Genomic DNA, 183,717 nt, shown 5'->3' with positions numbered 1-183,717 from the left:
ACATCCTCGCCTCCGGCGTCTCCGTCCCCTGGGCCCTCGAAGCCGCCCGGATCCTCGCCGAAGACTGGAACGTCGCCGCCACCGTCTACTCCGTAACCTCCTGGAACGAACTCCGCCGCGACGGACTCGCCGCCGAAGAACACGCCTTCCTCAACCCCGGCCAACCCGCCCGCACCCCGTTCATCACCGAACAACTCGCAACCACCACCGGACCGGTCATCGCAGTCTCCGACTACATGAAAGCCGTCCCCGACCAAATCCGCCAATTCATCCCCAACGACTTCGCCTCCCTCGGAGCAGACGGCTTCGGCTTCTCCGACACCCGCCAAGCCGCACGCCGCTACTTCAAAAACGACACCCACTCCATCGTCGCCAAAACCCTCCAACTCCTCGCCGCCAAGGGCGAAGTTGAAGCAGGTGCGCTGGAAAAGGCGATCGAGAAGTACCGGCTCCTGGATGTGAACGCCGGTACCACCGGCGGAGCAGGCGGCGACGCCTAACTGATTGTGGGGTGACCCCTGCAAACACCAGCACTAACCGCGACGGCGGCCTCCACCACAAAGGTGAGGGCCGCCGTCGGGCTTTAACCGGGTGAGGGCATGCTTGAACCGGGTTGAGGCATGCTTGCCAAGGACGTGACCAGCAACAACATGAGTTGTAGCCTTCTCACAAATGGAGCTTGTCCGGGATGGGCCGTATGCTCGTTCCATGGCAGAGCCGAGCAAAACCACCACCAAGCGCAAGGCAGCGCCCCAGGCATTGTCACCCGAAAAGGCCGAAACCCTGCGGCAACTCCGCGCCAATGTGGGCCAACTATCCACCAGCACCATGCGGCAACTGGAGAAATCACTGCCGTGGTATGGCCGTCTGAGCTCCGATGAACGCTCTGCCTTGGGCTTGGTGGCCCAGAACGGCATTGCTGCCTTCGTGACGTGGTACGAGCGTCCCAGCTCGCCGTCGTGGATTCTCACTGACGTCTTCGGCAACGCCCCTACTGAGCTGACTCGATCCATTAGCCTGCAGAAGGCCCTGCAACTGATCCGGATCGTTGTGGAAGTCGTGGAGGACCAGGTTCCTGTTATTGCGCCGGAATCGGACCAACCTTCACTCCGCGAGGCCGTATTGCGCTATTCGCGGGAAGTGGCCTTCGCGGCCGCCGATGTGTATGCGCGGGCGGCGGAATCCCGTGGATCCTGGGACACACGCCTCGAGGCGTTGATCGTTGACGCAATCCTGCGCGGTGAAAACACCGATGCTTTGCGGTCCAGGATCGCAGCCCTCGGCTGGAAAGCCCAGGAGCGATTCACCGTCATGGTGGGGAATTCGCCCTCGGAGCCAAGCGCAAGCTACGTCAGCGAACTACGCCGTACCGCCGGGCGCTTCGCAGAGGACGCGCTGGTGGGAATCCAAGGTGACCGGCTAATTCTCATCCTTGGAGGTGTGCAGGACCGCGACACCGCCTACGTCAAACTCAGTGAACTCTTTGCCCCCGGCGCCGTGGTCTACGGCCCTGAAGCAGGCTCCTTGCTGGAGGCGAGCGGCTCCGCTCAAGCGGCATTCGCGGGGCTCACCGCAGCCCGCGCATGGCCTTCCGCGCCGCGCCCCGTAGCTGCCGACGACCTCCTTCCGGAGCGTGTTGTTTCCGGTGACGACGCCGCCCGCAGATCACTGATCAAGAACATCTACAGGCCACTGCTGGCCGCCTCGAATGGCCTCGTTGAGACCCTGGGGACGTACTTGGAGCTCGGCCACTCGCTGGAGGCCACGGCGCGGGAACTGTTCGTCCATGCCAACACCGTGCGCTACCGTTTGAAGCGTGTCTGTGACGTGACAGGCTGGGATCCCCTCCTTCCCAGGGAGGCGTTTGTGCTGCAAACGGCGCTGGTGGTAGGCCGTCTTTCAGCCCAACCAAAAGCCGCTTCCGAACGTCATGCGTCACGTTCACAGAACTGAACCGTTGTAGACTTCCTACAAACTGACCCAGTGAGCTTGGTGTACCAAAACACCAGTGGATCACGTGGCAATTTGGAAAGCTGGATACGTGCTTGCAATCGTCTGCCCTGGACAGGGCTCCCAGACCCCCGGATTTTTGGCCCCTTGGCTGGAACTCCCCTCCATCGAAGGCCACTTGGCCGCCCTGAGCGAAATCGCAGGCATTGACCTCAAGGCCCACGGAACCACTTCGGATGAAGAGACCATCAAGGACACTGCCGTAGCGCAGCCCCTGATCGTTGCTGCCGGCCTGGTTGCCGCCAAGTCCTTGTTCGATGTGGAACTCAGCACCCTTCCTGTCATTCTCGCCGGGCATTCCGTTGGCGAAATCACGGCTTCAGCCCTCGCTGGCGTCCTCACCGAGTCCGAGGCCATGACCTTCGTTCGGGAGCGCGCCAACAGCATGGCCGCAGCGGCTGCTGTGACACCCACGGGCATGAGTGCAGTTGTGGGCGGAGACCCCGCCGAGGTCCTGGCAGCGATTGAGGCCGCCGGCGCCACTCCGGCCAACGTCAACGGGGCCGGACAAACAGTTGCCGCGGGCACGTTCGAACAACTCAAGGCATTGGCAGATAACCCGCCGGCGAAGGCACGCGTGATCCCCCTCAAGGTTGCAGGGGCATTCCACACGTCCCATATGGCACCGGCAGTCAGCGCCCTCGAAGCTCTCAAGCCGTCTTTGGCACCGCAAAACCCGGCTGTGCCGCTGCTGTCCAACTTCGACGGCAAGGAAGTTACGGCAGGTGCTGCTGCCGTAGAAAGCTTGATCGCTCAGGTCTCCCGGCCCGTCCGTTGGGATCTATGCATGGAAACACTGGTGGAGCGCGGCGTTACCGGCGTGATTGAACTTGCCCCTGCCGGCACGCTCGCAGGGCTCGCCAAGCGCGGCATGCCAGGCGTCAAGACTGTTGCCGTCAAAACCCCGGATGACCTGTCCGCGGCTCTCGCACTCTTCGCAGAACTGGAGGGACAGGCATGAGCACTCCCGTGTTGAACAAGGCTGTTGTCAACGAGAATGCGCGCATCCTGGGCATCGGCGCCTACCGCCCGGACGTCATCGTCACCAATGACGACGTCTGCCAGTGGATCGATTCCTCGGATGAATGGATCCGCCAGCGCACCGGCATCATCACCCGCCACCGCGCTGCTGCTGACGTCAGCGTCATCGACATGGCCGAAGGCGCTGCACGCGAAGCGCTTCAGCAAGCCGGAATTGAAGCGTCCCAGCTGGGCGCTGTGATCGTGTCAACCGTGACGCACCCCTACGCGACGCCCTCCGCTGCCGCTGCACTCACCGAGCGTTTGGGTGCGACGCCGGCACCGGCCTTCGACATCTCCGCCGCCTGTGCAGGGTACTGCTACGGCGTGGCCCAGGCCGACGCCCTGGTCCGTTCAGGTGCGGCTCAGTACGTCCTGGTTGTTGGCGCGGAGAAGCTCTCCGATGTGATCGACAACCACGAACGCACCATCTCGTTCCTCCTTGGTGACGGCGCAGGTGCTGTGGTGGTCGGCCCATCCGACACTCCCGGCATCGGCCCCTCGGTCTGGGGTTCGGACGGCAGCAAGTGGGACGCCATTGGCATGACCCACTCTCTTGAGGACGTCAAGAAGCTGGGCGAATCCGCGCGGCACTCCGATGAAATCGACGACCCCGCCATTCTTTCGGCAACTCAGGACGTTTGGCCCACTCTGCGGCAAGACGGTCAGACCGTGTTCCGCTGGGCCGTCTGGGAAATGGCCAAAGTCGCCCAGCAGGCCTTGGATGCCGCCGGCATCGAAGCCAGCGACCTCGCTGCCTTCGTTCCCCACCAGGCCAACATGCGCATCATCGACGAGATGGTCAAGAAGCTCAAGCTTCCCGAATCTGTTGTCATCGGCCGCGACATCGCCCAGGCGGGAAACACGTCCGCGGCATCCATCCCGTTGGCAACACACCGCTTGCTTCAGGAGAACCCTGAGCTAAGCGGAGGCCTGGCCCTGCAAATCGGGTTCGGCGCCGGACTGGTCTTTGGCGCGCAGGTAGTGGTTCTGCCGTAGACCGGGCCTCCTCCCGGCTACCAACAGCCAACTGAATACGACTTACAAACCCAAGCCGCAACCCGCGGTTTGCCCCCTTTCCGGCAGTAGCCGGTCCAACAAGAAAAGGAGCCAACAATGGCTAGCAACGAAGAGATCCTGGCCGGCCTGGCTGAAATCGTCAATGAGGAAACCGGCCTCGCCACCGAAGCCGTGGAGCTGGACAAGTCCTTCACCGAGGACCTGGACATCGACTCCATCTCCATGATGACGATCGTCGTCAACGCTGAAGAGAAGTTCGGCGTTCGCATCCCGGACGAAGAGGTCAAGAACCTCAAGACCGTCGGCGACGCCGTCAGCTTCATCGCCAACGCACAGGCTTAGTCCTGACACAAGCTGTGCCGGGCCGGGAATTCTTTCCTTGCGCCCGGCACAGCCGCAGTAACACCCATAGATTTTCAAGCCTCCCCCTGTGAACCGCGCATGCGGGACGGCTATCCGACAGAGAGTGATCGCATGGCACGCAAAGTAGTCATAACCGGTCTGGGGGCCACCACTCCCATCGGCGGCGACGTACCCACAATGTGGCAGAACGCGCTGAAAGGGGTCTCCGGCGCCCGCACGCTCGGCGACGAGTGGGTGGCCAAGTACGACCTCCCGGTCCACTTTGCTGCCCGGGCCTCGACGCCGGCACTTGAGGTCCTAAGCCGCGTTGAGGCCAAGCGCATGGACCCCTCCACGCAGTTCGGCGTCATCGCAGCCCGCGAGGCGTGGGCTGACTCCGGCATCGAAGAAATCGACCACGACCGGCTCGCTGTAGCATTTGCCACCGGTATCGGCGGCGTCTGGACTCTCCTTGATGCGTGGGACACGCTCAGGGACAAGGGCCCCCGCAGGGTCCTGCCCATGACCGTCCCCATGCTCATGCCCAACGGTGTGGCAGCAGCGGTCAGCCTCGACCTCGGCGCCCGCGCCGGAGCACACACTCCCGTTTCGGCCTGTGCATCCGGCACCGAAGCCCTCCACTTGGGCTTGGACTTGATCCGTTCCGGAAAAGCGGACGTTGTGGTGTGCGGTGGTGCTGAAGCAGCAATTCACCCGATGCCCTTGGCCGCGTTCTCCTCCATGCAGGCCTTGTCCCGTCGCAACGACGAACCGGAACGCGCTTCCCGCCCGTACGACCGCGACCGTGATGGCTTCGTCATGGGAGAAGGCGCCGGCGCTTTGGTTCTCGAGGCCGAAGAGCACGCAATCGCCCGAGGCGCGCGCATTTACGCTGAACTCGCCGGAACATCCGTGACTGCCGACGCTTACCACATCACAGCACCGGACCCCGAGGGCCTGGGAGCCACCCGTGCGCTCAAAGCGGCAATGTTCGATGGCCGAATCCAGGCGGAGGACGTGGTGCACGTCAACGCGCACGCCACCTCGACTCCCGTCGGCGACAAGCCGGAGTACACAGCCCTGCGCGCCGCTCTGGGGACGCACGTGGACAGTGTGGCGGTCTCCGCTACTAAGTCGCAGATGGGCCACCTCCTGGGCGCTTCAGGAGCTGTTGAGGCCGTACTGACCGTACTCGCCGTCTATGAACGCAAGGCTCCTGTCACCATCAACCTCGAAAACCAGGATCCGGAGATCCCCCTCGACGTCGTGACCTCCGTTCGCGATCTTCCCACCGGAGACATCGTGGCATTGAGTAACTCGTTCGGCTTTGGCGGCCACAACGCCGTCATCGCAGTGCGTAACGTCTGAGCCGGACTCCTGCCGCCAAACATGGAGGCACAGGAGTTTAGACATGAGAAGGGCCCCACCAGCAGGTGGGGCCCTTCTCATTGCTATGAGGAGACGCTGAGTCAGTACTTACGAGCAATACTACTGAAGGCCGCGCTAACCAACTTGGTGCAACCAGCGCACGGGGGCACCTTCAGCTGCGTGGCGGAAGGGCTCCAGTTCCTCATCCCACGCTTCACCCAACGCCAATGAGAGCTCATGATAAACAGCGGAGGGGTCGCCCGCACCGGACTCATAGGCGTAGCGGATGCGGTCCTCGGTGACCATGATATTGCCGTGCACGTCAGTGACGGCATGGAAAATGCCCAGCTCCGGGGTGTGCGACCAACGCGCACCGTCCACCCCTTGGCTGGGTTCTTCGGTCACCTCGTAACGCAAGTGCGCCCAGCCCCTTAGAGCGGACGCCAATTGAGCCCCCGTACCAGGCGCGCCGGTCCACGAGAGCTCGGCCCGGAACATTCCCGGCGCAGCCGGTTGAGGGGTCCACTCAAGATCGGTTCGCTTATCGACGACCGATCCAATGGCCCACTCAACGTGCGGGCAAAGTGCCGTAGGGGCCGAGTGCACGAACAAGACACCACGCGTTGTTGCAACAGACATTCCATCCTCCATAGCTGTAGGTACGTCTTCCCCAACGACCTCTGCCTGGATGTTTGCTGTTGCTGCCGGATGCCTTGTAACTCAAGGGGCCCTGACAGGCTATTTAGTTTTTCGTGGACTGCCTGGTTTGTGAGTACTACTACTTTGTCACTGCTACAGACGATACTGGCACAGATCTAACCCTCAACCGTGAATTGAAGGTTTCCCCGTGGTGCTTTCATTTTGCCGTACCCTGCCCGTTTCCGCCAGTGCGGCACATAAGGGGCTACGCTCAGGCCCTTGGGTGCGCTTGCTGGTAGCTCTTCCGGAGGCGGTCCACGGATACATGGGTGTAAATCTGCGTGGTTGCAAGGCTGCTGTGACCAAGGATTTCCTGCACTGCACGCAAGTCAGCTCCCCCGTCCAGTAAGTGGGTAGCCGCGCTGTGCCTGAGCGCGTGCGGCCCTGTGGCAGATGTATCACCCAACGCCTGCAGCAGCTCGCTGACCACAGCCCGGATTTGGCGTGGATCAACCCGGTTGCCACGCACTCCCAGGAACAGGGCAGGCCCGCTCGTGGCAGTCACCACGGCCGGCCTGCCTCGCCGGAGCCAGTCATCCACTGCCACAGCTGCCGGGACCCCGAAAGGGACAGTGCGTTCCTTGTTGCCCTTACCGAGCACCTTCAGCGTGCGTCGATCAGGATCAAGGTCATCGATGTCCAGACCCGCCAGCTCACCAACGCGGACTCCGGTGCCATATAAAAGCTCCACCATTGCCCTATTGCGCAAGGCCATTGGACCGCCTTCAGCGGCCGCAGTGTTCAGATCATCCACCATCCGGGAGACCTGCTGCTGATGAAGGACCCCCGGCAGGGACTTATCCCGCTTGGGCGCCTGCAAACGGACTGCCGGGTCCGTCCCGATGAGTTCCTCCCGAAGCGCCCAACCCGTAAAGGAACGGGCCGTTGCGGCCCGTCGCGCCAGCGTAGCCCTTGCCATGCCCGACTCACTCTGCGCTCCAAGCCAGCGGCGCAAAGAGCCCAACTCCAGTTGCCCAAGTTCCTGGACCCCCTCCGACACCGCAAAACCGAGGAGACTCTCAACATCGGCCAGGTAGGCACGGACTGTATGCACCGACCTGGCACGTTCGCCCTCCAAGTAGCGCCGGAAGCCCTCGACTGCTCTTTGAAGGGCTGCTGGTAATGGTTGTCCGTCCACCCTTCCCACTCTGCCAGCCGCCAGTGCAAACAAGGTGCACCAACATGCGTCCATTACCGGGCTAGGAAGTTTTGGTCCGCTTCCAGGCGCCCCGTTCGGAGCTGGCCAATCCCAGCAGACCCAGCCGGCCCAGGCCCGCACGCACAGCGTCCGCGCTCAGCCCTGCCACCACCGTCAGCTTCTCCACCGAACTTGTGGATCGGAGCGGCAAGGCATCAAGAAGAATCAGATCCTCCAGAGACAGTCCGTCGTGCACGGCAGCGCGGGCGTCCCTGTCCTCACTTATGGTTTCTCCTATGCCGCCGGCAAGCTCAGCAATCTCCCCGACGTCGGTGACACAGACTGCTCCCCCGTCGCGGAGGAGGCGGTGGCAGCCTGCCGAGTTGGCGCTGTGAATGGATCCAGGGACGGCGGCAACAACCCTTCCGATGGTTTCAGCATGATGGGCTGTGTTGAGGGCTCCGGATCTCCATCGCGCTTCTACGACCACTGTCACTGATGCCAAGGCCGCGATAATCCGGTTTCGTTGCAGGAACCTGTACCGGGTGGGAGCGGAACCGGGTGGTACCTCTGACATGACAGCCCCCTGGGTGGATACTGCCCGAAGGAGGTCTTCGTTGCCTGATGGGTAGAAACGATCCACGCCTCCTGCCATGACGGCGATAGTGGGCACGTTGGCAACTCCGCCGCTCAGGGCACCTCGGTGGGCATGAGCGTCAATGCCGTAGGCCCCGCCGGAAACCACGGTAAAACCGCGCTGAGCCAGACCGTATGCGAGATCGCCTGTGACGGATGCGCCATAGTTGGTGCTGTCCCTCGACCCAACAAGGGCGATCGCTTGTCCGGAGGTGGGCAGCGGCTGTTCCTTTCCCCGCCACCACAAGCAAAGTGGCTCTTGGAGGCCAAGTGCTTCCAACTGCTCCGGCCACAGCTCATCGCCCGGAATGATCAACCGGCCTCCCAACCTATGCATGGTTTCAAGGTCCCGGTCCGGCGCGAGGTCTCTAACGCGGGGCGCCCATCGTCGAAGGCTCGCCGGAAGCCCGGCCCATGACGATGCCCCTCCTCCGTCAAGCAGCAGGGCAGAGATCTCCCGTTCCAGGTTTGGCCCTGCTCCCAGCTCTCCGGTTGCGATACCCAAAGTATCCACTGCACCTACGGCACGCACCAATGCCAGGCCCACGGAGTCCTGTGGCTCCATGAGCCGGGCCAGTGCCGCTCTGGCGATTCGTTCCTTGTCTTGCTTCTCCAATACGGCCATGGCCTTGCTTCCCTTCGCGTCCGTAGTACTCATGTCGCAGCCGCAGCTTGCCGCAGGCCCAAAGCCTGACCAATATGATCGATGTCCGGTGTATCGCTGTGCCCCAGATCTGCCAAGGTCCATGCCAGTCGGAGTACGCGATCGTAACCGCGTGCAGTGAGGGTGCCTCGTTCCAGAGCAGTGTCCAGAATCCGAGTGGTCCCTGGAGCCAGCCGCAGCTCACCCCGCAAGGTGCGCCCGGGCACCTGCGAATTGGTCTCAAGCCCCATGTCCAACAAGCGCTCAAGTTGCCGCTCCCTGGCCGCCGTAACCCGTGCAGCGACAGTGCGCGTATCTTCCTCCCTGCCGGCATGGCCAAAGTCGGCCAGAGACACCCGCTCAACCTGCAGTTGAATATCCACGCGGTCCAACAGAGGCCCCGAGATCCGACCAAAGTATCTCCGGCGCATCATGGCAGTGCACGTACAGTCCATGCCTTTCCCGGACGCTTTGCCGCATGGGCATGGATTCGCGGCAAGTACCAGCTGAAATCGGGCAGGGTATGCCGCAGTTCCGGCCGAACGGTGTATGACCAACTCACCGCTTTCCAGAGGTTGCCGGAGGGCATCCAATACCCGGCGTTCATACTCCGGAGCTTCGTCCAGGAACAAGACACCGCGATGTGCACGCGAAGCGGCACCGGGCCTGGGAAGTCCCGAGCCTCCACCGATGATGGCAGCAGAGGTGGCACTGTGGTGTGGATTTTCAAAGGGAGGCCTGCGGATGAGCCTCACGGCCGATGGCTGGACAGCGGCCAACGAGTGGATGGCGGTCACCTCCATGGCCGCCGTGTCAGCCAAGTCCGGGAGCAGGCCCGGCAAGCGCTCCGCCAGCATCGTCTTACCTGCCCCCGGCGGCCCGGTCAGCAACATGTGGTGTCCGCCGGCAGCGGCTACCTCCAAGGCACGGCGTGCCTCGCTTTGCCCCGACACGTCACAAAGATCCGGCACCAATGGAGTCAGTTCCACCTCATTCTCAGGCACGTCCACGTCAACAGGGTTGTAGTCGAGGACGAGGTCTTTTGGATCCGCGCCAAAGTCGAAGGCAAGACGGGCAAGGGTCTTGTAACCGCGAACGTTGGCTCCCGGGACCAGCGACGCTTCCACTGCGTTGGCATCAGCCACCACAACGTCCGGGTAGCCCGCCTGAACAGCCGCCATCACTGCAGGAAGGATGCCACGTACGGGCCTCAACCTGCCATCCAACCCAAGCTCCGCAATGAACACGGTCCCGCCAATTTCGCGGATGTCACCGGCAGCACGGAGCACGGCCATGGTGATGGCGAGATCAAATCCGGAGCCTCGTTTAGGGAGGGATGCTGGAATCAGGTTGGCCGTGATCTTCCGTCTGCTCAGAGGAATTCCGGAGTTTTGGGCAGCTGACCGGATGCGCTCCTTCGCTTCGTTCAAAGCTGCATCGGGTAATCCCAGGATGACGAAGTTCGGGAGGGTTTGCCCGATGTCGGCTTCGACCTCCACGATGTAACCATTGAGCCCCACCAGTGCAACGCAGTAGCTGCGCCCGACGCCCATCAGCCAACACCGCGCAAGTGCTCCAGCTGCGGCTCACCGATGCCACTGTCAATCACGGAAACAACATCGATCCGCCTTCGCAGCGCATTGAGGTCATGTTCCCGGCACCACGACGATGAGAGCCGATGAAGACGCGCTAGCTTGGCTTCGCCCACCGCCTCAAAAGGATGACCGTAATCCAGGCTCTTCCGGGTCTTTACTTCGGCAACAACCAGCGTGTCACCCTCGATCGCCACGATGTCGATCTCACCGTCCGCGCACCGCCAATTGCGGTCGACGATCCGCATTCCCTGGTTTTCCAGAAAATCGGCCGCCAGCGCTTCGCCGTTACGGCCAAGCAGGTCTTTTGCTCTCATGACCACCACCTCCAAGCACCAGCTTTCAGGCTCGTGGGGTGAGGCGGCAGGGGGTCACAGTGCTATGTGGGTAAAGGTAAAGAAGTCAATGCTGTGGAGGAATACTTACGGATGAAAGGAAGGCGTTAGTTGCCCAGATCTCCCAAGTCCCCAAGGCTTCCATCCTTTGGTAAAGCCAGGTCCTCGCTCCGTGGCAGTTCTTCCACATTGACGTCCTTGAACGTGATCACCCGGACATTCTTGACGAAGCGGGCGGAGCGGTAGACGTCCCAGACCCAGGCATCCTGCAAGGTGAGGTCAAAGTAGACTTCGCCGTCCGCGCTGCGGGCCTGCAGGTCCACGTGATTGGCCAAGTAGAACCGCCGCTCGGTTTCCACTACGTAGCTGAACAGACCGACAACATCCCGGTACTCACGGTAGAGCTGAAGCTCCATGTCGGTTTCATAGTTCTCAAGGTCCTCGGCGCTCATAGTTCCATCTTGCACTATCAGCCGGGCAGCACGAGCCACATGAAATAGCAGAGGGGCCAGGGAGGCCTCAGGCCAAGTCTGGCCCGGTGAGGTTCCAGCTCGTTCTGTGATGGATGCTGGGGCCTTGCAGGCGGATGACATCCCGGTGAGCAGATGTGGCGTACCCCTTGTTCACGTTCCAGCCATAAGAGGGTATTTCCGAATGCAGGTCCACCATGATCCTGTCCCGGGCAACTTTGGCCAGAACACTGGCAGCAGCAACACTGAGGCAGCTCATATCCGCTTTGATCCTGGTATGGACAGGTGCTTCGCACAACGGACCGGGCCCCGCGGTGTCAAAGAGTGAGGCTTGCACATCCGGCGACAACCAATTGTGGCTGCCATCGAGCAGGACCACGTCAGGTTTGATGCCACCGGCCAGGATCTCCAGCCAGGCTCGGGTACCTGCCAGCCGCAACGCGGCGATGATGCCAATGTCATCAATTTCCTTGGAGGAAGCGTGTCCCACAGCAGAGGCCACAGCCCACTCACGAACCAGGGGTTCAAGCCTGTCGCGGTCTTCGGGCTTGAGCAGCTTGCTGTCCTTGACGTCAGCCAGGAGGCCATGCTCCTCAAGGTTCACCACAGTAATGCCAACGCTGACCGGCCCTGCCAAGGCTCCGCGCCCAACCTCATCTACTCCTGCCAGCAAGCGCACTCCGGAGGATAAGAATGACCGTTCAATGTCAAGGGTAGGGAAACCCACCGGGTTCTTGGCCTTCGTGGTGGATTTTCCCTTCCCAGTGGATTTGGCCTTTGCCGTGGATTTAATATTCGCCGCGGCCGGGGACTTGCCTCTGGAGCCGGTAGCCGTTGATGCCATCACTTTGCCCAAGTGCCTTACTTAGCCGGGGTACCTTCAGGGACGTCACGGAAGACGTCCTGATAGTTATCGAGGATGGTCCAGCGGTTGATCGGCCACGCAATGACGGTGGCTTTGCCTTCAACATCCTCAATGTTGATGAAACCCCCGTTGACTTCCTGATGCATACGGGAATCTTCCGAGTGGTTGCGGTTATCGCCCATCACCCACACTTTTCCTTCCGGAACAACAATATCGAAGGTCTTCGGCTGCGGTACCTCGGCGGGGTTGATGTAGGTCTCGTTCACCGGCACGCCGTTGATGGAAAGACGGCCCTCTGCGTCACAACAGGAGATTCTGTCCCCGGGAAGGCCGATGATGCGCTTGACCAAGTGCTGATCATTATTATCAGGAGCCAAACCAACGAACTCGAGGCCATCTCCCACCCAGTCCATGGGCCCGGCCGGTTTCGCGGCCACTGGCGGCAACCAAGCCTGGGCATCCCTGAAGACCACCACGTCCCCGCGCGCCAGGTCGAAAGGCCCGGGCACCAGGAGATTGATGAAGATTCGGTCGTTGACGTCCAAGGTGCTCTCCATGGACTCGGACGGAATGTAGAACGCCCTGAACAGGAAAGTCTTGAGAAGGAAGGACAACACCAGCGCAATCGCTACTACGGTGACGATCTCCTTAACCCAGACGAGCACGGGGTTCTTGCGCGGTTTCTCAGCTGCGTGGGATCCGCCTTCGGAATCCCGGGAACGTGACTCGTCCGCCCCCGCGCGGCCGCCAGGCGTGGTGTCGTCCACCGGGCGGGGCTCAGCCACGCCGGCGGTGCTTGCCGTTCCATCCAAGAGCCGGGCGTCGTCGTCGTACCGCTCGGGGTTCTCTGGAGCTTTGTCCGGCATTTACTGTCCGTTCTTCGGTGGTGGTGTTTCGGCCTGCGCTGAGCGAGGCATTTCTGCAAATCTATCAAGTGGCCAGACAATCCGGACCGGTTCACCAATAACGCGATCGACGGGGACCATGCCTCCGCCCGGGGCACCCAGCAGCCCACGGGAGTCAGCAGAACGTGAACGGTGATCCCCCATGAGCCAGAGGCGGCCTTCAGGAACAACGACATCAAATTTCTGTGTGCTGGGATCGTTCCCCGGATATAGATAGGGTTCCTCAAGAACCTGACCGTTCACCGTGAGATGCCCTGCTGCGTCGCAGCATTGGACGTGGTCTCCCCCGACCCCAATGACCCGCTTGACATAGGTGGTGTCGCTGCCGGTGAGCCCGAACCACTGGCTCGCGGCCGACACCGCGTCAACGAACGGTCCCTGACCACTGCTCAGAGGGGCGAAGGAACCGCGGCCGTCGAAGACCACAACGTCCCCGCGACGTATCGGCTCGGAGTTGAAGGCCGTCCGTGAGACCAGGATCCGGTCTCCCTCTTCCAAGAGTGGTTCCATGGATTCGGACGGAATGTAATAAACATCCAGCCACAAGGACCGGACCAAGCCGCTGATGGCGACAGCCAACACCAGTGCGAGCAAAACAAAACGCCAGCCCTGTTTCCGGGGCTGGCGTTCTGATGTGTCCATGACTCGTATCCCTGTTGCGTTGCGGATTGCTCCGGAACAACCGGGCACGAATCCTGGACCCGTTACGTAAGTCGGAAGACTTACTTGGCGAAGTCGCGCTTTTCCTTGATCTTCGCAGCCTTACCGCGCAGTGCGCGCATGTAGTAAAGCTTGGCGCGGCGGACGTCACCCTTGGTGACGACCTCGATCTTGTCGATGATCGGGGAGTGCACCGGGAAGGTACGCTCTACGCCGACACCGAAGGAAACCTTACGCACGGTGAAGGTTTCGCGAACGCCGTCACCCTGGCGGCCCAGGACGAAGCCCTGGAATACCTGGACACGGGAGTTCTTGCCTTCGATGATGTTGACGTGAACCTTGAGGGTGTCGCCCGCACGGAACTCCGGAACATCATTACGCAGCGAGGCTGCATCTACGCTATCGAGGATATGCATTAATCCACTCCTGGTGAACGCCACAGGTCATTCACTTTGGGTTACGGCAGACAAGCCCGGGGCACGAAGGCGCACCGGAAATCTCCGCCGAAGTTTCTTAGTATCCGGCTCTCCCACTGATTGGCATCGCCGGGTTGTCCGACTGTTGGCTGAACTCCCCCTGTGGCAGGTGTCAGCCCAGCAGACACAAGGGTTAATTCTGCCACAGTCGCCCTCATCCGGCCAACCGCCCGGCCTCACGGCAACTTTCGACGGCGGGAAGTGGACTTAGTTCCCGTCCTTGCCGACGGGCTTGGCACGCAGGCGGCCGTCAACGACCTCATACCCGAGGTCTGCCAGGGCCTGCCGGTCCGCGCGACTCAAGACGCCGGCGTCGAAACCTTCCATCAGATCCGGCCTGCGCTCCGCCGTCCGGCGGAACTGCTCGTGGCGCCGCCACTGTGCAATCTTGCCGTGGTTGCCGCTGAGGAGGATCGGGGGGACGTCATGGTCCCGCCATGCCGAGGGCTTGGTGTAAACGGGATACTCCAGGAGGCCATCCGAGTGAGACTCCTCAACCAAGGATTCCGGATTGCCAACCACGCCTGGAAGCAGCCGCCCGATCGCTTCGACCATGGCCAACACTGCCACCTCGCCGCCATTGAGGACGTAGTCGCCCAAGCTGACAGGGCGGACCGTGAAATGATCATGAGCCCAATCGATAACTCGCTCGTCTATGCCTTCGTAGCGGCCGCAGGCGAAGACGAGTTGCTGTTCTTCGGCCAGCTCATAAGCCAAGGCCTGGTTGAACTTCTCCCCCGCCGGCGAAGGAACAATCAGCACCGGCTTGGAGCCTTCACGGACAGCGGCCACCGATTCCAGGGCTTGTGCCCACGGTTCAGGTTTCATGACCATCCCGGCGCCGCCACCATACGGGGTGTCATCCACCGTGCGGTGCTTGTCCGTGGTGAAGGTACGCAGATCATGGACATTCAACTCCAGCAACCCATCCTGGCGGGCCTTGCCGATAAGTGAAAGCTCCAGCGGGGCGAGGTACTCAGGAAAGATACTGACAACGTCGATCCTCATTCAGGCATCATCCCCGGCGCCGTCCTTGGGCTCCCTGGGGTTGTCGTCGTTGATCTCAAAAAGGCCCGACGGCGGTGTGAGAAGGATGTAGCCTTCCTCGACGTTAACCTCCGGAACGATTTCGTCCACGAAGGGAATAAGGATTTCCTTGCCACCGGGAGCCTTGACCGTCAGCAGGTCCTGGACGGGGAGGGTGGTCAGAGCGGCAACTTTGCCCACTACTTGCGAACCAACCCGGGCCTCCAGGCCAACCAGCTCGTGCTCGTACCAGCCCTCGCCGTCGTCTTCGTCGTCGAGTTCCTCGGTTTCAATGAAGAGCTTCGCGCCCCGGATGACCTCGGCAGCGTTGCGGTCGGCAATCTCTTCGAAGCCCAGCAGGAGGATGTCCTTATTCCACCTGGCGCTGCGGATGGTCAGTGGGCCAGCGGACGCGGGCTCCACCACGAACTCGGTTCCGGCGACGAAACGCTCGGAGGGGGCGTCGGTGAGTACCTGCACCGTAACCTCGCCGCGGATGCCATGGGGTTTACCGATCCGGGCCACCTGGAGCTGCATGGGTTCCTCTGAATTCTTGTAGTGCCCGCGCCGTGTGGCGGCAACGGACAGGAAATTGTGGATAAAGCAATCCGGCCCCTCCACCATATTCGGTGAAGGGGCCGGATCTAAGACAAGTAGTGCTGAGCGCGTTACCGGCGACGGTCGGTGTCGACGACGTCGACCCTGACCTGTTCGCCACCAGCCAAGGCTGCAACCACGGTGCGCAATGCACGTGCGGTGCGTCCCTGACGGCCGATCACCCGTCCGAGGTCCTCCTGGTGAACACGCACCTCGAGGGACTCCCCGCGGCGGTTGTTCTTGGCACTGACCTTGACATCCTCAGGGCTGTCGACGATCCCACGGACCAAGTGCTCGAGCGCTTCTGCCAGCAACTTACTCAGCCTCGGTGGTCTCTGCTTCAGCCTCGGCCGGAGCTTCGGCTTCGTCCTTCTTGGCCTTCTTGGTGATGGCTTCCGGAATGATGACGGAACCCTTCTCCGGGGCTACGAAGGCTTCCTTCGGAGCTTTAGTCTTCAGGGTGCCTTCCTGGCCCGGCAGGCCCTTGAACTTCTGCCAGTCACCGGTGATCTTGAGGATCGCGGCAACCTGCTCGGTGGGCTGGGCACCAACGGAAAGCCAGTACTGGGCGCGCTCGGAGGCTACCTCGATGTACGACGGCTCTTCGGTGGGGTGGTACTTGCCGATCTCTTCAATGGCACGGCCATCGCGCTTGGCGCGGGCATCCATGACGACGATGCGGTAGTACGGTGCGCGCATCTTACCGAAGCGCTTAAGGCGAATCTTTACGGCCACTTTTGTGGTCACTCCTGTTTCTGAAACGAGGTTGAACCCGACGTTCTGCACCCGTGGGGCGGGCCATACTTGACGGTTCGAAGGACAAGATACGAGTACGGAGAGAGGGGCCGCACCGATCGAGTACCTGTCTATTGTGCCAGATGCCCGGAGTAAATACGACTTCGGCTAAGCGCGGCGGCGTGTTCTTCCCCACTCCCCCCCATTAGTGGTGCGGCCTTCCGCGAACCAAGGGCTTATTCGGACCAGACGTAGAGCCCGGTGCGCTCCGCCTTTTCAACGTCCGTTGCAAGGGCAGCCAGTTGCTGGACATACTGGCGTGATTGCGCGGCATCGAAAGGCATGTCGTCCTGCGCAGCCCAGGCGGCCGCGACGTCGTCGAGAACGTTGGCGTCGCCTTCGCTCTCATAGGTGAGAAGCTCGGCTAAAGCCCGCACCATTGCTTCGGGGACACCCAAGAGGGCATCACTGGTGACGTCTACCAAGGCAAGCTCGTAGTCAGCCCCGGCGGCGTGGACCGCTTGCCCGGCAAGGTCGCCCAACTGTTCGACTTCGAAGTCGGTAATGCCGTCAATCCGCACGGCCGGGCCGGTCACATCCGCACCTTTGTCCAGAGCTGCTGCCCGCTTGAGTGCTTCATCGTGGGTGGCTACAAAAATTTCGGCAAAGCCCATGGAAAGTACTCTCATTCCTTCGTGCTGACGGGTCGGCGGCACGGAATCCGGAAGACTCCGCACCGTCTCCGTCCAGCCTAGTGCAGCACAACGGGCGCGCGGGCACTCAGGCAGAGAGGGCTTTAGCGGACGGCAACCCGCAGTTTGTTCCGCCAGGGATCCTCAAAGTGAAGCTCGGCTCCGGTGTGATGATGCCGTACAGCCGCAACCTTGAGGCGATCGGCCAGCGCTGCTACGTCGTCACCGCCGGGGACTTCGATCAGCACCTCACCCAGGCCCAGAGTGTCTTTGCGGGGACCTGCTCCACGGCTGTTCCAGACGTTCATGGCCATGTGATGGTGGTAGCCACCCGCGGAAACGAACAATGCCTGGCCGTGCCACCCTGCGGTCCGCTCGAACCCGAGTGTTTCCACGTAGAACTTTTGCGCAGACTCCACGTCACCCACCTGAAGGTGAACATGCCCGATGCCGGCAGCGGCCTCGAGCTGCCCGGTCACGGCCGCTTCACTCAGGTGCTGTTGGAGGAAGCGCTGCGGGGGCAATGCCACATTGTCCATCACCACATTCTTGCCGTCCCACTGCCAGAGCTCACGCGGCTTGTCATAGTAAAGCTCTATGCCATTGCCCTCCGGGTCAGTGAAGTAGAAGGCTTCGCTTACCAAATGGTCAGCACTCCCTGCGAAAGCCCGGGGCTCGTATTCCGCGGCGGTGGCAATCGTCGCGGCCAGCGATGGCTGGTCCTGGAACAGGATGGCCGTGTGGAACAGCCCGGCCTCTCCCCTTGCCGGGACCTGGAGCCCCGCCGCCGGGGCCAGGTGGACCACCGGCTTACCCAAGCGCCCCAGATAGAGTCCGCCGTCTTGCTCGCCCACAACCTCCAAGCCAAGGGCACGCTGGTAGTAGTCGCCCATGACCTTCATGTCGCCCACCTTGAGCATGACGGTGCCCATGGTGAGTTCGGCAGGCAGAAGATCCTGGCTGGATGATGAGGTCATGTGAAGCTCCCGGTTCCGAGGTTGCCGCTCATCGGCACCTTCCTACCTATATAAATTACTTGAAGCTTCAATTTATTCCTAGCGGACCACGTTACCCCGAAGGACTACGTGCTTGAGCCTGGCAATTGTCGCCAGCTCACCTCTCGGATCGTCACTGCACAGCACGACGTCGGCACTCGCGCCTTCGCTGATACCCTCGGCTCCCAGCCACGCCCGGGCACCCCATGTTGCAGCGTGCAGGACCGCCGCCGGCGGCAGGCCGGCGTCGTGCAGTTCCTTCATTTCATCCGCAATCCGCCCGTGCTGGATCACGCTGCCGGCATCGGTACCGGCGTGAATGGATACCCCCGCCTCGAAAGCCTCCAACACGCGCTCATGACGGCGATCCCAGAGACGGAGCATGTGGTCCGCGTACTGCGGAAACTTAGGCGCAGCTTGCGCGGCTATGTCCGGGAAGGTGGCGATGTTGACCAACGTGGGAACAATCGGCACTGACTGTTCCACCAAGCGGGGAAGGTGCCTGGGAAGGAGGCCGGTGGCGTGCTCAATGCAATCGATGTTGGCGTCGAGCATGTGATCGATGGTGTCCTCGCCGAAACAGTGAGCCGTGACCCTTGCACCTTCATCATGTGCGGCTGAGATAGCTTCCTTCACGGTCTTGGCCGGAAAGGAGGGCGCGAGATCCCCAACGCTGCGATCTATCCAGTCGCCCACCAGTTTTACCCAACCATCGCCGTCCCGGGCTTCCTTTCGGACGGTCTCAACAAGTTCGTCCGGCTCAATTTCATGGCCCAGGCCGCGGAGGTATCGTCGGCTCCGGGCGATATGCCGGCCTGAACGGATGAGTCGGGGCAGGTCAGTTCGCTGCTGCACCCAGCGGGTATCGCCGGGCGATCCGCAATCACGGATCAGCAGCGTCCCGGCGTCGAGGTCGGCTTGGGCCTGAAGAAGGGTGGCCTGCTCCTCCACCGCTCCTCCAACACCGAGGCCGATATGACAGTGGGCGTCAACCAAACCCGGCAGTACCCAGCCATCCAGCACCCTGTCCGGCGGGGCGGCGGGACGCTGAAACGTCAATATGCCGTCCACGGACCATAGCCCGTGGCGCTCTTCGTGCGCCGAGACAAGCACGGGGCCCCTGAATTCGATGATGTTGGCCATCACAAAAGCGTAGCCGGGTGGTGCCGCAGAACCCTCCTGATGTATGTGACTGGGCGGCTGCTCGGAGCTGTGGTAGCTTCGTCTACGACCACACGGGGGCCCCTGCAGGGGCTGAGATCGGACTGATGCAGTCTGCGACCGTTGAACCTGTCCGGGTAATGCCGGCGAAGGAAGTGAGTATTCCCTTGAGCACCGCCGAAACACAGCACAGCCCTGTCCAAAATCAGTCCAATGCAAGCCAAAATAAGCTCAACGCGGGTCACAACCAGTCCGTCACGCAGTCGTTGAAATCCCATTCGTTGGCTTGGTTGGAAGATCCCCGCCATGGCATACGGGTCCCTGTCACGGAGATCGCGCTGGAACTGTCCCCCAACGGTCAAGTCAACCAGCCTCTGCAGGTTTACCGAACCGCGGGGCCTGGCAGCGACCCCGTGGTTGGGTTGGAGCCGTTCCGTGCGCCATGGATTGAAGCCCGCACAGACACTGAGGCCTATTCGGGCCGCGAACGGAACCTGCACGACGACGGCAAATCAGCCGTCCGGCGAGGAGCAGCGTCAGCGGAATGGAAGGGTGCGCAACCGGTGCCGCGCCGCGCGGTCCCGGGTAGGACCGTAACCCAGATGCACTACGCGAAACGGGGCATAGTGACGCCGGAGATGCAGTTCGTGGCGTTGCGGGAGAGCTGCGATGTTGAACTTGTCCGCAGCGAGGTCGCCGCGGGAAGGGCGATCATTCCCAACAACATCAACCACCCCGAATCCGAACCCATGATCATTGGCAAGGCGTTCCTGGTTAAGATCAACGCCAACATCGGCAACTCGGCTGTCACCAGTTCCATTGCCGAGGAAGTGGACAAGCTGCAGTGGGCGGCGCAGTGGGGTGCTGACACCGTGATGGACCTCTCCACGGGAGACGATATCCACACCACGCGTGAGTGGATCATCCGCAACTCGCCCGTTCCCATCGGAACAGTTCCCATCTACCAAGCGCTGGAAAAGGTGAACGGCGAGGCCAACAAGCTGACGTGGGAAATCTTCCGCGATACCGTCATTGAGCAATGCGAGCAAGGCGTGGACTACATGACCATCCATGCGGGCGTTCTACTCAGGTACGTGCCTTTGACCGCCAACAGGGTCACGGGAATCGTTTCCCGTGGCGGTTCCATCATGGCCGGCTGGTGCCTGGCGCACCACCAGGAGAACTTCCTCTACACGCACTTTGACGAGCTGTGTGAAATCTTCGCCCAATACGATGTCGCATTCTCCCTGGGCGACGGACTGCGTCCCGGCTCAATTGCAGACGCCAACGACGCCGCGCAGTTTGCCGAGCTGGATACTCTCGCAGAGCTGACACAGCGGGCGTGGGAGTTCGATGTCCAAGTCATGGTGGAAGGTCCCGGCCACATTCCCTTCCATCTGGTGCGCGAGAATGTTGAGCGCCAGCAGGAACTGTGCAAAGGTGCGCCGTTTTACACCTTGGGTCCCTTGGTGACTGACATTGCCCCCGGCTATGACCACATCACCTCGGCCATCGGCGCCACGGAAATTGCACGCTACGGCACGGCAATGCTCTGTTACGTGACCCCGAAGGAGCACTTGGGACTCCCCAACAAGGACGACGTCAAGACAGGTGTCATCACGTACAAGATCGCGGCCCATGCCGCGGACCTCGCCAAGGGGCACCCGGGAGCCCATGAACGTGATGATGCGCTGTCCAAGGCGCGGTTCGAGTTCCGCTGGAGGGACCAGTTCGCTTTGTCCCTGGACCCGGTCACGGCAGAAGCATTCCACGACGAGACGCTGCCTGCAGAACCGGCAAAAACTGCCCATTTCTGCTCCATGTGCGGTCCCAAGTTCTGTTCGATGCGCATCAGCCAAGACATCCGGGACGAATACGGATCGGCCGAGGCGCAGGCTGCCATCTCTGAGATGTACAGCGGCATGCAAGAGAAGAGCCATGAGTTCCTGGCTTCGGGTGGAAAGGTCTACTTGCCGGAGCCTCAAGTCCCCGCGAAACAAGGAAGCAGTGAAGTCGGTTCAGGAAGCCCGAACTGACATTGACCGGCCAACATTGGCGATGAAGGAGCGGATGGCCTGATCGCCGTCAACGGAATCCTGCGGCCGGTGTTCGCCCGCTGCCACACGGCGGAGGGCACCGGTCTCCTGGAGGTACCCGGCAATTTCCTCATATAAAGGTTCCCATCCGCCGGTGAGAACCAGTGTGGGGACGCCCGGCACAATGTGAAGCGGGGCTTCCCATGGCGGTGACTGGAGCCGGAGCCTGCGGGCTGATCGCCGGGCCTCCGGAGTGTCCGGCCCACCGGCCTCGGCCGAGAAAGCACGCCGGTAGAACTCGCGCTGGTAATCGGCGTCGTTAAGCTGGTCCCGGACCTCAAACAAGGGTTCCATGAGGGCCCTGTATGAGGCTGTGGCTGGAAGTTCAGCCGTCAGGGACAGGCAGGACGGCTCAACCAAAGAGAGCGAGTGCACCAGATCAGGGCACTGAACTGCTGCCAACATTGCCGAAATCGCGCCTTGTTCATGGGCAACAATATGACCGCCGCCGGAGTCGGCCAAGGCGTTGATCACGATTGCGACGTCGGCCGGGATGTCGGACTCCACAGGCTCTGCAAGGGCATCAAAGCCGTGCCGCCTCAGGAACAAAGCGTCATAAGCAAGGGCCATGCCATGTTGCTTCGGCCACGCCGCAGCTCCGAAGCTGCCTAGGCCGTGGACGAAGACTACGCGCTGCTTATGCATTGATTCAGCCTATTCCACAGCTCCGACATCCCAACTGCGACGCGGTTGGGATGTCGGCCACGGACTACTTGCCGAGGAACTTGTCGAAGCCCTTGGGAAGATTCATCGATGACGGATCAAAGTCTGCTGCACCCTGACCAAAAGCTGCCCCCGAGGGAGCTGCCGACGCTGCGTTTGCCCGCTTGGCTTCGGCATCACGCAGTTCTTGGGCAGCCTTGGCAGGGTTGCCCGAGCGAGCCTTCTTCTTGGGCGCGTTTTTGCCGCTCTTGCGTCCTCCGCCGGGGCCTCCGAGGCCAGGCATCCCGGGCATACCCGGCATGCCGCCGCCCTGAGCGAGCTTCTTCATCATCTTCTGGGCTTGGGCGAAACGCTCCAGCAGGCCGTTGACCTCGGACACGTGCACACCGGAACCCTTGGCAATACGGGCGCGGCGTGAGCCGTTGATGATCTTCGGCGCAACACGCTCGTGGGGAGTCATGGAGCGGACGATTGCCTCGACGCGGTCAATCTCTTTTTCGTCGAAGTTCTCCAGCTGCTGGCGGATGTTCTGCGCACCCGGCATCATCATGAGCATCTTCTTCATGGAGCCCATGTTGCGGATCTGCTGCATCTGGGCGAGGAAGTCGTCCAGGGTGAAGTCTTCCTGGTCGGCGAACTTCTTCGCCATCCGGGCAGCTTCGTCCTTGTCCCACGCCTTCTCAGCCTGTTCGATCAGCGTGAGGACGTCACCCATGTCCAGGATGCGGGAAGCCATACGGTCCGGGTGGAAGAGCTCGAAATCATCAAGGCCTTCACCGGTGGACGCAAACATCACCGGCTTGCCAGTAACGGACGCCACCGACAGCGCGGCACCGCCGCGGGCATCGCCGTCGAGCTTGGACAACACGATGCCCGTGAAGTTGACGCCTTCATCGAACGCCATAGCCGTGTTCACGGCGTCCTGGCCGATCATGGAGTCGATGACGAACAGGACTTCGTTAGGAATGATCGCCTGACGGATGCGGCGGGCCTGATCCATCATCTCGGCGTCGACGCCAAGACGACCGGCGGTGTCAACAATCACGACGTCGTGCAGCTTCTGACGCGCTTCCTCCACACCTGCCTTGGCTACGGCCACGGGGTCGCCGGCAGGGTGCTCAAGCTCGGACGTTGCGCCCGGGTGCGGAGCGAACACCGGGACGCCCGCGCGCTGTCCCACAACCTGGAGCTGGGTCACTGCGTTGGGGCGCTGAAGATCACAGGCCACCAGCATGGGGCTGTGCCCCTGGGACTTGAGCCACTTGGACAGCTTGCCGGCCAAGGTGGTCTTGCCGGCACCCTGGAGGCCGGCGAGCATGATGATGGTGGGGCCGGTCTTGGCCAAACGGATGCGACGGGTTTCGCCACCAAGGATCTCCTTGAGTTCCTCGTTGACGATCTTCACGATCTGCTGGCTCGGGTTCAATGCTCCCGAGACTTCGGCGCCCAGGGCGCGTTCGCGGATACGGCCGGTGAACTCGCGGACCACGGATACTGCAACGTCCGCATCCAGCAGGGCACGGCGAATCTCACGAACGGTGGCATCGACATCAGCCTCGGTGAGGCGGCCCTTGCCACGAAGGTTCTTGAAGGTTGCTGTCAACCGGTCAGAGAGTGAATTGAACACGCGCCGTGCACTTCTTTCGATGGTCTACGAATGGCGGCCAATGCGGCACGCCATAGTCCTGATCATTCTTGCCCCAGCAAATGTGCCTCAGCCAACAAATCTGAATCGACTACGGGACTCGACTATCTAGGGTACCAAGTCGCACCTGCAAGATGGCATGCTGGCACAGTGACCAGCAAAACAACTGTAAAAACGTTGCTCATCCTCGGCGCGTCCGGGGACCTGACAGGCAGGCTGCTTCTGCCCGGACTGGCCGGACTCCTGGCTGCCGGCCGGGCGCCCGGCCTTCGTTTGGTGGGAGCGGGTTCTGACCCGTGGTCCCCTGAACAGTGGCAGGACCGGGTCAACACTGCCTTCGCTGCAGCATCAAGCGCCGCCGACGCCGCAGGCCGCGCCGACGTAGCTGCCGTTGCATCAACCACCGAATACCATCAGGTGGATGTCACCGCTGAAGGCCCGTTGGCCGAGCTGCTGGCCCGGCTTGAGGGTCCCGTGGCCATCTACTTCGCCTTGCCGCCCCACGTCAGCCAGAAAGCCTGCGAGGTTCTCCACCGGGATCAACTGCCCCCTGGGACACGCTTGGTGATGGAAAAGCCCTTCGGCTCCGGAACAGAGTCTGCGCGTGAACTCAACAAGACACTCGCAGCACTGGTTCCCGAGGACCACATCCACCGCGTGGACCACTTTCTGGGCAAAGCGACGGTACTGAACATCCTGGGACTCCGTTTCGCCAACAGGTTCTTGGAGCCGGTATGGAACCGGGACCACATCGAGAAGGTGGAGGTCATCTTCGATGAGGACCTGGCACTCGAAGGACGGGCCCGATACTACGACACTGCCGGCGCCCTTCGCGACATGATCCAGAGCCATCTCCTGCACATCATTGCTTTCCTCGCGATCGACGCTCCAGCCACCATTGACGAACGGGACCTGCGTGACGCCGTGGCGACGGTCCTGCGGGCCAGCAGCATCAAAGCCCCATACAGCGAATCCACACGCCGTGCCCGATATACGGCGGGAACACTCGGCGAAAGAACGGTGCCGGATTACGCTGCCGAGGAAGGTGTAGACCCTTCACGCAACACCGAAACCCTGGCGGAGGTCCGGGTGGAGATAGACAACTGGCGGTGGAAGGGTGTGCCGTTCATCCTTCGATCCGGCAAGGCCATGGGACACCGGCGCAAGGAAGCCGTCATCACTTTCCGCCCTGTCCCCCACCTGCCCAAGGGATTTTCCGGTGTGGACTCCCCCAACCAGCTGCGGATCGGTTTCGGCCCGGATGTGCTGGAACTCGACGTCGATGTCAACGGCCCCGGCGACATCTTCACTCTGGACCGCGCCAGTTTGGTGACCCGGCTCAACGCGGCCGGAATGCTTCCGTACGGTGAAGTGCTGGAAGGCATCCTGAACGGTGACCCCTTGTTGTCTGTCCGGGGCGATACCGCCGAGGACTGCTGGCGGATCATTGAGCCGGTCCTCCGCGCCTGGGAGGCCGGCGACGTCCCGCTGGAAGAGTACGACGCCGGCAGCGCGGGCCCGGCGGGCTGGCCCACCGGCGTCGTGGACTGACGCCGCGAACCGATAGGAATCTCAATGATGTTGTCAACGTTCGTCTCGGCTGATCTGCGGGTGCCGCGGAGTAGGAATTATGCCTCGATTTCCTGCCGAGACGACTTGGATTGTCCCAATTTTGATGGAAAGAGCGCCGGTTCCCCAGCTACCTATTTCTATTCCGAAGTGTCGGATGTAAGTTCAGTGCGGGGGCGCGCCCTTACTCACGAATGAGTAAGGGAACGCTGCATTGGTTAGACACTAGCTAGTCCAAGCCCGGTAGGGCTTCCGGTCCTTCTCCGACAATTCGGTGGCTGTGGCAGGAGCTTATTGGGTCAGTCGCACTGGCCATTTGACCAGTGGTAGAACACTTCGGCGGTGATCGCCTCGAAGCAGGCATCCTGGAAGCGGAACCAGTGGTTGGCGGCGCCGCCCCGACGCAGGTCCCGTAACGAACATTCCCCTCCGTTGACGCGGTGCGGACAATGGCAAGAACGGTGCCAGCGAAGGAGCGTTACAGATGTCTGAAGAACTGCGAGTCAGCGTGATCATTCCGTCCTACAATTCCGCTGCCTTTGTGGTCGATGCTTTGGAAAGTGTGTTCGCGCAAACGCGGCCCGCGGATGAGATCATTGTTGTCAACGATGGAAGCACGGATGAAACTGAGCGGGTGCTGAGGCCTTACTTGGACCGGGTGGTCGTCCTGAACCAAAAGAACGCAGGGCTTTCGGGGGCGCGGAACAGTGGCATTGCTCGAGCTACGGGCGACTGGTTGGCTTTTCTTGATGCTGACGATGTGTGGCTGCCTGAGAAGCTCGCTCGGCAGATTTCTTTTATCCAAGATGATGCCACGCTGGTTTGTATCCACACTAACTTCAGCACCTTCGGCAATCAGTCGGAATCACCTCCCCCTTTCCCTGCATTCTTAGCGGGGCGGCACGATGCGCAGACCTTGCTCAAGGGCGATGGCTGGATCTGCCCATCTTCAGCACTGGTGAGGCGAACCGTCCTCGCTAGATTCAAAGAGTGGGCCCCTCCAGCAGAGGATGTGATCTACTTTTGTGAACTCACCTTTGAAGGATCCTTCCTGTACATTGCGGATCCACTGGTGGGCCGCCGAATTCATCACGAGCAAGCTACGAAGCAGGAAGATTCGATCATGCGCGGAACCCTCGCAGAGCTCCGGTGGGTGCGCGAGATGGAGGCCGCTGAGGAAGTGCGGAACGATCTCGAAAGAGTGTTTTTCATGGCCTTAACGGATGTGATGGCTCTTTCCAAGATTAAGGGTCACTGGCGCTCTTATTGGACGTGGCGCGTATGGCTCCAACAAAACTGGCCGCCACACATCACACGACCCAAGGTTATGGATGAGCGCATCTCCCCATCATTCATCTTCCGAACCGTTACCCATAATGTGGGCCGCCTTGGTTCTCGACTGAAATCGTCCCTCCCGATCGCAGCTTCCAACAAGAGCTGAGGCACGGCGAATGCCTCTCGGGACTGGATGATTAGTGACACCCCTCTCTTCACATGGAACAGGCGGCACTATGAGAGATTGATGCTGTCCACTACGAAGCCGTTGGCCCAAGGAACATTGAGCCGACGCCGGAGCAAGCCCGACAACGACCGCTCACCCTCGGCGGACTGGAAGACAGCGAGGTCACCACCGGTGGCGCCGAGGAATTCGGCGGCGAGCAGGGGTAAAGAATGTTTTGGCCATGAGCGACGAGGATGGCGATCAGCAGCGCCCGACCGCCGTGGTTCAGGTCGGTCGCCCGGATGACCTGGTCCCGCCGGCCGCCTTCGACGTTGGCGATGAGCTCAAGCAGGGCTTATCCGGCGGTCATGTCGCGTCTCTCAATCAGCGGTAGGGTCATCGCGGGGCAGCGGGCGACCAATCCTCCGAAGCCGTCACGACGCGAATCGCCCAGCCACAGCGCCAACGCAAAGCGGGCCGGGTACCTTGACTGGTACCCGGCCCGCATTTTGGGTTGAAGGTTTAGATAGCGGCTGAGCCGCGCTCCCCTGTCCTGACCCGGACTGCTTCGTAGACATCCACGGTCCAGACCTTGCCGTCGCCGGCGCGGCCTGTGTTTGAGCTGGCGATTAGGACATCCAGGATGTCGTCTGCCTGCTCATCCGTGGCGAGGACCTCGATGCGGATCTTCGGGAGCAGGTCCACGTTGTACTCGGCTCCCCGGTACACCTCGGTGTAGCCGCGCTGGCGGCCGTAGCCACTGGCCGCACTGACCGTCAGGCCCTGGACCCCGTATGATTCGAGGCCTTCCCGGACTGCTTCAAGCTTTTCGGGACGGACGATCGCTGTGATGAGCTTCATGCCTGGACACTCTCCTTGCCTTCTGCGGGGGTCTTGGCTGCGGCGGGGTCGGACTTCCCTGTCACGGCATTGTGCAGTGGCTGGAAGCTGCCGCCGTGGCCGTTGACTCCAAACTCGTAGGCTGTCTCAGCGTGGAGGCTGAGGTCGACGCCAACGTTCTCCTGCTCCGTGGAGACCCTGAAGCCCATGGTCTTGTGGATGGCGAAGGCAATGATGGCCGTCATGATGGCCGAGTAAGCAATCGCGATTCCGGCTGCTGCGAGCTGTGCCCACATCTGGGTCATGCCGCCACCGTAGAAGAGACCGCCACCCACTCCGTCAGTGGACTTGGCGATGAAGCCAAGGGCCACGGTGCCAATGATGCCTGAGACAAGGTGAACGCCTACAACGTCCAAGGAATCATCGAAGCCCCAACGGAACTTCAGGCCAACTGCCAGAGCAGAGGCAACACCGGCAACTACACCCAGGCCGAGGGCACCGATGGGATCCACGTTTGCGCAGGCCGGGGTGATTGCCACCAGGCCGGCTACAACACCGGATGCAGCGCCGAGGGATGTCGGGTGCCCGTCACGAATGCGTTCGGTAATAAGCCAGCCGATCATCGCTGCTGCAGGGGCTGCCAGGGTGTTGATCCAGATCAGGCCCGCCTGTTCCGCGGTGGTAGCTGCGCCGCCGTTGAAACCGAACCAGCCAAACCAGAGGATTGCAGCGCCGAGCATCACGAACGGGATGTTGTGCGGACGGTGGTTCGGGTCCTTGCCGAAGCCGCGGCGGTTGCCAATGATAAGGACCAGGACGAGAGCTGCTACACCGGCGTTGATGTGCACCACGGTGCCCCCGGCAAAGTCGATGGCCGGGCCGAGCGCCTTGCCGATTGCGCCTTCGGGGCCGAACAATCCGCCACCCCAGACCATGTAGGCCAGCGGGCAGTAAACCAGAGTGACCCAGACCGGAACGAAGATGCTCCAGGCCCCGAATTTGGCGCGGTCAGCAATCGCGCCGCTGATGAGGGCGACGGTGATGATGGCAAAGGTTGCTGCGTAGCCGATCTTGATCATTGCGTCCGGGGTGGTTTCAACCCCGATAAGACCAAAGGAAGCTAGCGGGTTGCCCACGATCTCCAAGAAGCCTTCCCCGGAGCTCATCGAAGCGCCCCACAGCACCCAGACGACGCCCACAATGCCGATGGAGATGAAGCTCATCATCATCATGTTCAGGGCTGCCTTGGCGCGTGTCATGCCGCCGTAGAAAAATGCCAGACCAGGTGTCATGAACAGCACAAGCGCCGCCGCCACCATGACCCATACGTGACCTGCGGTAAGTTCCATGGTGCACGTTCCTCTCTTGCTAGATCTGCGGTTCAACCGCTGTCCTGACGCCGTTTGCGTCCTGCTTAAGAGTTTCGTGCCGCCGTGTTTCACCTGCGCAGGTTTTACATTGCGGGCTCGTTACAACAACCTCCCCAACGTAAATGGTGCATATCCCCGGTGTTACGGATATGTTTCAGGCGTCGGACTTCACCGAAATTACCCGGTTTGGACCACAAGCACCTCATCAGCTCCACAGTTATCACCGATATCCCATCTGAAGGACCAGCACCGTATGACCGAGTCGCCCAGATCCGTTAAAGCCCCAAGGATCAGGCCGGAGAAGACTCCCCTTCCGCGCGACATCAAGGTGATGTTGGCCGCGGCGTTCCTGATCGCGCTGGGCTTCGGCCTGGTGGCCCCCGTTCTGCCGCAGTTTGCCACCACCTTCGATGTTGGCGCCACGGCTGCCGCAGTGATTGTAAGTATCTTCGCGTTCATGCGGTTGGTCTTCGCCCCTGCGGGCGGTGCCTTGATTGGACGGTTCGGGGAGCGGAACGTCTACGTCACCGGGTTGCTGATCGTTGCAGTCTCCACCGCGGCATGTGCCTTCGCGCAGGACTATTGGCAATTGCTGATCTTCCGGGGGCTCGGCGGGGCCGGCTCGGTGATGTTCACTGTTGCCGCCATGGGACTGCTCATCCGTCTGGCGCCACCCGAGCGTCGAGGGCGTGTGTCCGGCGCGTACGCCTCCGCGTTCCTGATCGGAAGCGTCCTGGGTCCGGTAGTGGGAGGTCTGCTGGCGGGCTTCGGCCTCAGGGTACCTTTCCTCGCTTACGCGGGAGCGTTGTTGGTGGCCGCCCTGGTGGTGCGAACCCTGCTTAGCGGGGAAGGCAATGCAGCAGAGGACACCGCACCGGCTCCGGCCATGACCCTTAAGGACGCTTTGGCGGACTCTGCCTACCGCGCCGCCATATTTTCGAGTTTTGGCAACGGCTGGGTGACATTCGGTGTCCGGATGGCCACCATCCCGCTGTTTGCCGTCGCAGTCCTGCAGTCAGCGCCTGAGACCGCAGCTTGGGCACTGGCTATCTTTGCCGTGGGCAATGCCCTTGCCCTGACGTTCAGTGGGCGGCTCGCGGACGCTTGGGGACGAAAACCCCTGCTGATCCCGGGCCTGGTCATCACCGGAGCGGCCACCGGCGTCATTGGGCTCACCACGGATCTAACGGGATTCCTCATCGCGTCAGCAGTGGCGGGTTTCGGCTCCGGCCTGCTGGGCCCGGCGCAGCAGGCCGCCGTGGCCGATGTCATCGGCCGCGGACGCTCGGGAGGGAAAGTACTGGCCATCTTCCAAATGGCCGCTGACACGGGGGCGATCATCGGCCCGATCGTGGCCGGACTCCTCGCTGACCGGCTCGGCTACGGCTGGGCGTTCGGCATCACCGGAGGCGTGCTCCTCCTCACGGCCGCGGCATGGCTGCCGGCAAGAGAACCCCTCAAACCCAAAAACTGACCGGCTGCAGCTGTTGATCCGAGTCTTCAGAACAACAACTGCAGCCGGTCAGTAGGGTGACGCGCGCTAGTTGAGCAGTGCGTCCACGAAGCTCTCGGCGTCGAACGGCGCGAGGTCGTCCGGGCCTTCACCCAAGCCGATGAGCTTCACCGGGACACCCAGTGACTTCTGGATGGCCACAACAATGCCGCCCTTGGCGGTTCCATCCAGTTTTGTGAGCACGATGCCGGTGATGTTCACCACCTCCGCGAAGACACGGGCCTGGTTGAGGCCGTTCTGTCCGGTGGTGGCGTCCAAGACCAGCAGAACCTCGTCCACTTCGGCCAGCTTCTCAATGACCCGCTTGACTTTGCCGAGCTCATCCATCAGGCCGGTCTTGTTCTGCAGGCGTCCTGCGGTGTCCACCATGACCACGTCCACCTCTTGGTCGATGCCGGCCTTCACGGCCTCGTAGGCCACGGAGGCGGGATCGGCACCGTCGATGTCGGACTTGACGGTGGGCACGCCCACGCGCTGTCCCCAAGTGGCCAGCTGCTCGGCAGCAGCAGCGCGGAAAGTATCAGCTGCGCCCAACAGGACGTCCTTGTCTTCGGCTACCAGTACACGTGCAAGCTTGCCCACGGTGGTGGTCTTGCCCACGCCGTTCACGCCAACAACAAGCACGACGGCGGGACGGTCACCCTTGCGCTCGACGTTCAAGGAACGGTCCATGCCTGGATCTACCAGCTTAATGAGTTCCTCACGGAGCATCGCCTTGACGTCCTCGGGGCTGCGGGTGCCCAGCACCTTGACGCGCTCACGCAGGGCGTCGACCAGCTGCATGGTGGGTTCGGTGCCAAGATCAGCCAGCAGGAGCGTCTCTTCTACCTCGTCCCAGACGTTTTCGTCGATCTTGTCCCCCGACAACAGGGCCAGGAGGCCCTTGCCCAGGATGTTGTTGGACTTGATCAAGCGGGCGCGAAGGCGGGTGAGCCTGCCTTCCACCGGCGCCGGAGTGTCAATGGCGATGGTTTCGAGCCCGGCGGCGTCATCCGGGACATCTGTATCCTCCACCGTCCCATCGAGGGTGGGCGCCGGGGCGTTCACCGCGTCCGGGCGGTCCTCCACAAGGGTTCCGCCGCCTGCTGCCGATGACTGAACGGGATCATTTGCGTCTCGCGTTCCGGGGTACTTGGCACCGGTCTTCCGGGCTTTCATCAGTACCGGCACGAGTCCGCCGACCACTACGAGCGCAGCGAGAATGGACAGAATTATGGGTAGGAAATCGTTCACTCCCCTACCTTCTCATAAAGCTAGGCCCCGGCACCGAGCCTCTGGCTGATGACTGTTGATACGCCGTCTCCCCTCATGGTCACTCCGTACAGCGCGTCTGCCACTTCCATGGTGCGCTTCTGGTGGGTGATCACAATCAGCTGGCTGGACTCGCGCAGTTCCTCAAAGATGGTGATGAGCCGGCCCAGGTTGGTGTCATCCAACGCGGCTTCTACTTCGTCCATTACATAGAACGGCGAGGGCCGGGCCTTGAAGATAGCCACCAGCAGTGCCACTGCCGTGAGTGAGCGCTCCCCGCCGGAGAGCAGCGAGAGCCTCTTGATTTTCTTGCCCGCCGGCCGCGCTTCCACTTCAATTCCGGTGTTGAGCATGTCGTCAGGGTCGGTGAGTACCAGCCGGCCCTCACCACCGGGGAAGAGCCTGGCAAAGACGTGGTCGAACTGGGCTGACGTGTCAGCAAAAGCCTCGGCGAACACCTGCTGGACGCGGTTGTCCACTTCTTTGATAATGTCCAGCAAGTCCTTGCGGCTGGACTTGAGGTCCTCGAGCTGCGAACTCAGGAACTGGTGCCGTTCTTCCAGGGCTGCAAACTCTTCCAACGCAAGCGGGTTCACCTTTCCAAGAGCCGCAAGCTCGCGCTCGGCCTTCTTCAGCCGCTTCTCCTGCTCTGCCCGGGCGAACGGGATCCCCTCAATGATGGCGTCGCCGTTTTCATCGACGGGCGCCCGGAGTTCGGCCCATTTATCCGTGGTGGCTCCAGGGGGCAGGGGAACCGGTTGATCGGGACCGTAATCGGCAATGAGTTGCTCGGCGGAGAGACCCAGTTCTTCAATGGAACGCGCTTCCAAGGCCTCGATGCGGAGCCGCTGCTGAGTCCGGGCCATCTCGTCCCTGTGTACGGAGTCTGTCAGTTCGGCGAGCTCCCGCGCCAAGGCGTCGTTACCGGAGCGGACCTCCGCGAGTTGCTTCTCCAGCTGCTCCCTCTGTTGTTCGGCAAGGTCACGCTCATAGCCGGCAACGTCCACAGACACATCGATAAACCGGAGAGCCTGTTCCACCGCTGACGCGACCGCAGCCGCACGCTGCGCCTGCGCGCGTCGGCGTTGCGCGCGTCGAGCGGCCTCTTCACGGGCACGGCGTTCGGTAGCTGCTGCCCGCTCAAGCGATGCCGCCCTGTTACTGATGGCTCCTAGCTGCTCCTCGGAAGTGCGGAGGGCAAGTCGGGCTTCGGTTTCGGATGCCCGGGCAGTTCTGGCTTGGGCAGCGAGTTTGTCCCGCTGATCCGTGGACGGTTCCTCGTCCGGTGCTTCCTGGGCTGCAGCCAGGCGTTCAGCGGCGACTTCAAGGTCAAGTTGGGCTTCTGCGATGTTCGCTTCCGCCTTGGCCATGGACGCAGCAAGCCTTTCGCTTTCGCCAACGGCACTGCGAAGAACAGAGTTGAGATGACCCAAGCGCTCAGCTACCGCGGCAAGCCGGGCATCCGATTCGTGCAGCCGCTCCAACGCGGCGTCGGCGCGGTCCTGCGCTTCGGCACGTCGCGATTGGGCACCGGCCAAGGCGAAGCGTCCACGCTCCAGACGGGCAGTGACCTCCTGGAGCCGGGCAACGGCGTCGTCCACTGCCGCCTGAACTTCCAGCAGCGACGGCGCGGTGGCCGAACCGCCTGTGACGGTCAAGGAGGTGAGGACGTCGCCTTCACGGGTGACGGCCCTGATGTCGGGTTGTTCGGCAATGAGAGCTGCCGCAGCCTCCACATTATCGACGACGGCGGTCCGGGCCAGCAGCCCCACCGCGCCTTGGGCAGCTGGATCAGTAATCCTGACAACGTCGGCCGCCCAACGACTACCGGCGGGAAGCCCGAGGTTGGCCCGGGATTCTTCACCAGCGGCGGGGCTTCCGGCAAGAAGCAGCGCTGCCCGCCCGGCGTCGTCATCCTTCAGACGGCGGATCGCTGCCAGGGCGCTGTTGGTATCGGCAACCACCAGGGCATCCGAGGCGTTGCCAAGGGCAGCAGCTATGGCGGCCTCGTATCCCGGCTCGATGCTCAACAACGCCGCCAAAGGCCCAAGGACGCCCTCGGCCGTCAAAAGACTTCCGGACCCGTCCTTGCGGTTGAGCCCCAGTTGAAGTGCATCGCGACGTGCCGTCAGGGCGTCCCGTTCACGGACAGCTTCCCGTTCAGAAGCCTTCAAGTCTTCAATTTCCGTGGTGACTGCATCCAGAACGTCATTCGCATTCTCGTAGTCAGCGTCGAGGCTTTCTTCGCCATCTTCGACACCGGCCACCTGCGACTCAAGGGCGGTGAACTCGCTCTGAGCCTTGCGGCGACGTTCATCACCGGCAGCCAGAGACTCCCTGAGGCGACCCCGTTCGGCCTCGGCAGCCTCAGCCCGGGATCTGGCCGCAGCCACCTGGCCAGCCAATCTGGCCAAACCCTCCCTTCGGTCCGCCGCTGCCCGCAACATTGTCGTCAAGCGCTTGTCCTCCGCAGCTGCGAGCGCCTCGGCTGAGTCTTTTGCCACTGTGGCCTCCATGAGGGCCGCCTGCTTGGCAAGGATGTCGTGTTCAAGGGCGGCCTGTTCCTCACGGACGCGGGCAGCTTGGCGCTCAAGTTGTTCGGGGTCGCGTCCGGTGTCCGGGGAGGCCTCGGCGGAACCCAGGAGCCTTCTGCGCTCGGTGGCCAGGGAGCCGAGTGAGCGGAGTCGCTCCCGGTTTGCTGAAAGCTGGTACCAATGATCGCGTGCGGCGTTCAGTCGCGGGATGGCTTCGGCGGCTTGCTGCTCCAATGCGGCTTGGCGTCTCCTGCCCGTGCCAAGGCCTGCCTCAACCACCTTGCGGCGTTCCTTGAGGGCAGCTTCGTCAGCGACGTCCTGTTCCAGAGTGGTTGTCAGTTGAACGAGGTCATCCGCCAAGAGCCGGGCGCGGGCATCCCGGACGTCAAACTGGACCGTTTGGGCGCGGCGGGCTATCTCCGCTTGCTTGCCCAATGGGGTCAGTTGCCGCCGTATTTCCGCCGTGAGGTCACCGAGCCGCGCGAGGTTGGCCTGCATGGCTTCGAGCTTTCGGACGGTCTTTTCCTTGCGGCGGCGGTGCTTAAGGATTCCTGCAGCTTCTTCAATGAAGCCGCGCCGGTCCTCGGGGGTCGCGTGGAGTACGCGATCCAGCTGGCCCTGTCCCACAATGACGTGCATTTCGCGGCCCAGGCCGGAATCGGAGAGGAGTTCCTGGATGTCCAGGAGCCTGCACGGTGCGCCATTGATGGCGTATTCAGACCCACCCGTACGGAAGAGGGTCCGGGAGATGGTCACTTCGCTGTACTCGATGGGGAGCGCGTTGTCAGCGTTGTCGATGGTCAGCGCAACATGGGCCCGGCCCAGGGGTGGCCGGCCGGAGGTACCTGCGAAGATGACGTCTTCCATTTTGCCGCCGCGGAGAGTTTTGGCGCCCTGCTCTCCCATGACCCAGGCCAAGGCATCCACTACATTGGATTTGCCCGAACCGTTGGGGCCGACGACGGCGGTGACGCCGGGCTCAAAGTCGAAGGTCGTGGCCGACGCAAACGACTTGAATCCTCGGACAGTCAAACTTTTCAGGTGCAAGGCGCTTCGGTTCTCCTGGGTGGCCTGGTGTCTGTCTCCACTAAATCTACTGTGGTTTGCACGAAATCTGCGGATCTGAAGGCGGAAGCCCTTGCAGGCGGCATGCCACACCCCTACACTCCTGCCAAGGGTTACTTGGCGGATTCGTTCCTGTGATCCGGCTTCGTCTTGAACTTCTGTTCGGTCATTGCCCGGATCCGGTCCCGTTCTTGGGAACATCCATCCGCGCCACCCTGAGTTTCATAACTGAAGATCTTGGTTTGACCCTGGCTGGGGAGCGGCAAGCAGGGGCTGCGCTTAAATGCGTGGCCCTGTCTTAGCATTCGGCGTACCACTCCAGGAGTTCTCATGCCCGGTCCTTCAGCTACCCAACCGCAGCGGGTCTTCAAGGGTTTCCTCGTGCCCTTGGTGCTTGCCATGGTGGCAGCCCTGCTGCCCCTTACAGCACCGGCAGCAGTTGCGGCAGGACCCTGCGACCCAGTGGTCAACCCCGTGGTCTGCGAAAACTCCAAACCCGGCAGCCCCCCGTCAGAGTGGGACATCCTTGGTGCGGGAGATGACAGCATCCAGGGCTTTTCCACCGAAATTAGCGTCAACGCCGGGCAGCCCATCCGTTTCAAGGTGGACACCAAGGCACCCAGCTACACCATCGCGATCTACCGCACGGGCTGGTATGGCGGCAACGGCGCCCGAAAGATTGCCGATGTGACTCCCTCGGTCCTCCGTCAGACCCAACCTGCCTGCAAGAGTGACCTCACTACGGAGCTATACGACTGCGGCACGTGGGCTGTGTCCGCAACGTGGCAAGTACCGGCAACAGCAGTTTCAGGCGTCTATGTGGCCTTGCTGACAAGGCCTGACACCGGCGGCCAAAGCCATATCACCTTCATCGTCCGAAATGATGGCAATCGTTCTTCGATCGTGTTTCAAACTGCGGATCAGACGTGGCAGGCGTACAACACCTATGGTGGCGCCGACTTCTACCAGGGCGCCGTCAACGGACGTTCTTACAAAGTGAGCTACAACCGGCCCGTAAACACCCGCGACGGGATCGGCGGCCGGGATTTCTACTTCGCCAACGAATACCCGATGGTGAGGTTCTTGGAACAAAACGGGTATGACGTCAGCTATGTCAGTGGGCTCGATGTGGACCGCAACGGGGCGGAATTGCTGAACCACAAGGTGTTCCTCTCTGTCGGCCACGACGAATACTGGTCCGGGCCGCAAAGGGCCAGCGTATCGGCGGCCAAGGATGCCGGGGTCAACCTCCAGTTCCTCTCCGGGAATGAAATGTACTGGCGGACGCGATTTGAACCCTCCTCCGTGGATGGCGCTGCCGGCAGAACTCTGACCTGCTACAAGGAAACGTGGAGCAACGAAAAGATCGACCCCACAAGCCAGTGGACCGGCACGTGGAGAGACCCGCGCTTTGCTTCCCAGGCAAACGGGGGCGGGCTGCCTGAAAACAGCCTGACGGGCACCCTGTACATGTCCAACTACACCGACCTGCCAGTGACAGTTTCGGCAGCGGAAGGAAAATCGCGGTTGTGGCGGAATACGTCCTTGGCCTCATTACCCGCAGGTTCCACAGCTGCGTTGGCGCCACACACAGTGGGCTACGAATCCGACGAAGATATTGACAACGGCTTTCGTCCAGCAGGCCTTGTCCGGCTTTCAACGACCGTTGGCAGCGTCGCTGAATACCTGCAGGACTTCGGCAACACGGTCAAACCAGGGACCACAACCCACAATGTGACGCTTTACCGGGCTGCCAGCGGGGCGCTGGTCTTCTCAGCCGGCACCGTCCAATGGAGCTGGGGCCTGGACCAGGAACACGACGGCGATGGCGCTGCCGCAGATGTGCGCATGCGGCAGGCGCAGGTAAACCTTCTTGCAGACATGGGAGCCCAGCCGGCGACACGTGCGGCAGGACTCGTTGCTGCGAGCGCCAGCACTGATTTGGCGGGCCCCACTGTGTCCATCACCGCCCCGGCCAACGGCGCCACCGTTCCCCACGGAAACAGCGTCACGGTCAGCGGAACAGCAGCGGACAGCGGTGGCGTAGTGGCCGGCGTCGAAGTTTCGACCGACGGCGGTACCATCTGGCATCCGGCGCAAGGCAAGTCAACCTGGACCTACAGCTACATCCAGAAAGGCCTGGCCACGGCCACAGTCCAGGTACGGGCTGTGGACGACAGCGCCAACATTGGACCTGCGGCCACCAGGAATCTGACCCTCACGAGTCCTTACACCGTCTTCGGCCAGAGCGTGCCGGCGACGACGGACTCGGGAGACGGCGGCGCCTACGAGATGGGGATGCGGTTCAGTCCATCAGCTGATGGCTTCATCACGGGGGTTCGCTTCTACAAGAGCACAGCGAACACCGGCACCCACATAGGTTCATTGTGGAGCTCCACCGGTACTCGCCTGGCCACTGCCACGTTTGCCAACGAGACGGCCTCGGGATGGCAAAGCGTGCTGTTCAGCCAGCCCGTGCCCGTTTCCGCGGGACAAAAGTATACGGTCTCGTATTGGGCTCCGAAGGGGCACTATGCCACCAAGGACTTCCAGTGGGCGAGCTTTGGATTCAGTGATCCCCCGTTGAAGGTAGCGGGCGGCTTCGGCGCGGAACCTGCGGGCGTCTACAGCACGTCCCAGAGTTTCCCGACCACGAGCTTCAACGGCGGCAACTACTTTGTTGACGCGGTTTTCAGCACCGTGGACACCTCCCCTCTCACGGTCACGGGGCAATCTCCCATCCCGTCGTCCTCCAGCGTTGCCGTGACCACCAAGGTCAGCGCCTCGTTCTCCAAACCCGTCACCGCGGCCAGCGTCCAGCTAACCCTGAAGTCATCCGCAGGGTTGGTCGCAGGCACTGCGACGTATGACGCGACAACACGAAAGGCAACGTTCACGCCCACTTCGCAGCTTGCCTTCAGCACCGTTTACACGGCGACCCTGGCCGGGACAGACAGTACAGGAGGCCAAGTAACCTCAGGCGGCACGTGGACCTTCACTACGGCTGCCACAGCGTCAGTGCCGGGTTCCTGCCCCTGCAGCCTCTATGACGACACCGTCTCGCCGGGCATTGCAGAGATCCAAGATGGTGTGCCGCTGACCTTGGGCGTTCGGTTCTCCAGTGTATCCGCCGGGCAGGTGGCCGGTATCCGCTTCTACAAATCGGCCGGCAACACCGGCACGCACACCGGCACTCTTTACACCGCCGCCGGGCAGCAACTGGCAACCGTGACCTTCGCCAATGAGAGCAGCTCCGGGTGGCAGACCGCTATGTTCAGCCAGCCGGTCCAGATGGCTGCAAACACTGAATACATAGCGTCCTACAAGTCACCCACGGGAGCCTACTCAGCCACTGCCAACGGCTTTGGACCAGGACTCAGCGTTGGGCCCCTGAGGACGGTACCTGATGCGGGAGCCTTCACTTATAGCGGCGATTTCCCCTCTTCACGGTCCTCCTCCAGCTATCTGGTGGACGTTGTGGTCCTGGTGTCTGCACCGCCATTCACCGTTGGCGGCCACAACCCGATCCCGAACGCTTCGAGCGTCCCGCTCACCACGGTGGTCAGCGCAGTCCTTTCCGAAGCCGCCGTTGCCTCCAGCGTGGCACTGTCCCTCAAGACAGCGGCTGGCGTATCGGTTGCCGGAACTACTGCCTACGACGCAAACACCCGTAGGGTCACCTTTACGCCGACAGCTTCCTTGACAGCAGGTACGTCGTACACCGCAACGGTGACTGCGACGTCAGTGTCCGGGCAACCGATGTCGGGCGGTGGAACTTGGCAATTCACCACCGTACCGGCGACGGGCACGCCTGGTTCATGCCCCTGCACCCTGTACACGGACACGGTGACGCCGACGACCGTCGAAGTCAATGACGGGGTTCCTCTGACATTGGGCGTCCGATTCACCAGTGACACCGCCGGCCAGGTAACTGGTGTGCGCTTCTACAAATCGGCCGGCAACACCGGGACGCATACCGGGTACCTTTACACGGTGGCAGGGCAGGTTTTGGCGACGGTTACCTTTGCCAACGAATCCAGCACCGGTTGGCAGACGGCAGCCTTCAGCCAACCTGTGAATATTGAGGCTGACACTGAGTATGTAGCCGCCTACAAGACTCCTACCGGCAAGTACTCCTACACTTCCGGCGGATTCGGCGACGGCTTCACCAGCGGGCCGCTGAAGACCCAACCGGATTCCGGGGCTTACTCTTACAGCAGCGACTTCCCGAGTACCTCGTCCACAGCAAGTTACCTTGTGGATCTGGTCTTCACCGTAGCGGCACCGCCGCTGAGCGTCGTCGCACAGGTACCGGCCCCGGGTGCCACCGCCATTCCCACGGATGTGAAACCATCCGTTACATTCTCGACCGCCATCAAGCCAGGCGCCTCCTTCACGCTGGCAGCGAACGGCTCATCCATCGCAGGGACGGCCGCGTTGTCTGCGGATGCCCGGACCATTACTTTCACCCCGGCGGCAGCCCTACCAGCCAACACTGCGATATCCGCAAGCGTCTCCGGCGTGGCTTCTCCCCAAGGCCAGACCCTGCCCGCCAGCACCTGGCAATTCACCACGGCCGCCCCATCGGTGCAATCGTCTACTATTTTCGGATCGCTGGTTCCACAGGTTGCTGCAAACTCCGACTCCCTGTCGGTGGAACTGGGAACTGCCTTTACTGTCTCCCAAGCGGGAAATGTGACAGGCATCCGCTTCTACAAGGGCACCGGCAACACTGGAACTCACGTGGGCTCGCTCTGGAATGCGGCCGGCACCCGCTTGGCGCAGGTGACGTTCACCAATGAGACGGCAACGGGCTGGCAAACCGCCACCTTGGCAACCCCCGTACCCTTGGCTACAGGCCAAACGTATGTAGTGTCCTACCGGGCACCAAATGGGCGATACTCCACGACGCAAGGCTTCTTCAACCAGACGTGGACGAGCGGAGTGTTCACGGCATCCGGCCCCAACAATGGACGGTACCGGTACGGCTCGGGGGGCGTAATGCCCGCCAGTTCCTGGAACGCTACGAACTACTTCGTGGACGTGGTTTACGCCACCTCGGCTCCGGCCCAACAGCTGGCTGCACCATCAGCCACAGCTACGCCGACAGCCACCGCCACGCCGTCACCAACAGTTACCCCGACGGCCACCCCAACGGCGACAGCCACCGCTACGCCCAGCGCGTCACCGAGCCCGACGCCCAGTCCCACACAAAGCGGCGGCCTCCTCTGCGGGTTGCTGAGAGTCTGCTGACAGTCAGATATATGGGACTACTTCCGCTGGTGTCCGACCCCCGAACTCCGGGCCGGGCGCCAGCGGACCCATGTGCGAGCCAATTCTGATACGGAGTACTTTTCGCGGATACCTTCAACGAACGACGCTGGGCGACCACGCGTGGGAGATGAACAGGCTGGGCTGGGAACCGGGTACGGTTCCCAGCTTCCAGATGTTGCTATCTCCGTCGGTGGTTTCGTCAGCTAAGCCGTACAGAAGGTTTTGGTTATCCAGCCATTCGATCTGGTCATCGACACTGCGCTTCTCGGCAAGCACGCTTTCCTGTCCCGTAGCGAGGTCCAGCACAGCGACGTTCCAGTGAGCTGTCAGCGCCCCGCCGTCGTTCTTCTTATACGCAATCCTTGTACCGTCAGGCGAGATGGACGGACACTCCACATTGTCGTGAATAGCGGTGAGGGTCTTCGCGGACAAGCTCCCCCGAACCAGCCAGATCCGGCCGGAGGAAGCGGCCGTTGCGTAGAAGACATCACTCTGGCCGGGAGCGAACGTCACACCCCAAATGTTCCTGTCTGTCGTAAGAAGCCGCTCACCGTTCACCATCAAGGCGAAGTCCTCGAGATTCCCGGATGTGCCGTCCTGGAGCTTGATCTCGGTGGCCGTGGAAAAACCGGCAGCGGCATAAGAGTGGCCGGAGACGAACACCGTGGTGGCAATCAGGGACCCGTCCGCGCTGATGCGGGTCCTGCTGGGTATTCCCGGGACCGGCCATGCCCGTTGCTGCTCCCAGTTGCGGTCCAAAACGGCGGCCTCAAACGCCGTCACCAGCCCCCTGTTTGTTTTCAGGCACACCATTTTGTCCGGTGTTCCATAAACGCGATCGCATTCCTGCCCACTGACGGCCCGGGAGCCGCCGGGAGCCGCCAACGGAACAGTGGCGGCATTGCCATAGCCCTGGCCCGACGCTGTGTTCCGGAAGAGGATGAACGAGCCGGCTGGAAGCGGCTGGTTCGTCGTGACGCCTACCGACGAAGCCGCAGTTCGGCTCTCTTCGAAACGCTGGTAAGCCCCCACAGCGTAGATACCGGCCGCAACCAGGACAAGAGCCGTGACGGCAAGGAGGGCAGCCCACCGCAGCTTACTTCCAGCGAGCACGCCGCTCATGCCTCGTGACTCGCATCATTGGAGTCACTCAAGTCCGCTGCCGGGGCAACCCGGGCGCCACGCAGGATGAACAAGACCGCCACAACAGCGCAGGCCAGCAGCCCACCCGCCACCAGCATGGCCGTTGGTGCACCAACTGCATACCAGAGGACACCAAAACCTGCCGATGCCATCATCCGACTAAGGGCCACCACAGTCTGCGCAGACGCGATACCCGTGGCAAGCTTGCCTGACGGCGTCAGTTGGCTGGCCAGCGCGGCCAGGACGCCGTCGGTGGCTGCGTAAAACGCCCCAAGAAGGATCAGGCAGCCTATGGTCGCCCACAGCCCTCCGAAAGGTGCTGCCGCAAGGAGATACGTTGCCAGCAATGCGATATGTCCACCCACGAACACCGGGATTTTACCTACCCGGTCCGCGAGCCGGCCCAGCGGAATGGCGAACGCCAGGAACACCGCATTGGTGCCTACGAACAACAGCGGAAACCACTGGACAGCAAAGGAATCCCGCGCCTGCAACACCAGGTAAATGAACCCGTCGCCAATGGTGACCAATCCCAGGAGACCCGCAGCAATCAGCAGCTTGCCCAGCCCCGGTTCCTTCAGGTGGCTCCAGGAAAAAGCGAACAAACGCCGGCCCTCGCCGTCCTCCGTGCCGTGTAGGCCACGTGCCTGGATATCCGGCACCACCAAGGCAAGGACGGCTACGCCAATCACGGCGAATGCCAGGGACACTACAAACACCGTGCTGAAACCGTTGGGGATCACGAGCAACACGAAGAAGGCAATCAACGGCCCGGCCGCGGCGCCAATATTGTCCAACATCCGATGAACGCCAAAAGAGCGGGCAAGGTGTTCAGGCTGTGCAGACACTGAGATAAGGGCGTCCCGGGGAGCCGTGCGAATGCCCTTGCCGATCCTGTCGCCGGTGACTATCGCCGCAATGGCCCAAAACCCTCCAGCGAGGAGGAAACCGATCCTGGCGAGCATCGATAAGCCGTAGCCGGCCAATGCTATCCGTTGGGGGTGGCCGCTGCGGTCAGCAGCCCAGCCGGCAGCGATTCTGACAATCGCGCTGGCACCTTGGTTGATTCCGTCAATGAATCCGAAGGCAATGGTGGACAGGCCGAGGAATCCGGTCACATACAACGGCAGGATCGCGGTGACTGATTCCGAGGAAACATCGGTCACCATACTCACAATCCCCAACCACAGTATGACCGGGGACAAACGGAACGGCACTTCGCTCGATAGTGCCGTTCGTGTTCCCCCCGGCTTGTCCCGTTTTCCGCGGTCCGAGAGTGAAATGTACATCTCTGCCCCTAGTCCGTCGCCGTGCGGAGGCTGCCCAAAAGTTGGAAGCGTGAGTTGCCGGTACCTGTAGTGGTCACCGAAACCGTGACCGTATCCGGGCCTCGGACGAATCGTTCGGCCATGGCTCCGTCCGCAGCCGGCGCCGCCTCGGACCAGAACCCATGGGAGACCAACGACTGGCGGAAAGAGGCCAATACCTCGGCTTGTGGTTTGGCAATGATGCCATCCGCGGCAACCTGGAGGACACCACCGGACGTTGAGACTGACGTGGACCCGATGGTGGTACCTTCGGGCAAGGTCAGCACTCCCCCCGGCCAACCGTCCACCACTTCACCTGTAGCGCTGCCCGGCTGAGGCAAGGAGCCCGTAATCAATGGCGCGGGGGCAGAGGGTTCGGGCAAACCGGTGGGGGTGGCCGTTACCGGTGGCAGGACTTCCAGCGGTTTCGCCGTAGCCGGGCCGTCACCGCTGGTGCCCGCGCTGCCATTTCCGCTGCCGCTGCCTTCGGTGCCTTCGGTTCCGGACGCTGGGCTGCCCGACGTCGGGCTGCCGGACGGGGCATCGCCGGCGCCGCCGGGGCTCGCTCCCCCTGAAGAGGACGTATTGGAGCCCGCACTCGGAGCGGATGTGGATGTGCTTTGCGCGGCTGAAGGCCCTGATTTCCCGGCCATCTGGTCTAGAATTATGGCGACGGCGGCGATCAGTACAGCGAGGCAGATGCCTGCAAGGACCAGCCGCCGCGCCATCATGGCATATCCGGAGTGGCCGGGTTGCTAAAAGGTTGGCAGGTCGTTTCAAAAAACACCGCGGGTAGAACTGACGCCACCCGCATTGTGGTGGCGTTCATCCTTGCGATGGCGATTCGAAGCGCCAAGCTGTCCATGGGGACAGTCTGCCATTGCCACCCCGATTCCGGAACAGTTTTGGGCCTACCAACGTCCATTCCGTGGCCGCGGTTGGCACACCGGGCAGGTATAAGAGGAACGGTTCATGAACTGTTCCCGCTTCATGATGCTGCGAAGTCCTTTTGCCTCGCAGCGGCCGCAGAGTTCACCAGCACGTCCGTAGGCATTCAGTGACCGGGCAAAGTACCCCGAATCACCGTTAACGTTGACGTAGAGGGAGTCGAAACTTGTCCCTCCGGCGTCAAGGGCAGCGTTCATGACGTCCTTCACTGCCTCAACCAACCGCTCGGCATCTGCCCTTCGAAGGGTGTCCGTGGCTCTGGCATAGTGGAGGCGGGCACGCCATAAGGCTTCATCGGCATAAATGTTGCCGATGCCGGAAATTACCGACTGATCCAGCAGCGCACGCTTCAAACCTGTCTTGCGGCCTTTGATCTTCCGGTAAAACGCGTCGAACGAGAAGAAGGGGTCCATTGGATCCCTGGCAATGTGGGATGCTTCCTCGGCGATCTCCGGCAGCGGCGTTTCGCCCAGGCCTCCAGGGCCGCCGTCGACCGTTGGCACCATGGACGTCACGAACAGGCCGCCGAAAATCCTCTGATCAACAAACCGCAGTTGCTCCGGCATATCGGCAACGGGGCTGAGCCTGATCCTGACTTTAAGGTGCTTTTCGTCCGCAACATCGGGATCCTGCATCAGCAGTTGACCGCTCATTCCCAGATGCGCCATCAGGGCCACCTTCGGGAGGTTCTCCCCGATGGTTCCGACGTGAGGATCAGGCGAGCCGGACATGGCAAGGGGCATCCAGAGAAATTTGCCTCGCCGCACCACGTCCATCACCGTGGCGTGTTCAAGATTCCCGATGAAGTCTTCGGTTCCGAGGACGTGCCTGCGGATGGAGCGCGGATCGACAACCTCCACGCCGGTGATGGTCCGTCCACGGACCCAACGGGCCAAGCCCCGGCGGACTACCTCTACTTCGGGAAGTTCAGGCATTGCGGGTTCAAGAAGAAGCAGGGCCGGCAGCGGAGGGATCCAAGGCGGTCAGAGCACGCCAAGCATCAGCGGCCGCTTCCTGTTCCGCTTCTTTCTTGGAATGACCCGAGCCCCGGCCGTAGGGTGTACCGCCAATATTCAGCACAGCCTCAAACGTCCGGGCATGATCCGGCCCCGAGCCTTCCACCGCATAGTGGATAGCACCCAATTGGCGGCTCGCTGTCAACTCCTGGATGCTCGTCTTCCAGTCAGTCCCTGCTCCAAGTGCACCGGCATCCTTCAGGAGCGGACCCACCAGGCGCATGACCAGTTGGCGTGCTGTCTCGATATCGTTCGAGAGATACGTGGCGCCGATCAGGGCCTCCATGGTGTCAGCCAGGATGGAGGCCTTGTTCTTGCCGTCCGTCAGCTTCTCGCCTTGCCCAAGGTAAATGAACTCGCCAACGCCGATCTCCCGGCCGATTCCGGCCAGGGCACGCGTACTAACGACGGCGGAACGTCGCTTGGCCAGTTCGCCTTCGGGTAGCGAGGGGTTCTCACGGTAAAGAGAATCGGTGACGGAGAATCCCAGAATGGAGTCGCCGAGGAACTCAAGGCGCTCGTTGGTGGGAATCCCGCCGTTCTCATACGCATATGAGCGATGTGTCAGAGCAAGACGAAGCGTCTCGGTGTCAATCGAGACACCGAGACGCTTCAGAAGCTCTTCAGTTGAAGACATCCTTAGTCAGCCTGTACGGCAGATTAGGCGTCTGCGACCTTGCGGCCCTTGTATTCAAGGAACAGCGCGGTGCCGGCAGAGTCAGTAACGACCTTTGCCTGGTGCGGCAGGCTGTAAGTAACCTGACCGTTTTCGATGGTCTTGACCAAGTTGGGGGCAGTTGCCTTCCACTGGGCACGGCGGGCGCGTGTATTTGCGCGAGACATTTTCCGCTTGGGAACAGCCACGGCTATCTCATTTCTCTCTTAGACGAACACTTACTAATCGGTTTGCCGGTCAGTCTTAGCCAGATCAGCTAGGGCAGCCCAGCGAGGGTCAATGACCTCGTGGTGGTGCCCCGGCTCGTCTTCCAGGCGCGCTCCGCATTCGGAACACAGGCCCTGGCAGTCTTCCCGGCACACCGGCTGGAACGGCAGCATAGTGACAACTGCGTCCCGCAACACCGGCTCAAGATCGATCAGATCGTACTCGACTCGACGTTGCTCTTCATCGTCTTCTTCGCCTGAAAGCTCAACACCTTCATAGAAGAAAAGTTCTTGCACATTGACCTCAAGGTCATACGCAAGGGGATCCAGGCATCGACCGCATTCGCCGGTTACTTCGACGTCTACGGTTCCGGATACCAGAATTCCTTCGTGTACGGCCTCAAGACGAAGATCCAGCTCGATATCCGAGCCTTCCTTTACGCCAATGAGCGCCACACCAAGGTCACTTGGCGCAGGTACATGCTCGTTGAGTGTCCGCATGGTCCCTGGACTACGTCCAAGGTCCTTGACTACCAGCGCCAAGGGCGAACTTGCATCTCGCTTAATGAGAACTCCTGTAGAACATATGACCGACGTACCATCTTAGCCTGATCACGCTTGAGGACTCAAACCGACGCCGGGCACAGGTAAATGCGCAGTGGTTTCAGCTTGGGGAACTCTGCGCTAGGGCGCAAGGTACCCGTCAAGCCTACCCCTTGCGAGGCTGTTCCGTTGGCGGCTCGCCAGCGAGAAGCCTTTTCAGCACCGATTTGGGGACGAAATCGGAGATGTCCCCACCGAGGACGTTGATTTCTTTGATCAAGGTGGAGGAAAGGTGCAGGTAATGTGCTTCCGCAGGCAGGAAGACCGTTTCGACGCCGGTCAACTGGCGGTTCATGGTAGCCATGGGCAGCTCATAATCGAAATCTGATGATGAACGCAGGCCTTTGACTATGGCTGAAACACCCCGGTGGCGGCAGTACTCAGCCAACAGACCCTCGCCCATGGGCTCGACGATGATGCCGCGTAAGGAGGCCAGCGTCTCCCGGGCCATCTCCATGCGGTCCTCAAGGCTGAACCTGTACTTCTTGGCGTAATTGGTGGACACGGCCACGATGACTTCGTCGAACAGGCCGGCGGCCCGGGCGATGACTTCGAGATGTCCGTTGTGGATGGGGTCAAAGGATCCAGGGCATACCGCGCGTCTCATGAGACGAACCTACCCCATGACTTTGCCGGGATACCATGGCTCACATGGCATCCGCAGGCAGCAGCCCCTCCTTTGACATGAGCGCCGACGACATGAGCGCCGGCACCCGCGGAGACACCGGGCCGGCACCATGGCAGCGGGCCGCCACAGGAGCCAATCTGCTCTCCCCCGAAGGAAGCCTGGGGGTAACAATCTTTGAGGAAATGACTACCTTGGCGTTGTCCACCGGTGCCATCAACCTCGGTCAGGGGTTTCCCGACGAAGACGGCCCGGCAGAGATCAAGGCCGCGGCCCGGTCTGCAATCGCAGCCGGCGCCAACCAATATGCGCCCGGCAAAGGCGTTCCCGCACTCAGGGAGGCTATTGCCGCACACCAGCAACGCTTCTACGGTCTGAATCCTGATCCGGACACTGAAGTCCTTGTCACGACGGGGGCCACAGAGGCAATAGCAGCCACGCTGCTAGCCTTCATCCAACCCGGCGACGAAGTCCTGACCTTCGAGCCCTTCTACGATTCCTACGGCGCCATCATCGGCATGGCCGGAGCCAAGCACATCACTGCTCCCCTGCTGGCCCCGGAATTCCTTCCCGACCTCACGAATTTGGAAAACTCCTTCAGCAGCCGCACTAAAATTGTCCTTCTGAACAATCCGCACAACCCCACAGGCGCCGTTTTCCCGGAACCCGTCCTGGCCAGGATTGTGGAACTGGCTGCAAAGTACGGTGCCTTCATTGTCAGCGACGAAGTTTACGAGCACCTCACCTTCGGTGTAGCGCACCTTCCCATCACATCGTTGCCCGGCGCCGGCGAACGCACCATCACCATTTCCTCCGCAGGTAAGACCTTCTCCTTCACCGGCTGGAAAATCGGCTGGCTCACCGGACCGGAACACCTGGTGGCCGCCGTCCGCACCGTGAAGCAGTTCCTGACCTATAGCTCGGGCACACCCTTCCAGAGCGCCATCGCCGTAGGCCTGGGCCTTCCTGACGAGTTCTATACCGGCATCGCAGCTACCCTCCGACACAAACGCGACATCCTCTCCGAGGGCCTGCGCACTGCCGGATTCGGCGTGTACAACCCCAGCGGCACCTACTTCATCAACGTGGACACAGCACCCCTGGGCATCCTCGACTCTGTTGACCTTGCCAGGCGCCTGCCGGGGCTCGTTGGAGTGGCAGCCATCCCGGTCCCGGTGTTTTGCCATCCGGAAGGAGCTGAGCGCACACGCAGCCTGTTGAGATTCGCCTTCTGCAAGAAGACCGAGGTCCTCGAAGATGCCGCGGAACGCCTCGCCACCCTGAAGGACAGACTCTGAACGCCGCAGGCTCCGGCCAACACCAGGCAACGCGCTTCCTCCGAACCACAGGACAGCACGCCACAATCGAGGCCGACACACTCATCGAGGGCAGCTTTATCCTCAGCATCGGCGGCGCCGAACAATCACACGTGAACCTGGCCGATCCCTCCGACATCTTCTACGAGTACCTGCGCAGGATCGGGCATGTGGTGGATTTGGCAGCCACGCCCGGGGTGCCCATCAACGCTCTCCACCTGGGCGCCGGGGCCCTCACTCTGGCTCGCTATATCCAAGCCACCCGCCCAGGCTCGGAACAATATGCCGTTGAGCTTGAGCGCGAACTCCTGGACTTCGTACTTCAACAGCTGCCCATGCCTGAGGGCACCACGCTGACCACGCATATCGGGGATGCCCGTGAATCGATGGCTGAACTCCCCGCCCAAGTGATGTTCGACGTCGTGATTCTGGACATCTTCTCCGGACCGGATGCCCCTCCCCACATCGCCTGCCGTGAATTCTATGAAGAAGCAGCGGCGCGACTGAAGCCCGATGGCGTGCTAATCATCAACGTGGGCGACGAACCTGCGCTGACTCTCGTGCGCAGCCAAGTGGCCGCCCTAAGGCAAGCCATGCCGGACGTCGCAGCCTTCGCCGAAACAGGAATGTTCGCCGGCCGCTACCCGGGCAACATCGTCCTGGTGGGCACCCGCAAGCCGTGGTCTCCGGAATGGACAGCGCAATTGGTCTCCCGCGGCCCCCACCCCGCCACCGTCCTCACGGGCGTCGAACTGGACACTATTACGGGCTAGCGCCACATTTCGGGTTAGGGCTCAGTGTTACGCCGGCTCAGCGAACCACAGCTTGGTCTCCCCGTACTTCTTGTCGGCAAAACACTCCAAGGCCCCGGGCCACGCCGGTTCCGGGCTCCGCGAACTCCGTTCCACCACCACCACGGCCCCCGCGTCCACATGCGGCGCCAACTTTGCCAGCACAGCGCTCAGAGCCGGCTCGTCCAAGGGGTACGGCGGATCAAGAAATATCAGATCCCACACGTCTGCGGCGCCCGCACGCTCCAGGAATGATTCCACCTTGGAACGATGCACGGAGACCCTCTTGCCACCCAGCAGCTGGTTCACCATATCCGCATTGCGCTGACAGACATCACTTGCCTTGGCATCGAACTCCACCAGATCCACGCTCCGCGCTCCCCTGCTGGCACTTTCAACGCCCAAAGATCCAGAACCTGCAAAGAGGTCCAGGACACGGGCGTCGTCAATGACCGCCAAGGATTCCAGACGGGAGAACAACGCTTCCTTAACCCTGTCCGTGGTGGGACGTGTTGCCGTTCCGGGGACACTGGTCAGCGGGTTTCCACCACCAACCCCGGCGATGATCCGGCTCACAGGACTTCTCCACGCGCGCGCATGCGGGGTTCTTTAACCGCGTTCAAGGAACGCCTCCTTCTCAGGGTTCAAGTATTCGTCGATCGCGGCGGCCAAAGCCGGCTGATGGTTCAGGGCAACGTCTTCCGACACGAGGTTTTGGGCATCGGTACGGGCACGGGCAATGATGTCTTCGTGCTCAAGTACACGGAGCAGCTTAAGCGTGGAGCGTCCGCCGGATTGCGAGGCACCCAGGATGTCTCCTTCCCTGCGGAGCTTCAAGTCCTCCTGCGACAGCTCAAAACCGTCCGTCGTTGAAGCAACGGCATCAAGCCGCCGACGACTCGGATGTCCGGCCTCCAAGGTAGTCACCAGCAGGCACGTGCCGGGCAAACCCCCACGGCCCACCCGGCCGCGCAACTGGTGAAGCTGCGAGATGCCAAAACGGTCGGCATCAAGAATCACCATGAGCGTGGCATTATGGACGTCCACGCCAACCTCAATGACGGTGGTGGACACCAGTATCTTGGTGTGGTTGGACGCGAACGAGGCCATGGTCTCGGACTTCACCTGCGGATCCTGCCGCCCGTGAAGCGGGGCAAGCGGGACGCCGGCAAGCGCCGGTTCCTGCAGGAGGGCGTCGACGACGGCGGTTACCGATGCCAGTTCCCGCGCCGGGCCTTCGTCCGCGAGGTCCGCATCGCTGGGTTCCGCTTCCCCCGGACTGAAGTCGCCGTCGTCGTCCGAACCGATCTTGGGGCACACTACGTAGACCTGATGACCGGAGTCGACTTCTTCGCGTGAACGCTTCCAGATGCGGTCCACCCAACCGGGATTTTCCGCGAGCCCCACCACGTGTGTGGAAATCGGCGCACGCCCGGCCGGAAGCTCATCCAGGATGGAGGTTTCAAGGTCGCCGAACACCGTCATGGCAACAGTGCGGGGAATTGGCGTGGCCGTCATGACCAGCAAATGCGGAGGCCGCTGTGCCTTGGCCCGGAGGGCATCGCGCTGCTCCACGCCAAAGCGGTGCTGCTCATCCACCACAATCAACCCAAGGTCCTGGAAGCTGGTTTTGTCGCTCAGCAGAGCGTGAGTGCCAATAATGATGCCGGCGTTTCCGGAGGCAGCATCCAGCATTGCCTGCTTGCGCGCAGCCGTGGGCATGGAACCAGTCAGGAGCGTTACCTGTACGGCTTCCTGGGTGGAGTCACCGCCGAGCATGCCTGCGCCGCCAAAGATATGGTCACCCGCCAGCGCCCCCAGAGTTTTTCGGATGGAGTGGAAATGCTGGGCCGCCAAGACCTCCGTGGGCGCCAGGAGTGCCGCTTGGCCGCCTGCGTCCACCACCTGCAACATGGCTCGCAGGGCCACAACCGTCTTGCCCGAGCCCACCTCTCCCTGGAGCAGCCTGTTCATGGGAGTGTCGCGCCCGAGCTCTTCAGCCAGCGTCTTTCCGACGGCGGATTGGCCGGCTGTCAGTGTGAAAGGCAGGTTTTGATCAAATTTGCTGACCAAACCGTCTTTGCGCGGGCGGCGTGCAGTGGCTTCTTCCGCTGCAAGCTGGGCGCGCCGCCGCGCCAAGGCCGTTTGCAACACGAGGGCTTCCTGATATCGGAAGCGCTCCTGCGCGCGTTGCCAATCCTTGGCGACCTCCGGCGAATGAATCAAACGGTATGCCTCAGCCACGCTGAGCAACCCGTCCCTTCGGACGATGCTGGCCGGAAGCGGATCCTGCAGGGAATCAAGGTCCATGGTTTGCAGCAAAGCCGTGATCACTTTGTGAATGGACCAACTGGTCAGCTTAGCCGTTGCAGGATAGACGGGAATGGGCATGGCAGCGAGCTTCTCGGGATCCACGGAGCCTTCAGCTTCAGGGTCCTCGTCCAGCAGAAGGAAGTCAGGGTTGGTCAGCCCAAGGGCCCCGCCGTATCGGGATACCTTGCCCGAGAACATCGCCCGCCGGCCCGGAAGAAGTTCTGCCTTCGCCCGGAATCCGTTGAAGAAGCTGACCTTCAACGTACCTGGAACGCCGGTACCCCCGGCCTCGTCAGTGACCACCACGTCCGTGATCGAGCCCCGCCGTGCCCGCATTTGGCGCGTGCTGTTCGAAAGCACCCGCGCGATCAGCGTGACTTCCTCATCCAGGGGAAGGTTACTGATGGGCGTCAGTTCACCGCGGCTCAAGTACCTGCGAGGGAAGTAGTTCAGCAAGGCTCCGCCGGTTTTAAGGCCCAAGTGCTTATCGATGACGGCCGCAGAGCGCTTGCCTATCCTGCGTTCGAGGGGCAGTTCCAGCTCAGAATTCATGCCGTGACTGGCCTGGGACGTTGAAGGATTCGTTAGTGCTGCCGGTCTCGCTGCCGGAAGCTTCCTGAGCAGCCAGGTCCGGGCCGCTGTTACGAGGTATGGCCAATTGGCTGACCGCGATATCAGTGGGCTCTCCCAAAGACCGGATAAGGGCGACTGCAGGCTCCGGATCCGGAACATGCACGTGAACGCGCCATCTGTAGCTGACTTCGACGCTGGATTCGTCGTCGTCGTCATCGTTGCGTTGGGCGCCGCCCACCTGACTCATGATCACGGATTCTCCCATTTCGTCCAGGCGTTGCCGGAGAATGGCCGCATTCAAGGGCGACAGGTTGATGGTGCACATGACTTCCACGCCGTCATCGGCGGGCATGTGCTCGTGGATGTGGGGATCCTGCAGCTTGTAACCGTGCAGGCCATCGAGCAGTTCATCCTGAAGTTCTTCACCAAGGACGGCAGCTCGGAGGCAATCAAGTACCAGCAGCATGCCCACGCCCCCTGCATCCACAACACGTGCTTCATGCAACTGAGCCAGCTCATCCTCGGTCCGGACAACAGCCTGGTAGGCGGCATCGACCACGGCGTCGAGCGAAAGCCCCAAGGCATGGTTGCTGTCGTCGCCACTCTGGGACGCGTCCACAGCCTGGGCAGCGTGAGCGGCGGCCTCCAGGACCGAGAGCATGGTGCCGGCAACTGGTTCGCTCAAGGCAGACCAGGCCCGGATCTGTGCCCTGTTCAACGCGGTGGCAAGCAGCGGCGCGCTAAGGCGGGATTTGCCTACCAGGGGCTCCGCAGCGGCGCACAGGAACACGGCAAAAAGTGTGCCTGAGTTGCCCCGCGCTTGTTCCATGGCTGCTTGCCCGGCGCGGGACAGCAAGGCCCCGACGTCGTTGCCGGTTTCAGTAGCGTCCGTCGCAGTTCCACCCACGGCAGCTACTGCTGCCCGCACGGTGAGATAGAGGTTGGTTCCGGTATCGCCGTCGGCGACAGGAAAAATGTTAATCGCGTTCAGACGGTCGCTATGGTTGCCCAGGACCACCTCCGCCTTGCCGAGCCAACGTTTCATGGCGTGCGCATTCGCGGCGATCTTAGTCTGCAAAGTGATCCCATCCAACGGTGTCAGCAGTTTGCCCGGAAATCCGGACGCCAGTGCCTGGCGGCTCGACAACGGCTTGAACCGAGCCTATCGCAGTGAAGCCCTGCGGTAGCTGAACAGCTGCCGGGAACGTGGCCAGCAAACCATGGTCTTCTCCTCCACCCAACACCCATCGCATGGCATCTGCGTCGAGGACCTTGGCTGCAGGTTCCAAGGGGACTGCATAATTTGCCAAGGCCGCGGGATCAAAATCCAGGACCACACTGCTGGCTTCGGCCAGACGGCTTCCATCGCGCATCAGGCCATCAGAAATGTCCAACATGGCCGTGGCACCGGCACGCGCAGCCAAAGGTCCTGCGGCCAATGGAGGCAGCGGCCTGCATTGGTCCCCCACCAAGCTCCGCAACTCAGTTGACAGGCTGTCCATGGGAATTCCGCTTTCCAGCAACGCCCAACCGGCGGCTCCCCTCCCCAACGTCCCGGAAACCGCCACAACGTCCCCGGGTCTGGCGCCGGACCTCAACACCGGCGCCACACCGGCAAGCGTACCGACGACGGCGACAGTCACCGCGAGCTCGCGGCCCCGGCCCAGGTCTCCGCCGGCCACCGAGCAGTCCGGGGCGCCCAGGCCAACAATCGCCGCCGTGAGGCCATCGGCAAACGCTTCAACCCATTCGACCGGCGTATCCGGTGGCATGGTGAGGCTCACCACGAGACTCGTGGCGCTGCCGCCCATGGCGTTGATGTCACTGAGGTTTTGCGCCGCGGCCTTCCAGCCGACGTCGTATCCCGTGGTCCGGTAACCGTTGGGCCACTCAAGCCTGAAGTCCTGGTCCTGCGTCTGGGTATCGATGGAGATGAGGGTCCGGCCGTCCGGTGCTGCGATCAGGGCAGCGTCGTCGCCGGGGCCCAGCAGAACGCCAGGGCTATGGTGCAGTCGCGGGAAGATCCGGGCAAGGAGCGCGGACTCCGAAAGGTCCTGGACGGTCAACTGTTCTACTGGCACTGCACTCGATTCTTCTCTTGACACGACTCTCGGTTCTTCTCGCTACACTGCAGCCGACTCGTCTCCGGCATCCGACTCTTCTCCGGCCACTGCCTTACGCTACCGCGATCCACCGACAAAATAATGCGGCACTCCCCCTGGGTGTTCTACGGGGAATGTGACCCGTACAACGTGAATCTTCCAGCCGGCGCGTGCGGGATAGGCTGGATGGATGCACCGAAAGACCCTGCGCCGGACTGCTCTGGCCATCGCCCTGGCTTCCGCATCCGTCACCGCTTTGTCAGCCTGCGCCCCAGCCGTGGACGTCACGGCCGCCGCAGATGCCGCCAACCCTGCCTGCGCACCAATGATGGTGGCCCTGCCCGATCAAATCGGTGATGCCGCGCTTCGTAAAACCAACAGCCAGGCAACTGCAGCCTGGGGCGATCCTTCCCAGGTCATTCTCCGCTGTGGAGTGAACGTTCCCGGCCCCACCACGGACCGTTGCGTGAGCGTCAACGACATCGACTGGGTCATCAAGGAAGGCGATCCCGTCTATACCCTGACCACGTTCGGCCGCGAACCAGCCACGGAGATCCTGATTGATCCGGTCAAGCTTGAGGCAGCCAACATCAGTTCAGCCACCGTGCTGACCGAACTTGCAGCAGCTGTTAGCAAGATCAAGGCAACCGGAAAGTGTGTGGGCCAGGAAGACCTTCAGAACCTGCCCTCCGCGCAATAAGGACTCCAGCGAGGTTAGCGCAGCCCCGTCTTGCGGGTCAGGGCCAGATGGATCAATTCATCAATCAGGTCCCCATAAGCCAGGCCGGACGCCGCCCACATCTGCGGGTACATGCTCTTAGGTGTGAAGCCAGGCATCGTATTGATCTCGTTGATGATCAGTTCGCCGGCCGGGGTGTAGAAGAAGTCCACACGGCTAAGGCCTTCAGCCCCGACGGCGTCAAAAGCGACGGCAGCGAGTTCACGCACCCGCGCGATTGCTTCATCAGGCATATCGGCCGGGCAGCTCAGGGCTGCAGCGCCGTCGTCAACATACTTGGCGGCAAAGTCGTAGAACTGGTGCTCTCCCGCAGCCACGGCAATCTCACCCGGCATGGACGTACGGGGAACATCGGTGCCACGGCCCTGAAGGACCGCACACTCAATCTCGCGGCCCACGATGCCGGCTTCAATAACCAACTTCAAGTCGTGGCGGCGAGCTTCCTCGATCGCTGCATCCAGCCCTTCGATCGAGTCCACCTTGGAGATACCCATGGACGAGCCTGCACGGGCAGGCTTGACGAAGACGGGGAACCCAAGCTTGTCCACCCGCTTACGAACAGCCTCGGCGTCAGTGGTCCATTCGCGGTCCGTAACAGCTATGTAGGGGCCCACACTCAGTCCGGCGGATTCGAACACCACTTTCATGAAGTGCTTGTCCATTCCCACTGCGGAGGCCAGCACGCCGGCTCCGACATAGCGGGTGTCCGAGAGCTCCAGGAGGCCTTGGATGGTTCCATCTTCTCCCCACGGCCCATGCAGCAGCGGAAAGACAACATCCACAGCACCCAGTTCCAGGGGTACGGCATTGGGCTCGGTCACGATCAGCTGATGCTCGCCCCCCACCTCCGCCAAGGTAACGGTCTTGCCCGACGGCGCCACCTCGGGAAGCGCTGCCGAGCTCAAGGACCATTGGCTGGTGTCGCCGGAAGCAAGAACCCACTGGCCCGACTTGGCGATGCCGATCGGTATGACCTCGTACTTGTTCTTGTCGATCGCTCCCATGACACCAGCTGCGGTGACGCAGCTGACGGCGTGTTCGCTGGAACGCCCCCCAAAAAGAATCGCTACACGGGGTCGGCCCGTCACGGGGGTGGATTGGTCAGTCACCATCAGTAGTCGCCTTCGGACTTCAGTGCCCGGGCCAGTAGTCGCGGCCCCAGGTCATCAACGGACATTCTGCCTTCAAGCACCGCCACGACGGCAGCCGTAATAGGCATTTCAACATTCAACTTGCCGGCGAGCTCATGCACAGCAGGGCCGGACTTAATGCCCTCCGCTGTCTGTGTCATGTGGTCAGCAACTTGCTCAAGACTGAGACCTTCGCCAAGCAACCTGCCCGCGGTGTGATTGCGTGAGAGGGCTGAAGAGCATGTGGCAACAAGATCCCCTAGCCCGGCCAAACCGGCCATGGTGTGGGCTTCTCCGCCAAGGGCCAGCGCAAGCCGGGATGTCTCCGCAAGTCCGCGGGTGATCACCGAAGCCTTGGTGTTATCGCCCATCTGCCGGCCTTCGCAAATGCCCACGGCAAGAGCGATCACGTTCTTGACAATTCCGCCGATTTCCACGCCTACAACATCGGTGCTGGTGTAGGGCCTGAAGTACGGTGCCGTACAGCACAGTGCTATGGCAGCAGCAGTGTCTGCATCGCTGCAAGCCACAACCGACGCAGTTGGTTGCTCCCTGGCAATCTCCATCGCCAGATTGGGGCCCGAGACCACTGCAACCCGGGATGCGGGAAGTCCCAGCTCCTGGGCGATCACTTCGCTCATCCGGGCGTCCGTGCCCAGTTCCAGTCCCTTCATCAAGGAGACAACCACGGCCTCGGGGGCGAGGAACGGCTTCCATTCCCCGAGTTGCGGCCGCAGTGATTGAGCCGGCACGGCGAGGACCACCAGCGTGGCGTCCTTGAGCACTTCCTCCACGTCCGTTGAGGCTGTGATGGAAGGCGGGAGCTCGATGTCTTTGAGATATTGCTCGTTGCGGTGCGAAGCGTTGATCTGCTCCACTACCTCGGAACGGCGACCCCAGATCCGGATGCTGCGCTCAGAGCCGGTAGCCGCAGCGGCGTCGGCCAAGACCTTGGCGAACGTGGTTCCCCAAGATCCCGCACCCAAAACAGCCACGACGTCCGGTGTGTTGACAGTGCCGTCAACTGTGGTCACTGGCCGTCATCCCCTTCTTGTGTATCAGGGGAGCCACCTTGGGTGAAGCGGCCGTGCCTGGACTGCTTGTGGACAGCCGGATCCCACCGCTCGGCGGGGGCATCTTCGCCTCGAAGGGATTCAAGGAGCTCCGTGATGGCGTCCATGATGACGTCAGTGGCCGCGGTCAGTGTTGCACGGTCCAACGGCCGGTCACTGAAGGCACTGAGATCAACGGGCTTACCAACAAGCACGCGGACAGTTTTGCGCGGGAAGATATGGAACCGCTTTGCATATCGCGGAAAAACCTCCTGCGCACCCCAATGCGCCATGGGAACCACGGGTGCACCGGTCTGCAAGGCAAGCCTGGCCGCCCCGGTGTGGCCCTTCATCGGCCACAGATCGGGGTCGCGGGTGAGGGTGCCCTCGGGATAAATGATGATGGCACCTCCGGCATCCACCACCTCTCTGGCGACTTGAAGCGAGCGGTTGGCTCCCGCCGTCGAGCGTTCTACCGGTATCTGCCGCGTTGCGTGCAGCAGGGGTCCCAGCACGGGGACTTTGAAGAGGCCCGTCTTCGCGAGGAAGTGCGGGGGACGCTTCTGGTTGTACACCATGTGTCCGATCACGATGGGATCGATCTCTGTGCAGTGATTAGGTGCGGCAATGAAGCCGCCGGGTGGAAGGTTCTCCACGCCTTCCCACTTCTTGGACATCAGGAGGTTCATCAGCGGACGCGCGAGACCGGCCAGCAGCATGAACGTTGCACGGCTCTTGGCCGATTCCTTCAAAGGAGCCCCCGCTACTTGGTGGTGGTGATATCGAAATCGGCGCCCAGCCCGGCCAGCTTCTCGGTGAAGCGCTCGTAACCGCGGTTGATGATGTCAATGCCCGTAACGCGTGAGGTTCCCGTGGCAGCCAGTGCTGCGATGAGGTGGCTGAAACCGCCCCGGAGGTCCGGAATGTCAATGTCCGTGCCCCTGAGTGGAGTGGAACCTGAAATCACTGCTGAGTGCAGGAAGTTCCGCTGTCCGAACCGGCAGGGAACACTGCCCAAGCACTCGCGGTGCACCTGGATGTTCGCACCCATGCGCGCAAGTGCCTCGGTGAATCCGAAACGGTTTTCATAGACGGTCTCGTGGACGATCGAGACGCCCTCTGCCTGCGTGAGGGCAACCACCAAGGGCTGCTGCCAGTCCGTCATGAATCCCGGGTGAACGTCCGTCTCCAGGACGAGCGGGGAGAGCTTACCGCCCTGGTGGTAGAAACGGATGCCGTCATCGCCGATGTCCATGCCACCGCCCACTTTGCGGTAGGTATTCAGGAACGTCATCATGTCGCGCTGGGAAGCGCCCTCAACGTAGATGTCGCCGCGCGTCACCAAGGCAGCAGAGGCCCAGGACGCTGATTCATTGCGGTCCGGGAGCGCGCGGTGGTTATAGCCACGCAAGTCCTTAACGCCTTCAATCCGGATAGTCCGGTCCGTCTGAACGCTGATGATGGCGCCCATTTTTTGCAGGACCGCAATGAGGTCGATGATTTCCGGTTCCGTGGCCGCGCCAATGAGTTCGGTGATGCCCTCAGCACGCGTTGCACTGAGCAGCACCTGCTCGGTGGCCCCTACCGAGGGGTATGGCAGCGAAATTTTGGCTCCGTGCAGACCGTTTGGAGCGGAGATGTGGATGCCACCCGGGCGCTTTTCCACCACGGCGCCGAACTGCCGCAGAACGTTAAGGTGATAGTCGATCGGCCTGTCGCCGATCTTGCAGCCGCCCAGATCCGGGATGAAGGCCTCACCGATCGCATGAATCAGGGGCCCGCACAACAGAATGGGAATCCGCGAATCACCGGCATGGGCATCAATCGCCGTGCTGGAGGCCGTCTTTGCTTCCTTGGGATCCAGAGTGAGGTCGCCCGATTCGGGATCCTTCACAACGGTCACGCCGTGCAACTGCAGCAGGCTGGTGACAACCTCTACGTCCTTGATTTCCGGCACGTTCCTCAGCACCGATGGTTCGCTGCCCAGCAACGCCGCCACCATGGCCTTGGGCACCAGGTTCTTGGCACCGCGAACGGTCACTCGCCCGGTCAACGGGACGCCACCGCGGATTGTCAGAACACTACTCATCTATACCGGTTTCCTCACGACTACTCGCCCCCCAAACTTACAAAGGCTCCAGCTAAGCATAGAAGCTCGCTTTACCGATCCGAAATGGAACCGCCCGACGCGCCGCTGATCGGGTTTCAGAAATACCCGAACGAAAAAGGACCGGCCGGCCCTCCCGAAGGGGGCCGGCCGGTCCATTGACCGCGAGGTTGCGGCCTCACATCAAAGGCTACCGGGCATCAACTTTCGCTGGCAGCGTCTTGGGCTTGAAGGCCGGGCGCGTGGCCTCGTAAGCCGTGATGTCCTCCTCATGCTGAAGGGTCAAACCGATATCGTCGAGGCCTTCCAGGAGGCGCCACCGCGTGTAGTCGTCAATCTCGAACGGCGCCACCACATTGCCGCACTCGACCGTTTTGGACACCAGGTCCACTTTGATTTCAGTACCCGGGTGGTTCTCCAGAACTTTCCAGATCAGTTCGATGTCATCCTGGGAAACCTCTGCAGCCAGCAATCCCTGCTTTCCGGAGTTGCCGCGGAAAATGTCAGCGAAGCGTGAGGAGAGAACGGCTTTGAAGCCATAGTCCTTCAACGCCCAGACAGCGTGCTCGCGGGACGATCCTGTGCCGAAATCGGGTCCGGCAACCAGCACGGAGCCGGCATTGAACGGGGCCTGGTTCAGGATGAAGGACTCATCCTTCCGCCAGGCAGCGAACAAAGCGTCCTCGAACCCTGTGCGGGTGATGCGCTTGAGGTACACAGCGGGGATGATCTGGTCCGTGTCTACGTTGCTCTGGCGCAGTGGAACGCCGACGCCGGTGTGGGTAGTAAATGCTTCCATGGGATCCTCCTAGACTGCGATTCCGGTCAGGGTGCCCGCGGCAGCGGACTCAAGGTCCGACGGCGAGCTCAGCGTGCCACGGACAGCCGTGGCTGCAGCCACCACGGGTGAGACAAGATGGGTGCGGCCACCCTTGCCCTGGCGCCCCTCAAAGTTGCGGTTGGATGTTGAGGCACAACGCTCCCCCGGCTCCAGCTGGTCCGGGTTCATGCCCAAGCACATCGAACATCCGGCGAAACGCCATTCAGCGCCAAAGTCCTTGAAAACCTTATCCAGGCCCTCTGCTTCGGCCTCCAGCCGGACTCGGGCTGAGCCCGGAACCACCAGCATGCGGATGTTGGGGTCCTTTTCACGGCCACGAATGATGTCTGCAGCAACGCGCAGGTCCTCAATGCGGGAGTTGGTGCAAGATCCCAGGAAGACGGTATCCACGCGGATGTCCTTCATGGGGGTGCCGGCTTCGAGGCCCATGTACTGCAGGGCGCGCTCGGCAGCTGCCTTGGCGTTCTCGTCACCGAAGTCGTCGGGCGAGGGCACCTTGGCGGACAGTGAGACGCCCTGACCCGGGTTGGTCCCCCAGGTCACGAACGGCTCCAGGGTGTCAGCGTCAAGGTCAACTTCGACGTCGAAGGTGGCATCGGCGTCGGTGTTCAGCGTGTTCCAGTACTCGACGGCGGCATCCCAGTCTGCGCCTTCCGGCGCGTGGGGGCGGCCCTGCATGTAGTCGTACGTGGTCTGGTCCGGAGCCACCATTCCGGCGCGGGCGCCGGCTTCAATGGACATGTTGCAGATGGTCATGCGGGCATCCATGGATAAAGCACGGATGGCCGAGCCACGGTATTCGAGCACGTATCCCTGACCGCCGCCTGTCCCGATCTTGGCGATGACAGCGAGGATGATGTCCTTGGCGGTCACGCCGGGACGCAGGGTACCTTCAACGTTGATGGCCATGGTCTTGAACGGCTTCAGAGACAGCGTCTGGGTGGCCATGACGTGCTCCACCTCGGAGGTGCCAATGCCCATGGCCAGCGCACCGAAGGCCCCGTGGGTTGACGTGTGCGAGTCGCCGCATACCACGGTCATACCCGGCTGGGTCAGGCCCAACTGCGGACCCACGACGTGCACAATTCCCTGTTCCTTGTCGCCAAGGGAGTGAAGGCGGACGCCGAATTCCTTGCAGTTGGCGCGAAGGGTTTCAATCTGCGTGCGGCTGGTCAGGTCCGCAATGGGTTTGTCGATGTCCAGCGTGGGAGTGTTGTGGTCCTCCGTGGCGATGGTCAGATCCGCCCGGCGCAGTTGACGGCCGGCCAGGCGCAGGCCTTCGAATGCCTGCGGGGATGTCACTTCATGAACGAGGTGCAGGTCGATGAAGAGAAGGTCGGGCTGGGCATTGGCTCCTTCGCCTTCACCCTTGCGCACTACGTGCGCGTCCCAGACTTTCTCGGCCAGTGTCTTTCCCACGGCCTTGCTCCCTTCACTGCGATTGGCTTGTTGCGTTGTTCTTGTTCCACTGAAGCAGCCCGGCGCTAAAATAGGCCAGCGAAACAACTTGCATCTCAGATATTGAGACGGCAATATCATTACATGGACAATTCTAGTGGAGTCGGTGTCATTGATAAAGCGGCCCAAGTACTCGATGCCCTTGAGGCCGGACCCACCACTCTCGCGCAACTTGTGGCGGCCACGGGCCTTGCCCGGCCCACGGTTCACCGCCTCGCACTGGCCCTGGTTCACCACCGCCTGGTAAGCCGGGATATCCAAGGACGGTTCGTCCTGGGCAGCCGGCTGGTGGAACTCGCTTCCGCTGCCGGCGAAGACCGGCTCATCGCCTCCGCCGGCCCTGTCCTCATCCAACTCCGTGACGCCACGGGCGAAAGCGCGCAGATCTTCCGCCGCCAAGGTGACTGGCGTGTCTGCGTGGCCTCAGCAGAGCGGCCCATCGGCTTGCGCGACACCATTCCGGTGGGGACCCAGCTCTCCATGAAGGCGGGCTCCGCCGCGCAGGTCTTACTCGCGTGGGAAGACCACGATCGCCTCTTGGAAGGGCTGCAAAACGCCCGCTTTACACCCACCGTCCTGGCAGGCGTACGACGCCGGGGCTGGGGTCAGAGCCTCGGCGAGCGCGAGCCCGGGGTCGCCTCGGTTTCAGCCCCCGTTCGCGGACCCTCCGGAAGGGTCATTGCGGCAGTATCCATTTCAGGTCCGATTGAACGCCTCACCCGCCAGCCGGGTCGCCTTCACGCCGAAGTGGTCTGCAACGCCGCCCGCGTCCTGACCGAAGCCCTGCGCAAGAACAATGACTAACGTGAACAACTACGCAGTCTTCCTCCGCGGCATCAATGTGGGGGGCATCAATATCAAGATGGCCGATCTCACCTCAGCCCTCAAGAACTACCCGTTCACCAAGGTCAAGACCTTGCTTGCCAGCGGGAACGTGGTGCTGCAAAGCGAACTCAGCCCCAAGGACCTCAAGGCGCAGTTCGAGGAGTGCCTGCGGGAAAGCTTTGGTTACGACGCCTGGGTGGTTGTCCTCACCGCCGCAAGGGTTGGCGAGTTGGTCGACGCATGCCCGTACCCCGCGGACGACAAATCTATGCACAGCTACATCACCCTTGCCTCTGATCCAGCCATGCTTGATGAACTGTTCCAGGCCGGCGAAGCGCTTGGTGGAGTGGATCAAGTGCGGCTCGGCCCGGAGGCCTCCGCTTGGCTGGCCCCTGCCGGTGGGACGCTGGACAGCCCCTTCAGCAAACTCTCGGCCAAGGCACGCTACAAAGCCAGCACTACTACCAGGAACCTGCGTACCCTCATCAAAGTCAGGGACGCCGCTGCAGCCCTTTGAGCTGTGAACTCCAAACCAGGGCCTTAGGCCGGCGAGCCTTTAACCTGATCGTGCTGCCTTCAGTGCCGCATTGAAAGCCCTCAAACGGGTGACTTCCACCTCAACAGGCTCCACGATCCTCTGCTCTGCAACCGCCGCCACAGCGGCCCTCAACCGCTTCCCTGCCCTCGACGCCGTGACCCGTGCTGCCCAACCACCAAGAATCCTTCCAATGACGGCCAGGGCGACACCCAACACCACTCCCCCGGCAACCATTAAGGTAGGCCACGGCCACCCCTCAGTTCGAGGCACCTCCGGCACTGGCATTTGAAAGTAGCCCAGCGCTGCCAAAACACCCAACCAACCCAAGCCCCCTGCTGCGAGCAGGAGCGAAATCCATTGGAGGGTATTGAAAAGCATCCACCACAGGGGACGCTTACCCGCTGACAGGTCAGTGCCTGCTATGGCTTGATCCAGCGCGTCAGGCAACTCCTCCCGCCCGTCCCTTGCCGCACTGCGGATGGCAGCACGCCAAGGACCAGGAGCTCCCGTTGACGCCTCGTCGGCAAAATCCCTGACGGCCGCATCCGTCCGCGCCCTCTCGGGCGCGCCGGCCGGTGGCAGGGACGTCCTGTTCAGCTCAGGCCTGGTGTCATCCCTGCCCAGGTTCAATCGCCGCAACGGGTCCGGCCGGAAACGCAAAAGCCACCGTGTAACCGGCCACCCTGTCCTCTTGGCCGACTCCCGCTTAAAAGATCGCTGAACGGCGTCCACCACCACCGGTACGTTCGCCGCCGTCGACAATTCAGATGCTAGGCGGGCCTTCGTTCCGCCCTTGACTCCCCGGGCTTCGCCCTCGCCGGAGGCAATGGCAAGTTCCCCGGCCGCCTTTGCAACGTCCGCCGCGAGGCGTTCTGTTGTTGCCTCCCGCTGAACCACGACCTTCCTGATGGCCCCGCGGAGGGTTTGGACGCCGTCGCCCGTTAACGCTGAGGAGCTCAGAACCCGAACCTTCCCCAAGCCGTCCCGGGCAAGAAGGCCTTCCAAAGATTGCATCACGGCGGTTGCGTCGGCTGGGCTGAGTTTGTCCACCTGGTTCAGGACAACCAGCGTCACCGCTCCGTGAGAGGCCATGGGGCGAAGGAAATCATGATGTACAGCAGCGTCGGCATATTTTTGCGGGTCCAAAACCCATACCAGGACATCAACCATGCCCACCATCCGCTGTACGATCTCCCGGTTTTCCACCCTGGTGGAATCGAAGTCCGGCAGATCCAGCAGGACCAGACCGGTGTGCTCATCCGCGAGCCCGGGAACCGGCGGCAGCGTATGCCGCTCTTTGACGTCCAACCAGTCAAGCAACGGCCCGCTGCCTTGCTCGCCCCAAATGCCTGCCAAGGGTGCAGACGTTGTGGGACGCCGCGCAGTGGCAGTTGCGAGCCCGCTGTCTGAAACGGCATTGAACAGGGAGGATTTCCCGCTGCCTGTCGCCCCGAAGAATCCCACCACAGTGTGATCTGCCGACAATGACCGCCGTGAGGTAGCGCGCTCCAGGACTTCGTAAACGGATTGCAGTTCCGGATCCGGGAGCACGCCTTCAGCCAGCTCCCGCGCAGTGTTCAGGGACTCAAGCCTGCGCTGCAGCAGGGAGGACTCGCGTACCTGTCCGTGGCGGCTCATGCTGCCCCTGCCAGGCCGCGCAGTGCTTGGGCAAAGCGGGCGAGGTCATCTCCTGAACCCGTGTGGGCGGCCTCAAGCCGGCCGAGGAACCGTTCCCTCTCATCATCCAGGAGCCGTTGGCAATGAGTATGCAGATCATCCCTGGCCTGCTGGGCCAGACGACGCACTGCGTCCTCGCCGAACACAGCTTCCAGCAACTTCTGGCCAACAACGGCCGTTCCACCCGCAATGCCGATCTCCAAGCCACTCAAGCCGGCAGTCATGGAGAACACCACCACCATGAGCGCAGCACCGAGCCCGTTGACACCGAAGGACAGCCACCGGGCCTGGGTCCGCTTGCCCTGCCCCTGGGTGCGGATCATCTCCATCAGCCCCTCCTGCCAGGAGCGAATGGCTGCTGCGGCCTTCACATCAAAGCCATCGCCGGTTCCCGAAAGGTCCTCCGAACCAAGGAGTTCCCGGCCGGCAGCATCGACACGCCAACGCCTGTCCACGTTTTCGGCCGCGTTCGCGGCTTCGTCCAGAATCACCGCCTGCAACCCTGTCTCAATGGCGGTTTCAACCTTCACAGCGGGAGCCGGCTCGCCGCGGAAGAAAGCCCCTACACGATCCCGCATCCGCCCGATATTCTGCTCGAGCACCCTGAAGAACTCACCTGTCCCCACAAAGTCCTGCCACCGCGCCAACACTTCGCCACGAAGCAATGCGCCGTCCTTGGTGGCCTCCAAAATTCGCGAGAGCGCCTGCTCATACTCCGCGACACACGCCATCCGAAGATCGTTGGCGACGGCATCCTGCGCAGCAGCCGCACCCGCGATTCCCTCCAAACGGACGCTCACAGCCTTGACAGCGCCATTGAGTGTTCGTCGGGCCACCTCCGCCCGCCCCGCTGCGTCAGCTGCCAAAGCGCCCAGCCACCGGCGCAAGGGGATCACGGATTCCTCCGGAAGCATCCTCAGCCCGTCCAGGGCACTTTCCGGAACAACGAAGAGTTTCGCCTCAGCCAGCCCTTGGCGGTCCAGCATTGCCTGAAGGTCAGTCCTGACTTCCTCTTCTGCAGCAGCGGGAACGCGGTCCAGGACCACGGCTACGGTGATATCCCGCGATGCTGCATCAAGGAGCAAACGCCAAGGCACGGCGTCGGCATAGCGGTTTGCCGTGGTGACGAACACCCAAAGATCAGCGGCGGCAAGCAGTTGTCCGGCAAGCCTGCGGTTGTCATCGGAGATCGAATCGACGTCGGGAGCATCCAGGAGCGCTATTCCTTGGGGCACCGATTCGTGTCCCACCAGAACCAAAGATGTGATGGCCTGCGCGTCGGGAGTGGCACCTGCTTGATGCGCCGGCAAAGGACTTGTTGAGACCGTGCCGCGGAGCCGGTCCAGCCCGGGAAGAATCCGCCGGCCTTCAAACCACTCCGCGTCCAGAGGATGGTGGAGAAGGATGGGCTGGCGCGTGGTGGGCCTGATAGCTCCGGCACGGGTCACGGGATAGCCGATCAGCGCGTTGACCAGCGTGGACTTCCCTGCGCCTGTGGAACCGCCCACAACCGCCAGCAGCGGAGCATCCAAGCTCCGGTAGCGGGGAATCACGTAGTCATCCAACTGCGCCAAGGACTCACGAATCCACTGACGGGCCTCACGGACTTCCGGCACGGCAAGCGGAAGTGTTGTGGCCGCAAGCTCTGCACGGGCAGCTTCCAAGGTCTCGACGGCGGCTGCCGCGCCTTGGGCAGCTTGGGTAGCCCGGCGTGCTCTCTGATCATCATTAGCGGTCACAGCATCATCATGCCAGCCCGATCCCCATCACAGTGGCGACGCAAGCACAGAGGACAAAACCGGGCAAAAAGAAATCCCCCGGAACCGTAGTTCCGGGGGATTTGCTGGTGACCCCAGCGGGATTCGAACCCGCGTTACCGCCGTGAGAGGGCAGCGTACTAGGCCGCTATACGATGGGGCCTCGCACTTTTTTCACCGTTTCCGGCGATCAAGCTGAACGAGTATTTCACACTTTCAGCTTCGCTCCAAATCGACTCAACGACTTGAAACATCTGAACTTCCAGCGAATTTACGCGGAATTTCAGAGCTGGGATACCAGGACTCGAACCTAGAATGACGGTACCAGAAACCGTAGTGTTGCCAATTACACCATATCCCAAAGTGACTTTCGGACCGAAGATCTGCGCCGTGGTTTCCCTCAGCTTTTCCCTCCGTGCCCCTCAGCACGAGTAATGACTCTACCGGAGTCTTGTCACCGGCACAAATCGGAAAGCCGTTACCTGCATCACACGATTCTTACGCCGCAGAAGGAGCCGTCACCAGCAGTCGCGACAGGGAGTCCACCTGGCGTCCGGTGAACCCTTCCACCACTTCCCCGGTCCTGTTCAGCCACACGCCGATCAAGCCTGCAGCCGTGGCACCGTCAGCATCAAGCAGCCTGTTGTCGCCAACGTATAGTGTCTCCCCCGGCCCGGTGCCCAGCAGGCGCACGCCTTCGAGGTATATTGCCGGGTCCGGCTTTGGCACCCCTACCGTGTCTGTTCCTACGAGGATTTTGATCCTTGACAGGCCTGCACCATCAAGCTTGGCCCGCTGGTAATCATGAACATTGTTGCTAACGGCACCGTAGGGGATGCGAGCAGCATCGAGAGCGTCGAGAACGCCCTCAACATCCTCAAATGCCCGCACGTATGCAGTCTGGCGCTGGTGATACTCGGCCACCCACGCTTGGGCCGCCTCGCCGTCCTGCAGCTCCACGCCGAAGTGCCCCAAAGCCGCCCTGCCCCGTAGGAGTCGTTGCTCATTGAAGGTCAACTCCCCGGCAAGATAGCGGTCATAGAAGTGAGTGGTTTCGTGGGTGAAGATGCGCCCGAACTTCACCCACCCGGCCTGATCCAGGCCGGGCAGGAGATGCTCGCTGACATCGCGGAGTGCCGTTGTCATGGCGTACTCAAGGTCCACCAAGGTGTCGTCAATGTCGAAAAGAACACCACGGACGGTGCCGAAGGAACTTGAGATAGCCATGACCGATCCTGCTGCTAGCCGCGGAAGGCGCGGACACGGGCGAGCGAGGAATCCTTGCCCAGGATCACCATCGACTCGAACAGCGGCGGAGAAATGCGACGTCCTGAAATGGCGGTGCGCACAGGCCCGAACGCTGCCCGCGGCTTAATGCCCAGGTCCTCAACCAGAGCTTGCTTAAGGGCGGTCTGGATGTTCTCCGCCGTCCACTCCCCGATCGGTTCCAGTGCCGCCAAGGCAGCATCGAGTACTTCCTCCAGGTTCTGTGGAAGACCCTTGCGGGCATCGTCGGCAACATCTATGGCGTCATCGGCCTTGAAGAGGAAGGCCAGCATCTCGGGAGCCTCGCCCAGGAGGGTGATGCGTTCCTGAACCAGAGGGGCCGCCTCGGCGAGGATCTCTTCCTGGCGCGGCGTCAGGATTTCCCCTACGAAACCTGCAGCACGGAGATAGGGAACCAAGCGTTCCTTGAAGTCCTCCGGCGCAAGCATCCGCACGTGGGTTCCATTGATGGCTTCGGCCTTCTTGATATCAAAGCGTGCAGGGTTGCCCAGGACGTCATGGATATCGAAGTTGGCCACCAGCTGCTCCACGGTGAAGATGTCCTCGTCCGCACTCAAGGACCAGCCAAGCAGCGAGAGGTAGTTGAGCAGGCCCTCGGGGATGAAGCCACGTTCGCGATGCAGGAACAGGCTGGACTCGGGGTCCCGCTTGGAAAGCTTCTTGTTGCCCTGGCCCATGACGTATGGCAAGTGGCCGAACTCCGGCATGTACTCGGCCACACCAATGGCGTAGAGGGCGCGGTACAGTGCGATCTGACGCGGAGTGGAGCTCAGGAGGTCCTCACCACGAAGGACGTGGGTGATCCCCATGAGGGCGTCGTCCACGGGGTTCACCAGGGTGTAGAGCGGAGCACCGTTGGCGCGGACAACAGCAAAGTCGGGAACTGAACCGGCCTTGAAGGTGATCTCACCACGGACGAGATCGTTGAAAGTCAGGTCCTCGTCCGGCATGCGAAGGCGCAGGACGGCTTCGCGGCCTTCCGCCTTGAACTGTGCCAGTTGCTCATCCGTCAGGTGCCGGTCGAATCCGTCATAGCCCAGCTTGGGGTCTCTGCCGGCTGCCTTGTGGCGCGCTTCGATCTCATCAGGGGTGGAGTAGGACTCGTAGACGTGTCCCCCGGCTTTGAGTTTGGCGATGACGTCCTGGTAGATGTCGCCGCGCTGGGACTGCCGGTACGGCTCATGCGGTCCACCAACTTCCACGCCCTCATCCCAGTTGATGCCGAGCCATTTCAGGGCGTCCAGCAACTGGTGGTAGCTCTCTTCGCTGTCGCGGGCCGAGTCCGTGTCTTCGATGCGAAAGACCAGCTTGCCGCCGGTGTGGCGTGCATAGGCCCAGTTGAACAGGGCGGTGCGGATCAGGCCAACGTGCGGTGTTCCCGTGGGTGACGGGCAGAAACGGACGCGGACCGGAGTCTCGGCGTTGACGGCAGGGATGGCGCTGGAGGCAGCGTTCGACGCAGAAGCAGTAGTCATAGTGGTTCCAACTTTACCGCTTGGCACCGCTTCGGTTTCCCGGCATGTCGCGCCCGACGGCGGCACTCACCTTTCAGGTGTGAGGCAAGTGCCCGCCGTCGAGGTTCAACGATTGACGGGTAGCCTAGCGGCGAACCACCGGGTTGGAGAGCCGGCCAATGCCTTCGATCTCCACTTCGAAACGGTCGCCCTCGGTGACCAGACCTACACCGGCGGGGGTGCCGGTCATGATGACATCGCCGGGAAGCAGGGTGAATGCGTGCGAAACGATCGAAACAAGCTCGCGTACGCCACGGATCATTTGGTTGGTACTGCCATCCTGGCGGAGTTCGCCGTTGAGGCGGCCCTGGATGGCCAGGTCCTCGTGGTCAAGTTCGGTTTCAATCCACGGACCCAGTGGCGCGGAGGTGTCGAACCCCTTGGCTCGCGCCCACTGAAGGTCAGTCTTCTGAACATCACGGGCGGTGAGGTCGTTGCCGCAGGTGTAGCCAAAGATGACATCGTCCGCACGGTCCTCGGGAACGTCCTTGCAGATCCGGCCGATCACAACGCACAGCTCGGCTTCGAAGGAAACCTCCTCCGAGAACTCAGGAAGGATGATGGGATCGTTCGGGCCAATCACCGAAGTGTTGGGCTTGAGGAACAGCAGTGGTTGCTGGGGAACCTCGTTGCCGAGTTCGGCAGCGTGCTCGGCGAAGTTCCTGCCGACTCCGATGACCTTGCTTCGGGGAATGATCGGAGCGAGGAGCCGCACGTCCTCGAGCTTGTGCTTCACGTGGGTACGTTCAACACCATTAAAGAAGGGGTCGCCGTTGATGACAGTGATTTCCTCACTGCCGGGCTCGCCTTCAACAACGCCGTAAAGGGGATCAGAATCAACTACAAACCGGGCGATACGCATGAGCTCAAGCCTACAGTCCGGCTCTAGCTTCGGAGGTAATCCAATTGGGCTGCGACGGAAGTCTCCGCCGCCCACCTGACGGAAGGGTCGACGTCGGGATAAACGGCATCTGTGACGGCGGGTATCGAGGCATCCTGTCCCAGGGATATCAGCGCCGCCCTGATCTGTTCGAGGCGCTGTTCGCGGTGTTCGCGGTACTCGCGGCATTTTGCGTCCAACGCAGGGAGCACGGGACCGTGGGCCGGTAGGAGCGTTGCTGGACCGAGGGCTTCCAGCCGATCCAGGCTTGTCAGGTAGTGGCCCAAGCGGCCATCGGGGTAATCCAGCACAGTGGTTCCACGGCCCAGGATGGTGTCGCCGGTCAGGACGGATCCGGTGGGACCGTCATGAGGGAGATGGAAGCAAACGGAGTCGGACGTGTGGCCCGGGGTCGCCACCACCCGGATCTCCACGCCACCCACCGTCAGGACTTCGCGGTCCATCAAAGGCTCACCACCGTGACAATGCTCCGGCAGCGCAGCGCGGACCGGCGCCCCGGTGATTTGGTGGAAACGCGCTGATGCCTCCGTATGGTCAGCATGCCTGTGCGTAATGAGGACTACGTCCACGACGCCCGCCGATGCGAGTGCCGCCAGGTGCCGTTCATCAGCCGGTCCCGGGTCCACCACCGCCACATGACCGGAGCCCGGCGCGCCGATGATGTACGAGTTAGTGCCGTCCAAACTCATAGGCCCCGGGTTCGGGGCCAACCGGAAGCGGGTGAGTTCACTGCCGCGCTGCAGGAAAGAGGAGTCACTTGTGGGTGAGTTACCGGAAGTCGCCATTGATTCTGAAGTCACTGTCCCATCTTGGCACTGAATCCATGCTCGCTCACATCCCTGGCATTTCCCGCCAACCGTCTCTCACATCCCAAGCCCTTCCCACCAACCGTCTCTCACATCCCAAGCCCTTCCCACCAGGCTCGACGCCGTACCTCACCAAGGTGCCGTCGTCGCGATCAAACGCTCCCGCCGGAAGGTGCAAGAGCGTCCGCCCCAAACCCAAGGGATGTGCAAGAGCGTCCGCCCCAAACCCGAGGGATGTGAAAGAGGGCCGGGGAAAGCAGAACAGCGGCCCTTTCACTTGTCACCAAGTGGAAGGGCCGCTGTCGTGTTTTGCGGGGTTTAGACCAGACGGGTCAGCCAGCCGTGGGTGTCCTGGACCGTTCCGGTCTGAATGCCCAAGAGCTGCTGGCGGATGGCCATGGTGGTTTCCCCGGCTTTCGCGTCCTCGGAGCCGATGAATTCCGTGGCGTCCTTGAGCACGCCGATCGGCGTGATCACAGCCGCCGTACCGCAAGCAAAGACTTCGGCGATCTCACCGGAAGCAACGCCGTCGCGCCACTCATCGAGCGTGATCTTGCGCTCGGTGACTTCACGGCCCATGTCTTTGGCCACCTGAATGACGGACATGCGCGTGACACCCTCAAGAATGGTGCCGCTGAGGGCGGGAGTGACCAGCGAGCCGTCCTTCATAACGAAGAACACGTTCATGCCGCCGAGTTCTTCCACGGCGTCGTCGTTGAAGTGGTCCAGGAACAATACCTGCTTGCAACCATTCGCTTCGGCTTCCTGCTGCGCGATCAAGGAAGCTGCGTAGTTCCCGCCGCACTTGGCAGCGCCGGTTCCGCCGCGACCCGCACGAGCGTATTCGCGGGAGATCCAGATGGAAACAGGCTTGAGCTCGCCACCGAAGTAGTTGCCGGCGGGGGAAGCGATGACGCGGAAGGACACTTCGCGGGCAGCGCGAACACCAAGGAACGCCTCCGTGGCGATCATGAACGGGCGCAGGTAAAGGGCTTCGCCGTCGCCGAAAGGAACCCATTCCCGGTCAGCCTGGACGAGTTCGCGGACGGCACCGATGAAGTACTCCTCCGGTAACTCAGGAAGGGCAAGGCGGCGGGCCGACTTGTTCAGGCGCGCTGCGTTGGCCTCGGGCCGAAAGGTCCAGACGGAACCGTCGGCGTGGCGGTATGCCTTCAGGCCCTCGAAAATCTCCTGGCCGTAGTGCAGGACAGCCGCCGAGGGGTCCAGGGAGATGGGTCCATAAGGCTCGATCCGCGCATTCTGCCAACCGCCATTGCCATCGGCGTCAACCTTGTAGTCGACGACGGCGGTGTGGTCGGTGAAGTAGTCGCCGAATCCCGGGTTCGCCAGGACGGCTGCACGCTCCTCAGCGGACTTCGGGGTTTCCGAAAGCTGCTGGCTGAATTCGACGCCATGGGCAGTCTGAGTCATGTTTCCTCCACAGTCAGCTACCTGGCAGGGCGAACCGGCCCAAAAGGGTGTGGTTCAGCGACGGACCAGGGAAGCAGGTAAATAATTCAACACAAGCTTACGCCTGAGAATTGGGCCTATAGTGCGGCCGCGATGGCATCGCCAATGGCAGCAGTGCTGCGTGGCTCGCCGGTGCGGTTTTCGACGTCGGCGACTACTGCCGCTTCGATCTTGCGGGCCGCCGTGGTGTAGCCAAGGTGGTCCAGGAGCAGCACTGCGGAGAGGATGGCCGCAGTGGGATCGGCTTTCTGCTGGCCGGCGATATCCGGAGCTGAGCCGTGGACGGGTTCAAACATGGACGGTGCCGTACGGTCCATGTTGATGTTGCCCGATGCCGCCAGGCCGATGCCGCCGGTAATGGCAGCGGCGAGGTCGGTGAGGATGTCGCCGAACAGGTTGTCGGTGACGATGACATCAAAGCGGGAAGGATCGGTCACCATGAAGATGGTGGCCGCGTCAATGTGCAGGTAGTCATGGGTGACTTCGGGGAATTCCTTGGCCACAGCCTCCACCGTGCGCTTCCACAAGTGTCCGGCGAAAACCAGCACATTGTGCTTATGGACGAGGGTGACGTGCTTGCGCGGACGCTCGCTGGCGCGGCGGAAGGCATCCCGGACAACGCGCTCCACACCGTGGGCGGTGTTGAGGGAGACTTCTGTGGCTACTTCATGGGGCGTGCCGCCGCGCAGGGTGCCACCGTTGCCCACATAGGGGCCTTCGGTACCTTCGCGAACCACGATGAAATCGATGGTGCCGGGGTTAGCCAAAGGGCTGCCGACGGTTCCGTACAAGCGGGACGGGCGCAGGTTCACATAGTGGTCCAGGCTGAAGCGGAGCTTGAGCAGCATCTCCCGTTCAATGATGCCCGACGGGATACGGGTATCGCCGGGAGCGGCGCCCACCGCACCAAAGAGAATTGCATCACGGGTGCGCAGATCTGCCAGGACCTCTTCCGGAAGGGTCTCGCCGGTCTCAAGCCAATGCTGGGCACCGAGCTTGTAGTTTGTCAGCTCGAGGGCAACGCCTTCAGCGACGACAGCCTTTTCCAGGACCTTGACGGCTTCGGCGATGACCTCGGGGCCAATGCCGTCGCCAGGGATGACAGCGAGATTGATGGACGTTGCACTCATGGTTCTATCTAGCCAAGCAATCCACATGCTGGTCAAAATCGTCTCACTCCTCGAACAAATCCTGTGCGCGTGGGCGGAAGTCTCAGACCACGGCATGATGTCCGTGCCCGAACCCAACGCATAGAGTCATAGCGTGGATAGAAGGCACGCAGCTTACGAATGGTTCCGGATCAACCGCTTCAAAGTGGACATGACGGCAACGTGCCTGCTGATTCTCCTCTTCGGTCCCGTATATCTGGTCGCAGACAGGCCTTGGCTTTTCCTCCTGTCCTGCAGCCTTCTGTTCCCCCTGGCTTGGCGCCGCACCCGCCCGGCGGTGGCAGCCGGCGTCGTCATCCTGGTGTGCCTCATCCAATGGGCTGTGGGCGCGGAACCCGTGGCGGGCCAGATCGCGGTGCCGCTGGTCATCTACGCTACGGCTGCTTACGGGCCCGCGTGGGCTAGCCGCACGGTCCTGCTGGCCGGACTCCTGGGTGGGGTAATGCTCACCACCAGGCTCTTTTCCACCACGGCTGAATCGGGCATTCTGGGCTTGACCATAGGCGCGCTCTACACCGTGCTGATCTGGATGCTGGTGTTGGTGAGTTGGACGCTTGGTGACCTCACGCGCGTCCGCCGGCTACAGCTTCAAGCACTCGAGGACCGTACGCGGAGGCTCGAAGTGGAGCAGATGCAGGAACGGAAACTGGCTGCCGCCGACGAACGCTCCCACATTGCCCGCGAGATGCACGACATCGTGGCCCATTCACTGTCAGTCATCATTACCCAGGCCGACGGGGCACGATACGCCGCCGCAGCGAAACCCGAACTTGCCACCGAAGCGCTAGCCACCATCGCAGCCACGGGCCGGGATTCCTTGGGCGAGATGCGACGACTGCTGGGGGTCCTCCGCTCCGACGACGATTCCCCTACGCGTCCACAACCCCGGCTTTCGGACCTGGACGAACTCCTCCTCGGCTTCCGCGCTGCCACGCTTCAGGTGGCCTTCGAACAGACCGGTGTACCCCGCAGGGCCCTTCCCGCCGGCGCTGAACTCACGGCGTATCGCATCATCCAGGAAGCCCTGACCAACGTGATGAAGCACGCCGGCCCCAAGGCGACGGCGGGCGTAACCCTCACGTGGCAGGCCCGCGGACTGCAACTGGACATCATCGACGACGGCCGGGGCGCCGCTGCAGATCCACCCACGGCCGGCGGAGGTAACGGACTGCCTGGAATGGGCGAGCGGGTCTCCCTCTACGATGGTTCCTTGACCGCAGGCCCCGTACAGGGCGGCGGTTTCCGTGTGTCCGCTTTCATTCCTTATTCGGAGGCCTAGCCATGACTGAACACCCTGCGCCCATTCGGGTTGCACTCGTTGATGACCAGCAATTAGTGAGGTCCGGTTTTGGCATGCTCATCAATTCCCAGCCGGACCTTGAGGTGGTGGCCGAGGCAGGGAACGGGATCGAGGCCGTCCAAGCCCTGAACGCCACTGCCGCCGACGTGGTCCTGATGGACGTCCGCATGCCGGGGATGGACGGCATTGAAGCAACCCGCCGAATTCTGGAACAAGCTGCGGCCCAACCCTCCGGCTCCCAACGGGCTGAGATCAAGATCGTAGTCCTGACCACGTTCGATCTGGACGAATACGCTTTGGCCGCCATCCAAGCCGGCGCCAGCGGGTTCCTGCTCAAGGACGCACCGCCGGAGGAACTGCTCGAGGCCATCCGGACCGTCTACCGCGGGGACGCCGTGATTGCTCCTTCCACCACCCGGCGCCTCCTTGACCACGTGGCACCGCTCCTGAGGACCCAAACGCCGGAGCAAACTGAACATGCTGCCGCCGTGGAACGCCTGACCACCCGGGAACGCGAGGTGTTCCAATTGATCGCACAGGGTCAGTCCAATCCGGAGATTGCGGCAGGACTGTTCCTTTCCGAGGCCACGGTAAAAACCCATGTGGGCCATATCCTGGCGAAGCTTGGCGCACGGGACCGCGTTCAGGTTGTGGTTATCGCCTACGAGACCGGCGTCGTGGCCCCGGGTACTTAGACAGCCCTGCATTTTGGCCGCTCCGGGCAATAAGGCGGCACAACGGCTTTCTACCGGGAGTCAGCCAGACTCAGACCACGGTATGAGCAAGGCCGCGGAATAATGGGCCCGCGGCCCGATCCTGCAGGGCAGGGCTGAAACATAGCGTGGAACCATGACAACTTTCACGTCTCTCCCCCACCCGTCAGGATCCGGCCGTCCCGCAGGTTCGGACGGCGCCACTGCGCGTCCGGCCGTCGAGGCTCATGAGCTAACCAAAAGCTACGGGCGTGCCGACACCAGCGTCACCGCCCTGAACGAGGTCTCCGTGAGCTTCGACGCCGGAAAATTTACTGCCATCATGGGACCCTCCGGTTCCGGCAAGTCAACACTGATGCATTGCCTTGCCGGGTTGGATACGGCGGATTCCGGAAAGATCGTGCTGGGCGGCACAGAGCTGACAGGGCTCAATGACCGCCAGCTCACCGCACTCCGCCGCGAGCGGATCGGCTTCGTTTTCCAGGCGTTCAATCTGGTGCCCACTTTGACTGCCGAGCAAAACATCACGCTTCCACTCGCCTTGGCCGGAACCACTGCCGACGCCGGATGGCTGGATACCGTTGTCAGCACCCTAGGGCTCAAAGACCGTTTGAAGCATCGACCGCACGAACTCTCCGGCGGCCAGCAGCAGCGCGTGGCCGTTGCCCGCGCACTGCTGACGCGTCCCGACGTCGTGTTTGGTGACGAACCAACCGGCAACCTGGACTCCAGGGCCGGCGGAGAAGTCTTGGCGTTGCTGCGCCGGAGCAGCCAGGAGATGGGGCAAACCATCATCATGGTCACGCACGATCCCGTGGCAGCGAGCTACGCGGACCGCGTGGTGTTGATGAGCGACGGAGGCTTGGTGGGCGAGATCCACCAACCCACGGCAGACTCTGTGCTGACCGCCCTCGGCAAGCTGGGGGCCTGAGGCATGTTGCGGGTTGCCCTTTCCCAGCTGACCACCCATTCCCGGCGGTTCGTCGCTATTGGCCTTGCGGTCATGTTGTCCGTCATGTTCCTCTCGGCCACCCTCATGGTGGGCGCTAGCACCAATGCCTCCCTGGGCGCGAGTATTGGCGAGGCCTACCGCAACGCGGACGTTGTTGCTACGTCCAAGAACGGGGAGCCCTTCACCCAGGCAGCGGTAGATGCGGCTGCTTCTTCGCCCTCCGTGCAGGACAGCTATGCCGAACGGTCCACCTACGTAACATTTGAGGCCGGCGGGGGTGAGCAGTACGGGCGGCTGCGCAATGCGGCGCCGGCCTCCCTTGATGGCGCAGTGCTTTCCTCCGGGTCCCTGCCATCAAAAGCCTTGGATGCCGCGATTGATGTCAAGACGGCCGAGCATCTGGGTCTCACTGTCGGCAGTACCCTGGAACTGCGGGGTGCGGGACCAGTGAAGACCGCAAAGGTGACCATTTCGGGCCTGATAAAGGCCACCAACGATCCCTTCTCCTCATCGGCTGCCCAGCTGGTGGGTTCCGAGTCAGTACTCAACGCCGTCCAGGACGCGGGCGCCGGATACTCGGGGCTGCAGTTCGCACTCAAGCCCGGAGAAGACGTCAATGCCGCCAAGGACTTCATCGCGCACCGCATGGAAGCAACGGGCACCGTTGAGCCCGTGCTGGAAACGGCGCAGGAGAAGGTCACTTCAACAGTTGCCATGCTCAGTGCCGGGCAGGACCAGCTGACCGTTGTACTGCTCGCCTTCGCAGGCGTGGCCATCCTGGTTTCCACTCTGGTGGTGGCTAATACGTTCTCCGTCCTGGTGGCTCAACGGACCAGAGAGTTGGCTTTGCTCCGCTGCCTTGGTGCTGGCCGGGCACAGATCCGCGGGTCCGTCATGCTGGAGGCACTCGTTGTTGGTTTCATTTCCTCGGTTTTGGGCGTCCTTGCTGCCACCGGCCTGATGACCGGCTTGATTGCATGGGCCAAGTCCCAACCTGAGCAAGCCTTCGCCACGTTGGCGGTACCGCCGTCGGCCATTTTTACCGGACTGGCGGCTGGAACGTTGCTGACCGTTGTGGCTGCGCTGGTACCCGCGAAGGCGGCCACATCCGTGGCTCCGCTAGCCGCCCTTCGCCCGGCCGACGACGCCTCCGTAGGCAACCGACGAGGCAAGGTACGCCTGGTCATCGGCCTGATGGCCCTGCTGGGCGGAGCCGCCTTGCTGGTCTACGGCAGCATGACTGTCTCCTTGCTGGTGGCACTGCTCGGCGGTGCTGCCTCATTCGTGGGCATCCTGCTCTGCTCCAGCCTCTTCATCCCCTCAGTGGTGGCCATGGCAGGCCGCCTGGCAGCACCTGCCGGTGTGCCCGGCAAACTCGCAGCAGTCAACGCGACGCGAAACCCTGCCCGAACCTCCGCCACTGCTGCTGCGCTGCTGATCGGCGTCACCTTGGTCTCCCTCATGATGACCGGGGCGGCCACTTCCAGGCACGCGTTCAACGACACCTTGGCGGAAAACTATCCGGTGGATCTGTCGGCCCAGACCGCAGTGGACGCCAGTGATCCTGCCCAGGCCATATCGCGGATCAAAGCGATCGACGGCGTCAGCGCTGCCGTTTTGCTGCAGCCGCTGGGAACACTGAATGATGAGGCGACGCCCGACGGCGGCAGGACCATCTACGGTCTCTCCGCCGCCGAGGCCGCTTCCGTGGTGCGGGATAGCAAACTGAAGCCTTCCCCGGGAACCGTCTACTTACCCGAGGACTCCCCGGAAGGCCCGGCAAGCATTACGACGGCGGGGGGTACCGTTTCCCTCGACGCCAAGGTCCTGCGTACCCGCCACGTTCCTGCCTTCGTGGATACCTCGAGCATCGCCTCCACTGCGCTACCGGAAACGCCCGGCATGGTGTGGGTGAAACTGGACGATTCCGTCTCCGGAGATCGTGTGCAGGCAATCCAGAAGGAGATCGCCGCAGCACTGGGTGTGCATGAGCGCACTGTCAGCGGGGCCGCTATTGAACGGGTGACCTTCAACAGCATCATCGACGTCCTGTTGTCGGTGGTTACGGGGCTCCTCGGTGTCGCAGTGGTGATCGCCTTGATCGGCGTGGCCAACACCTTGTCCCTTTCGGTCTTGGAACGGACACGCGAGAACTCGCTGCTCCGTGCCTTGGGACTGACCAGGGGCCAACTTCGCGGAATGCTGGCCATCGAGGCCGTCCTCGTCGCCGGGGTGGCCGCCATTCTCGGGGCAGGGCTGGGCATCGTTTACGGCTGGCTCGGTGCTCAAGCAACCCTGGGAGGAGTAGCCACTGTTGTCCCGGCGGTGCCATGGCTCCAACTGGCGGCTGTCTTTGGGGTAGCTGTGGCGGCCGGACTCCTGGCTTCCGTGGTTCCTGCCCGTCGGGCGGCACGGTTGTCACCGGTGGAAGGTCTCGCAACGGCTTAGTCCACCAACGCCCGCAACGGGAAAGGCTCTCTCACCCCCCGGTCAAACCAGGGGAAGTGAGAGAGCCTTTTCCGTTTTCGGCTATTAGGTGAAAGAGCGTTTGGGCCTACGCCTCAGCGGGTTCTTCGTAACGCGGGAAAACCGGAGCAGGCGCCGGCAATTGGGTGCCGGCAACAATCGGTGTTGCCACCGCGGCGAACTGGCGCGGCTCACCTTCCGGTTGCCCAAGAACCTCAAGGAGCTTTGCAGACGAACCCGGCATCACCGGCTGGGAGAGGATTGCCACAATGCGGACAACCTCCAAGGTGACATACAAGACGGTGTTCATGCGTTCAAGATCAGTCTTGCGAAGCACCCAAGGAGCCTGCTCAGCGAAATACGCATTGCTGTCGCCCAGAACGGTCCAGATCGCTTCAAGAGCCCGGCTGAATTCCTGTTTGTCAAAGGCGGCGCGGGCAGTGTCCAGCAGTTCCCCGGCCTGCGCCAGCAAGGCGTTGTCCTCGGCTGTGAAGGTACCTGGAACCGGAACCTTGCCTTCACAGTTCTTCGCCACCATGGACAGCGAACGCTGGGCGAGGTTGCCGAAGTTGTTTGCCAGGTCCGCGTTCATGCGGCCCACGATTGCTTCGTGGTTGTAGTTGCCATCGGCACCGAAGGGAACTTCCCGGAGGAAGAAGTAGCGGCACTGGTCCAGGCCGTACTGAGCCACGAAATCCTGCGGTGCCACAACGTTGCCCAAGGACTTGGACATCTTCACTCCGTTATTGGTGAGGAAGCCGTGGATCATGACGCGTTTGGGCAGTTCAAGGCCGGCGCTCATGAGGAAGGCAGGCCAGTAGATGGCGTGGAAGCGGGAGATGTCCTTGCCGATCACGTGAACGTCAGCGGGCCAGAACTTCTTGAAGGATTCCGATTCAATGTCCGGGTAACCCACACCAGTCAGGTAATTGGTCAGGGCGTCAACCCAGACGTACATGACGTGCTTCTCATCGCCCGGAACAGGAACGCCCCAGTCAAACGTGGTGCGGCTGATGGACAGATCTTCCAGACCACGCCGTACAAAGCTGATGACCTCATTGAAGCGGGACTGCGGCGCACCGAACTCAGGCAGTTCCTCATAGAGCGCGAGGAGTTTTTCCTGGTAGTTGGAGAGTCGGAAGAAGTAGCTTTCCTCGGCGGTCCAGGTAACCAGGGTGTCGGTCTCCTTGGAGTAGCGGAGCCCGTCCTCCTTCACCACGGTGTCGTCCTCGACGTAATATGCTTCGTCGCGGACGGAGTACCAGCCCTCGTACTTGGACAGGTAAATGTCGCCGTTGGCTTCCATCTTCTTCCAGATGGCCTGGGAGGCGGCGTAGTGGTCCTCATCGGTGGTGCGGATGAAGCGATCGTGGGAGATCCCCAGGTCCTGGCTCATCTGCTTGAAGGCTGCCGAGTTGCGGTCGGCGAGCTGCTTGGCAGTGATGCCTTCCTTCTCGGCCGACTGCTGCATCTTGAGTCCGTGCTCGTCCGTTCCGGTCATGAAGAACACATCATGGCCGTCAAGGCGCTTGAAGCGTGCCATGGCATCAGTCGCAATGACCTCGTAAGCGTGGCCGATGTGCGGCACGCCATTGGGATAGCTGATTGCGGTGGTGATGTAGAACGGGGATTTCTCTGGAGACGTCACTCTAAGAAGTTACCTTTTTTTGGGATGGAATAGCTTAGTTAAGTTCGGTCAGCGTATCGCTGAGCCGTACCAGCTCATGGTCGTGGGAGGCAACCAGAACGGCAATGCCATCGCTGGTGGTGTCCTTGAGAATGCCGATGATGCGGTTGGCCGCGGCACGGTCGAGGCTGGCGGTGGGCTCGTCCACCACCAGTACGCGGGTTCCCAGGATCAGGGCACGGGCAATAGCTACGCGCTGGCGTTCACCGCCGGAAAGCTGCGCCGGACGGTGACGCATGCGGCGGCCGAGGCCCACCAGATCCAGGAGGTCCTTGGCCATCTCGGTACGCTGTTCCACTTCGCCGTCGGGCACTGCCGGAAGCAGGACGTTCTCCAGCGCGCTCATGCCGTCAATCAGAGCGCCGCCCTGGTCCACGTAGCCGATCAATGCACGGCGGCGGTCCGCGATCTCGTCGTCGCCCATGGTGTCCAGCGCCTGGCCTTCCCAAAAGACCTTGCCCGACGTCGGGAGCGTGAGACCGGCGCTGACCGTCAGGATACTGGTCTTACCGGAGCCGCTTCGTCCGGCGATGCAGTGCATCTCACCCGAGTGGAGGGTGAGGTTGAAGTCGTCCACGACGTCGACTTCCTCGGCGCCGCCTTTATCGCCACCGTAGTGGATGGTGACCCGGCTCAGTTCCAACGGTGTTGCGTGATCCGTGGCCCTCACGATGGTGTTGGCGCGGGTCTGCAATGACTCTTCCGCGGATTCCGGGGTGGCCTTCAGCTCGGGGTTGAGGTTGTCAGTCATTTGACTACTTTCGTTGCAATCGGAATCCAGCAAATTACGGCCAGCAGACCGGCCAGCCCGGCCCAAAGAGCCGCGTAGGGAGCCAGGAGAAGTCCCAGCCCCAAGGCGCCAAGAACACCCAAGGGAAGTGCCACTGTGCCCACAAGTGCGTTTTCAAAGAAGCGGACCTGGCCCAGCATGTCCGGGTTCCAACCCATGGCACGCAAAGTACCGAGGTACTCGCGTTTGGCATGGAGCTCGAACCGGCCGGTGACCAAAGTCAGGAGCAGGCCAACAACCACACCAAAGACAGCCAGGATCACACTCGGCAAGGCGATGCTTGCCGCGGCAAGACCACTCAGGGCACTGGCGCCGGCAGCTCGGGGAATGTCTATCAGGAGTGCAATCAGGGCACCCACCGCAGCGCCGAAAACGCCCACTGCCACAGCAAGGGAGATCGAGTTGAAACGGTTGGTGGTCAGCTGCCTGTTGGCAAAGGTCAGGGGCGAGTCCACAGTCACCAGGCGCTCATCGTGCTGCGGTTCCTGATCAATGACCACGCGGTGTCGCAACTGTTGGGCGGCCAGCAATGCAGCACCGCTGTAGATGACAAGCATGGTCACCGAGACAATGACGGTGGCAATGTTCCAGCTAAGCAAACTGAGCACAAGTCCAACGGCAGCGAGGGCTGCGGCACCCACGGCGAACTCTTCCAGGACCCAGGATCGGATGCGTTTCTGCGTCCAGCCCATGGCGCGGAGGATTCCGGCTTCGCTCCTGCGCTGGCGGATGTAGCTCACCGTGGAAGCACCCGTCAGGAGTGTGGCTCCAAGAAGCGTCAGGAACAGCAGGGTGATGTTGGTTCCGGTAAGGGAGCCGGAAACGGCATCGGCCGCGTCCTGGCGCACCCACGACTGGTTGACGGTGCCCAGCGGTGATTCCTTGCCGGCGTCGTCCTTGCTGTAGCCGGGGACAAAAATGTTTGCGTCTTCACGGGCGGAACCAGCCACGACAGTGGCCTCAAGGCCAAGTTCGCGGATCTGGGTGGCAAGTTTCTCCACCTCGGGCTGTGCAGTCTTCCAGTTGCCGGTTGCTGAGGCCTTGACCCGGATGGCGTCAATGACGTCAGCGTTGGTGTCGTAACCACGCGCTGCTGCCAGGCCGTAGTAGTCGGTGATGGCGCCGGCGGACTGGCTGACCAGACCCGTGGCGCTTAGGGACGGCTTCAATTCCGTGCCCTCCACCTCTTTGCCCTCAGCGTCCTTGCTCAGGGTCATGGGAGTGGGGTCATAGCCGCCCAAGGGAAGCTTGTTCACGTCCCCGGCAGCAGACTTCACCGCGGCCGGGTCAAATGTTCCGTACACCATGGGCAGCGGCGTAGCCGGCTTCTTGCCTGTTTCCAGGTCTTCCCGGTAGGAACGCTCGTCCACCGGCTTACGCTGCGTCTGGTCCACGGCCGCCCCGAAGGAGGACTTCTCCGGCAAACGGTTGACCGTTACCCAGTCCCCCGGCGTTGCACTCTTTTCCGTTGCCCCGTTGGCGGCTTCATCGCCATCCCTATACTTCGGAGCTGCGGCGAAGGCGGTGCTCCAGGTGGCCGGGTTGTACAAGCCCTGGCTGAAGGAAGCCGTGCTGCCCAGCAATTGGCTGTGGTCAGTGGATCCCGGCCATTCGAGGGCGAACGGGGACTTGGACACGAACGGAAGGTAGTCCTTGTCCAAGGACCGCGTTACGGTGCCAACCTCCTTGACCACCTTGCCGCTTGCGTCAAGTTCCTCGATCTTCACCGAGTACTGCAGGTCAAGGGAAGTGCCGGAACGGACAATCAGCGGGATGGCTTGGGAGTCCTCAGTAAGCAGGCCGTCGCGCTTGGCCTGCTGGTACTGCGTCATCAGCGGCGCCCAGTACTTGAGCTTGACGCCCAGGAAGTCCGGGCCTTCTTCCAACTGGTCCATGCTGAGGCCAGTGGTGAAGAGACTTTCAAAGTGGCGCCCGATTGCGCCGGCGTCACGCGCGTCTGCCGGAGGAGCTTTTTCCAGCGGTGCCAGGAAGTCTCCTGCGGAGCCCAGCAGCGCGCGCTCAGCGGCGGGGTCGACGGCGACGACGGACTCCGTCACCTCAGGTGCCAGGGGAAGCGCCACGGAGAGATTAAACAGATTGTGCTCCGAACCCAGTGCGGGGGCCGGGAACTTGACCCCAGTCTCACCCTCAGGGCCGGCGATCCGGACGTTGGTGCCGCCCGCAGTCTGTTCCTGGATCAGGCGGCCCTTGCCCAAGGTACCTTCAGCACTGGTCTTGAAAAGGGTCTGTTGGTTCACGCCGTCAGAGCTCGTGGCAGAGGCGGTCAGACGGTACTTCTTAGGGGAATCGGACAGCACTGATTCCGCTGCAGGCCACTTGCTGGAATCCATGGCGGAGGGGTCCCCCGCGGTTACTGCGCCGGCGAGCCCTGCGTTGTAGCCCAGGTAGTCCATGGCATTAAGGCGCGGGGCCTCAAGGTTCTGCGATACACGCGAGACCAGGCTGATGGGCGCGGCCACGGCCGTTTGGCCCATGGTCCGGATCTTCTCCAGCTGTTCAAAGCTGATACCGCCCTGGCCGTTGGCGATTTCCGGCTGGATCAATGCACCGCCGTCGCCATCTTGTGACTGATCAGGCTTTGCCTGGACCAATATGTCGTAGAGTCCCCGCGAGTTCTCGTCCACTGTCCTGTTCAGAGCCGCCTGCGACTGGCTCTGGACGAGGACGGACAAGCACATGGCGACGATCAAAATGGCCGCGGTCAGCAGCAGCACACGGCTTCTGATGAACCTTTGGACGGCGTTCATTGGGCTCCCTGAGACCTTGATTGCGGGCGCGCACACATGCTCCGTGATTCCTCAAAAGACACAGAGGAATACCGGGCTGTATGTGCAAAAAGTTGTGGCCGGCCTGCTGCCGGGTCCGAATCCCGGACCCAGCCATTGTAAGCAGACCGGCCACTCCTGCGTGCCAAGGTGTGTCGCCGGCACGCGAACCTAACTGATAAGGATCAGTGCTAGTCCTCCAGGTCCACTTCACGGACCATCTCTGCGCCAATGCCGGCCTTGATGGCTTCCAGCACCTGCTGCGGAACGGAACTGTCGATGGTCAGGAGCGCGAGAACCTGGCCGCCTTCGGTCTGGCGTGCCACCTGCATCCCGCCGATGTTGATGTTGTTCATGCCCAGGATGTGTCCGATGGTGCCGATCACGCCCGGACGGTCGGCGTATGCCACAACAACCAGGTGTTCGCTGATGGGAATTTCGACGTCGTACCCGTTGACTCCTACAAGCTTCTCAACCTGCTTGGGGCCTGTCAGGGTTCCGGCAACGGAGATCTGGGAGCCATCGCTAAGCGCACCACGGATGGTCAGGACGTTGCGGTAGTCCTCAGCGTCCGGGGTGGTGATGAGGCGGGTGTTGATGCCGCGCTGTTCGGCAATCACCGGAGCATTCACGTAAGAGACCTGCTCCGTGACCACATCGGCGAAAACGCCCTTCAGTGCGGCAAGTTCGAGCACCTTGACGTCCAGTGCGGCAATTTCACCGGCTACCTCGACGTCGATCTGCGTCAGGGAAGCGTGGGTCAGCGCAGTGAAGATCCGCCCCAGCTTCTCGATCAACGGGATACCAGGGCGCACGTCCGGAGCGATGACCCCGCCGGCAACGTTCACGGCGTCCGGTACGAGCTCGCCGGCGAGGGCTAGACGCACGGACTTGGCAACTGATACGCCTGCCTTCTCCTGTGCCTCATCGGTGGACGCACCCAGGTGCGGGGTCACAATGACGTTGTCGAGTTCGAAGAACGGCAGGTCGGTGCTGGGCTCCTTGACGAAGACGTCAACACCGGCGCCGGCAATCTGTCCCTCCTTCAACGCAGTGTAGAGCGCCTCTTCGTCCACGAGGCCGCCACGTGCCACGTTGATGACGTAGGCGGATTCCTTCATCTTGCGGAAAGCGTCAGCGCCCAGCATGCCTACCGTCTCCGGTGTCTTGGGCATGTGGATGGTAATGAAGTCCGAATTCTGCAGCAGCTCATCCAAGGTGACCAGCTTGACGCCCAACTGGGCTGCGCGTGCGGCCGTGATGTAGGGGTCGTAGGCGAGGATCTCGGTTTCGAAGCCCTGGAGGCGTGCAGCAACCAAAGCGCCGATGCGGCCCAGGCCGATGATGCCGATCTTCTTTTCGAAGAGTTCGATTCCTGTGTACTTTGAGCGCTTCCACTCGCCGTTTTTCAACGCAGAGCTGGCCTGCGGAATGTGGCGGGCGAGGCTGAGGATGTGCCCCACGGTGAGCTCTGCGGCAGAGACGATGTTGGACGTCGGGGCGTTGACCACCATGACGCCGGCCTGCGTTGCAGACTTGATGTCCACGTTGTCCAGGCCCACGCCTGCACGGGCGATGACCTTGAGGTTCTTCGCCGCAGCGATTGCTTCGGCATCCACTTGGGTAGCCGAGCGGACCAGGATGGCATCGACGTCGGCAATGGCGGACAGCAGCTGGGAACGGTCGGCGCCGTCGGTCTGTCGGATTTCAAAGTCCGGGCCCAGTGCCTCGACTGTGGCGGGCGAAAGTTCCTCGGCGAGGAGGACGACGGGTTTGCTGGCTGACACGGGTGGCACCTTACTTTGGACAACTTTGGACAGAACTGGACAAGGAGCGGATGCGTGGCCCGGGGCTCGGCGCCGGGACCAGCCCAGAATATCGAATCCGGGCGGGGATTCCGGTGCCGGGGAGGGATGTTACGGCCGGACCGGCAGCGGTTGTGAAGAAGTTCACAGCCCTGACGGCTGCGCAACTCGGTGGAGAAACGGTGGATCATACGCGACGACGCCCGCCCGGCTTTGTTCGCCGGACGGGCGTCGTAGTGCGCAGCCGCTAGGCCGGCACCGAAGGATCAGCGGGCTGCAGAACCTTCAACGTAGTCAGCGTCCTGCTGCTGCCAGGAGAACAGGGAGCGCAGTTCGCGGCCGACCTCTTCGATGGGGTGCTGCTCTGCCTTGGCACGAAGTTCCTTGAACTCGGTGCCACCGTTGTCCTGATCGTCGATGAAGCGCTTGGCGAAAGCCCCGCTCTGGATGTCCGCGAGGACAGCCTTCATGTTGTCCTTCACCTCGGGGGTGATGACGCGCGGGCCGGAGACGTAGTCGCCGTACTCTGCGGTGTCGGAGACGCTCCAGCGCTGCTTGGCGATGCCACCCTCCCACATCAGGTCAACAATGAGCTTGAGCTCGTGGAGAACCTCGAAGTAGGCGATCTGCGGCTGGTAGCCGGCTTCGGTCAGGGTTTCGAAGCCGTACTGGACCAGCTGGGAAACGCCGCCGCAAAGGACGGACTGCTCGCCGAAGAGGTCGGTTTCGGTCTCTTCGGTGAAGGTGGTCTTGATGACGCCTGCACGGGTTCCACCGATTGCCTTGGCATAGGACTTGGCCAGGTCCCAAGCGGAACCGGTTGCGTCCTGCTCTACAGCAATGATGTCCGGGATACCGCGGCCGGCTTCGAATTCGCGGCGCACGGTGTGCCCCGGAGCCTTCGGGGCGATCAGGATAACGTCAACGCCGGCCGGAGCTTCGATGTAGCCGAAGCGGATGTTGAAACCGTGTGCGAACGCAAGGGCCTTGCCCTCGGTCAGCTTGTCCTTGATGGAGTCGTTGTAGATCGAGCGCTGGTGCTGGTCCGGTGCCAGGATCATGATGACGTCGGCCCATTCGGCGGCGTCCGCAACGTTCTTGACAGTGAAGCCTGCGTCCTCTGCCTTGGCGGCCGACTTTGAGCCGTCCTTCAGCGCGATAACAACCTCGACCCCGGAATCGCGCAGGTTCAGTGCGTGGGCGTGGCCCTGCGAGCCGTAGCCAACGATTGCTACCTTGCGGCCCTGGATGATCGACAGGTCTGCGTCGTCGTCATAGAACATTTCAGTCACTTGCGTAACTCCTCTTGAGTGGTTTTCGTAGATATTGATAATGGTGCTGCGGTACTGGGCTCACCGAACCGGCGATTCACGCGGAGCGGAGCGCCCTGTCACTCATGGAGCGGGATCCCCGTCCAACGGCCAAGGTGCCGGACTGCACGATTTCACGGATGCCGAACGGCTCGAGCACTGACAAGAGCGCAGCGAGCTTCTCGGGGGTACCGGTTGCCTCAATCACCAACGAGTCTGTGGAGACGTCGACGACTGCGGCACGGAACAGGTCTGCAGCTTGGGTAACCTGCAGACGTGTCGCGGCATCCGCACGTACCTTGACCAGGATGTGGTCTCGTTGTACGGAAGATTCGGAAGTCAGCTCAACAATCTTGATCACATTGACCAACTTGTTGAGCTGCTTGGTGACCTGCTCGATGAGGTCGCCGTCGGCGTCGACGACAACCGTCATGCGGGACATGCCGGGAACCTCGGTGGGTCCCACAGCAAGGGAATTGATGTTGAACGCTCGCCTGGCGAAGAGGCTGGCCACGCGGGTCAGCACGCCGGGCTTGTCTTCGACCAGAACAGACAGTGTGTGACGGCTCATGCCTAGTCCTCCTCTTCCCATTCCGGGGTCATGTTACGTGCAACCTGGATCTGGTCATTGCTGACGCCCGAAGGCACCATCGGCCACACCATCGAGTTGGGGCTGACGACGAAGTCGATGACCACCGGGCGGTCATTAATTTCGAGAGCCTTCTGGATGGTGGCGTCGATGTCTTCGTCACGCTCACAACGCAGTGCCGCGCAACCGTAAGCATCAGCCAGTTTCACGAAGTCCGGAATCCGGACGGTGTCGTGGCCTGTGTTCAGATCCGTATTTGAATAGCGGCCCTCGTAGAACAGTGTCTGCCATTGACGGACCATGCCCAGCGAGGAGTTGTTGATGATGGCGACCTTGATGGGGATGTTGTTGATGGCGCAGGTGGCAAGTTCCTGATTGGTCATCTGGAAGCAGCCGTCACCGTCGATGGCCCACACCACGCGGTCCGGTTCACCCACTTTGGCGCCCATGGCTGCCGGAACCGAGTATCCCATGGTTCCTGCACCACCGGAGTTCAGCCAGGCGTGAGGGCGCTCGTACTTGATGAACTGCGCTGCCCACATCTGGTGCTGGCCCACGCCGGCTACATAGATGCCTTCCGGACCTGTGAGCTCACCGATGCGCTTGATCACGCGCTGCGGGGCGGTCAGTCCATCTTCAGGCTCGGTCCATCCCAGGGGGTAAGTGTCGCGAAGGTTGCCAAGGAAGGCCCACCAGGAATCCAGGTCCGGGGTCCCGCTCAGTTGGAATTGCGTCTTAACGGCCTCGGTGAGCTCCGGAATGATTTCCTTGACCGAGCCAACGATCGGGACGTCGGCAGTGCGGTTTTTGGAAATCTCCGCGGGATCGATGTCAGCGTGAATGACTTTGGCAAACGGGGCAAAGGTCTTCAGCACACCGGTGACGCGGTCATCAAACCTGGCTCCCAGCGTGATCAGGAGGTCCGCCTGCTGAAGGGCGGTAACGGCGGAGACGGAACCGTGCATGCCGGGCATGCCCACGTGCTGCGGATGCGAATCCGGGAAGGCGCCACGGGCCATCAAGGTGGTGACCACGGGAGCGCCGGTAGCCAACGCGAGCTCCATGAGCTCTGCAGAGGCGTGGCCCTTGACCACACCGCCGCCCACGTAGAGGACCGGCTTGCTGGAGGCAGCGATCAGCTTGGCAGCTTCACGGACCTGCTTGTTGTGGCCCCGCACTACGGGACGATAGCCGGGCAAATCGACTTTCGGCGGCCAGGAGAAGGTCATCTGGCCAACCTGGGCGTCCTTGGCAATATCCACCAGGACCGGGCCCGGACGGCCCGTGGATGCCAGGTGGAACGCCTCTGCCATGACATGCGGGATGTCATTGGGGTCAGTGACCAGGAAAGAGTGCTTGGTGATGGGCATCGTGATTCCCACGATGTCCGCTTCCTGGAAAGCATCGGTGCCGATGACTCCGCTGGAAACCTGGCCGGTGATAGCCACCATCGGCACGGAGTCCATGTGGGCGTCCATGATGGCGGTAACGAGGTTGGTGGCACCGGGTCCTGAGGTGGCGATGCAAACGCCAACCCGTCCGGTAACCATGGCGTAGCCTTGCGCGGCGTGGCCGGCTCCCTGTTCGTGACGGACCAGGATGTGATTCATGCTGGAAGCCATCAAGGGGTCATAGGTGGGCAGGATCGCGCCACCGGGCAAACCGAAAATATCGTCCACGCCGAGTTCTTCGAGCGAGCGGACAATTGCTTGCGAGCCGGACATCACCGTTGGGGGTACAACGGTGTTCGGCCCAAGTACAGGAGAGAGAGGTGCAGCAGCGTCGACGACGACGGCCTCAGCCGTACGGTCGACCTTTTCCGGAGCTTTGTGGGCTCCAGCGGACTTTGCAGCCATCAGCGAGGGGCTGATCGGCGATCCTTTGCTCATCGGACTCTTCCTTAGTGGATCTTCAATAGATGGGTCTTGCTTCGGGGAATAAAAAAACCCCTCAGCCTTCCGGCTCTTCGAGGGGTTTGCGCGTGACGGTTCGTTACCAGTCGGGCTAAGCCACGCGCTTGGTAAGGACGACGACGCCGACGGTAACGAATGTGATCATGCGTTCAGTGTTCCCTCTAAGTGAGATACGTGTCAATTGACCTCTACCATATCTCACTATTTGGACAGTGATGTCCGCCTGCCGGACTCCGGCCGGCTCATGACAGCCGGAGTCCGGCAGGAGTTATCCGCAGTACGCTCCGGTGGAGGCACTGTGGACAAGCTTGGCGTACTTGGCCAGCACACCCTTGGTGAACTTGGCGGGAAGCGGTTCCCAGCCTTCCTTGCGGGCTTCGAGCTCGGCCTCGTCCACCAGGAGGTCGAAGGAGCGTGCGGCGATATCCACACGAATGCGGTCGCCGTCCTTCACGAAGGCAATGGGCCCGCCGTCGACGGCTTCAGGCGCAACGTGGCCGATGCACAAGCCTGTTGTGCCACCCGAGAAGCGGCCATCGGTCAGCAGCAGGACGTCCTTGCCAAGGCCTGCGCCCTTGATGGCTCCGGTGATGGCCAGCATTTCGCGCATGCCGGGACCACCCTTGGGGCCTTCATAACGGATAACCACGACGTCGCCCTTGTTGATTTCGCCGTTGTCCAACGCGCTGAGGGCGCCCTGCTCGCGTTCGAAGACACGCGCAGTTCCTTCAAAGACGTCCGCGTCGAAGCCTGCGCTCTTCACGACGGCACCTTCCGGGGCCATTGAACCGTGGAGGATGGTGATGCCGCCGGTCTTGTGGATCGGGTTGTCCAACGCGCGGAGGATCTTGCCATCAAGGTCCGGCGGGTTGATCGAGGCAAGGTTTTCGGCGAGGGTCTTCCCTGTCACGGTGAGGCAGTCACCGTGCAGCAGTCCGGCGTCGAGCAGTGCCTTCATAATGACCGGCACGCCGCCGATCTTGTCGACGTCGGTCATTACGTAGCGGCCGAAAGGCTTTAGGTCGCCCAGGTGCGGGATTTTGTCACCGATGCGGTTGAAGTCATCCAGCGTCAGCTCAACTTCGGCCTCGCGGGCGATCGCGAGCAGGTGCAGCACGGCGTTGGTGGAACCGCCGAACGCCATGGTGACGGCGATGGCGTTCTCGAACGCCTTTTTGGTCATGATGTCACGTGCCGTGATGCCCAGGCGCAGCAGGTTGACCACCGCTTCGCCGGACTTACGGGCGAAATCATCACGACGGCGGTCTGCCGACGGCGGGGCGGCCGAACCCGGGAGGGACATGCCCAAGGCCTCCCCGATGCAGGCCATGGTGTTGGCCGTGTACATGCCGCCACAGGCGCCTTCGCCGGGACAGATGGCCTTTTCGATCCGGGTGAGGTCTTCCATGCTCATTTTGCCGGCGGCACAAGCGCCCACTGCCTCGAAGGCATCAATAAGGGTGACTTCCTTCTCCGAGCCGTCTTCAAGCTTGACCCAGCCCGGCATGATGGAGCCTGCGTAAAGGAAGACCGACGCGAGGTCCAGGCGGGCAGCGGCCATGAGCATGCCCGGGAGGGACTTGTCGCAGCCAGCCAGGAGCACCGAGCCGTCGATGCGCTCGGCCTGCATCACGGTCTCCACGGAGTCTGCGATCACCTCACGGGAAACCAGGGAGAAGTGCATGCCCTCGTGACCCATGGAGATACCGTCTGAAACGGAGATGGTGCCGAACTGCATGGGGAAACCGCCGCCTGCATGGACGCCTTCCTTGGCACCTTGGGCGAGGCGGTTCAGGGAGAGATTGCAGGGGGTGATCTCGTTCCAAGAACTGGCGACCCCAATCTGCGGTTTGGCGAAGTCGTCGTCGCCCATGCCCACCGCGCGGAACATGCCACGGGCCGGTGCCGCGTGAATGCCGTCGGTCACCACCCTGCTGCGGGGTTTGATGTCCGGGGTGTTGTCTGTCGCAATTTGGGTGGTGTCACTCATGGTCCAAAGTCTATGTGTACCGGGCACCTGCCGACGCTGTTGCACGCCGGGTTAAGCCCGGACTTTCGAATGTTGCGACTGTCTGTCCATTTGTCCGACTGATGAGGGCCTGGACTCCGGCAGCGACTTCCTCACCATTTCTCGTATGTTCAGTTGTGGAGTCCGGCCTTGCCATGGCTGTGGCTATATCCGATGCTGCTGCGAAACCGCCGAGGCCGTGACATTCATGGCCGCGACGGTGGCGCCAACACTTCCGGCCTGCCAATTTGCACAGAATCCTGCGGCCTTTTGATGTCCATGGAGCCTGGCCAGGCGACTGGAGGGAATTACCTGTTTCCTGCTTATTTTCGGGCCCGCATAGTCAGGAGGCTGATAATTTCGGGCTGCGAAGCAGCAGGTCAAACGCTGGACAGCCCATTAGCGGGCACGTAACGTCGGGATTACCACGAGCTGCACCCCTGTGAGCAGAAGGGCCTCCCCCATGGACTGGTTAATTTGGGTAATTGTCATTGTTTTGGTTGTCGCGATTGTTTGGTGGCTCATGAACCGCAACAAGACAGGAAATATCGATTCAACCTCAAGCCAAAACCCCGCTGATGATCGCACCGCCGGACTTTCCGGCACTACTCCCCCGGCAGCGACGGCGCCCGGCAACACGGCCTCCATCCCGGATGCCGGAGTAGCCGCAGCAGGTGTGGCGGGCCTGGCCGGGGTGACCAACTTCGGTAAGCCGGCCGCCGAGGGCAGCGGCCCTACTGTCGACGAGCCAGAGGTCTACGAGCCTGATGTCAGGGAATCCAGCGGCGTCGAACCTGCCTCTTCAGGACCCACCCCTTCCGAAGAAACCCATGGGGCCTCCCCCGCCACAACCGACGCGGAGGCGGAGCCGCGTAACGTCGTCGACGATTCACCGGCAGTTATCGCCTCTGACATCCAGCCGGCTTCGACACCCGGATTGACTGTTGCGGAACCCGTCATCGCAGCACCCTCGGTGGCCGAGCCTGTCATTGACGAACCCGTAGTGGACGAGCCAGTAGTGGACACCGAAGCAAAGGTCCACGCGGCAGACGCCGGCGATGTAGACGACTGGGACGCGGGTTCACCTGCTGCAACCTCCGCTCCGGAGTCCCCCGGGGCATCTGCCGCGGGCACCGCAGGCACCGATGCCGCAGCAGACAAGGCGGAGTGGGAATCGTCCTGGACAGATGCGGGCGGCTCCGCGGTCCACCACCACGAGTACACCGACGCACACTCACCCACCCTGCCCGGTGCCGAATCAGCCGCGGCCGAAGACTCGGCGGGCTCGGGTCATCTGGCCGTCGAGCACCCTTACGGCGCCGGCTCCTCCAGCGCACCAGGGGACGGTTATCCCGTCAAAGCCAGCGCATCAGCCATGACCTACCACGACGAAGATTCTGCGGGCTATGACGAGGCAACTGCCGATGTGTGGTTCGAATCATCCGCGCACGCCGAAGCTGCCGGCTTCCGGCCACCACGTCGCAGCAGGCACTGAGTCGGGCCAAGGCCCCCGGCAAGGGGGCAGCGAACAGCAGTTAGGAACACGGCGGTCATGACCACAGGCAGGCACCGTTCGGAACGGCGTAAGCGGTTGGTGCCTGCCGCTGCGCTTGCCTTGCTTGTTGCGCCGGTGGTTGCCTTGACGGCATGTACCGGCAGCCCGTCGTCGCCCGGGACCGCGGCAACACCTGAGATATCAACGAGCCAGGGCACCAATCCTGCGCAGGGCGGTGCAGCCACTTCAGGGCCGTCGACCTCGGGACCCGGGGAGGCAACGCCCACCACCCCACAGATCCCGGAAGTCGCCCAAAAGCTCGACGTCGGCCTGCAGTTGCCATGGTCGGTGGTCTTCCTGCCGGATGGCACAGCCGTAGTGTCTGAGCGCGACTCCGCCCAGGTCAAGAGCATTCGAAACGGCCAAGCTGCAACTGTCGGCGAGGTGCCCGGCGTCGAACCCGGCGGAGAAGGCGGGCTGCTGGGCTTGGCCCTCTCTCCTGACTTCGCAACGAACCGATGGCTATACGCATATTTCACTTCCCCGGGCGACAACCGGATTGCGCGCATGAAACTGACGGGAGATGCAGGTGGCACGTTGACTTTGGGCGAGCCTGAAGTGATCTTCTCCGGAATGCCCAAAGCCTCCACGCACAACGGCGGCCGGATCCGGTTCGGCCCCGACGGGTACCTTTACGTAGGCACCGGCGACTCTCAGCGGCGGGAGCAGCCGCAGGACACAAACGCCCTGGGCGGCAAGATCCTCCGGCTCACTCCGGAGGGCCGCCCGGCACCGGGGAATCCTTTCGGCGACAATCCTGTGTACAGCTACGGGCATCGAAACGTGCAGGGGCTGGCTTGGGACGGGGACGGGCATCTTTGGGCCAGCGAATTCGGCCCGGATGTGGATGACGAATTGAACTTGATCACCCCGGGAGGCAATTACGGTTGGCCCACGGTGACCGGCGCGCCGGGCCGCAGCGGCCTGATTGACGCGAAGGTGGTTTGGCCGTCAACGTCCGATGCCTCACCCAGTGGACTCGAAATCGTGGATGGCGTGGCCTATACCGGGGCACTTCGCGGCCAACGACTGTGGGCGGTTCCGCTCGATGGGGAGACTGCGGGCTCCCCTGTGGCTTATTTCACAGGACAATATGGGCGCCTCAGGGATGTAGCCAGAGCTCCCGACGGCACCCTTTGGGTCATCAGCAACAACAAAAACCCTGATTTTGCGCTGATTCTGAGGCCTGGGCAGTGACGCCACAGGCGGAGAGCTGCAGATTTCACACTTGGGAGTAAGTCGTGTAGAGTTACATGTCGTTGCGGAGATCGCCGGAGAAAGAAAAGCTTCTCGGGTGAGATCGAAATCAACAGCTGCACCTCTAGCTCAACTGGCAGAGCAATTGACTCTTAATCAATGGGTTCCGGGTTCGAGTCCCGGGGGGTGCACCAAGGAAAGGCCTTGGAGTGAATATCACTCCAAGGCCTTTTTGTTGTATTCAACACCGCTTTCGAAGCCCAACCACATGGCGTTCATCACGCCTTGCCCATAATGGTCCGCGGCCATAAAAAAGTGGTGTAGAGTGATTTGTCGTTGCGGAGGTCAATGGGGAATGCGAATTCCTTGAATAAGCCGAAACAATGGCCGCACCTCTAGCTCAACTGGCAGAGCAATTGACTCTTAATCAATGGGTTCCGGGTTCGAGTCCCGGGGGGTGCACCACAAGGAAAGGCTCCGGATCGTAGCTACGATCCGGAGCCTTTCGCGTTCCATGCCGGGCTTCCCGAAGGAACCCCGGCCACAGGCTTAGGTCAGACTTGCGGCAAGTCAGTGTCGATCTCGTGGGCTTCCTGCTCCGGCGCCGGCAGCCCGGCCAATCCGCGGACAACGATCCGGAGTTCCTCCCGAAGCCGGGCGGTATCCACGGCAACGGGAGACAAAACATCCTGCTCAAGCTTTACTGCTTCTGCAAGAGCTGCAATACCGGCGTCAGTAAGGGTCACCACGTGACTTCGGCGGTCTGAATCACTGCGTTGTCGGGTGACATGCCCGTGCAGCTCAAGCCTTGCGAGGGTAGTACCCATTGTTTGGGCTTTGACCCGCGCAACTTCGGCCAAAGCCGCCTGGGTGATAGCACCCTTGGCAGCCAACACCTGCATGGCAATGACACCGGCGTGGGTAAGACCAATGGACTTCAATTTTTCGTTCCACGAGATTTCCACCAGGCGCGCAGCTGTCGAAAGCAAACGGGTGGTGGGCCATCTCTCCATATCTGGCATGCCGACAGTATATGCGCGGAAGCGGTGTGGACGCGGCTTCTCCCACTAAACTGGTAAATCGCGAACACTGGCAAGGAGCATATTTTGGCTGAACGACTTATCCCGGGAGACATCGCCCCGGACTTCACACTTCAGGACGAAACCGGCAAAAGCCTGAGCTTGTCGGATCTCCGCGGACGCAAAACCATCCTTTATTTCTACCCCGCCGCTTCCACTCCCGGATGTACCAAGGAAGCATGCGATTTCCGCGACACGCTGGGGTCGTTGCAGGCTGCCGGATACGAAGTCGTGGGCGTCTCCCCCGATTCCGTCAAGGCACTTGCAAAGTTCACCGAAGAAGAACAGCTGACCTTCCGGCTCCTCTCGGACCAGGACCACGCTGTAGCCGAGGCATATGGTGCCTGGGGTGAGAAAAAGAACTACGGGCGCAGCTACATGGGTCTGATCCGCTCCACCTTGGTGATTGATCCCGACGGAAAGGTTTCCCTGGCCCAATACAACGTGCGCGCCACCGGGCACGTTGCCAAGCTTCGGCGGGATCTCAAGCTGGACAACTAGCAGGTACACTGGAGGCCGGTAAGTGGCAGTGGCCGTCCCCATAGACGGTCACATTGCCTGCCAGCGCGAGTGGTGAAATTGGCAGACACGCAGGATTTAGGTTCCTGTGCCTTCGGGCGTGGGGGTTCAAGTCCCCCCTTGCGCACAGTTACATGAATACCCCCGGTTGCAGAACCGGGGGTATTTTTCTCCTCAAGCAGCCGGTGGACACCTGGAAAGGTACTGGGAAGCGCACTCAGGACGTTCAACTAGACTGGAATACGGTCTGGCCGAAGCCGGCCACAGCACTTCCAACCGGCTTGAGGGGACACGAGTGGCAAGCAGCAAAATGCGGCGCCTGGGCATGCAGTTCGGAGCTGCAGTACTGGCTTTGGGGTTGGCAGGGTGCACCGGAACCCCGGGGCCGTCACCGTCGTCGTCCACCGGCAACTCCCCCGCGGTCGAACCAACGGCAACCTTCAATTTCGGTACAGCGTCCATGCCTCTGGGCCTCGATCCTGCCATGACAGCTGATTCCGAGTCCTACCGTGTCACCCGCCAGGTCCTCGAAGGACTTGTGGGGGTGGATGGGGAAACAGGCCAAACCACACCCCTCCTCGCCACGGAGTGGAAGGACAGCAACAACGGGCTGAGCTACGACTTCACGCTCCGCTCCGACGTGACCTTTCACGACGGCACTGCCTTGGATGCAACCGCCGTATGCGCCAACTTCAACCGCTGGTTCACGTTTCCTGAGGGCCTCAGGAATCAAGCACCGGGCATCTCCTTCCAGAGCGTCTTCAAGGCGTACTCGGACCAGCCGGTGTTCTCCATCTTCAAAGATTGCAAGGTGGTCTCTGCCAGCGATGTCCAGATCAATCTGACGCGCCCGTTCACCGGATTCCTTCAAGCGCTGACTCTCCCGGCCTTCGCAATATCTTCCCCGGCCGCCCTGGAGGCGCAGAAAGCCAACATCCTGGACCAGGTACGCAACGGACAGGCCATGTCCGCCTACGCCGGCCACCCGGTGGGCACGGGCCCCTATGAATTCACCGGGTGGGATGAGAAAAAGCTCACACTTTCCAGCTACAAGGGCTATTGGGGCAACAAGGGCCAGATCGCAACCATCAACTTCATCCCCTACGATCGCGCGGAATCACGCCAGCAGGCCCTTCTGGACGGCAAGATCGATGCCTATGACCTGGTGACCTCAGGGACCTTTGACCAATTGGTCAAAAAGGGTGTCCAGATCATCCAGCGCGACCCCTTCTCGGTGATGTATCTGGGGATCAACCAGGCTGTTGCACCACTGGAAAAACCTGAGGTGCGCCAAGCGATCGAGATGGCGATAGACAAGGAGACCTTGATCCGCAAGTTCTTCATCGACAACACATCGCAGGCATCACAGTTCGTACCGCCCAAGCTGAGCGGTTTCAACAACAACGCCCCCTCCCTGGGATACAACCCGGAAAAAGCCAAGGAGCTTTTGAAGAAGGCTGGCTACAAAGGTGAAGAGCTGAAGTTCTACTACCCGCTCAATGCCACGAGGGCCTACATGCCCACCCCGGAAAAGATCTACGCCGAACTCAGCCGCCAACTCGTGGCCGTCGGCTTCAACATCAAACCGGTTCCCATCGACTGGGAAGACGGCTACCTCCAACGGGTCCAGTCGGCCGGTGACCGGGGCCTGCACCTGCTCGGCTGGAACGGCTCCTATGCGGATGCAGACAACTTCCTGGGACCCCTGTTCGGCGAAACACGCGCCGAGTTCGGTTACGCCGACTCGGAAGTGTTCCACAAGATAGAACGAGCACGCGCCATGCCCGAGGGCGACGAACGCAACGCCCAGTACCAGGCCATCAACGCAGAGATCGCGGCATCAGTACCAGCTGTGCCCATCGCCTTCCCCATCTCGGCGCTGGCGCTGTCCGACAAGGTGGAAAGCTACCCGGCTTCCCCTGTCCTCAACGAAGTTTTCACAAACGTCCGCCTAAAGCCTTGACGATTCCCCGCAATTTCAGTATTGAGTCTGCACGGGGATATTCTGTGACAGCCAGTGCCGCCGCTAACGGAGATTGATCGTGACCTTCATTTCCAAGACTCAACATGCAGACGTCGTCCTTATTGGCGGTGGAATCATGAGTGCCACCCTCGGTGCGTTCATCAAGCAACTTGAACCCACCTGGACCATCTCCCTGTTCGAACGACTCGACGAAGCAGGGCTCGAAAGTTCCGGACCTTGGAACAACGCCGGCACCGGCCACGCTGCGCTGTGTGAGCTTAACTACTCCCCCGCAGCAAAAGACGGTTCCGTAGACCCTTCCAAGGCCCTGCACATCAACGAGCAGTTCCAGCTGTCCCGCCAGTTCTGGTCCCATCTTGTGGACAGCAAAGTCATCGGGTCTCCCAAGGGCTTCATCAACACGGTTCCGCACATGAGCTTCGTCATTGGTGATGACCACGCGAACTTCCTCAAGACCCGGTACGAGGCCCTTAAGCCCAACACGATGTTCCGCAGCATGGAGTACACCGAGGACCAGGACCAGATCGCCAAGTGGGCCCCGTTGATCGTCAAGGGCCGCGACCGCAAGCAGCGCGTGGCCGCCACCCGGGCGGCTGAAGGTACCGACGTCGACTTCGGCGCCTTGACCCGTGAGCTGACGGACTACCTGCAGAGCAGCGGCGCCGAAGTCAACTACGGGCACGATGTCACCAACATCCACCGTGCAGCAGGCGGTGGATGGGATCTGTCCATCAAGCACCCCAAGTCCGGCGAGCACGGCCGCATCCACGCTAAGTTCGTCTTCGTGGGAGCCGGCGGCGGTGCGCTCCACCTGCTTCAGGCATCCGGTATTCCTGAAAGCAAGGGCTATGGAGGCTTCCCCGTCTCAGGACAGTTCTTCCGTTGCACGGACGACGCCATCACCTCCCAGCACAGCGCAAAGGTATACGGCCAAGCGTCGGTCGGCGCGCCGCCCATGTCCGTCCCGCACCTGGACACCCGCTATGTGGACGGCAAGCGCTCCCTCCTCTTCGGCCCGTACGCCGGATTCTCCACTAACTTCCTGAAGACCTCCAGCTACTTGGACCTTCCGCTGTCCATCCGACCCGGAAACATCATTCCCATGCTGGCCGTGGCCAAGGACAACATGGACCTCACCGCTTACCTCATCAAGGAGGTTGCCAAGCGGCACGAGGCCAAGGTTGAGGCCTTGCGCGAGTACTACCCGGAAGCTTCCGGGGGCAATTGGGAACTGATCACTGCAGGTCAGCGTGTACAAATCATCAAGAAGCATCCGCAGAAGGGCGGCGTCCTGCAGTTCGGCACCGAAGTCATTGCTTCCCGCGATGGTTCCATCGGCGCACTGCTGGGCGCTTCTCCGGGCGCGTCCACGGCTGTGCCCATCATGATCGAACTGTTGCAGAAGTCCTTCCCCAAGAACTTCAAGGGCTGGCAGTCCAAGCTCAAGGACATGATGCCGGGCTACGGCGTCAAGCTCAACGAGAATCCGGACCTTGCCGCCGAACTGGAAGCAAGCACCGCCAGGTCCCTGCAATTGGAAGTGGCCAACGCCATTCAAGGCTAGGTCATAACCGGGGCTGCGGCCGGTTCCCGTCAGTCGAATCGTTACGTAGACCGCAGGAGTCAATGCAATGTTCCGCTTGGCCAAACTGTCCCTGGGAAACCGGGCCCTGATCGCGCTGATCACCGTCTTTGCGGCGGTGTTCGGCGTGATCACCATGGGGTCGCTCAAGCAGGAACTCATACCCTCAATCGAGTTCCCGCAGATCACCGTGGTGACCTCCATGCCCGGAGCCTCCCCCGAGGTTGTGGACAAGCAGTTGAGCCAGCCGCTGGAAACAGCACTGAACAGCGTCGAAGGACTAGAGTCCACAACCTCTACGTCCCGCAACGGCGTTTCGCAGATCACCATGGTGTTCACCTACGGCTCCAACCTGGACCGGGCGCGCAACCAGATCGACCGGGCCATCTCCAACGCCAAGCGCGTGCTGCCGGCCGACGTCGAACCCCAGTCCATCGCCGGCAACATCAGCGACTTCCCGATCGTTTATCTGGCGGTTTCCTCAGACAAGCCACTGAGCGAGCTCAACGCTGATCTCCTGCGACTCAGCGTTCCCCGATTGCAGAAGATCGACGGCGTCCGTGGCGCCGATGTGACCGGCGGTTCCAGCCAGCACATCCTGATCCAGCCCCGCCCCGCGGATCTGGCAACTACAGGAGCTTCTGTCCAGTCCATCGGCAACGCGCTGAAGAACAACGGCACGTTGGTTCCTGTGGGCACCATAGAGGACCAGGGCAAGACACTTTCCCTCCAGCTCGGCAGCCCGGTGGATTCCCTGGACATCATCAAGGGACTTCCTTTGACCGGTGCAAAGAATGGCGCCACCATCGGAGCCGTTGCCGACGTCAGCATCGAGGACGACGCCGCCACGTCCATCACGCGTACCAACGGTAAACCCACGTTGGCCCTCTCCGTCACCAAGAAGCCGGAGGGTGATACGGTGGCGATTTCGCACGCCGTGAGGGACGTCGTCGGCCCTATGGAAGAGGAACTCGGCAACAACGCGACCTTCACGCCGGTCTTTGACCAAGCTCCGTTCATTGAAAAGTCCATCAAGGATCTCACCACCGAAGGACTCCTTGGCCTGGGCTTCGCCGTGGCTGTCATCCTGGTTTTCCTGATGTCCGTACGCTCCACGCTGGTCACGGCCGTCTCCATCCCACTGTCCCTGCTGACCACCTTCATCGGCATCTCAGCCACGGGTTATTCGCTGAACATCCTTACCCTGGGTGCCCTCACCATCGCGATTGGACGTGTGGTTGACGATTCCATCGTGGTGATCGAGAACATCAAGCGGCATCTGAGTTACGGCGAACACAAGCTGACAGCCATCCTGACCTCCATCAGGGAGGTAGCCGGGGCCATCACGGCTTCCACCTTGACCACGGTGGCCGTATTCCTCCCCATCGCCTTTGTGGGCGACCTCGCCGGTGAGCTGTTCCGGCCCTTCGCCTTGACCGTAACCATCGCGCTTTTGTCATCACTGCTGGTTTCCCTGACGATCGTTCCGGTGCTGGCCTATTGGTTCCTGTCCTCCCCTCGAAAGGGTTCTGAGGCACAAGCATCTGCCAAAGAAGCTGCCGAGAAAGCCCGGGAGGCCGAGCAGCGGAGCCGCCTCCAGCGCGGATACCTTCCGATTCTCGCGAAGACGCAGAAACATCCGGTCATCACCTTGTCAGCAGCAGCCTTGATTCTGGTGGCCACTATAGCCGTCTCGCCGCTTCTGGCCACTGATCTCTTGGGCCGCTCCGGCGAGAACAGCATGACGGTGCGTCAGGTTCTTCCGGCGGGCACCAGCCTGCAAGCCACCAGCGATGAAGCTTCCAAAATCGAGGAATCCCTCAAAGGCATTGAGGGCATCAAGGACGTGCAGGTTACTTCCGGAAATGCCCAGACAGGCTTCGCTGCACTGACCTCCACTGGTTCATCCAACTCGACGTTCACCATTGTCACTGACGACAAAGTAAACCAAGGCAAACTCCAGGACGAGGTCCGTGCCAAGCTTGAAGGGGCTGCCGGGAAGGTGACGGTGGGATCCCAGCAGGGCGGCTTCGGCACATCCTCCACGGTGGACATCACCATCAGGGCCGCGAACTCCGCTGACCTGCAGACAGCCAGTGATGCCATGGTCAAAGCCATGGAGGGGGTTCCGGGCAGCTCGGAAGTCGCCACGAACCTCGCTTCCAAGCAGTCGGTGGTCCAAGTCCGTGTGGACCGTGCCAAGGCCGTGGCGGCAGGCCTCACAGAAGAGCAAGTAGGCGCGTTCCTCGCATCCACCGTGAGCCCCATTCCCGCCGGCACGGTCCGGATTGAGACCAACGACTACCCGGTTCAGATCGGCGAAGGCACGCGCTTCACCAGCATTGCCGCAGTCCGTGCGCTCCAACTCCCCACATCCAGTGGCGGTGTGGCACTGCAGGCGATTGCCGCCGTCGAGCAAGTTGACACCCCCGTCTCCATCACCAGCAGTAATGGACAACGAACAGCACGAGTGACCGTGACACCTTCCGGATCCAATCTGGGCAGTGTCAGTGCCGCGGTTCAGGAGCGGCTGGCAGCAGTGGAATTGCCCGCGGGGGTGACGGCCACCATCGGTGGTGCCACTACGCAGCAGGCTGAGTCCTTCAGGCAGCTGGGCCTGGCTCTGCTGGCCGCAATCGCGATCGTCTATGTGATCATGGTGGCCGCCTTCAAGTCACTCATTCAGCCCCTTATCCTGTTGGTCTCTGTTCCGTTCGCGGCAACGGGCGCCGTGGGCCTGCTGTTGGTCACCGGCGTTCCGTTGGGACTGCCGTCCCTGATCGGCATGCTGATGCTGGTGGGCATTGTTGTCACCAACGCCATTGTGCTGATCGACCTCATCAACCAATACCGCAAACCACATGACGGCAGTCCAGGCATGAACGTCGCCGAAGCCATCACACACGGTGCCCGCCGGCGACTCAGGCCCATCCTCATGACTGCCCTGGCCACCGTGTTCGCCCTGACTCCCATGGCGTTGGGCCTCACAGGCGGCGGCGGTTTCATTTCCCAGCCGCTGGCAATCGTAGTGATCGGTGGATTGGTTTCGTCCACCGCGCTGACGTTGGTCCTGGTTCCGGTTCTCTACAAACTCGTGGAAGGCCGCCGGGAGAAGAAGGATCTGCAGAAGGCCCTGCAGGACAAGCCCACTGCAACACCCGGCGACGGACCCGGCGGGACCGGAAGTTCCGGATCGGGTGATTTCCAGGATTGGACCACTGGCATGATTCCGCGCGTCACGGGCCGCCGCGCAGCCATTAATCCCGCAGAATAGCGGGCTCCCAACAGAATCCCCCTTGATGGACAGGCCCGGGAACAATTCCCGGGCCTGTCCTGTTACAGGTATCGATACATGCAAATGCATCTAGTTTGAGGTACACTGTTTACAGAGCCCGGGACTTCGGGCAGGGAGAAAGGCACATCATGCAGATCGGCGTATTCAGCGTCAGCGACATCACCACTGACCCCACCACGGGCCGCACGCCCACGGAAAACGAGCGCATCAAGGCCTCCGTCGCCATCGCCAAGAAGGTCGAAGAAATCGGCATGGACGTGTACGCCCTCGGCGAGCACCACAACCGGCCCTTCTTCTCCTCCTCCCCCACCACCACTCTGGCTTACATCGCAGCCCAGACCGAGCGCATCACGTTGTCAACGGCAACTACCCTGATCACCACCAATGATCCGGTCAAGATCGCTGAAGACTTCGCCATGCTCCAGCACCTCTCAGATGGCCGCGTGGATTTGGTCCTCGGCCGTGGCAACACTGCGCCGGTGTACCCCTGGTTCGGCAAGAACATCCAGGACGGCATCGAGCTCGCGATCGAGAACTACAGCCTCCTGCGCAAGCTGTGGGATGAAGACACTGTCAACTGGTCCGGCAAGTTCCGTACACCCCTGCAGAACTTCACCTCCACGCCGCGTCCGCTCGACGACGTCGCCCCCCTCGTCTGGCATGGCTCCATCCGCACACCGCAGATCGCGGAAGTCGCCGCCTACTACGGGGACGGTTTCTTCGCCAACAACATCTTCTGGCCCAAGGAGCACTACCAGCAGCTGATCGGCCTGTACCGTGAGCGCTACGAGCACTACGGACACGGCACGGCTGATCAGGCAATTGTTGGCCTTGGCGGTCAGTTCTTCATGAGGAAGAACTCCCAGGATGCGGTGAAGGAATTCCGCCCCTACTTCGACAACGCACCCGTCTACGGACACGGACCGTCCTTGGAGGACTTCACCTCACAGACTCCGCTGACCGTGGGCAGCCCGCAGGAAGTCATCGAGAAGACCCTGACGTTCCGCGAGGCCTTCGGTGACTACCAGCGGCAGCTGTTCCTGATTGACCATGCCGGCCTGCCCCTGAAGACGGTTCTGGAACAGCTGGACCTCTTCGGCGAGGAAGTCTTGCCGGTACTTCGCAAGGAATACGCCGCCATGAAGCCTGCGCACGTGCCGGACGCACCGACGCACGCCTCACGCGTTGCCGCAGCATTGGAAGCCAAGGTCAGTGAATCCGCTACCGCGGGTACTGCGGGGCAGGACGCCTGATGTCCAGCCCCTCGGCGTCCTCCGCCGTTCGCCTCGCCGCCGAAACCTGGGAGTCGTTGTTCCGCTCCCAGGTGGCGGTGATGCGGAAGCTCCAGTCGGGACCAGCGTTCAAGACCCTTCCTGTCAAGGAATACGATGTCCTCTTTACGTTGTCCAAATGCCCTTCGGGTCAGCTTCGACTCAACGAAATCAACGACAAAGTCCTGCTGAGCCAGTCCAGCCTGAGTCGCTTGGTAGACCGCTTGGAGAAACGCGGTTTGGTGGAACGGACAACTGCGCCCGACGACGGCCGAGGGGTCCTGCTCTCACTCACCGAAGCCGGCAGCGAGCTCCAAAAAACCATCGGCCGTGAACATGTGCGGGACATCGCCAACTTGGTGGCGCCTGCGCTTACAGCCCATGAGCAACAGGAGCTTCTGCGGCTGACGGAGAAACTCCGCGCTTCCGTCGCCGGACACTAACGCAAGCTGATGAGCTCCCGGGGGTTCTCTACCGGGAGCTCTCCATTGACCGAGGCACTGACTTTGAGTGTCTTCAGGGTCAGGCTGCCGCCAACGGTGGACAGGAACGCCGTATCCGCAGAGTCCCGCCCGGCGGTAATGCGGAGCATGGATTCGCGGGGCGCGAGACCGGTGGGATCGATGATGTGCCAAGCTCCGTTGATGTGTGCCTCGGCAACAGCGTGGAAATCCATGGGGCTCAACCCGGGGGCATACACGGCAGCCAAACGCGCAGGGACATCCTTGGACCGCAAGAGGGCAATGGCAAGGTGGGCGAAGTCACGGCACACGCCTTTGCGGTGAAGCAAGGTTTCCACAGCTCCATCAGTCCCCCGGGAGGACCCGCTCACGTATCGCAGTTCCCCGTTCACCCAATTACGGACTGCATGGAGCAGTTCGCCACCGTGCAGGCTTCCGAACTCCGCGTAGGAGGTGGGCAGCAACCGGTCCGACTCCGCATACCGGCTGGGCCTGACGTACCTGATCAGTTCCATCGGACTGGACATGTCCGGCTCCCCAAAGCCATGAACCGTTGCCCGATAGTCCACTGTCACCTCGGTCGGCTCGGTGAATTCCAGGTAATGAAAGCGGCCACCGTGGTGGTCGCTGAGTTCGGCAAAAGGAACCTCGGTACCCGCACTGGTGATGGACAGGGTTTCCGCCACAGAATCGTAACCACGATTATTCGCCACGGCTATGGCCATGGCCACCTTGGTGTTGGCTGCGGTCTTGAAAACGAGCGAGGCAGCAACATTGCGTTCCATTGATCTCCGGGGTGGGTTGCGGCGGGCAGCCCCCATCGCCGCCGTGTGGGTGGATCAGCCAATCGCAGGGCTACAGATTGACCTTCAGAGACAGTAGCATCCGCTGGACATTGGCGAACTCAGAACCATGGACCGCATACTTCGCAGCCAGGTCCAAGGTATCGAAAGTCTTGGCCGGGGCCACCTTCTCATCAGCGGCGAAGGCATGGATCGCCGGGACATCCCCGAAGGAAATATCTCCCTTTCCGGCAGGGCCCTGAACCCGGTTCCGCAGCTCGCAGGACTGCCCGTCCACTCCCGCCACCATGTTGGTGACGCCGAAGGAGCCGAAGAATTTATAGCCTTGCACCACGCGGAAAACCACTCGCGGGTCAATGGTGTCCGGGCCATCCGAGTGCGGGACGTCCAAGGGCACACTGCTGATCACCACGTAAGGGCGAGCCTGCCCGGCGGGGCAGGTTACAGGCGGTGCGGGAGGCAGGCCGGTTTGAAGCGTGGCAATGTAGCGGCCGTCAGCATCCTTGACCTCTACCTTGACAGCGTTGGCCAAGGCCCCCGCCTCAGGGGTCCCCGATTGGGCAATCCACTCTTGGGGTAGTTCGAAGCTGACGGTTCCGGCGGAGTCCGTGTAGGTTTTCCACGACACCGCCGTTGCCACTGGACTCGCCCCGGAGCTGGCCGAAGCGCTGGCGGTGCCTGGAGATTCGCTGGCGCCTGTTGATTCGCCGGGTGTTGCGGAGGGTGAACCCGCCGCGGTGCCCGTCGCCGGCGTCGCGCTTTCCGGTGTCGCCGTTCCCGATTCCGAACTGTTTGGCCGGGAGGCATCCGTGGACGTGACTTGGGGGCCCTTGTTTTCGGCGGAGCAGGCGGCCGTGCCGACGAGGACGGTGACCGCCATTGCCAGGGCGGCCAGCCGACTTGGGGTGCAGCGCAGGTTAAGGATGCCCTTCATGATCACAGCCTATCGGCGGCAGTACCGCGACACGCACAGGACTAGGCTGAGGGTATGGCTCCCGATCAGCAGGACTATTTCGAGGACGATATCCCCACCATGTCAGCGGTTGATATTGCCGACTGGCGCCTGCGGACGTTCGCTCTCTACGACAAGGTGCGTCAACTAGCAGCCACGAACCCGTTCGACGCCCATGTGTTTTGGCGGCAGGAACGGGATCTGATGTTTGCTACGCATCCTGCTTCAGCGCTGACGGCCGAAGTGAAGGCCTCCTTTTCCGGACTGCGAACAGCTGACTACGATCCCTCCTTCCGGCGGTACGCCGCCCTTTCACCCGAAGGAGCCGGACAGGAGATGAACGTCCGGACGGGCACTGACGGCGTTGTCCCTTTCGCCAGGATCGGCACCTTTGTGCTGCCCGGGTTGGGTTCGTTGGCTGCGTGGCGTTTACGAAGCTATGGTGGCGGCATCTTTGTGCCCTTCCGGGATGCAACGGCCGGCAAGGACGGCGGAAGCTACGGAGCAGGCCGGTATCTGCTGGACACGGTCAAGGGCTCGTTTCATGGGACGCGGGGAGCCGGCGATGAACAAGAGTTCGTTCTGGACTTCAACTTTGCCTACAACCCGTCGTGCGCCTACAACGAAGCCTGGGCGTGCCCATTGGCCGGACCAGCCAACCGTTTGGAGGCCGAAGTGCCCGTGGGAGAGCTCTACCTGGGCTAACCCAACAGTCCGCCAGGGCCAAAAACTGCCAGCGCGGCTACTGCCGCCAGAATTGTCAGGGGCGCCACCATCACGCCGAAAACCGCGTACCCCTTCCACTTGATCAGCACGTTCATCCGTACCAGCCGGTCATGCCACAACAGCGTAGCCAGAGAAGCCCACGGCGTGATCAAGGGGCCAGCATTCACTCCTACCAACAGCGCTGCCATACGCTCCGGGCTTCCTGCCAAAGGCTCGGCCAGAAGGTAAGCCGGGAGGTTGTTGACCACATTGGACCCGAGGGCACCGGTCATGGCCAACCTCAGCAGCTCAACAAACCCGCTGCCTTCGCCAGCCACCTGCCCAAGCAGACGGGACGCACCGAGGTATTGCGTTGCCTCAACCACCAGGAAAAGTCCGCAGGTGAACAGCAGCAGGGACCACGGAATCAGTGTCAGCTTGAGTACCTTGGGGCGCCGAATGGCGAACATGACCGCCAGGATCGCTGCTGCCGCGGCGGCAGGAATCCATATTGCGGCACCGGATATGAGGGCCGGAAGGAGCAACACCAGGACAGTCGCACTGCCCGTCAGCAGGACTCTGTCCGTTCCGGCCGTGGATGAAGGTGTTAGGACCGGTCGGGCGGAATCAAGGGCGTAGGACTTGCGCAGTTCGCGCCGAAAGAGGACCGCTATGAAGGCCAAAGGAACCAGAACAGCGGCCAACGACGGCGCCCACATCAGTTGGGCGAATTGTGCGGGACTGATGCCGCCCAAGTTATGTTGCGCCAAGAGGTTGGTGAGATTGGAGATCGGAAGCAACAAACTGGCCGTATTGGCCAGCCAAACAGTGGTCAGGGCGAATGGCAGTACGGGGAGGCCCGCTTGGCGGGCAACGGTGACCACCACCGGGGTGAGGAGCACCGCCGTCGTATCCAGCGAAAGGAAGACAGTGCTCAGCGTGGCAAACAGGGCCAAGAGCAACCACAGCAGGACGCTTCGGCCCCGCCCCCAGCCGCGCAGATGGCGCGCAATCCATCGGAAAGCTCCGGCTTCGCTGACAAGCTCGGTCACCACCGTCATGGCAACGACGAAGCCCAGGATGGGCGCCACCCGGTGCACCAGGGCCGCCACATCCTGCCAGGGCAGGACACCCGTGGCCACGGTGATCCCACCAGCCACGAGGAGGACCAACCCGATGATCGCCAGACGCATGGAACGGATTTTAAGCCCAGGTCCTGTGTTCTTCCTCCACGGCCATTGTGATGTTGCACGGCACGGGAAAAAGGCGTCACCGGCCTGTGAGCAATTCACCTTCACCAATGCGTTGTGAGGCCCGCTCTGCGCCCCAAAAATTCCTGCCGGGGCGTAAAGCGGGCCACACAACACAGGGCTGCTCTCAGTGAGGACGTAGGATGTCATCATGACTTCGCCTCTTTCCCGTCGCATCGCCCGTGTCCGGCCCATCCCGGCGCCTTCGGAGGGCGGCCTGGCTTTGGCCCGCCAGTCTCCTGACGAGCAATTCTTCGTGGTTAACGACGCCCAGGACTTCGACTCCGTGGAAGGCACCCGCTGGACCGTGGTGGAGTCCCCTTTCCCGGCGTCGAGGGCAAATGCCAACAGCCCGGCCAGGAACGGATGGGAGCTCGGGGCCGTGGTCAGCCAGGATGCGTTTACTTTCCTGGCTCCCTCAGTACCAGTGAACGTCTTCGGCATGGCGCACAACACCGGGCAACCAGGCCGGGCCCTGCCGCCACAGGCCTTCCATAAAGCGGCCTCCAGCGTGATCGGACCCGGAGAAGCAATCCAGCTGAGCTCCACCGTTGGTTACGTTGACCCGGAAGCTGAACTGACCGTCGTCGTCGGCCGGGCCGCCCGTGGCTTGACCTTGGAAACGGCGAGGTCGGCAATTCTGGGATACACCATCGGCAACGACGTCTCCGCCCGCGACCTCCAGAAGAGCGACGAGTTGTGGATTAGCGCCAAGAGCCAGGACACTTTCACTCCCGCCGGCCCGTGGATGGTCACGGACCTGGATGATTCGAACCTTGAAATCGGCATAGTCCACAACAGCAAAGCCCTGAGGACAGCCAGTTCAGCGGACCTTGGCTGGAAAGTGAATGAGATTCTGGTCTATTTGAGCTCATTTATGACCCTCCAGCCCGGCGACCTCGTGCTCACAGGGTTCCCTGCTGAATGCGCCCGAATCCAACCAGGAGACACCGTAGTGTGCCGTGTGGAAGGAATCGGCGAGCTACACAACCCCGTCACGACGCTTCGACTGGAACAGCAGTCCGCATAGTGTGTCAGGCTTAAGTCCATGGAGATAGCTGCGGAGGCCACTGAGCTACGCCCGTCTCCCTCACAAAAGCCCCCGCGGCCACAGCGCAAGCGCCACCGCGGCGTCCTGAAGTACCCGGTAGTGCGGCAACTGATCCGCTTCACGGGCGTTGGAATCGTGTGCACCGCGAGCTCGCTTGCCATTTACGCTGTGCTGCGTCCATGGATTGATCCCCAGCTAGCCAACGCTGTTGCCCTGGTTGTGACGTCGTTGATGAACACGGCACTGAACCGCAGGCTGACGTTCAAAATCACCGGCCGTAAGAAGCGCGCGAAGGACCACCTCAGTGGGGTGATAGTGATTGGCATCGCGTTGATCATTACCGGCGGGAGCTTGGGTGTGTTGCATCTTCTGCGTCCGGAAGCCACGGTTACGGAGGAGTTGTGGACCACCACGTTGTCCGGTTTCGTGGCCACGGGGGTCAGGTTTACCCTGCTGCGGCATTGGATCTTCAGGCGCGCACGGCACGTCTAATCACCCGGGCAGTGGTTGGTGCCTCTGTAGCGGGACGGCCAGGTTACGGACGCGTCCGACGGCGGTTTCCACGGCAGCGGCTGCCTGTTCCAGTTCGGCGCCGGTGACCGTTGAGGTGAAGCTGAAACGCACTGCCGTCTGGGCAGTTTCACGGGCGATGCCAAGGGCCACCAGCACGGGCGAGGGTGCATCGGATCCCGCCGCGCAGGCCGAGCCACTGGAACACACCACGCCGAGCCGCTCCAGCTCGAGCAGCACAGACTCCCCGCTGGTTCCGGGGAAGCAAAAAGAAGCTACCGAGGGCAGTCGCTGGACGCGGTGTCCGGTGAGCAAGGCGTCAGGTACGGTGGCGAGGATTCGCTGGATGAACTGATCCCTGAGTTCCGAAACCCGGGCTGCCTGATCGGGCTGCTCGGCGTGTGAGAGCCTGAGCGCTGTGGACAGCGCTACAGCCCCGGCCACGTTCTCGGTGCCCGAGCGCTTCGCCCTCTCCTGGCCCCCACCGTGGACAAGGGGCTCCACCCGCAGACGGCCTTTGGTGAACAAGACACCGGATCCTTTGGGCGCACCGAGCTTGTGCCCGGAAATACTCAAGGCGTCTACGCCGAGCGCCTTGATGTCCAGCGGCAACCACCCGGCGGCTTGCACCGCGTCAGTGTGGAACGGCACCCCGCGTTCCCGGGCCACTGCCGCCAGCGCTGCAATGGGCTGGACTGTTCCTACCTCGTTGTTCGCGTACATGATGCTTACCAAAGCGGTTTGGGGGCCTATCGCTGCCCGCAGGTCATCAGTGGCGACCAGACCCTCCCCATCCACCGGGAGCACGTCAACCACAAATCCATGCACTCGCTCCAGGTAGCGGGCTGATTCTTCCACCGCCGGATGCTCGATCGCGCTGATCACTATCCGGTTCAGTGAAGAATCAGCCGCCTGCCGGGCCAGCGCTATGCCTTTAACCGCAAGGTTGTCCGCTTCCGTGCCGCCGGAGGTGAAAGTTACCTCGCCTGCGCGGCAATTCAGGACCTTTGCGACGCCGGACCGGGCCTCTGCGAGCCCAGCTGCTGCCGTTTCGCCCAGGCCATGGTGGCTGGAGGGGTTGCCGAACTCGCCGCTCAGGTAAGGCCACATGGCCTCAAGGGCTTCGCGGCGTACTGGTGTGGTGGCTGCGGCGTCGAGGAAGATCATGGGAGGGTCAGGCTGTCTCTAGAACTACGTCGAGACCCAGATCGAGGGCGCTCACGCTGTGGGTCAGTCCGCCAATGGAGATGACATCCACGCCTGCCGAAGCAATCTCGGTGACGGTGTTGATGTTCACGTTGCCGCTGGCTTCCACGATGGCCCGACCGTCCACCTGTTTGACCCCGGCACGGAGCTCCTCGATGGAGAAATTGTCCAGCATGATGGTGTCTACGCCTGCGGCCAGCACGGGTTCGATCTGCTCGGCCCGGTCCACTTCAACTTCGAAGTGCGTGGTGTGGCCAAGCTGTGCTTTAGCGGCGATCAGCAGCTCGGTTAGTTTGCCGGAGTCGCCGCCGGTCATGACGGCCAGATGGTTGTCCTTGGCCAGCACGGCGTCAGAGAGGCTGTAGCGGTGGTTCGCTCCCCCGCCGCAGCGAACCGCGTAGCGTTCCAGGACACGCAGGCCGGGGGTGGTTTTGCGGGTGTCGGTGATGCGCGCACGGGTGCCTTCAACCAAGCTCACGAATTCCGCGGTCTTGGTGGCGATGGCACTCATGCGTTGAACCAGGTTCAGGCCCACCCTTTCGGCAAGCAGCACCGAACGGGCGCTGCCGCTGACCCGGGCGAGGTGGGTTCCGGCGTCGAACGCTTCACCGTCGGCGAGGAGCAGTTCCACCTCGGTGCCCGGGTCCACGAGCTTCATGGCATCCCGGAAAACGGTACCGCCGCTGAAGACGCCGGGGACGCGTGCGTTCAGCACCGCGGTGGCATGGGCGTCGGCGGGGATCAGGAGTTGCGAGGTGATGTCACCGTTGGGTGCGTCCTCCGCGAACGCCCGTTCCAGGATGTCCCGTATGGGGGCTGCGGGGAGGTTCAGGTTAGTCATGGACGAGGCTCACTTTCCGGCTCATGGTGTAACGCTTGTCAAAATCTTCGACGACGGTTGGTTCCTTCACGCTGTCGCTGCGGTAATGCGCCCCCAACGACTCCCGGCGTTCCCGGGCCGCATGTACCAGCAGCTGCGCCGCCAACAGAAGGTTGGAGTCCTCATGCTCCCGAATATCCAGAGACTCAGGAACATTCAGTGGAAGCACATCCTCTGCCCAGGCAGCCAACGCCACCCCGGCCTCACGAATCAGCACGCCATCACGCAAAACCCCCGCCTTCGCAGTCATCAAACGCCGCAAAGCCCCCCGCGAAAACACCCCCGCCTCCGCGAAAGAAACCTCCCGAGCCCCCGGCCCCGGCAAAGACTCAAACTCCCAGGAAACAGGAGCAGGCACCCGATCCAACTCCAACGCCCAACCGCCCGGAGTAACGCAGGTGTCTGCTGAGGCGTCGCTGCGATTGGCGCCTGCCGGGGTCCCGGCAGCGTGCGTAAAAGCGAGGCCGCCCGCGGCCGAGTCAGCACGCAGAGGAACTCCGGCTGGCGACGCGCCCGACGAACCCAGGAACGCTTCAACGGCCCTCCGCCCAAATACGAGGCCTTCGAGGAGGGAGTTGCTCGCCAAGCGGTTGGCACCTTGCACCCCGGTACAGGCCACTTCGCCGGCGGCCAGCAGCCCGGGAACGGAGGTCCGTCCGTAGAGGTCGGTCACCACTCCACCCATCCAGTAGTGGGCCGCTGGTGCCACGGGGACGGGTTCGGTAGTCCAGTCGATTCCGGCTTGGTGGGTCCGTTTGCTGAGGGTGGGGAAGCGTTTGGTCAGGAAGCCCCGGCCCCGTTGTTCTTCGATCACATTGGTATCGAGGAAGACGTGACCGTTAGGGTCGCCTAGTTTAGCCAGGTGAAGGGCAATGCTGCGGGAGACGACGTCCCTGGGGGCGAGTTCGGCGTCGGGATGGTAGTCGGGCATGAAGCGATGACCGGTGGCATCTACCAGGATGGCGCCTTCGCCCCGCACTGCTTCGGAGATGAGCAGGGGGTCGTTGTTGCCCTCGGCTTCCCGCGCGTCCTCCGGAAGCACCATGCAGGTAGGGTGGAATTGGAAGAACTCAAGATCGGCTACGGCTGCTCCGGCACGCCATGCGAGCGCCAAGCCATCTGCGGTTGCCACGGCCGGATTGGTGGTCTTAGCGAAAAGTTGTCCGGCTCCCCCGGTAGCGAGCAGGACGAAGTCGCCGTGGACGCCGAGGTGGCGCCCGTTCTGGAGGAAGTTAGCTCCCACTACGCGGCCACCTTGTTCTCCGCCCAGGGAGAGCGATGTTACTTGGGCGTGCCCGATGACCTGGATCTTTCCTGCGGCTTGGAAGTCCAGGACGGTCCTGATCAGCGCGGCCGCCACCCCGGCTCCCGTAGCATCGCCGCCAGCGTGCAGGATGCGCGGAGCTGAGTGGGCGGCCTCAAGACCCAAGGCGGGATCGCCGTCGTCGTCGAGGTCGAAGCGGACACCGAATCGTTCCAGCCCGGCAATGTCCCACCGCGCTTCGGTGCACAATACCCGGACCGCTTCTTCGTTGCAGTGGCCCGCCCCGGCCTTGAGGGTGTCCGCGATGTGCACAGCCACAGTGTCGCCGGGCGCTGGTTCCTCCAGCACAGCCGAGATCCCGCCCTGTGCGTAGTAAGTGTTGCTGTCCGCGAGCGCACCTTTGGTCAACAGCACCACTTCCGCGCCCGCTTCCGCGGCAAGCAGCGCAGAGTACAGTCCTGCGATCCCGCTTCCGACGACGACCAGCCGTTTGGGGGCAGGCCCGCCATTAAGGCTCTCTGAAGTCATGTGAGGCTCGATTCGGCTAGTCGGGTCTGTCAGGCCCGGATAGTGTGCCGGCTAGTGGTGCCGGTTGAGGGTTGCCGGTTTGCTTAGGCAGGTTTGGCTGCCAGCATGCGCTCCAACGCAATCTTGGCGTTGTCCTGCACGGAGTCGTCAACGGTGATGCGGTTGACGATGCGTCCTTCCACGAGTTCCTCCAGGACCCAGGCGAGGTAGCCGGGGTGGATGCGGTACATGGTGGAGCACGGGCAGATGACGGGGTCCAGGCAGAAGATGGTGTGCTGCGGATTTTCGGCGGCCAGACGGTTCACCATGTTGATCTCGGTGCCGATGGCGAACGTGGTGGGTTCAGTAGCGGCGGCGATGGCCTTCTTGATGAAGTCGGTGGACCCGGCAGAGTCGGCGGCGTCCACTACTTCCATGGGGCACTCGGGGTGGACGATTACGTTGACGCCGGGGAAGTCCTGGCGGGCTTTCTCGATCTGGCCCACGTTGAAGCGCTTGTGGACTGAGCAGAAGCCGTGCCAGAGGATGACGCGGGAGTCGAGCAAGTGCTGTTCGTCATTGCCGCCCAGTTCCTTGCGCGGGTTCCACATGGGCATCTGCTCCAGCGGGACGCCGAGTGCTTTGGCAGTGTTGCGGCCCAGGTGCTGGTCGGGGAAGAACAGGACCCGCTGACCGCGCTCGAAGGCCCATTCCAAAACGACTTTGGCGTTGGAGGAGGTGCACACAATTCCGCCGTTCCGCCCACAGAACGCCTTCAGTGCGGCAGAAGAGTTCATGTACGTGACAGGGATGACCGGGACCCGCCCGGTTGCGTCCGGTTCCGTGCCAAAGATTTCTTCAAGCTGCTCCCAGCATTCCTCCACGGAGTCTTCATCTGCCATGTCCGCCATGGAGCAGCCCGCGGCGAGGTTCGGCAGGATGACGGCCTGTTCGGGAGTGGAGAGGATGTCCGCTGTTTCGGCCATGAAGTGGACACCGCAGAAAATGATCGCTTCAGCGTCCGGCTTGGTCAGTGCTGCATTGGCGAGCTGGAACGAGTCGCCTACGAAGTCCGCGTACTGGATGACCTCGTCACGCTGGTAGAAGTGGCCAAGGATGACGGCACGGTCTCCGAGTGTCGCTTTGGCGGCCCGGATGCGGGCGTCCAGTTCGGCGTCGGTGGCTTTTTTGTACTCTTCGGGCAGCTGGCCTTGGCGCGGCGTGGCCTTGGGAGCAACGTCGCCGCTGGAGGCGCCCGGGCCATAAGCGGGCTCTCCGGCGAGGGATTCGGCGAGGTCGTATTCCCAGGGGCCCCTGGCCAGGGCCGGGCTGCACGTGGACCCTGCACGGGAGAGGCCCTTCTCGGCTTCTTCGCGAGTGATCAGCTGGACGGCAGTGTTGACGCTGCTCATGGTGTACTCCTGTTATCTGGCCCGAGGCCGGGTGTGCCGGTGAAGCGGTAGAGGCGTGGCGGACGGTGTTTTCCGCCTTGGAGGTATTCACCGGTTTCTTCAATTTCCGGTGTTGCCGTGACGTGCCTGCGGAAGTTTGCGGGATCGAGCTGGCGGTCCAGCACGGCCTCGTAGACTTCACGGACCTGGGCGAGGGTGAAGAACTCTCCCAGCAGGTGGTATGCGATGGAACCGTAGGCCATCTTGTTGCGAAGCCGCCACAGGGCGTAGTCAACGATTGCGTTGTGGTCGAAGGCCAGTTCGCCGAGCCTGTCTGCCCGGAACCAGCGCACATTCTCGGATTCGTCAGCGAGGGCGGCCTCGGTGGGTTGCACCAAGGCCCAGTACACAATCGAGACCACCCGCTGGGTGGGTGACCTGTGGAGGCCGCCGAAAGCATAGAGCTGCTCGAGGTAGTGGGGCGCCAGGCCGGTGGTTTCGCGCAGGTTCCGTGAGGCGGCGTCCTGGAGCGATTCGTCATGGGCCAGGGGCCCGCCGGGAAGCGCCCACATGTCTTTGTAGGGCTCACGGATGCGGCGAACCAGCGGGAGCCATAGCGTGGGGCGCCCGGATGTCTCGCTGGGACGGAGGGCGAAAATCACCGTTGAAATAGCTAGCGACGGCGGTGCGAGCCGCCGCTCGGCGACGTTGGCTGAGTTGGTGTTCACGGCGTTCACCTCGCTTCATCGCCGTCCGAAACGCTCCCCCACTAAGTGGAGCATTAGTTAAAGTCATGTTGACTAGAACTAATGGTACGACTCAACGGGCGCGAGTCAAAATGCTTTACGTCACACTGGCTTCGCGGCCGCTTCCATCAACGGCAGTGTGCGGCCCTGAATGTGGCTGTTCAGGACTATCACCGAGGAGCACCGGACCACGGACTTGGTGGCGATCATGGCATCGAGGACCCGCTGCATATCCGGATTCGAGCGCGCTGCGATCCTCACCATCAGGTCCGAATTCCCCGTGACCGTGTGGACCTCGATGATTTCCGGGATGGCACTCAGGCTTTCGATGATCGCGTCGTGGCCGATCTCCTGGGTGATGGTGACCGAACAGAAGGCCACCACGGGAAAGCCGAAGTTCGCCGGATCAGGCTGAGGAACCCAGGATCCGATGACCCCGTTTTCGATCATTCTGTCGATCCGGGACTGCACCGTGGCCCTTGCCACCCTGAGTACGCGGGAGGCCTCCAACACAGAGGATCGCGGTGAATCAGTGAAGAAACGTACAATTTTTGCATCAAGCGCATCGACCAGCATCAAAGTTCCTGTCCCCGGGGATTCGTACCCATCACATCGCTACAGCAAAAAGTGATGTATCTTACAAACTGCGAGAATTATTCCACGGCTCTTGCTGCGTCGTCGACGCCCGCGTGCCACGCCCATGAGGCCAACACGCCAAACCAGCATGTAATCCATAGAAGGTAGACACGTATGACAACGAAGTCCATCGCGGCCCCTGCCCCAACCTCCGGCCTAGGCCATTCACTCAAACCGCGCCAGCTCACCATGATGGGACTCGGCAGCGCAATTGGCGCAGGCCTCTTTCTGGGCTCGGGAGCAGGCGTACAGGCCGCCGGTCCGGCAGTCCTCATTTCCTACCTCGTGGCCGGCACGCTGATCATCCTGGTCATGTGGGCCCTTGGCGAGATGGCGGCCGCCAATCCGAACAGTGGCGCATTCTCCGTATACGCAGAGAAAGCAATGGGCAAAACCGCTGGCGGAACCATCGGCTGGCTGTGGTGGCTTCAACTGGTGGTGGTCATTGCCGCCGAAGCCATTGGAGCGGCCGGGCTGCTGTTTTCCATCTGGCCGGTCGTCCCCGTCTGGGTCCTTGCCTTGGTCTTCATGGTGATGTTCACCGGCATCAACCTTGTGGGCGTCCGCAATTTCGGCGAGTTTGAGTTCTGGTTCGCCATCCTCAAGGTCGCCGCAATCGTGATCTTCCTGCTCATCGGTGCAGCCCTGCTGTTCGGCTGGCTGCCGAACGTTCCCTCTCCCGGCTTCTCCGCATTTGGCGACTTCGCGCCCAACGGGATCGGTGGCATCGCCGCCGCCCTGTTCGTAGTGATCTTCGCATTTGGTGGAACTGAGATTGTCAGCGTTGCTGCAGCCGAAACCGAGAACCCCGCCCACAGCGTTGGCAAGGCCATTCGCACAGTGGTTTGGCGCATCCTGGTCTTCTACATCGGCTCCGTGTTTGTGATCGCAGCTGTTCTCCCCGTGGGCTCTGAAGGGCTGAAGTCTCCGTTCGCCGGCGTGCTGGACCTCGCGGGTATCCCCGGCGCCGGTGCCGCCATCACCCTGGTAGCCGTGGTCGCCCTGCTGTCCGCCCTCAACGCCAACCTGTATGGCGCCTCACGCATGATTTTCTCCCTTTCAGAACGCGGCGAAGCTCCCCTTTTCCTGTCCCGATTGAGCGGCACGAAAGTTCCCGTGGCCGCCGTCGGAATTTCGGTTGCCTTCGGCTTCATCGCCACGGTCCTTGAACTCCTGTTCCCGGAGAAAATCCTGCCGGCGCTGCTGAACCTTGTAGGCTCCACCTGCCTGGTGGTCTGGGGCACGGCACTGGTGTCCCAGTTCATCCTTCGCCGCAGGGCTGACAGGGAAGGCACCGAACTGCCGCTGCGCATGAAGGGCTTCCCCGTTCTCACCATCGTGGGCCTGATCCTGCTGGGCCTGATCCTGGTGGTGGGCTTCGCCAACCCGGAAAGTGCCGGACAGTTGATCGGAACGTTCATCCTGATTCTCCTCATCGCCGCCGGATGCTTCATCAACGCCAAGGCGAAAGCCGCCAGGCAGCCCACGCGCGTCGAGTAACCGTCTGTTCATCATCACTAAGACGCCCTGCACAGGTTGTACTGTGCGGGGCTTCTCAGTGTGCCCAAATTGTACAAAGTGTTCCGTTTGAACTGAGCTGATTGCGCACACCCCAATCCGGTGACTAGGGTCACAGCCATGACTACCGAAGCTGTGCGGGGAGCCGTCGATGATGACGCGGCCCCGCTCACCCACCATCATCTCCGTGAGCTGTACACCCTCATGGCAGCCGTTCGGCACTTGGACACCTCAGCCGTTGCCTGGCAGCGCCAAGGCATCATCCCGGGTTATGCCCCTGAGCTCGGCCAAGAGGCCGCTCAGGTAGGGAGCGGCTACGCCGTGGACCGGACCCGCGACTTCGTTTTCCCCACCTACCGCGAAATGGGCGTAGCCCGCGCCATGGGTCTGGACATGGTGGGCTACATGTCCACTCACAAGGCCACGTGGCACGGCGGCATGTACAACCCCCTGGAATCCAGGTTTGCCCCCATCCAGGCAGTAGTGGCAGGTTCGGTCCTGCATGCCGTGGGCTGGGCTCACGGCCAAACCCTGGCCGGCCATGCACCGGGTGACATGGGCGTAGCCATGACCTACTTCGGCGACGGCGCCTCCTCCCAGGGCGACGTCCACGAAGCCATGAACTTTGCCGCCGTGATGAAGGCTCCTGTGGTCTTCTTCATCCAGAACAACGGTTGGGCCATCTCGGTCCCCACCGAACGCCAGGTAGCTGGCGACTCCGTGGCGGCGCGCGCTGCAGGATATGGCATCCCTTCCTTGCAGGTGGACGGCAACGACGTAGTAGCCGTCTACGAAGCCACTCGCTCCGCTTTCGCCCACTGCCGCGCAGGACACGGCCCTGTAGTCATCGAGGCCATGACCTACCGGCGCGGTCCGCACTCCACCGCCGACGATCCCGGACGCTACCGCACGCTGGAGGAGGAACGCCTAGACGCCGGTGAGGATCCGCTGGAGCGGTTCAAGCAGCGACTCCTCACCGAAGGCGTGGCGGACGAAGCCTTCTTCGCGGAGGCACACCGCCTGGCGGAGGAAGAGGAAGAAGCTGTCCGTGCGGGCATAGCGGACCTGGGGCCCCGACCCGGCTCCGAAATGTTCAGCCTCGTCTTCCAGGAACCAACGCCCGCCCTTCAATCCCAGGCCACTGCGTGGCGCGAGGAGTCCGAACATGCCTGAGACCATCACCGAACTGCGTAGCGCCGACAACAGCAAAGACAAGCGCCCGGAGACCCCTTCAGCCGGCGTTGAGCAAGCCGGCGTTAACCTAGCAGCTGTTCAGCAGCTTTCCATGCAGCAAGCACTCAACCGCGCCCTCGACGAGATCCTGGCCGAAGACCCCAAGAGCGTCATCTTCGGCGAGGATTGCGGCCGGCTGGGTGGGGTCTTCCGCATCACCGACGGACTCCAGGCAAAACATGGCCAGGAACGTGTCTTCGACACCCCGCTTGCCGAGTCCGGCATCCTGGGCATGTCCGTGGGCCTGGCCATGGCAGGCTTCCACCCCATTCCCGAGGTCCAGTTCGACGGTTTTGCCTACCCGGCCATCAACCAGATCGTCTGCCAGATCGCCCGCATGAATTACCGCAGCCGCGGCACTCTGCCCATGCCCATCACCCTGCGGGTGCCCAGCTTCGGCGGCATTCGGGCGCCCGAACATCACGGTGAAAGTCTGGAGGCGCTTTTCGCCCACGTCCCGGGGCTTAAGGTCGTCTCCCCATCCACACCGCACGATGCCTACCACCTGCTGAAGTACGCCGCCAGCCGGCCGGACCCGGTGATCTTCATGGAACCGAAGTCCCGCTACTGGCAAAAGGGACCGGTGGACCTCACCTCTGCGGTGCCCGGCCAGGGAACGCACGACGCCGTCACGTCCAACGGCGGCAGCCTCACCGGCGCCCGCGTGGCCCGGGAAGGACGCCATCTCACCCTCGTGGCATGGGGTGCCATGGTTGCCCGCTGCCTGCAGGTTGCTGAATTGGCAGCCGAAGACGGCATTGACGTCGAGGTTCTGGACCTGCGCTGGCTGAAACCGATTGATGTTGAAGCGTTGGCGACATCAGTTGGGAAGACGCGGCGCGCCGTCGTCGTCCATGAAGCGCCACTGACCTCCGGTCTGGGTGCCGAAGTGGCCCAACTCATTACGAAGAGCTGTTTCGCAACCCTTAAGGCTCCGGTGGAACGCGTCACCGGCTTCGACGTGCCGTATCCCTCCGGGGACCTGGAAGACGAATACATCCCCAACATTGACCGCATCCTCTTTGGGATCCAACGTGTACTGGAGTACCGCCGTGGCTGAAATTTCCTTCCCGCTTCCCGATCTCGGCGAGGGCCTTATTGAAGCAACCGTGCTGGACTGGCTGGTGGAGCCCGGTCAGCAGGTGGAACGCAATCAGCCGATCGTGGAACTCGAAACCACCAAGTCAGCCCTGGAATTGCCCAGCCCGCAGGCGGGTAAAGTGGTGCGTATTCACGGAGCGCCCGGTGAGACGATCAACGTTGGCGAGCCGCTGATCGTGTTCGAGGTTCCGGATGACACCGCCGGGATCGTGGGCACTGTTCCGAAGGACGAAGCCCCCAAGCGCCGGGTCCGCCTGAGCGCCGTACTCGATGAGGACTGACATGATGACCGGCAGGCACACCATGGAACAGCACAGGCACACAGTAGAGGGAACGGACCCCGGGCTGTTCGTGGAAGTCCATGAGCCCGGCACCGACGCCGGACTGCGCCCCGTCCTGCTGATTCATGGCTTTTCTTCCTCAACGAAACTGAACTGGGTGGACAGCGGCTGGATCACCACACTGCAGGATGCACGACGCCGGGTAATCACCGTTGACCTCCCAGGCCACGGCCGGAGCCACTCCCCTGAGGACCAGGATTCGTACACTCCCAGCCGCATCCGCGCCGACCTTCTCCAAATAGTGACCGACGCCGGAGCCCGGCCCCTGCGCGACGGCGACCCGTCCACGGGACTGGATGTCATTGGGTACTCGCTCGGTTCGCGGCTGGCGTGGGAATTCGGTGCCACGCAGCCGGACCTGGTTCACCGCATCGTCCTGGGCGGCCCGAGTTCGGCTGATCCCCTGGCGGCTTTCGACCTCATCGCCGCCCAGCGGCACTTGGCCGACGGCACGCCCATCGAGGACGCGTCAACGGCAGGTCTGCTGAAGATGGCCCAGATGCTCCCCAGCAACAACCTGTTCGCTATGTTGTCGCTCATCGAGGCCATCAAGGGCGAACCATTCGATCCCGGCGAGGCCGCCCCGCATATGCCCTTGTTGCTGGTAGCCGGCGAGAAAGACGAACGGGCAACCACCATGCCGGAACTGGCCTCCCTTGCGGGCAAACGTGGCGGCATGGTGGAGACCTTGGTTATCCCGGGACGGACTCACAACAACGTGATAACAAGCCGGGCGTTCAAGGAAGCCGCCGTTCAGTTCCTCGGGGTGTAGTTCCCGGCAGGCTGGCCTGAAGTTCTCAGCGGGCCAGCCGCTCGGCGTTAAGGCTCATGCGCTCCAGCACGCTCAGCGCCATGGCGTACTCGTCTATGCCTATGCCCATGGACAAGTCCTGGCGCGCTTCTTCCACCAGCCGTTGTGCCTCGTGATATTTTTCCCGACCACGTTCGCTCAGTGCCAACCTGTGGTCGATCATGGTGATCAGTCCATGCCCTACCAAGGCAGCGAGTTGCCGCTCACGCAGCCGGGTATCGCCACCCCACAGCGGCTGGAGGACATCCTCCAGCTGATCAGGCAGCATGGAACCCTCCGAAAGGGCACCCAAGGTGTGCCATTGGCGCCGGGTGAGCTTGATCCGGGCCAGGGTGGCGTCCAGCTGGACTTCCAGCGCGGCGTCGAGCCTCTTGATCCAATATCCGATGGGCTTGTTCACAAGGCCATGCTTTCAGCGGGGGCGTCACCGGGCAAGGTGTGGACTGTAGGCTTGGACATGCAACGAATTACGTGGAAGTGGAGCAGATGGGCATGCGTTTCAAGGACCGTGCGGAAGCCGGTCGACGCCTGGCTGAAGGACTCCCCCAGCTGAGGGAACGGCCTGACACCATCGTCTTGGGCCTGGCCCGTGGCGGAGTCCCGGTTGCGGCTGCAGCAGCTGCAGAGTTGTACCTGCCGTTAGGTGCCGTGCTGGTCCGCAAGCTGGGCATCCCCGGCCGCGACGAGACCGCTTTCGGAGCACTGGCATGGTCGCAGGGCGACGTCCTACGGATGGTCAACAGGCCCCTGAAAGAACTCGTTCTCGCCCACGGAATCTCCCAGTCCAATTTGGATGCCGTGGAAGCCCGCGAACGTTCCGAACTGATCCGCCGCGCCCAAAGTTACCCTGGCATCGAGCACGATCTTCGCGGAAAGACAGTGGTGCTGGCCGACGACGGTCTGGCTACCGGGGCTACCATGCGGGCAGCCGTAGAGGCGGTACGGGCCGGCGGCGCCGCCACTGTGGTCGCCGCGGTGCCGGTGGCGTCCTTGGAAGCCTCAACGTCCCTGGCCCGGGTCTGCGACTTCGTGATGGCCCTGCACACGCCCGGCAAGTTCCATGCTGTTGGCGCGTTCTACGAACGCTTCGAGCAGTTGTCCGACGCCGACGTCGTAGGCCAACTGGAAAGCGCCGGGGCCGGCGGGCGCAAGTAAGCACTGGCTCTTAGGCGCAGAAAAGACGGATGCGGTCGCCATGGACCGCACCCGTCTCCTATCTAGCCTGTTTCTGCTTCCAGCGGTGGATTTCTAGTGGTGGACGCTGTATCCCAGCGGACGGCCACGGGTCTCCTTGGCCAGAATCACGCCAATTGCGGAGATGACACAGAGAACCATGATGTAGATGCCCACCGAGCCGGACCATTTGGTGGTGTCCAGCAGGGCTTGGGCAATGAGCGGAGCGAAGGCGCCACCCAGGATGGCGCCCAGGGCGTACCCGATGGAGATTCCGGAGTAGCGGACCTGCGCCGGGAACATCTCGGCGTACATGGCGGACATGGGACCGTAGGAGAGTCCCAGGCCGATGGTGAGGACGAACAGCGCAGTGCCGTAAAGGACGATGTCCTTGGAATCGATCAGGATGAACATGGGAATCATCCAGGCAAAGACCAAGCCGTAACCGATCAGGAACGTCTTCACGCGGCCAATCTTGTCCGACAACCAGCCGCCCACCATGGTGAAGACGAGCCAGCCGAAGGACGCCACGGTGGTGGCAAGCAATACTTGCGGGGTGGGCATCTTCAGGGTCTTGGTGGCGTAGGAGATGAAGAAGGCGATCAGCAGGTAGCCGGCGGCGTTGTTGGCAATGAAGATCAACGCAGCAAGAACTACTTCCTTTTTGTTCTTGCGGAAGAGCTCCCCAAGAGGTGCCTTGCTTTCGGCCTTGCGCTGGGCAAGTTCCTTGAAGACGGGGCTTTCACCAACAGCGCGGCGAATCACGTAGCCCACCACAATAAGGACCACCGACAACAGGAACGGCACACGCCAGCCCCAAGCTGCAAAGTCTTCCTTCGACATTCCCGACTGCAGGAAGAAGAGCAGGCCGGTTGCCAGGATCATGCCGATGGGCACACCGATCTGCGGGTAGGCACCGAAGAGGCCGCGCTTCTTGATGGGAGCGTGCTCTACCGCCATCAGGGCCGCGCCGCCCCACTCACCACCGGCGGAAAAGCCCTGGGCAACGCGAAGGAAGATCAGCAGCACCGGGGCCCAGAGACCGATTGAATCGTAGGTCGGAAGAACGCCGATCAATGCGGTGGCTGCGCCCATCATGACCAAGGTCATGACAAGAACTGCCTTACGGCCCATCCTGTCGCCAAGGTGACCGGCCACGAATGCTCCGAGGGGCCGGAAGAGGAAACTGATGCCGATCGTGGCAAAGGACAGGAGCTGCGCGACACCCGGGTTGGACTTCTCCAACGGAGACAAGAACAACGGGGCCAACAGCGTAGCCGTCAGCTGGGCGAAGATGAAGAAGTCGTACCACTCAATGGTGGTGCCCACCAACGTCCCGGCCAGTACCCTGCGCTCTTCGCGCTTGCTGCTGGGTCCTGACGGGGAGTCGACGGTGGAAGTTGCGGTCATTGGAACTCCATTGGGGTGAGGGTGACTGCTCGGCACGTGACTTGCATTAACCGACAGAACGGTCAGTTAGGAAAGAATACTACAACCTGTGAGCCAAAGCACAGACCCCTGCGGTGTGGGCCACCATAGAATGGTTCGCATGAATCCCCGCAGCGACGTCAAGGGCCCACCGGAATCACCAACCCAGGTTCCGCCGTCGCAAACCCTCTCACGCGGAATCCGCGCGCTGGAGATTCTCGCGGCAGCCGAACGGCCCCTCAGCATCGCCGAACTCACCGAAGCCCTGGGCGTCCACCGCTCCGTGGCCTACAGAATACTGCGGACACTCGAGGACCACTCACTGCTGGTGCGCGACGACTCCGGACGCGTTCAACCCGGCCCGGGACTCTCGGTCCTGGCCCGTGGTGTGTCACGAAGCCTGCAAACGGCCGCACTGCCAGAACTCACCCAGCTGGCAAACACCCTGCACATGACAGCTTTCGTCGCGGTCTGGGACCATCAGGAATGCGTCAACCTGGTCACCGTTGAACCACGACACTCCGGCGCAGCCCTGGCCCAGCACCCCGGCAACCGCCACCCCATCGCCACCGGCGCCCCTGGGATCGCCATCCAATCAACCATGACCGAGGAGCGATGGCAGCAGGTTGGGGCCCCGAACCCCTACCGCGCCGAAGCGCACGAAGCCCGCCGCCTCGGCTATGCAACCAGCCACGACGAAGTCATCGCCGGGCTGTCCTCCATCGCCGCCCCCATCAAGGTCCCGGGAGGACGGCCGGCAGCGATCGCCGTCGTCTACATCCGCTTGGATCAAGACGCCGACGCCGTCGGCAAAGCGCTCGCCGCCAGTGCTGCCCGGATCGAAAGCCAACTGGCCTGAACTTTTCCTCGGCCAAACCATTCTTTGCAGGTCAAGTGGCGTGCCCCACAGCACAAGACGATGGCCGCGGCGAAGCGAATACTCGAATGAAGGACCGGACATGTCGTCCGGTCCTTCATTCGAGCCCGAGAAGGAACCCATGAGCCTGAATCTCCTCGACACCTCCAACTGGCTGCCACTGGACGGCCTGGCCCCCGGCTTCGACGCCAACAAAGCCCCCACTGTGCAAGACCTGGCAGGAAAACAGTTCTCCCTCCGCAATGACGGCGGCCCCATGGCATTCAGCTTCGACGACGAAGGAGTCCAATGGGCTGCGGCCGGTCATTCAGGAACCGCCCCCTATGAGGTGTTCCTGGTAGCCGAGGAACTGTACTACGCCCAGTGGCAGAGTCAGCAGGATCCACAACTCGCTGTTTCCCTGGTTTTGGACCTGCTGCACGGCAGGGCGCTCTATATTGGCGCCGCACTGGGCAGGGCAACAGCCTCCAGCGTCGCCGTCCACCACGATTTCCGGGCAGGGACGCTCGACGGTCACCACACCACGGGGATGGCCATTTCAGAAAGCAACGCACTCGTTGGCCGCCGCGTTGAATGGGTGTACAGCGAATCCCACGCTTATGAACACATCTACCTCAGCCCCACCTGGTACACATGGCAGTGCTTGGCAGGCCCGGAGCGCGGATTGGCAGACACGGATTCCAACACCGTCCTTCAGGTCCGCCCTGGAATTTTCGTGTTCACTTGGCGCGAGAAAGTCATACCGTGCGGCTCGGTTACCATTGCCGACCACCGTGACCCCCACGCCATCAGGTCCCACGGCAGCCTCTTCGGGTGGGATGAGGCAGGCACGGAACCCGTGCACTTCACCTTTGGTGCGCACGGCCGCCTGATCAGCATCAGCCGGCACAACCCGGACCTCGACCCGGCTACCGGGTTGTAGTCCACCGGGACAGAACCTCAACGGAGGAAGACAAGGAAGCCCCGGCGAGAGGAACACTCGCCGGGGCTTCCCGCTGGATTGCGATGGTTCTCAGTCGTCCGCCCCATGGCCGATCCGCGCGTACAAGGCAGGCTGCGAGCGCCGTAGACGCAAGCCCCAGATGACACCAACAACTCCGGGCAGCAGCACCAGCATCGGCAGGACAAACGTAGCGGCCGTTGATTCGGTTTGTCCCAGCAAGACATTGAAGTTAGTCACGATGAGCACAAAGACGATGGCCAGAAGCACCAACCCCAGGCCGGGAGCGATCACTCTGACCCACAGGCTGGCCCCGTGCTGCTGCCGGCGGAAGAAGCCGATCACAGCCACCGACACTACGGTCATCAGCAGAACTAGGCCCATGGCGCCGCTGTTGGTGAGCCAGGTGAACATGGTCAGGACGGGGTACAGCTCGCCCAGTTCCGAGCCGGTGCCGGCAATGGCGAAGGCGATGGTTACGACGACGGCGATCACCGTCTGCGCCAGCGAACCGGCGAAGGGCGCCCTGCTTTCGGTCCGCACCCTGGCCAGCGCCGACGGCAGGACACGCTCGCGGCCGAGGGAGAAGAAATAGCGGGCTACTGCGTTGTGGAAGCTGACGAGTGCGGCGAAGAGGCTGGTGACAAAGAGGATCTGGGCAATGTCGCTGAGCAGTACATCGCCGTGAGTGCCCAGGAAGGCGAAGATCATGTCCGGGCCGCTGGTGGTGGCCGCCTCGATCACGCCGGACGGCCCCGTTCCTACAGTCATGGCCCAGGCAGAGACTGCGTAGAAGACAGCGATGATGGCTACGGCAGCGAAGGTGGCCCGGGCTACGGTGCGTTTGGGGTCCTTGGACTCTTCACCGTAAATGGCGGCGGATTCAAATCCCATGAAAGCGGCGATGCCGAAGGAAAGGACAGCTCCGATGCCGGGAACGAACAGGTTTTCGGGGCTGAAAGTTGCTGCGCTGATGCCTTCGGGAGCCACAACGAGGCTGATGACGTCGTACACAATGACCACCAGGAACTCCAGGGCCACCAGAACGCCCAGCACCTTGGCGGACAGGTCCACCCTGTTTACCCCCAGCCACCCGACGATTGCGATGCACACCAGCACGGGAATCCACCAAGGAACGCTGACGCCAAGCCGCGCGGACAGTAGTGATGAGACGGTGAAGCCGAACAACCCGTAAATGCCTACTTGCATCAGGTTGTAGGCCATGAGGGCGATCAGTGATGCTCCCACGCCGGCCGGTCTTGAGATGCCCTGCGCAATGTATGCGTAGAACGCCCCTGCGTTGGTGACGTATCGGCTCATCGCGGCGTACCCCACGGCGAAAAGCGCCAGGATTGCACCCAAGATCAGAAAGGACAGCGGCACGCCGGTAACACCGGTGACCGCGAAAGTGGTGGTTACGCCGCCCGCGAGCACGGTCAGCGGCGCCGAGGCCGCGATAATCATGAAGGTTACTGCCGGTACGCCGAGCCGCCTCTTGGTGCCCACGGCTCCGGCGGCCCTGCCCTTGACGGGGTTGTCCACGCTCATAGTGTGCTCCTGCCTCGGTGCCGCGGGAGATTGCGCGGCACGGTGTCTGTCATTCCGCAATCTTCCACCGGAGGGGCCCTGCGTGACTTGTCTCACACGGCAGGGTATTTGTCGCTGCACGCAAGCACGGACGCGGGCAGTCCCCCGGTGTAGAATCGTGGGCAAGCTCACGTCCGCACAAACCGGCATTTCCGCCCAGTGGCAGCGGCGCCGCGGGCCATTGAAAGGGAGTTTGATGACCGTCGCGGCTGATACGGGCCCCGCAACCGTGGAAACCATCGTGGCGGAGTCGTTCCAGGAGTGGAGCAAGGCAATCTCCACCTCGTTCGTACCCCTGTTGGCAACGGGCCCCAACAGTTCACCCTTCCAAGGCTCAACCTTCCACGGCACCATGCGTGCACGCGTGCTGGGGCAGATCTCCGTGGTAGAGATTGCCGCCGGACCGCACACTGTCCTGCGCACACCGGAGCTGATTGCCAATTCCACAGGGCGATTCTTCAAACTCAGCATCCAGCTCTCTGGATCGGGCCGGCTGGTTCAGGACGACCGCGAGGCCGTGCTGCGCCCCGGAGATCTCTCCATCTACGACACCTCCCGCCCGTACCAACTAACGTTCGACGACGACTTCCGCACTTTGGTGCTCATGTTCCCCCACGTTCTGCTGGACTTGCCCGCCGAAGCCATGGGACACGTGACCGCCTTGCGGATCCCGGGCGATGAGGGTCTGGGCGAACTTATCAGCCCCTTCCTGGTGAAACTGGCCGACAACCTCGAGGCCCTTTCCGGCACCAACGGGCTCCGGTTGGTCCACAACGCTTTGGACCTGGTCACCACACTTTTCAACGGTGAACTCGATCAACTGATCGAGACAGGCCGGGATCCGCATCTTCTATTGCTGGGGCGCATCCATGACTACATCGAGGCTAACCTCGGTGATCCCGAACTCTCGCCCGGAACCATTGCCGCGGCCCATTACGTTTCCACGCGGCACCTGCACGATCTTTTTCAGGAAATCGGGACTACTGTGGCCTCCTCAATCCGGCAACGGCGACTCGAACGGTGCCGACGGGACCTTAGGGATCCTGTGCTGGCCGATCGACCCGTAACGGCCATCGCGGCGCGGTGGGGGTTCACCGATGCCGCCCATTTCAGCCGCATCTTCCGCGCGGCTTTCGGGAACTCCCCCACCGGCTACCGCAACAGCCACTGACGGCTCGCTGGACCGACAAATCCAGCGGCCGCCGTCGAACTTTTGACTAAGCCGCCCTAACCATTGACTAAGCCGCCGCCGTTGGTGCCGTGCCCTGGTCCGCGAGGGCCGCCATCTCGTCCACCATGGTTCGCAACAGCCGCTCTTCCAATCCGGCATAGGCGGGATCGCCGGCACGGTTGACCAGCTCCCCAGGGTCTTCGCCGTGATGGTAAAGCTCGGCAATCCCTGCGCCGAAGTAGCGGGTCAGCCTCCCCTCAACTGTGATGACCGTCCGCATACGGACTGGTCCCGGCAGTCCGTCCAAGCCAAATGGTTGTTCTTCCTCCACCAAGAGCGCGTCCCGATGATGATCGGTGTCCCCGTGCAGCAGAGGCACAATGGAACGACCCTGAATTCCCCTGTACCCTTTGGAACCGGTGAGCTCCAGAAGCGTCGGGGCCAAATCCGCGCTGGAAACCAAGGCCCCTGTACGCCGTGGTGAGGTCCCGGGAAGGTGCACCAGCAACGGGACGTTGGTCACCGCGCGATAGTGGACAAAATGCTTCAGCATGAGCCCGTGGTCACCAAAGAGATCACCGTGATCGCTGGTGAACACCACGATGGTGTCCTCGGCCAGTCCTTGACGGTCCAGCTCATCCAGGATCCGGCCAATGTGCTCGTCCATCATGGTGATCAGGCCATATTGGGCGGCCGCCGCGAACCTGTATTGTTCCTCTGTAGCCGCCCACGTCATGGTGGGGTCCATGTTCGGCTCACCGCGGTGCTCCATCATGTTCCGGACGTGGTCAGGTGAGGCAGCATGGTCCTGCTCAAAGCCAAGCGGGAGCGGCGGGTCCTCCGGATGGTAAAGGTCTGAATAGCCTGCCGGAGGCGAGAACGGATGATGAGGATCCGGGAAGGACACGAACATGAAGAAGGGCTGGTCCTGGCCCGCGGCATCCTTCAGGTGCTCGATTGCCTTCTCACTCACATAACTCGTGGGGTGCACATCAGCCGGGATAGCCGTCTGATACACCTGGTCCCAGCCGCCGTACGTGCTGGACGAATTTCCCGGACCTCCCAGCGATTCGGGGTCAACGCCGCGTTCCCGTGCCCAATGGACGTAGTGGCCGCCTGGCCGGTCACCATGGCCGATCACAAGGTCCACGTGCTTGTATCCGTAGTAGTCGGCGGGGAGCGGTATGAAACGGGCATCGTGAGCGTCGCGGTTCTCCCACTGATCCCAGCCCGGAGCAAAGCTCCGACGGCGGGCATCGCTGACACCGGCGTCCAACAACAGGGGGTCCGTAGCCCGAATCTCCTCGGCCTGGTGTGGCTCAAACTCCCAGCCCATGTTCTGGTGATGCAGCTTCCCCACGCCCACCGTGTGGTAGCCGCCCGCCCCCAGGGAGCCTGGAACTGTCTGCGTCAGCGGATCAAGGGTGATGCCGTTGCAGCGCGTGCCGTGGGCCGAAGGCCACCGGCCGGTCATCAGGCTGGCACGGTTGGGCATGCATGTGGGGTTGGCCACCGTGGCGTTCTCGAAAACTACGCTCTTGGATGCGAGCGCATCCAGGTTTGGAGTCTTGACAGTGGCGTTTCCGCCGAAGCCAAGGTGGTCTGCCCGGAGCTGGTCCGCGATGATGAACAGGACATTGGGCCGGCGGTTGGCCGCTGCCGGTTGCTGCGCCGTCATGCGGGCCTCTTGATAAGGGACAGCACTTCGGTGCGCTGCCGGGCGAAGTCCGGCAAAGAACGTGTAGTGATTTGATCCCGTGGCGCCGGCAGGTCCACGTCCACCACCTTGAGTACGCGGGCGGGCCGGGAACCGAGGACCACTACGCGGTCCGCAAGGTACACAGCCTCATCGATGTCGTGGGTCACCACCAAAATGGTCATGTTGAAGTCCTTTCGGATCTTCAGGCACAGATCCTCCAGGTCAAACCGGGTCTGCGCGTCCACTGAGGCGAAAGGCTCGTCCATGATGAGGATCTCCGGCCGATACGCCAGCGCACGGGCGATCGCCACGCGTTGCTGCATGCCGCCGGACAACTGCCACGGATACTGGTTGTCGGCGTGGGACAGACCGACGGCGGCCAGGGCACTGTCGCAGCGCTCCTTCAGTTCCGCTGCCGGCAACTTAAGGTGCCGCAGCGGAAGGACCAGGTTCTTCCGGACAGTGAGCCATGGCATGAGCGAACGGTTGTAGTCCTGGAATACCAGAGCCATCTCCGGAGGCGGTCCGCTGATGGTTCGCCCGTCAATGGCTGCCCGTCCGCTGCTTGCCGGATGAAGCCCTGCCAAGCATTTGAGAAGTGTGGTCTTTCCAACCCCTGATGGACCGACGATGCAGACAACTTCGCCGGCATCCACGGTGAAGGTGAGGTCTTCGATCACTGTGTGTGATTTTTCGCCGCTGCCGTAGGTCTTGGCGAGATGCGCCACGTCCAACCGCGGTGTGGTCGCACTGATGCGGGTTTCTGGTTGCTGTGCCATGGTGGACTTTCTGTTTCGGAGGGGAAGGGGCGGGGCCGGCCGGGCGCTCATGCTGCACGCGCCATGCGACGGGATCCGATGTACCAGGACAGAACCTTGCGCTTGAGCAGGCTGAAAAGGATGTTGACCAGGAATCCGATAACACCCAGGAGCAGGATGCCTGCCCACATGTCAGCGGTCATGAAGCTCTGCTGTGCCAGTAAGGTCATGGCACCGATACCCTGCGAACTGCCCAGCATCTCGCTGGCGATCATCACGATAAAGGCCACCTGAAGGCTCACCTGCAGTCCTGAGAAGATCTGGGGCATCGCCGCCGGCAACAGGACATTGAACACGCGCTCCTTTCGACTCAGCCGGTAAACCCTGGCAACGTCCATGAGATCGTTGCTGACGCTCCGGATGCCGTCCACGGTGGCGATCATGGTGGGAAACAATGCCGCCAAGGCGATGCTGGTCACGCGCATTTGGGTACCGAAACCGATGAGCGAGATGAAGATCGGCACCAGCGCCACAGGGGGAATACCGCGGAGGAAGTGGATCAACGGATCTATCATCCAGCGGACCGGAGGCACCAACGCAGTGGCGAACCCCACTGCGACCCCAACCACCGCTGCGATGGCGAAGCCCAGGAACAGATTTCCCAAGCTAAGGAGGACATCGGACTGGAAGTGGTCAAACAGCCACAGCTCCTGGAAACGGATGAGGATGGTTTCCAGCGGCGGGAAAAAAGGATCTGTGGAGTTGGCGGAAAGGAACCACCAGGCCGCCAACAGCAGCACCGGAGTGCCCGTACCGATTACCCAGTTTCGTATTGCGACGTTTCTCATCAAGGCACCACTTCCCGGTAGGACTCATGCCAATGCAGGACCCGGCGTTCGGCCAGCCTAGTGGCACCTTGGAATAACAGACCCAGGACGCCGAGGACAATCACCAATCCGTAGAGACTGGCGTAGTCACCTGCCGCTTGTGCCTGGTAAATGGTTTGGCCCAGTCCCGGGCCGCCGCCAAGGAGGCCTGCAACTACCGTGACCACCAGGGCGGCAGGAGCTGCCAACCTCATGGCCGTACCGATGTAGGGCATGGCACTGGGCAAAACCACGCGTGCCAGGATTTCTCCCTCGCCCATGCCGTAGGAGCGGGCAGTATCCCGTGCCACGGGGTCGGTCCCCTGAACACCATCCACTGTCTGCATCACGATAGGGAGCAAACACCCGAAGACCACCAGGAAGAGCGCCATCTCAGCAGTGGGACCAAGCACCAGCACCGCGAGGGGAAGGATAACGATGGGCGGGACGGGCTTCAGGAATTCCAACACCGCCAAGGTGGCGTACCGGACGGATTCGAAGCTGCCTATGAGCAACCCGAGGACTACTCCCGCCAACGCCGCCAGAGCCAGCGCGAGCAATGCGATGCCGATGGTGGCGCCAAGAGCGGACCAGAAAGTGCCTGTGCCCAGAATTGTCGCGAGTGTAGTGAACACCGTGGTGGCCGACGGCAGGGCGTTTCCTGCCACCTGGGCAGTAGCGAGAACCTGCCAGATGACCAAGGCTCCGGCGATGCCCAAGGCACTGAACGCATAAGGGCGGATGGATGCTTTCATGATGAATCTCCCATGTCGCTTCCGGGCTACTTCCCGAAGATAACGTCAGCCGGCAGCTTCACAGGCGCACTCAGGAATCCGAGGTCGGCAAGATTCTTGTTGGCGCGCTCGATGTCTTCAAGGCGGACCTCTTCCGGCCAGTAGTTCACAGCACCGGATTTAACGACGTCCAGCGGAGTCTTGGTGATCTCGGCACTAAGCTGCTGCGCTTCGTCGACGTGGCCGTTGGCGTAAGCGTTCGCCTTGTAGATGGCGGCCTTGAAACCCTCCAACGCCTTCTCTTTGGACTTCACCGTGTTCGCCCCGGCGACCCAGAGGCCAATCGCGCCCTGTTCAAAGAACTCGACGCCGGGCGAGGCCAGGAGCCTGTTGCCCTCCGCGGCGGCCTTGGACGTGAACGGAGCAACAAGCGATGCGGCGTCCACCCGTCCGGAATTAAGTGATTGGAGTGCCGAGGACGGATCAAGGACCATCCAGTTCACCTTGGCAGGATCGCCGCCGTCGTCCTTGACGAGTTTGCTGACCGTGACCTCCAACTGTGCTTTGCGCGCGGGCACGCTGACGCTCTTTCCTTCCAGGTCCTTGGGCCTGTTGATGGCCGAGGCCTGCTGAACCAGCAGTCCGGTGTCATCTACACGGTTGAGGTCCGCCCCTTCGCTGGCACCGTCCTTGTAGCCGTCGGCTGCGGCGATGATCTTGAGCGGCACGTTCTGGCTCAACGCATTCAACAGCGGGATGGAGGGAGTGTAGGTGAGATCAATCTGACCGCTCTGTGCAGCTGCAATGCCGGCCGGTGGGTTGGCAATGACAGAAATCTCGACGTTGAGACCCTGTTCCTTGAAGTAGCCTTTGTCAGCTGCGAGGCGGATACCGGCGTCCGACCCGATGCCAATGGTGCCCACCTTCAGGGTGGTGGTCCCGTCGGCTGCGGGGGCGGCGGCCGGGCCCGAGCCGCCACCGCAGGCGGCCAACGTCATGGACAAAACTGCGGCCAGGGCCAAGGGAATAGTGCGTCGCATGGTGCTCCTTGAATCACGAATGGTTGGAAGGGAATGTTCTAGCTGGTTGCTTGGTGGACTACGCGGACTGGTGGACTATGCCGACTGGTGGACTATGCGGCCACCGCTCAGGGTGAGCTTGACCTCCGTGTCGAGGAGCTTTTCCATGTCCTCATCCACCGGCCAGGGGTTGGACAGCAAGCACAAATCTGCTGTCATGCCCGGTGTCAAAGCACCCTTGAAGTGCTCCGCATGGTCCTGCCAGGCAGCGTTGGTGGTCATGGCAGCCAATGCCTGCAATCCGGTAATCCGCTCCGGATCCCGCGGATTGCCCGGCTGGGAACGAGTGGCCCGTCGCACGGCTGCCACCACCGTGCGCCGCCAATCGGTACCGGTGACGGGAGCATCGGAGGCAAGGTTGAAACGAACTCCGGCTCCCAACGCTGAATGCAGGGGCTGATGGCGGGAGAAGCGATCCTCACCGAGAACCTGGCGCATGATGTCCCCGGCCTCTTGGCGGATGAGGGGGTTGGTGCTGTAGCCAATGCCGTGCGTAGCCATGGTGTGAAGCGTCCCGGGATCACCGAAGGCACCATGAATGATGTAGTGGCGGTTCCCTGATGATGGTGGAACTTTTGCGGGACCGTCAGCCACTGCGACGATCGCTTCAACTGCGGCTGCAGTGGCTGCGTCGCCGGTGGCGTGCACTCCTGCTTGCAACCCGGCGTCATTGATCAGCCCCAGTATTCTTTGCAGTTCCGCGACCCGCTGGGCGTCGGTGGCCCCTTGGATCACCAGGCTGCCGTGTGTGCACGCCTTGCCGTAGGGCTCGCTCATCCACGCGGTGCCGCTGCGGGGAATGCCATCGGCAAAGATCTTGACGCCCGCGATCCGCAACTGCTCCGGATTGATGCCGCGGTTCGTGTACGCAGCCGCCAGTCCGCTGTGCAGGCCTGCCTCAACCGCATGGGCATTAGCTCCCCCGGTTCCCGCGAAGAGCATCAGGACATTGATACGCAGCGTCAGTTGGTTCGACTCGGCGAGGTCGCCCAGTAACTCAAGTGCCGCCGTCGAACCTGCGCCATCCATGAGTCCCGCGCTTGCCGGACCCAGGCCTGGATCGGTGAGCGAGGTGATACCCAGCGAATGCAGGTGCTCTTGCAATGCGAGCAGGGCGGGCTGCAGGGTGGATCGAGGCACCGGTGGCATTGCCCGCGAGAGAAGTTCCATGGCTCCGTCCTGCAGCAGGCCGGTAGGGCTGCCGCAGGAAGCCCTCGATATAACACCCCCGTCAACGTCCGGTGTTGCGGCGTCAATACCGGCCCTTCTCAGGGCTTCCCTGTTGGCCAACAACTGATGCCCTGTGCTGTCAAAGGCCACCACGGGCGTGTCCGGCCTGGCGTCGAGCAGGAACCCCTGCGCCGGTCCCAGCAGGGCTTCGTCCCAGCCATGGGCACGCACCCAGTCGTCCTCCCCCGCTGGCGCTGCCTCCACGACGTCGACCACGGCCGCCCAGTCAGGGGCCACGGCCGGCTCCAAGCGCACATAGCCAAAGGCGGCCATGGCCGCTGAAACGAAGTGCAGGTGCGCGTCGTTGATGCCTGGAATGACAGCACCGCCCGCGGCATCGATGACGCGTGTGGCGGGCCCGATCCACTGACTCACTTCTTTGTAGCCCAGCGCGGCAATGCGGCCGCCCTTGACGGCCACGGCGTCGCTTTTGCGATGTGGTGCCGCCGGGTCCATGGTGTGGACCGAGGCATTCATGATCACCAGATCAGCGAAATCTTCCATCGGTTCTCCTCAGTTCACCGCATCTGAATGTGATGCAGACAACGTTCCTGAAAGAAGTATGTCGCTTGACTGGGTCACTTGACTAGGTTTGGCGTAAAATTTCTTTCGAGGAGTTCTCCGCCCCCGGCACGGTCGCACGGACGCCACGTCGGATAGCGCCTAGGATCGATGAGACCGTGTGAAAAAGAAGAAGGTGAATGAATGGCCAGGGTTCCCGCCGAGGAAAGGCGGCTGCAATTCGTCGAAGCCGCGGCAAGGGTGATCGCCCAGGACGGCCTCGCCTCTGCAACCACGCGACGAATCGCCACTGAAGCCGATGCCCCGCTTGCCGCACTGCATTATTGCTTCCGGAGCAAGGACGAACTGCTTGAAGAGGTCTACAACTTCCTCAGCAGGGACTACGCCAAGGCCTTGGAGCCCGTGGCCGATCCCGGAATGGGATTACGCCACATTGTGGGCGCCCATGCACGACGCATCTGGAGCCGCATGCTGGAGAACCCGCATGAGCAGGTCACTACCTTTGAACTGCTGCTCCGGCGATTCCGTGTAGAGACCGAAGACCAGCCCCAGGCCTTGCTCATGAACCGTTCCATGTACGACGGCTGGGTCAGCTCAACACTGGAGCTTTTCCGTGCCGCCGCCGAAGCCGCCGGAGAACCTGTCCCTGCCAACTTGGAGGACATTACACGCTTGTTCATTTCCGGGATTGACGGCATCAGCATGCAGCATTTGGCCGACCCCAATGAAGAACGGTCACTCCGCTTGGTGGAACTCATGGCCGTCTCACTCGCAGGAGCACTCCACTACGACTGAGGCCGGCGCTTCATCACCAAGGACGTAAGAACACCCAGCAGCAACAGTCCTGCCGCAGCAGCCATTGAAACAACGAAGGCCGCACCCGGTCCCTGCGTTTGCGCCAATTGCCCGGCCAGGTAGGAGCCCAACGCTGTTCCGGCCACGATTCCACTGGCGAGCGCCGTCATCACTGTGGCCATGCGACCGGCCGGAGCCACCACGCCGCCGATGCTGAAGACAGTGACCATTACCGGCCCCACGGGAATGCCCAGTACCAGCAGGACAAAGATCATGGGCCAAATACCAGCCGGGAGAAGCAGCAGGAGCGACAAAACGGACATCGCCAGCGCTGCGGCAACCCAACGGGAAGCCAGGCTGAACCGTTGCGGCCAAAAAGCTACGGACAGCGCCGCCGCAGCTGAACTGAGTCCCATGACGGCATACAGGAGACCAGCGATCTCGGCCGTGGCGTACTCCGCCGAGAAGGCACTGAGCGCGTTCTGCGTGGCTCCGAAAAAGGTACCCATGCACACCATGGCCACCACCGGAACGGCCACCACAGCACCGGCCCAACGGTTGCGCCGCTGCTGAGTCACCTGCGTGGATTGCCCACCGGCAGGCTCTTGTCCATTGGAAGGCTGATCGCCGCTGGAAGGATCTTGTCCACTGGAGGGCTTCAGGCCGGCACGGGGCTTCCGGGGTGCGGGCACCACCGCATGACGGCTTGGATGGAGCGCGAAGGCAGGAACCAAGGTGATGGTCATGACAGCGGCCAAAGCGAGCGGCAACCATGGTGCCACCAGGCTTGCCAGGACACCCACCAGGGCAGGGCCCAGAACGAAAGTGACCTCGTCCGCGGTGCCTTCATAGGACAGTGCGGTGTCCAGGTCAGCCCGGTTGGCGGCGACACTTCTGCCCCCGTTGGCTGCGGATAGATTACGGGTAGTCAGCGCCATCCACCGAACACGGGCCATGGGACCCACCTGGGGACAGCTGGCTCCAGCGAGGAAAGCTGCAATGAAAACACCAACGGCCTCGCCCACGGAACCATAGCCAGTGGTGAGGTACGCAGCAGCAAGGAGTCCCGCTACGGCAAGGGTGTTGATGACTGCTGCCATAAGCAGCACAATCCGTTGGCCGGCCCTATCGGCCAAAGAGCCCAGGACGGGAGCACCCAAGGCCGAGCCGATGCCGACCGCTCCGGCCGCCATACCCCCGATTGCGTAGGAGTGGCTGACGGCTGTGACCAGGGTCAGGGTGCCCACTGTCAGCATGGCCAAGGGAAGCCTGGCGAAGAGTCCCAAGGGCAGGAAGCCAGGTCCCGCCAATTCGGGAAGCCGCGCGAAACGGCCCGGCAAGCGTGAGGGGCGTGAGGGAGCCTGCGATGCAGGCTGTGAAGCTACAGAAGTTTTTTCCATTAATCCGGGTTCGCTAAAGAATGCGCATCGTCCCTCCTCCCGATGCGCGCGACCCGGTGTAACGGCTTAAGTCTATCGGATACGTCTCAGACCGGAACAGCTTCTGCAATCCGCACGCTGGAACCATGCCTGCCCTTGATCACCTGCAGCTGGTTGGTGATTCGCTGCTTCATCTCCCCGACGTGACTGACAAGGCCCACTACCCGGCCGCCGTCGCGCAGTCCTTCAAGGGCGTCCATCACTTGCTCCAGGGATTGCTCATCCAGACTGCCGAAGCCTTCGTCAACAAACAGTGTCTCGATATCCACTCCGCCGGCCTCCTGCTGGACGACATCGGCGAGGCCAAGCGCCAGAGACAGCGAAGCCATGAAGGATTCACCGCCGGATAGCGTGGAAGTGTCCCGCCGCTGACCAGTCCACTCGTCGACGACTTCAAGACCGAGGCCCGATTTTGCACCTCTGGCAGCCTTGGCGTCCGTATGTTGCAACGTGTATCTGCCATCGCTCATGGCCACGAGCCGCTCAGAAGCTGCAATGGCCACCTGTTCCAGCCTTGCTGCCAGGACATAGGTGTTCAGGCTCATCCGGTAGTTGTTGTCGCCCGATCCCCTGACGGAGTCCGCCAATTCCGCCAGCATATGCGCCCGGTTCCTTGGCTCCCTTCCGGCATGGGCCAGGGTCCGGTACTCCTTCGCCAGCCTGGCGACAGTGTCCGCGGACTTTTCAGCAAGCCCAGCCGACAATGCCTTGGCCCGTGCATCGTCCGCGGCGTTGGAAGCCAGAAGCTTCGATTCAGCAAGTTCATCCTCTGCCAAGGGGAGTTCGCCCACGCTGGCCTCCTTGGCAGCAAGGACCAGGTCCTCCCCGGCAAACAGCTCATCCAAGCGGGACGATTCAGCCTCGAAATCGGCCAGGTCTTTTTCGAGGCCCACAACATCGGCCGGCGAGAGGATTTCCCGGCGGACTTCGTCGGCGGAAACAAATCCGGATTCCGCCAGTGCTTTTTCAAGGGAAGCGGCGGCGTCTTCACAGGCTTGTTTTGCCTGTTCCAGTCCCCGCTCTGCATCCACGGCTGCTTGCAGGAGCCCGCGCTCAGCCATGAGCGCTTCCAACCGTTCGCGAAGGCTGGGGAAGCCGTCCTTCAAACCGGCAAGTTCTGTTTCGAGGGCAGCACATTGCTCCTGAAGCAGGTGCACTGCCGACGACGCCCGGGCCGCTGCATTCACGGAAGCATCGTGCTCTTGCTGCACCAGTGCGATTCGCTTGCTGAGGGCCTCGTGCCGGGCGCGAAGCCTCTCCAACTCCCCTGCCGCCTTGCGTGCCGCCGAGGCAGCCTCATGGGCGGAAACCCGCTTGGACTCTGCTTCAGCAGCATCCACTGAACCGCCCTGCGCCACCAACCCGGCGAGCACCTGTGCTGCGGAGGAAAGCTGCTCAGCGATGCTCTCAAGGGCCTTTTCACTGGCCTCAAAACGTTCCTTGGCTTCTTCCTCTTCCTGGGCGAGGGAGAGTGCTGTCTGCACAGCTTCGGCGGGGTTGGGATGTTCTTCGCTTCCACAAACGGCGCACGGTTTGCCGCTCTCCAACACCGCAGCCAGCTCCCCGGCTGCGTTGGCCAGACGCAGTTCCCGGACATCAAGCCACTTCTGCCGGAGGTCCTGCGATGCCGTCCTGGCCTGGAGATGCTCACGGGTAATTCCGTCCAACTCCCGGCTGGCAGTTGCGTGGCGGGCCACAATCCCCACCAGCTCGGCGGCACCAACAGCCTCCCGCTCCAGTTCCGTAAGTTCGCCAGCCAAAGGTTCCAGAGGCTGGATCTCTGACTCCACGGTGGACACGTCTACGCGCAACTGTTCCAGCACGGAGGCCGAAGCCCCGGCAGAAGCCTGGTGCTCGGCCAAGTCACCACGCATGGTCGCCAGACGGTCCGTGATGGCTTCCAAGCGCTGCTCATCGGAAAGCCTGGCCTCAACGACTGCGCAGACGGCCTTGACCGTTTCCAGCGCGACGTCCGTAGTGGCGGCGTCCAAGCCCGCTTCCCCGACCTTCTCGCGGATGCCGGCAGCCCGCACTGCGGCGGCTTCGAACTTGCGCGCTGTCGAAACAACTGCTTCCAGTTGCCCGCTGAGAACGGCGGCTCGCCGGTGCTTTCCGAGTGTCTCCTTGTTCTCCATTGCCCGGGGCGCTCCCAGTTCGAGCAGCACCCGCCGCTGCATCGCAGCGCCCAGCCGACCATGCCTGAGCGAGCGCTCCTGAGCCTCCTGGAATTGTTCCAAAAGGCGGGTAGACACGGACTCTGCCTCCGCAGCCTTATCCTGCCGACGCTTCCATTCAGCTTTAACTTCTGCCTCTACGCCAGCCAGCCAGGCCTCTGGATCCTGTCCAGGCCCCCATCCAGACTCGTGTCCAGAGTCCTGGTTCGGCTCCTTCCCCGAGGCAGGAGTGGTAGCTGCAGGAAGATTCAGATGGTCCTGCTCCGAGGCCACCCGTTCCAGCAACAGCTTGAGCTCCGAAGCGTTCTCCTCCACGGCACGGGTGGCCTCGGCTGCTTGTTTCAGCAGCTGGCGTTCAACGGCTTCAAATCGTTGTGTGCCGAACAATTTCTGAAGGAGGTCCAGCCGGTCGTTGGCCTTGGACCTCAGGAAAGCCGCGAAGTCGCCCTGTGGCAACATGACCACACGGGTAAACTGCTCCCGGTCCATACCAAGGACGTCCGAGAGCTCCGCACCTACCTCATCATTTCTGGAAGATTTTTCCTCCCAGCTCCCGGCTTCGCGTTCCCGGAGGAGGGTCTTGGCTTGCTGGGTAGTGAATCCATTGCGGCCGCGGGCGCTGGGCCGGTCCCACGCCGGAGATCGCGTCACTTCAAAACGGCGGCCACGCGCGGAGAATTCACAGACCACACGCGGCTCCGCGCCTGGCGCGGCGTGGTCGCTTCGCAGCCGCTTCCCTTCCTGGCGAACTCCCGGAACGGACCCGTACAGGGCGAAACAGATGGCATCCAGAATGCTGGTCTTTCCAGCCCCTGTAGCACCGTTGAGGAGGAAAAGGCCCTGTGCACTGAGCTGGTCAAAGTCAATGTGTTGGGGCGTGGCAAACGGTCCGAAAGCTTCAATGTCCAAACGATGAATTCTCACAGCTCGGCCTCCTGCAACCGGACGGCTTCAAGTGCCTCGCGCAGTGCGGCTTCTTCTGCTTGGTTCGCACCACGGTCCCTGACATGTTCCAGGAAGCCACAGCAAACTTCTAGGTCATCTTCTGCCGCAGCGAGCCGACTGCTGTAACTGGTAGACGCCCGCGCCTCGGCACCTTGAGGATCGAAAGAGAGAACCAAAGTGTCCGGGAAACGTGCGCGCACCCTCTCCATGGCCTGCGCAGGCCGTTGTGGATCCGTTAGGGTGACCTGGCAATAAGCAGTCTCTGCCCAGGCGTGCTCCTCAGCCCCCAGCAGTTCCTCCAGCGTTCCGCGCAACGTGGCCAGTGCTTTGGGCGCATCCCACAGAGCTTCCTCAACAGCGATCGCACCGTCTGAGTCAAGGTCCAGAAGCCATGCGCCTTTGTGGTGCTTGGCTTCTGAAAATGAATAAGCCAAGGGAGAACCGGAGTAGCGGACATTGGGGGCCAGCTCCTGCCGCCCGTGGAGGTGACCCAGTGCGGTGTAAGCGAAGTTTTCAAAGAGATCCAGTGGAACTGCGCCCAAGCCACCGATGCTCAGATCCCGTTCGCTCTCCGAGGTAATGCCGCCGCTGGCAAAGGTATGGGCAAGAACTACCGGATAAACGGGTCCTGCTGCGCGGCGATTCTCAACATCCTTCCGGATCCGGTCCACCGCGGCGAGGGTGACATCAAAATGGTTGGCATTCTCAGCGCCCAACCGTTCAGCGACAAGCCGGGGTTCAAGGTAGGGGATGCCGTAGACAGCCACCTGGCCAATCCCCGCACGGTCCTTGCCATGCCCGTCCTCTCCGAAGGGGAACAACACTGGTACGTCAAGTTCCTCCACCTGCGTCCTGAGGTGAACTCCCCCTCGTTCCAGCAGGCGGGAGGCAAAGCCCAACCGGATGGCGGAGTCGTGGTTGCCACTGGTCAAAACCACGGCGGCCCCCGCCTGCGTGATGCGCACTAGGGCGTCATCAAGCAGTTTGACCACATCCAGTCCGGGCAAAGCGCGGTCATAGACGTCTCCGGCGATCAGCACGACATCAACGGACTTGGATTCCACCAGCGATACCAACTGGTCCACAAAGTTTCGTTGGGCGTCAAGCATGCCAACGCCGTGGAATGACCGGCCAAGGTGCCAATCGGAAGTGTGAAGTAACCGCATATTCTCAAGTTAACCGGGGGCACCGACAATAAAGCGCAGGCGAGCCGTCCGCCGTCGAGCCCGTGGGGTTATTTGCCTTTTTTACCGTCGAAGAAGTCCCGGGCGTCGTCATTAACCGGCGCAGCCTGTGCAGTTCGGGAAGAGACGATGTCAGGTTTCGCAGCGGATTCCTTGACCTCAGTGTCCTCAACCGGCTCGTCGTTGGCATCGAAGGAGTCGTTTACCCCGTCGCTGCCGCCTTGGAGGTCGTCCGGCTCAGCCGCGACCGTAGTAGACAGGCCTTGGAAGCCGCGGAAGGCAAGGCCGGCAAGCGCGGCGCCCATCAGCGGGGCCACCCAGAAGAGCCACAGACCCTCAAACGCCCAGGACGAGCTGAAAAATGCTTGGGCCGTTGCCCTCGCAGGGTTGAAGGGAAGGTTTCCCAGTACCTGTCCGAGCTGAAGCAGGACAGCCATTGCCAAGCCAACGGCGAAGGGTGCCATGGCCGGAACGGCCCGGCGGCCGGCTGTCGCACCAAGGAACACGGCAACAATGAGGGCCGCACCAAGGATTTCGACCAACAGAACTCCTGCCAGCTGTGTTTGGGCGGCAGCGTGATCACCAAAACCCGGCGAAACGACGTCGAATGCAGCCCTGGCGTCGGTAAGGACCGGCACCGTGCTCACCACGAAGTAGATCAACGCAGCACCAACCACGCTGCCGATGATTTGCGCCGCCACGTAGCCGAGGGCGGCCACTGCCCGGATTCGGCCTGCGATCAGATTGCCTAGGGTGATCACAGGGTTGAAATGGCCTCCCGAGACATATCCGAAGGCCAGCATGGCTGCTGTCACCGCAAGGCCGGTCGCAAGAGCTACCGGCAAGGGCGCAGCACCGGGATTTGAAAAAATCCCGACTCCCGCCGCGACAACCACCACGAACATCGATCCCAATGCTTCGGCCGACAGCCGGGAAAGAAGTCCCGGCTTAGTTTCGGGTGTGGCCTGTACAGGAGAGGTCATGTCCAATGAGTCCTTACGGTTGGTGTGGATACCGGGATGACCGGCTTCGTCGCGGCGGACGCTGGTGTTTGGCGCTTGCGCTGCAGGAGGTTATGCAAGCTCAAAGCCACTGAGCATTTTGCCAGCAGAGTCTGGGCGCTTGCTGAATCCTGTCTTCGAGCTTATCTGTCCGCGAGCCTAACCACCCACGGCGATGGCTGCGATGGCTGTGGCACCAAGTCCCACCACGGCCACGGTGCTGACCAGGACGAGCCGCGCCGATGCTGCCTCGTTTCCGGCATGGAGTTGCCTGGAACGAACCCACACCACGGACGCCAACACGATGGTGGCTGCGGCCGCCATGAGAGCGCAGATCCCTTGGTAATCAAGCCCGGGAAGGCCTGCGACGAGGTTGCCCGTGGAGGGTTCGGACGTCAGCCAACTCCGCCAAATGAACAGGTCCACCACCACCAGGGAAATCAGCGTCCGGCGCCAGGCCAACGTGGTGCGCTCGGGCTGCAACCCGGGATCGCGGGCCTCCATGCTTACCGCGCCACCAATATCAGTACCGCAAAGGCGAACGCTGCCACGGCAACCACAATGGTCATGAACAGCATGACCCGGGAGAACGGGAGCGCCTGATCATTGCGCATCGCGGCTTCCATCTGCCCCCAACGGCGGTACGAAAGGACGGCCAACCCGGCACCAACCAGAGCCAGCAACACGCACAGGACCAGACGGACAGGTGTGGGAGCGATGTTTGGAGCCAGCTGGTCAACAGCGACCGCGCCGGCAAGCAAGGCCAAGGAGGTGCGGATCCACGCGAGGAAGGTACGTTCATTGGCGAGAGAAAACCTGTAATCGGGGGTCTTGCCTGTCCGTCGCCAAGCAGGTTCACGCAAAATGTCTCTCCAAGTTTTGTCAGTGCCGGGCAGCTTCCCCACCATATCAGCGGAGGTTCGCAGGCACGGTAAGTTACTGGCATGAGTGTTGAGCCGAATTCCCCCGCTAGTCCTTCCTTCGAGTCCCGAGTTCACGGGTCGCTTCTGGGCGGAGCGCTGGGTGATTCCCTGGGTTATGCGGTGGAATTCGAGTCAATTGCCGCAATTCGCGCACGCTATGGTTCCTCCGGCCTGACGTCGTTCGGCCAACTCGACGGCGGCATCCACTTCTCTGACGACACGCAAATGACGTTGTACACCGTTGACGGCCTGGTGGAAGCACTCGAATGGGCCAATGATGGCGTCGCCGCGGATGAGATTGCCTGCCTGTGGCTGGCCTACTTGCGCTGGCTCGCCACGCAGGACGTTGCAGTTGCCTCTTCCGCTCCTGTGCCGCAACCGCGGTGGATCGATGCCCAGGAGGTCCTGCGCCACCGCCGCGCACCCGGAAACGCCTGCCTCAGCGGTTTGGCGACCGGTCAGATGGGAACAGTTGCACGTCCGGTCAATGCCGATTCCAAAGGTTGCGGCACCGTGATGCGTTCGGCCCCGTTTGGGCTCGTCCCCCACATTTCACGCGAAGCGGTCTACAAGCTCAGCTCGGACGCTGCTTCATTGACCCACGGACACCCGTCAGCGCGACTCAGCGCAGCAGCGTTCAGCTTGCTGATCCACAACATCGTGGCCGGAAGTGACATCCGGTCCGGCGCAACTGAGGCCCTCAGCTACGTCAACGGCGTCCCCACCAAGGCACCCGAACTGGCGGAACGACTGGAGGCTGCCCTGCAGTTGTCCCTGCAACCAGCCCCCTTGGACCCTGAAGAACTGACCACAGCGCTTGGTGAGGGGTGGATCGCCGAGGAGGCACTCGCCGTCGGGCTTTACGCCGTGCTGGCCACCAGCGGCAGCTCGCCGGCAGAGCATTTCCGCAACGCAGTAACCGCGGCCATCAATCACAGTGGGGACAGCGACTCCACAGGCTCCATTGCCGGAAACATCCTGGGTGCCTACTACGGTGAAGACTGCCTGCCGGCCGACTGGCTCGACGCCTTGGAAGCCCCGGAGGTCATTCGCGGCATGGCGGACAGACTGCTGGCCGTCACCACCGGCTAAGCAATAGCTACCTCTGACGGAGCGTTACGTTGTTGCAGGCCTCGCAAACGTCCTCGGGAATGAGGTTGCGGCGCTGCAGGAAGCCAAAGATTGCGCAGCCGAGGCAGAAGCCCACGAACGCTTCCAGCGACGCCGCCACGATCAGCAGTGCCAGCAGGATCCAGGCGGCGGGCTGAAAGCCGGTGAAAAACAGCACGACGGCGGCACTCGTCAAGGCAGCACCGATGCCCTGCGCGAATCGCTTGGGTGGTCCGGCAACGAGCTTGGCGTGCCCGATCCGTGGCGCCAAAAACTTCACTGACAGAAGCGCGAGCGGGGAGATCCGTGGCCCGAAGAGCACGCGGAGCCAGAAACCGACAGCCAGTGCCACCAAGCCCCATGCCCAACCGGTCAACAGGGTGGCAACGGCCACCGCCACCACGAGTCCGGCTGTGATCCGGGCCGCGTATTCGTTGACCGGGTTCGGAAAGGCGAACACAGCCCGCCAATCCACCCCGCCACGAGTAGCAGGGCCGGCAGGAGTAGCCGCAGCGGCAGGCTGGCGCGCAGGTGCTTGGGGAAGGGCTGGTTTGGTCATGCCCCAAGGCTAGGAGTGCGGTTCTCCCAGCGGGTAGGTTTGTTGCGCAGTGTGACCGGGATAGGCGCAGTATGACCACCTGACCGTGTTGCCGGGGAGCTATGCGCCGCCCACCATCTGCAGGAACTCTCCCTCAGACACAACCTCGATTTGCTGGCCCTTGGCATGCAATTCCAGGACCCGCTTGGCTTTCCCTGTGAGTCGGCCGGCGCGGAGGTCGCCTGCCACGAAACCGTCACCAACAATCAATACAGTAGTTCGCGCAGTTACCCGGCTTTCGGGGCGCGCGCCCATGTCTGCGGCCCGTGACTTGGCCTCCGGCCTGGTGATGGCGAGGTCTCCCGTGAACACCACGGTCTGGCCGAAGAGCGGATGTCCGGGTTCCGCGGACGGGTTGGGCAAAGGGTTGCGCCCCTCCTCCGGCCAGGTCTGAAAGCCACCCGCCACGCCCAGTGCACGTTCGAGTGTGCGTTCGGCGGCGCTTCCGGTCCTGGCCGCGAGCGCGGACATAGTCGCTTTGGAGAGGCCAAGCGCGGGATCGAACGCGGGTTGCTTCGGCAGGTTCAGGCCAAGGGAAAGGTAGAGTTCAGCGATGCTGTTGGCGTTGTTCCGCTTGGCGATGTCTACCAGAATGCCGGCGCAGGCGCGGGCGTCTTCCGCAGCGTCGTGGTGGTTGACCAGGGGAACCCCGGCTTCCTCGGCGGCGTAGGGCAGAGAATTCGAAACCAGTGAATAGCAGCGGCGGGAGAGCATCACGGTGCACACGTAGTCGTAGGCCGGCCCGGCCAGGCCTGAGACTTCGAGTCCTGAGCGAATAACGCCGAGGTCGAAGGCTGCGTTGTGGGCGGCGAGTACGTCGTCGCCAATGAAGGCGCCGATCTCCGGGAAGAGTTCCCCGAATCGTGGGCGACCGGCGACGTCCTCGGCACGGATGCCGTGGATTCGGGTGTTATGGAACTCGAAATGATCATGGTTCTCTGGCGGGCGCATGAGCCAGGAGGCTTCCTCCACTACTACGCCGCCACGGACTTTGCTGAGGCCCACCGAACACGGCGACCCCCGGAAGCCGTTGGCTGTTTCAAAGTCGATCGCCGTAAAGTCCAATGCCACTGGACAAGGTTACAGCCGGAAAAGGCCGCCCCTGCCGATTTGCGCGGCGGGGCGGCCCTTCCGGGCTACATTGTGGTCAACGTGACATTCCTGTGCTTACGGAGTGGCCCTGCGCAGAGTTGTGTAGGAACCTGCTGCGAGAACGACGCACAGGACCGCAGCCCACCCGCTGATGCTGAGCGGCGTCTGCTGGGCAAACCAGTTTCCAACGTACCCCCATCCTTGTAACAAGGTGGTGAGGGCGGCCAGGCCTATCAGGGCGATTGCTGTTCCCAAGGTTGAAACCAGCGTTCCAGAGGTGCCCCAGCGCTTGAAGATGGTTGCGAACCAGAACCCAATGATGAACATGAACATCATCACCACGAAGAAGAACGCCGCGGTGGAGTACCAGGGACCATCCGTGACCCACGGAATATTGAAGAAGTAGCCGTAGACGCCCCAGCCGTTGGTTGCCTTTTCAAGGACGCCACCCACCATGTAGAGCACGGTCATCCCCAGTGCGATGAGCGAGAAGAGGCCCAAGGTTCCCAAGTAGAACGCCCGTCGGCTGATGCTTAGGCCTTGGGAGAAGGGGAACGCCAGGGTCATGCTTTGGATGCCAAGAACCAGGAAGTACCATAGGGGCGCCTGGCTCCCGCCACCATTTTTCCCTTCGGTGACGGGGATGAGTGCGAAGATGGCGAGCGACATCAGGAAGGATGCCGCCAGGATGGTCAATGGCCATCCGATGTACGTCCACTTGTTGATCAGCTGCATCCGGGCAACTGCCAGAGTCCTGCTCATCGCCTTGCCTCCATCGTGTCTCTGGCGAAGTCTCCACTACCTGTTCCTGTTGCGCCGGCCCCTGCCATGGTCTTCCGTACCACCAACTGCTGCAATGAAACCGGCGATAGTTCCAGGCCCAACTCCTGAGCTTCGGTGCGTTCGCGACCGCTGAGCACCTCGTCCACCGTCACGGAGGCCAAAGACCCCAGCGTTTCGCGGTGCAGGATCCTGCGGCCTGCCAGGAAAGCGTCCACCTTTTCCGCCGAACCTGAAACGGTGACAGCAGAACCTCGGATCTCTTCGGCATTGGCGTCCATGATGATCGTGCCCCGGTCGATCACCACAACGTGTTCAAGGAGGTTCGCTACCTCGTCGATCAGGTGCGAGGAAAGGATGATGGTGCGGGGGTGCTCGGAATAGTCCTCCACGAGGCGGTCGTAGAACAGCTGCCGGGCCACGGCGTCCAGGCCCAAGTACGGCTCATCGAAGAATGTCAGCTCGGCACGCGAGGCGAGGCCTATGATCACACCGACGGCGGACAGCTGGCCACGTGAGAGCTTCTTGATCCGGCGCTTGACGGGAAGCTGGAAGTCTTCGGCGAGGCGGTCGGCGAAACCCTGGTCCCAGTTCTTGTAGAAGAGCGCGGCGGAGCGGAAGGCATGCTGCGGTTGGAAGTCGTCCGGATATTTCTGTGATTCCCTGATGAAGCAGATCCGGGACAGTACGGCGTCGTTTTCATAGGCGTTGGCGCCGAAGACGAGGGCTTCGCCGGAGGTGGCGAAGGCCTGGGCGGTGAGGATGGACATCAACGTGGTCTTGCCGGCCCCGTTGCGTCCCAGCAGGCCGTAAATACGGTTCGCTGTAAGGCTGAGGTTTACGTTGTCCAAGGCGTTGAGGTCTTTGTAGCGCTTGATCAGGTTACGGGCCTCGACGATGGTGTGGTTCACAGGGCCGCGCTCCTTTCCTTCTCTGTCCCGGTTTCCGGTGCAAGCCCGGAGCTGCGTTCAATCATGGAAGTCAGCTGCTCTGGCGAGATGCCCAGTTTTCGGGCTTCCAAGGCCAGCGGCTTGACGTACTGCTCAAAGAACTCTTCGGTGCGGCGTGCTACCAACTGGGCGCGTGCTCCTGTGGCAACGAACATCCCTATCCCCCTGCGCTTATAGAGAATTCCTGAATCCACCAGCAGATTGACGCCCTTGGCGGCAGTCGCCGGGTTGATGCGGTGGAAAGCTGCAAAGTCATTGGTGGAAGGTACCTGCGACTCTTCGGCCATGGCGCCGTCCACGATTCCGTTTTCGATGAGCTCGGCGATCTGCAAAAAGATCGGCTTGCTGTCATCAATCATGAGCACCACCGCCTTACTGGTTCATTACTCATGTAACTAACCATACAACCGACAAACCAAGTGTCAAGGGATTGGCAGGAATAACACGACGACGGCGGTCAAGTAGGCTTGATAGGTGATCTTTTCTGCGATAAGCGACCTTGCCGTATCCACTTTCGGGGGCGCGGGCCCGGTTTCGCCGCCTATGGCTTCGTTCCTGCCGGACTGGCTGAACCCTGACGTCTTCCTCCGCGATTCACCTTTGGGACCGTGGGTAGTCCTCCTGGTCTGCGCCATTGTGTTCGCAGAAACAGGCCTCCTGGTGGGGTTCTTCCTTCCCGGTGACTCCATGCTGTTCACGGCGGGGCTTTTGGTCTCCACCGGCGCAATCGAGTTCAATCTGTGGGGCATGTGCGCCATGATCATCGTGGCTGCCATCCTCGGCAACCAAACCGGCTACCTCATTGGGTCCAAAGCCGGCCCTGCGATCTTCAATAAGCCGGATTCACGGCTGTTCAAGAAGGAAAACGTGGAGAGCGCCCATGCGTTCTTCGAAAAGCACGGCGGCAAGGCCTTGATTCTGGCGCGGTTCGTTCCCATCATCCGCACTTTCGTACCCGTGATTGTGGGCGTCGCGCAGATGGACAAGCGCAAGTTCTTCCTCTTCAACGTCATCGGTGCAGTCCTTTGGGGCGGCGGTGTAACCCTGCTCGGCGCATGGCTTGGCCAGTTCGAGTGGGTTGGCAACAACATCGATATCATCTTCATCGTCATCGTCCTGATCTCGGTCATCCCCATTCTCATTGAAATCGGCCGTGGATTTATGGCAAAGCGCAGGGCAGTGGCCGAAGGCACCGATCCTGTAGAGGAGTTCATCGAGGAGCACGAGGGCGGTAAGCCCAGCGAGCACTGAGGCTCCGCAGCACCTCCAAGGACAACAGTCCCAGACAGCTAAAAGACCAATACAGCAAAAGGCACCCCGTATAAACCGGGGTGCCTTTTGCTTTAGTGGAACAAAGCTGCAGAGCCAGAGCTACGTGGCGTTGGTCTCGGAGAGAGCAGACACAATCGCTGGTAGCAAAGCACGGAACGCCTGTCCGCGGTGGCTGATGGCGTTCTTCTCCTCAGAGCTAAGCTCGGCACAGCTGCGGTCCATCCCGGCGGGTTGCAGCACGGGGTCGTATCCAAAGCCACCTTCGCCCCGAGGCTCGCGCAGGAGCGTCCCCTCAAGCTGGCCGTACTCCACGGTCTCCCGGGCAATCCCGTCCGCTCCCGGGACCGCCAGAGCAGCAGCACAAACGAACGCGGCCCCCCGGAACGAGTCCGGAACGTCGGAGAGCTGCGCCAGCAACAGGTTCAAGTTGGCGGCGTCATCCCCATGGGTTCCGGACCATCGGGCCGAGAAGATGCCCGGAGCTCCGCCCAGGACATCAACAGCGAGGCCGGAATCATCGGCAATGGCTATGAGACCGGTGGCCTCAGCTACTGCCCGGGCTTTCAGGAGAGAGTTCTCAGCAAAAGTCACACCGGTCTCGGCAACATCCGGGGCACCTGCCGCAGCTGCGTCCACCACCTGCGCGTCGACGTCGAGCCCTGGAACCTGCCCCCGAAGCAACTCGCGGAGTTCCTTCAGTTTGCCCTTGTTGTGCGTTGCCAGGACCAGGCGGGCGACCCCCGCGACCGGAGTACCGCTCACGGGGCTTCCGCCAGCGTCTCTCGCTGGATGGCGGACAGCTGAGTGGTGCCCAGGAGGGCGAGATCCAGCAAGGCGTTGAGCTCGTCGCGATCGAAAGGAGCACCTTCGGCCGTGCCCTGAACTTCGACGAACTTTCCCGAACCGGTGACCACCACGTTCATGTCAGTCTCGGCCCGAACGTCTTCCACATAGGGGAGGTCAAGCATCGGGACGCCATCGATGATGCCAACGGAGACGGCCGCGATGGTGTCCACCAGGGGCTCCGCATTGCGGGCAATGAGCTTGTTCTCACGGGCGAAACGGATGGCTTCGGCAAGCGCCACGTAGGCTCCTGTGATCGCTGCGGTGCGTGTCCCGCCGTCGGCCTGAAGGACGTCGCAGTCCAAAACGATCGTGTTCTCGCCCAGTGCCTTGGTGTCGATGATGGAGCGCAGCGAGCGGCCAATGAGGCGCGAGATCTCGTGCGTGCGTCCGCCGATCTTGCCCTTGACTGACTCACGGTCCGAACGGGTGTTCGTGGCGCGCGGAAGCATGGCGTACTCGGCTGTGACCCACCCACGGCCTTCGCCTTTGAGCCAGCGGGGCACGCCCTCGGTTAGTGAAGCGGTGCAGAGAACCCGGGTGTTGCCGAACTCGATCAGCGCCGAGCCCTCGGCCTGCTTGGACCAGCCGCGGGTGATGCTGATGGGTCGCAGTTGGTCCGGGGTCCGGCCGTCGGCGCGGATAACGGGTGTGGCTGTAGCTTCAGAAGTCATGGTTCCAGCTTAGCCAAGCTGACGGCACCACTCCGACGTCGGGAGCCTAAGACACCCGGGAAACTAGATCGTGTAGTGAACCCCGGCAACGGCAACAGCGACGTCGCCGGTGAAGACCGGCTTGGCCTCGGACAACACTTTGGTCTGCGAAGTCCATACAGGGATGTGAGTCAGGAGAAGTCTCTTGGCACCGGCATTCATGGCAGCTTCACCTGCGCGCTTGCCGGTGAGGTGGACGTCCTTGATGCCGTCGTCCCTGCCTTCCTCAAACGCCGCCTCGCACAAGAACAAGTCCGAGCCCCTCGCGGCGTCTTCGAGTCCCTGGCAGGAATCGGTATCCCCCGAATAGGTCAGGATCTTGGTGACGGGAACGCCGTCCTTGCCCGGCTCCGTAGCCGTGACGCGCAAGGCATAGGCCTCTTCAACGGGGTGGTTGACGGCGAAGGGGGTCACCGTGAAGGGACCCACCGAAACCGGCTTGAGTTCGGTCCAGTTGGTGAAGTCGAATTCCTCATGCATTCCGGGATCGAGGTCCAGCCCATATGCCGTGGCCATTCTGTCCGCGGTAGCTGCGGGACCCCAAACCGGCAGGCGATCCCGGCCCCATCCCCCGGGCTTCCAGCGGACCGCGACGTGCAGGCCGCAAAGGTCCATGCAGTGATCGGGGTGAAGGTGGGTGAGGAAGATCGCATCGATGTCTTCCAGATCCGTATAACGCTGGATGGCGCCCAAGGCTCCGCTGCCCAGGTCCATCACGATTTTCCACTCGCGTTCACCGTCGTGCGCTGTCACCAAGTAGCACGAAGCCGGCGACCCGGGACCGGGGAAGGAGCCTGTGCAGCCCACGATGGTCAGCTTCACAGGTCACGTCCCATGGTTGTGCCGCGGCTGAGGGTGTTTTCCGGCTGGACGAAGTACGAGCGGCGGGACAGCCCTGCTCCCGACCGTGCCGCTTCCAGCATCTCGGGCGTAATGCGAGCCAGGCTGCCTGTTGGGTACTGGGCCGCGACGTGGTCCACATGCTTCACGGAGAGGACCTCGGGCCCCAGGAAGCGACGGGCCAAGGTCTCAAACTGCGTGGCATCACCGGTAGCAATGAATTCGTGGCTGGGTGCCCGTGTCTCTGTCCGCTGGATGCCGTGGTTGGCCAAGGCGCGGTAAACATCTTTCGCCGTCTCTTCAGCACTGGAAACCAGCGTGACGTCCTCGCCCATGACAAATGAAATGACACCGGTCAGCAGCGGGTAGTGGGTACAGCCCAGGACAACGGTATCCACTCCGGCCACCCTGAGGGGCTCGAGGTATTCATTGGCAGCAGCCAAGAGGTCCGGACCTGTGGTGATTCCGGCTTCCACAAATTCCACGAATGCCGGGCAGGCCACGGACGTTATGGTGAGGTCCGGGGCGGCAGCAAAAGTGTCCTCATAGGCTCTCGACCCCACCGTAGCGGAAGTTCCGATGACGCCGATCCTGCCGGAACGGGTAGCCGAGACTGCCCGCCGGACTGCTGGCTGGATGACTTCGATGACCGGGATGCCGTAACGGGCGGTGTAGCGTTCCCTGGCATCGCGGAGCACAGCAGCGGAGGCTGAGTTGCACGCAATGGTCAACAACTTCACGCCGGAATCCACCAGTTCATCCATGACGCCAAGCGCGTTGGCGCGGACCTCGGCAATGGGCAACGGACCATAAGGGCCGTTTGCGGTATCGCCGACGTACAGGATTGATTCGTTCGGGAGCTGGTCGATGATGGATCGCGCCACCGTCAGCCCACCCACGCCTGAATCAAAAATACCGATTGGACGCGCCCCCGTGAGTTCCCCGTTGCCGATGGAGGCGTCACTACCCAACACGCCGCTTGGTGAACCCGAATCTGAAGTCATAATTATTCGAGAATAAGGCTTCCCGTGGTGTGCGGCCATTACCTGTGCTCTCCGCCTCGTGTCTGATGTGTCACAAGGCAGCCGGATCTGTTTCGGGGCAGCAGCGGCAACCCGCCGTCAGGATCAGGATTTCGCCTGCCTTGCGGCCATCATCGCCTGCACCAATGACTCTTGGAGCCACGTGGTGAAGTTGTAGACGAGGGCCAGGTAGCTCTCCACGTCTTCGGCCTGGCTCCAGTCCTGCATGCTGTGGATGTGCTCGGCATCGGCTTCATCGCGAATATCCAAACGTTCGGCCAGCACGAGCCGGACATCGTTCAGAGCCATCGACCACCGGGTGGCATCATCGGGCGTCAGAACAAGCTCGTTCTTGTCCAAGCCCAAAGCAGCCGCCCTCAAGGCGCCGATTTTGCTTTCCCGGACAGAGCGTTCGGTGAGCTGGCGGAACTCCAGCGAGCCGCCGTCGTCGTCCTTCATGACGTTCGGCAACAGCCGCAGCAGGGCGCGGTCGCCGGGCTGTTTGACGTCCATATCCAGGCCGATCAGCGCAGCCAACGGGTCCTCGTTCTCCCGGACGTCTGACTCCAGCATGGAAATGACGTCGTCCAGCAACCCCCGCAGGAGGTCGCGCTCGGCGGGCTCCAGGTATCCGCTGATGCCCTTGAGGCCGTACTTGAATGCCTTAGCCACGCTGGCGGCCGCCCTTTCCGGGTGTTTCGTTGCCGCTTGCGGCCTTTTCAACCGTGGCCCACAGACCATAGCCGTGCATGGCTACGGCATGCTGCTCCACTTGTTCCTTGCTTCCGTGCGCAACAATGGACCGGCCCTTCTTATGGACCTCCATCATGAGCTTGTGGGCTTTGGACTCGGAGTAGCCAAAGTAACTCTGGAACACAAAGCTCACGTAGCTCATCAGATTCACGGGATCATTCCAGATCACAAGGTTCCACGGGATATCAGGGGCTGTCAGGACATCGGTGGCGGACTGCTCTGCAGCTTTTGTCCGTTCATCGATGTCCGTGCCATACGCAACGCTAGGGCTCATCTGTCCATTCTATGGCGGCTCGCACTAGAGTGAATTCGTGAGTAGAGCCACGTCGTGGGACCACCCCGCAACTTCCTTGTACACAGACCATTACGAACTGACCATGCTTCAGGCAGCCTTGCACTCGGGCGCCGCGCACCGCCGCTCGGTGTTCGAAGCATTCGCCCGGCGGCTGCCGGACGGCCGCCGCTATGGCGTGGTGGGCGGCACGGGACGCCTGTTGGAAGGCATAGCGGACTTCCGCTTCGGCGACGCTGAGCTCGCGTTCCTGGAGCAGAACAAGGTGGTCAACCAGGAAACCCTGGACTTCCTTGCCGACTACAAATTCAGCGGCGACATCTGGGGATACGCTGAAGGCGACGCCTACTTCCCCAACTCACCCATCCTCATTGTCGAATCCACATTCGCCGAGGCATGCATTCTGGAAACCTTCATCCTCTCGGTCCTCAATCACGACAGCGCCATTGCTTCCGCGGCTTCAAGGATGACCTCTGCGGCCGGCACACGCCCCTGCATCGAGATGGGCTCCCGCCGCACCCAGGAGGAGTCAGCGACGGCGGCAGCCCGCGCCGCCGTGATTGCCGGCTTCGCAAGCACGTCCAACCTCGAAGCAGGCCGGCGCTACGGCATAAAAACGGTGGGCACAGCCGCGCACTCCTTCACGCTCCTTCACGACACCGAGCGCGAAGCCTTCGAGGCACAGATCGCAACGTTCGGCCCCGGCACATCGCTGTTGGTGGATACCTACGATGTGGAGACGGCGGTGCGCACCGCCGTCGAGTTGGCCGGCGACAAACTCGGCGCTGTCCGGCTGGATTCCGGCGACCTCATTGCGCAAGCTCAGTGGGTCCGGCAATTGCTTGATGAACTCGGCAACGTCAACACCCGCATTGTGGTCACGTCCGACCTCGACGAATTCGCCATCGCAGCCCTACAGTCCGCCCCGGTGGATTCTTACGGTGTTGGTACCTCGCTGGTGACCGGATCCGGCGCTCCGACGGCCAGCATGGTTTACAAGCTGGTTAGCCGCACCAACGACGCCGGCGAGTTCATTTCGGTGGCCAAAGCCGCCAAGAACAAGGCAAGCGTCGGTGGACGCAAATACGCCCTTCGGAAACTCAACGAACGTGGCCGGGCCACCCAGGAAGTCGTTGGCATCGGCCACCGCCCCGAAGACGACGGCAACGACCGCGAGCTGCTTCATCAGTTCGTCAAGAACGGCGAGGTGCTGCCAGGGTGGACCGGACCGGAGGGTGTCATCCGCGCCCGGGAACGGCACGCGGCCACCATGGCCGAGCTGCCCGCCGTCGTCAACCGCCTCCAGCGAGGCGAGGCTGCCATCCCCACCATCTACGAGGAGAACTGATGTCCAGGGCCCTGATCATCGTCGATGTTCAAAATGACTTCTGCGAGGGCGGAACGCTCGCTGTTGAGGGTGGCGCCGCCGTAGCAAGTGCCATCACTGAGTATGTGGATGCCAACCAGCAACACTTCGATCACATCGTGGCCACCCAGGATTGGCACATCGAACCCGGCGACCACTTCTCAGAGGACCCGGACATGGTGGATTCCTGGCCTCCGCACTGCAGGGCAAGGAGCAAGGGTGCCGAACTCCACGAGGACCTGGATCCCGAGTACATCCATGCTTACTTCCGTAAAGGGCAGTACACCGCGGCCTACTCCGGCTTTGAGGGTGTCTTGGCTCCTGAAGACGACGTCCCCACCGGCGACCTCAAAGCCGGCACGGCAACTGTCGAGGTCCTCGACGAAGACGCGATCGGACTCGACGACTGGCTGCAAAGCCACGATGTCGAGGAAGTGGTGGTGGTGGGACTGGCAACGGACTACTGTGTGAAGGCTACAGCGCTGGATGCGGTCCAGGCCGGATACAGCACCACGGTAATCGCTGAACTCACAGCCGGAATCGCCGAAGACCTCACTGGCGCCTACGACGAAATGGAAGCCGCCGGCGTCGAAGTCGAACGCGACTGACTCCCCGGACACCGAACTGGCTGGAAACGCGCAAGGGCGCCGCAACCGCGGCGCCCTTGCGCGTTCTTGAAGCAGGATCCAGCTACTTCCTGCCGATGAACCAGTCCTGAAGCTTGCGCAGGCGGGCCTGCAACTGCTCCTCGTTGGCCTGTGCCACCGCCGGACCGCCACACACTTCACGAAGCTTTGTATGAACCACCCCGTGAGGTGTTCCGGTGCGGGCTGACCAAGCGGCCACGTTCTTGGCCAGCTCATTGCGCAGGTCCATCAGCATGCGGTGGTCAGGAACCGCAGGGGAAGCCGCAGCTGCCAAAGGCGACTGACGCTTCTTTCGCGATTGCTGTTCGTGCTGGCGCTGACGCAATAGCGTGCCAACTTGTTCGGCGTCGAGAAGCCCAGGAATACCCAGGAAGTCCAGTTCTTCATCGGAACCGATGTCTGCCCCGGTGCCGAACTCGCCGCCGTCGAAAAGCACACGGTCAAAAGAGGCCTGGGAATCCAAGGCTTCAAACTTGCCCTTGGTGAGCTCGTCCGAGGCCTTGTCCTCGCGGTTGGCCTCTGCCATGAGGTTCTCTTCCGGAGTGAAGAGACCGTCTTCGTCCTTCTCCGGGCGGTCCAGGGCGTGATCGCGCTCTGCCTCCATGGTGTTGGCGAGAATCATCAGCGGGGGTACCGAAGGCAGGAATACCGACGCCGTCTCGCCCCTCTTGCGGGCACGCACGAAGCGGCCAACAGCTTGGGCGAAGAACAGTGGCGTTGACGTTGAGGTTGCATAGACGCCCACAGACAGTCGTGGGACGTCCACACCTTCGGACACCATGCGCACAGCCACCATCCAGCGCTGGTCCCCTGCGGAGAACTCCTCGATCTTGCTCGAAGCCTTGGAGTCATCGGAGAGGATCACCGTGGGCGACTGGCCCGTAATTTTCTTAAGCTGACCGGCATACGCACGTGCGTCATCATGATCAGTGGCAATCACCAGTCCGCCTGCGTCCGGCACGGTCCGCCTGACCTCGCCGAGACGTTTGTCCGCCGCGGCAAGGACGGCCGGGATCCACTCACCGGTAGGGTTCAAGGCCGTCCGCCATGCCTGGGAGGTGATGTCCTTGGTTACAGCGGCCTCCCCCAGAGACGCAGCCATCTCGTCGCCGGCGCTGGTCCGCCACCGCATCTGGCCCGAATAGGCCATGAATAGAACAGGGCGCACCACGTGGTCCCGCAGCGCGTTGCCGTAACCGTAGGTGTAGTCAGCCTTGGAACGGCGAATGCCATCGCGGTCCTCGGCGTACTCAACAAAGGGAATCGGCGACGTATCTGATCGGAACGGGGTACCCGTCAAGGACAGGCGCCGCGCGGCAGGATCGAAGGCCTCGCGCAGGCCATCTCCCCAGGACAAAGCCTCGCCGCCGTGGTGGATTTCGTCCAGGATGACCAAGGTGCGCGCTGCTTCGGTCTTCGCCCGATGCAGCATCGGCTTGCTGGCTACCTGCGCGTACGTGACCGCAACGCCCACGAAACCACGGCCGTGTTGGCCATCGGAATTCTTAAAGTTGGGATCAATAGCGATCCCAACCTTCGCTGCGGCGTCCGCCCACTGCCGCTTCAAGTGGTCGGTGGGGGCAACGATGGTGATCCTGTTGACCACTCCGCTGTCCAACAAGGTGGTGGCAATGCGCAGCGCAAACGTGGTCTTACCAGCGCCGGGGGTTGCCACAGCAAGGAAGTCCTTGGGATGACGGGTCATATAGAGGTCAAGCGCCTCCTGCTGCCATGCACGGAGCTTTTGCGCCGTACCCCACGCGGCACGTTCCGGATATGCCGGAGGCAGGGACGGACCACCAAAAAGTGTTTCTGTCATGCTGACTCCCCCGGCCTGATGGCAGCGACGATCATCTGTGGACTTCCAGGCACGCCAAAGCGGACCGTAGGCCGGTGATGATCAGATAGGGCCGGTGTTCTCTTCCCACCCACTACTTGGAATTGCCCGGGCCGCCGTTGTTTCCACCGTCATTGCCGGGGCGGAGGCCTTCGTAAATGTCCTTGCACTCCGGGCAGACCGGGAACTTCTTGGGATCGCGCCCCGGCGTCCAGACTTTGCCACACAGGGCAATGACGGGCTCGCCGGTCAGGGCCGACTCCATGATCTTTTCCTTGCGGACGTAGTGCGAAAACCGCTCGCGGTCACCGGGTTCCACTTCCTGGCGCGTTTCCTCGCGCTCAATGGTGGCAGTGGACGTTCCGGCTCCGGAAAGCTCTCGCATGGGGTCGTTTTCGAATGGATCCGGAGGAAGCGTAGTCATGCCAAACATCTTACCGTCTACAGTCCCTGCCACTCCGGCTTGTTGTCATAGGTGTGCCGATAATAATCGGCCAGTTTTAGCGAAGACGCGGCCGCCTCATCCACCAAAATTGTGGCGTGCGGGTGCATCTGAAGGATGGATGCGGCGCAAATGGCAGCTACCGGTCCCTCCACGAAATCCCGAACAGCCTGGGCTTTCTGGGCGCCTGTTGCGACCAACACCACATGGCGGGCGTCCATGATGGTTCCCAGTCCTTGGGTGACCACGTGGTGGGGAACGTCATCGATACTGTCGAAGAAGCGGGCGTTGTCCTTCCGGGTCTGCTCGATCAGCGTCTTGATGCGCGTACGGGAGGCCAGGGAGGACCCAGGCTCATTGAAACCAATATGCCCGTCTGTCCCCACACCCAGGATCTGGAGATCCACACCGCCCACAGCCTTGATGGCGTCCTCATAGCCCTGGCATGCGGCCTCCAGGTCTTCGGCCGCGCCGTCGGGTCCGTGGACGTTCTCCGGCTTGATATTCACCCGGTTAGTGAATTCACGCCGGATTACCTCACGGTAGGACTCAGGATGTCCTGCCTCAAGCCCCACATATTCGTCCAACGCGAAACCATGCGCCTGACTGAAGTCCAATCCCCCGGCCTCGTAGCGGCTGGCCAATTCGTTGTAAATGGGCAAAGGGGACGAGCCCGTAGCCAAGCCCAGCACCGCATTGGGCTTACGGCGGACCAGCGATTCGATGGCATCGGCTGCAAGGGCACCGATCTGCTTGGTGCCAGGGAGAATGACAACTTCCATCGTCACGGCCTTTCCATTAGTGGTCGTCGAGCTATCTGACAAGAGGTTATCCCATGTCCCACCTACGGACACGGTTGTTACGCATCTATCGGTTTACGCTGAGCTCGGCGAACATCTCCGGGCCCCGGGCGTCCAACCATTTTCCGCCGAGACGGACGCCCACCACGAACAGGATGACGCCAAGCAAAGGACCTACCGCCAGGTTGATCCATCCGGCTTCCTGACCTCCGCTGAACGCCTGGACGGCCACCAAGGCAAGCTCCGGAACGAGCAACAGAGCCAGGACGCCCATGCCAATAGCTTGGACTGCCAGCGTCTGGGCGACATTTCCCGGCGGCTTCTTGAACGGGCTGTCGCCCGGCAACGGCACGGCAATGTTATACCGGGCAGAAATCACCGAGGAAAGCCCCAGGCCTGTAAAGAGAGTACCCAGTGACAAGCCCAGTAGGTTGGGCAGCCACTGCCAGTCCCCGGTCACAAAAAGCGGCCCTACGGTGAACACCAGCACCACCGGAAGTGAAATTGCCAAGCAAGCCAACGCCCGGCCAAGGCGGTCATCGATGCCCCGGACCCCTGCCGCGAGGTGCAGCGCAAAGGCCGTGTTGTCATACGAGACGTCTGCACAGATGGACCAAGCCATGACAAATGCGGTCAACGGCCCAAGAATCATCAGGAGGCCATAGCTGCCGCTCTGTGAACCACTGAAGAAAAAGAGGACAGGGAACAGGGGAACGATAACCAGGGACGCCGCATACCGCGGATCCTTCATCCAATAAATCAAAGCCCGGGAAGCAACTGCGCCAGCCGGCGTTCCGGGGAGAAGGCCGAACAGCCCAAGCTTTCCGCCCTTCTTTGCCGACCCTCCGGAATACGGGGGCGTCACCAGCGCCCGCTGCAGCAGAACATGCCAGCACAGGAGGAGACCGGCAATGGTTGCCGCGGATATCAGGAACTTGATCCCTGCGGCGGCCACGTTGCCGGATTCAAGATCCCCGCCCAGAGACCATGCTGCACCCAGCGGCGTCCAGGAAACGGCCCGGGCCAACACGGGCAGGTAGTCAGCACTTCCGCGAACGCCGTCAATAATTCCCATCATGATGGGACCAAGCAGCACCAGCGGAATGAACACGATAATGCTGCTGACATCTTTGAAGCGCCGCGACGACGCAAGGCCGGCCGTCGCCGTCGTGACCACCTTGGACAGGACGATGCACGTAACGGCACCCAGAACCGCACCCAACAAAGCGCCTGCCACTGCCGGAAAACTACGCCACCAGGTCCCCACCGTTCCGAGCGCAGCAAGCAAAGTGGCCAGACCAGGAACGCCGATAAAGCCTGCGAGGGCAAGTCCGGTCAGGAGTTGTCTGGGCAGTATGGCAAAAGTGGTGAACCGGGCGGGATCCAAGGTCATGTCCGCCGCCGAAGCAACGAGCGGAATGATGGCCCATCCCAGGACAGCGGCCGCTCCACCCAATACCACTACAGTGTGGGCGATCTCCGGATCAGCCCACCGCAGTGCTATGAGGCCTCCAACAAGGAGGACCAGCAATCCCAACGCATAAAGGAGCCCCAGGGCCATGCCCACCAGCTGCCACGGGCTGCGCTTGAACCCGTTGAGGAGCAGGCGCCACTTGAGGTTTAGAAGGTGCGCAACCATTCCAGGCCCTCCGTCCGGTGTCCGCCGCCCACCAACTGGACGAAGCGTTCCTCCAACGTGGAGCCATCGCGGACCTCGTCCACGGAACCCGCCGCCAAAACACGTCCACCAGCCACCACTGCTACGTGGCTGCACATGCGCTGTACAAGATCCATGACGTGGCTCGAAACGATGACCGTACCGCCGGAGGCCACATATCCCTCGAGGATGCCTCTGATATTAGCGGCCGACACAGGATCCACCGATTCAAAGGGCTCGTCAAGGACAAGCAGCCGCGGTGCATGAATCAGAGCAGAGGCCAAGGCAATTTTCTTGGTCATACCTGCCGAGTAGTCCACAACCAACGTGCCGGCGTCCGCTTGGAGGTCCAGGGCAGCCAGCAATTCGGGCACACGGGAGCCCACCACTTCACGGTCCATGCCGCGGAGCAGTCCGGAGTAAGTGACCAACTGTTCGCCCGTCAACCGATCAAACAAGCGCACGCCATCGGGCAGGACACCCATGAGCCTCTTGGCCTCCAGCGGCCGCGCCCAAACATCTACCCCATGGATCAAGGCGGTGCCGAAGTCCGGCCGAAGCAGCCCGGTGGCCATGGATAGCGTTGTGGTCTTGCCTGCTCCGTTGGGACCGACCATCCCGTAGAAGGATCCGGCAGGTACTTCCAGGCTTACGCCGTCGACGGCAATTTTCTCGCCGAATCGTTTGGCCAGTCCACGGATGGACAGAGCAGCCAACGGCGCTCCCCCAGGCGAAGCTTCCGAGGGGGATTGCGGAGCGGAATCTTGTGGTGGAGCGGAATCTTGTGGTGGCTCGGACGTGGGCGTGGGTTCATGGCGTGGTTCCGTCATGAACCCAGCCTAACCTTGCCAACAGAAACCTGCGGAGGTCCTAGAAGCCGTGGCGGGGAACGGCCCGCTGGTACTGCGGAACCCACGAAATATCATGGCCTAATTCGTAAGCTGCCCTGAGCCACCAGTGCGGGTCACGCAAGGCGGCACGGGCCATGAAAACGGCATCGGCCCTACCGTTGGCCACAATGTCCTCCGCCTGCGTGGCGCTCGTCAGCAAACCCACCGCCCCCGTGAGGACACCGGCGTCGTTCTTTACCTGCTGGGCGAACCCGGCCTGATAGCCGGGCACAGCCCTGATCTCTTGATGGGCAACTGCGCCGCCACTGGAGACGTCCACCAAGTCAACGCCACGTTCGGCAGCGGCACGGGCCAGGCGCACAGAAGCATCCACGTCAACCCCGCCCTCGGTCCAGTCCGACGCCGAGATACGAAGCAGCAATGGCATGGCGTCTGGAATGACTTCCCGGACAGCATCCACCACCGCGAGCATCAGCCGGTTGCGGCCTTCCTCGCTACCACCCCACCGGTCCGTCCGCGTGTTGATGAGAGGGCTTTGGAACTGGTGCAGGAGATACCCGTGTGCTCCGTGGATCTCCACGGTGTCGAAACCTGCCGCCACCGCCCGGTTGGCCGCGGCGGCAAAGTCGGCCACCACTCCCTGGATATCCTCTTCGGTCATTACTTCCGGCGAGGCATAGCCGTCAAAAGGATCACTGCTTGGCCCCACGGTGACCCAACCGCCGTCGCTTTCCGGAACAGAGCCGGAACGATCGGAAAACGGCCAATATGTGGATGCCTTGCGCCCCGCGTGGGCGAGTTGGACACCAATCTTGGCGTCCACGGCGCCATGCCGGTGGACAAATGCCACTATTCGTTCCCATCCGGCAGCCTGCTCATCGGAGTACAAGCCCGCATCCAGCGGGCTGATTCTGCCCGCCGCGTTCACCGCAGCTGCCTCAGTAAGGATCAACGCGGCACCACCGGCTGCAAAAGAGCCCAAGTGCATCAAGTGCCAGTCGTGAGGGACGCCTTCCCCGGTCTCCGGCTGGCAGCTGTACTGGCACATGGGCGATACCCAGCCACGGTGTGCAACGGTCAGGGAACGCAGCTGGAGCGGAGTGAACAGTGCGGACGGCACTAGAAGAGGACCCTCGCGAGCCCCTGGCGGGCCTTTGCCACACGATCGTCCTGCGTACCGACCACCTCAAAAAGCTCAAGGAGGCGGACCCGGGCCGTCTCACGCTCGGGACCGAAATTCCGGCCGATGAAGGTGATGATGCGCTTGAAGGCGTCGTCTATGTGGCCGCCGGAGATGTCGAGGTCAGCAACAGTCAGCTGTGCTTGGACGTTGTCGGGTTCCGTTGCGGCGAGGTGGCGGAGGCTCTCAGCCTCGGGCGCGGAGAGCTTTTCCAACCTTGCCATCAGCTCCACCTGCGCCAAACCGGCTTTGGCGTCGGCGTCTGCAGGTTGTTCAAGAAGAGCCTGCTTGTAGGCCGCTACTGCCCCGGCATAGTCGCCGGCCTCTATGGCATCAATGGCTGCCTGGTGAAGCGGCGGAAGTGGCGCGGGTTCCGCGTCCTCACCTGGCGCCGCAACGTCACCTATGCTGCCGGTGACCCCGTTGGCCGCAGCGACCTTGAGAAGTTCTTCCACCAGGTTCCGGATCTGTTCATCATCTGCAGGTCCCTGAAAAAGCGGGACGGGCTGCCCCTTGACCACAGCAACTGCCGTGGGAACGGCCTGAACCTGGAAGGCCTGCGCCAGCTGCGGGAAAGTATCAACATCGGCGGCTGCAAGTACCAGGCGGCCACCGTAGCTTTCAACAACGCGTTCGGCTGCTTCGAGAACGGCTGGTGATTCCGGTGCGTAGCGTGACCAAAGAAGGAAGAGCACGGGGATCTGCGCAGACAATTGCACCAGATCCTGGAAATTTGATTCGGTGGCATCAACTCGGAGTGGTGCTGCGCCGGTCTCTCCCCCTTGGGAGGTGCCATCCGAAGGTGCCGCGCCGTCCGCCGAAGCAGAGGGGGCGGGCGCCGGCGGGACGGCCGGGCGGCGCAGCGACGACAGGTCAACGGCACCGCGAAGATTGAGCTGGCTGGCAGCGGCTGGAGTGGGTCGGTATCCGGGCGAACTCATACCGTCCACTCTAGCCGCTGCCCTGCCATGGGTATGTCCTACTTGAAGCTGGCTCCGACAAGCCCCCGGGTGGCTGCCACGAGCTTCATCGGGTCTGCAGAACCGGCCGGGGGGATGTACACGGCCACGGATTCGGCGAAGTTCAGAACCATCCCCGTGGTGGTTTCCTTTCCACCGGCGAAGACTGCTGAATCGTCCTCAAGGAGAAGCTTGTCGCCCGCAGCCTTGGGCGTACCCTCGAAAGCGAAGTCCAAGCGCCCCACAACCACGGCACCGCCGTCGGCAGTACGCAACACTACGGTCTGGTTGGTGACCGGGGTGTGGGTGAACTTGAAGTTGGCGCTGGTGCCGTTCTTCACGGTGTCCGCCTGGTAAGCCAGTGCCCCTGCGATGTAAGGGGAAGCCTGCCCATCGGCCAGTTTGCTGCGGTTCGGCGACTCCGGGTTGGTGAGCATTTCACTCAGAATTTCCAAAGCCTCGTTGCCGCTGTAGGCCAGTCCTGTGCTGTCACTGGCCGGCGCAGCTTCGGTACCCTTGCGGGGAACCGGGAAGGAAGGGAAGTTGGTGCCGGGCTGAAGCGGCGCACTGCCCCACAGCTTGTAGTTTTCGCGGGGCGAAAGCTGCACAAGGGTCAGAACCTGCGGCACAACGTTCCCTTCGCCCTGGGTAAGGGCGAAGACCGTACGGGGCCAGTCGCGTTTGGTGCTGATAACGCTGCTCTGAAGCTTGGTAGCCCGGACCGGCATACGCGGCTCGTACGCGGAGACTGTAGACCGGATTTTGTAATTCTGAGTCCGGATTTGAAGTTCCATCTTGTCTACGCGCGGAGCCAGCTTTGCCGCGTCCTTGGCGGCATCCGCGGCATCCACAGTGCTCGCTACCTGCTCCAGGATCCTCTGCAGCTGGGATTCCAGCATGACCGGCGTTCCGCCGTCGGCAGTAGCTGCGGCCGAGGAAGCCGGTGTGGCCTCAGGCGTTGTAGTGGCCTGGGCAGCGATCGCTGTCCCTCCCACCATGACGGCTGCCAGCGTGGCAGCAAGGGCAGTGATCCGGAGGGCAGGGCCTTCGGTACCGGCACCACGACGGCGGTTCTCGTCACCTGCGGGCGACTGGACCTCAGGGGACTTAACGTCCGACGACTGGGTTGTTGCGGACTGGACCGGCAGCGTGGTGGTTGTTCCACCATCGCTCGGCTGATCGTCGTCGTCGCCCTTGTGTCGGTTACCCAAAGCCTTGGCAATGAACGGCAATGCCGCTCCCACCAGAATGATGATGATGCCCAGAACAATCAGCGGCACCGCCCAGGGGGTGGTGGCGTTGTTCGGGAACGTCATGGAAATCGACGACGGCGCGGGCTTGGTTCCGTCGCCGGCCACCAGCAGGGACCACTCGCCGTCAGCGGGAGGGTTCCAGGTGTAGTCCAGATCTCCGCTGGCGTCCTCGGTGCTGACCCACAAATCGGATCCAGCCGGGGAAGGCGCCGTGGCCTCGCCGTCTGCGGAGGAAACTTCCAGCGACTTCTGGTCAGCGGAGACGCCGGTGAGCGTAGTGTGGGCCGTCTTGCCTACCCACGCGTCGACATCGTCCGGGCGTCCGGTGGCGACGATGAAGTTACCTTCACCTTGGATCTTGATCTTCACCGGCCCGTCATGGAGGGCGATCAACTTTTGGTCGATCACGGTCAGCGGGGCAGCTTTGGTATCGCTCGGAACCGAAGCCGTCACGGTCTCAGCGGGGGCCCAAAAAGTCAGCTGGCCAATACCGGCCAGCATCGTCAGCAGGCCCAGCAGCACCAGCAAGGCTGCAGTCTTCAAACGCACAGGATCACCTATCATCAGCGGTCGTTGAACTTCAAGGGTAACCGTTTTGTTATCAGAGAGTCAGATCGAGGTGATCTCCCCAACATCCCAAAAGCCCGCCATCGCGCCGCTCCGGCGCCATTCGGCGCTCCTGATAGTGTGGCGATGATCATGATAAACGGGCCTTCCAACGCCTAAGTCCACCCTGTACCACCACTGAAAAGGCAGCTAAACCGCGTGAAAGACCACATGGAGCCCCGTCCCGTCGATGAGCCCGGGTCAAGTGCGGTGGATTCCCCCTCAGCGGGCACTGCTGCTTCCGAGGGCACTGCATCCACGGTTCCAGTCCGCACCGGACGCCTGGCTGCCATCGGCCGCAGGCTGCGGCAGCCCATCCCCGGAGCCCGGACCCGGGTGCGTTTTGAGATGCCCCCGGAAACTGAATCCGACCAGGACAGCGAAGGTTATGGGCCCGAGGACGACCACGGCTTCGGTGCCCCCGGCCCCCGGATATCGTCCCAGCATCCTGTATATGTGGGATTCATGGGTGCCGCCGGCGTCGGTATTGCCTTGGCTGTGTTCTACATTGCCAGCAACACCACCCAACTCATTTTGTGGATCGTGGCCGCACTGTTCATCGCGCTGGGACTTGATCCAGTGGTCCGCTGGCTTGAGGGCCGCAAAGTCCCCCGGCCCGCCGGCATCCTCATCTCTGTCTCAGCGCTTGTGCTCGCGGTGGCCGGGTTCTTCGCCACGCTGATTCCCACCATCGTGGAACAGGTATCGGAGATCGTCCGCCAAGCGCCCGACTGGATTCGGAACTTCCTCGACTCGGACTTCTTCCGCAACGCTGATAGCCAATTTGGTGTACGCGACCGCATCACCACTGAGCTGGATAAATTCGTTAAGGACCCTGAGGCGATGGGCGGTATCTTCGGCGGCGTGGTCGGCTTCGGTTCCACGGTGGCCAATGGCCTGTTCGGTTCACTGATCGTCCTGGTCCTGAGCCTCTACTTCCTGGCCGCTCTGCCGTCCATGAAGAAGTGGGCCTACCGTCTGGCCCCCCGGTCCCGCCGTCCACGTGTTGAGGCCCTCTCCGAAGCCATCACGGACTCCGTGGGCAACTACGTCATTGGCCAGGTTTGCGTCGCGCTCCTGAACGCGATCTTTGCCTTCATCCTGATGACCATCCTGGGCATCCCCTTCAGCGTCCTGCTGGCCTTCGTCGTTGCCCTGCTGGCGTTCATTCCGTTGGTAGGCGGCATGATCGCCGCTGTAGTGGTCATCCTGGTAGCACTCACCGCAGGCTGGCAGACGGCCGTGATCTACGCGGTCGCCTACTTCGCCTACCTCCAGTTCGAGGCATATTTCATCTCGCCGCGCATCATGCAGCGGGCAGTGGCGGTGCCGGGCGCAGTAGCCGTGATCTCGGTCATTGCCGGTGGCAGCCTGCTCGGGGTGCTTGGCGCGCTGATCGCCATTCCCACCGCAGCAGCGATCATGCTGCTGATCAAAGAAGTCTTCATCGTCCGCCAGGACCGGCACTAGCGACCCATCCTTCCGGAACAGGCCTTTTATACAGGTGATGCCCCTAAACACAATGTTTAGGGGCATCACCTTTACAAACAGTTAGGCACTCGCCACCGGGCTAGGCACTCGCCACCGACCCCGCCCACTCACGAGGCAGTCCGTCCGCTCCGGCACCTGCCGGAGTGACGTCGTCGACGATTTCATCCAGAACGCGCGCAGCGTACTTCTCGCCCACCCAGAGGTGCTTGGCGCCGTCGACGCCGATCACCCGGGCCTGCGGAACCAGGCTGAACCGCTGGGCTGCTTTGGCAGGCTGAAGGTAGTCATCATGCTCGGGCACAAGAACCGTCAGCGGCATCCCGGACGCCGCCCATTCCTTGAGGTGCACGTCCGTGGCCCGATGCAATGGCGGGGAGAGCAGTACAGCACCTTCAATCTGCGCCGCCACGGGCTCCACCGCCCCATACATGAGCGCGAGCTCGGTGCCGAAAGACCAGCCCACGAGCCAGCGGTTGGGAAGCCCGCGTTCCACGGCGAAACGGACTGCTGCCTCAACGTCGTAGCGCTCACCAATTCCTTCCTCGAACTGGCCCTCACTGGTGCCCCGCGGCGATGCCGTACCGCGCGTGTTGAAGCGCAGGACCGCAACGCCCGCCAGGGCCGGCAGCCTGTAGGAAGCCTTGCGGTACACGTGCGAATCCATGAATCCACCGTGCGTGGGCAAGGGGTGGAGGGTGATCAGCGTGGCAGTGATCTCCCCCGACGCCGGGAGCGCGAGCTCCCCCAACAACACCTTGCCGTCCTCTGTGGTGAACTCCACATTCTCGCGCACGGCGGGCAGGACCGTTGAAGCGCGGATTTCCGAGGGTGTGTCCTGCGGGGCGAAAACGAACGAGGCGGGGTCGAAAGTCATGCACTCAAGCCTAAGGGAATCAGCGGTAGCGGTACGTCCGGGATGCCCAGCAGTTGGTATGCCAGTGCCGGCGCTCCGCCAGGCCCGCAGCTTGTCCGAACAGGTGGTTGTCCGACCACACCACCAAATGGGCTATGCCGGGCAGGATCGCGGTGGAACAACCAGGGCAGATGTACTGCTTTTCCGCCTTCTTGGCCGTCATGGTACGTACTATCCAGTCACCATCCGGGGCGCTTTCCCGTCTGGCGATTCCGCCGCGGGCCCGTTCAAGGTCCAGCTCCGGTGTCGGTACCGTCCACTTGCCGCCGGTGTTGCCGGAGCGTGCGCTGGACGCGTTGCGACGAGGACGGTTGGAGCGGGGCATGCCTCCATTCTGCCCCAGCCATCCGGTCGCAGGCGGTAATGTGGGGCGGGTGCGACTCGTCATAGCCCGTTGTTCTGTTGATTACGTTGGCCGCCTCAAGGCCCATCTACCCCTCGCTACCCGGCTTTTGCTGGTCAAGGCGGATGGTTCGGTGCTGGTGCACTCCGACGGCGGCTCCTACAAGCCGCTGAACTGGATGAGCCCCCCTGCCACCCTTCGGGTGACCTCGCCTGAGGAGACCGAAGTGGAGGAAGGCGTGGTGGAACAGTGGACCGTTCAGTCCGCCAAAACGGATGATCGCCTCATCATCAACATCTACGAGCAACTACATGACACCTCACATGAGCTCGGCACCGACCCCGGTCTGATCAAGGACGGCGTCGAAGCAGATCTCCAGAGGCTGCTGGCCGAGCAAATCGAGCTGCTGGGGTCCGGCTACTCCCTTATAAGACGCGAGTACTTCACCGCTATCGGCCCCGTGGACATCCTGGCCAGGGACGCTGACGGTGCCACCGTTGCCATCGAGCTGAAACGCCGTGGGGACATCGACGGCGTCGAACAGCTCACGCGCTACCTCGAACTCCTCAACCGCGACCCCCTGCTCGCACCGGTGCGGGGGATCTTCGCAGCGCAACAGATCAAACCCCAAGCAAAGGTACTTGCCAACGACCGCGGCATCGATTGCGTCACGCTGGATTATGACGCCATGCGCGGCGTGGATGACAGCGAGTCACGGCTCTTCTAAGTTCCCACCTTCGAGCGAGTGTGCCGCAGGCCACTAGAATCAAAACCATGACTGCTGCATCGCCTTTTCCCTCCTCCTCCGCTCCGAGCCATCAGATCATCCGAGGAACGCTTGTCAGCGACGGCGAGGTGGTGGAAGACGGCCTGGTTGCCGTTGAAGGCGACAGGATCGCCTATGCAGGGCCCGCGAGTAGCTTCGATCCAGAAGAGTTCGAGGGTTTTCACAGCGCAATCCGCTTGGGCATTCCCACTGGCAGTTACCTCTTCCCCGGCCTTGTTGACGTGCACTGCCACGGCGGCAACGGTGGCGACTTCCCTGGCGGTGAGGAAGCTTCGGCGCGCAAGGCCGTGGAGTTCCTTCATCGATCAGGTACAACCACGTTCCTGGCAAGCATGGTCACCGCTCCTCGGGAAGATCTCCTCCGCGGGATCGAGCTCTACGTGAAGCTTGTGGACGAGGGGCTCGTAGCCGGCATTCACCTTGAAGGCCCGTTCCTTTCGCATGCCCGCTGCGGGGCACAGAACCCGGACTACCTCCTGGAACCGGACCTGGAACTTATGGACGAGCTGGTGGGTGCTGCGGCCGGCAAGCTGGCCACCATGACCTATGCCCCGGAGTTGCCTGGCGCGGCTGCCTTGGTGGACCTGATGACCTCCCATGGCGTTACGCCCTCCTTGGGTCATACTGACTGCGACGACGCCACGGCTGCGGCTTCGCTGGCTGCCGCCCGCGAGGGACTCGAGTCAGCAGGGTTCGACGGCGTCAGCTCGCTCCCCACCGTCACTCACCTTTTTAATGGGATGCCGCCCCTGCATCACCGCTCCCCAGGTCCCGTTGCGGCATGTCTGCGTATGGCCCAAGAGGGAAAAGCGGTTGTTGAACTGATTGCCGACGGAACCCACTTGGACCCGAGCACCGTGGCAACGGTCTTCCAGTTGGTGGGCGCCGGAAACATCGTTCTGGTCACCGATTCCATGGCTGCCGCAGGATTATCCGATGGCAGCTACATGCTCGGCCCGTCCCCCGTCACCGTCAGCGACGGCGTAGCCACCCTCGATGCCACCGGGTCCATCGCCGGAGGCACCTCCACCCTTCTGGAAGTCGTCAGCAAAACTGTGGCGGCCGGCGTCGGACTTTCCGATGCGATTTGCTCGGCGACGGCGGTCCCCGCCGCGGTCCTGGGACTATCTGATGAAATCGGTGGCCTCCGCCGGGGACTTCGGGCTGATGTAGTTGTCACCAACGAGGACCTGGAACTGACCGGCGTAATGCGCAATGGGCAGTGGTTGTCTTAGTTTCGCCGGCGTGCCGGTTGCCTTGTTCTCCGGGTTGTTCCGGGTGCATTGGAAAAGGACCCTGGTGAATTCCGTAGACGGGCGTTACCTTCTTTTTACCGAAATTTTTCCTGAATTGGGCGAAAGACCGTTGACCTCCGGCAGAGCACATGAAAGTGTTATAGCAGTCTTTGTGTAGGTGTTTTTCATGCTCGCAAGACCAGTTGCGAGCGTGAAGCTCCTGCGAATCACTCAAGCCCCGGCTCGATTGATATTCAGGTCTTCTCGCGGAGTAACAAACCCGGTACGAGGTGTATCGGACTGATGTTCCACAATGAGGAGATATACATGGCACTGGGAACCGTCAAGTGGTTCAACGCCGAAAAGGGCTTCGGCTTCATCACCCCGGATGACGCGGATGGGGACGTTTTCGTTCACTACTCCGAGATCCAGACCGGTGGCTTCAAGACCCTCGATGAGAACCAGCGCGTTCAGTTCGAGATCGGTCAGGGCGCCAAGGGTCCCCAGGCAACCGGCGTTACGGTCGTCTAGTTCTACCCGTTGATCTCTGCTCTTGCAGAGACAACAAACACGTTGACCCCGGCTTTCCAGCCGGGGTCAACGTGTCTTAATGTCAAGAATCCATGCCGTCATCTGCGGCTTCTCAACACCATCTATTACTAACCATGAAGAAATACCAAAAGGGCCCTCCGAATAGGCGTTGACAATTCAACCGACCAAGCTCCGGAGGAGCCTAGCGGAATGCCGGACTGACAATCCGGGAAGGTACGCTCTGCTGAGCGCGCGTCCTATTGCGGGAAGATGCAACGGGTCTTGGTAATACATGTAGAGCGTTCTGTACTCGGGTTGGAATCTAGACTTGAAAGACGCAAGCGACCTGAATCCGTAAACGGGTTCCAAGGCCTGGCCCACCACCTGAAGTATTCCGGCCAAGCCATTGGCCCGCTGGTCTATTTCACCCTCTTCACGGGCCAGCGGCGACCCGGACAACGAAATCAGTTCCACAGAATCCCTCAAGTGCAAAACGGCGGAGGCGATCAGGAACTCCATAACCCCCGGGAAAGCATCACCTCGGCGCCGCATAAAGTCCAGCGTCCAACTGACAACCACGCCGTCTTCATAAACGGGTAGCCAACTGGTCACGCCATAAACGAGGCCCGCGCCATCCACAGCAACGCAGCACAGGACGTCGTCATCATCCAACTCGTCCAGTCCGCCCATGGTGAAGCCCATCTCCGGGATGCGCTTTTGGGCTACCCACTCTTCCGAGACCTCACTCACCTGGGCACGTATCCCGTGCGGGAGCTCGGAGTATCTGCCCCAGCTCGTCGTGATACCCATCTTTGCGGCGCGGTTAAGGGACGTTCTGACGTTCTGCCACTCCTTGCCCCTGAACTCCAAGCCCCTGATTCGAAGTCGGGTCTCCTGGGCAACCGAAACACGGCGGAATCCGCGTGCTTGAAGCATGGGCCAGAGCTCGTCGGTGCAGGAGTAGAGGCAAGGCGTCAACGCCTGTTGGGAGCAGTAATCCAGGAACCCTTTGGCGGTGAGTTCATGATGCTGCCGCGCTCCGAAAGGACCGGCTAAAGTCAACGCCACATGGCTGTGCTGTTGGTAGGCCACTCCCCCGCCGCCGTCGGGGGTAAACCAGTACTTGTTCGGTTCCCAAAGCGACATCCATGAAAGTGAATCTCCGCCCCGTTTCACCAGGGCACGGGCCATCTGACACGACTGACTGTCGAGCCCGCCTGTGTGATGTCCACGGACCAGGAGCACCCACACACCTATTAAGGCTACGAGCCAAAACAAGGTGCCCGAAAAGGAAAAGAGGAAGACTTCCAGCACATCGCGCTCGGCGAAGACCTTACGGTAAACGCCGGGAAGGGGAACAGGGAGATACTGCCTGGCAAGTTCTGCCGCCAAACCCAGCAGGCCGCCGTCGCGAACCAATCCGCCGGAGGCCAACCACACCACTGTGTAGGCCATGCCCAGGCCTCCCCCGGTCAGCCCGACCAGCCAGAACATCTTCCGGCGGAGACGATCCGAGGTCTCTACGCGGAAATGACCCCGGTACGCAAACAGGAGCAGCGCCAGGGCTAGAGGAACCAGGACCAACGGAATGATATGAACCACGGCCGAATTAAGCATGCCCCCATGTGCTCGTCCTGCCGCCCGCGGAATGCCGGCAAAGAGCCCAAGGTAGACCGTGGACAACACCACCACCACCAACTGCACGCCGATGGCGATTCCCAACGCCAACCGGCGTCCCCGCCTCATGCCATCGGCACAAATGAGGAGCAATACGACAGGAACCACAGCCAGTGCCAATCCGAACGGGCCTGTGTAGTTTTGACGGGCAGCCTCCAGGCAGGCAACGTCGATGGTTCCCCCGCAATTGCTCTCCAGCTGGCTCAGGGTGGGCAGCGGGTTGAGTATGACGTCCCGCAACAGAGCCAAAGGTCCGGATGGGCTTTTGGCCGCAGCGGTCACCATGGGTCCCACGGCGAAAATTGCCATGGTCAGTGAAAGAAGGTTCCGGATTTCCCTGCTGGTTGACCTGGGTAGGTGGAGACGGCCTTGACTGCTTTGCATCCACCAGCCGGTGAGCAAGCCAATCAGAGCACCCAAGAAGCCAACCACTGTCTCTGCGTGCCCTACGTACAGAACCAACAGCAAGGAAATGGCGAGCACCACTGTCCTCAGGCGCCGCTGCCACAAGGTGGGCAGGAGCGCGCTAGCAGCCAAAACGGTGGCGAGGACTGCGCCGTAAGGGCCGATCAGGCGGATGTCAGCCATCCCCGAAAGCCAACCGTCGCCGAGGTATTGGGCAACTTGAGTTACCAGGAGGAGGGCCGATACGCACGCGAACTGGCCGCCGAAGAACACCCCCGCCGTCCGGAGGGAGCCCAGGTGTCGCTCCGCCAAGCCAAGGAGGAACAGAATCATCAGGACCGCTGTGACATAAGCCAACGGATTGGTGGTAAAGAACAGTGACGTCCAAATAGACCACCATTCCCCGGATCGCAACCCCTCCAGCGAGACACTGGCAAAGGGGAGCCACAGCTGCGGAGGACCCGTCAGGACGCTTGTGGACACCAAAGACAGGCCGACAAATAAAGCCAGAACCACCAACGTGAAGGGCGTTGATCGCAAGTGCCTTCCCGCTTGCCCCAACGCAGGTTGGATCACGCCTTTGAGGGCAAGGCTCACCGCGGCAACCCCCACCGGGCGGCCAGAAAATCGAGTCCCCCGGGCATGCCGCGTATCACTGCGTCCCAAGAGTGCCCGGCCTGAGGAATGGAATGTTCTTGGGTTTCAAAGCCTGCGTTTGCGGCAGCGTCAGCAAGCTCATGCATGTAGTTGGTGAACTCATGATCAGCCTCACCTGAAACCAAGTACACACCACTTCCGGAAAAGTCGCGTTGCTGCATCAGCACCAAAGGTGTCCGGGACTCAAAGGCTTCGACATCACCGTCAAACGAGTCCGAGATGGTCTTGTTTCTGTCCTTGGCGAGAGCGGGTTCCCTCTCAGCAGCGAAGGGAAGAATGGACGCAAACAGGTCCGGGTGGGAGGTTCCCATCTGCATGGCGCACGTGCCGCCGAAGGAGAATCCGCCTACGGCCCACTGCTGGTGATCACTCGAGACATCCAACGTCTCAGTGATCCAGGTTGGCACGTCCCGGGAAAGATAGGTATCCACGGAAGCTATATTGCTGTCCATGCACATGGTGTTGGCATTGGCTGAGCCGTTGGGATCCACAACCACTGTGACAGGGGCGATCCCCTGATGGGTTTGAGCGAACTGGTCCAGAAGCGAACGGAGCTGGCCACCAGTCAGCCAATCCGCAGGACCGCCTGGTTGACCAGCGAAGAGTACAAGCACGGGCAAAGTTGGACGCTGTTCGGTCTGATAGGCGGGCGGTAAGTAAATGTATCCTTCGCGTGCGCCAAAGCCAGACGCCGTACCGGGAATGTCAACTTTGCGCAGAATGCCGTTCCGGGGCATGGAGTCCGGGGCTTTCCATGCAGTCAGTGCAGGGCCGGGCTTTGCATCCGGAGTGCGTTTGAGGCTCGCCTCGAGTGGTTGTATGCGCGCCACCGCAGTGCCCAACAGGTCCGAGACCGTGTTGTTCAGACCGAAATAGAGGTTTATTTGGACTACGGATAACAGCAGAACCCCGAGCATCGCCGCAACACTGAGGGTGCGGCCTCGCCATGAGTTTCGGGGGAACCGCGCAAGGCACAGGAAAAGGGCAGCGACAGCCGGGACCGCCCAGGCAACAGTCTGAAACGGCAGATTCTCCGAATATGTGGCCATTAGATCCACAACGATCCAGTGAATAAGGGCCACTACACCTATCGCCGCCAGCAGGCTGGCGGGTACGAGCAGCAGCCAGGAACGTCGTCGCCTCCATAGGAGGTAGGCACCGCCGGCCGCACCACAGACGATGCTGAACCAGAGGAACGGCCCATCAACGAGGCTGACGTCCGAAAGAAAATCCATGGCGCCTAACGCCAGGTTCCGACGCCGATGACCGGCCCTGCTTCGAGCCAGGACGACAAACCGGCGTAGGCATCGAAGTTCATTGCGAGCATGAACTTCTTGCCTTCATACTGCAGTTCAACCACCACGACGCCAGGCTGAATCCGTACTAGCTCATCTTCCGTGGGCTGGCGGCGCCCCAGCAATTCAAGGGAACTGCGCGTGAACTTGTGCTTGGGGATGACGCTCAGAGACATCAGGCGGAACCACTCGAGTTCGTTGTCCTGATAACGACAAACCCCCATCTGCCAGCTGTTTCCAGCCATGCAAATGGAGGCGTCGACCGTGCCCAGGGCGCGCCGCAGATTGAAGCGGCGCACCCCGAAAAGGCACAGTGAAATGATCAGCAACGTAAACGCTGTTGCCAGGGCGATGAACGGAATAAGGGAATCGTCCATCAAGGTCGTGCTATCGGATCCCCGCTGTAGCCGCTTCGCCCAATTTGGCGTTGTCAGCAACAATCACCACGCGATCGTTGTCGACGGAGAAGAATCCGCCGTCAACAACCACTGCAATGCGATCACCGGAAACCGGCTGGATTGCCAGCTCGCCCGCGGCCATGATGGCCAGAAGGGGCGCGTGGCCCGGCAGGATTCCGATTTCACCATCACTGGTGCGGGCCTTCACCATCTTGGCCGCACCGGACCACACGAAGTGGTCCGCTGCGACAATCTCAACCTCGAGCTCAGCCATACTACTTGGTCTGTTCCTGGATCTTGGCCCACTGACGCTCGACGTCATCCAGGCCGCCGACGTTGAAGAACGCCTGCTCTGCGATGTGGTCCAGCTCGCCGTCACAGATGGCCGTGAAGCCTTCAACAGTGTCCTTGATGGACACGGTGGAGCCCTCGACGCCGGTGAACTGCTTAGCGGTGTAGGTGTTCTGTGAGAGGAACTGCTGGATACGACGTGCACGCGAAACGACGATCTTGTCCTCTTCAGACAGTTCGTCAACACCGAGGATGGCGATGATGTCCTGGAGTTCCTTGTTCTTCTGCAGGATCTGCTTAACACGGACAGCCGTGTTGTAGTGATCCTTGCCGATGTACTGGGGATCCAGAATACGGGACGTGGACGTCAGTGGGTCAACGGCCGGGTACAAACCACGGGAGGCGATTTCACGGGAAAGTTCCGTGGTCGCGTCGAGGTGTGCGAAGGTCGTTGCCGGAGCCGGGTCGGTGTAGTCATCAGCCGGCACGTAGATGGCCTGCATCGACGTGATGGAGTGACCCTTGGTGGAGGTGATGCGCTCCTGGAGCAGACCCATCTCGTCAGCAAGGTTCGGCTGGTAACCCACAGCGGACGGCATACGGCCGAGCAGCGTGGAAACTTCCGAACCTGCCTGCGTGAAGCGGAAGATGTTGTCGATGAAGAGCAACACGTCCTGGTTCTGGACATCGCGGAAGTACTCCGCCATGGTCAGTGCAGACAGGGCCACGCGAAGACGCGTTCCCGGCGGCTCATCCATCTGACCGAAGACAAGGGCAGTGTCCTTAAGAACACCTGCCTCTTCCATTTCAACCCAGAGGTCGTTACCTTCACGGGTACGCTCGCCAACACCGGCGAATACAGAAGTACCACCGAAGTTACGGGCAACACGGGTGATCATTTCCTGGATCAGAACGGTCTTGCCAACGCCGGCGCCGCCGAACAGGCCGATCTTTCCACCCTTGATGTACGGGGTGAGAAGGTCGATGACCTTGATGCCGGTCTCGAGCATCTCCGTGGAGCCCTCGAGGGAAGCGAAGGACGGAGCCTTGCGGTGGATCGGCCAGTAGGCGTCTGCCTTGATCTCGGACTCGTCGACGTCCAGCGGCTTGCCGAGAACGTTGAAGATGTGGCCCTTGACGCCGTCGCCGACAGGCACGGAGATGGGAGCACCGGAGTCCCGCACGGTGGTGCCGCGGACAAGACCGTCGGTTGCCTGCAGGGAGATGGCGCGAACAAGGTTGTCACCCAAGTGCTGGGAGGTCTCGAACGTGATGGTCTTCGTCTGGCCGTTGAGAGTAATCTCAGTGGTCAGAGCGTTGTAAATCGAGGGGATTGCGTCAGCCGGGAATTCGACGTCGACAACCGGACCAATAACACGGGCAATGCGGCCGGTGGCACCGGCCGTAGCTACGTGTTCGGTAGCAGTGGCAGTCATCTCTCTCACTTCACTCAGTAGATGGCGTGGATTTAAGTTTATCTGTTTGGTGCAGGTGCGGCTTCGAGCCGAATCCGTTGCAGGCTAGGACGCGAGGGCGTCTGCGCCGGCCACGATTTCGGAAAGCTCCTGCGTAATCTCGGCCTGGCGGGCCGTGTTGCGAAGGCGCGTGTACTTCTTGATCAAATCGGTAGCGTTGTCACCGGCCGACTTCATAGCGCGCTGGCGGGCCGCGAGCTCGGAAGCTGCGGCCTGCAGCATGGCTGCGAAGATGCGGGACTCGATGTAACGCGGAAGCAGTGCGTCGAGCACCTGCTCTGTTTCCGGTTCAAATTCGTACAACGGCAACAGCTCGGACTCCGAGGCTGCTTCCTCTTCTACGACCTCCAGCGGGAGCAAACGGATAACCGTGGGCTCCTGCGTCACCATGGACTTGAAGCGGGTGTAAACAACGTGGATCTCGTCCACGCCGCCCTCTTCGAAGTCAGTGGAGAAGTCTTCAAGAAGTGCAGCTCCGACTTCCTGCGCGGTTTCGAATTCCGGTGCGTCCGTGCCACCAGTCCATACGCGGGCGTAGGACCGGTTGCGGAAATCGAAGTACGCCTGCGCCTTGCGGCCAACCAGGTACGCCTTGACTTCCTTGCCTTCTGCGTGAAGAAGCTCGGTGAGACCTTCAGCCTGCTTGAGCACGCTCGCGGAGTAGGATCCTGCAAGGCCGCGGTCCGATGTAATGATCAGGACTGCGGCGCGGCGGATCTGCTCCGGCTCGGTGGTCAGCGGGTGGTCGATTTCGCTCTGAGTTGCGACAGCAGAAACGGCGCGGGTAATCGCGTTCGCGTAAGGCAGTGAAGCTGCTACGCGGGCGCGGGCCTTACCGATGCGCGAGGTAGCGATCAGTTCCATCGCCTTGAAGATCTTGCGCATCGACGTCGTCGAGCTGATCTTCTGACGGTAGACCCGAATCTGGGCTCCCATACTTATCCTTTCCTAAGTTTCCGATGTGCTGCCCTGCCGGGGCCCGTGCGGACCCCGGCAGAGCAGGTGATCGGAACTAGCGCTTCTGCTTGACGATCTTTTCCTGGTCGACGTCGCCGCCGGAGATCGCTGCGTGCTCCTCGTGGCCAGCGCCAACCAAGTGGTTGTCGCCCTCGCCGAAGAAGCCCTTCTTGAAGGAAACAATGGCTTCCTTCAAAGCTGCAGCGGTGTCGTCATCCAGGACGTTGGTCTGAGCCAGCGTGGTCAGGATTGAGGACTTGTGCGTGAGGTGCTCCAGGAACTCGGACTCGAAGCGGCTGATGTCCTCAACCGGAACGTCGTCCAAGTAACCGTTGGTGCCGGCCCAGATGGAAACAACCTGGTTCTCAACAGGGAACGGTGAGTACTGGCCCTGCTTCAGCAGTTCCATCAGGCGTGCACCACGGGTCAGCTGCTGACGGGAAGCAGCATCCAGGTCAGAGGCGAACATGGCGAATGCCTGCATGTCGCGGTACTGAGCCAAGTCCAACTTCAAGGTACCGGAGACCTTCTTCATGGACTTGACCTGTGCAGCGCCACCAACGCGGGAGACAGACACACCAACGTCAACAGCGGGACGCTGGTTGGCGTTGAAGAGATCCGACTGGAGGAAGATCTGACCATCGGTAATGGAGATCACGTTGGTGGGGATGTAAGCGGAGACGTCGTTTGCCTTGGTTTCGACGATCGGAAGACCGGTCATCGAACCCGCACCGAGCTCGTCGGAGAGCTTGGCACAACGCTCCAGCAGGCGGGAGTGCAAGTAGAAAACGTCACCCGGGTATGCTTCGCGTCCCGGCGGACGACGAAGAAGCAGGGAAACGGCGCGGTAGGCTTCGGCCTGCTTGGACAGGTCATCGAAGATCACCAGAACGTGCTTGCCGCCGTACATCCAGTGCTGGCCGATGGCCGAACCTGCATACGGTGCCAAGTACTTGAAGCCAGCGGGGTCAGAGGCAGGGGACGCCACGATGGTGGTGTACTCCAGTGCGCCGTGGTCCTCGAGGGTCTGACGGACGGCTGCAATGGTGGAAGCCTTCTGGCCAACACCAACGTAGACGCAACGTACCTGCTTGGTGACATCTCCCGAAGCCCAGTTGGCCTTCTGGTTGATGATGGTGTCCACAGCGATGGCAGTCTTGCCGGTCTGGCGGTCACCAATGATCAGCTGACGCTGGCCGCGGCCGATCGGAATCATGGCGTCGATAGCCTTGAGGCCGGTCTGCATCGGTTCGTGAACCGACTTGCGTTCGGTAACGCCCGGAGCCTGAAGTTCCAGTGCACGGGTGGCCTCGGCCTTGATCTCGCCGAGGTCATCGATGGGCTGGCCCAGGGGGTCGACAACGCGACCCAGGAAGGCGTCGCCAACCGGAACGGACAGGATCTCACCGGTGCGGTGAACTTCCTGGCCTTCTTCAATACCGGTGAAGTCACCGAGGATAATGACACCGATCTCGCGGACGTCAAGGTTCTGGGCCAGGCCCAGCGTGCCATCTTCGAAGCGAAGCAGCTCGTTCGCCATGACCGAGGGAAGACCCTCAACACGGGCGATGCCGTCACTTGCGGTGGTCACACGACCAACCTCTACGCGCTCTGCGTTACCGGGTTCGTAGGACGCCGCGAACTCGTTCAACGCATTACGGACGTCGTCGGCGTTGATGGTCAATTCGGCCATCTGCAGTCCCTGCTCTCCTGTTTTCGTGATCATCGTTGCTCACGATGACCGGGTTTTATATCAGTTAAGTTGTGCTTTGTCTTCGCTAGCCAGCGAGCTGGCGGCGGAGTTCGGTCAGACGGGCGATAACCGAAGCGTCAAGCACTTCGTCACCCACCTGGACCCGGATTCCACCGATCAGTGCGGGGTCTACATTGAGGTTGACCTTCAGTTCGCGGCCGTACAGGGCATCCAGCCCGGCCTGCAGACGACTGGCCTGCGTTTCCGTCAACGGACGGGTAACGCTGACAGTTGCAATCCAGCGCTGCTGACGCTTGGCTGCAAGCTTGGCGAATGAATCGACGAGCTTGCTCGGCTTGACACCGCGCGGCTGCGTAACTGCCTGGCTGATGAGAACTTTTGCTTCCTCGCTGCTGCCAGGAACAAGTTTCTCAGCCAGTGCAATCTTCGCCGCGGGAGATGCCTGCGGCTCAGACAGAGCACGTTGTACTTCGTGGCTGGAGGCGACGGTCTGGTTGAAGGCAAACAGATCGTTTTCCAGCTCTTCCAGCCCCGTAATACCGGAGGCAGAAACGGCCGACTTGTTTTCAGCTACGGCAATGACAACCGTGGCAGCAAGCGTCTCGAGTGCATCGCCGATATCGCGTGCCGATGCCCAGCGCGAGCTGGCCAATCCGCCTGCAATTTCAGCAGCATCAGCGGAGACTTTTCCGCCAACCAGCTGCTTGACCAGCGCCGACTTCTCGTCACCGGAACGGGACGGGTCAGTCAGGGCGCGGCGCAAGCCAGCCGAGCTGTCCACCGTTCCCAGGATTCCGAAGAGGTCCTTAGCCAACTGCAGCGAGGCGAAGGGAAGCTTGGCTTCCAACTGCGCCAGCGCTGTGGTCAGCGATTCGCTCGATATACCTGCCATTACTTAGCTGCACCTGCGCTCTGAGTCTCCAGATCTGCCAGGAAGCGGTCCACTACGCGTGCGGCGCGCTGGTCGTCGGTGAGTGCTTCCCCAACGATGCGGCCTGCCAGCGTGGTAGCCAAAGTGCCAACCTCGGAACGAAGCGAGACAACAGCTGCCTGGCGCTCCGATTCGATGGCAGCGTGTGCCTGCTCGGTGATGCGTGCAGACTCTGCTGCAGCCTTTGCCTTCAGGTCCGCGAGGATCTGTGCGCCCTCGGCGCGTGCTTCTTCGCGGATGCGGTTGGCTTCGGCACGGGCATCGGAGAGCTGCTGCTTGTACTCTTCAAGAGCTGCAGAAGCTTCCGCCTGGGCCGCTTCGGCCTTTGCAATGCCACCTTCGATTGCTTCGGCGCGCTCTGCGAAGGTCTTCTCGAACATCGGGACAACAAACTTGACCACGATGTACATGAGGACCGCAAAGCCGACGAGGACTACGCCCATTTCCCAGACGTTGGGAACGAGCGGGTTGCTCTTCGCTTCGCCTTCAGTGGCGGCTGAGATGATCAGCTGATTCATATTTCACCCGTCCTATCTACTCGTGCGTCGAATTCGCTTGGGTTCTTATTATTAGGAAAGAACGAAAGCGAAGACGAGGCCGAGGATGGCAAGAGCTTCAGTCAGTGCCAGGCCAAGGAACGCGATCGGCTGCAGCACACGCTGAGCTTCCGGCTGACGTGCAACACCGTTGATGTACGCGGCGAACACGAGACCCACACCGATACCACCGCCGATGGCCGAGAGACCGTAGCCGATGAGGTTGAGGGAGCCGTTGATGGTGCCTTCCATTTTTTCTTCCTTTCAAGATGCCGCCCGTGCGGCAGGTTGTTTGGGTTGCTTCATCCCCGCGAGGGGAAGTTTTTGGGAGCTTAGTGGCTGTCGGCGTGCAGGGCGCCTTCGATGTAGATCGCGGTCAACAGTGTGAACACGTAAGCCTGCAGGGCCATGATCAGTGCTTCGAGCATGTACATGGCTACAGCGCCTACCAGGACCAGTACCGACGCACCCTTGAGCAGGACGTTCTCCTGCATGACAAGGAACTCGATGCCGGAACCGGCAAGCATGACGATCAAGTGACCGGCCAGCATGGTGGCGAACAGACGGAGGCTGTGCGTGACCGGGCGGACCAGGAAGTTGGAGATGATTTCGATCGGTACCACGATGGGCAGGATGTACCACGGGACGCCGGAAGGAACGGTGGCGAGCTTGAAGTACTTCAGGCCGTTCTTCTTGATGCCGATGATGATCCAGGTGAAGTACACAATTCCGGCCATGACATAGGCGCCGCCTACGTGCGAGAAGGTCGGAAGCTGGATCACCGGGATGGCGCCGTAGATGTTGTTCACCAGAATGAAGAAGAACAGGCTGAACAGCAGCGGCACGTACTTGATGAAGTCCTTGCCGCCGATGATGTCCTTGGCGATGCCGTTACGGACGAAACCGTAGGCCATCTCGCCTGCGAACTGCAGCTTGCCGGGAACCAGCTGCTGCTTACGTGCAGCGAGGATGAAGAATGTAGCGATAATGACGACCGAAAGGATCACCAGCAACATCTGCTTGGAGAAGCCATCGTGCGCACCCCAAGGCAGGATTGCCGGCAGGTGCATTTCGTCGATTCCGGGTGGGGTGAATGACCCCGAATCCTGGGCGGGGAGCGCAAGCGCGATCAACGCGTTTCCTCTCTGCTGTGTCCATCATTGGGCATTGGTTGGAGTTTGGACGCGTTGGACGCATCTGCATTCCTTGTGAAATTATTTGGCATTACTGTCCCCGTCCGTGGACGGACCGCTGTCTGCGTTGCTCTCGCCAGAAGAGGAGCTTTGCCTGGTGAGGCCGTGCATATGGGAAAGATAGAACCCTCCTGCGGCTCCCAGCAGAGCGCCAAGGAGCACAATCCAGCGGGTCCCCCACAGATTATCCAGACCCCAGCCTATCAAACTCCAGACAATGATCCCGCCAATGATGTAGCTGAAGACGGCAATGCCGGCGTTGTATCCGCCGTCGTTTCCGGCTTCTGCAGATTCACCGCGGTTGACAGCTTGCTGAGCATCGGCGGCCGGGCGTGAATAGCGCTTACGCGGAGACATCCGGGCCACCTTTCTGCTCATCAGGATCGTTGTAGATCTGCAGGCGGGCCTTGCTGAAGGCGTAGATTTCGGCGGCTTGCCAGAAGACAACCGTGACCACGGCGCCAATGAGGAACCACCGGCCGTGGAGCCATTCCGGAGCGCCGAGTACAAACAGCACAACGGCAAATCCGACCACCTTGATGAAATATGTTGCAACAAAGAGGCCGACTGCGCCGGAGGGGTTGTTACGGCCAACAAAGTGACCGATCAGAAGGCTGATCCCAAAGAAGAGCATGACCAGCACGGCGCCGAACGCTGCTGATAGCGCCCCCTGCCCGCCGTTCATGAAGGCCGCGATCACGCAAGTGATGGCAGTGGCTGCCACTGCTGCTGCGGCGCTGATAAGAAGCAACCGGAGCCACAACGAGGACGGTTTACCAACGGATCCAACACCACGT

At 61.8% G+C, this 183,717-nt stretch carries 167 protein-coding genes, 5 tRNA genes and 1 riboswitch (1 of these 173 cut by a window edge); of the genes, 54 read left to right on the top strand and 118 right to left on the bottom strand.

The annotated features are described in order from the left end of the window. From J7I86_RS10825 to J7I86_RS10800, 6 genes are all read left to right on the top strand, one after another. Positions 1-500 (top strand): transketolase-like TK C-terminal-containing protein (locus tag J7I86_RS10825; protein ID WP_396019864.1); only part of this gene is annotated, 500 nt, incomplete at its 5' end. Between the two features lie 208 nt (positions 501-708). Further along, positions 709-1,953 carry a CdaR family transcriptional regulator gene (locus J7I86_RS10820; protein ID WP_214819561.1) on the top strand — a complete coding sequence of 415 codons (1,245 nt, stop codon included), beginning with the start codon at positions 709-711 and terminating at the stop codon, positions 1,951-1,953. 88 nt (positions 1,954-2,041) lie between these two features. Continuing rightward, entirely contained in the window at positions 2,042-2,971 is a 930-nt protein-coding gene (locus J7I86_RS10815) for an ACP S-malonyltransferase (protein ID WP_214819683.1), read from the top strand. Further along, positions 2,968-4,029, top strand: a complete 1,062-nt coding sequence (locus tag J7I86_RS10810) for a beta-ketoacyl-ACP synthase III (RefSeq protein ID WP_214819559.1) — start codon at positions 2,968-2,970, stop codon at positions 4,027-4,029. Before J7I86_RS10815 ends, J7I86_RS10810 begins: the two co-directional genes overlap by 4 nt. 117 nt (positions 4,030-4,146) lie before the next feature. Continuing rightward, entirely contained in the window at positions 4,147-4,392 is a 246-nt protein-coding gene (locus J7I86_RS10805) for an acyl carrier protein (protein WP_011692310.1), read from the top strand. A gap of 132 nt (positions 4,393-4,524) precedes the next feature. Further along, positions 4,525-5,760, top strand: a complete 1,236-nt coding sequence (locus tag J7I86_RS10800) for a beta-ketoacyl synthase (RefSeq protein WP_214819557.1) — start codon at positions 4,525-4,527, stop codon at positions 5,758-5,760. Positions 5,761-5,895: 135 nt separating this feature from the next. Here J7I86_RS10800 and J7I86_RS10795 read toward each other — a convergent pair whose 3' ends face one another. The 17 genes from J7I86_RS10795 to J7I86_RS10715 all read right to left on the bottom strand — a co-directional run bounded on the left by J7I86_RS10795 (position 5,896) and on the right by J7I86_RS10715 (position 19,367). After that, positions 5,896-6,399: a DUF3145 domain-containing protein gene (locus J7I86_RS10795; protein WP_018776197.1), complete on the bottom strand. Its 504-nt coding sequence runs from the start codon at positions 6,397-6,399 to the stop codon at positions 5,896-5,898. Between the two features lie 271 nt (positions 6,400-6,670). Continuing rightward, positions 6,671-7,597: a tyrosine recombinase XerC gene (locus J7I86_RS10790; protein WP_214819555.1), complete on the bottom strand. Its 927-nt coding sequence runs from the start codon at positions 7,595-7,597 to the stop codon at positions 6,671-6,673. Between the two features lie 61 nt (positions 7,598-7,658). Continuing rightward, positions 7,659-8,891: a DNA-processing protein DprA gene (gene dprA / locus J7I86_RS10785; RefSeq protein WP_214819553.1), complete on the bottom strand. Its 1,233-nt coding sequence runs from the start codon at positions 8,889-8,891 to the stop codon at positions 7,659-7,661. Continuing rightward, positions 8,888-10,429 (bottom strand): YifB family Mg chelatase-like AAA ATPase, encoded by a 1,542-nt coding sequence (locus J7I86_RS10780; RefSeq protein ID WP_214819552.1) that lies wholly within the window; start codon positions 10,427-10,429, stop codon positions 8,888-8,890. The genes dprA and J7I86_RS10780 overlap by 4 nt, the downstream gene beginning before the upstream one ends. Next, positions 10,429-10,794, bottom strand: coding sequence for a YraN family protein (locus J7I86_RS10775; RefSeq protein WP_214819681.1), 366 nt, complete (start codon positions 10,792-10,794; stop codon positions 10,429-10,431). Before J7I86_RS10775 ends, J7I86_RS10780 begins: the two co-directional genes overlap by 1 nt. Before the next feature lie 116 nt (positions 10,795-10,910). Continuing rightward, entirely contained in the window at positions 10,911-11,255 is a 345-nt protein-coding gene (locus J7I86_RS10770; protein WP_214819550.1) for a DUF2469 domain-containing protein, read from the bottom strand. A 67-nt stretch (positions 11,256-11,322) separates the two neighbouring features. After that, positions 11,323-12,117, bottom strand: a complete 795-nt coding sequence (locus tag J7I86_RS10765) for a ribonuclease HII (protein WP_214819679.1) — start codon at positions 12,115-12,117, stop codon at positions 11,323-11,325. A gap of 17 nt (positions 12,118-12,134) precedes the next feature. Continuing rightward, the gene (gene lepB / locus J7I86_RS10760; RefSeq protein ID WP_214819548.1) at positions 12,135-13,004 is read right to left on the bottom strand and encodes a signal peptidase I; all 870 of its coding nucleotides are present in this window, start codon (positions 13,002-13,004) and stop codon (positions 12,135-12,137) included. Next, positions 13,005-13,685, bottom strand: a complete 681-nt coding sequence (lepB, locus tag J7I86_RS10755; protein WP_214819546.1) for a signal peptidase I — start codon at positions 13,683-13,685, stop codon at positions 13,005-13,007. A gap of 80 nt (positions 13,686-13,765) precedes the next feature. Beyond that, positions 13,766-14,119: a 50S ribosomal protein L19 gene (rplS, locus tag J7I86_RS10750; RefSeq protein WP_014922079.1), complete on the bottom strand. Its 354-nt coding sequence runs from the start codon at positions 14,117-14,119 to the stop codon at positions 13,766-13,768. A 267-nt stretch (positions 14,120-14,386) separates the two neighbouring features. Next, positions 14,387-15,187: a tRNA (guanosine(37)-N1)-methyltransferase TrmD gene (trmD, locus tag J7I86_RS10745; protein ID WP_214819544.1), complete on the bottom strand. Its 801-nt coding sequence runs from the start codon at positions 15,185-15,187 to the stop codon at positions 14,387-14,389. Continuing rightward, the gene (gene rimM, locus J7I86_RS10740) at positions 15,188-15,742 is read right to left on the bottom strand and encodes a ribosome maturation factor RimM (protein ID WP_214819542.1); all 555 of its coding nucleotides are present in this window, start codon (positions 15,740-15,742) and stop codon (positions 15,188-15,190) included. 131 nt (positions 15,743-15,873) lie between these two features. Then, complete coding sequence (locus J7I86_RS10735; protein WP_011775119.1) at positions 15,874-16,116, bottom strand: RNA-binding protein; 243 nt, start codon at positions 16,114-16,116, stop codon at positions 15,874-15,876. 1 nt (position 16,117) lies between these two features. Then, a complete protein-coding gene (rpsP, locus tag J7I86_RS10730; RefSeq protein ID WP_017199647.1) occupies positions 16,118-16,537 on the bottom strand; it encodes a 30S ribosomal protein S16 in 420 nt (139 codons plus the stop codon). A 236-nt stretch (positions 16,538-16,773) separates the two neighbouring features. After that, positions 16,774-17,211, bottom strand: a complete 438-nt coding sequence (locus J7I86_RS10725) for a hypothetical protein (protein ID WP_214819540.1) — start codon at positions 17,209-17,211, stop codon at positions 16,774-16,776. Positions 17,212-17,333: 122 nt separating this feature from the next. After that, positions 17,334-18,206, bottom strand: coding sequence for a VOC family protein (locus J7I86_RS10720; protein ID WP_214819539.1), 873 nt, complete (start codon positions 18,204-18,206; stop codon positions 17,334-17,336). Positions 18,207-18,284: 78 nt separating this feature from the next. Beyond that, complete coding sequence (locus J7I86_RS10715) at positions 18,285-19,367, bottom strand: amidohydrolase family protein (protein WP_214819537.1); 1,083 nt, start codon at positions 19,365-19,367, stop codon at positions 18,285-18,287. Positions 19,368-19,449: 82 nt separating this feature from the next. After that, positions 19,450-19,557: riboswitch (TPP riboswitch) on the top strand. Here J7I86_RS10715 and thiC point away from each other — a divergent pair. Beyond that, entirely contained in the window at positions 19,553-21,421 is a 1,869-nt protein-coding gene (thiC, locus tag J7I86_RS10710) for a phosphomethylpyrimidine synthase ThiC (protein ID WP_214819535.1), read from the top strand. Its footprint overlaps the riboswitch before it by 5 nt. On the opposite strand, the gene J7I86_RS10705 is transcribed toward thiC, so the two are convergent. Next, positions 21,404-22,126, bottom strand: a complete 723-nt coding sequence (locus J7I86_RS10705) for an alpha/beta fold hydrolase (RefSeq protein ID WP_214819533.1) — start codon at positions 22,124-22,126, stop codon at positions 21,404-21,406. The two genes, thiC and J7I86_RS10705, sit on opposite strands and share 18 nt — an antisense overlap. Positions 22,127-22,190: 64 nt before the next feature. Next, positions 22,191-23,771, bottom strand: coding sequence for a signal recognition particle protein (gene ffh / locus J7I86_RS10700; RefSeq protein ID WP_214819532.1), 1,581 nt, complete (start codon positions 23,769-23,771; stop codon positions 22,191-22,193). 30 nt (positions 23,772-23,801) lie between these two features. On the opposite strand from ffh, the gene J7I86_RS10695 reads away from it, so the two are divergent. The 3 genes from J7I86_RS10695 to J7I86_RS23260 all read left to right on the top strand — a co-directional run bounded on the left by J7I86_RS10695 (position 23,802) and on the right by J7I86_RS23260 (position 27,193). After that, on the top strand, positions 23,802-25,340 hold the full coding sequence (locus tag J7I86_RS10695; RefSeq protein WP_286179522.1) for a glucose-6-phosphate dehydrogenase: 1,539 nt from the start codon (positions 23,802-23,804) through the stop codon (positions 25,338-25,340). A 502-nt stretch (positions 25,341-25,842) separates the two neighbouring features. Continuing rightward, entirely contained in the window at positions 25,843-26,799 is a 957-nt protein-coding gene (locus J7I86_RS10690) for a glycosyltransferase family 2 protein (RefSeq protein WP_214819528.1), read from the top strand. Between the two features lie 241 nt (positions 26,800-27,040). After that, entirely contained in the window at positions 27,041-27,193 is a 153-nt protein-coding gene (locus tag J7I86_RS23260) for a hypothetical protein (RefSeq protein WP_214819526.1), read from the top strand. A 128-nt stretch (positions 27,194-27,321) separates the two neighbouring features. On the opposite strand, the gene J7I86_RS10680 is transcribed toward J7I86_RS23260, so the two are convergent. Both J7I86_RS10680 and J7I86_RS10675 read right to left on the bottom strand, forming a co-directional pair. Then, positions 27,322-27,660 (bottom strand): P-II family nitrogen regulator, encoded by a 339-nt coding sequence (locus J7I86_RS10680; protein ID WP_089595433.1) that lies wholly within the window; start codon positions 27,658-27,660, stop codon positions 27,322-27,324. Then, on the bottom strand, positions 27,657-28,988 hold the full coding sequence (locus J7I86_RS10675) for an ammonium transporter (RefSeq protein WP_214819523.1): 1,332 nt from the start codon (positions 28,986-28,988) through the stop codon (positions 27,657-27,659). The genes J7I86_RS10680 and J7I86_RS10675 overlap by 4 nt, the downstream gene beginning before the upstream one ends. Before the next feature lie 274 nt (positions 28,989-29,262). Here J7I86_RS10675 and J7I86_RS10670 point away from each other — a divergent pair, with 274 nt between their 5' ends. Continuing rightward, positions 29,263-30,483: an MFS transporter gene (locus J7I86_RS10670; protein ID WP_214819522.1), complete on the top strand. Its 1,221-nt coding sequence runs from the start codon at positions 29,263-29,265 to the stop codon at positions 30,481-30,483. Between the two features lie 66 nt (positions 30,484-30,549). Here the strand turns inward: J7I86_RS10670 and ftsY are convergent, their stop codons facing one another. Both ftsY and smc read right to left on the bottom strand, forming a co-directional pair. Then, positions 30,550-31,755, bottom strand: coding sequence for a signal recognition particle-docking protein FtsY (ftsY, locus tag J7I86_RS10665; protein WP_214819520.1), 1,206 nt, complete (start codon positions 31,753-31,755; stop codon positions 30,550-30,552). A gap of 20 nt (positions 31,756-31,775) precedes the next feature. After that, entirely contained in the window at positions 31,776-35,354 is a 3,579-nt protein-coding gene (gene smc / locus J7I86_RS10660) for a chromosome segregation protein SMC (RefSeq protein ID WP_214819518.1), read from the bottom strand. A 348-nt stretch (positions 35,355-35,702) separates the two neighbouring features. On the opposite strand from smc, the gene J7I86_RS10655 reads away from it, so the two are divergent. After that, complete coding sequence (locus J7I86_RS10655; RefSeq protein ID WP_214819516.1) at positions 35,703-40,625, top strand: DUF4082 domain-containing protein; 4,923 nt, start codon at positions 35,703-35,705, stop codon at positions 40,623-40,625. Between the two features lie 114 nt (positions 40,626-40,739). Here the strand turns inward: J7I86_RS10655 and J7I86_RS10650 are convergent, their stop codons facing one another. The 8 genes from J7I86_RS10650 to coaD all read right to left on the bottom strand — a co-directional run bounded on the left by J7I86_RS10650 (position 40,740) and on the right by coaD (position 47,152). Beyond that, positions 40,740-41,768, bottom strand: coding sequence for a hypothetical protein (locus tag J7I86_RS10650; protein WP_214819514.1), 1,029 nt, complete (start codon positions 41,766-41,768; stop codon positions 40,740-40,742). Beyond that, on the bottom strand, positions 41,765-43,006 hold the full coding sequence (locus J7I86_RS10645; RefSeq protein WP_214819677.1) for an MFS transporter: 1,242 nt from the start codon (positions 43,004-43,006) through the stop codon (positions 41,765-41,767). The genes J7I86_RS10650 and J7I86_RS10645 overlap by 4 nt, the downstream gene beginning before the upstream one ends. Before the next feature lie 80 nt (positions 43,007-43,086). Then, positions 43,087-43,827, bottom strand: coding sequence for a hypothetical protein (locus J7I86_RS10640; protein WP_214819512.1), 741 nt, complete (start codon positions 43,825-43,827; stop codon positions 43,087-43,089). 180 nt (positions 43,828-44,007) lie between these two features. Beyond that, on the bottom strand, positions 44,008-44,979 hold the full coding sequence (gene mutM / locus J7I86_RS10635; RefSeq protein ID WP_214819510.1) for a bifunctional DNA-formamidopyrimidine glycosylase/DNA-(apurinic or apyrimidinic site) lyase: 972 nt from the start codon (positions 44,977-44,979) through the stop codon (positions 44,008-44,010). Positions 44,980-44,986: 7 nt separating this feature from the next. Continuing rightward, on the bottom strand, positions 44,987-45,697 hold the full coding sequence (gene rnc / locus J7I86_RS10630) for a ribonuclease III (protein WP_214819508.1): 711 nt from the start codon (positions 45,695-45,697) through the stop codon (positions 44,987-44,989). 23 nt (positions 45,698-45,720) lie between these two features. Then, on the bottom strand, positions 45,721-45,924 hold the full coding sequence (gene rpmF / locus J7I86_RS10625; protein ID WP_011775139.1) for a 50S ribosomal protein L32: 204 nt from the start codon (positions 45,922-45,924) through the stop codon (positions 45,721-45,723). Positions 45,925-45,957: 33 nt separating this feature from the next. Beyond that, on the bottom strand, positions 45,958-46,485 hold the full coding sequence (locus J7I86_RS10620) for a DUF177 domain-containing protein (RefSeq protein WP_011775140.1): 528 nt from the start codon (positions 46,483-46,485) through the stop codon (positions 45,958-45,960). Between the two features lie 166 nt (positions 46,486-46,651). Further along, entirely contained in the window at positions 46,652-47,152 is a 501-nt protein-coding gene (gene coaD / locus J7I86_RS10615) for a pantetheine-phosphate adenylyltransferase (protein WP_062068952.1), read from the bottom strand. Between the two features lie 35 nt (positions 47,153-47,187). On the opposite strand from coaD, the gene J7I86_RS10610 reads away from it, so the two are divergent. Together J7I86_RS10610 and J7I86_RS10605 are read left to right on the top strand one after the other, a co-directional pair. Then, positions 47,188-48,468 (top strand): aminotransferase class I/II-fold pyridoxal phosphate-dependent enzyme, encoded by a 1,281-nt coding sequence (locus tag J7I86_RS10610; protein WP_396019863.1) that lies wholly within the window; start codon positions 47,188-47,190, stop codon positions 48,466-48,468. 131 nt (positions 48,469-48,599) lie between these two features. Continuing rightward, a complete protein-coding gene (locus J7I86_RS10605) occupies positions 48,600-49,259 on the top strand; it encodes a fused MFS/spermidine synthase (RefSeq protein WP_309476702.1) in 660 nt (219 codons plus the stop codon). 27 nt (positions 49,260-49,286) lie between these two features. Here the strand turns inward: J7I86_RS10605 and rsmD are convergent, their stop codons facing one another. Genes rsmD through J7I86_RS10585 form a run of 4 tightly spaced genes read right to left on the bottom strand, consistent with a single transcriptional unit; the run spans position 49,287 to position 54,244 of the window. Beyond that, positions 49,287-49,853, bottom strand: a complete 567-nt coding sequence (gene rsmD, locus J7I86_RS10600) for a 16S rRNA (guanine(966)-N(2))-methyltransferase RsmD (protein ID WP_214819506.1) — start codon at positions 49,851-49,853, stop codon at positions 49,287-49,289. A gap of 33 nt (positions 49,854-49,886) precedes the next feature. Further along, positions 49,887-52,142: an ATP-dependent DNA helicase RecG gene (locus J7I86_RS10595; RefSeq protein WP_214819504.1), complete on the bottom strand. Its 2,256-nt coding sequence runs from the start codon at positions 52,140-52,142 to the stop codon at positions 49,887-49,889. Continuing rightward, on the bottom strand, positions 52,132-53,208 hold the full coding sequence (locus J7I86_RS10590; RefSeq protein WP_214819502.1) for a DAK2 domain-containing protein: 1,077 nt from the start codon (positions 53,206-53,208) through the stop codon (positions 52,132-52,134). Before J7I86_RS10590 ends, J7I86_RS10595 begins: the two co-directional genes overlap by 11 nt. 22 nt (positions 53,209-53,230) lie before the next feature. Continuing rightward, positions 53,231-54,244: a thiamine-phosphate kinase gene (locus tag J7I86_RS10585; protein WP_214819500.1), complete on the bottom strand. Its 1,014-nt coding sequence runs from the start codon at positions 54,242-54,244 to the stop codon at positions 53,231-53,233. Between the two features lie 211 nt (positions 54,245-54,455). Here J7I86_RS10585 and J7I86_RS10580 point away from each other — a divergent pair, with 211 nt between their 5' ends. Further along, positions 54,456-54,965, top strand: coding sequence for a DUF3515 family protein (locus J7I86_RS10580; protein ID WP_214819498.1), 510 nt, complete (start codon positions 54,456-54,458; stop codon positions 54,963-54,965). A 14-nt stretch (positions 54,966-54,979) separates the two neighbouring features. Here J7I86_RS10580 and J7I86_RS10575 read toward each other — a convergent pair whose 3' ends face one another. The 6 genes from J7I86_RS10575 to leuC form a co-directional block, all read right to left on the bottom strand. Next, entirely contained in the window at positions 54,980-56,116 is a 1,137-nt protein-coding gene (locus tag J7I86_RS10575; RefSeq protein WP_214819496.1) for a D-alanine--D-alanine ligase family protein, read from the bottom strand. Further along, positions 56,116-57,168 (bottom strand): NAD(P)H-dependent glycerol-3-phosphate dehydrogenase, encoded by a 1,053-nt coding sequence (locus J7I86_RS10570; protein WP_214819494.1) that lies wholly within the window; start codon positions 57,166-57,168, stop codon positions 56,116-56,118. Before J7I86_RS10570 ends, J7I86_RS10575 begins: the two co-directional genes overlap by 1 nt. Next, positions 57,165-57,938, bottom strand: a complete 774-nt coding sequence (locus J7I86_RS10565; protein ID WP_214819492.1) for a 1-acyl-sn-glycerol-3-phosphate acyltransferase — start codon at positions 57,936-57,938, stop codon at positions 57,165-57,167. The genes J7I86_RS10570 and J7I86_RS10565 overlap by 4 nt, the downstream gene beginning before the upstream one ends. Positions 57,939-57,949: 11 nt before the next feature. Next, positions 57,950-59,275 (bottom strand): UDP-N-acetylglucosamine 1-carboxyvinyltransferase, encoded by a 1,326-nt coding sequence (murA, locus tag J7I86_RS10560; protein ID WP_214819490.1) that lies wholly within the window; start codon positions 59,273-59,275, stop codon positions 57,950-57,952. Between the two features lie 208 nt (positions 59,276-59,483). Beyond that, positions 59,484-60,092, bottom strand: a complete 609-nt coding sequence (gene leuD, locus J7I86_RS10555; RefSeq protein ID WP_214819488.1) for a 3-isopropylmalate dehydratase small subunit — start codon at positions 60,090-60,092, stop codon at positions 59,484-59,486. A gap of 9 nt (positions 60,093-60,101) precedes the next feature. Beyond that, on the bottom strand, positions 60,102-61,553 hold the full coding sequence (leuC, locus tag J7I86_RS10550; protein ID WP_214819486.1) for a 3-isopropylmalate dehydratase large subunit: 1,452 nt from the start codon (positions 61,551-61,553) through the stop codon (positions 60,102-60,104). Between the two features lie 123 nt (positions 61,554-61,676). Here leuC and J7I86_RS10545 point away from each other — a divergent pair, with 123 nt between their 5' ends. Next, positions 61,677-62,396, top strand: a complete 720-nt coding sequence (locus J7I86_RS10545; protein WP_014922101.1) for an IclR family transcriptional regulator — start codon at positions 61,677-61,679, stop codon at positions 62,394-62,396. 1 nt (position 62,397) lies between these two features. After that, entirely contained in the window at positions 62,398-62,934 is a 537-nt protein-coding gene (locus tag J7I86_RS10540) for a DUF1697 domain-containing protein (RefSeq protein ID WP_214819484.1), read from the top strand. A 39-nt stretch (positions 62,935-62,973) separates the two neighbouring features. Here J7I86_RS10540 and J7I86_RS10535 read toward each other — a convergent pair whose 3' ends face one another. The 10 genes from J7I86_RS10535 to J7I86_RS10490 all read right to left on the bottom strand — a co-directional run bounded on the left by J7I86_RS10535 (position 62,974) and on the right by J7I86_RS10490 (position 73,497). After that, positions 62,974-64,593, bottom strand: a complete 1,620-nt coding sequence (locus J7I86_RS10535; protein WP_214819482.1) for a GTPase — start codon at positions 64,591-64,593, stop codon at positions 62,974-62,976. After that, the gene (locus J7I86_RS10530) at positions 64,590-66,371 is read right to left on the bottom strand and encodes a dynamin family protein (RefSeq protein ID WP_214819480.1); all 1,782 of its coding nucleotides are present in this window, start codon (positions 66,369-66,371) and stop codon (positions 64,590-64,592) included. The genes J7I86_RS10535 and J7I86_RS10530 overlap by 4 nt, the downstream gene beginning before the upstream one ends. Before the next feature lie 105 nt (positions 66,372-66,476). Then, positions 66,477-66,552, bottom strand: a tRNA-Glu gene (locus tag J7I86_RS10525). Between the two features lie 126 nt (positions 66,553-66,678). After that, positions 66,679-66,750, bottom strand: a tRNA-Gln gene (locus J7I86_RS10520). A gap of 137 nt (positions 66,751-66,887) precedes the next feature. After that, positions 66,888-67,616, bottom strand: coding sequence for an HAD family hydrolase (locus J7I86_RS10515; RefSeq protein WP_214819477.1), 729 nt, complete (start codon positions 67,614-67,616; stop codon positions 66,888-66,890). A gap of 14 nt (positions 67,617-67,630) precedes the next feature. Further along, positions 67,631-69,151, bottom strand: coding sequence for a glutamate--tRNA ligase (gene gltX / locus J7I86_RS10510; protein ID WP_214819475.1), 1,521 nt, complete (start codon positions 69,149-69,151; stop codon positions 67,631-67,633). A 124-nt stretch (positions 69,152-69,275) separates the two neighbouring features. Then, on the bottom strand, positions 69,276-70,052 hold the full coding sequence (locus tag J7I86_RS10505) for a fumarylacetoacetate hydrolase family protein (RefSeq protein ID WP_214819473.1): 777 nt from the start codon (positions 70,050-70,052) through the stop codon (positions 69,276-69,278). Positions 70,053-70,075: 23 nt separating this feature from the next. Then, positions 70,076-70,876: an MBL fold metallo-hydrolase gene (locus J7I86_RS10500; RefSeq protein ID WP_214819671.1), complete on the bottom strand. Its 801-nt coding sequence runs from the start codon at positions 70,874-70,876 to the stop codon at positions 70,076-70,078. 339 nt (positions 70,877-71,215) lie between these two features. Further along, the gene (locus J7I86_RS10495) at positions 71,216-72,328 is read right to left on the bottom strand and encodes a branched-chain amino acid aminotransferase (protein ID WP_214819471.1); all 1,113 of its coding nucleotides are present in this window, start codon (positions 72,326-72,328) and stop codon (positions 71,216-71,218) included. 116 nt (positions 72,329-72,444) lie between these two features. After that, the gene (locus J7I86_RS10490) at positions 72,445-73,497 is read right to left on the bottom strand and encodes a 3-isopropylmalate dehydrogenase (RefSeq protein WP_214819469.1); all 1,053 of its coding nucleotides are present in this window, start codon (positions 73,495-73,497) and stop codon (positions 72,445-72,447) included. Between J7I86_RS10490 and J7I86_RS22760 the strand changes: the two genes are divergently transcribed. The 5 genes from J7I86_RS22760 (at position 73,496) to J7I86_RS10470 (ending at position 78,949) form a co-directional block, all read left to right on the top strand. Further along, positions 73,496-73,621, top strand: coding sequence for a hypothetical protein (locus tag J7I86_RS22760; RefSeq protein WP_286179519.1), 126 nt, complete (start codon positions 73,496-73,498; stop codon positions 73,619-73,621). The genes J7I86_RS10490 and J7I86_RS22760 overlap by 2 nt on opposite strands. Before the next feature lie 66 nt (positions 73,622-73,687). After that, a complete protein-coding gene (locus J7I86_RS10485; RefSeq protein WP_214819669.1) occupies positions 73,688-74,815 on the top strand; it encodes a histidine kinase in 1,128 nt (375 codons plus the stop codon). A 2-nt stretch (positions 74,816-74,817) separates the two neighbouring features. Continuing rightward, the gene (locus J7I86_RS10480) at positions 74,818-75,531 is read left to right on the top strand and encodes a response regulator transcription factor (RefSeq protein WP_214819467.1); all 714 of its coding nucleotides are present in this window, start codon (positions 74,818-74,820) and stop codon (positions 75,529-75,531) included. Between the two features lie 154 nt (positions 75,532-75,685). Continuing rightward, positions 75,686-76,480, top strand: a complete 795-nt coding sequence (locus J7I86_RS10475; RefSeq protein ID WP_214819464.1) for an ABC transporter ATP-binding protein — start codon at positions 75,686-75,688, stop codon at positions 76,478-76,480. 3 nt (positions 76,481-76,483) lie between these two features. Beyond that, positions 76,484-78,949 carry an ABC transporter permease gene (locus tag J7I86_RS10470; RefSeq protein ID WP_214819462.1) on the top strand — a complete coding sequence of 822 codons (2,466 nt, stop codon included), beginning with the start codon at positions 76,484-76,486 and terminating at the stop codon, positions 78,947-78,949. A 106-nt stretch (positions 78,950-79,055) separates the two neighbouring features. On the opposite strand, the gene metG is transcribed toward J7I86_RS10470, so the two are convergent. The 8 genes from metG to ilvD form a co-directional block, all read right to left on the bottom strand. Then, positions 79,056-80,615, bottom strand: a complete 1,560-nt coding sequence (metG, locus tag J7I86_RS10465; protein ID WP_214819461.1) for a methionine--tRNA ligase — start codon at positions 80,613-80,615, stop codon at positions 79,056-79,058. A 34-nt stretch (positions 80,616-80,649) separates the two neighbouring features. Then, positions 80,650-81,405, bottom strand: a complete 756-nt coding sequence (locus J7I86_RS10460; protein ID WP_214819459.1) for an ABC transporter ATP-binding protein — start codon at positions 81,403-81,405, stop codon at positions 80,650-80,652. Then, positions 81,402-84,212 carry an FtsX-like permease family protein gene (locus tag J7I86_RS10455; protein WP_214819457.1) on the bottom strand — a complete coding sequence of 937 codons (2,811 nt, stop codon included), beginning with the start codon at positions 84,210-84,212 and terminating at the stop codon, positions 81,402-81,404. The genes J7I86_RS10460 and J7I86_RS10455 overlap by 4 nt, the downstream gene beginning before the upstream one ends. A 209-nt stretch (positions 84,213-84,421) precedes the next feature. Further along, positions 84,422-86,017, bottom strand: coding sequence for a phosphoglycerate dehydrogenase (serA, locus tag J7I86_RS10450; RefSeq protein WP_214819455.1), 1,596 nt, complete (start codon positions 86,015-86,017; stop codon positions 84,422-84,424). A gap of 284 nt (positions 86,018-86,301) precedes the next feature. Then, positions 86,302-87,327, bottom strand: coding sequence for a ketol-acid reductoisomerase (gene ilvC / locus J7I86_RS10445; RefSeq protein ID WP_309476700.1), 1,026 nt, complete (start codon positions 87,325-87,327; stop codon positions 86,302-86,304). Between the two features lie 76 nt (positions 87,328-87,403). Continuing rightward, positions 87,404-87,916, bottom strand: coding sequence for an acetolactate synthase small subunit (gene ilvN, locus J7I86_RS10440; protein WP_011775174.1), 513 nt, complete (start codon positions 87,914-87,916; stop codon positions 87,404-87,406). Positions 87,917-87,918: 2 nt separating this feature from the next. After that, positions 87,919-89,823 carry an acetolactate synthase large subunit gene (locus J7I86_RS10435; RefSeq protein ID WP_214819453.1) on the bottom strand — a complete coding sequence of 635 codons (1,905 nt, stop codon included), beginning with the start codon at positions 89,821-89,823 and terminating at the stop codon, positions 87,919-87,921. Between the two features lie 292 nt (positions 89,824-90,115). Next, entirely contained in the window at positions 90,116-91,837 is a 1,722-nt protein-coding gene (gene ilvD, locus J7I86_RS10430) for a dihydroxy-acid dehydratase (protein ID WP_214819451.1), read from the bottom strand. Positions 91,838-92,318: 481 nt separating this feature from the next. On the opposite strand from ilvD, the gene J7I86_RS10425 reads away from it, so the two are divergent. The 4 genes from J7I86_RS10425 (at position 92,319) to J7I86_RS10410 (ending at position 95,072) form a co-directional block, all read left to right on the top strand. Beyond that, positions 92,319-93,350: a hypothetical protein gene (locus tag J7I86_RS10425; protein WP_286179518.1), complete on the top strand. Its 1,032-nt coding sequence runs from the start codon at positions 92,319-92,321 to the stop codon at positions 93,348-93,350. Positions 93,351-93,407: 57 nt separating this feature from the next. Further along, the gene (locus J7I86_RS10420) at positions 93,408-94,607 is read left to right on the top strand and encodes a sorbosone dehydrogenase family protein (protein ID WP_214819447.1); all 1,200 of its coding nucleotides are present in this window, start codon (positions 93,408-93,410) and stop codon (positions 94,605-94,607) included. A gap of 118 nt (positions 94,608-94,725) precedes the next feature. Continuing rightward, positions 94,726-94,801, top strand: a tRNA-Lys gene (locus J7I86_RS10415). A gap of 195 nt (positions 94,802-94,996) precedes the next feature. After that, positions 94,997-95,072 (top strand) — tRNA-Lys (locus J7I86_RS10410). An 89-nt stretch (positions 95,073-95,161) separates the two neighbouring features. Here the strand turns inward: J7I86_RS10410 and J7I86_RS10405 are convergent. Further along, entirely contained in the window at positions 95,162-95,629 is a 468-nt protein-coding gene (locus J7I86_RS10405) for a MarR family winged helix-turn-helix transcriptional regulator (RefSeq protein WP_214819445.1), read from the bottom strand. An 84-nt stretch (positions 95,630-95,713) separates the two neighbouring features. Between J7I86_RS10405 and bcp the strand changes: the two genes are divergently transcribed. From bcp to J7I86_RS10370, 7 genes are all read left to right on the top strand, one after another. Then, complete coding sequence (gene bcp, locus J7I86_RS10400; protein WP_214819443.1) at positions 95,714-96,187, top strand: thioredoxin-dependent thiol peroxidase; 474 nt, start codon at positions 95,714-95,716, stop codon at positions 96,185-96,187. A gap of 63 nt (positions 96,188-96,250) precedes the next feature. Then, positions 96,251-96,332 (top strand) — tRNA-Leu (locus J7I86_RS10395). Positions 96,333-96,500: 168 nt separating this feature from the next. After that, positions 96,501-98,168 carry an ABC transporter substrate-binding protein gene (locus J7I86_RS10390; RefSeq protein WP_396019862.1) on the top strand — a complete coding sequence of 556 codons (1,668 nt, stop codon included), beginning with the start codon at positions 96,501-96,503 and terminating at the stop codon, positions 98,166-98,168. A gap of 79 nt (positions 98,169-98,247) precedes the next feature. Continuing rightward, positions 98,248-99,753 (top strand): malate:quinone oxidoreductase, encoded by a 1,506-nt coding sequence (locus J7I86_RS10385; RefSeq protein ID WP_214819442.1) that lies wholly within the window; start codon positions 98,248-98,250, stop codon positions 99,751-99,753. A 67-nt stretch (positions 99,754-99,820) separates the two neighbouring features. After that, the gene (locus tag J7I86_RS10380) at positions 99,821-103,045 is read left to right on the top strand and encodes an efflux RND transporter permease subunit (protein ID WP_214819440.1); all 3,225 of its coding nucleotides are present in this window, start codon (positions 99,821-99,823) and stop codon (positions 103,043-103,045) included. A 149-nt stretch (positions 103,046-103,194) separates the two neighbouring features. Beyond that, entirely contained in the window at positions 103,195-104,319 is a 1,125-nt protein-coding gene (locus J7I86_RS10375) for an LLM class flavin-dependent oxidoreductase (RefSeq protein WP_214819438.1), read from the top strand. Then, positions 104,319-104,780 (top strand): MarR family winged helix-turn-helix transcriptional regulator, encoded by a 462-nt coding sequence (locus J7I86_RS10370; RefSeq protein WP_214819436.1) that lies wholly within the window; start codon positions 104,319-104,321, stop codon positions 104,778-104,780. The genes J7I86_RS10375 and J7I86_RS10370 overlap by 1 nt, the downstream gene beginning before the upstream one ends. Here J7I86_RS10370 and J7I86_RS10365 read toward each other — a convergent pair. Both J7I86_RS10365 and J7I86_RS10360 read right to left on the bottom strand, forming a co-directional pair. Further along, a complete protein-coding gene (locus J7I86_RS10365) occupies positions 104,777-105,583 on the bottom strand; it encodes a transglutaminase family protein (RefSeq protein ID WP_214819434.1) in 807 nt (268 codons plus the stop codon). The genes J7I86_RS10370 and J7I86_RS10365 overlap by 4 nt on opposite strands. Before the next feature lie 70 nt (positions 105,584-105,653). Then, positions 105,654-106,535, bottom strand: a complete 882-nt coding sequence (locus J7I86_RS10360) for a hypothetical protein (protein ID WP_214819432.1) — start codon at positions 106,533-106,535, stop codon at positions 105,654-105,656. Between the two features lie 54 nt (positions 106,536-106,589). On the opposite strand from J7I86_RS10360, the gene J7I86_RS10355 reads away from it, so the two are divergent. After that, entirely contained in the window at positions 106,590-107,258 is a 669-nt protein-coding gene (locus J7I86_RS10355; protein ID WP_214819430.1) for a DUF1684 domain-containing protein, read from the top strand. Here J7I86_RS10355 and J7I86_RS10350 read toward each other — a convergent pair. Next, the gene (locus tag J7I86_RS10350) at positions 107,255-108,451 is read right to left on the bottom strand and encodes an SLC13 family permease (RefSeq protein ID WP_214819428.1); all 1,197 of its coding nucleotides are present in this window, start codon (positions 108,449-108,451) and stop codon (positions 107,255-107,257) included. The genes J7I86_RS10355 and J7I86_RS10350 overlap by 4 nt on opposite strands. A 208-nt stretch (positions 108,452-108,659) precedes the next feature. On the opposite strand from J7I86_RS10350, the gene J7I86_RS10345 reads away from it, so the two are divergent. Both J7I86_RS10345 and J7I86_RS10340 read left to right on the top strand, forming a co-directional pair. Then, positions 108,660-109,538 carry a fumarylacetoacetate hydrolase family protein gene (locus tag J7I86_RS10345; RefSeq protein WP_214819426.1) on the top strand — a complete coding sequence of 293 codons (879 nt, stop codon included), beginning with the start codon at positions 108,660-108,662 and terminating at the stop codon, positions 109,536-109,538. Between the two features lie 18 nt (positions 109,539-109,556). Beyond that, positions 109,557-110,051: a GtrA family protein gene (locus J7I86_RS10340; protein ID WP_214819424.1), complete on the top strand. Its 495-nt coding sequence runs from the start codon at positions 109,557-109,559 to the stop codon at positions 110,049-110,051. Here J7I86_RS10340 and J7I86_RS10335 read toward each other — a convergent pair whose 3' ends face one another. The 6 genes from J7I86_RS10335 to J7I86_RS10310 form a co-directional block, all read right to left on the bottom strand. Continuing rightward, positions 110,052-111,236 carry a cysteine desulfurase family protein gene (locus tag J7I86_RS10335; protein ID WP_214819422.1) on the bottom strand — a complete coding sequence of 395 codons (1,185 nt, stop codon included), beginning with the start codon at positions 111,234-111,236 and terminating at the stop codon, positions 110,052-110,054. 7 nt (positions 111,237-111,243) lie between these two features. Continuing rightward, positions 111,244-112,116: a carboxylating nicotinate-nucleotide diphosphorylase gene (nadC, locus tag J7I86_RS10330; RefSeq protein WP_214819420.1), complete on the bottom strand. Its 873-nt coding sequence runs from the start codon at positions 112,114-112,116 to the stop codon at positions 111,244-111,246. Continuing rightward, positions 112,109-113,947 (bottom strand): L-aspartate oxidase, encoded by a 1,839-nt coding sequence (locus tag J7I86_RS10325; RefSeq protein WP_214819418.1) that lies wholly within the window; start codon positions 113,945-113,947, stop codon positions 112,109-112,111. The genes nadC and J7I86_RS10325 overlap by 8 nt, the downstream gene beginning before the upstream one ends. A gap of 83 nt (positions 113,948-114,030) precedes the next feature. Continuing rightward, positions 114,031-115,338, bottom strand: a complete 1,308-nt coding sequence (gene nadA / locus J7I86_RS10320; RefSeq protein ID WP_214819416.1) for a quinolinate synthase NadA — start codon at positions 115,336-115,338, stop codon at positions 114,031-114,033. After that, entirely contained in the window at positions 115,335-116,054 is a 720-nt protein-coding gene (locus J7I86_RS10315; RefSeq protein WP_214819414.1) for an NrtR DNA-binding winged helix domain-containing protein, read from the bottom strand. Before J7I86_RS10315 ends, nadA begins: the two co-directional genes overlap by 4 nt. A 111-nt stretch (positions 116,055-116,165) precedes the next feature. Next, positions 116,166-116,639 (bottom strand): Lrp/AsnC family transcriptional regulator, encoded by a 474-nt coding sequence (locus tag J7I86_RS10310; protein WP_014922130.1) that lies wholly within the window; start codon positions 116,637-116,639, stop codon positions 116,166-116,168. A gap of 174 nt (positions 116,640-116,813) precedes the next feature. Between J7I86_RS10310 and J7I86_RS10305 the strand changes: the two genes are divergently transcribed. The 5 genes from J7I86_RS10305 (at position 116,814) to J7I86_RS10285 (ending at position 121,664) form a co-directional block, all read left to right on the top strand. Next, positions 116,814-118,199 (top strand): amino acid permease, encoded by a 1,386-nt coding sequence (locus J7I86_RS10305; protein ID WP_214819412.1) that lies wholly within the window; start codon positions 116,814-116,816, stop codon positions 118,197-118,199. 138 nt (positions 118,200-118,337) lie between these two features. Then, positions 118,338-119,390, top strand: coding sequence for a thiamine pyrophosphate-dependent enzyme (locus tag J7I86_RS10300; protein ID WP_286179517.1), 1,053 nt, complete (start codon positions 118,338-118,340; stop codon positions 119,388-119,390). A 112-nt stretch (positions 119,391-119,502) separates the two neighbouring features. Further along, positions 119,503-120,510 (top strand): alpha-ketoacid dehydrogenase subunit beta, encoded by a 1,008-nt coding sequence (locus tag J7I86_RS10295; protein WP_214819661.1) that lies wholly within the window; start codon positions 119,503-119,505, stop codon positions 120,508-120,510. Further along, the gene (locus J7I86_RS10290) at positions 120,503-120,832 is read left to right on the top strand and encodes a biotin/lipoyl-containing protein (RefSeq protein ID WP_159733854.1); all 330 of its coding nucleotides are present in this window, start codon (positions 120,503-120,505) and stop codon (positions 120,830-120,832) included. Before J7I86_RS10295 ends, J7I86_RS10290 begins: the two co-directional genes overlap by 8 nt. 1 nt (position 120,833) lies before the next feature. After that, positions 120,834-121,664: an alpha/beta fold hydrolase gene (locus J7I86_RS10285; RefSeq protein ID WP_214819410.1), complete on the top strand. Its 831-nt coding sequence runs from the start codon at positions 120,834-120,836 to the stop codon at positions 121,662-121,664. Between the two features lie 25 nt (positions 121,665-121,689). Here J7I86_RS10285 and J7I86_RS10280 read toward each other — a convergent pair whose 3' ends face one another. After that, the gene (locus J7I86_RS10280) at positions 121,690-122,103 is read right to left on the bottom strand and encodes a MarR family transcriptional regulator (RefSeq protein WP_214819408.1); all 414 of its coding nucleotides are present in this window, start codon (positions 122,101-122,103) and stop codon (positions 121,690-121,692) included. An 86-nt stretch (positions 122,104-122,189) separates the two neighbouring features. Here J7I86_RS10280 and J7I86_RS10275 point away from each other — a divergent pair, with 86 nt between their 5' ends. Next, complete coding sequence (locus J7I86_RS10275) at positions 122,190-122,858, top strand: phosphoribosyltransferase (RefSeq protein WP_286179639.1); 669 nt, start codon at positions 122,190-122,192, stop codon at positions 122,856-122,858. 93 nt (positions 122,859-122,951) lie between these two features. Here J7I86_RS10275 and J7I86_RS10270 read toward each other — a convergent pair whose 3' ends face one another. Next, positions 122,952-124,286 carry an MFS transporter gene (locus J7I86_RS10270; RefSeq protein WP_214819404.1) on the bottom strand — a complete coding sequence of 445 codons (1,335 nt, stop codon included), beginning with the start codon at positions 124,284-124,286 and terminating at the stop codon, positions 122,952-122,954. Positions 124,287-124,416: 130 nt separating this feature from the next. On the opposite strand from J7I86_RS10270, the gene J7I86_RS10265 reads away from it, so the two are divergent. Beyond that, complete coding sequence (locus J7I86_RS10265; protein ID WP_396019867.1) at positions 124,417-125,163, top strand: IclR family transcriptional regulator; 747 nt, start codon at positions 124,417-124,419, stop codon at positions 125,161-125,163. A gap of 139 nt (positions 125,164-125,302) precedes the next feature. Next, entirely contained in the window at positions 125,303-126,103 is an 801-nt protein-coding gene (locus tag J7I86_RS10260) for a MoaF C-terminal domain-containing protein (protein WP_214819400.1), read from the top strand. Between the two features lie 90 nt (positions 126,104-126,193). On the opposite strand, the gene J7I86_RS10255 is transcribed toward J7I86_RS10260, so the two are convergent. Continuing rightward, entirely contained in the window at positions 126,194-127,669 is a 1,476-nt protein-coding gene (locus tag J7I86_RS10255; protein WP_214819398.1) for an APC family permease, read from the bottom strand. Positions 127,670-127,904: 235 nt separating this feature from the next. Between J7I86_RS10255 and J7I86_RS10250 the strand changes: the two genes are divergently transcribed. Continuing rightward, positions 127,905-128,879 (top strand): helix-turn-helix domain-containing protein, encoded by a 975-nt coding sequence (locus J7I86_RS10250; RefSeq protein ID WP_214819396.1) that lies wholly within the window; start codon positions 127,905-127,907, stop codon positions 128,877-128,879. A gap of 67 nt (positions 128,880-128,946) precedes the next feature. On the opposite strand, the gene J7I86_RS10245 is transcribed toward J7I86_RS10250, so the two are convergent. The 6 genes from J7I86_RS10245 to J7I86_RS10220 form a co-directional block, all read right to left on the bottom strand. Continuing rightward, positions 128,947-130,557, bottom strand: coding sequence for a sulfatase (locus J7I86_RS10245; RefSeq protein ID WP_214819394.1), 1,611 nt, complete (start codon positions 130,555-130,557; stop codon positions 128,947-128,949). Beyond that, positions 130,554-131,408 (bottom strand): ABC transporter ATP-binding protein, encoded by an 855-nt coding sequence (locus J7I86_RS10240; RefSeq protein WP_214819392.1) that lies wholly within the window; start codon positions 131,406-131,408, stop codon positions 130,554-130,556. Before J7I86_RS10240 ends, J7I86_RS10245 begins: the two co-directional genes overlap by 4 nt. Next, positions 131,405-132,184 (bottom strand): ABC transporter permease, encoded by a 780-nt coding sequence (locus tag J7I86_RS10235; RefSeq protein ID WP_214819391.1) that lies wholly within the window; start codon positions 132,182-132,184, stop codon positions 131,405-131,407. Before J7I86_RS10235 ends, J7I86_RS10240 begins: the two co-directional genes overlap by 4 nt. Beyond that, a complete protein-coding gene (locus tag J7I86_RS10230) occupies positions 132,184-132,957 on the bottom strand; it encodes an ABC transporter permease (RefSeq protein WP_214819389.1) in 774 nt (257 codons plus the stop codon). The genes J7I86_RS10235 and J7I86_RS10230 overlap by 1 nt, the downstream gene beginning before the upstream one ends. A 26-nt stretch (positions 132,958-132,983) precedes the next feature. Beyond that, positions 132,984-133,976 carry an ABC transporter substrate-binding protein gene (locus J7I86_RS10225; RefSeq protein WP_214819387.1) on the bottom strand — a complete coding sequence of 331 codons (993 nt, stop codon included), beginning with the start codon at positions 133,974-133,976 and terminating at the stop codon, positions 132,984-132,986. A gap of 75 nt (positions 133,977-134,051) precedes the next feature. Further along, positions 134,052-135,749, bottom strand: coding sequence for an amidohydrolase (locus tag J7I86_RS10220; protein ID WP_214819385.1), 1,698 nt, complete (start codon positions 135,747-135,749; stop codon positions 134,052-134,054). A 201-nt stretch (positions 135,750-135,950) separates the two neighbouring features. Here J7I86_RS10220 and J7I86_RS10215 point away from each other — a divergent pair, with 201 nt between their 5' ends. After that, positions 135,951-136,562 (top strand): TetR/AcrR family transcriptional regulator, encoded by a 612-nt coding sequence (locus tag J7I86_RS10215; protein WP_214819383.1) that lies wholly within the window; start codon positions 135,951-135,953, stop codon positions 136,560-136,562. Here J7I86_RS10215 and J7I86_RS10210 read toward each other — a convergent pair. The 6 genes from J7I86_RS10210 to J7I86_RS10185 form a co-directional block, all read right to left on the bottom strand. Beyond that, complete coding sequence (locus J7I86_RS10210) at positions 136,553-137,962, bottom strand: MFS transporter (protein ID WP_214819381.1); 1,410 nt, start codon at positions 137,960-137,962, stop codon at positions 136,553-136,555. The genes J7I86_RS10215 and J7I86_RS10210 overlap by 10 nt on opposite strands. A gap of 86 nt (positions 137,963-138,048) precedes the next feature. Continuing rightward, positions 138,049-141,099 (bottom strand): AAA family ATPase, encoded by a 3,051-nt coding sequence (locus tag J7I86_RS10205; protein ID WP_214819379.1) that lies wholly within the window; start codon positions 141,097-141,099, stop codon positions 138,049-138,051. Further along, positions 141,096-142,286, bottom strand: coding sequence for an exonuclease SbcCD subunit D (locus tag J7I86_RS10200; RefSeq protein WP_214819377.1), 1,191 nt, complete (start codon positions 142,284-142,286; stop codon positions 141,096-141,098). Before J7I86_RS10200 ends, J7I86_RS10205 begins: the two co-directional genes overlap by 4 nt. 68 nt (positions 142,287-142,354) lie before the next feature. Further along, positions 142,355-143,287: an MIP/aquaporin family protein gene (locus J7I86_RS10195; protein ID WP_214819375.1), complete on the bottom strand. Its 933-nt coding sequence runs from the start codon at positions 143,285-143,287 to the stop codon at positions 142,355-142,357. 177 nt (positions 143,288-143,464) lie between these two features. Further along, complete coding sequence (locus J7I86_RS10190) at positions 143,465-143,809, bottom strand: DUF202 domain-containing protein (RefSeq protein WP_214819373.1); 345 nt, start codon at positions 143,807-143,809, stop codon at positions 143,465-143,467. 2 nt (positions 143,810-143,811) lie between these two features. Further along, positions 143,812-144,213 carry a YidH family protein gene (locus tag J7I86_RS10185; RefSeq protein WP_024817248.1) on the bottom strand — a complete coding sequence of 134 codons (402 nt, stop codon included), beginning with the start codon at positions 144,211-144,213 and terminating at the stop codon, positions 143,812-143,814. 36 nt (positions 144,214-144,249) lie between these two features. On the opposite strand from J7I86_RS10185, the gene J7I86_RS10180 reads away from it, so the two are divergent. After that, positions 144,250-145,320: an ADP-ribosylglycohydrolase family protein gene (locus tag J7I86_RS10180; protein WP_214819371.1), complete on the top strand. Its 1,071-nt coding sequence runs from the start codon at positions 144,250-144,252 to the stop codon at positions 145,318-145,320. Positions 145,321-145,327: 7 nt separating this feature from the next. Here the strand turns inward: J7I86_RS10180 and J7I86_RS10175 are convergent, their stop codons facing one another. The 5 genes from J7I86_RS10175 to J7I86_RS10155 all read right to left on the bottom strand — a co-directional run bounded on the left by J7I86_RS10175 (position 145,328) and on the right by J7I86_RS10155 (position 149,117). After that, positions 145,328-145,897, bottom strand: coding sequence for a DUF4395 domain-containing protein (locus J7I86_RS10175; protein WP_214819369.1), 570 nt, complete (start codon positions 145,895-145,897; stop codon positions 145,328-145,330). A 99-nt stretch (positions 145,898-145,996) separates the two neighbouring features. Beyond that, positions 145,997-147,007 (bottom strand): exonuclease domain-containing protein, encoded by a 1,011-nt coding sequence (locus tag J7I86_RS10170; RefSeq protein ID WP_214819367.1) that lies wholly within the window; start codon positions 147,005-147,007, stop codon positions 145,997-145,999. 96 nt (positions 147,008-147,103) lie between these two features. After that, positions 147,104-147,790, bottom strand: a complete 687-nt coding sequence (locus tag J7I86_RS10165) for a hypothetical protein (RefSeq protein ID WP_214819365.1) — start codon at positions 147,788-147,790, stop codon at positions 147,104-147,106. Then, positions 147,787-148,719, bottom strand: coding sequence for an ABC transporter ATP-binding protein (locus J7I86_RS10160; protein WP_214819363.1), 933 nt, complete (start codon positions 148,717-148,719; stop codon positions 147,787-147,789). The genes J7I86_RS10165 and J7I86_RS10160 overlap by 4 nt, the downstream gene beginning before the upstream one ends. Beyond that, positions 148,716-149,117: a GntR family transcriptional regulator gene (locus tag J7I86_RS10155; protein ID WP_214819361.1), complete on the bottom strand. Its 402-nt coding sequence runs from the start codon at positions 149,115-149,117 to the stop codon at positions 148,716-148,718. The genes J7I86_RS10160 and J7I86_RS10155 overlap by 4 nt, the downstream gene beginning before the upstream one ends. A 130-nt stretch (positions 149,118-149,247) precedes the next feature. On the opposite strand from J7I86_RS10155, the gene J7I86_RS10150 reads away from it, so the two are divergent. Next, on the top strand, positions 149,248-150,009 hold the full coding sequence (locus J7I86_RS10150) for a VTT domain-containing protein (protein WP_214819659.1): 762 nt from the start codon (positions 149,248-149,250) through the stop codon (positions 150,007-150,009). A 120-nt stretch (positions 150,010-150,129) separates the two neighbouring features. Here the strand turns inward: J7I86_RS10150 and rdgB are convergent, their stop codons facing one another. The 6 genes from rdgB to clpS form a co-directional block, all read right to left on the bottom strand. Then, positions 150,130-150,792 (bottom strand): RdgB/HAM1 family non-canonical purine NTP pyrophosphatase, encoded by a 663-nt coding sequence (gene rdgB, locus J7I86_RS10145; RefSeq protein ID WP_214819359.1) that lies wholly within the window; start codon positions 150,790-150,792, stop codon positions 150,130-150,132. Next, positions 150,789-151,547, bottom strand: coding sequence for a ribonuclease PH (gene rph, locus J7I86_RS10140; RefSeq protein ID WP_011775233.1), 759 nt, complete (start codon positions 151,545-151,547; stop codon positions 150,789-150,791). The genes rdgB and rph overlap by 4 nt, the downstream gene beginning before the upstream one ends. Positions 151,548-151,610: 63 nt before the next feature. Then, on the bottom strand, positions 151,611-152,408 hold the full coding sequence (locus J7I86_RS10135) for an MBL fold metallo-hydrolase (protein ID WP_214819357.1): 798 nt from the start codon (positions 152,406-152,408) through the stop codon (positions 151,611-151,613). Further along, a complete protein-coding gene (gene murI / locus J7I86_RS10130) occupies positions 152,405-153,430 on the bottom strand; it encodes a glutamate racemase (RefSeq protein ID WP_396019861.1) in 1,026 nt (341 codons plus the stop codon). The genes J7I86_RS10135 and murI overlap by 4 nt, the downstream gene beginning before the upstream one ends. 123 nt (positions 153,431-153,553) lie before the next feature. After that, positions 153,554-154,120 (bottom strand): DUF2017 domain-containing protein, encoded by a 567-nt coding sequence (locus tag J7I86_RS10125; RefSeq protein WP_214819353.1) that lies wholly within the window; start codon positions 154,118-154,120, stop codon positions 153,554-153,556. Then, a complete protein-coding gene (gene clpS, locus J7I86_RS10120) occupies positions 154,113-154,475 on the bottom strand; it encodes an ATP-dependent Clp protease adapter ClpS (RefSeq protein WP_214819351.1) in 363 nt (120 codons plus the stop codon). The genes J7I86_RS10125 and clpS overlap by 8 nt, the downstream gene beginning before the upstream one ends. A 37-nt stretch (positions 154,476-154,512) precedes the next feature. On the opposite strand from clpS, the gene J7I86_RS10115 reads away from it, so the two are divergent. After that, the gene (locus tag J7I86_RS10115; RefSeq protein WP_214819348.1) at positions 154,513-155,841 is read left to right on the top strand and encodes a nicotinate phosphoribosyltransferase; all 1,329 of its coding nucleotides are present in this window, start codon (positions 154,513-154,515) and stop codon (positions 155,839-155,841) included. Then, positions 155,841-156,467: an isochorismatase family protein gene (locus J7I86_RS10110; RefSeq protein WP_214819345.1), complete on the top strand. Its 627-nt coding sequence runs from the start codon at positions 155,841-155,843 to the stop codon at positions 156,465-156,467. Before J7I86_RS10115 ends, J7I86_RS10110 begins: the two co-directional genes overlap by 1 nt. 82 nt (positions 156,468-156,549) lie before the next feature. Here the strand turns inward: J7I86_RS10110 and J7I86_RS10105 are convergent, their stop codons facing one another. The 8 genes from J7I86_RS10105 to J7I86_RS10070 all read right to left on the bottom strand — a co-directional run bounded on the left by J7I86_RS10105 (position 156,550) and on the right by J7I86_RS10070 (position 166,049). Continuing rightward, positions 156,550-158,325, bottom strand: coding sequence for a DEAD/DEAH box helicase (locus J7I86_RS10105; protein ID WP_214819343.1), 1,776 nt, complete (start codon positions 158,323-158,325; stop codon positions 156,550-156,552). A 112-nt stretch (positions 158,326-158,437) separates the two neighbouring features. Further along, positions 158,438-158,776, bottom strand: a complete 339-nt coding sequence (locus tag J7I86_RS10100; RefSeq protein WP_214819657.1) for a DUF3039 domain-containing protein — start codon at positions 158,774-158,776, stop codon at positions 158,438-158,440. An 8-nt stretch (positions 158,777-158,784) separates the two neighbouring features. After that, complete coding sequence (nagB, locus tag J7I86_RS10095; RefSeq protein WP_214819655.1) at positions 158,785-159,567, bottom strand: glucosamine-6-phosphate deaminase; 783 nt, start codon at positions 159,565-159,567, stop codon at positions 158,785-158,787. An 85-nt stretch (positions 159,568-159,652) separates the two neighbouring features. Further along, positions 159,653-161,224, bottom strand: a complete 1,572-nt coding sequence (locus J7I86_RS10090; RefSeq protein WP_214819341.1) for a transporter — start codon at positions 161,222-161,224, stop codon at positions 159,653-159,655. Further along, positions 161,206-162,072, bottom strand: coding sequence for an ABC transporter ATP-binding protein (locus tag J7I86_RS10085; protein WP_214819339.1), 867 nt, complete (start codon positions 162,070-162,072; stop codon positions 161,206-161,208). The genes J7I86_RS10090 and J7I86_RS10085 overlap by 19 nt, the downstream gene beginning before the upstream one ends. Before the next feature lie 40 nt (positions 162,073-162,112). Next, positions 162,113-163,213, bottom strand: a complete 1,101-nt coding sequence (locus J7I86_RS10080) for an NADH:flavin oxidoreductase/NADH oxidase (protein WP_214819337.1) — start codon at positions 163,211-163,213, stop codon at positions 162,113-162,115. Further along, positions 163,213-164,214 carry a tetratricopeptide repeat protein gene (locus J7I86_RS10075; RefSeq protein WP_214819335.1) on the bottom strand — a complete coding sequence of 334 codons (1,002 nt, stop codon included), beginning with the start codon at positions 164,212-164,214 and terminating at the stop codon, positions 163,213-163,215. Before J7I86_RS10075 ends, J7I86_RS10080 begins: the two co-directional genes overlap by 1 nt. A gap of 38 nt (positions 164,215-164,252) precedes the next feature. After that, positions 164,253-166,049, bottom strand: a complete 1,797-nt coding sequence (locus tag J7I86_RS10070) for a hypothetical protein (RefSeq protein ID WP_214819334.1) — start codon at positions 166,047-166,049, stop codon at positions 164,253-164,255. 201 nt (positions 166,050-166,250) lie between these two features. Between J7I86_RS10070 and J7I86_RS10065 the strand changes: the two genes are divergently transcribed. After that, positions 166,251-167,561, top strand: a complete 1,311-nt coding sequence (locus tag J7I86_RS10065; protein WP_214819332.1) for an AI-2E family transporter — start codon at positions 166,251-166,253, stop codon at positions 167,559-167,561. Between the two features lie 100 nt (positions 167,562-167,661). Here the strand turns inward: J7I86_RS10065 and J7I86_RS10060 are convergent, their stop codons facing one another. Beyond that, positions 167,662-168,456: an alpha/beta hydrolase gene (locus J7I86_RS10060; protein WP_214819330.1), complete on the bottom strand. Its 795-nt coding sequence runs from the start codon at positions 168,454-168,456 to the stop codon at positions 167,662-167,664. A gap of 19 nt (positions 168,457-168,475) precedes the next feature. Then, positions 168,476-168,820, bottom strand: coding sequence for an ATP/GTP-binding protein (locus tag J7I86_RS10055; protein WP_214819328.1), 345 nt, complete (start codon positions 168,818-168,820; stop codon positions 168,476-168,478). A 49-nt stretch (positions 168,821-168,869) separates the two neighbouring features. On the opposite strand from J7I86_RS10055, the gene nucS reads away from it, so the two are divergent. The 3 genes from nucS (at position 168,870) to J7I86_RS10040 (ending at position 171,391) form a co-directional block, all read left to right on the top strand. Further along, the gene (gene nucS / locus J7I86_RS10050) at positions 168,870-169,565 is read left to right on the top strand and encodes an endonuclease NucS (protein WP_017199739.1); all 696 of its coding nucleotides are present in this window, start codon (positions 168,870-168,872) and stop codon (positions 169,563-169,565) included. Positions 169,566-169,612: 47 nt separating this feature from the next. Continuing rightward, the gene (gene nagA, locus J7I86_RS10045) at positions 169,613-170,860 is read left to right on the top strand and encodes an N-acetylglucosamine-6-phosphate deacetylase (RefSeq protein ID WP_214819326.1); all 1,248 of its coding nucleotides are present in this window, start codon (positions 169,613-169,615) and stop codon (positions 170,858-170,860) included. A 327-nt stretch (positions 170,861-171,187) separates the two neighbouring features. After that, positions 171,188-171,391, top strand: coding sequence for a cold-shock protein (locus tag J7I86_RS10040; RefSeq protein WP_017199737.1), 204 nt, complete (start codon positions 171,188-171,190; stop codon positions 171,389-171,391). Positions 171,392-171,568: 177 nt separating this feature from the next. Here the strand turns inward: J7I86_RS10040 and J7I86_RS10035 are convergent, their stop codons facing one another. The 13 genes from J7I86_RS10035 to J7I86_RS09975 form a co-directional block, all read right to left on the bottom strand. Then, the gene (locus tag J7I86_RS10035) at positions 171,569-174,085 is read right to left on the bottom strand and encodes a DUF2156 domain-containing protein (RefSeq protein ID WP_214819324.1); all 2,517 of its coding nucleotides are present in this window, start codon (positions 174,083-174,085) and stop codon (positions 171,569-171,571) included. After that, positions 174,067-175,365: an alpha/beta hydrolase family protein gene (locus J7I86_RS10030; protein ID WP_214819322.1), complete on the bottom strand. Its 1,299-nt coding sequence runs from the start codon at positions 175,363-175,365 to the stop codon at positions 174,067-174,069. Before J7I86_RS10030 ends, J7I86_RS10035 begins: the two co-directional genes overlap by 19 nt. 5 nt (positions 175,366-175,370) lie before the next feature. After that, the gene (locus tag J7I86_RS10025) at positions 175,371-175,802 is read right to left on the bottom strand and encodes a DUF2550 domain-containing protein (protein ID WP_024817278.1); all 432 of its coding nucleotides are present in this window, start codon (positions 175,800-175,802) and stop codon (positions 175,371-175,373) included. A gap of 10 nt (positions 175,803-175,812) precedes the next feature. Next, positions 175,813-176,097, bottom strand: a complete 285-nt coding sequence (locus J7I86_RS10020) for a F0F1 ATP synthase subunit epsilon (protein WP_024817279.1) — start codon at positions 176,095-176,097, stop codon at positions 175,813-175,815. A 1-nt stretch (position 176,098) separates the two neighbouring features. Further along, positions 176,099-177,550, bottom strand: a complete 1,452-nt coding sequence (gene atpD / locus J7I86_RS10015) for a F0F1 ATP synthase subunit beta (RefSeq protein ID WP_024817280.1) — start codon at positions 177,548-177,550, stop codon at positions 176,099-176,101. An 84-nt stretch (positions 177,551-177,634) separates the two neighbouring features. Continuing rightward, the gene (locus tag J7I86_RS10010) at positions 177,635-178,525 is read right to left on the bottom strand and encodes a F0F1 ATP synthase subunit gamma (RefSeq protein ID WP_011775258.1); all 891 of its coding nucleotides are present in this window, start codon (positions 178,523-178,525) and stop codon (positions 177,635-177,637) included. 76 nt (positions 178,526-178,601) lie between these two features. After that, a complete protein-coding gene (atpA, locus tag J7I86_RS10005; RefSeq protein WP_011775259.1) occupies positions 178,602-180,239 on the bottom strand; it encodes a F0F1 ATP synthase subunit alpha in 1,638 nt (545 codons plus the stop codon). A gap of 85 nt (positions 180,240-180,324) precedes the next feature. Continuing rightward, entirely contained in the window at positions 180,325-181,152 is an 828-nt protein-coding gene (locus J7I86_RS10000; RefSeq protein ID WP_214819320.1) for a F0F1 ATP synthase subunit delta, read from the bottom strand. Next, the gene (locus tag J7I86_RS09995; RefSeq protein ID WP_214819318.1) at positions 181,152-181,709 is read right to left on the bottom strand and encodes a F0F1 ATP synthase subunit B; all 558 of its coding nucleotides are present in this window, start codon (positions 181,707-181,709) and stop codon (positions 181,152-181,154) included. Before J7I86_RS09995 ends, J7I86_RS10000 begins: the two co-directional genes overlap by 1 nt. A 51-nt stretch (positions 181,710-181,760) precedes the next feature. Continuing rightward, on the bottom strand, positions 181,761-181,979 hold the full coding sequence (gene atpE / locus J7I86_RS09990) for an ATP synthase F0 subunit C (protein ID WP_011775261.1): 219 nt from the start codon (positions 181,977-181,979) through the stop codon (positions 181,761-181,763). Positions 181,980-182,059: 80 nt separating this feature from the next. Continuing rightward, positions 182,060-182,860, bottom strand: a complete 801-nt coding sequence (gene atpB, locus J7I86_RS09985) for a F0F1 ATP synthase subunit A (RefSeq protein ID WP_214819316.1) — start codon at positions 182,858-182,860, stop codon at positions 182,060-182,062. Positions 182,861-182,941: 81 nt separating this feature from the next. Beyond that, positions 182,942-183,277, bottom strand: coding sequence for a hypothetical protein (locus J7I86_RS09980; RefSeq protein ID WP_214819314.1), 336 nt, complete (start codon positions 183,275-183,277; stop codon positions 182,942-182,944). Then, positions 183,264-183,717, bottom strand: the 3' portion of a protein-coding gene (locus J7I86_RS09975) for a hypothetical protein (RefSeq protein ID WP_214819312.1). The gene runs 38 nt beyond the window's last position; only the last 454 of its 492 coding nucleotides appear in the window; its start codon lies off the right edge, out of view — the gene reads right to left on this strand; its stop codon occupies positions 183,264-183,266. The genes J7I86_RS09980 and J7I86_RS09975 overlap by 14 nt, the downstream gene beginning before the upstream one ends.

It is taken from the genome of Arthrobacter sp. ISL-95, assembly GCF_018613695.1.
Classification (GTDB): Bacteria; Actinomycetota; Actinomycetes; order Actinomycetales; family Micrococcaceae; genus Arthrobacter.
The sequence above is the reverse complement of the archived record's forward strand: the minus strand, read 5'-3'. Positions and strand labels throughout refer to the sequence as shown.

Excerpts from the sequence above, each read along its gene's own strand:
- J7I86_RS10820 (WP_214819561.1), top strand. The coding sequence starts at position 709 with ATGGCAGAGCCGAGCAAAACCACCACCAAGCGCAAGGCAGCGCCCCAG.
- J7I86_RS10810 (WP_214819559.1), top strand. The coding sequence starts at position 2,968 with ATGAGCACTCCCGTGTTGAACAAGGCTGTTGTCAACGAGAATGCGCGC.
- J7I86_RS10805 (WP_011692310.1), top strand. The coding sequence starts at position 4,147 with ATGGCTAGCAACGAAGAGATCCTGGCCGGCCTGGCTGAAATCGTCAAT.
- J7I86_RS10800 (WP_214819557.1), top strand. The coding sequence starts at position 4,525 with ATGGCACGCAAAGTAGTCATAACCGGTCTGGGGGCCACCACTCCCATC.
- J7I86_RS10795 (WP_018776197.1), bottom strand. The coding sequence starts at position 6,399 with ATGTCTGTTGCAACAACGCGTGGTGTCTTGTTCGTGCACTCGGCCCCT.
- dprA (WP_214819553.1), bottom strand. The coding sequence starts at position 8,891 with ATGAGTACTACGGACGCGAAGGGAAGCAAGGCCATGGCCGTATTGGAG.
- J7I86_RS10780 (WP_214819552.1), bottom strand. The coding sequence starts at position 10,429 with ATGGGCGTCGGGCGCAGCTACTGCGTTGCACTGGTGGGGCTCAATGGT.
- J7I86_RS10770 (WP_214819550.1), bottom strand. The coding sequence starts at position 11,255 with ATGAGCGCCGAGGACCTTGAGAACTATGAAACCGACATGGAGCTTCAG.
- J7I86_RS10765 (WP_214819679.1), bottom strand. The coding sequence starts at position 12,117 with ATGGCATCAACGGCTACCGGCTCCAGAGGCAAGTCCCCGGCCGCGGCG.
- lepB (WP_214819548.1), bottom strand. The coding sequence starts at position 13,004 with ATGCCGGACAAAGCTCCAGAGAACCCCGAGCGGTACGACGACGACGCC.
- lepB (WP_214819546.1), bottom strand. The coding sequence starts at position 13,685 with ATGGACACATCAGAACGCCAGCCCCGGAAACAGGGCTGGCGTTTTGTT.
- rplS (WP_014922079.1), bottom strand. The coding sequence starts at position 14,119 with ATGCATATCCTCGATAGCGTAGATGCAGCCTCGCTGCGTAATGATGTT.
- trmD (WP_214819544.1), bottom strand. The coding sequence starts at position 15,187 with ATGAGGATCGACGTTGTCAGTATCTTTCCTGAGTACCTCGCCCCGCTG.
- rimM (WP_214819542.1), bottom strand. The coding sequence starts at position 15,742 with ATGCAGCTCCAGGTGGCCCGGATCGGTAAACCCCATGGCATCCGCGGC.
- J7I86_RS10725 (WP_214819540.1), bottom strand. The coding sequence starts at position 17,211 with ATGGGCTTTGCCGAAATTTTTGTAGCCACCCACGATGAAGCACTCAAG.
- J7I86_RS10720 (WP_214819539.1), bottom strand. The coding sequence starts at position 18,206 with ATGACCTCATCATCCAGCCAGGATCTTCTGCCTGCCGAACTCACCATG.
- J7I86_RS10715 (WP_214819537.1), bottom strand. The coding sequence starts at position 19,367 with ATGGCCAACATCATCGAATTCAGGGGCCCCGTGCTTGTCTCGGCGCAC.
- J7I86_RS10705 (WP_214819533.1), bottom strand. The coding sequence starts at position 22,126 with ATGCATAAGCAGCGCGTAGTCTTCGTCCACGGCCTAGGCAGCTTCGGA.
- J7I86_RS10695 (WP_286179522.1), top strand. The coding sequence starts at position 23,802 with ATGGCGGCCAATGCGGCACGCCATAGTCCTGATCATTCTTGCCCCAGC.
- J7I86_RS10690 (WP_214819528.1), top strand. The coding sequence starts at position 25,843 with ATGTCTGAAGAACTGCGAGTCAGCGTGATCATTCCGTCCTACAATTCC.
- J7I86_RS23260 (WP_214819526.1), top strand. The coding sequence starts at position 27,041 with ATGAGCGACGAGGATGGCGATCAGCAGCGCCCGACCGCCGTGGTTCAG.
- J7I86_RS10680 (WP_089595433.1), bottom strand. The coding sequence starts at position 27,660 with ATGAAGCTCATCACAGCGATCGTCCGTCCCGAAAAGCTTGAAGCAGTC.
- J7I86_RS10675 (WP_214819523.1), bottom strand. The coding sequence starts at position 28,988 with ATGGAACTTACCGCAGGTCACGTATGGGTCATGGTGGCGGCGGCGCTT.
- J7I86_RS10670 (WP_214819522.1), top strand. The coding sequence starts at position 29,263 with ATGACCGAGTCGCCCAGATCCGTTAAAGCCCCAAGGATCAGGCCGGAG.
- J7I86_RS10655 (WP_214819516.1), top strand. The coding sequence starts at position 35,703 with ATGCCCGGTCCTTCAGCTACCCAACCGCAGCGGGTCTTCAAGGGTTTC.
- J7I86_RS10650 (WP_214819514.1), bottom strand. The coding sequence starts at position 41,768 with ATGAGCGGCGTGCTCGCTGGAAGTAAGCTGCGGTGGGCTGCCCTCCTT.
- J7I86_RS10640 (WP_214819512.1), bottom strand. The coding sequence starts at position 43,827 with ATGATGGCGCGGCGGCTGGTCCTTGCAGGCATCTGCCTCGCTGTACTG.
- mutM (WP_214819510.1), bottom strand. The coding sequence starts at position 44,979 with ATGCCTGAACTTCCCGAAGTAGAGGTAGTCCGCCGGGGCTTGGCCCGT.
- rnc (WP_214819508.1), bottom strand. The coding sequence starts at position 45,697 with ATGTCTTCAACTGAAGAGCTTCTGAAGCGTCTCGGTGTCTCGATTGAC.
- coaD (WP_062068952.1), bottom strand. The coding sequence starts at position 47,152 with ATGAGACGCGCGGTATGCCCTGGATCCTTTGACCCCATCCACAACGGA.
- J7I86_RS10610 (WP_396019863.1), top strand. The coding sequence starts at position 47,188 with ATGGCTCACATGGCATCCGCAGGCAGCAGCCCCTCCTTTGACATGAGC.
- J7I86_RS10595 (WP_214819504.1), bottom strand. The coding sequence starts at position 52,142 with ATGAATTCTGAGCTGGAACTGCCCCTCGAACGCAGGATAGGCAAGCGC.
- J7I86_RS10590 (WP_214819502.1), bottom strand. The coding sequence starts at position 53,208 with ATGAAACGTTGGCTCGGCAAGGCGGAGGTGGTCCTGGGCAACCATAGC.
- J7I86_RS10580 (WP_214819498.1), top strand. The coding sequence starts at position 54,456 with ATGCACCGAAAGACCCTGCGCCGGACTGCTCTGGCCATCGCCCTGGCT.
- J7I86_RS10575 (WP_214819496.1), bottom strand. The coding sequence starts at position 56,116 with ATGGTGACTGACCAATCCACCCCCGTGACGGGCCGACCCCGTGTAGCG.
- murA (WP_214819490.1), bottom strand. The coding sequence starts at position 59,275 with ATGAGTAGTGTTCTGACAATCCGCGGTGGCGTCCCGTTGACCGGGCGA.
- leuD (WP_214819488.1), bottom strand. The coding sequence starts at position 60,092 with ATGGAAGCATTTACTACCCACACCGGCGTCGGCGTTCCACTGCGCCAG.
- J7I86_RS10545 (WP_014922101.1), top strand. The coding sequence starts at position 61,677 with ATGGACAATTCTAGTGGAGTCGGTGTCATTGATAAAGCGGCCCAAGTA.
- J7I86_RS10535 (WP_214819482.1), bottom strand. The coding sequence starts at position 64,593 with ATGAGCCGCCACGGACAGGTACGCGAGTCCTCCCTGCTGCAGCGCAGG.
- J7I86_RS10515 (WP_214819477.1), bottom strand. The coding sequence starts at position 67,616 with ATGGCTATCTCAAGTTCCTTCGGCACCGTCCGTGGTGTTCTTTTCGAC.
- gltX (WP_214819475.1), bottom strand. The coding sequence starts at position 69,151 with ATGACTACTGCTTCTGCGTCGAACGCTGCCTCCAGCGCCATCCCTGCC.
- J7I86_RS10505 (WP_214819473.1), bottom strand. The coding sequence starts at position 70,052 with ATGCGTATCGCCCGGTTTGTAGTTGATTCTGATCCCCTTTACGGCGTT.
- J7I86_RS10500 (WP_214819671.1), bottom strand. The coding sequence starts at position 70,876 with ATGGCGACTTCCGGTAACTCACCCACAAGTGACTCCTCTTTCCTGCAG.
- J7I86_RS10495 (WP_214819471.1), bottom strand. The coding sequence starts at position 72,328 with ATGACTCAGACTGCCCATGGCGTCGAATTCAGCCAGCAGCTTTCGGAA.
- J7I86_RS22760 (WP_286179519.1), top strand. The coding sequence starts at position 73,496 with ATGGTTCTATCTAGCCAAGCAATCCACATGCTGGTCAAAATCGTCTCA.
- J7I86_RS10490 (WP_214819469.1), bottom strand. The coding sequence starts at position 73,497 with ATGAGTGCAACGTCCATCAATCTCGCTGTCATCCCTGGCGACGGCATT.
- J7I86_RS10485 (WP_214819669.1), top strand. The coding sequence starts at position 73,688 with ATGACGGCAACGTGCCTGCTGATTCTCCTCTTCGGTCCCGTATATCTG.
- J7I86_RS10480 (WP_214819467.1), top strand. The coding sequence starts at position 74,818 with ATGACTGAACACCCTGCGCCCATTCGGGTTGCACTCGTTGATGACCAG.
- J7I86_RS10475 (WP_214819464.1), top strand. The coding sequence starts at position 75,686 with ATGACAACTTTCACGTCTCTCCCCCACCCGTCAGGATCCGGCCGTCCC.
- J7I86_RS10470 (WP_214819462.1), top strand. The coding sequence starts at position 76,484 with ATGTTGCGGGTTGCCCTTTCCCAGCTGACCACCCATTCCCGGCGGTTC.
- J7I86_RS10460 (WP_214819459.1), bottom strand. The coding sequence starts at position 81,405 with ATGACTGACAACCTCAACCCCGAGCTGAAGGCCACCCCGGAATCCGCG.
- J7I86_RS10455 (WP_214819457.1), bottom strand. The coding sequence starts at position 84,212 with ATGAACGCCGTCCAAAGGTTCATCAGAAGCCGTGTGCTGCTGCTGACC.
- ilvN (WP_011775174.1), bottom strand. The coding sequence starts at position 87,916 with ATGAGCCGTCACACACTGTCTGTTCTGGTCGAAGACAAGCCCGGCGTG.
- J7I86_RS10435 (WP_214819453.1), bottom strand. The coding sequence starts at position 89,823 with ATGAGCAAAGGATCGCCGATCAGCCCCTCGCTGATGGCTGCAAAGTCC.
- ilvD (WP_214819451.1), bottom strand. The coding sequence starts at position 91,837 with ATGAGTGACACCACCCAAATTGCGACAGACAACACCCCGGACATCAAA.
- J7I86_RS10425 (WP_286179518.1), top strand. The coding sequence starts at position 92,319 with ATGGACTGGTTAATTTGGGTAATTGTCATTGTTTTGGTTGTCGCGATT.
- J7I86_RS10420 (WP_214819447.1), top strand. The coding sequence starts at position 93,408 with ATGACCACAGGCAGGCACCGTTCGGAACGGCGTAAGCGGTTGGTGCCT.
- J7I86_RS10405 (WP_214819445.1), bottom strand. The coding sequence starts at position 95,629 with ATGCCAGATATGGAGAGATGGCCCACCACCCGTTTGCTTTCGACAGCT.
- J7I86_RS10380 (WP_214819440.1), top strand. The coding sequence starts at position 99,821 with ATGTTCCGCTTGGCCAAACTGTCCCTGGGAAACCGGGCCCTGATCGCG.
- J7I86_RS10375 (WP_214819438.1), top strand. The coding sequence starts at position 103,195 with ATGCAGATCGGCGTATTCAGCGTCAGCGACATCACCACTGACCCCACC.
- J7I86_RS10370 (WP_214819436.1), top strand. The coding sequence starts at position 104,319 with ATGTCCAGCCCCTCGGCGTCCTCCGCCGTTCGCCTCGCCGCCGAAACC.
- J7I86_RS10365 (WP_214819434.1), bottom strand. The coding sequence starts at position 105,583 with ATGGAACGCAATGTTGCTGCCTCGCTCGTTTTCAAGACCGCAGCCAAC.
- J7I86_RS10360 (WP_214819432.1), bottom strand. The coding sequence starts at position 106,535 with ATGAAGGGCATCCTTAACCTGCGCTGCACCCCAAGTCGGCTGGCCGCC.
- J7I86_RS10355 (WP_214819430.1), top strand. The coding sequence starts at position 106,590 with ATGGCTCCCGATCAGCAGGACTATTTCGAGGACGATATCCCCACCATG.
- J7I86_RS10350 (WP_214819428.1), bottom strand. The coding sequence starts at position 108,451 with ATGCGTCTGGCGATCATCGGGTTGGTCCTCCTCGTGGCTGGTGGGATC.
- J7I86_RS10345 (WP_214819426.1), top strand. The coding sequence starts at position 108,660 with ATGACTTCGCCTCTTTCCCGTCGCATCGCCCGTGTCCGGCCCATCCCG.
- J7I86_RS10340 (WP_214819424.1), top strand. The coding sequence starts at position 109,557 with ATGGAGATAGCTGCGGAGGCCACTGAGCTACGCCCGTCTCCCTCACAA.
- J7I86_RS10335 (WP_214819422.1), bottom strand. The coding sequence starts at position 111,236 with ATGATCTTCCTCGACGCCGCAGCCACCACACCAGTACGCCGCGAAGCC.
- nadC (WP_214819420.1), bottom strand. The coding sequence starts at position 112,116 with ATGACTAACCTGAACCTCCCCGCAGCCCCCATACGGGACATCCTGGAA.
- J7I86_RS10325 (WP_214819418.1), bottom strand. The coding sequence starts at position 113,947 with ATGACTTCAGAGAGCCTTAATGGCGGGCCTGCCCCCAAACGGCTGGTC.
- nadA (WP_214819416.1), bottom strand. The coding sequence starts at position 115,338 with ATGAGCAGCGTCAACACTGCCGTCCAGCTGATCACTCGCGAAGAAGCC.
- J7I86_RS10310 (WP_014922130.1), bottom strand. The coding sequence starts at position 116,639 with ATGCTGGTCGATGCGCTTGATGCAAAAATTGTACGTTTCTTCACTGAT.
- J7I86_RS10305 (WP_214819412.1), top strand. The coding sequence starts at position 116,814 with ATGACAACGAAGTCCATCGCGGCCCCTGCCCCAACCTCCGGCCTAGGC.
- J7I86_RS10300 (WP_286179517.1), top strand. The coding sequence starts at position 118,338 with ATGACTACCGAAGCTGTGCGGGGAGCCGTCGATGATGACGCGGCCCCG.
- J7I86_RS10295 (WP_214819661.1), top strand. The coding sequence starts at position 119,503 with ATGCAGCAAGCACTCAACCGCGCCCTCGACGAGATCCTGGCCGAAGAC.
- J7I86_RS10285 (WP_214819410.1), top strand. The coding sequence starts at position 120,834 with ATGATGACCGGCAGGCACACCATGGAACAGCACAGGCACACAGTAGAG.
- J7I86_RS10275 (WP_286179639.1), top strand. The coding sequence starts at position 122,190 with ATGGGCATGCGTTTCAAGGACCGTGCGGAAGCCGGTCGACGCCTGGCT.
- J7I86_RS10270 (WP_214819404.1), bottom strand. The coding sequence starts at position 124,286 with ATGACCGCAACTTCCACCGTCGACTCCCCGTCAGGACCCAGCAGCAAG.
- J7I86_RS10265 (WP_396019867.1), top strand. The coding sequence starts at position 124,417 with ATGGTTCGCATGAATCCCCGCAGCGACGTCAAGGGCCCACCGGAATCA.
- J7I86_RS10260 (WP_214819400.1), top strand. The coding sequence starts at position 125,303 with ATGAGCCTGAATCTCCTCGACACCTCCAACTGGCTGCCACTGGACGGC.
- J7I86_RS10255 (WP_214819398.1), bottom strand. The coding sequence starts at position 127,669 with ATGAGCGTGGACAACCCCGTCAAGGGCAGGGCCGCCGGAGCCGTGGGC.
- J7I86_RS10250 (WP_214819396.1), top strand. The coding sequence starts at position 127,905 with ATGACCGTCGCGGCTGATACGGGCCCCGCAACCGTGGAAACCATCGTG.
- J7I86_RS10245 (WP_214819394.1), bottom strand. The coding sequence starts at position 130,557 with ATGACGGCGCAGCAACCGGCAGCGGCCAACCGCCGGCCCAATGTCCTG.
- J7I86_RS10240 (WP_214819392.1), bottom strand. The coding sequence starts at position 131,408 with ATGAGCGCCCGGCCGGCCCCGCCCCTTCCCCTCCGAAACAGAAAGTCC.
- J7I86_RS10235 (WP_214819391.1), bottom strand. The coding sequence starts at position 132,184 with ATGAGAAACGTCGCAATACGAAACTGGGTAATCGGTACGGGCACTCCG.
- J7I86_RS10230 (WP_214819389.1), bottom strand. The coding sequence starts at position 132,957 with ATGAAAGCATCCATCCGCCCTTATGCGTTCAGTGCCTTGGGCATCGCC.
- J7I86_RS10225 (WP_214819387.1), bottom strand. The coding sequence starts at position 133,976 with ATGCGACGCACTATTCCCTTGGCCCTGGCCGCAGTTTTGTCCATGACG.
- J7I86_RS10220 (WP_214819385.1), bottom strand. The coding sequence starts at position 135,749 with ATGGAAGATTTCGCTGATCTGGTGATCATGAATGCCTCGGTCCACACC.
- J7I86_RS10215 (WP_214819383.1), top strand. The coding sequence starts at position 135,951 with ATGGCCAGGGTTCCCGCCGAGGAAAGGCGGCTGCAATTCGTCGAAGCC.
- J7I86_RS10210 (WP_214819381.1), bottom strand. The coding sequence starts at position 137,962 with ATGGAAAAAACTTCTGTAGCTTCACAGCCTGCATCGCAGGCTCCCTCA.
- J7I86_RS10200 (WP_214819377.1), bottom strand. The coding sequence starts at position 142,286 with ATGCGGTTACTTCACACTTCCGATTGGCACCTTGGCCGGTCATTCCAC.
- J7I86_RS10195 (WP_214819375.1), bottom strand. The coding sequence starts at position 143,287 with ATGACCTCTCCTGTACAGGCCACACCCGAAACTAAGCCGGGACTTCTT.
- J7I86_RS10190 (WP_214819373.1), bottom strand. The coding sequence starts at position 143,809 with ATGGAGGCCCGCGATCCCGGGTTGCAGCCCGAGCGCACCACGTTGGCC.
- J7I86_RS10185 (WP_024817248.1), bottom strand. The coding sequence starts at position 144,213 with ATGGTGGGGAAGCTGCCCGGCACTGACAAAACTTGGAGAGACATTTTG.
- J7I86_RS10180 (WP_214819371.1), top strand. The coding sequence starts at position 144,250 with ATGAGTGTTGAGCCGAATTCCCCCGCTAGTCCTTCCTTCGAGTCCCGA.
- J7I86_RS10175 (WP_214819369.1), bottom strand. The coding sequence starts at position 145,897 with ATGACCAAACCAGCCCTTCCCCAAGCACCTGCGCGCCAGCCTGCCGCT.
- J7I86_RS10165 (WP_214819365.1), bottom strand. The coding sequence starts at position 147,790 with ATGAGCAGGACTCTGGCAGTTGCCCGGATGCAGCTGATCAACAAGTGG.
- J7I86_RS10155 (WP_214819361.1), bottom strand. The coding sequence starts at position 149,117 with ATGATTGATGACAGCAAGCCGATCTTTTTGCAGATCGCCGAGCTCATC.
- rph (WP_011775233.1), bottom strand. The coding sequence starts at position 151,547 with ATGACTTCTGAAGCTACAGCCACACCCGTTATCCGCGCCGACGGCCGG.
- murI (WP_396019861.1), bottom strand. The coding sequence starts at position 153,430 with ATGACTTCAGATTCGGGTTCACCAAGCGGCGTGTTGGGTAGTGACGCC.
- clpS (WP_214819351.1), bottom strand. The coding sequence starts at position 154,475 with ATGAGCCCTAGCGTTGCGTATGGCACGGACATCGATGAACGGACAAAA.
- J7I86_RS10110 (WP_214819345.1), top strand. The coding sequence starts at position 155,841 with ATGTCCAGGGCCCTGATCATCGTCGATGTTCAAAATGACTTCTGCGAG.
- J7I86_RS10105 (WP_214819343.1), bottom strand. The coding sequence starts at position 158,325 with ATGACAGAAACACTTTTTGGTGGTCCGTCCCTGCCTCCGGCATATCCG.
- J7I86_RS10100 (WP_214819657.1), bottom strand. The coding sequence starts at position 158,776 with ATGTTTGGCATGACTACGCTTCCTCCGGATCCATTCGAAAACGACCCC.
- nagB (WP_214819655.1), bottom strand. The coding sequence starts at position 159,567 with ATGGAAGTTGTCATTCTCCCTGGCACCAAGCAGATCGGTGCCCTTGCA.
- J7I86_RS10090 (WP_214819341.1), bottom strand. The coding sequence starts at position 161,224 with ATGGTTGCGCACCTTCTAAACCTCAAGTGGCGCCTGCTCCTCAACGGG.
- J7I86_RS10085 (WP_214819339.1), bottom strand. The coding sequence starts at position 162,072 with ATGACGGAACCACGCCATGAACCCACGCCCACGTCCGAGCCACCACAA.
- J7I86_RS10075 (WP_214819335.1), bottom strand. The coding sequence starts at position 164,214 with ATGAGTTCGCCCGGATACCGACCCACTCCAGCCGCTGCCAGCCAGCTC.
- J7I86_RS10070 (WP_214819334.1), bottom strand. The coding sequence starts at position 166,049 with ATGATAGGTGATCCTGTGCGTTTGAAGACTGCAGCCTTGCTGGTGCTG.
- J7I86_RS10060 (WP_214819330.1), bottom strand. The coding sequence starts at position 168,456 with ATGACTTTCGACCCCGCCTCGTTCGTTTTCGCCCCGCAGGACACACCC.
- J7I86_RS10055 (WP_214819328.1), bottom strand. The coding sequence starts at position 168,820 with ATGCCCCGCTCCAACCGTCCTCGTCGCAACGCGTCCAGCGCACGCTCC.
- nagA (WP_214819326.1), top strand. The coding sequence starts at position 169,613 with ATGACTGCTGCATCGCCTTTTCCCTCCTCCTCCGCTCCGAGCCATCAG.
- J7I86_RS10040 (WP_017199737.1), top strand. The coding sequence starts at position 171,188 with ATGGCACTGGGAACCGTCAAGTGGTTCAACGCCGAAAAGGGCTTCGGC.
- J7I86_RS10030 (WP_214819322.1), bottom strand. The coding sequence starts at position 175,365 with ATGGATTTTCTTTCGGACGTCAGCCTCGTTGATGGGCCGTTCCTCTGG.
- J7I86_RS10025 (WP_024817278.1), bottom strand. The coding sequence starts at position 175,802 with ATGGACGATTCCCTTATTCCGTTCATCGCCCTGGCAACAGCGTTTACG.
- J7I86_RS10020 (WP_024817279.1), bottom strand. The coding sequence starts at position 176,097 with ATGGCTGAGCTCGAGGTTGAGATTGTCGCAGCGGACCACTTCGTGTGG.
- atpD (WP_024817280.1), bottom strand. The coding sequence starts at position 177,550 with ATGACTGCCACTGCTACCGAACACGTAGCTACGGCCGGTGCCACCGGC.
- J7I86_RS10010 (WP_011775258.1), bottom strand. The coding sequence starts at position 178,525 with ATGGGAGCCCAGATTCGGGTCTACCGTCAGAAGATCAGCTCGACGACG.
- atpA (WP_011775259.1), bottom strand. The coding sequence starts at position 180,239 with ATGGCCGAATTGACCATCAACGCCGACGACGTCCGTAATGCGTTGAAC.
- J7I86_RS10000 (WP_214819320.1), bottom strand. The coding sequence starts at position 181,152 with ATGGCAGGTATATCGAGCGAATCGCTGACCACAGCGCTGGCGCAGTTG.
- J7I86_RS09995 (WP_214819318.1), bottom strand. The coding sequence starts at position 181,709 with ATGAATCAGCTGATCATCTCAGCCGCCACTGAAGGCGAAGCGAAGAGC.
- atpE (WP_011775261.1), bottom strand. The coding sequence starts at position 181,979 with ATGGAAGGCACCATCAACGGCTCCCTCAACCTCATCGGCTACGGTCTC.
- J7I86_RS09980 (WP_214819314.1), bottom strand. The coding sequence starts at position 183,277 with ATGTCTCCGCGTAAGCGCTATTCACGCCCGGCCGCCGATGCTCAGCAA.